Origin of the sequence: Sphingomonas sandaracina, from assembly GCF_036663695.1 — a bacterium.
GTDB lineage: Bacteria > Pseudomonadota > Alphaproteobacteria > Sphingomonadales > Sphingomonadaceae > Sphingomonas.
The window spans coordinates 168739-397159 of the sequence record NZ_JAXOJK010000002.1 but is presented as its reverse complement, the minus strand read 5'-3'; the positions used below and the strand labels follow the sequence as shown (position 1 = coordinate 397159).

Here is a 228421-nt window from a genome sequence, read left to right as displayed (position 1 = left end):
CAAGCTGTGGGAGAAGGTCGAGCGACTGCGCGAACTGCCCGACCTCGTCCTGTCGGATTTCGGCACCCGGCGGCGGCACGGTTTCCTGTGGCAGCGCTGGTGCGTCGAGGCGCTGAAGGAGGGGCTCGGCGACCGGTTCATCGGCACCTCGAACGTGCTGCTGGCGATGGACGCCGACCTGGAGGCGATCGGCACCAACGCGCACGAACTGCCGATGGTGACCGCCGCGCTGGCCGACAGCGATGCCGAACTGGCCGACGCGCCCTACCGCGTGCTCGAGCATTGGCGGCAACATTACAACGGCAACCTCCTGATCGCGCTGCCCGACGCATTCGGGACGACCGCGTTCCTGCGCAACGCGCCGCACTGGCTGTCCGAATGGACCGGCTTCCGTCCCGACAGCGCGCCGCCGATCGCAGGCGGCGAGCAGATCATCCGCTGGTGGGAGGAACAGGGCGTCGATCCGAAGACCAAGCTGCTGATCTTCTCCGACGGGATGGATATCGACACGATCGAGCAGGTGTATGGCCATTTCCACGGGCGCGTGCGGATGAGCTTCGGCTGGGGGACCAACCTGACCAACGATTTCCGCGGCTGCGATCCGGACGGCGCGACGGCGCTGGAGCCGATCTCGCTGGTCTGCAAGGTGATCGCGGCGAACGGTCGGCCAGCGGTAAAGCTGTCGGATAATCCGGCCAAGGCGACCGGCGAACCGGCAGAGATCGCGCGGTACCTCCGGGTGTTCGGCGAAGCGGATCGCGCGAGCGCGCCGGTGCTGGTGTAACCGCCTGTTAGACTCCCCTCCCTGGAAGGGAGGGGTCGGGGACGGGTCGGTTTCCGTATCGGGCTACGTGGCAACACAAGCTGGCCTACCCACCCCCAGCCCCTCCCTTCCAGGGAGGGGGGCAATGTGAGGCTTAGTTCTCGACGAGCTTCATCAAACGACGTTCCACCGGGGCGAGCACCGGGCCGAGTTCGTGCCCACGCTTCACCACGGCGCCGCCCTCGCCGATCAGCGCCCACATGCCCTGCTTGTTGCGCAACGCGGGGCGCTTCTCGATCCGGAACTCCGGGCGTTCGGCCGCACGGCGGAAGGCGGCGAACACCGCGGCGTCCTTGCCGAGATCGATCGCATAGTCGCGCCAATGACCCGCCGCGACCATCCGGCCATACAGGTCGAGGATCCGATTGAGTTCGAGACGCTCGAAGCCGATCTGGGTCGCTTTGGAGGGGGTCGGGAACGGAGTGACGATACCCATCAGGCGCGCTTCGTCATCATGCGCGGTCGCGGCGGTCCTCTAGGCGATCCGCGTCCTGGCCGTCGGCCAGCAACGCGTCGAGCCGCTTGCGCATCGTCTCGAGTTCGCAGCGCATCATTTCCATTTTCTGCGTCGCGGGATCGAACATTTCGCTGCACGGCGTGCCGTAGGGGACGAAGCGTGGCACCTCCGGCGCGTTGCCGCCTTCGATTGTGGTCGCCCGCGCGGGAATGCCGACGACGGTCGTTCCCGCCGGGACGTCACGCGTGACCACCGCATTGGCACCGACGCGCGAGCGCTTGCCGAGCATGATCGGCCCCAGCACCTGCGCGCCCGAACCGATGATCGCGCCGTCGGAGATGGTAGGATGCCGCTTGCCCTGCACGCCGTTGTCGGGGCTGGTGCCGCCCAACGTGACGCACTGGTAGATGGTCACGTCGTCACCGATGTGCGCGGTCTCGCCGATCACGACGAAACCGTGGTCGATGAAGAAATTGCGGCCGATCGTCGCACCCGGATGGATGTCGATCGCGGTCGTGAAGCGCGACCAATGATTGACGCACCGCGCAAGGAAAAACAGTTTCGCCTTATACAGCCGGTGCGCGATGCGGTGATAGCCGAGCGCCCATACGCCGGGATACAGCATGATTTCGGCGCGCGAATGCGGGGCGGGATCGCGGGCGCGGATCGAATCCAGATAGGCCAGTAATCCGCTCGACATCCGCAGTCCCCTTCGCGATTTCCGTATCTAGGGTATCGAACGACCGATTTCCAGAACCGCGCCGACACTGGTCCGTGAGTCCCGCAATCGGGGGTAAAGCCTATCTTTGTTGTGGGATAAGTCGCCGCGTTGCAGTCTGGGCCGATATTGAGGGGATGCCGATGTTCGACCTGACGACCTTGAGCTTCGAAACACTGCTGCCCTTCATACTCGTCGGGTTCGCGGCGCAGATGGTCGATGGCGCACTCGGGATGGCATTCGGCGTGATCTCGAACACGTTGCTGCTGTGGGTCGGCGTGCCGCCGGCCGCGGCGTCGGCGGGCGTACATACCGTCGAGACCTTCACCACCGCCGTGTCGGGGATCAGCCATGTGCTGCACAAGAACGTCAACTGGACGCTGTTCCTGCGGCTGATGATCCCGGGCGTGATCGGCGGCGTGCTGGGCGCGTATGTGCTGTCGAACATCGATGCGAGCACGGCGAAACCGTTCATCCTCGCGTATCTGACGTCGATCGGCGTGTATCTGCTGTACCGCGGTCTTCGCTATCCGCCGACGCAGAAGGAGCCGAAGATCGTCGAGCCGCTTGGGCTGGTCGGCGGGTTCCTCGATGCGGCGGGCGGTGGCGGCTGGGGGCCGGTAGTGACGTCGAACCTGCTGGTACAGGGCGCGACACCGCGCACCACGATCGGCACGGTCAATACCGCCGAATTTTTCCTGACCGCGACGATCTCGGCGACGTTCATCACGCAGCTCGGCTGGGCGGCGTTTACGCAGGCGACGGTAGGGTTGCTGATCGGCGGCGTGCTGGCCGCACCGTTCGGGGCGATGCTGGCGAAGCGCGTGCCGGCGAAGACGTTGATGGTGCTGGTAGGCGTGATCCTGACGATCACGAGTTTGTTCGGGCTGTACCGCGCGATCTGGCACTGATTACTTCTTGCCCCTCCCTGGAAGGGAGGGGTCGGGGGTGGGTCGGCGTCCGTATCAGGTGACGTTCGCGACATAAGCGGGCCTACCCACCCCCAGCCCCTCCCTTCCAGGGAGGGGAGCTTTCCAGCTTCAGGTCACAGCGTCGCGTGGACCGTCGCGACCGCCGCCATCACCGCGCCGATCCGCACCGACGTCTGGATCGCTTCCGCGGTAACACCCGCCTTCTTCAGGATCTGCTCGTGGCTGTCGATGCACATGCCGCAGCCGTTCATCGCCGAGACGGCAAGGCTGAACAGCTCGAAATCGACCTTGTCGATGCCGGGCTGGCCGATCACGTTCATGCGCAGCTTGGCCGGCATGTTGCGATATTCCTGGTTCCCGGCGAGATGCGTGAAGCGGTAATAGACGTTGTTCATCGCCATCACGGCAGCGGCGGCGCGTGCAGCGGTAGCGGCTTCGGGCGAGAGCTTGGGCGCGCATTCAGCCTCGGCGGCGTCAACCAAAGGCTTGTAGCCCGAGCCGTGCGCGCAGGTGAGCAACAGGCCGTATTTGCGCTGGTCGGTCAGATGCGTCTCGTTCAGCAGCGAGCCGACGTTGAGGCGGATGTCCTTGGCGTAATCGGGCAGCGTGCCCGCAAATTCCTTGAGTGACATATTTTCTATTTCTTCCTCCCCTCCCGCTGGCGGGAGGGGACCGAGGGGTGGGCCCGCGCTCACCATGAACGAATGCGTCCGGGGAGCGCGCGGGCCCACCCCCTGCCCCCTCCCGCGAGCGGGAAGGGGAAAGAAGAGTTTTACTTACGCAGCCAGCTGGAGGACGTCGTCGCCCTTGTTCCAGTTGCACGGGCACAGCTCGTCGGTCTGCAGCGCGTCGAGGACGCGGAGCGTCTCGGCGGGGTTGCGGCCGACGTTCAGGCCGTTGACCTGGACCGCCTGGATGACGTTGTCCGGATCGATGATGAACGTCGCGCGGAACGCGACATGCTCGTTCTTGTCGACGATGCCGAGCGCGTCGGCGAGCTTCGCGCCGTTATCCGCCAGCCACGGGAAGTCGGCGGCGGCAAGATCCGCGTCCGACTTGCGCCAGGCGAGATGGACGTGCGCGGTGTCGGTCGACGCGCCGATCAGGACGGCGTCGCGATCTTCGAAATCGCTGCGGATGTCGCTGTAGCCGACGATCTCGGTCGGGCAGACGAAGGTGAAATCCTTCGGCCAGTAAAACAGCACCTTCCACTTGCCGGGATACGCCGTCGTCAAATCGAGCGTCTCGCCGGCTGGCAGCGCGGCAACGCCCTGCTGGACGGGAATGGTCATCGATGGGAACTGATCGCCGATGGTCAACATGGTGGAAGCCTCCTGAAAAAATCTTCCTCCAGGCATCCTCATTCGCGACGGTTGAGCCGTTCGTTCGTTGTGCAGCGCAGTATAAAGGGGGCTGGTGTAATCGATCCAACGCTCTATTTATCAACTGATGATCGATAGAGGCGATTAATGGCTGCGACCTACCTACCCACATTGAAACAGCTGCAGTATTTGGTTGCGCTGAAGGACCACGGCCATTTCGGACGTGCCGCGGAAGCGTGTTTCGTGACCCAGTCTACCCTGTCGGCAGGCCTGCGCGAGCTCGAAACGTTGATCGGCGTGGTGCTGGTCGAGCGTACGCGGCGCGTCGTGCGGTTCACGCCGCTGGGCGATTCGATCGCCGACAAGGCCCGCCGCGTGTTGCGCGAGGCGGAGGAACTGGGCGACATGGCGCGTGCCGCCGGCCAACCGCTGTCGGGCGATATGCGGATGAGCGTCATCCCGACGATCGCGCCATTCATGCTGCCGAGGATCCTGCCACGGTTGCGCAAGGATTATCCCGACCTGAAACTCTTCCTGCGCGAGGAGCCGAGCGGGCCGGCCTGCGAGGGGTTGCACAATGGCCGGACCGACTGCGTGCTGCTGGCCCTCCCCTATGCGTGCGGAGAGGTGACGTCGGAGACGCTGTTCGAGGATCGGCTGTTCGTCGCGTATCCCTCGGGCGAGCAACCGACCGCGCTGCCCGCGATCCCCGCGTCGGCGATCGACGAAACCCGGCTGTTGCTGCTGGAAGACGGGCATTGCCTGAAGGATCATGCGCTCGGCGCATGCAACCGGCGCGAGCTGCGCGCGGAAGCGACGATGCTGGGGACGTCGCTGCATACCATCGTGCAGATGGTCGACAACGGGCTTGGCATCACCATGCTCCCTGAGATGGCGATCAAGGCGGGTATCCTCGACAACACCAATATCACGGCACGGCCGCTCGACGAGATCAATGCGGTGCGGCGGATCGCACTGGTATGGCGGCGCGCCAGCCCGCGCGAGAAGGACTTCCGACTGATGGCGAAGGCATTGGCGGACGTGCAGTAGGGCGCAAGTCGTAGCCCGCCCTTACTTCTGCCCCCGTCCCTGAAAGGAAGGGGTTGGGGGCCTGCCCCGCTATGGGCCATCGAACCGTGTCCCCACATCACCCGAGCGCGAGATTGGCACGGATGCGCAACCAACTCGGCGTTCGATCGTATGATTCTCACTTTCCGCTGGAGATAGAACGATGTCGAAGACGCTTCCGTTGCTGCTGATGACGAGTGCGCTCGCGCTGGCCGCGTGCAGTGGCAAATCGAAGGACGATGTCGCCAGTCCGTCCACCACGCCGGTCAATCCCGCGCTCTCGGTGCCCAACGGCCCCCCCGCAGTCGCCAATCCGACCGTGGGCGGCGTGCCGATGATGGCGACGCAGACGATCGTCGACAACGCCTCGGCCGCACCGAACCTGTCGACGCTGGTCGCCGCCGTGAAGGCCGCAGGGCTCGTGCCGACCTTGTCGGGGCCTGGGCCGTTCACCGTGTTCGCGCCCACCAACGATGCCTTCGGGCGGCTCGCCCCCGGCATGGTGGACACGTTGCTGAAGCCCGAAAACAAGGCTTCGCTCACCAAGGTGCTGACCTATCACGTCGTGCCGGGCGTCGTGACTGCCGACGACTTGCGGCGACGCATCGCGGCGGGTGGCGGTACGGCGACGCTGACGACGGTCGAGGGTGATCCGATCACGGCGACGCTGGTCGGCGCCGTCGTTACGCTGACCGACGTCAATGGGAACAAGAGCTATGTCGAGACCGCCGACGTGCGGCAATCGAACGGCATCGTTCATGTCGTAAACGGGGTGATCGTACCGAAATTGAGCTGACCCACGTCGGAATCTGCTCGTTTCATCGCGCCGACGGGACGACTTGTCGGCAAAATGATTGAGTCCGACGACCGTACAGCCCACGTTTTCCGTTCGAGTTTCACACACCCATCCATGACTTCGGGAGTTGCAAATGACTGTTAAGACGAACCTTATGATCGCAGCCGCATCGAGCCTGCTTCTCGCCGCCGGGGCAACCGCGCAGACGACTGCTCCGGCTGCCCCTGCTGCTCCGCAGACCACGGCGCCGACGACGGCGGCACCGACGACGGCTGCTCCAGCCTCGACCGCCGCTGCCACCACGACGATCGCCGCAGCCCTGCCGACGCTGCCGAACCGTACGACTCTCGCCAAACTGGTGACCGCTGCGAAGCTGCAGACGACGCTGGCCGGCCCTGGCCCGTACACGCTGTTCGCGCCGAGCGACGAGGCGTTCACGCGTCTGCCGGCGGGTGCCCTGGATACGCTGCTGAAGCCCGAATCGGCGCCGACGCTCGCGACGATCCTGAAATATCACGTCGTCGCCGGAGCGCTGACAGCGGATCAACTCAAGGCACAGATCACTGCAGGCGGCGGCAAGGCAACGCTGACCACGCTGGCGGGCCAGCCGCTGATCGCGTCGCTCGAAACCAACGGTAACATCGCCCTCACCGATACCGCCGGGATCAAGTCGTTCGTCGATACGGCGGACATCAAGGAGACGAACGGCATCGTTCATCTCACCAACGGCATGAGCGTTCCGAAGCTCGGGTAATGGAAATGCGGGCCGCGACCTCGCCGTGAGGTCGCGGCCCGCTTAATGTTTCCCCGCGCTGGCGGGGATCCAGACCGGCTCCGCTTTCGCCGGAGAACACGCCTCGAGTCAGCGGCTCGGCTGATCCCATTGCGCAGCCGCGGTTTGATCGTGATCGCGCGCCTCGACCCAATTAGCTTCGACCCCACGCGTTTCACGCTTCCAGAACGGCGCGTCGGTCTTAAGCCGGTCGATCAAATACGCACAGGCTTCCAATGCCGCGCCGCGATGTGCCGCAGTTGCCGCAACGAAGACGATCCGCTCCGCCGGATGCATCGGTCCGACCCTATGGACGATGATCGCGGCATGCAGCGACCAGCGGGCAATCGCGCCCTCGGCAACCTTCAGCAAAGCCGCTTCGGTAGCGCCCGGATAGTGCTCGAGTTCGAGCGTACCGACACCGTCGTCGGCTCGGACGAGGCCGGTGAAGGTGGCGACAGCGCCTGCCCCGGCTGCTTCCGCGCGCGTCATCTCAGCCGCGATATCGATCGGCGATTGCTGGACCGAGATGTGAATCATCCGCCGGTCACCGGGGGAAAGATCGCGATTTCCTGCGCGCGACCGATCGGCGTATCGAGCGGCACGAAATCCTGGTCGATCGCCGCGCGCAACCGCGACCGGTTCTCGAACGCGCCCGCATGCGCGGCACTCGTATCGGCGAGCCAGTCGACGAGATCGGCGACCGTCACCACCTCGGCCGGCGGCTCGACCGATTCCTCGCCGGTGCCGATGCGCTCGCGCACCCAGGCAAAATACACCATCCGTATCGCCATAGTCAGTCCATGTGCTTCAGGCCGACGCGCAGATAGTCCCATCCGGTCATCAGCGTCAGGACGGCGGCACCCCACAGGGCGACGATGCCGACGGTATGGACCCAGACCATGTCGGGTACCGCGCCGCCAAGGATGATGCCGCCGAGCGACACCAGCTGCAGCGTCGTCTTCCACTTGGCGAGTTGCGATACCGGTACGGACACCTGCACCTGCGCCAGGAACTCGCGCAGCCCCGACACCGCGATCTCGCGCAGCAGGATCACCAGCGCGGCGATGACGTGGATGCCCGGAATATCGCGCGTGCCGACCAGGATCAGGATCACGGCCGCAACCATGATCTTGTCCGCGATCGGATCGAGGAAAATGCCCAACCGCGACACCGCACCGCTCGACCGCGCGAGATAGCCGTCGAAATAGTCCGTGATGCCCATCAGGCAATACAGCACGAAGGCGATGCCGTAGCCCGCCTCCCAGTCGGGCCACCACAGGAACCAGACCAGCAGGGGCACCGCGACGATCCGCGACAATGTCAGGAGGTTAGGCAAGCTTAGCACCAGCCACCTCTATACCGGTCGGTCGCGAGGCGAAACCGGTTTAAGCGTTGGCGCGCGGATGACGCTGGGCTAAGGGTTTATCGTATTTTCGCAACGATCAGGGCTATTTCCCGTCATGCTCAATGCCCTTGGGTTGCTGAAGCAACGTCGCTTCCTCCCCCTGTTCACCACCCAGTTTCTCGGCGCCTTCAACGACAATCTGTTCAAGACCTCGATGGTCCTGTTCGCCACCTATGCGGTCTTCAACGATCCCAAGATGGAGGCGAACTTCAACGCGCTGGCGACGGGACTCGGCATCCTGCCGTTCTTCCTGCTGTCAGCGCTTGCCGGGCAATTGGCCGACAGCCACGACAAGGCGCGGATCATCCGGATCGTGAAAACGGTCGAGATCGGCATCATGATCCTGGGCGCGACCGGACTGATGGTCGCGCGCGCCGGACATCCGTCGCTGGGGATCGGCCTGATGCTCGGCGCGGTCCTGTGCCTCGGCGTGCATTCGACGTTCTTCGGCCCGATCAAATACGCGATTCTTCCGCAGCATCTGAAGCCCTGCGACGTGCTCGGCGGCACCGGGCTTGTCGAGGCGGGGACATATCTGGCAATCCTGCTGGGCACCGTGACGGCGGGCTGGATCCCGATCGAGGGCGCCGCCGCGAGCGTATTGATCGTCGCAGTGATCGGGTGGTTTGCCGGACGACAAGTGCCGCCCGCGCCGCGCGAAGGCCCCCCGCTGAAGCTCGACTACAATCCGTTCACCGCGTCCTGGCGATTGATCAGCGCGACACTTCACATCCCGCGTCTGTTTCTCGCGATCGTCGCGATCAGCTTTTTCTGGACGATCGGCGCGGTGCTGATCATCGTCTTTCCGCCACTCGTGAAGAACGTGCTGACCGCCGACGAACGCGTCGCGAGCTTCGTGATCGCAGTGTTTTCGGTCGGTGTCGCGATCGGTTCCGTGGTGATCAACACAATGCTGCGTGGGCGCATCTCGGCGAAGTTCTCGCCTGCGTCGGTGATCGCGATGGGCGGCTTCGTCGTGCTGTTCTCGTTCCTCGCGCGGACCTGGACGCCTGCGCCGGCCGGGCAGTTTTACGACTGGGCCGGGTTCATTCACCAGCCTGGCGCGATCCCCGTGCTGGCGACGCTGCTGGCGATCGCAATCACCGGCGGGATGTTCGTCGTGCCGCTCTACGCGTTCCTGACGACGACCGTGGAGAAGGACCAGACCGCACGCACGGTGGCGGCGAACAACGTCGTCAATTCGGGCGCGATGACGATCGGGTCCATCCTCGTCATCGGCATCACGGCGATGGGCGTGACCCCGCAGGACATGCTGTTTCTGGTCGCGGCGATGTGCCTCGTGTCGGCTTGGCTAGCGCAAAGACTGCATCGTGCCTGCGACGACGACGCGATCGGGTGTTTGCCGACGCTGAGGCAGTAAGCGCGCGCTTCATTCCGTTCGCCCGGAGCGAAGTCGAAGCGTGAGTACCGAACCCAGGTGCTTCGACTTCGCTCAGCACGAACGGAGAAATAGGCCGGACAGACTCAGAAAATGAAGCTGTAGAAACAGGTGAAGAATGCCGCGAAGCTGAGCAGGAACAGCTTCACGTCCTGATCGTCGTTCTTGGCGCTCGCGACTACCGGCGGCGGCAGCGAACGGCGTAGCGGGTGCCGGGCGGCTTCATTCGTAAGGACTAGGCGTCTGGTCATGATGGAAGCGTTAACGCGGCGTTTACCAGTTCGACCAGTGGCAAAAGTGGTTAAGCTGGCGGCGTCCGGCAATGGGACAGAAACAGGCCGTCGGTAATGGCCCTCAAAGCCTCCGCCGCACCGCTATCCTTGCGTAAATACGCAGTATAAGCTCCCGACTTTCCCCGCGATTCTGCGGGTGCGAGGACCCGGACCATCGAACAGATCGGCGCGCTTCCCTACGTGATCGACGAAGCAGGCCATGCGCGCGTGATGCTGATCACGTCGCGCGATACCGGCCGCTGGGTGATCCCCAAGGGCAATCCGATCGTCGGGCTCGCCAGCCACGAGGCGGCGGCACAGGAGGCGTATGAGGAAGCCGGCATCCGCGGCATCCCCTGCCCCTCCCCGGTTGGGCAATTCGCCTACCGCAAACGCCGCCGCACCGGGCGCTACCGCAACATGGTGGTGACCGTGTTCCCGCTCGCGTTCGTCGAGCAGGTCGAGGACTGGCCCGAACGTCACCAACGCGAAACGCGCTGGTTTACGCTTGATCGTGCGGCGGAGGCTGTCAATGAGCCCGGCCTGAAGGCGCTGATCACCGCTTTCCGTGAGCCGCCGATCCCGGCGTCGCTGGCGCAACGTATCTTACCCGTCGTGCGCACGAGCGCGAAAAGGAGAATTCCGATGCTGGGCTGGTTCCAGTCGCTGATGCCGAAGCAGGGACGGTTCTTCGAACTGTTCGACGCGCATGCCGCGACCCTAGTCGCCGGCGCCGATGCGCTCGCACGGCTGCTCCACGGCGAAGGCTCGATCGAGGGCCAGATCGCCGAGATCGTCAAGCGCGAGCACGAGGCCGACGATATCACGCGCGAGGTGTTGCAGGACGTCCGCCGCGTGTTCGTCACGCCGTTCGACCGCAGCGCGATCACCGACCTGATCGGCGTGATGGACGACGCGATCGACCAGATGAACGGCACCGCCAACGCGATCGCGCTGTACGAGGTGACCGAGTTCTCGGCCGAGATGCGCGACATGGCCGGCATCATCGTCGAGGCCGCACGGATTACCGCCGAGGCGATCCCGCTCCTCCGTTCGCTCGGCACCAACGCGGGCCGGCTGCATGACCTGACTGCCCGGCTGATCCAGATCGAGGGCCATGCCGACGACATCCACGACACCGGCCTGCGCGCGCTGTTCCAGGCGTCGAAGATCAGCGCGGACCCGATGACCTTCATCGTCAACCGTGAGATCTACAGCAGCTTGGAGAAGATCGTCGACCGCTTCGAGGACGTCGCGAACGAGATCCAGGGGCTGGTCATCGACCATGCTTGAGGTGTCGCGTAAGTCTCGATGCTCCAACAAGGCGCCACCCCGGCGAAGGCCGGGGCCCAGTTGGGGGACGGCAATGACGAAGGACCGCGCCCCGTTACTGCGACCTCTCCACTTGGACCCCGGCCTTCGCCGGGGGAGTGCCTGTGGCCGAGCAACGACGATCGGAGCAACCGCGTCCGGAGTGGCGGCATGATCCTCTCGCTCCCGCTCCTCATCGGCCTTATCGGCATCGCACTGCTGTTCGACTTCCTGAACGGGCTGCACGACGCGGCCAATTCGATCGCCACGGTCGTCTCGACACGCGTGCTGAAACCCCAATACGCCGTGCTCTGGGCGGCGTTCTTCAACTTCATCGCGTTCGCCGTCTTCGGCCTTCACGTCGCGCAGACCGTCGGCACCGGCATCGTCCAGGCGCACGTCATCGACGCGCAGGTGATCTTCGCCGCGCTGATGGGGGCGATCGCGTGGAACGTCATCACCTGGGTGCTCGGCATCCCGTCGAGCAGCAGCCACGCGCTGATCGGCGGGCTCCTGGGTGCCGGCATCGCCAAGGTCGGCTTCGGCGCGATCGTCTGGAGCGGCGTGATCAAGACCGTCGTCGCGATCTTCGCCTCGCCCGCGATCGGCCTGATGCTAGCCCTCGTGCTGGTACTGACGGTTGCCTGGACCAGCCTGAAGCTCACTCCACTCGGCGTCGACAAGCGGTTCCGGAAACTCCAGCTGATCTCGGCCGCGCTCTACTCGCTCGGCCACGGCGGCAACGACGCGCAGAAGACGATGGGGATCATCGCCGTGCTGCTCTATTCGCAAGGCCTACTCGGCGGCGAATTCCATGTGCCGCTCTGGGTCGTCCTCTCCTGCCAGGCGGCGATGGCGCTCGGCACGCTGTCGGGCGGCTGGCGGATCGTCCACACGATGGGCTCGAAGATCACGCGGCTCACACCGGCGCAAGGGTTCTGCGCGGAGACCGGCGGCGCGATCACGTTGTTCGCGGCGACCTTCTGGGGCATCCCGGTTTCGTCGACCCACACCATCACTGGCTCGATCGTCGGTGTCGGCGCAGCGCGGCGCTTGTCCGCGGTGCGCTGGAACGTCGCCAGCAATATCGTCGTGGCATGGACCCTGACACTCCCTGCTGCGGGGCTGATCGGTGCGGGCACGTACATGCTGGTTGGGCTGTTCGTCTGAAGGATATCCGGCAGACCCTATGCGCCAGTATATTGACGCAGACGTAAACCACGCCGACACTCCCAATAGAGCGAAGGACCATGAGCCTTTGCCGCGAGGGAGAGGGTATCATGAAGACGACCTATGCGACGGCGTTGCTGATCGGGACGGCACTGGCCACCGCCGGTACCGGGCAGGCGCAAACCACCGGTACGCCGACTAACGCGAGCACCGTCTCGACCAGCGAAACCTATAACCGCATGGTCGTGTTCGGCGACAGTCTCGCCGATGGTGGCTATTACCTGGCGCTCGACCCCCGGCTGCCGCGCGACGCGGGCAGTTTCACGACCAACCCGGATCCGGTCGCACCCGAAGTCCTCGCTGCGCGGCTCGGGCTCGCATTGGATCCGGTCTATGGCAAGGGCGGCACCAACTATGCGGTCGGTGGCGCGCGGGTGACCGCCGCGAATGCGCTGTCGATCCCGGTCGCGACCCAGATCAGCAATTTCCTGGCCGCCGGTGGCACCTTCGGCCCGCGCGACCTCGTCTATATCCAGGGGGGCGGAAACGACTATTTCGCGTTCCAGGCGGCCGGCAGCACGAACACCGCAATCCTGACCACCGCGGCGACCGAACTCGCCACGCAGGTCGGCCGCCTCCAGACCGCTGGCGCAACGCGGATCGTCACGCTCGCCGTCCAGACCGGCGGCGCGGCCGGGCTCCAGTTGTTCAACCGAACCTATGCCGCGGCGCTGTCGGCAGCGAACGTCAACGCGCTGTATTTCGATACCGACCGGCTGTTCGGCGAACTCGTCGCCAGCCCCGCGACCTATGGCTACACCAACATCACCGGCGTGGCGTGTACCGTGCCTTCGTCACTCGCCTGCACGCGCGAGACGCTGGTGTCGCCGAACGCCAACGAGACGTATATCCTCGCCGACAGCGTCCATCCCGCCGGCATCACCCAGCGTATTCAGGGGCAGGCGCTGGCCAGTCTTGTCCAGGCGCCCGACCAGATTGCCGGGCTCGGCTATGCGGCGCAGGCGATGTTCCGCGGACAACGCGATCTTATCGAGGCAGCGGAGCGTGGCGGCGCGCAGCGCACCGGACGGGCGCTGTCGGTATTCGGCAGCGCGGGCTATCATTATTACGCGAGCGGCACTTCCGCCCAGCGCGTGGGAATCACCGAGCGCGGGTTCGCCGGCACTGCGGGCGCAGACCTTGCCATCGGCGATGCCTCGGGGGTCGGCGTCGCGGGTGGCTATTCGGACGGCACCGGCGACTTCAAGACCGGAGTCGGCAGCTACAAGCCACGCGCCTGGTCGGTCAGCGGCTACGCGCGCGGCGAGCTCGGCCCAGTGCGGCTGCTCGCCGACGGAACCTATGGCGAGATCGATTATCGCCGCATCCGTCGCGCCGTCCAGCTCGGGCCCGCGATCCGTTCGCACGAGGGCGAAACCGACGGCAATTACGTCGCGGGGCGCGTCACCGCCGCGTTCGATCTCGTCACGTTCGGCGGGATCGCATTCGGCCCCGACCTTTCAGCGCAGTACGATCGTGTCCGCATCGCCGGCTATGCGGAGACCGGCGGACTTTCGACGGCCGCGACGTTCGGCAAACAGGAGATCAAGAGCCTCACCGGCCGGTTCGGCGCAGTGGTCCGAACGGTCCCGGGCGAGCCGGTGCGTTTCTTCGCGCGGGCCGGCTACGAACGCGAATTCGACGACGATCCCCGCACGCTGACGATGACGCCGACGGGTGCCCCGATCAGCTTCACGAGCACGGTGGAGCGCGCCGACCGCAACTACATGAGCTATGCGATGGGCGTGGACAGCAACGTTGCGGGGCAGTTGTCGCTCCGCGCCGGCGTGGCGGGCTACGCATTGCGCGACGATCGCGACAGCGTGACCGCGTTTGCGGGACTGTCCGCAGCGTTCTGATTGTGGGGACCCAGGATGTAGCGATCTGCATCCCGGACCGCGCTACCGATCGAATAAAATCATAAAGATTGGTCGGCAGCCGGCAGACCGGTCATCAACGGAAATGGTGGAGCCGAGGGGGATCGAACCCCTGACCTTTCGCATGCCATGCGAACGCTCTCCCAGCTGAGCTACGGCCCCATTCCCGTTGGGAGGCGGGTCACTAACCGGACCCGCCCGGGTTGGCAAGCGGCGTCAATGCCGCCTGCCAAATTTATTCCGATTAACGCTCGTGCTCGTCCTGCGGCGTCTCGACGCCGAGGTCGTCGTCGCCGCCGAGATCGACTTCGTCGTCGGCCGATGGCTCTTCGTCCTCGCCGGTGATCGAGGCGATGTCCTCTTCCTCGTCACCCTCGAGATCCGCGTCGGGCTTCTTGGTGTCGGGCTTGGCGACCTCGAACGGCAGCGGCTGCTTCGACTTCAGGATGGGCTCGGGCTCCCACGCATACCCGCACTCGATGCAGGTCACGGGGTCGGCTTTTTCGAGGTCGTAGAAACGCGTCGCGCATTTCGGGCACGAACGCTTCGTGCCCCATTCCGGCTTGATCATGCCGATAGAACCTTTCGGATGAATGGATTGCGGGGGGATACCCTCGCAAAGTGGGCGCGCCTTGCCATAGCGCAAGGCCACTGTCAAAAGCCCGGCCCCATGGCACACCCCCTCCCCACTTCGATGGACGTCGTCGCGCGCGGTCCTTTGACCGGTTCGATCGCGGTCCCCGGCGACAAGTCGATCAGCCACCGCGCGCTGATGTTCGCGAGCCTCGCGGTCGGCACCAGCCGGATCGAGGGTCTGCTCGAGGGCGAGGACGTGCTCGCCACCGCCGCCGCAATGCGCGCGATGGGCGCAACGATCGAGCGTCAGGACGACGGTATCTGGGTGGTGGACGGCGTCGGGGTCGGTGGATTGCTCCAGCCCGACACCGCGCTGGAGATGGGCAATTCGGGAACGTCGACGCGGCTGCTGATGGGGCTGGTGTCGAGCCACCCGATCACCTGCACCTTCACCGGCGACGCGTCGCTGTCGGGGCGACCGATGGGGCGCGTGATCGAGCCGCTGTCGCAGATGGGGGCGGACATCACGTCTTCACCGGGCGGGCGGTTGCCGTTGATGGTGCGCGGGATGTGCCCGGCGGTGCCGATCGAATATACGCTGCCGGTCGCGTCGGCGCAGGTGAAGTCGGCGATTTTGCTGGCGGGGCTCAACACGCCGGGGATCACGCGCGTGATCGAGCCGGTCGCGACGCGCGATCATAGCGAGCGGATGCTGACCGGGTTCGGCGCGAAGCTGACCGTCGAGGAGACGAACCAGGGCCGCATCATCTCCATTACCGGCGAGGCGGACCTGAGCCCCCAAGATATCGTCGTGCCGGGCGATCCGTCTTCGTCGGCGTTCTGGCTGGTCGCGGCGTCGATCGTGCCGGGGTCGGATATCGTGGTGCGCAACGTCGGGCTGAACCCGACGCGGATCGGGATCATCACGGCGTTGCGGATGATGGGCGCAAATATTACCGAGCTCGACCCGCGCACTGTCGGTGGCGAGCCGGTTGCGGACCTGCGCGTTCGCCACGCGCCGCTGACTGCGATCGAGGTGCCGGCCGATCTCTCGCCGAGCATGATCGACGAATATCCGGTGCTGTTCGTGGCAGCGGCCTTCGCGACAGGCACGACCGTAGCGCGCGGCGCACACGAGTTGCGCGTCAAGGAATCGGACCGGATCACGACGATGCGGATCGCGCTCGAAGCCTGCGGGGTGCATTGCGAAGAGTATGAGGACGGCATGGCGATCACCGGCTCTGGCGGCGCGGCGATTCGTGGCGGCGCTCGGGTGGCCTCGAAACTCGACCACCGCATCGCAATGAGCATGGTGGTGGCTGGACTTGGCGCCGTTCAGCCCATCACGATCGATGATGTATCGCCGGTGGCGACGAGCTATCCCGTGTTCTTCCGGTCGCTCGATGCGCTGACCGGACGGGGGGAATAAGAATGATCATCGCAGTCGACGGTCCGGCAGCATCGGGCAAGGGTACGATCGCGCGCGCCTTGGCCAAGCATTACACGCTTCCGTATCTCGATACCGGGCTGCTGTACCGTGCGGTCGCGTTGAGCGTGGCGCGGATGGGGCTCGATCCGGAGACGGAGGCCGACGCGGTCGCGGCGTGCGACTTCAGCGATGCGCTGTTGAGCGATCCGGCGTTGCGTGATGACGATATCGGCGCGCTGGCGTCGATTGTGTCGGCGCATCCGCTGGTGCGGGCGGCGTTGCTGCACCGGCAGAAGCGGTTTGCGGCGCAGGAGGGTGGCGCGATTTTGGACGGGCGCGACATCGGTACGGTGATCGCTCCGGATGCGGATGCGAAGCTGTTCGTGAAGGCTACGCCGAATATTCGGGCGCAGCGGCGGCATGCCGAGTTGCAGGCTCGAGGGGGGACTGCGAGCAAGGATCGGGTGCTGGCGGATATCCGCGCGCGGGATGCCCGGGATAGCGGGCGGTCGACCGCGCCGCTGGTGATGGCGGCGGATGCTGCTTTGCTGGATACTAGTTTTCTGTCGATCGAGGCTTCGGTGCAGCGGGCGGTGGCGTTGGTGGAGGCACAGCGGGTGAAGAAGGCGGCTTCGGTTTAAGCCCTCCGTCCATTCCTGTTGGCCCCACCCCGGCGAAGGCCGGGGCCCAATTGGAACGTCCGCAGTAACGAAGCGCGGCCCTCCCTCAGCAACGTCCCCCAATTGGGCCCCGGCCTCCGCCGGGGTGGTTGCTCTGTGGGAGTGAGCTACCGCACCTAAAATTGTTTCCCCGCGAAGGCGGGGACCCAGACTGGGCTCCCGCCTTCGCGGGAGAACATGGAAGCGGGGGGCGAACGCACCTTTCTTCTCGCTCCCCTCCCTGGAAGGGAGGGGTTGGGGGTGGGTCGGCCAGCTTGTGCCACCCCCGATCGTTTATGCGGAAGCCGACCCACCCCCTGCCCCTCCCTTCCAGGGAGGGGGGATCAGTGGACCTAAAGCGCAGTAACCAGCGCCACCGCCCCAAACACCACCCCCGGAAAATTCGCCACGACGATCGGCCAGTCCCGCTTGTCCTTCAGAAACCCATACCCCACCCACAGCGCGCAATTCACCATCGTCGCGAACGGCTGGACCACCGATCCCTTCTGCCCTGAAAGGTTCAGCATGATCTGGTCGATGTACGACAGGTACATCACGATCGCCGTCACGGTGGCGACCCAGCCCAGCACGAGAATGCCGCGTTCGTTCAAATCTTCGCTCCTGTGGTGAAGCGGCCCTAACGCACTCCCGGCGAACTTGCTCCGAGACCCGGTTTCGTCTATACGGAACCGTCCGGCGAGCGATGCTCGTGGAGGAAGGCGCGGAGACCCACGAGTCTCACGCGCCGTTTTCGCATTCAGCGTCTACGTCCTCCGCAAGCTTCGTGCCGTCCGGATGCTGCGCCGGCGTTCGGTCGTCGCGGCAACGAAGGCCAAGACCAGCGGACCCAACCGCTTGGCCGGAAACAGACTAGGATTACTGAATTCTATGGCAACCCAGGTAATGCCGACCCGCGACGATTTCGCGGCGATGCTGAACGAAACGCTCGGCGACGCCGACAGCTTCGAGGGCCGCGTGGTGCATGGCACCGTGACCGGCATCGAGAACGACATGGCCGTCATCGACGTCGGTCTGAAGTCGGAAGGCCGCGTGCCGCTTCGCGAATTCGCAGCGCCGGGCCAGAAGGCTGACCTCAAGGTCGGCGACGAAGTCGAAGTCTATGTCGACCGCGTCGAGAACGTCCACGGCGAAGCGATGCTCAGCCGCGATCGCGCCCGTCGCGAAGCCGCATGGGACAAGCTGGAAACCGAATTCTCCAAGACGACCCGCGTCGAAGGCGTGATCTTCGGCCGCGTGAAGGGTGGCTTCACCGTCGACCTGAACGGCGCCGTCGCGTTCCTGCCCGGTTCGCAGGTCGATATCCGCCCCGTGCGCGATGTCACCCCGCTGATGGATATCCCCCAGCCGTTCCAGATCCTGAAGATGGACCGCAAGCGCGGCAACATCGTCGTGTCGCGTCGCGCCGTTCTCGAAGAGACGCGCGCAGAGCAGCGTTCGGGCCTGATCCTCAGCCTGGCCGAGGGCCAGATCATCGACGGCGTCGTCAAGAACATCACCGATTACGGTGCGTTCGTTGATCTCGGCGGCATCGATGGCCTGCTGCACGTCACCGATCTCAGCTACAAGCGCGTCGGTCACCCGAGCGAAGTCCTGAACATCGGCGACACCGTCAAGGTGCAGATCATCCGCATCAACAAGGATACCCAGCGCATCAGCCTCGGCATGAAGCAGCTGGAGAGCGATCCCTGGGATGGCGCGATGGTCAAGTACCCGGTCGGCGCGAAGCTCACCGGCCGCGTCACGAACATCACCGAATATGGTGCGTTCGTCGAGCTGGAAGCGGGCATCGAAGGCCTCGTCCACGTGTCGGAAATGTCCTGGACCAAGAAGAACGTCCATCCGGGCAAGATCGTGTCGACCTCGCAGGAAGTCGACGTCATGGTCCTCGAAGTCGACTCCGAGAAGCGTCGCATCTCGCTCGGCCTCAAGCAGGCTCAGGCCAATCCTTGGGAGGCATTCGCTGCCGCTCATCCGATCGGTTCGACCGTCGAAGGCGAAGTCAAGAACGCGACCGAGTTCGGTCTGTTCATCGGCCTCGACAACGACGTCGACGGCATGGTCCACATGTCCGACATCGCATGGGGTGTTTCGGGCGAGGACGCGCTCAACCTGCATCGCAAGGGTGAGACCGTCGAGGCCGTCGTGCTCGACATCGACGCCGAGAAGGAGCGCATCTCGCTCGGCATGAAGCAGCTCGAGCGCGGCGGGCCTTCGGCCGGCGGCATCGCAGCAGCAGGCGACAAGCTGAACAAGAACGCGATCGTCACCGTGACCGTTCTCGAAGTCCGCGATGCGGGCCTCGAAGTGCAGCAGGGCGACGATGGCGCGACCGGCTTCATCAAGCGCACGGATCTGGGTCGCGATCGCGACGAGCAGCGTCCGGAGCGTTTCCAGGTCGGCCAGAAGTTCGACGCGATGGTCACCGGCTTCGATCGTTCGAAGAAGCCGACCTTCTCGATCAAGGCTATGCAGATCTCCGAGGAGAAGCAGGCTGTTGCGCAGTATGGTTCGTCCGACTCGGGCGCGACCCTCGGCAACATCCTGGGCGAGGCTCTCAAGGCCCGCACGGAAGCCGAGAAGAAGTAAGCTCAACGGCTTAACGAAGATTTGGCCCGGCATGTCGCGACATGCCGGGCTTTTTCTTGTCCAAGTCATTTTGGTTTTTGACTGAGCCCGGATTAGTGCTAACGCTTCGCAAGTTGATTTGTATCAACAAGCAGAACTGCCATATGAGCGGAAAATCGAAATGATCCGATCCGAACTGGTCTCGAAGATCGCCGAGGCGCATCCGGACCTACAACCGAACGAAGTCGAACTGATCGTCAGCACGTTCTTCGACGAAATCTCGAAGCGGCTCGCCAACGACGGTCGCGTCGAACTGCGCGGGTTCGGTGCATTCTCGACGCGGGCCCGCGATGCCCGTACCGGGCGCAATCCGCGCACCGGCGAAGTGGTGGCCGTCGACGCCAAACGCGTGCCGTATTTCAAGCCCGGCAAGGAAATGCGCGCCCGCCTCAACGTGTGAGGTCTTGGCGGCGGCACCGAAGCCGCATAAAGACCGGCTCGGATGCGGGCGTGGCGGAATGGTAGACGCACCGGACTTAGACATGCTTGAGTGCCCGCGGGGAAACCCACGGCGTAGAACTGCTCAAATTCGGGGAAGCCTGTGAAATGGGAATCCCGAGCCAAGCCCGAAAGCGATTTCGGGAAGGTGTAGAGACTAGACGGGCAGCACCTGTATCCCGGCCCGGCCGGGACATGGTGAAGGGATAGTCCAGACCACAAACGCCCGGTCGGGCGGCGGTGAAAACCGTAGCTGGTATGAAAATCCGTTGGGCCTTGGCCCGTGGGGGTTCGAGTCCCCCCGCCCGCACCATCCCCCATACGACCGCTGGCCATGAGCGATGGGCCCAGGAGGGATCGGCCCATGAGGCATCGGCGATGCGTCTACAGGTTGCGCCAACCTAGCGTCGGATGAACCGGTCTCGCTTCCGCCCTGCCCTCACAACCTCCAGCGAAACCGTATCTCCGCTGCCGTCGCACCTGCTACCGGAATAGACAGGCGCTCACTCCGGCGCAGACGCCCCCTTGGCGGCGTGGATCAGGTCGACAAGCTGCCGATTGATCGATGCGCCGTGAAGGTGCAGGTGCACCGCGTCGTACCCTTCGCGCCGTAGCCGCTGGCGAAGATCGTTTACCGACGCACATGCCCCGGATTTTGCCAGTTCGAATGCGCGTTCAACCGTGGTGATCTGTCCCGTCATAGGTCCGGCGTAGGCGCTAAGCTTGCGGCTCGCGAGAGGTTTCTCGTAGCCGGGACAGTCGCATCGATATTGGATCCATATCGCCGACGTTAACCGAACGACTAACGATTGCACGCCATAGCCGATGTCGATGGTCCGCCAGAGGGGACGGATCGATTGGGGTCGATATGATGCGCAAGTTTTTCCTGCTTACCGTGGTGGCACTGTTGCCTGCGACGCCGGCATTGGCACAATCCGCGTACGAGGGTGGCGATACCTATGACACGACCGAAACGGTCAGCGGTTTTCGGATCGAACCACGGATTGGCTATGACCGCGTCATCACCGAACTGAACGTCGAGACGGCCACGGACTCGGCCAGCGTGCGCGCGGGCAAGAGCGGTGTCACCTATGGCGGTGAAGTCGGCTACGATATGGTCGTCAACGGCGGCACCGTGCTCGGCGTGTATGGCGGCATCGACGGATCGAGCGCCGAGCAATGCTTCGCCGACGGCGAAGGCGGCGATACCTGCCTGAAGCCCGGCCGCAACCTGACCGCGGGCGTACGCGGCGGGTTCCTGATCAATCCGACGACATTGCTGTATATAAAGGGCGGCTATTCGAACGGCCAGATCCGTTTGGGCTATTCCGACCCGAGCTTCCCCCAGGACGATTTTCGTGTCTCGGACAACCTTGGCGGCTTCCATGCCGGTGCAGGCGTACAGGCGGGGTTTGGCCGGAATTTCTACGGCAAGCTGGAATATGTCTACACGGACTATAACGGCTATGAGGTCGTCGACGGCAGCGACAAGGCCAGCCTCGATTTCAGCCGTCACCAGGTCGTCGCCGGGATCGGTGTCCGCTTCTAAGATCGTTCTTGCTATGTTCCGTGGCGGTGCCTAGTTTCAGCCAATGAAACAGGCCCGTCCGGTTCGCGGTGCAACGCGCAACGACGAAAGTCGAAGGTTCAACCTGCCACAGACCGAGGCGGACGGCGATTGGCTCGACATGCGCGAGGGTATCGACGGGATCGCGCCGAAGCTTCGCACGACGGTGACCGTCGAGACACCGCGGACCATCATCAGCCGCAACGCGTCGCCCGACGTGCCGTTCGATCGCTCGATCAATCCCTATCGAGGCTGCGAGCATGGCTGCATCTATTGCTTCGCGCGGCCGAGCCACGCGTTTCACGACCTGTCGCCGGGGCTTGATTTCGAGAGCAAGTTGTTTGCCAAGCCGTCCGCCGCGGCGCTGTTGCGGGTCGAGCTTGGCAAGCCAGGCTATGCGGTGGCGCCGATGGCGCTGGGGACGAACACCGATCCGTACCAGCCGATCGAAAGCGACTGGCGGATCACGCGCGGCATCATCGAAGTGCTTAGCGAGACCGATCACCCGCTGACGATCACGACCAAGTCCGACCGGGTGGTACGCGATATCGACCTGCTGGCGCCGATGGCGGCGAAGGGTCTGGCGGCGGTGGCGATGTCGATCACCTCGCTCGATCCCAAGGTGGCGTCGACCGTCGAGCCGCGGGCGCCGCATCCGGAGCGGCGACTGGCGGCGGTACGCAAGCTCGCGGACGCAGGCGTGCCGGTCTACGTATCGATCGCACCGGTCATTCCGGCGATAACGGATCACGAGATCGAGCATCTGATCGCGCGCGCGGCCGAGGCCGGGGCGACCCGCGCGTTCTTCATCCCGGTACGGTTGCCGCACGAGGTGGCACCGCTGTTTCGCGCGTGGCTGGACGAGCATTTTCCCGATCGCGCGGGCAAAGTCATGGCAACGATCGCATCGCTGCGTGGCGGCAAGGATAACGACGCGAATTTCTTCACGCGAATGCAGGGACAAGGCCCTTGGGCGGAGTTGCTCAGGACTCGGTTTCGTATCGCGTGCGCGAAACACGGGCTAAACCAGCAGCGGGTTGCCCTGCGGAGCGACCTGTTCCGCGCGCCGCGGGGGCCTCAGGGGGAGTTGTTCTGAGGCAGTAGGCACTGGCCGCCTACGCGTCGTCAGGTCCAAGCGGCGCCCCAACTCGCCGTCCGTCATCCTGACGAAAGTCAGGATCCAGAGCCACGAACGATACGACCGTAGCTCTGGGTCCTGGGTCAAGTCCGGGATCACGAAGGGACGTCAGTAAGCCCGCCCGATCAGAACCCGCTCCACCGCCGGTTCCCCGGTGAATACGCAGGGACCATCGTCACACCCGGTCTGCCCCATCGGCGCGTTGCGGATGGTGAGCTTCAACGCCTTCAACCGCTCCACCACCTTATCGAGTGCGGGCCCGGTCGGCTTCGACCAGCGGACGTCTACCCAGCCGGGGTTCTTCACCCCGTCCGCGAAGTGCGCCTCGACTGCGGCGAAGTCGTTGGCGGGGACGATATTGCCCTTCACGCGGTTCATCGATTCGACGTGGAGCGTCGCCTGCACGTCATGCAGCATGCCCGAGACCTCGCCGACGAACGCGTCGCGCGGCGTGGCGACGCTGTCGAGCTTGCCGTCCTCGCGGTAGAGGCGGTCGCGACGGATCACCGTGACGTTGCCGCCGGCCATGTCGCGCCCGCCGACCTCGATCACGATCGGCGCGCCCTTCTTGACCCAGCCCCAGCGCTTGGTCGCGGCCTTGGCGGGTTTCAGGTCGAGCAGCGCACGCACCGGTTCGCCGAGCGCGGACTGCTTCGCCAATTCCGCCTGGAGCGACTTGCAATAGTCGACGATCGCCGCGTCCTCGGGCACATCGCGCAGCATCGGCACGATCACCACCTGCCACGGCGCGATCATCGGCGGCACGCGCAGCCCGTCGTCGTCGCCGTGGACCATGATGACCGCGCCGATCATCCGCGTAGACACGCCCCAGCTTGTCGTGTTGCACAGCTCGAACTCGCCGCCGGCATTCTGGAAGCGGATGTTCTGCGCCGACGCGAAATTGGTGCCGAGGAAGTGCGAGGTGCCCGCCTGGAGCGCCTTGCCGTCCTGCATCATCGCCTCGATCGAATAGGTCGCGACGGCGCCGGGGAAGCGCTCGTTCTCGGGCTTCTCGCCGGCGATGACGTGGACGCCAAGGCATTCCTCCGCGAAATCGCGATAGACTTCGAGCATCTTGAGCGTCTCGTCGCGCGCCTCTTGCGCGGTGGCGTGCGCGGTGTGGCCTTCCTGCCAGAGGAACTCGCTCGTGCGCAGGAACATGCGGGTGCGCATTTCCCAGCGGACGACGTTGGCCCATTGATTGATGAGCACGGGCAGATCGCGCCACGACTGGACCCAGCGCGCGAACGCCGCACCGATGACCATCTCGGACGTGGGGCGCACGACCAAAGGTTCCTCCAGCTTCGCGTCGGGATCGGGCACGAGCCGGCCATAGCCGTCGGCCTTCAGCCGGTGGTGCGTGACGACCGCCATTTCCTTGGCGAACCCGTCGACGTGCTCGGCCTCTTTCTCAAAGTACGAGAGCGGGATGAAGAGCGGGAAATAGCAATTCTCGTGCCCAGTCGCCTTGATCCGGTCGTCGAGCAAGCGCTGGATCCGCTCCCAGATGCCATAGCCCCAAGGCCGAATGACCATGCAGCCGCGGACGCCGGATTCCTCGGCGAGGTCCGCCTCGGAGATGACGGCCTGGTACCAGGCGGAGAAATCCGCCTCGCGGGTGACGGGGAGTGCGCGCTTTATCATGCGGTGCGGATAGCGGGTGTGGGTGGGTTCGTCACGTCTGAGTTGCGGCGCACATCCCACCGCCACGCGTCATCCTGACGAAAGTTAGGACCCAAAGCCAAAAGCGGTGTGGGCGGTATCCCGGGTCCTGACTTTCGTCAGGATGACGGAGGTTCAGTGGAGGTTTGGGGTGGGATGCGCGCCCTGCTGCCAGTAGGAGCCACGCATGCCCACCGACCGCATCCTCCCCGCCATCGGCATGCGGTTGCTGTCGGTCGTGATCTTCGCGCTGATGAACAGCGCGATCAAGCTTGCCGAGCGACACGGCGCGAGCGTGTCGGAGATCCTGTTCTTTCGACAGTTCGGCGCGTGCCTGCTGGTGTCGGCCGTGATCGCCGCAGGCCCCGGACTGCCGTCGATCGCCACCAAACGACTGCCCGCACATATCATCCGCGCGATCGTCGGGCTGTCGGCGATGGCGTTCACGTTCAACGGGATCGTCGCACTCCCGCTGGCAGAGGCGACGACGATCGGGTTCACCGTGCCGATCTTCGCGACCATCCTCGGAGCGCTGGTCCTGCGCGAGCCGACCGGGTGGCACCGCTGGGGCGCCGTCGCGGCGGGATTCGCGGGCGTGCTGATCGTGGCGCAGCCGGGCAGCAGCGATCATTTCCCCTTATGGGGCGCCGGCTGTGCGCTGGCAGGTGCGTTCGGAACCGCAAGCGTGTCGATTTTGCTGCGGCAGATCGGCAAGACCGAAAGCGCTTTGACGACGGTCTTCTGGTTCTCCGCGCTGTCCATGATCCCGTTGTCGGTGGTCTACGCGCGGGCGGTACAACCGCATGATGCTGTAACCTGGGCTTGCCTCGCCAGCGTCGGGATCTTCGGTGGCCTTGCACAGATCGCGATGACGACATCGTTACGCCTCGGCCCGGTGTCGGTCGTGGTGCCGATGGATTATTCGAGCCTGTTATGGGCGACGTTGCTCGGCTGGCTGGTGTTCGACACGCTGCCGGCGGAGGCGACGTGGTTCGGCGCACCGGTCATCGTCGCCAGCGGGCTGTATATCGTCTGGCGCGAACATGTTCGGCGGCAGGACGAAACCGACCGGGCGATCGCCTGACGGTCTTGCGCGAAGTGCCCCTTCCCCGTCATCCTGACGAAAGTCAGGATCCAGAGTAATCGGGCGTTGTGGTTCTTGGCTCCGGGTCCTGACGTTCGTCAGGATGACGGAGCGCGTGGGACGCGCTCCGTATCCGATCTATTCCGTTCGGACCGACCCTCCTTGGACGGGACCGTTACTCCGCAGCCTGTGCGAGCGGCGCGGGATCCTTCCACACCAGCACGGGCTTGCGTGCCGCAAGCGTCTCGTCGAGGCGCGCACGGGGTGCGAAATGCGGGGCGGTCTTGAGGCTGGGGTCGCCGGCTTTCGCGCGTTCGGCGACTGAGCGGAGCGCGGCGATGAACTGGTCTAGCGCCGCCTTCGATTCGGTCTCGGTCGGTTCGACCAGCATCGCGCCGTGGACGACGAGCGGGAAATACATCGTCATCGGGTGGAAGCCTTCGTCGATCAGGCCCTTTGCGATGTCGATCGTCGAGAAGCCGGCGGCGAGGCCGGAATCCGAGAACAGCGCCTCGTGCATGCAAGGACCCGACGGGCCGAACGGTGCGTCGAGCGTGTCGTCGAGGCTGCGCAGGATGTAGTTCGCGTTGAGTACCGCGTCCTCGGAGACCTGGCGCAGGCCGTCCGCGCCGTGGCTGAGGATGTAGGTCAGTGCGCGCGTGAACATGCCCATCTGGCCGTGGAACGCGACCATGCGGCCGAAGCTGCCGGCATGATGCTCGTCGGCATTCTCTTCCTCGATCAGGACGAACGTGTCGCCCTGCTTCTCGACGAACGGGAGTGGTGCGTAGGGAGTCAAAGCCTCCGAGAACACCACCGGGCCCGAGCCCGGACCACCGCCGCCGTGCGGGGTCGAGAAGGTCTTGTGCAGGTTGATGTGCATCGCGTCGATGCCGAGATCGCCCGGCCGCACGCGACCGACGATCGCGTTGAAGTTCGCGCCGTCGCAATAGACGAAGCCGCCCGCCGCATGCACCGCGTCGGAGATCTCGCGCATGTCGCGCTCGAACAAGCCGCAGGTGTTGGGGTTGGTGATCATCACGCCGGCGACGTCGGGACCGAGCCGGGCCTTCAGCGCGGCGGTGTCGACGCGGCCTTCGGCGGTGGCGGGGATATCCTCGACGCTATAGCCCGCGAAGGCGGCGGTGGCGGGGTTGGTGCCGTGTGCGCTTTCCGGAACGAGAATGATCTTCCGCGCGCCTTCGCCCTTGGCTTCGAGGGCGGCGCGGATCGCGAGGATGCCGCAGAGCTCGCCGTGCGCGCCCGCCTTGGGGCTCATCGCGACCGAGGTCATGCCGGTGAGCGTGACGAGCCAGTGCGCGAGCTGGTGGATGACTTCCAATGCACCCTGGACCGTGTCGACGGGCTGGAGCGGGTGGACGTCGGAGAAGCCGGGGAGCCGCGCCATCTTCTCGTTGAGGCGCGGGTTGTGCTTCATCGTGCAACTGCCGAGCGGGAAGAAGCCGAGGTCGATGCCGTAGTTCTGGCGTGACAGTCGGGTGTAGTGGCGGACGGTTTCTGGTTCGGAGAGACCTGGGAGGCCGATGGGTGCGGTTCGGAGCAACCCGCCCAGCTTGTTTTCCTGCGCACGCAGGAATCCAGGGTTACGAGCGGCGTCCTTGGAACCCTGGGCTCCTGCGTTCGCAGGAGAACCGAAGGTGTCGAAATCGACGCCTGTCGTCTCGCCGTCGCCGATCTCGAAGATCAGCGCTTCTTCGAGCATCAGGGCTTTGTTGCCGGTTACCGATGCTGGAACGTTACCCGTGTTCGCCTCGGGCGAGGTCGGACGCCAGCCGCTCTGGTTGATGCTCATGCCAGTATCTCCTGGAGTGCGGTGGCAAGCGTTTCGACGTCCTCCGCGGTGGTCGTTTCCGTCACCGCGACGACGAGGCCGTTCGCAAGGGCGTCCTGCCCGGGGTACAGACGCCCGAGCGACACGCCCGCGAGGATGCCGCGATCGGCGAGCGTGCGGACGACGGGGCGGGCTTCGACGGGCAACTTCAGCGTGAACTCGTTGAAGAAGCTCTCGTTGACGAGTTCCACGCCGGGGATCTGCGAGAGGCGCTCGGCGGCGGACACCGCGCCTGCGTGGTTCACCTCGGCCAACTGGCGCAGGCCGGCTTCACCGAGCAGTGTCATGTGGATCGAGAAGGCCAGCGCGCAGAGGCCCGAGTTGGTGCAGATGTTCGACGTCGCCTTCTCGCGGCGGATGTGCTGCTCGCGGGTCGACAGCGTGAGGACGAAACCGCGGCGGCCGTCGGCGTCGACGGTCTCGCCGCAGAGCCGGCCGGGCATCTGGCGGACATATTTGTCCTTGCAGCCGAACAGGCCGACGTAAGGCCCGCCGAACTGGAGGCCGACGCCGAGCGACTGGCCTTCGCCGACGACGATGTCCGCGTCCATCTCGCCGGGCGAGGTGATCGCGCCGAGCGCGACAGGCTCGGTCACGACGGCGATCAGCAGCGCCTTCTTCGCATGGCATGCATCCGCGAGCGGGCGCAGGTCGGCGATGCGGCCGAGGATGTCGGGGTACTGGACGACGACGCACGACGTATCGTCGTCGATCTTCGCGATCAGCTGGTCGAGGTCCATGTCGGCGACCAGTTCGGGCGCGGTCGTGTCGAGCACGTCGCCGGTGAACTTGGCCATCGTGTTCGCGACCGAGACGTAATGCGGATGGAGGCCCGACGAGAGGATCGCCCTGCCCCGCTTGGTGATGCGACGCGCCATCACGATCGCTTCCCAGCACGCGGTCGAGCCGTCGTACATCGAGGCGTTGGCGACGTCGGTGCCGAGCAGCCGCGCGACCTGTGTCTGGAACTCGAACAGCATCTGCAGCGTGCCCTGCGCGATTTCGGGCTGGTACGGCGTGTAGGCGGTGAGGAACTCGCCGCGCTGGATCAGGTGATCGACCGAGGCGGGAACGTGATGCTTGTACGCGCCGCAGCCGAGGAAGAACGGCGCTTCGCCGGCGGTGAGGTTCTTCTTGGCGAGCGCCGACATGTGGCGTTCAACCGCCATTTCGGAGGCGTGCATCGGCAGGTCGCGGACCGGGCCGTCGAGGCGCGCGGCTTCGGGCACGTCGACGAACAGGTCGTCGATGGTCGAGGCGCCGATGACGGCGAGCATTTCCGCACGGTCGGGCTGGGTCAGGGGAAGGTAGCGCATTTTCGGCACTCCCCCCTCCCTGGAAGGGAGGGGTTGGGGGTGGGTAGGCTGCTTGGGATCCGTGCCGTCAGCCAATCGGCCGACCCACCCCCGGCCCCTCCCTTCCAGGGAGGGGTGCAGTGAAGTTACAGCCCTTCGACGAAGGCGGCGTAGGCGGCTTCGTCCATCAGGCTGTCGAGTTCGCTCGGGTCGCTGAGGGTCAGCTTGAAGAACCAGCCCGCCGCTTCGGCATCTGAGTTCACCAGGCTGGAATCGTCGGTGAGCGCTGCGTTGCCCTCGGTGACGGTGCCCGAGACCGGCGAATACACGTCGGACGCGGCCTTGACCGACTCGACGACCGCGGCTTCGTCGCCCTTCGACAAGGTCTTGCCCGCTTCGGGGACGTCGACGAACACGACGTCGCCGAGCTGGCTCTGCGCGTATTCGGAAATACCGACGGTGCCGACCCAATTGCCAGCGGGGCCATCGACATCGACCCATTCGTGATCCTGCGTGAAGTAACGGCTCATATCACTTGGCTCCTGCGCGGACGTAGCGGTGGGGAATGAAGGGCATCGCGGTGACGGTGGCGGTGTGGACCTTGCCGCGTTGCGCGATTTCGATGCGGGTGCCGGGGGCGGCGAGCGCGAGCGGCACATAGGCCATCGCGATCGGCTTCCCGAGCGTGGGTGCGAAACCACCGCTGGTAAGACGGCCGATCGTGGCGCCGGTGTCGTCGATCACCTCGGCGCCTTCGCGGGCGGGCTGGCGGCCCTCGACGATCAGGCCGACGCGCTTGGTGGCGGGGCCGTGCTCGCGCTCGGTGAGGATACGCTCGGCACCGGGAAAATCGGCGGCTTCGCGGCGACGCTTCGACAGCGCGAAACCGAGGTCGGCCATGACCGGCGTGATCTCCGGATCGAGGTCGTGACCGTAGAGCGGCAGGCCGGCTTCCAGACGCAGCGAGTCGCGCGCGCCGAGGCCGATCGGCTTGATCTCGGTGAGCGCGAGCAGCGCGTCGGCGAACGCGACGGCGTGCTCGGCGGGAAGCGAAATCTCGACGCCGTCCTCGCCGGTGTAACCCGAGCGGCTGATCCACAACGGCACGTCGTTCCAGTGGAACGCGCCGGCGGTCATGAACACGAGACCGTCGACACCGGGGACGATCCGCGCGACCGCCTCGACAGCCTTGGGACCCTGCACCGCGAGCAACGCCTGGTCTTCGAGGATGTTGATCGTGACGTCGTCGGGCAGATGCTCGATCAGATAGCTGATGTCGTCATACTTGGTCGCGCCGTTGACGACGACGTAGAAACTACCGCTCGCGGTCGGCGAAGGGTGGAGCGGGTCATACGCCTCGGGCTCGACATCGGCCGCAGAGAAGGGCGACGGCTGGTCGTCGGGGAGACGCGTGGCCATCAGGTCGTCGAGGATGCCGCCGTCCTGCGCGAGCAGCAGCGAGTAGCGCATCTTGCCTTCGCCGAGCCCGGCGATGTCGCCCGGCAGGACGGTTTCGAGCGCGTGCGCGACGCCTTCGCCGGAGAAGACGAGCTGGCCCATGTGGCTGACGTCGAACAGCCCCGCCGAGTCGCGCGTCCAGGCGTGTTCGGCCATGATGCCTTCATACTGGATCGGCATTTCGTAGCCGGCGAACGCGACCATCCGCGCGCCGTGCGCCCGGTGCCATGCGTCGAGCGGCAACGGCAGGATCTCTGGCTCAACGTAATCGTCGGCCTGGTCGATGATGCTGGCAAAATCGCGCTGTTCTGGGTCGCTCATGTATGGTCTCCGTCGAAGGGGCGCGCGGCACCAGACGGTGCAGCGATCCAAACCCCCTCTGTCACGGGACCTGAGAGCTTTCGCGCCGGACTTGTCCAGCGCTTACCCCTTCGGTGGCCCTCGGCGCGAACGCCAGGACGCTTTCCAGAGTGTCGATCAGCCTCGCGCGGTCTCTGGTGCCTGAGAGATTCCGGGGTGGTTGCTCCTTCGGCGGTTCCATCAGCCCTGAAAGGACCGGAAACGCTCTCCCGCGCGGTGCCATGCCGGTTGCCCGACATCGACGCGCCAAGTTGTGGCGCGGCGCACAATCTTAGTCAATCGAGGGTTTGAGGGCGCGGGAAGAAATCCGTGGATACCCCGCCCTTAGCACCACCCCGGCGAAGGCCGGGGCCCAATTGGAAAGGTCGCTGTAACGTAGGAGCGCGCCTCAGTTACCTCCGTCCCCCAATTGGGCCCCGGCCTTCGCCGGGGTGGTATATCGGTGTTGGGTTTGCTCTTCGAATGCGAAGCCGATTACTCGACCGTCACCGACTTCGCGAGATTCCGCGGCTGGTCGACGTCCGTGCCCTTCAGCACCGCGACATGATACGCGAGCAACTGCACCGGTACCGCATAGACCAAAGGCGCGATCAGTGGGTGGACCTTGGGCATGGTGATCGTCGCCATGCAGCCTTCGCCGGCCGCCTGAATGCCGTCGTAATCCGAGATCAGCACGACCTTGCCGCCGCGCGCCATGACTTCCTGCATGTTGCTGACGGTCTTGTCGAACAGCGGGCCCGACGGCGCGATGACGATGACGGGCACATGCTCGTCGATCAGCGCGATCGGGCCGTGCTTCATCTCGCCGGCGGCATAGCCCTCGGCGTGGATGTAGCTGATTTCCTTCAACTTCAGTGCACCCTCGAGCGCCAGCGGGTAATCCGTCCCGCGGCCTAAATAGAGCACGTCGCGCGCGCCCGCGATGTTGTGCGCCATCGCCTCGATCGCCTCGTCATAGGCGAGCGCGCCGTTCAGCGCGGCAGGTGCCTCCGACAGATGCCGGACGATCTCGCGCTCCTGATCCCGCGTCAGCAAGCCCTTCGCGCGCGCCAGATTGGCGGCAAGTGCGGCCAGCACCGCGAGCTGACACGTGAACGCCTTGGTCGAGGCCACGCCGATCTCCGGCCCGGCATGCGTAGGCAGCAACAAATCCGCCTCACGCGCCATCGAGCTGGTCGGCACGTTGACGACGACCGCGATCTTCTGCCCCTCGGCCTTCGCATGGCGCAATGCTGCCAGCGTGTCCGCGGTCTCGCCCGACTGCGAGATGAAGAGGGCGAGGCCGCCGTCTTCCATCACCGGCGCGCGGTAACGGAACTCGGAGGCGACATCGAGGTCGACGGGCACGCGCGCGAATTGCTCAAACCAGTATTTGGCGACCATCCCGGCGTAGAAGCTCGTCCCGCACGCGACGATCGTCACGCGCTTGATCGTGGACAAATCGAACTCGGGGATCGGCAGCGAAACCTCCCCCTCCATCCGCTTCAGGTACGAGCGGAGCGTCTGCGCGACGACGATCGGCTGCTCGTAGATCTCCTTCAGCATGTAATGCTTGTGGTTGCCCTTCGAGATCAGGTCGCCGGTCACGCCCGAGATCGTGATCGCACGCTCGACCGGCGCGTTGTCGCGGTCGTAGACCTGTGCGCCGTCGCGGGTCAGCACGACCCAGTCGCCCTCGTCGAGATAGGCGATCCGCTGCGTCAACGGCGCAAGCGCGAGCGCGTCGGAGCCGAGATACATCTCGCCCTCCCCGTGCCCGACGACCAAAGGCGAGCCCAGCCGCGCGCCGATCAGCAAATCGGGATGCTGGCGGAACAGGATCGCCAGCGCGAACGCGCCGTGCAGGCGCGGCAGCACGTCGCGGACGGCCGAGACCGGGTCCATACCCGCCTCGACCTTCTCGCTGATCAGGTGCGCGACGACCTCGGTGTCGGTCTCGCTGGTGAACACCCGGCCGCGGGCGATCAGTTCCTCGCGCAGCGGCTTGAAGTTCTCGATGATCCCGTTGTGGACCACCGCGACTTCGCCGGTGGCGTGCGGATGCGCGTTGTTGGTGGTCGGCCCGCCATGCGTCGCCCAGCGCGTATGCGCGATCCCGGTCTTGCCGGGCAGCGGATGCGCGGCGAGTTCGTTGGCAAGGTTGACGAGCTTGCCCGACGCCCGACGCCGCTCGATCGCGCCATCGTGATCGGTGGCGATGCCGGCCGAATCATAGCCGCGATATTCGAGCCGCTTCAGCCCATCGAGCAACCGGCCCGCCACGTCTTCGCCGCTCAGAATTCCAACAATGCCACACATTAGCTGCTGTCCGTTCGTTCAGTCGACCGAGAGGAGCTGTTCGCCCCGCTCGATGACGACATGGGTCTGGTAGTAATATTTGCCGGTCGGACGGCCGTCGGTCGTGAAGTCGATCCGCACCCGACGCGCCTCGCCATCGACGCGGATCGTCCGCCCCTGCAACGCCGTCTCGGCCGGCGCGCCGAGCCGACTTTCGAGTTCAGCCTGCGCAACCGGCCAAACTTCGACCGAAAGATTGCGCGGGTCTCGGTAGTCGGTTTCCGAGTTGAGATAGAGGCGCGCCCCCTGCCGGCCCGACGCGCGCACGGTCATCGCGAAAATGCCGGGATAGGCGCCGGGGGCGAGACCGGCGGCACGCTCGATCGCGACCATCGGCGCTACCGCATCGCGCGACACCTGCGACGTGGCGCATCCCGCAAGTGCCACGGCTCCGAGCACGATCAGCGATTTCATGACCGTTTCCTCGCCAGCATCCGTTCGCGGAAGCGCTTGGCCCAACCGGGCTTGGCGATCTGTGCCGGGCGGACCAGCGCAAGCGCATCGGCCTCGACGTCCTGCGTCACGACCGATCCTGCCGCGACGATCGCGCCGGCGCCGATGGTGACGGGCGCGACCAGCGCCGAGTTCGAACCGATGAACGCCCCCTCGCCTACGACCGTGCGATATTTGAGATAGCCGTCGTAATTGCAGGTGATCGTGCCGGCGCCGATGTTCGCGCCGGCGCCGATGTCTGCATCGCCGATATAGCTGAGATGGCTGACCTTCGCGCCCTCGCCGATGATCGCTTTCTTGATCTCGACGAAATTGCCGACCTTGGCGTCCGCCTGCAGCTCGGCGCCGGGGCGAAGGCGGGCGAACGGCCCAACGTTCGCGCCCTTGCCGACCGACGCGCCCTCGATATGGCTGAATGCGTGGATCGTCGCGCCGTCTTCGATGCGCGCGCCGGGGCCGAACACGACGTTCGGCTCGATAACGACGTCGCGGCCGAGTTGCGTATCGTGCGCGAACCAGACCGTGTCGGGCGCGATCAGCGTAACCCCGCCCGCCATCGCCTGGGCGCGGCGGCTGGCCTGCCAAGACGCCTCGACGCTCGCGAGTTCGCCACGGCTGTTGACGCCGGCCACCTCGTCGGCACCGGTCTCGATCACCGCCGACGCGCGGCCTGCCGCGCCCGCGAGCCCGACGATATCGGTGAGGTAATATTCGCCCGCCGCATTGTCGTTGCCGAGCCGGTCGAGCAGAGCGAACAGGTCGATCGCGCGCACCGCCATCAGCCCGGAATTGCACAGCGTTACCGCCCGTTCCGCGTCCGACGCGTCCTTAAACTCGACGATCCGGTCCATCCGACCCGCCGCGTCGGCGATGACGCGTCCATAGGCGCCCGGATCGGCAGGCCGAAAGCCGAGCACGACGACGGCAGGCGTATCGTCGCCGTGCAGCCGGTCGATCATCCGCTGCATCGTCGCGGCGGTGACCAGCGGCACGTCGCCGTAGAGGATCAGCACGTCGCCCTCGAACCCCGCCAGCGCCGCCCGCGCCTGCGAGACCGCATGGCCGGTGCCGAGTTGCTCGGCCTGAAGCGCAGTCGCGATCCCCATCGGCGCGACCGCCGCCTCGACCTGCTCGCGCCCTGCCCCCGTGACGACGACCGTCCTTGCCGGATGCAACGCGGCCGCACTCGCGATCAGGTGCAGCAGCATCGGCCGCCCGGCGATCGGGTGAAGCACCTTGTGCAGGTCCGATTTCATGCGCGTGCCCTTGCCCGCGGCAAGGATCACGACCGCGATCGGGCGTGCGATCGGGTGTGTGGGGGAAGGCGCCGGAAACGGTTGGTCGTTGGAATGCGTCGTCATGCAAGGATCGCTGCCACGAAAGCCTTGCCAATTCCATAGCGCCACTGGCAGGCGTACCCCACAATGACGCATTTTTATTTCGACATCGTCGGGTTCGACCTCGACGGAACGCTTCTCGATACCAGCGGCGATCTCGCCGCCGCGGTCAACCATGCGCTGGCTTCGGTCGGTCGCTCTCACCTGAGCGTCGCGGAGGTCAAGCCGATGATCGGCGGCGGCGCGCGGCATATGCTGAAGCAGGGTTTGACTGCGACCGGCGGTTATGACGAGGCGATGCTCGACACGCTGCACGCCACGCTGCTCGCCTATTACGAGGCGAACATCTGCGTGCTGACCGCGCCGTACCCCGGCGTCATCGACGCGCTCGACGCACTGGCGGCGCGCGGCGTGACGCTCGGCATCGTCACCAACAAGATCGAGCGGTTCGCACGGACGGTGCTCGACCGGCTCGACCTGACCGACCGGTTCGCCTGCATCCTCGGCGGCGATACGGTGGCGGAGGCCAAGCCGTCGCCGATGCCGATCCACGAGATGGTCAGGCTTTGTCAAGAAAGCGGGGGCGGTGGAGGACGCGCCGCGTTCGTCGGCGACTCGATCTTCGATATCCAGGCGGCGCAAGCGGCAGGACTGCCGACGATCGCGTGCAGCTTCGGCTTCCTGATGCAGCCGGTCGAGGAACTCGGCGCCGACGCGGTGATCGACGGCTATGGCGAACTGCTGCCGACGCTCGAAAGGCTCGGCGCATGAACCGCACGGGCTTTCTCCGCCTCACGCTCGTCGTCGCGGTGGTGTTCGCGGTGACGATGGCGCTGCTGCCAAAGCCACCGCACATGCCGATCGACCAGTTCGGCGACAAGTTCGAGCATATGCTGGCGTTCGCGACCATGGCGTTGCTGGCGGCACTGGCCTATCCGACCGCGCGGCTGTCCCGGATCGCCGAGCGTTTCTCGTTTCTCGGCGCGCTGATCGAGGTGTTGCAGTCGATCCCGTCGCTGCACCGCGATTGCGACATCCGCGACTGGATCGCCGACACGCTGGCGATCACGGTCGTGCTGCTGATCGTCTGGTCGGTGCGGCGCGGACGCGGTGCGCGACTGCCCTGAGTTTCCTAACCGTTGCGGAACTTGGTCCAGAGGTGACGCGCGAGCATCGCCGGGGGCATGCGGAGCCAGTGCGAACGGATGTAGAAGGCCAGGCGGGTGACCGGTCGGGTCGGCCTGCCCCAGCCTTCTCGGGCGGTCATCCGGCGAACGTAGAGGCGATCGACGCCGCGCGCCGGACTTTCACCAAACACCGTTAAGACAAGCCGCAGCGATCGCGCGACTTCGCGCTGCAACCCGTGCCGCTCAGCCTCCGCGTCCAGCCCATCGGTCCCGAACTCGTCGACGAGACAGCGGATATCCCACAGGTTGCGCAGGCCGCCGGCCAGATCGCCGTCCGCGAACAGATGCGCCGCGGCATGGACGATCATGCCGTTCGCCGACAGCGTGCGCAGTCCGTTTCCAAGCGCGACGCTTCCCTCGATCAGCGCCGCCGCATCGGGCGTGATCCGCGCCGTGAGCGGCAGGATCGTGTGGTGCACATCGATCATCCGGTCGCGGTCGCGGTGGATCAACGGCGGCAGTTCATGCATCCAGCGCCGGTAATAGACGTTGTCATACGGATCGGGCTTTACCCACTCCCAGCCGGCCGCAAGCAGTGCCGCCTCGACCGCATCGAGCGACGCACGCGGCACCAGAATGTCGAGATCGCCGATCGATCGCCCCTGCCCTGCCGACAACCCCGCCGCGACGAACGCGGTGCCCTTCAACAGCACGATCGGACAGTCGATCCTGGCGAGCGCCCGTCGCGCCATCTCCGCCTCCCACAACGCCGCGCGGCGACCATGCGCAGCGCCGGCGCGGGCATCGGCGAGGATTGCCTTGACCGCGTCCGGCATGGGCAACCCGTCGACACGGCTCGCCAGCGTCCCGATCAACTGCTCTGCGCGTGCGATCGCCAGCACCGCGGTCCACGCATCGGCATCGAACCCGACGACGGTGGCCGGATCGGCGAGTGCACGCGCAAGGACGCGGGCATCGGTCACAGATCGGCCCATAGCGCGTCGACTTGGGCGATCGCGCTTTCCCCATCCGGATAGTCGACCGCCACCGACGGTACGTCCGCGATCAGCCCGGCAAGCGCACGAAACCCGGCTTCACCGAGCGCCACGTAATTAGTCGAGGCCTGCGTCATCCGGACGAACGCCTCGCCGGGCTGGACGATGCGGACCTCGGGCGCAAAGCCATAACGCGGGAACAGCAGCAACGCCGGTCGCGCGGGGACGTCCATCGCCCCAATCGCGCGCGCATCGGGTACCATGTGCCGAATGTCGCCCTTAGGTGTCGCCGGCATCAACGGCCCCATACGGGCATTGGGCCATGCCGCCTCGGCCGCGGCGATGGCTTCGTTCTTCAGGCTGATCAGCCGCGGAAACGCATGAACCATGCCCGTCGCGGGATCGAGCAGCGCGAACTCGTCGCCCATGAACCGCCAGCCCCTCGCAGCCAGCAGCGTCGCCAGCGTCGACTTTCCCGCCCCCGAGATGCCCGTCATCAACAGCGCGCGACCGTCGCGTTCGACGGCGGACGCGTGGAGCAACAGGTACCGCCGCGCGCCGAGCGCCATCTGCAGGTTCATCGCCATCTCCGCCGCGAGCAGCCCCTGCCGCAACGGCAACGGCGCCGCCTCGGGCAGCATGTAATCGCCACCGATCTCGACCGAGGGGCGAATGAGCCGGCGCCAGGGTCGGCGCGCGAAAAGGCGTACGGTGAAGTCCGGGACGCCGTCGTTCGGCTTGGGATAATCGCGGTACAGGCTCTCCAACTGCGCGATCGGCGACCGCCAGTCGGAGCCGATGCGAAAGCCGATCGGGCCGATGCGCACCGCAAACGCATGCCTCATGTCGTTTCGATCAGTCCGGCCTCGACCAGTTCGTCGAGCCGGGCCGCCAACGCGTCGTGGCTGCCGTCGGTGAGATCGTAATCCTGCCCCAGCCGGTCGAGCAACGCTTGCAGCGTCGATCCAGCCTCGCCCAATACCGCGAGGATCTGGGGAGCGGGTTCGGTCAGCAGGTGCGTGATGCCCGACGCACGATGATAGACCGCGGTGAATTCGTCGAGCGGCGCGATCAGCAGGCCGTCCGCCGACGGCGCTCGATAGATCGCGTCGTCGACGGCGTCAGGGTGCACGGCGTCAGGCGCGCGGCATCTGCAACGATGCGAAGCAGGTGAAGCCGCCCTGGCCGCGCTGCAACCGGCGGATATAGTTCACATAGGCGCGACTGCGCTCGGAATCGGTACCGGGCAGGCTGCTGCCGGTCGCCATCGATCGCTTGACCGCTTCGCCCTTGAACGGCCGCGACGCCGGCGGAAAGGCACCCCTGGTGCGTGCCGGAACGACCCGGCCATTGGCATCGATATAGCTGCCCGCGCGACCCGGATCGGGCACCGGAATCTCGCAATTGAGCACCGAACCCGCCGTCTGAGCAAGCGCCGGCCGGATCGAAACCACCGCTGTCGCCGCCACCGCACCCAACGCCAGCACACGCCGACGCGTCGGCACGCCGTCCTCGCGGTCTTCCGGGATCATGGCTGAATCCTGCTCTGGTCGCGTATCGTCGCTCATGATGCCCCTGTTATACGCCAAGCCCTTTCACAATCCTGAAGCGCTGACAATATAGCCGCACCGATCGTACCGAACTAGGACGGAGGCGCGCCATGTCCACGCGCCTTGGAGATCACCATGCTTTCCGGATTTGGCCTGCGTACCTTCTGGGCGATCGTCGTCGTCGTCATGGCCTCGGTCGCGGTGTTTGTGATCACCCGCGATATCCAGGGCGCGATCGTCGCCGTGGTCGGCGGCGTCGCCGCGGCGCTGGTTGCCGCCGGAACCGGCGACGAGGCGCTTGCCCCGGACGATACGATGTCCGCCCCGCCGTCGGTTCTGGACGAAGTGCTCGATGCGATCGTCGCGCCGGTGATGCTGGTGGAGGACGGACGTGTCACCCTGGCCAATCAGGCGGCGCGGACGTTGCTCGGCGCGCATATCCTCGGCGAGGACGCGCGCGTCGCGATCCGCCATCCCGCCGCCGCCGAACGCCTGGGTACGCCGGGACCGATCGACGGGGAGCGGCCGATCGAACTGGTCGGGCTAGGCACCCGCGACCAGCGCTGGGAAATGCTGCTGAGCGAGACGTCGGAGGGGCAGCGCATCGTCCACCTCGTCGATCAGACCGGCAACTACGCCGCCGAGCGGATGCGGATCGATTTCGTCGCCAATGCGAGCCACGAACTGCGCACGCCGCTCGCCTCGATCCTCGGATTCATCGAGACGCTGCGCGAAGAGGCGGGCGAGGATGCCGAGGTGCGCGCGCGCTTTCTCAAGGTCATGGACGACGAGGCGCGGCGGATGCAGCGGCTGGTCGAGGATCTGATCTCGTTGTCGCGCATCGAGGCGGAGAAATTCCGCCTGCCCGATCAGGCGGTCGACTTCGCGCGGCTCGTCGACGATGTGCGCGCGGAACTTGCCGATGCCGCGGGCGATCGCGGCCGCGATCTGGTCGCGACGATCGCGCGGGACATCGCAGCGGTATCGGGCGACCGCGTCCAGCTGTCGCAGATGCTCCACAACCTCATCGGCAACGCGATGAAATACGGGCGGGCCGGTACGCCGGTCACGATCGATCTGCGACGCGACGACGCGGGCATGATCCGGCTGTCGATCCGCGACGAGGGCGACGGGATCGCAGCCGTCCATATCCCCCGACTGACCGAGCGCTTCTATCGCGCCGATGCGGGGCGCAGCCGATCGCTCGGCGGCACCGGCCTGGGGCTCGCTATCGTCAAGCACATCGTCGAGCGGCACCGCGGGCGACTCGATATCGCTAGTCAGGTCGGCGTCGGCACCACCGTTTCGGTCATCCTGCCCCCGAGCGGCGTGACAACCAAAGGCGCTGTCATAAAAGGGTAACTCAACTGTCACACAGGATCGTCTTAAGTACCGCTAAGGCCGGTGCATGACGGGAATTCTGGTGCAGCGGTTTGTTCTTCTAGGCGTGTTGGGCGCGCTCGCCGCGTGCGTCGATCAGGCGAACGGCGGCGGCGCTGGGTCGCGCGATCAGATCACCGCGGTCGGATCGTCGACGGTCTACCCGTTCACGACGATGATCGCCGAGCAGCTCGTCGCGAACGATCCCGATGCTAAGGCGCCGGTGATCGAATCGACCGGCACGGGTGCCGGCATGAAGCTGTTCTGCGCAGGCGTCGGTGCCGCGCATCCCGATATCGAGGATGCGTCGCGGCGGATGAAGGCGAGCGAATACGCGGCGTGCGCCAAGAACGGCGTGCGCGACGTGATGGAAATCCAGGTCGGCATCGACGGCATCGCCTTTGCCGAGGCGAAGAACGGCCCGAAGATGCAACTGACGCCGAGCGACCTCTACAAGGCACTCGCCGCCAATCCCGGCGGCAAGCCGAACACGGCACGGGTGTGGCGCGACGTGAACCCGGCGCTGCCTGGGGTGCCGATCCAGGTGTACGGCCCGCCCGCGACCAGCGGCACGCGCGATGCGCTGGCCGAGCTGATCCTGACCAAGGGTTGCGAGACGAGCGATCCAACCGCCAAGGCGCTCGCGAAGTCGGATCCCGAGGCGCACACGGCGCTCTGCACGCGAGTCCGGGAGGACGGCGTGTATGTCGATGCGGGCGAGAACGACAATCTGATCGTTCAGAAACTTCAGTCCAATCCCAATGCGATCGGCGTGTTCGGCTACAGCTATCTCGAAGAGAACAAGGACGACGTGAACGGCGTTTCGATCTCGGGCGTGGCGCCCACCTATGCGACGATCGCGGACAACCGCTATCCCGGATCCCGACCGCTCTATATCTATGTGAAGAAGGCGCATCTGACCGCGATCCCGGGGCTGCGGAACCTGTTGAAGCTGTACGCAGCGAACTGGGGTGTCGATGGCCCGCTGGTGAAGCGCGGCCTGATCGCGGCACCGGCGGAAGTCCAGGCGCGGTCGGCGGCGATCATCGCGAACGAGACGGTTCTCGAGCCGGCGAGTTTGTCGTGATGCGGTTTTCGTCCACTATGCCTGCCTTCTTCACGGTTCCATCGCGAAAGCGGGGATCCAGGAGCCAAGCTCGATATCGGAACTTAGCTGGGCCCCCGCCTCCGCGGGGGAACGGGCGCTTGGCGGCGACCACACTACACAACAGGGTCACCACCCCGGCGGAGGCCGGGGCCCAACTGGGCAACGTTCCGTTGGCTGATGCTGCGCGCGGTTACTTCAACCTTTCCAATTGGGCCCCGGCCTTCGCCGGGGTGGGGTATGCTTTAGGGATGCCGAGCGCGCATCGTCGAGCGGTATCAATGGTAGGGCACGCCTGATGTCCCCCATCGCGCTCCTCTTCCTCGTCCTGGGCCTCGGCCTCATCGGCTGGCTCACCGCGCGCGTCCGCGCCACGCGGTTCCGCGCGGGCAGCACGGTGCGGTTCAGTTCGCTCCCCTCGCACCACGGCTGGTTCGTCGCGCTGTGGACGGCCATTCCCCCGCTCGTTTTCCTCGTCGTCTGGTCGATGACCGCGCCGGCGCTCGTCACCGACGCCGTGCTCGCAACGCCGGCAGCGATCCAGCTTCCCCCGCCCGGCTTCGATCGCGCATCGATCCTGTCCGAAGCGCGCAGCCTTGCCGAAGGGCGCAGCTTCGGCGCGTTCCACGGGCTCGCGCGAACATTGGCGCCGTCCTACGCCGCCGCGCAATCCCGCTACGACTGGATCGCCACGGCGCTCGCACTGCTGCTCGCCTTCGCAGGCGGCGCGTTCGCCTTCACGCGCGTGAAGCCCGGGTTCGGCGCACGGACTCAGGTCGAGCGGGTCGTGATGCTGATGCTGCTCGGCGCGTCGCTGATCGCGATCCTGACCACGGTCGGCATCGTCGCCTCGCTGCTGTACGAATCCGCGCGGTTCTTCTCCGTCGTGCCGATCACCGACTTCCTGTTCGGCACGCACTGGAGCCCGCAAGTCATCGACGCACGCGATCCTGGCGCGTCGCTGGGCGCGGTGCCGCTGTTCTGGGGGACGTTCTTCATCGGCGCGGTGATCGCGATGATCGTCGCCATTCCGTTTGGTTTGATGAGCGCGATCTACCTCACGCAATATGCCGCGCCCAACACGCGCAAGTGGATGAAGCCGATCCTCGAGGTGCTCGCGGGCGTACCGACCGTCGTCTACGGCTATTTTGCCGCGCTGACCGTCGCGCCTGCGGTGCGTGACCTCGCGGTATCGGTCGGGATCAGCTGGGCGTCGTCGGAAAGCGCGCTCGCCGCCGGCCTCGTGATGGGCATCATGATCATCCCGTTCGTCTCGTCGATGGCGGATGACTCGATCGCCGCTGTTCCCTCGTCGATGCGCGACGGCAGCCTTGCAATGGGTGCGACCTCGTCCGAGACGATCCGCCGCGTGCTGCTGCCGGCCGCGCTGCCCGGCGTCGTCGGCGGTGTGCTGCTGGCTGTCAGCCGCGCGATCGGCGAGACGATGATCGTCGTGATGGCCGCCTCCGGTGTCGCCACGCTGACGCTCAACCCGTTCGCCAGCACGACGACCGTCACCAAGCAGATCGTCGACCTGCTGACAGGTGAGGCCGAGTTCGACAGCCCCAAGACGCTCGCCGCGTTCGCGCTCGGGCTGACGCTATTCGTGGTTACGCTCCTTCTCAACATCGTCGCGCTGCGCGTCGTCAAACGGTACCGCGAAGCCTATGAGTGACACGCTCGTGCCCCAACTGCCCGTGAGTGCTGCGGAACCGGTGCGCCGCGTGCCGACCGACTGGACGACGCAGGCCATGCAGTCGCGCATCCGCCGCCGCTATGCATCCGAGCGCCGCTTCCGCTTCGCCGGGCTCGCTGCGGTGTGGCTATCCGCCGCGTTCCTCGCCTATCTGCTGATCACGATGGTGGTGCAGGGTGCCAGCGGGTTCGTCGAAACGCGCGTATCCCTGCCGGTCGATCTCGCCGCCGCCAAGCTGCCGATCGAACCGGCCCGCCTGGTTGGACGCGGTGCCGATCTCGCGCTGGCGGGCGCCGGTCTCGAAGGCGCTGTCGATCTCGCTGCGACCAAGGCGTTCGGCAAGGATGGCACCGACCTGCTCTCCGACGGTGCCTGGGCGGTAGTCCGCGATGCGATCAAGGCCGACCCGTCGCTGCTCCAGCGTAAGTCGGTGTTCGAAGTCCCCGTCTCCAGCCCGATCGATGTCGCCGCCAAGGGCAACGGTACCATCGCCGCAGAAGCGATCGTCGCGCGGCTGAAGGCGAACGGCGCGCTCTCCCGCGGGTTCAACACCGGTTTCCTGACCTCCGCGGACTCGACCGATGCGACGGGGGTCGGCATCTGGGGTGCGTTCAAGGGATCGCTGCTGACGATGATCGTCACGCTGTTGCTGGCGTTCCCGATCGGCGTGCTGTCGGCGCTGTACCTTGAAGAATATGCGCCGAAGAACCGCTGGACCGACCTGATCGAGGTGTCGATCAACAACCTCGCGGCGGTCCCCTCGATCATTTTCGGTCTGCTCGGGCTCGCGGTATTCCTCGGCACGTTCGGGATGCCACGCTCGGCACCGATCGTCGGCGGCCTCACGCTCGCGCTGATGACGATGCCCGTCATCGTCATCGCCGGGCGCAACGCGATCAAGGCCGTGCCCCCCTCCATCCGCGACGCGGCACTGGGTATCGGCGCGTCGCCGGTGCAGGTCGTGTTCCACCACGTCCTGCCGCTCGCGCTGCCCGGCATCCTGACCGGCACGATCATCGGCATGGCGCGCGCGCTGGGCGAGACGGCGCCGCTGCTGATGATCGGCATGCGTGCGTTCATCGCCGCGCCGCCCTCCGGCCTCGCCGATCCCGCGACCGTGCTGCCCGTCCAGATCTTCCTCTGGTCCGATCAGGTCAGCCGCGGCTTCGTCGAGAAGACCTCCGCCGCGATCATCGTCCTGCTCGTGTTCCTGCTCGCGATGAACGGCGTCGCGATCTACCTCCGCAACCGATTCGAGACCCGCTGGTGATGCCAAACAAACTGAAGATCCCGTCGATCAAGATGTCGGCGCGCAACGTCTCCGTCTCGTACGGCAGCAAGCTGGCGATCGACAACGTCTCGATCGACGTCGACCAGGACGAGGTGGTCGCGTTCATCGGTCCGTCGGGCTGTGGCAAGTCGACCTTCCTGCGGACCTTGAACCGCATGAACGACACCGTCGCCAGCGCGCGCGTCACCGGCGAGATCAAGCTCGACGGCCAGGATATCTATTCGCCCGACATGGACGTGGTGCAGCTGCGCGCGCGCGTCGGCATGGTGTTCCAGAAGCCCAACCCGTTCCCGAAATCGATTTACGAGAACGTCGCCTACGGCCCGCGGATCCACGGGCTTGCCGGCGCGAAGGCGGACCTCGACCGGATCGTCGAGAAGTCGCTGCGCCGTGCTGGCCTGTGGGACGAGGTCAAGGATCGCCTTTCGGACAGCGGCACGGCGTTATCGGGCGGCCAGCAGCAGCGGCTCTGCATCGCCCGCGCGATCGCGGTCGATCCCGAGGTCATCCTGATGGACGAGCCGTGTTCGGCACTCGACCCGATCGCGACCGCGAAGATCGAGGAGCTGATCCACGAACTGCGCGGCCGCTATGCGATGGTGATCGTCACGCACAACATGCAGCAGGCCGCGCGCGTCAGCCAGAAGACGGCGTTCTTCCACCTCGGCACGCTGGTCGAATACGGCAATACCTCGGACATCTTCACCAATCCCCGCGAAGAGCGGACCAAGGATTACATCACCGGCCGTTACGGCTGAGTCGGGAAACGACCATGAACACGCATACGGTCAAGGCCTTCGACAACGACATCGGCGAGCTCCGCGGGTTGATCTCGCAGATGGGCGGGCTCGCCGAGGACGCGATCGACAAGGCGATGCAGGCGCTGCAACGCAACGACCTCGCGCTCGCGGAGCAGGTCCGCGTCGCCGACAAGCAGATCGACATGATCGAGGCGGAAGTCGAGCGGCTTGCCGTGCGGATCATCGCGCTGCGTGCGCCAATGGCGGTCGACCTGCGCGAGGTCGTCGCCGCGTTGAAGATCGCCGGTGTCGTCGAGCGGATCGGCGATTACGCCAAGAACATCGCCAAGCGCGTGCCGATGATCGAGAGCGAGCACCGGATCGAGCCGATCTCGATCCTGCCGGCGATGGGCCGGATGGCGAGCGAGATGGTCCACGACGTGCTCGACGCGTTCGCCGCGCGCGACCCCGAGGAAGCCGTCCGCGTGGTCGAATGCGACAACGCGCTCGACGATTTCTACGACAGCATCTTCCGTACGCTCGTCACCTACATGGTCGAGAACCCCAGGACGATCGGCCAGGTCGCGCATCTGCTGTTCGTCGCCAAGAACCTCGAGCGGATCGGCGATCACGCGACCAACGTCGCCGAGATGGTCTATTTCGCCGCTACCGGCACGCAGATGGTCGATCGCGAACGCGGTATAAAGAAGGAGCAGGCATAATGGCACGCGCGAAGATGCTGTTGGTCGAGGACGATGCCGCCCTCGCCGAATTGCTGGTCTGGCATTTCAAGCGCGAGGATTTCGAGATCGCGCACACCCCCGATGGCGAGGAAGCGCTGCTGCTCGCCAAGGAAAAGGTGCCCGACATCGTCCTGCTCGACTGGATGGTCGAGGGGCTTTCGGGGATTGAGGTGTGCCGTCGACTGCGTCGTGCGCCCGAGACTCAGAACGTGCCGATCATCATGCTCACCGCGCGTGGTGAGGAAGAGGATCGCGTGCGGGGGCTGGAGACCGGTGCCGACGATTATGTGACCAAGCCGTTCTCGCCGCGCGAACTGGTCGCCCGCGTCGGTGCGGTGTTGCGCCGGGTCCGCCCTGCCCTTGCCGGTGAAGCGCTCAGCTATGCCGACATCGAGATGGACACGGTCGGCCACAAGGTTCGCCGCTCAGGCGAGGTCGTGTCGCTCGGACCGACCGAGTTCCGCCTGTTGAAGCATTTCCTCGAACATCCGGGCTGGGTGTTCTCGCGCGAGCGGCTGCTCGATGCGGTGTGGGGCCATGACAGCGATATTGAGAGCCGTACGGTCGACGTGCACATCCGGCGGCTGCGCAAGGCGATCAACGTCGGCGAGCGTCCGGACATCATCCGCACCGTCCGTTCGGCGGGCTATTCGCTCGATACGGGCGGATGACGACTCCGTCCCAAGGTGGGGCGAATGGAATCGGTTGCGAAACGAAGGACCCAAGCAGGACTTAGTGCGTTCAGATGTCGCGCTACCAAAATGGTGCACCCATTTAGGAGATTCGTATGAAGTCCATTCTTCTCGCCGCCGCCGCTCTTCTCGCGACGCCAGTGATCGCTCAGACGACGCCGCCGGCAGATCCCGCAATGCAGACGGCACCGGCCGATCAGGCTGCGCCCGCCGATCCAGCAGCACCTGCTGCGCCGGCAGCACCTGCTGCACCAGCGGATCCAGCGGCAGCACCCGCTGCACCGATGGCCGGCGCGCCTATGGCAGCACCGGGCGCAGCCCGCGTGACGTTCGGCCAGCCGACCGTGACCCCGCCGACCCCGGCACCCGCCGAGTATCCGGTGTGCTCGAAGACGGTCAAGGACGGCTGCCGCAACCGCGGCGGCAAGTAAGCTGATATCTGACTGATACCGTGCAAGCGGCGGAGCGATCCGCCGCTTGCACGGCCAGCTTTACGTTCTAGGAAAGGCGCTCCAACTATAAGAGAGGGGCGCCTTTTCCATGTCTATCACCTTTGAGGGCCGGGTCGCGATCGTGACCGGCGCCGGCGGCGGCCTCGGTCGCGAATACGCGCTCGAACTGGCGCGCCGTGGCGCCAAAGTGGTCGTCAACGATCTCGGTGCCTCGCGCGACGGCACCGGCCATTCCGATGCCGCGCTGAAGGTCGTCGAAGAAATCGAGGCAGCCGGCGGCGAAGCGATATCGAACGGCGGCAGCGTGACCGATTACGACCAGATGGTCGAGATGGTCGCCAGGGCTTCCGAAAAATGGGGCGGCGTCCATGTCCTGATCAACAATGCTGGCGTGCTGCGCGACAAGAGCTTCGCCAAGATGGAGCCGGCCGACTTCAAGTTCGTCGTCGACGTCCATCTGAACGGCTCGGCCAACGCCACCAAGGCGGTCTGGGACCTGATGCGCAGCCAGAATTACGGACGCATCCTGATGACCGCGTCGTCGACCGGCCTTTACGGCAATTTCGGCCAGGCGAATTACGGTGCGGCAAAGCTGGGCCTCGCGGGCCTCACCAAGACGCTCGCGATCGAAGGCGCCAAGAACAACATCAAGGTCAACACGATCGCCCCCACCGCGGGCACACGGATGACACAGGACATCTTCCCCGAGGAAGCGTTCAAGGCCTTCTCTCCGGACAAAGTCGCTCCCGCCGCGGTGTTCCTGGTGTCCGAAGACGCGCCGACCAACATGATCGTCGGCGCCGGCGCGGGCGTATTCCAGGCAGCGTATGTCACGCTGACCCAGGGCAAGCTGCTGACCGGCGACGATCTGTCGGTCGAGGGCGTGGCGGCGAACTGGGAGGCAATCATCGACCGCGCCGGCGAGATCGTGCCGCAGTCGGGCTCCGAACAGTCGATGAGCATCCTGGCCAAACTACAGGGTCGCTGAGAACCGCTTTGTTCCCGGCACGTCGATGACCGCAATTGTTGCGGCTCGGCGTGCGTGGAGTTCGGCACTCCCGCGTCGCTCCGGATTAGCTTGCGTAGGGATCATTCAGGGCCGCCAGCCAGCCCGCCGACGGCGGGGCGATCACGTGGCCCGCCAGTCGCCGTGTTTTTGCCAGAGCGAGGTCCACGGGCTCGTGAAACCGCAAACCCGCCAAACCTGCCCGCACCCACACCACGTCGGCAATGACGTGCTCGATTCTGCCGACCGCGAGGACCACGACGCTACCCGGTGTAAGACCCGACGGCTGGACGATGCACATCCCCGTCTCCGATATGTTGGTCACGCGGTGGGCGGTGCTGCCCGAACGGCCGGCCTGGAAAACATCCGCGCTCAGCATCACGCTGGTTCGTGTCGCACGTCCAAGAATTGTCGAAGGTGGCATCGATCAGCTCTGCAAAACCCATGTAAGTTTGGTTTGAGGCCTTCCTACCGAATCTGAAGGCGGACGGATATGCCCTGCCGCGAATGCGTCCACGGCAGGGTTGTTGCGATCAGCTTTTGTCCGTGGTCCGCAACGGGGCAACAGCATCCTTGCCGAAACGCATGATCATTTCGCCGATTTCACGCGCCTGGGTCAGGCTGCGCTGGCTCTGCTCGCGAAGGTAATCGCCCTGGATCTTCATAACCTGCGCGATATCCTTTGCACTCGCCGCCTCGCGCATCGCGGTGAAGGCTTCGCGCGCGTTCTGCTCGGCCTGGTCGATCATCGTCTTGCCGATCGTCGCACCGCCTTCGGCGATCTTCTCGCCTGATTGCTTCATCGCTTCGCCGGCGCGCTTGGCAGGTTCGACGATTTTCTCGGAAAATCCGGCCCGTGCCGTGTCCGCACCGTCACGCATCCGGTCCGCCGTCGCTTTTGCATAATCAGCACCTTGATCGATCGCGCGCTTCACCTCGTCGGCCATGATCTCGTCCTTTCGTTTGCATCATCCTTCTCTCGTTCAACCTGCACATCCGGCAATGGTTGCACAACCGAAACACCGGTCGAGTATGACATTGCGGTTACTGGACCTTTTCACATCCCGAGCCTATATACCGACCGGTATGATAAACATGTGCACGCTCACCGCCCCCAAGGGCCGCCCCCGCGAGTTCGATCTCGACGTGGCGCTGGCGGGTGCGTTGCGCGTGTTCTGGCGCAACGGTTACGAAGGCGCGTCGATGGCCGAACTCACCGCGGAGATGGGGATAACCAAGCCCAGCCTGTATGCGGCGTTCGGCAACAAGGAGGCGCTGTTCCACAAGGCGCTCGACCTCTACGAGCGCGAGAAGCTGGCCTATATGACCTCCGCGCTCGATGCGCCGACCGCGCGCGCCGTAGCGGAAAACCTGCTCCGGGGTGCGCTCCAGATGCAGACTAGCACCTGCGATCCCAAGGGTTGCCTGAGCGTCATCAGCAGCGTCGCGTGTAGCGCCGAAGCCGAACCGATCAAGGCCGAGGTCGCCAAGCGCCGAGCCTCATCCGAAGCCGCGTTGATGAAACGGTTCGACGAAGCCAAGGCAGCGGGTGAGTTTCCCGACGGCCTCGAGTCGCATGCCTTGATGCGCTACCTCTTCGCGATCATGCAGGGGCTGTCTATCCAGGGCGGGTCCGGCGCGACCTGCACCGAACTGAAGCAGCTGGTCGAAACCAGCATGCTGATGTGGCCGACCAAGTAAGAGCGTCGTCCTTGCCGTGCGATGCGGGCAAGAAAGTCACAGATCGTTACGCAGTCGATAAAAAATACCGGCCGGTACAAAAGTCTGTTGACTAGATGAACGCCAGGTTTATATACCGACTGGTATCGAAGCTTCCTCCTACTTCGGATGGGGCAACCGGGGACACCAACCCATGACCACGGTTCAAACCTAACACCGGGGGGCTTCGGCCAACCGGACTTTCGAAAATTCAAGCGGGCAAGCGCGGCACGGGACTGTGCCGGCAACGACCGCGCACGCCCTGCGACCAGCTGACGTCGGTGGACCGTCCACCGACGAAGGCCAGCGCTTGCCCAAGATCAAAAGGGGGACAATCCCATGGCTTATCTCGACCTCGACAACATGTTCGCCTCGCCCGTCACCAGCCGCGCCCAGACGGTGGCCGCCCCCGCCCCGACCGGCTTTTCCGCGCTGGAATGGAGCGTCATCGCCCTTGCCAAGCGCGACACGTTGCGCAGCCTGTCCGGCCCGAGCCGCATGTCGCGCGCAATGGGCAGCCTGTTCGGCCTGAGCACCGCGTCGCGGCTCGCCGATCCCCGGCTGGAAGCACTGCGGCGGATGGCCGTTTACGCCTGGCGTCGCGGCTTCGCGCTGCCGATGGCCGAAATCCAGAACTTCCTCGCCGCCGGCTTTGCCGAGGCCCAGATCGAGACGCTCGTCGAGAGCGTCACTGGCATGCGCGTCGGCGCACAGCAGAAGCGGAGCATCGCAGCGTGAACCAAATGACCACGATCACGGCCGCGAACGACGCCAACATCGCCGCGTCGCCGCCCTCGGATCGTCATCGACGGCCGGCATGGCAGCGCGGCGCGATGGTGCTCGTGCCGATCGCGCTGCTCGGTGCGGTCGGCGTTAAGATGTTCGATCATCCCGACGCGGCGATGGCGGCGCCCCCGCCTGCGTCCGTCACGGTCGCGTCGCCGCTGGTGCGGCAGGTCAGCGAATGGGACGATTATGTCGGCCGTTTCGCACCGAGCCGGACGGTCGAAATCCGTCCACGCGTCGCCGGCGAAGTCACCGGCATCCATTTCCGCGACGGCGAGATCGTCAGCAAGGGCCAGTTGCTCTTCACGATCGATTCCCGCCCGTTCGCCGCAGCCTTGGCCGAGGCGCATGCCAATGTTGCCAGCGCCAAGAGTGCGCTGTCGCTGGCGCGTACGGACCTCGGTCGTGCTCAACGACTAGTTGCAGACGAGGCGGTCTCGGCTGGCGAAGTCGACGCCCTTCGCGGCAAGCTCGAAGCGGCACAGGCGTCACTCGCCGCAGCACAGGCACGCGAACGCGCCCGCGCTTTGGACGTCGGCTTCACCCAGGTTCGCGCCCCGATCGGCGGTCGGATTTCCGATCGCCGTGTCGATGCCGGCAACCAGGTCGCGGGCGGCGAAGGTACCGGCGGCACGGTGCTGACGACGATCAACGCGCTCGATCCGATCTACTTCACGTTCGACGGGTCCGAGGCGCTGTACCTCAAGACGCAGCGCGCGCGTCATCCCGGCGCGGCGCCGGCGGCGGTCGAGATTCAGTTACAGGACGAGACCGAGCACCGCTGGAAGGGGAAGCTCGACTTCACCGACAACGGGCTCGACCAGCGGTCGGGCACGATCCGCGGTCGTGCCGTCCTTGCCAACCCTGGGTATTTCCTGACGCCGGGGATGTTCGGCAACATGCGCCTCGCGAGTGCGGGGACGCGGCAGGCTCTGCTGGTGCCCGACGATGCGGTGCAGACCGATCAGGCGCGCAAGGTTTTGCTGACGATCGATGCGAAGAACGTCGTGAGCCAGAAGCCGGTCGAGCTTGGGCCGGTGGTCGATGGCCTGCGGATCGTGCGCTCGGGGATCGGGCCTAACGACCGGGTGATCATCCAGGGGACGCAGATGGCGATGCCGGGCGCCACGGTTGCGCCGAAGGTCGGGCGGATCGTGGTGGCGTCGGGTACGACGGCGCCGGCTTCGGTCCAGCCCATCTCGGGTGAGGCCACACTCGCGAAGTAAGCGCCCACCCCGGCGAAGGCCGGGGCCCAATTGGGATAGCATTTCGACTTAATCACTGCGGTTCGCCCAATTGGGCCCCGGCCTCCGCCGGGGTGGTGTTGGTGTGTGCCCGCGCCCCTCTACCGAGGAAATTCCCATGCGCTTCTCGCGCTTCTTCATCACCCGGCCGATCTTCGCGGGCGTGATCGCGGTGATCATCACGATCGTCGGTGCGATCGCCTACATGACGTTGCCGGTGTCGCAATATCCCGACATCGTCCCCCCCACCGTCACCGTCAGCGCGACCTATCCCGGCGCCTCCGCCGAGACGGTCGCCGAAACCGTCGCCGCGCCGATCGAGCAGGAGATCAACGGCGTCGACAACATGCTGTACCAGTCGTCGCAATCGACCGGCGACGGCAAGGTCACGATCACCGTTACCTTCAAGATCGGCACCAACCTCGACGCGGCGCAGGTGCTCGTCCAGAACCGCGTCGCCGTCGCCGTCCCGCGCCTGCCCGAGGACGTCCAGCGTCTCGGCGTGGTTACGCGGAAAACGTCGCCGGACTTTCTGATGGTGGTGAACCTCGTCTCGCCCGACAACTCGCTCGATCGCGGCTACATCTCCAACTACGCGCTGACGCAGGTCCGCGATCGCCTGAGCCGCATCGACGGCGTCGGCGACGTGCAACTGTTCGGTGCGCGCGATTATTCGATGCGTGTCTGGATCGATCCCGGCCGCGCCGCCGCGCTAGACCTCACCGCCGGCGAGATCGTCGCCGCGTTGCGCGCGCAGAACGTCCAGGTCGCTGCCGGCACGCTCGGCCAGCCGCCCTACGACAAGGGCAACAGCGCGTTCCAGCTCAACGTCGAGACGCAGGGCCGCCTGACCGATCCCAAGCAGTTCGCCGACGTCGTCATCCGCACCGACGCACAAGGCCGCCAGGTCCGCGTCTCGGACGTCGCGCGCGTCGAACTCGGCGCGCAGGATTACGGCGCTAATACGTATCTGAGTGGCAAGCCGACGGTTATTGCGGCGGTCTTCCAGCGCCCCGGCTCCAACGCACTCGGCGCGGCACAGGCCGTCACCGCCGAGATGGAAAGCATGTCGAAGCGCTTCCCCAAGGGCCTCGAATACAAGGTCATCTACAACCCGACCGAGTTCATCGCGCAGTCGATCGACGCGGTGAAGCACACGCTCTTCGAGGCGATGGTCCTCGTCGTGCTCGTCATCCTCGTCTTCCTGCAGAAGTGGCGCGCGGCGATCATCCCGATCGTAGCGATCCCGGTCTCGCTGATCGGTACCTTCGCAGTGCTCGCCGCCGCCGGGTACAGCCTCAACAACCTGTCGCTGTTCGGCCTCGTCCTTGCGATCGGCATCGTCGTCGATGATGCGATCGTCGTGGTCGAGAATGTCGAGCGCAACCTCGAACACGGACTCTCCCCGCTCGAGGCGGCGCGCACGTCGATGGACGAAGTCTCGGGTGCGCTCGTCGCGATCGTGCTCGTGCTGTGCGCTGTGTTCATCCCGACCGTGTTCCTCACAGGGCTGTCGGGCGCGTTCTACCGCCAGTTCGCGGTGACGATCTCGACCGCGACGATCATCTCGCTGCTGATCTCGCTGACGCTGTCGCCGGCACTCGCCGCGATGCTGCTCAAGCCCACCGCACCTGCGGACTCCGGCAACCGCGTGACACGCACGCTGCGCCGTGGCGGCGACGCCTTCAACCGCGGGTTCGAGCGGATGGGCAATGCGTATGCCCGCCTGACGCAACGCCTCGTCACCGCACCGAAGCGGATGATGATCGCCTATGCCGCACTGATCGCGGTCACGGTCGGCGTGTTCACGATTACCCCGTCCGGCTTCGTCCCCGCGCAGGATCAGGGCTACTTCCTGACCGTCATCCAGCTTCCGCCCGGCTCCTCGGTCGAGCGCACCGATGCCGTCATGCAGAAGGTCGCCAAGCGCATCCTGCCGCTCGCGGGCGTCAAGGGCGCGGTCATGCTGGCGGGCTTCGACGGCCCGTCGCAGACGCTCGCCCCGAACTCGGCCGCCGCCTACATTCCGCTGAAGAGCTTCGAGGAGCGCAAGAAACTCGGCGTCACGCTCGCGAGCATCATGGCGGAATCGCAGAAGGTCACCGGCGACATCACCGAAGCGCGCCTGCTGATCGTCCCGCCACCGCTCATTCAGGGCATCGGCTCAGCCGGCGGCTATCGCCTGATGGTGCAGGACCAGGGCGGCCACGGCTATGCCGACCTCGGCAAAACGTCCTACGCACTGATCGGCCAAGCGAACCAGACCAAGGGTCTCGCCCAGGTCTACACCTTCTTCGACACCGCCACGCCGCGCATCTTCGCCGACGTCGACCGCGCCAAGGCCAACCTTCTCGGCGTCCCCGCCGAGCGCGTGTTCGAGGCGTTGCAGGTCTATCTCGGCTCTGCCTTCGTCAACGACTTCAACCTGCTCGGGCGCACCTTCCGCGTCACCGCACAGGCCGATGCACCGTTCCGCAACACCACCGCGGACATCGCCAACCTGAAGACGCGCTCCAATTCGGGCCAGATGGTCCCGGTCGGTTCGGTCTCGACGTTCAGGGACAAGACCGGCCCGTACCGCGTGGTCCGCTACAACCTGTTCCCCGCGGTCGAGGTCGATGGCGACACTGCCAAGGGCTATTCGTCGGGCCAGTCGCTGGTCGCGATGGAGAAGCTCGCCGATGCGTCGCTGCCCGCTGGCTACGCGCATGAATGGACCGGCATCGCCTACCAGCAGAAAGCCGCCGGCAGCACCGCCGCGCTCGTCTTCGGCATGGCGGTGGTGTTCGTCTTCCTCGTGCTCGCCGCGCAATATGAGAGCCTGACGTTGCCGCTCGCGATCATCCTGATCGTGCCGATGTGCCTACTCGCGGCGATGACCGGCGTGAACCTGCGAGGCATGGACAACAACGTCCTCACGCAGATCGGCCTGGTCGTGCTGATTGCCTTGGCCGCGAAGAACGCGATCCTCGTGGTCGAGTTCGCCAAGCAGGCCGAGGAACAGGACGGCCTCACTCCGGTCGAGGCCGCGGTGCGCGCGGCAAAGGACCGGTTGCGGCCGATCCTGATGACGAGCTTCGCGTTCATTCTCGGCGCAGTGCCGCTGGTGATCGCCGAGGGCGCGGGTGCGGAACTCCGCCAGGCGCTCGGCACCGCGGTGTTCTTCGGGATGATCGGGGTGACCGGGTTCGGGCTGCTGTTCACGCCCACCTTCTATGTCGTCGCACGGGCGCTGGCGCTGCGGTTCGAACGCCGCCGTCCAGCTGCACCCGCCACGACCCTTCAGCCAGCCGAATAGGACCAGCATCATGAAGTCCGCCCTCCTCGCGAGCCTCTCGGCACTGACGCTCGCCGCCTGCGCCGCCGGCCCCGACTATGTCGCACCGATCACCCCAACCAAGGCAGCGGCGTCGTTCGTCACCGCGAATGCTGCGACCGTTACGACGGCGCCGGACAACGACTGGTGGCGGATGTACCGCGACCCGGTCCTCGACGGCCTCGTCGCGGATGCATTGGCAGCGAACACCGACCTCCGCGTTGCCGTCGCCCGGCTCGACAGCGCCCGCGCATCGTTACGCGGCGCAAAGACCGATCGCGAACCGCAGGTGAACGCCGGCGCGAGCGGCAACTACGCACGCACCTCGCAACTCCAGAACCTGCCCGGCCTCGACCGCGAGCGCGCAACCTATGACGTCGGCTTAGACGTCAGCTACGAGGTCGATCTCGCCGGCAGAGTCCGCCGCAACGTCGAGGCCGCACGCGGCGACGTCGGCGCAGCACAGGCCGATGCGGACGCCGTCCGGGTCTCGATCGTCGCGGCAACAACCCGCGCGTATGTCGACGCAGCGTCGTCCGCCGAACGCCTCGCGGTGGCCCGGCGGATCGTCGACCTGCTCGACAAGTCGAACACGCTGACCGGCAAGCGCGTCGACGCCGGTCGCGCCGCCCGCCTTGACCAGGTCCGTATCGCAGCCTTGCGCGACCAGCGCGCAGCCAACATCCCGCAGATCGAAGCCGAACGTCAGGCGGCATTGTTCCGCCTCGCCACGCTTACCGGTCGCACGCCGCAGGACCTGCCAGCCACCGCCGGCGCGCGCACCACCACGCCGCGCCTCGACCAGCCGATCCCGATCGGCGACGGCGCCACTCTGCTCGCGCGCCGTCCGGACGTCCACGCCGCCGAACGCCGGCTTGCGGCGGCGACCGCACGGATCGGAGTGCAGACCTCGCAGCTCTATCCGCAGATCTCGCTCGGCGGATCGATCGGCTCGACCGCGCTCAGCGTCGGCGACATCTTCACCGGCGGTCCGATCCGCTGGCTGCTCGGCCCGCTGCTGAACTGGTCGCTCAACCAGTCCGCCGCCCGCGCGCGCATCGCCGGTGCCGAGGCGGACTCGCGCGGTGCACTCGCCAATTTCGACGGCAGCGTCCTCACCGCACTCGAGGAAACCGAGACCGCGCTGTCGAACTACGCCCGCGAACTCGATCGCCGCACGCAGCTACAGTCCGCACACGACAACGCCGCCACCGCCGCCCGCATCACCCGCGCCCGCCAGCGCGAAGGCCAGATCGACTTCCTCGACGTCCTCGACGCCGAGCGCACGGTGGCCGACACGGATACCGACCTCGCCGCTGCGGACGCGCGGATCGCCGGCGCGCAAGTCGATCTGTTCCGGGCGTTGGGGGGCGGCTGGCAGGTCAAGGCGCCGCGGCCCGTCTGACGCGTGTTGCATCGTGCCGCATTAACCCGGCGCGTTAACACTCTATAAACCGACCGTGAGCAAGGCCGCGGTCGAAGCGGAGGAATTATGACCGACGATCATGCAGCCGATAACACGGCGGCCAGCACGCAGGCATGGCAGGCTCAGGTAGCCTATCATCGCAACCGTGCCGAGCAGGAACAGCGGCTCGCCAGTCGGTCGCGTACGGATGCCGGACGTGCAGCCCACCTGTCGCTCAGCGAGCGTCATCTGCAACTGGCGGCGTCGGCGGAACTGGTGACGGACATGCCGGACGCCGAGCTGCCACGCAGTACCTCGCTGCACGACACGGGCCGGCTTATTCGTGAGAGTTATAGCGAAGCAGGTTGAGCGTCGCGCACCGACGTGCCGGTGGCGTTCAATCTACATCGACCTTGCCGAGGTTGATGCCGTCGTACAGCGCGAGCAGCGCGGTGACTTCCTCGACTACGGTTTCCTGTTCGGCCCGCCAGCGCGCGGTCGCATCGTTCTGCGGAACGCCGTCCATCCCGTCGTGCAACGTGAACCCCTGGTCGATCAGCCAAATCGCATCGGTCGCGCGCGATCGCTGCCGTCGCAGGTGATACACCCATTGCTCGATGATCCCCGAAGGGACCAGTCTGTCCAGATCGCCCATCATTTCGCGTTAGGACAACGCTATCGCCAATACCAGACTGCCACCGCGCGGAATATCGCAGATTTACGTGCATTAACCGTCTTGGGACATTGGCCGGAAACATCGCGGGTCCAGCAGAGCGGCAATGGATCTGCTCCCGCATCCCTTGATCATCGAACGCCGCATGGACGACCAATCGGTCCTCGCCCGCCGTGCACCGAACGGCCTGATCGCGCAGATGCACGACGAGCTTGCCAGTCTCTACCGCGAGCAGCTGATCGCGCTGCTCAAGGTCTGAATTTCGGTTAGCTACGATGCGGTGCGACCGCACGCCAAAATGGCGATAGACGCCGGTACATGACCTCAGCCGAAACCCGTCTCGATCCCTCGACCACCGCTGACTTACGGTCGGGGCAGTTGTGGATCGGAACCTATGCGGGCGGCGGCGGCGCGGGCCTCTATCCTCTTGCGATCGAGGCCAATCGCCTCGCTATCGGACCCGCCAGTGCCAAGGCGCGCAACGCGTCGTTCGGCGCGTACTCGTCGCGGTTCGATACCCATTATCTCGTCGACGAGAAGGATGACGGCGCGCTCGGCGTCTATCGCTGCGCCACCGACGAATGGACCATGCTGGCCTCGCACGGCAGCGGCGGCGCAGCACCGTGCCATGTCGCGCTCGACCGGACGCAATCCTGTATCGCCATCGCCAATTACGTCAGCGGCAGCACCGCGTTGTACCGCCTGGATTCAGCAGGGCTCCCAATCGTCCCGCCGGATGTCTACACGCACCGCGGACACGGCCCCGATCCCGAACGCCAGACATTGCCGCACGCACATTGGGTCGGCTTCGGCCTCGACAATCGGCTTTTGTACGTGACGGACCTGGGCGCGGATGTCGTGCTAGCGTTCGCCGTCGACATGGAGGCGCGAAAGCTGGGCACACCGCACATCGCCTTCGTCGCCCCTCCCGGATCGGGACCGCGGCACATGCTGTTCGGCGCCGCACATCCTCGATCGGCCTATCTCGCCTGCGAATTGTCGAGCACGCTGATAATACTCGATGTTGACGGTGACAAATTGCGCACCCGGACCGCGCTGTCGACGCTGCCCGCTGACTGGCAGGGGGCGAACATCCTCGCCCATGTCGTTGCCAACGCCGCGGGCGACCGGCTCTACGTATCCAATCGCGGCCATGATAGCATCGCCGTCTTCGCGCTCGATCCGAACGGCGACGCGACGCTTGTCCAGCATGTCGCGACCGGCGGCGCCTCGCCGCGGTTCTTCACGATGATCGAGGGCGGCCGACGGATGGTCGTCGCGCACGAACGCGATCACCGCGTCACGATCCTCGACGTGCGGCCGGACGGGACCCTCGCCCCGACCGACCTCGCCGTCACCGTTCCCGGCGCAGCGTTCGCGTTCGTCAGCTGACGCTGGCGATCAGCATCGTCAGTTCGTTGCGCACCGGATCGATCCCGACCGGCGGCACGGGCTTCGCGATCCGACGCTTGCTGGGATAGGATGCGCGCACCACGTCGCACAGGTCGCGGACCGAGACGCGGACACAGGCGCCCTCGTCACAGACCAGCCTCGGCTTGCTCGCGGTCGTCAGGCACGACACGCGCTCGCCAGCCCAGGCCGGCGCTGCACTGAACAGCAGGCACGCGACTGCGAGCCGCGAAGCGGATAATTTCATGGTCATTTGGTCTGGCCCCCCACAGGCGTTTCAGAAGTCGTGACTGACTTATAGAATACACTCGTTTCGATTGTGTTTCGATCATGCTTAATATTACCGGTCAGTCGGCCGCGATCGGTCCCTCCTGCGGAGTTGGACGGCGCGTGAACCAGACGATCGCGACCAGCGCCAGGCACAGCCATGCCGAGACGCGGAAGATGTCGGTCGACGCCAGCAGATACGCCTGCCCGACCATCTGCCGCGTGATCGCACCCGCTGCCTGGACGTCGTTCAGCCCCATGCGCGTCAACGCTCCCTTAGCCATCTGGTACGGGGATCCCGAACCGACCGCTTCGGACAGGCGCGTCTGGTGCAGCGTCTCGCGGCGATCCCACGCCGTCGTGATCAGCGAAGCCGCGAAGCTGCCCGCCGTGATCCGCGCAAAATTCGAGATGCCGGTCGCCGACGGCAGTCGCTCGGCCGGGATCCGGTCGAACGAGATCGTCAGCATCGCCAGGAAGAACGTGCTCATCGCGATCCCCTGCACCAGCATCGGCCACATCAGATCGTAGAAGCTCGCATAGGTCGTGTAGCCCGAGCGCAGATAATAGGAATAGCCGAACGCCGCGAACGCGACCGTCGCCAGGATCCGCGCATCGATCTTGCCGCTCAGCCGTGCGACGAACGGCGTCAGGATCACCGCGACCGCACCCGACGGCGCCGCGACCAGCCCCGCCCACGTCGCGGTGTAGCCCATCTGCGTCTGCAACCAGAGCGGCAGCAGCAGCGTGTTGGCGAAGAACACCGCATAGCCGAGACAGAAGGCGATGGTCCCGATCGCAAAATTGCGGCTCTTGAACAGCGTCAGGTTCACCGCCGGATTGGCGTCGGTCAGTTCCCAGATCAGCCAGAAGACGAACCCGACTGCGGCGACGACGGCCGCGATCACGATCCGGTCCGACGCGAACCAGTCGTCGTTCTTGCCGAGATCGAGCACGATCTGCAACGCGCCGACCCATATCACGAGCATGATCAGCCCGACCTGATCGATCGGCAGTTTCCGCGTCGGCGTATCGCGCTTGCCAAGCTTGTTCCAGCAAACGAACGCGCAGAACATCCCGAACGGCACGTTGATCAGGAAAATCCAGCTCCAGTGATAATTGTCCGAGATATAGCCGCCGAGGATCGGCCCCATGATCGGCGCGACCAGCGTCGTCATCGACCATATGCCCAGCGCAGTGGAGCGCTTGTGGGCGGGGAAAATCGCGATCAACAGCGCCTGGCTGCCGGGAATCATCGGCCCGGATACCGCGCCTTGCAGTACGCGAAAGCCGATCAGCGACGGCAGATCCCACGCGATTCCGCACAGGAACGACGCGATCGTGAACAGGAACACCGAAACGCAGAACGTCCGCACCACCCCGAACCGGCCCATCAGCCAGCCGGTCAGTGGAACCGCGACGCCGTTGGCGACCGCGAATGCCGTGACGACCCATGTCGAATTGTCGCTCGACACGCCGAGGTTCCCGGCGATCGTCGGTAGCGATACGTTGGCGATCGTCGTGTCGAGCACCTGCATGAACGTACCCAGCGCCAGCGCGAATGCGGTCAGCGCGAGCGAACCACCGACGAGCGGGGCGGGACCGGGTCCTGAGGGGGCCGCCATCAGGTGGCGCTCCGACGGGTCGAGTACCACTGACCCAGGCTACCACCCTGGCGAAGGCCGGGGCCCAGTTGGGGAACGTCGCTAATGAAAGACGGTACGCTGTTACGACCACCTCTCCAATTGGGCCCCGGCCTCCGCCGGGGTGGTGCCAGCGATAAAGGATACCATCCCCGGCTTGTTTCCCTACGAAGGCGGGGACCCAGACTGGGCTTCGGCCTTCGCGGGAGAACGACGAGGGAAGAACGCCACCCGATCATCAACGATTAGCCGCAATGATCTGGCCGATCTTAGCTTCCACCGCGGGGGCGCCTCGGCCGGTCGCCAGTCCCTTGTACGCGGCCGTCGCAGGCCGTCCGACCATCGTCCCGGACGTGTCCGCGGTGTCGACCGTCGCATTCACCGACAGCCCAACGCGCAAAGGATTACGTCGCAGTTCGCCCTTGTCGAGCGCGATGCGCACCGGCACCCGCTGGGTGATCTTGATCCAGTTGCCGCTGGCATTCTGCGGCGGCAACAGCGCGAACGCGTTGCCGCTGCCCGCGCCCAGACCGACGACATGCCCGTGATAGACGAGATCGTCGCCGTACATGTCCGCCGTGACGATCGCCGTCTGCCCGATCCGCAGATCACGCAGCTGCGTCTCACGGAAGTTCGCGTCCACCCAGACCCGGTCGAGCGGCACGACCGCCATTAACGGCATGCCCGCAGACACCTGCTGCCCGAGCTGGACGGTGCGCTGCGCGACGACGCCGTCGATCGGCGCGACCACATGCATATGGCTGCGGATGATCGCCGCACGCCGATACGCTGCGATCGCCGCCATCACCGCCGGGCTAGTCGAAACCGTCGTTCCCGCGACGCCGGTGCGCGATTGTACCTGCTGGCTGCGCGCGAGTTGCAAGGTGGCCTCGGCCACCTTCACCTGATCGACGGCGTGGCTCAGTTCCTCGCCCGAAATCGCACCCTCTGCGGCGGCACCGCGACGGCGCCGCAGGTCGTTGCGCGCGCGTGCCAGCTCGGCCTGCGCCTGCACCACCGCCGCGCCGGTCTCGTTCACCTTCGAGAAGTCCGACCGTGTCGATCGCACCGCGCGCGCGAGTTCCGCCTCGGCCGTGGCCAAGCCGACATCCGCGGTCGCGGCATCCAGATCGATCAGCGGCTGCCCCGCCTTCACCACCTGCGTGTTGTCGGCATGGATTGCGGTCACCTGCCCCGGATCGCGCGCGGTGATCGAGACGACGTCGCCTGCGACATACGCATCGTCGGTTTCCTGCTCGGGCGCGGCGAGCAGGAAGTGGAAAACGGCCCACACGATCGCGCCGATCACGACGATCACGCCAAGGATCGTCAGACCCCGCTTGCGCGCCTTCGGGTTGCCGGCGGGAGCCGCAGGCGCGGCTTGCGTTTCGGTATCGCTCATCGTGTCACATCCTGAAAATCGAACCCGCCGCCCAGCGCCAGCACCAGCTGCACGCGCTGTTGGGCAGCATCCGCGGCAAGGTTGGCATCGGCCTGTTCGGCGGCGAGCAACCGCACATCGTTGTCGACCAGATCGAGCCGGTTATCGAGGCCGCTGGAAACCCGAATGGCGTTCAGCCGTCCGGTTTCGGCGTAACCGCGCACCACATCGCGCTGTCGCGCCCGATCGGCATCGAGCGCACCGATCCGCGCCACGGCGTCGGCCGCTTCGCGCACCGCCGCGACCACGCGGTCGTTATAGTCCGCGGTCGCCAGATCGAGCGCCGCGGTGGCACCCGCCAACCCAGCCTTCAGCCGGCCATTGTCGAAGATCGGCAGATGGATCGCCGGGCCGACGCCCGCCGTCCCGGCGTCGAACGATACAAGATTGCCGAGCCCGACCGCCTGGAACCCCGCCATCGCGGCCAGGTTCACATTGGGATAGAAGGCGCGCCGTGCGACCTGACGCCCTGCGGCTGCCGCTTCGATCCGCGCCTGTGCCGCGGCGATGTCCGCGCGGCGTGCAAGCAGGTCCGCCGGCACTGACGTCGGTAACGGCAACACCGCATCGAGGTTCAACGCCGTCGCACCGATCGTCGAGGGATAATCGACGCCGCGCCCCGCGAGCGCCGCCAGCGCATTCCTGGCGAGCACCTGACTTGCCTGCGCCCGCAACAGCGCCTGCTGCGCCTGTGCCAGCAACGTCGTCGCCGCCTGCGCATCGAGCTTGCTGCCGAGCTGGTTGCGGATCCGCACGTTGACCAGCCGCAGCGTATTCTGCCGCGTGGCGATCGTCCGCCGGGCGATGGCCGTCTGTGCCTCGGCGCGTTCGAGGTCGATATAGGTCTGCACGACCGCACCCGACAGCGTTAGCCGTGCCGCCGCCACGTCGAGTGCCGCGGCGCGTACCGATGCGCGTGCGCCCGCGATCGCCGCCTTCTGACGACCGAACAGATCGAGGTTCCAGCTGAGGTTCGCCGCTGCCGTCCCGACGAACTGCGCCGTTCCGGCATAGGGCGGCGGTATGGTGTACCGTCCGCTCAGCCGTGCATATTGCTCCTGCGCGTCGAGCGTCACCTCGGGACCATTGTCCGCGCGGTTCGTCGCCAGCACCGCCTGGGCCCGCGTAACCCTCGCCAGCGCGGCGTCGAGCGTCGGATTGCCCGCCACCGCATCGCCGACCAGCCGATCGAGCTGCGGATCGCCGAACCCGCGCCACCAGTCCGCCGCGACGACCTGTCCGACGCCTGCCGTAGAGCCGGAGGAAAGCCCCAGCGCCGAGGGTGCCATCGGCGTCACGCTGGTCTGCGACGCCGGGATCGCACAGCCTGCAAGCGATCCCGCCAGCAATGCCGCCAGCAATGGCGTCGGGGAAACCGTGTAGCGCACAGTCATGGTTGACGGCCTTCCGTGAGAGCATCGTCCAACGTCGTGCGAAGCTTCTGCATGAGCCCTATCAATGTCTCGACCTCGTCTGCTGCCCAGCCATCGGAAAGGAGAGCGTTCCAATAGGCGACGATCCTGTCGCGACACCGGATCGCAACCGCCTCGCCTTCCGGCGACAGCTCCAGATTGAGCACGCGCCGATCGTCGCTCGCCCGCGATCGCGTAACCCATCCGCGCTGTTCCATCGTATCGACGAGCCGCGTGCTGGCGCCCTTGTCGTAGGACAGGTCGCGGGCAAGATCCGCGCACGTCGACGACCGTCCGGCGAGAAGCGACATGAGCGCGGACCATTGCGTCGACGAGACGCCCTCGTCGATGAAGATTGGTTCGATCAGGCTTTGCCCGATCTGGTGGACGCGCCGCGCCAGATAGCCGAGCGAACACTCAGGCCCGAACTCGGCAGGGGTGAAATACATCATATGGTTGCCTTGGCAACCATTGCCCAGGCAGTCAATTACGAAATGCGCTTGCCTGGGTCGCGCTGTCGTCGATAGGCGTAATCACCCCTCGAGCGTTGCGATCCGCTCCTCCGCACAGAGCAGGCAATCGTCCAACTTGGCCCCCAGCATGAACTCATGCTCCGCATCGGCGATATCGCGCGACTCGTTCAACAGGCGACAGATAACCGCCAAACGCTCGATGATGTGATCTGGGCTTTTCATCGGACTTCCCCAATTCGCTTCTCGATGTCCACGATACCGAACGGCACCCGGGACGCCTGACAATCGACCTGCCCCCGCGCAAGGTTTGCGCGTCCGTCGCCGTGCTAAGCAACGATATCGAACATAGTCGATCACGAGTATAGGACGCGAATGCAACACATACGCTCGCCGCGCCAGTTGTGGTTTATACTATGGTATCGGTCTCAAGAGGCAAGCGGGATTATCCACGATTCTTGACCGAGTTGAATCATCGCATCGAAGGGCATTTGATTACCGGCCAACCTTAACTGATCTTGTTTGGCTTTACAGCAACTAACAAATGTCAGGTTATCGGCATTGCGAGGTGCAAGCCAAGCGCGATGCCAATCATGACGCGCGCCGCCCATGATGCTCGACGTCGGGAGCGAGACGCCGATCGAGGCGGACAGGAAAAAGGCTACCCGTAACGATGGGTAGCCTTTTCTGCTGTGCCGCTGGGCACGGCCGGCGAAGTAACGTCAGAAGCGGATGCTGATCGACCCCTTGTAGGTCTGGTTCGACACGTCCTTGCGCTCGACATTGGTGTCGGCGCCGATCGAGACGTCGACGCGGTCGCCGACCAGCGTCAGTCCGGCGCTCACTTCGCCCCAGTTCTTGTCCTGGCCGGCGAGCGCGAACAGCGCGTTCGGGCCGATCCCGCCGACGAAGTTCGCGCCGAACACGCCCGGTGTCGAGTTGAAGTCGTGAACGTAATTGGCCGCGACATACGGCTTGAGCGAGGCGCCGCCACTGAGGAACAGCCCGGCACGCCCCTGAACGCTGTCGAAGCTGTCGCGGTCGACGTACAGTGCCGGACCGCTGCCGTCCTGGCCACCCGTCTCGATCGACTTGCCGAAGCCGATATGGCTGGCGCGGATCGACACGCGCGGACCGACCTTCAGCATCGACAGGTCGAACGCCTTGCCGAGACCGACCTCGCCGACCAGCGTCAGCGCGTTGTCGGTGCTGCGCAGGCGATAGCTGGTGCCGACGAAACCGACCGTCCGATCGGTCTTGGCGACGAACGCGCCCGCGCTGAACTGCGTGTCCAGGATGATGCCCGACGCACTCTCCAGCTTGCCGTACACCGTCCCCTGGTACAGCGCGCCCTTGGCTCGCTGCGGGATCCCGCCGGTGGTGCCGTCGGTGTCGGTGTACGAGACCGACAGGCCGATCACCGTGCCCTCGCCGGCCTGCTTCTCCAGACCGCCGGCGATGAAATAGCCGTCGAAATCGTCACGACCGCCGAACGGGATCGCGGTCGGCATCGAACGGCTGCGGCCGTCGATATAGCCGCCGGCAATGAAGCCGCTCATGTCGTCGGGGAGCTTACCCGACTGCATGACCGGACCGCCGGTATCGCTCATCATGTCCTGACCGCCCGGCAGGTCGCTCGCCATCAGCGACGCCACCTGGAACGGCTTGCCGATCAGCGCGAGCGTGCCACCCATCCCGTTACGCGTATCGATCTGCGCGATGCGATCACGGTAGAACCGCGACATCGTGTCGAGCGATGCCACGCCCAGGCTCGACTTCAGGGTTTCCGCGCGGGGGGCCAGCCCTTCGAGCGTCGAACGGATCGTCGCCGCGTTCTGCAGGTCGAGCGTACCATACACCCTGCTAAGCGCCGCGTAGTTCGACCGGTTCTGGTCGAGCAGGCCCGCATAGGCGGTCTGGATCGGCGTCGCGGCGACGACGTTGCTGTATTGCCCGGCGGCAATCCGCACCTGCACCGCATTGGCGCTGTAGACGTAGGTCGGCGTCAGGATCGCGCTGAGCGGAGTCGCCGCATTGAACGCGCCTGTTACCCCGCCCTGCCCGGTCACGATCGTATAGACATCGTTCGAACGGATCGTCTGTCCTGCGACGGGCGCGAAACCGACGCTGCCGCCGAGATTGACGATACCGTTGGTTGCCGCACCGCTCGCATTGAACGTCGTCGCTGCGAACGCGAGCCTGTCCGACGTGCCGTTGGCGCCGAGATCGACGAGCAGGTTGGTGCCCGACGCGAGAATGCCGTTACCGGCGATCGTCAGCGTTCCGATCGTCCCCATCGTGCCGGGCGCGATCATGCCCGAGACGCTGGTGAAGAACGGCGTATTGATCCGCCCCGATCCGGTCAGCAGGCCGGCGAGCATGAAATAATCGCCCGGCGTCGAGATCACGCCGTCGTTCTGCACGCTGCCGGTAACCTGGTTGATCGTCATCAGGCTGGTGAGCGACCCCGCCGACGTCACCGCCAGCTTGGCGGCACTGGCGGCGACGGTGAACTTGTCGACCGTCACCGTCGAGGCGAGCGTCGTAGTGCCGGCGGCCGCCAGCGTGACGTCGTAATAGCGTGCGCTACGCTGGATGCGGCGATCGGGATCGATGTTGTTCGGCACGAAGTCGGTCGCGCCGGGCAGTCCGTTGGCGAGCGTCGGCGACAGCACGGCGAGTGCCACCGCGTCCTTGCCCGCCTGCGCGATGTCGTCCACCCCCGCCAGCAACGACGCATCGGCCTTGCCACCCTGCGCCACGCTTTCGAGCATCATGCCTTCCGCGGCGACACCGCCCGTCGCGACCTTGGTCACGACCGCTGGCGCTGCTACCGTCGCCGTGACCGGGACGCCGTTGACCGTCTCGACGCCCGTCTTCACGTCGACGCAATTCGTCTGGAAACACACCTGCCCGAACTTGTTGCCGTCTCCCGCGATGCCGGCACCCGTGGTGGTCGGCACGCCGTTCACCAGCTTGCCGTCGACGATGATCTGATAGTTCGGATCGAGCGCGGTCACCCAGTGCGACGCGTCGGTCCACTGACCGTCGCCGGCCTTGGTCTGCGCATAGCGATACGGGTTGTTCGCCGTGATATAGTCAGAGAACAGGTAAAGCGGCTGGTAAAAGCTCGCCGTGCCGTAGGCGCCAAACGGCGTCGCGCCATAGAAGCGGTTGCCGCCCGACAATACGCCGATCACCACCTGCTTGGCGAAGGTGCGGTCGAGGATCAGCGGACCACCCGAATCGCCGCCCGCCGTGGTACCCTCGTTGGGCAGCGCGTCGTCCTTGAACAGGTTGAAGTCGTACGGGCTTGCCGCGGCGGTGCCACGGCGGGGATCGTCGAAGTCGAGCTGGTACAGGTTCTGCGGCCGGTCGCTCCCCGCTCCGAACAGGAATGCGTCGCGATCGTCGAACGACCCGAGGATACCGATCGTGTTCTCGGCGATCCGACGGCGGTAATCGATACCGTCGGTATCGCCGACCAGCGTCCCGCCCTGCCCGCTGCGGCCATAGCCGGTGATCGTCACGTGATAGCCCGTGCCGGTCGTGGGGTTGATCGCGGCGGGTGCCGGCAATGCCGACAGCAGCAGCGCCCAGGTCGGCACGTTGGCGGCCGGCGTATCGAGCGTCGCGATCGCCACGTCGCCTTGGATGAAGTTCTGCGCGAGGCCGAGCTTCAGCGAGTCGGCGTTATAGACGACCTGGTTGACGTTATAGAGGAAGTTGGCGGTGTTGGTCTTGTATTGCTGAGCGTTGACTGTCCCGGTCGCGGTCGTCGGCAGGAACCACTCGCGCACCGCCGGCAGGTTGTTCTGCGCAAAACCGAACGCGATCGGGATGCCGCCGTCCTTGGAACCATACTCCCAGGGGTTTTGCGCGCCGGTGCCGGCGGCATTCGTGTTCACGCAGTGCGCAGCGAAGATCACCGTGCGCGGATTGATCAACGAACCGGTACAGACTGAAAGGCCACCGCCGCCCGACGCAACGGTCATCTGGCCTACACCGTTGACGCTGCCGGCGGTGTCCTGCGCGGTGGTCGGCGTACCGGGCGCCGAGATGACGATGCTCGGCGCGTCGTCCAGTTCCGCCGGGTTCAGCGAGCTGCCATATCGGAAGGATTCCGCGTATGTCGGACGATCCTGTGCCAATGCCATGCCCGGAACCATGACGGATGCCATCAGCGCGGTGGACGCGAGCAAGTTCAGCCGCGAACGGCGCGAGGTAAGCGCCATGGCGCTCGGGCCAGCCGAAACGATCGTCATCGATATAATCCCCTGTTCGTGCCGCCCATGCCCGGAACGTGCACTATGGCGTGACGCTATTCAGACCGATTTCGGAACGCAATCGAGGATGTATCGACTTCTACGTCTTTGTAATAATTCGTAACAAACGCGTTAAATATGCCACAGCAGGGTCAAGGGTGTTGACGACTTGTCCGGGTCGATAAGGCGAGCCGCCGTCGGACGACACGCACCGCAACGCCGCGTCAAACTGATAGCGCTATCGCCGACTGCACCCCGATCGAATACCGTGCAGTGCGGCAACCCCACCCTTCCCCGATGCCCTCCCCCTTGCTAAGGCCCCATCGGTAACAGCATTTTTCGCTCGGTTCCCGACGCGCCCGCGTGGCCTATATGGCTGCTTTCCCCTCGGCGCCCGGCGGCCCGACGCCTACGGGAAGGACCCCTATGACTGCCATTGGCCAGGATACTCTCAAGACCCGCACCAGCCTGTCGACCGGCGGCAAGTCGTACGACTATTACAGCCTCGCCAAGGCGTCCGAACAGCTCGGCGACATCAGCCGGCTCCCGTTCTCGATGAAGGTCCTTCTCGAGAATTTGCTGCGCTTCGAGGACGGCGTGACCGTCACGCGCGACGACATCCAGGCGATCGTCGACTGGCAGAAGGAGCGTCGCAGCGACCGCGAGATCCAGTATCGCCCCGCGCGGGTGCTGATGCAGGATTTCACCGGCGTGCCTTGCGTGGTCGATCTCGCCGCGATGCGCGATGCGATGACCAAGCTCGGCGGCAACCCCGAGAAGATCAACCCGCAGGTCCCCGTCCACCTCGTCATCGATCACTCGGTGATGGTCGACGAGTTCGGCACCCCCCAGGCGTTCCACGACAATGTCGACCTCGAATATGAGCGCAACATCGAGCGCTACGAGTTTCTCAAATGGGGCAGCAAGGCGCTCGACAATTTCCAGGTCGTCCCCCCCGGCACCGGTATCTGCCACCAGGTGAACCTCGAATATATCGGTCAGGCTGTCTGGTCGTCGGCATCGTCGGGTGACCACGGCGACGGCACGATGATCGCATATCCGGACACGCTGGTCGGCACCGACAGCCACACGACGATGATCAACGGTCTCGGCGTGCTCGGCTGGGGCGTCGGCGGGATCGAGGCCGAGGCCGCGATGCTCGGCCAGCCGGTCTCGATGCTGATCCCCGAAGTCGTCGGCTTCAAGCTGACCGGCGCGCTGAACGAGGGCATCACCGCCACCGATCTCGTGCTGACCGTCACGCAGATGCTGCGCGCCAAGGGCGTGGTCGGCCGCTTCGTCGAGTTCTTCGGTCCAGGCCTGTCGTCGATGACGCTCGCCGACCGCGCGACGATCGCCAACATGGCGCCCGAATACGGCGCGACCTGCGGCTTCTTCCCGATCGACGACAAGACGCTCGATTACATGCGCCTCACCGCGCGTTCGGACGAGAACGTCGAGCTGGTCGAGGCCTATGCCAAAGCCAACGGCTTCTGGCGCGACGAGAACGCCGCAGACCCGATCTTCACCGACACGCTCGAACTGGACATGGGCACCGTCGTCGCATCGCTTGCAGGTCCGAAGCGCCCGCAGGACCGCGTCAGCCTCAACAAGGTCGACGAGGTGTTCAACAGCGACCTCCACAAGCTGTACCACAAGGAGCAGCCCGCGCGCGTCGCAGTCGAAGGTCGCGAGCATGACATCGGCGACGGCGACGTCGTGATCGCCGCGATCACCAGCTGCACCAACACGTCGAACCCCTCGGTGCTGGTCGCCGCAGGGCTCGTGGCCCGCAAGGCCAACGCGCTCGGCCTCAAGTCGAAGCCGTGGGTGAAGACCTCGCTCGCCCCCGGTTCGCAGGTTGTCACCGACTATCTGGACAAGGCTGGCCTCACCGCGGACCTGAACGCGCTCGGCTTCAACCTCGTCGGTTACGGCTGCACCACCTGCATCGGCAACTCGGGTCCGCTGGCTCCTGCGATTTCGGCTGCGATCAACGAGAACGACCTCGTCGCCGCGTCGGTGCTCTCAGGCAACCGCAACTTCGAAGGCCGCGTGTCGCCCGACGTGCGCGCCAACTTCCTCGCCTCGCCGCCGCTCGTGGTCGCCTATGCGATCAAGGGCACCGTCACGACCGACATGATCGAGACGCCGCTGGGCCAGGGTTCAGATGGCCAGGACGTGTATTTGCGCGACATCTGGCCAACCAACGAGGAAGTCCGCACGACGATGGACGCCAACATCGACGCCGGCATGTTCGGTGCGCGCTACGGCGACGTCTATGCGGGCGACGCCAAGTGGCGCGAGATCGACGTCACGGGTTCGGACACCTACGCATGGCGCGCAGGGTCGACCTATGTCGCCAACCCGCCGTACTTCGAGGGCCTCAGCATGACGCCGTCGCCGGTGCAGGACATCATCGACGCCAAGCCACTCGCGATCCTCGGCGATTCGATCACCACCGATCACATCTCGCCGGCAGGTTCGATCAAGGCCGACAGCCCCGCCGGCCGCTTCCTGCAGGAGCATCAGGTCAGCAAGGCGGACTTCAACAGCTATGGCGCGCGTCGCGGCAACCATGACGTGATGATGCGCGGCACCTTCGCCAACATCCGCATCAAGAACGAGATGGTCCCCGGCGTCGAGGGCGGCATGTCGAAATACGACGGCGAAGTCATGGCGATCTACGACGCCGCGATGCGCTTCAAGCAGGACGGCACCCCGCTGGTGATCGTCGCCGGCAAGGAATACGGCACCGGTTCGTCGCGCGACTGGGCGGCGAAGGGCACCAACCTGCTCGGCGTCCGCGCCGTGATCACCGAGAGCTTCGAGCGTATCCACCGCTCGAACCTGGTCGGCATGGGTGTGCTGCCGTTGCAGTTCGCCGAAGGCACCGATCGCAAGACGCTCGGCCTCGACGGTTCGGAGACGTTCACGATCCTCGACGTCGCGAGCATCCGCCCGCGTCAGGACGTTACCGTGAAGATGACCCGCGCCGACGGCACCAGCGAGACGTTCCAGACCAAGTGCCGGATCGATACCGTCAACGAGCTGGAATATTTCCTCAACGGCGGCATCCTCCACTACGTGCTGCGCAAGCTGGCCGCGTAAGACCTATCCCGTCATCCCGGAGCGATCCGGGATGCTGGATATCCAACTACCGTCATCCCAGCGAACGCCGGGATATCCCCGTGAGGCTCCCGTGGCCCACCACGAGGGATATCGCGCGTTCGCTGGGATGACGTGTATTGGCGGACGATGGAAAGGGGACATTTTCGCCCAGTGTCAGACGCCGCTCAGCGGTCAGCAGCGGGCACGCGCGTCGGCAAGGCGTTCTTGACCACGCTACGTCCCAAACACAAAAAGGCGGGGCGACCATGAAGGTCGCCCCGTAGTTCAGGGAGAGGACCGGGACAGGGGGGACCCGGTCGAAGTCGCCGTCCACAGGGGGAGAGGGAGCGGCGACGCCCTCCCTTTCGTCCCGATATGTTGCAGGAATATGTCGGCAACGTGCGCGAGTGAGATTTTTACAATTAAAGTGCGCTTAGGCATCATTATGGTACCGCCGCGTCGGTCTATGCGCGTTATCCGATCATCATCAGGCTGGCATTGCCTCCCGCTGCGGTCGTGTTGATCGAGGTCGACACTTCCTCCAGCAACCAGTCCGGCGTGTAGGCACATGGCCCCTCGCGCCTGGCCGCGTGGACGAGGACGATCGGCCCCGGCATCGCCGCAACCCGTTCGACCATCTCCGCCACCGCCGACGCGTCACCCTCGATCAGCACCGCGCCGAACACGGCATCGTCGTCTTCGAATACCGAGGCGACCGCCGCAGGAAGCCCAACAGGCAGCGTCATGCCTTCGATCTGCGCGCTGTTGCCCGTCGCGAGCACGACCGCCATCTGCTCCAGCAAGCCGTCCGACGTGGCAGGCTTCAACAGCACCCGGCCACGCGGATGCAGGGCATAGACATTACGCTCGCCGACCGGACCCGGCAGCAGCGTTTCGACCCCGAGCCGCGACTCGTCGCGGTAGCGACGCGCCGCAGTGGCGGTTGCCCGATGGCCACGCTGCCCTAGCCAAGCGATGAACGAGTCGAGCAGCGGCACCGCGCTACCGGACCCCGGTCGCGCATTCGCGGCCTCGGTCACGAGCCGCCCGAGATACAGTGGGCCGCCCGCCTTAGGACCGGTCCCGGACAGGCCGCGCCCGCCAAACGGCTGAACGCCCACGATCGCGCCGATGACGTTGCGATTGACGTAGATGTTACCCGCCTTCACCCGCGCCGTGATCTGCGCGACGGTCGCGTCGAGACGGGTGTGCAACCCGAAGGTCAGGCCGTACCCGGTCGCATTGATCGCATCGATCAGCGCATCGAGCTTATCCCGCCGAAACCGGAGGACGTGCAGCACGGGCCCGAACACCTCGCGTTCGACGTCGCCGATCTGATCGATCTCGATGATCGTCGGCGCGACGAACGTGCCGTGCGCGCACTCGGGCGGCAGGTCCTGCTGGTCGATACGATGCCCCGCCGCACGCATCCGGGCGATGTGCGCGTCGATGCCGGTCTTCGCCTCGGCGGTGATGACCGGACCGATATCGACCGCGAGCCGGTCGGTGCGGCCGATCCGCAATTCCTTCAGCGCGCCCTTCAACATCGCCAGCGTGCGATCCGCGACCTCGTCCTGAAGGCACAGGATGCGCAGCGCAGAGCACCGCTGTCCCGCACTATCGAACGCCGACGCGATCACGTCCGCCACGACCTGTTCCGCCAGCGCCGACGAATCGACGATCATCGCGTTCTGGCCACCGGTTTCGGCGATCAGCGGGATAGGCGCGCCGGTCGCGGACAGACGCGTCGCCAATTGTCGCTGGATCAGGCGCGCGACGTCGGTCGAACCCGTGAACATCACCGCCGCGGTCTGCTGCGCGCCGACCAGCGCCGCACCGATCGCGCCGTCACCCGTCACCAGCTGCAAGGCATCCGTCGGAATGCCGGCGTCGTGCAACAGTCGCACCGCTTCGGCTGCGATCAGCGGTGTTTCCTCGGCAGGCTTGGCGAGCACCGGATTGCCCGCGACCAGCGCCGCGGCCACCTGCCCCGCAAAGATCGCCAGCGGGAAGTTCCAGGGACTGATGCAGACGACCGGCCCCAGCGCGGTCTGGGCCGGGCCCATCGTCGTGCGTGCCTGCTGCGCGTAATAGCGCAGGAAATCGATCGCCTCACGGACCTCGCCGATCGCGTTCGCCGCCGACTTGCCCGCCTCGCGGATCACAAGACCGATCAGGATCGGCATCCGCACCTGCATCGCGTCGGCCGCACGGTCGAGCGCCGCGGCACGATCGGCCACCGGCGTTGCGGACCAATTGCTCGCGGCTGCCAGCGCCACGGCAGCACGCGCGTCCTCGACGGAGACTTCGGCTACGTTGCCGACGACATCGCAGTGGTCAGCCGGGTTGAGCACCGGACGCGTTTCGCCGGCCGCCTCGGAGCCGGCATGCCAAGCGATTGCCGCGCTTTCCCGCAAAGCGTCGCCCAACGCCGCCAACGCCGTCTCGTCGCTGAGATCGATGCCGTCCGAGTTGCGGCGGTCCGGGAACAGCCCGCCCGGCAGCGCGATCTCGTCGTGGCGCGCTCCCGGATTCGACATCGCCGACACGATATCGACGGGATCGGCAATCATGGCGTCGATCGAGATCGCTGGATCGGCGATCCGGTTGACGAACGACGAGTTCGCCCCGTTTTCGAGCAGCCGGCGGACGAGATACGCCAGCAACGTCTCATGCGTGCCGACCGGCGCGTAAATCCGGCACGGACGGTCAAGCTTATCGGCCTCCACCACCTGCTGATACAGCGGCTCGCCCATTCCGTGCAGGCACTGGAACTCGTATTTGCCGATCGCGAAATCGGGTCCGGCAAGCTGATAGATCGTCGCCAGCGTCTGCGCGTTGTGAGTTGCGAACTGCGGGAAGACGGCATCCGGCGCGGCGAGCAGTTTGCGCGCGCACGCGATGTACGCGATGTCGGTATGCAGCTTGCGCGTGTAGACCGGGAAGTCGGCGAGCCCGTCGACCTGCGCACGCTTGATCTCGGCATCCCAATAGGCGCCCTTGACCAGCCGGACCATGATCCGCCGCTCCGATCGCCGCGCGAGATCGACGATCCAGTCGATCACGAACGGGCACCGCTTGCCATAGCCCTGGACGACGAAGCCGAGCCCGTTCCAACCGGCCAGATCGGGATCGAGCGCCAGGCTTTCGAGCAAGTCGAGCGACAGTTCGAGACGGTCGGCCTCTTCCGCATCGATGTTGAAGCCGATGTCGTAGCGCTTCGACAGTGCGGCAAGACGCGCCACCATCGGCAGCAATTCGTCCATCACCCGCGCCGCCTGCCCGCGGGCATAGCGCGGGTGCAGCGCGGACAATTTGATCGAGATGCCCGGCCCCGCGTAGACACCGCGCCCTGCCGACGCCTTGCCGATCGCATGAATCGCGGCTTCGTAGTCTGCATAATAGCGCGCCGCATCGGCGGCCGTCGTCGCAGCCTCGCCGAGCATGTCGTAGCTGTAGCCGAAGCCCTTGGCCTCCAGGTCGCGCGCGCGCTTGAGCGCCTGCTTGATCGTCTCGCCGGTGACGAACTGCTCGCCCATCATTCGCATCGCCAGATCGACGCCGCGGCGGATGACCGGTTCGCCGACCCGCGCGACCAGCCGCGACAACGCTGCGCCGAGCCCGCGATCGTCGACGCTGCCGACCAGCTTGCCGGTCACCACCAGCCCCCAGGTCGCGGCATTGACGAACAGCGACTTGCCGCCGCCGAGATGCGCGTTCCAGTCGCCGCCGGCGATCTTGTCGCGGATCAGCGCGTCGCGCGTCGCGTCGTCGGGAATGCGGAGCAATGCCTCGGCGAGGCACATCAGCGCGACGCCCTCCTGGCTTGAGAGCGAATACTCCTGAACCAGCCCCTCGACGCCGGTTCCGCGGTGTTCGGCGCGCATCCGCGTCACCAGATCCCGCGCCGTTTCGCGCACTGCGGCATGCGTTTCCGGGTCCAGCGTCGCGGATGCGATCAGCGGGGCGAGCGCCTCAGCCTCGTCCAGCCGGTAGGCGGCGGTGATCGCCGCGCGCAGCGAAGACGGCTCCCGGATAGCGGGGGCGAAAACGGCGAAGGGCTGGCTGGTCATGCAACCGCCATAGATGCGTTGCGAAAGTCGATCCGACTTATGTATCAGCCCGCGGCGGGCTATATCGCTTTTATACAGGCCATCTTTGGCTCGATTGGAGAACTCTCGTGCCAACAACAGTCGAAATGGATGGCTTCGACCACAAGATCGTCGCTGCGTTGCTGGAGGACGGTCGGATGTCGGTCACAGACCTGGCGCAGGTCGTCGGGCTGTCGAAGACACCCTGTCAGGTTCGCCTGCGCAAGCTGATCACAAACGGCGTGATCCGCGGATTTTGCGCCATCGTCGATGCCGAGAAAATGGGGCTGGATCACGTCGCCTTCGCCGAGGTGAAGCTCGACGACACACGCGAACAGGCCTTGAAGGCGTTCAACGCCGCGGTCCGTCGCATCCCCGAAGTCGAGGAATGCCACATGATCGCGAGCAGCTTCGACTATCTGCTGAAGGTCCGCACCGCCGATATCCGCCGCTACCGCGCGGTGCTCGGCGAGAAGATCTCCAGCCTGCCGCATGTCGCGAGCACGTCGACCTTCGTGGCGATGGAAACCGTCAAGGACCGGACCCGCTGAGCGACGGGCCCGGGTCGTCCGCAGCTATTGCTTGATCGGCGCGAACGAGAACAGTCCGCTGCGATAGTTCATGACGACGTGCGTGGTCGTGATGCCGTCATGGACGGCAACGCTGGCCTGGTCAGCACGCGGCTTTGAGTGACCGAGTTTGGGGTTGCTCGCAAAGCCGATCCCGTCGTGAAGCAGGCTGAAACCATGTCCCCCGTCGCGCGCATGGACGACGCTGAGCGCATAGGTGCCCGGCGCGGGAACGCGGAGGCAGAGGGATACCGCACCCGTGGCAGGCACAGTGATCACCGCGCGCCGGAACGTCTTGCCCGCGCCGATCAGGACATTGTCGTCGGCCAGGAAGTCGCCGTCGCGCGCCGGGTACAGCTCGGCACGGAGCACGCCGACCCGGTCCTTCAGTCCGTCGACGTCCACGACCAGGGCGGGGCCGGTTTCATGCGGCCGACAGCGCGCCTCGACTGTCCCCAGCCTGGGCGTTGAGGGGATAGGAGTCGCGGCGAGGGCCAATACCGAAAATAGTATCACTTCGTGCGCTCCATGGTGGCGAGTTCGACCGCGGTCAGCGCCGCGCCGAGCAGCAGATGCGTGACCAGCCACAGGCCGGCGATCATCGTCAGCACCGCGGTCACTTCGGACGTCCGCCCGACCGTGAAGGCGACCAGCCCAGCGAACACGATGTCCTTGTTCGGCAGCAACGGCAGGCGCGACACGAGCATCCGCAACGTCGCCAGCGCAAGCCACCAGGCGAGCGGCGCGGCAGGCATGACCGCCGCCCACAGCAACGCGGCGAACAGCGTCGTCGCCACGATCCGCAGGAAATGGATTATTGCGATCCGGGTCAGTTCGGGGCGCGGCAGCGTCAGCAGCCGCTTGCGCAACACCAGCGTGACGAGCGACGGGATCGCCATGCTCGCGGCCGACACGATCATGACCTTCGCGCTGGTGCCGAGATGCAGGCCCTCCAGCGCGTGCCAGCTCGCAGCGGCCAGGGCGAGCGTGCAGATGTTTGCGACGACCGCGGACAGGATCGCGACGTCCTTGATCGCACCGAACGGCGTGCCGACCATCGTCGCGTGTTTCCGCGCCCAGCCGTAGAAATACAGTTCGCCGGAATAGCCGAGAATGATCTCGTTGCTGATCCGCTTGCGCAGCAACGCGAGGATGCCACCCGCGGGCAATTGCCACAGCCGCCGATAGATGACCCATTCGCTGAACGGCGTGACCAGATAGCCAAGCGCGAAGATCGCCCAGAACAGCGGCGACATCGGCACCATGCGCAGGATGCCCGGTACGTCCAGGCTGCGAAGCTGCCACAAGGCGGCGATCAGGATGGCGGCGGACAGCAAGGGTGCGAGCCATCGCCCGACGAACCCCTTGCGGACGACGGTTGGGGTCAAATCGGGAAAGACCTGCGCGCGTGTCAGCGTCAACGGCATCTCGGTCATGAGACAATGCTCCGGTAAGAACAGGATTCGGGCAGCGGCGAGCGTCGCAGGCCGGCGCGTGCCGTGCCGAGCGGCGCCGAGGCGAATGATCCGGATCGGGTCATGTCCACAGGACGCCGCGGGGCACGCCCAGCCGCAGCCACACCCGACCCGATGCTGAAATATTTTACCGCTACGCGTTGGTATGGACTGCGGAAGCGTGCACGCGGTGCCGTCCCGTCATCAGTGTGGGACGTATGAAGGCAGGACGATGGTGACATCCGAACATAGCGGGAGGCAGCACCCCCAAGCGCCCGACGTGAAGCGGCCGGTGGCGCGGGCGTCCTCGACACAACGACGCCTGATCGTATCGATCCATGACGTATCGCCCGCATTCGCCGCGCCGATCGACCTGCTTGCCGACCGGATCGAGACGATCCTCGGCGGCCCGAAGTTCGCGATGCTGGTCGTCCCCGATCATTGGGGCGCCGCACGGCTCGACCGGGCCCCGGCATTCGAGCGACGGCTGCGGCAATGGTCCGATGCCGGCGTCGAGATGTTCCTGCACGGCTGGTTCCACCGCGACGCCAGCGATCATCGCAGTGCGGCGACCGCGCTGAAGGCGCGCTACATGACGGCCGGCGAAGGCGAGTTTCTCGGGCTCGACGCGGTTGAAGCCGAATACCGGATGCGCGCCGGTCGCGACATGGTCGAGCAGGCGATCGGCCGACCGGTCGCGGGCTTCATCGCGCCCGCCTGGCTCTACGGTCCCGGCGCGCATGCCGCGTTGAAGGCCTGCGACTTCGCACTGGCCGAGGATCATTTCCGCGTCTGGCAGCCCGCCACCGGCGCGATCGTCGCGCGCGGCCCGGTCGTGACCTGGGCCAGCCGGACGCGCGCGCGCACCGCCAGTTCGCTCGCGGTCGCCGCCGCGGCGCGGGTCATGCCCGACTGGATGCCGACGATGCGCGTTGCGGTCCACCCCGGCGACGTGACCAAGGAATCGTTGCTGACCAGCATCGATCGCACGCTGCGCACGCTCGCGGCGCGACGCACGGTCTCGCGCTACGCCGATCTGGTCGCCGACCAGTCGTGCGCCATGCCGGTCCGGGAGATCGCGGCATGAAGATCGTCGATGTCTGCGCGTTCTACACGCCGACCGGTGGCGGCGTGCGGACCTATATCGATCGCAAGCTCGTCGCGCTCGCAGCACGCGGCCATGAGGTCGTGGTCATCGCCCCCGGCGAGGAGAATCGCGAAGAACAGCGCGGTCCGAACGCCCGTGTCCGCTGGCTAAAATCGCCGCGGTTCCCGCTCGACCGCTCCTATCGCTACTTCGCCGATCGCGGCGCGCTGCATGCGATGCTGGACGAGGAGGACGCCGACGTCGTCGAAGTCTCCTCTCCCTGGCGCAGCGCGTCGATGGTGGCGGACTGGCGGACGCAGTCGGGATCGCGCGCGCGGCTGTCGCTGATTGCGCATGCCGATCCGCTGTCCGCCTACGCCTATCGCTGGTTCGGCAACGTCGCCTCGACGCAGGCGATCGACCGCGCGTTCGAATGGTATTGGCGGCATCTGCGCCGGCTCGACGCGCGGTTCGACCATATCGTCAGCGCCAGCGACAGCCTGACGCAGAGACTGCGCGAAGGCGGCCTGAGCAAAGTCACGACTGACCCGATGGGCGTCGAACCGGGACAGTTTTCGCCCCGGCTGCGCGACGCCGACCTGCGGCGCGAGATGCTGGCGCTGTGCGGGTTGGGCGAGGACGCGCTGTTGCTGATCGGGGTCGGTCGCCATGCTCCCGAGAAGCGCTGGGACATGGTCGCGCAGGCCGCGACGGTCGCCGGGACGCATACGCCGGTCGGCATGTTGATCATCGGCGGCGGGTCGCGCCAGCGCCGCGTGATCGACGCGATCGGCGAGAACCCGCATGTCCGCCTGCTCGAACCGATCCGCGACCGGACCGCGCTCGCGCGGCTGATGGCGAGCGCCGATGCGCTGATCCACGGGTGCGAAGCGGAGACCTTCTGCTTCGTCGCGGCCGAGGCGATCGCTTCCGGGCTCACGCTCATCGCGCCCGACCGCGGCGGCGCGGCCGATCTCGCGCGGACCGGCGACGGCCTGCTCTACCGGTCCGGTGACACGCAAGCCGCCGCCGACGCGATTCTGGCCTTTGCGGAAACGCGACTGGCATCGGTGGCGAACCGCCGCGACCGCCCGGTGCGGACGATGGATGATCATTTCGACGCACTTCTTGCGCTGTACGGGGGCGATACGATGGCGAACGGCACACGCCGGCGGGGAGTTGCATGATGACCGCCGTCGCTCAAACCCTGATGCCGGAGCGCGCCGGGGACGCGCCGTCGACCGCGACGCTCACGCCGCGATCGTCGATTTGCGACGACGCGCCCGCCCCGTCACACTTCGCGCCGCCCGTCACGTCGCCCGTCCCAGAAACACCGTGGCGCGCGCCGATGTTCTATCTTGCCGCGATCGCCGGGGTCGTCCTGCTGATCGCAGTCGGCATCGTGCTGCTATGGCGTGTCGTCACCCGGTCCAGAAGCGTGTGACGGACGCGCCCGACCTTCGGTAGCGACATCTGACCTTCGGTAGCGACAGGCGCCGCCTTACGCGGTATCTGCGTCGGTTCCTGAAGTTCGGAGGATATCGTAGCCGACGCGGACAGCTTTCAGCCTGCCGGGCTATCGGCAGTGCTTGCGGCGCATCGCCAGCAGCTCGTTCGGTTCTTCACCGGGCGGACCGGGAGTGCTGCGGAAGCCGAAGACGTGGTGCAGGAGATCTGGTTGCGCACCGCGGAGGCGACGACGGGCCCCATCGCCAATCCGCTGGCCTATCTCCACCGCATCGGCATGAACATCGTGCTCGACCGGGTTCGCGCCAACGGCCGGCGGTCGCGCCGCGATACCGGCTATGCGGACAGCATGACGACGATCGTCGGTGACGAGGCCGTCGACGAAACGCCCTCCGCATTCGACGCGGTTTCCGGGCGTCAGCGGATCGCGCAGCTGGCTACCGCGCTCGCTGGCCCGCCCGAGGGGGCGATGCGGGTATTTCGCCGCCACAAGATCGATGGCCTCTCGCATGCCGAGGTCGCCGCCGAATTCGGCATCACGCGCAGCGCCGTCGAAAAGCATATCGCCGTTGCCCTCAAACACCTCAGAAAGGCGCTCGATGATCGAAACGACGATTGATCGTCACGCCCGACTGCGGTGCGCGATGCGCAGTGGCGTCTATGTCACGAGCGGGGGGCATCCGCTTGGAACGAGGGCGCCGTGATGGATGGGACGACGCAGGACCCGATCGACGCAGCGGCGGCCTGGCACGCACGGATCGATGCGCCCGACATGGATTGGGAGGGTTTCGGCGACTGGCTGGCGCACGATCCCCGGCACCGCGCCGCGTACGACTCGATCGCGCTGCTCGATGCCGAGATCGCCGAGGCCGCGCCTGCGATCGCCGCGCTGTCACCCGCAAACGACGACGCCGCGATCGACGGTGAACCGCTAGCCCTACCCCCTCGTGCCTCACGCTGGCGTTGGGCCGCGACCGGCACCGGCGGCGCGTTGGCGGCTGGACTGGCGCTGCTGTTCGTCGCCCCGCAGATCGGCGGCGACGACGCCAAAGTCTATGTGACCGATGCGGGCGATACGCGGGCTCTGACGCTGGCGGACGGTAGTGCGATGCGGATCGATCGCGGGTCCCGGCTGTCGGTCGCCGGCGGCACGACACCGCGGATCACGCTTGCCAGCGGCGCGGCGAGCTTCACCGTTCGTCACGACCCGGCGCGAACCCTCATCGTCCGCGCTGGCGATTACGACATCCGCGACGTCGGCACCCGCTTCTCGGTCGTCAACGCCGGTGGTCGGATTTCGGTCGCCGTAGCGCAGGGCGAAGTCAGCGTCGCGCCGCGCACCGCCGATGGATCGACGCCCGCCACGGTGACCGCGGGACAGCGGCTCGACATCGATACCGCGACCGGGGTGGCTGAGCGGCGCTCCGTCGCGCCCGGTTCGGTCGCCGACTGGACCGACGGCCGGTTGAACTATGACGGTGCGCCGTTACCGCTGGTTGTCGCCGACATATCGCGGTATGCGACCGCCCCGGTGGTGGTCGATCCGTCCGCCGCGGGGCTGCGTTTCTCCGGGGTTTTGACGATTGGCGATGGCTCGCGGCTCCTCGATCAGCTTCGCGCGGTTTTGCCGGTCCGGTTGCGTCGCGCTGGCGGCGTCGTTCATATCGAGCGTACCGGCGCACGCTGATCAGGCGCCCCCCCGCGGGATCAGTATCGCCCAGGGCTCGCTGCGAACGGCGCTCGACTCGCTCGCCCGACAGACTGGCATTTCCATCGGCATGGCCGGAACGCTGCCCGACGTGCAGGTCAAGCGCATCGGCCGCGTTTCGAGCATTGGCGAGGCATTGCGCAAGCTGCTCGATGGAACGCACCTGCGCGCCGTTCGCGTCGATGCGACCACTTGGCGGATCGAACCCGTGCCGCACCGTAACGCCGCCCGGAAAAGCCGAAGGATCGCGCCGCCGACCGACACCGGGGCCGACATCATCGTCACTGCCAGCAAGCGCGACGAACGCCTCTCCGACCTTCCCGCCTCGATCGGCATCCTGGCGGCGTCCGCGCTCGATCGTCTGGCCGGCCGACGCGGCCTGGTCGACCTCCTGGCGACCACGGATGGCGCGTTCTCGACCAATCTGGGACCGGGCCGCGACCGGGTGTTCCTTCGCGGCGTCGCCGACAGTGCGTTCAACGGCACCAGCCAGTCGCTCGTCAGCCTGTATCTCGACGATGCCCGGATCGGCTATTCCTCGCCCGATCCCGATCTCCGCATGGTCGATATCGACCGCGTCGAGATCCTGCGCGGTCCGCAAGGGACGTTGTACGGGACCGGCGCACTGGGCGGCGTCGTGCGGATCGTCACGACCCCGCCCGATCTCGACAGCGCGTCGGAAACGCTGTCGACCGAGGTCACCGGCATCAAGGACGGCGCGCTGGGCGGCGCACTCGATGCGACCGTCAACCTGCCGATCGTGACGGGCAGCGTCGCATTGCGGGCTTCGGCGTGGGCGGAAACGATGCCCGGCTGGATCGACGACAGCGAACGCCGCAAGCGCAACGTCAATCGCACCGTACGAACGGGCGGCCGTGCGGCGGTCCGGTGGGCGATCGGCGATGGCTGGACCGCGACCGCCAGCGGGGTCGGCCAGTGGATCGGGACCCGCGACAGCCAATATGCCACCCGCGGCCTGACGCGGGCGACCTCGATCGCGGAGCCGCAGGACAATGATTTCGTGTCGGGATCGCTCGACATACGGGGATCGATCGGGCGGCTGGGCGTGCAGTCGACCACTTCGGTCGTATCGCACGACTTCGCCAGCACCTACGACGCCAGCACGCGGGCAAGCGCACTCGGCACCGGTACGCCGCTGGCCTATGACGAGGATCGCGAGATCCGGCTGCTCACGCAGGAACTGCGGTTGAGCGACCCGTCCGCGCGCCATCCCTGGATCGTCGGCGTGTCGCTGCTGAAAGGAACCACCCGGCTGAAGGGGAGCTTCGTCGCGACCGGCGACACCATCGCGGTTCGCGACGACAAGGAGGCGGTCTTCGAAGGCGCGATATTCGCCGAGGGAACCCAGCGGCTTTCCCCCACGCTCGACTTCAAGCTTGGCCTGCGCGGGTTCATTACGACCAACGATATCGAACAGCAGGGCCCGCAGGAACAGAGCGCCACCAAACTCGGCGTGACTCCCAGCGCGACGCTCAGCTGGCACCGCGACGAGACCGGCCTGGTCTGGCTTCGCTATGCCAGCGCGATCCGGCCCGCCGCGGTGTCGCGCGATCTGCCCGGCACCGACCAACGGATTCCGGGCGACGAATTGCAAAGCCTGGAATTCGGCTGGCGCGTCCGCGCGCTCGACGATCGGCTCAGCCTGACCGGTGCGATCTTCGGTTCGGTCTGGGAGCATCTGCGCAGCGACGTGGTCGGTTCGGACGGACTGTTCGGCACGATCGATGTCGGCGACGCCACCAATTACGGCATCGAATTCGGGGTGCGCATGGACGCACGACCGCTGACGATCGATGCCGGGACCACCGTGCAGCGCGCGCGACTGACCTCGCCCACCGCCAGCCAGCGCGGCGACAACGACCGTCGCCTGCCGGTCGTCCCCGACTTTTCAACGCGTGCGGGCGTGACCCGAAAATTTTCGGTGATCGCCCGGCCCGCCAGCGCCTATCTGACCGCGCGGTACATCGGCCAGACGCGGCTGAGTTTCGATCCGGCACTGGATCGCCGGGCGGGGGATTACGCGACGCTCGGCGCCGGTGCTACGCTCGATGACGGTCCACGGCATTGGTCGGTTGCCGTCGACAATCTCCTGAACGGACGCGGCAACAGTTTCGGCTTCGGCAATCCGTTCACGCTGGCGACGACCCGGCAGACGGTGCCGATCCGACCGCGATCGATTACCCTGCGACTGTCCATCGGACTCTGATCGAAACCGCTTGGCAACGTTCACGCGATATGGTCCGCCGAAAGACCAAATTGTTTGCGTAATCTGTCACGGAACCGGTATCACGCCGGCATAAGGTACCGATACCAAATCGCGTGCCGTCTGGGGGGATTATGATGCCGGCAGGGTTTTCCACGTTCACGATCGCGCTTCTGCTGCAATCGGCGGCGACCGTCACAGTCCCCCCTGCGCAAACTGCCGTAGCCAAACCGCAAGCGCCGCTCTCCGCCTTCGCGCATCCCGATATCTGGCCGACCGCGAACGCACGGCCTTTGCGCGATCCAAAGGTCGAGGCGCGGATCGATGCGATCATGAAACGCATGTCGGTCGCCGACAAGATCGGCCAGTTGATCCAGGTCGACATCGCCAGCATCGATCCGGCGGACCTGCGCACCTACAAGCTCGGCTCGATCCTCAACGGCGGCAATGCTGGCCCCGGCGGCAACGACCTCGCGCCGCCGGTCGAATGGCTGAAGCTTGCCGACGCCTTCTACGACGCGTCGATGGCGCGCACCGATGGCCGGCCTGCGATCCCGGTGATCTGGGGCACCGACGCGGTGCACGGCAACAACAACATTCCCGGCGCGACGCTCTTCCCGCATAACATCGGCCTTGGCGCGGCGCGCGACCGCAACCTGATGCGTGAGATCGGCCACGTCACCGCGATCGAGACCGCGGCCGCCGGTATCGACTGGACCTTCGCCCCCACTCTCGCTGTCGTCCGCGACGATCGCTGGGGCCGCACCTACGAAAGCTATTCCGAAGAACCGCAGGTCCAGGCGGACTATGCCGGCGCGGTCATCGAAGGCGTTCAGGGCAAGGTCGGCACCAAGGAGTTCCTCGCCCCCGACCACGTCATCGCGACGACCAAGCATTTCCTCGGCGACGGCGGCACTGGCGGGCGTGACCAGGGCGATGCGCTGATCCCCGAAACCGTGCTGCGCGACGTGCATCTCGGCGGCTATCCGGCAGCTATCGAAGCCGGCACGCAGTCCGTGATGGCCAGCTTCTCGAGTTGGAACGGCGCCAAGATGCACGGCAACAAGAGCCTGCTGACCGGCGTGCTCAAGGATCGGCTCCACTTCGACGGCTTCGTGGTCGGCGACTGGAACGGCCACGGCCAGGTCGAAGGCTGCTCGAACGAGAGTTGCGCGGCAGCGATCAACGCCGGGCTCGACATGTTCATGTATTCGGGCAGCGGCTGGAAGACGCTCTATGACAATACGCTGAAACAGGCGCAGTCGGGCGAAATCCCGGCCGCGCGCCTCGACGACGCGGTCCGCCGCATCCTGCGCGTAAAGATTCGCGCCGGCACGTTCGACCGCGGCCGCCCGTCGTCGCGCGCGCTCGCCGGCAAGATGACCCTCATCGGTGCCGCCGACCACCGCGCCATCGCGCGTCAGGCCGTGCGTGAATCGCTGGTGCTGCTCAAGAACGACGGCGGTCTGCTGCCGCTCAAGCCATCCGCCAACATCCTCGTCGCAGGCGGCGGGGCGGACAACATTCCGCAACAGGCCGGCGGATGGTCGCTGACATGGCAGGGCGGCGGCACCACCAATGCGAACTTCCCGAACGCCGAGACGATCTGGTCAGGCATCGACGCCGCGGTCAAGGGCGCAGGCGGCACCGCGACGTTGTCGGCGGACGGCAGCTTTGCCAAGAAGCCCGACGCGGCGATCGTCGTATTCGGCGAACAGCCCTATGCCGAGTTCAAGGGCGACCGCCCGAACCTCGAATACAGCCCCGAGGACAAATCCGACCTCGAACTGCTGCGCAAGCTGAAGACGGCAGGCGTGCCGGTCATCGCGGTGTTCCTGTCGGGCCGCCCGCTCTGGGTGAATGCCGAACTCAACGCGTCGGATGCTTTCGTCGCGGCGTTCCTGCCGGGCAGCGAAGGCGGGGGTGTCGCCGACGTGCTGTTCCGCAAGAAGGACGGCAGCGTCGCCAACGACTTCCGCGGCAAGCTTAGTTTCTCCTGGCCCAAGCGTCCCGACCAGTATGTCCTCAACCGCTCCGACCCCGGCTACGATCCGTTGTTCGCGTTCGGCTACGGGCTTAGCTATGCCAAGCCGGGCAGCGTACCGAAGCTCGACGAGACCCGCCCCGCCGGCATGGCCGCATCGTCGAACGGCACGATCTTCGGCAAGGGCCGCGTACCCGAAGGATGGTCGCTGACCCTGGTCGAGCAGGACCAGTCCAAGGTCCGCCTGCTCGGCGTTAACGCGACGACCGCGACCAAGCGTCTTACCGCATCGGCGGTCGACCGCCGCCGTCAGGAGGACGCACGCGCATTCGTATGGACGGGTGGCCCCGCCGACGCTCGCGTCGAGGCGTCCGGCCCGCTCGACCTGACTCGCGAGAGCAATGGCGAGTTGAGCTTGGTCGTCGACGTCCGCGTCGATCGCGCTGGCAGCGCACCCGTGAACCTCGGCATGGTCAGCAACGACGGCAAGGCCGTGACGGTGCCGATCACCAGGACACTCGCGGCCGGCAAGCCTGGCGACTGGCAGCAGGTGATCGTCCCGCTGCAATGCTTTGCCAAGCGCGGCATCGACATGGCGCATGTCACCGCACCGTTCGTGATCGCCACCGACGGCAAGCTCGGCCTCTCGATCTCCGACGTGAAGATCGACTCCGCGCCCGTCCCGATGACGAAGTGCGGCGACTAAGCCGCCGGCGCGGGCACGCTCGGGCCAGCGTGCGTGGCAGTATCAGTTCTACTATAGCGGGGCGGCGTCTGGGGGCCTGCGCGCCGCGCCCTGACGATGTCGTACGTCAGACGGGCCAGAGCCGGGCTGCCCCACGCACGCCGCTGCTGTCGCCCCATACCGCCTGGACGATCTTGGCGTCCCAGCCATCAGAGAACGTATGGCTGCGCACCACGGCGGGAAGGCGATCGTAGATTTCCGTGACGTTCGACATGCCGCCACCCATCACGAAGCAATCCGGGTCGACCAGGTTCGCGATCAAGGCAAGCGCCCGGCCCAATCGGTCGACATAGCGGTCGAGGGTCGCGCTCGCGTCCTCGTCGCCGGCTCGGGCCGCTGCGATGATCGCCGCGCCGTCGAGCGTCTGACCGGTGACGCTTTGATGGTCGCGGCGGAAGCCCGTGCCCGACACCCAGCTTTCCAGGCACCCGTGCTGGCCGCACCAGCATGCCGGGCCGGGCACCTCGACACCCGTCGGCCACGGCAACGGGACATGACCCCATTCGCCGGCAATCCCGTTCGCGCCATCGACGATCCGACCGTCGATCACGAGCCCGCCGCCGCATCCGGTCCCGACGATGATCGCAAACGCCGACCGGGCGCCGGCCGCGGCGCCGTCGACCGCTTCGGACAGCGCGAGGCAGTTGGCGTCGTTCGCCATCCGCACGGGCCGCCCCATCGCGGTTTCCAGATCCTCGCGAAACGTACGGCCGTTGAGGTAAAGCGAATTGGCGTTACGCATCAGACCGGTACGCGGAGAAATCGATCCCGGCGTGCCGATCCCGACGGTTCCCTGCCCGCCGGCTTCCGCCTCGACCGCCAGGACCAGATCGCGGACGTCCCGTATTGCGCGATCGTAGTCGCCCGGGTTCGGAACACGCAGACGGCTGAGGAACTGACCGCGATCGTCGAGCGCTGCGGCCTCGATCTTCGTGCCGCCGAAATCGATACCAATCTGAACCATGAACCGCGTCTCCCTTCGCATGCCGTCCGCGACGGGAGACCGGGGGAATCGCGCTACGTCTCCTTTCCGAGACATGCGGTTTGCATCGATACGATCAAACCCGCCGACGCCGATCGCTCCCACCGTCGCCCGGCTGCCGCGGAATGTGTGCGACCAATCTAGCCACGCGTCCAAGAATAACAAAGGTAAATTGCTTTAATCCTGTCGGCCCGAGCGTCCGACCTGCATCAAAATCGCGTCGGACGGCAGGATATGGTGGAGGAACGGCAGGATCGCGGCGCCGATCGCGGGTGCATCGTCGGACATGGCCGCGCGCATGACCCGCGCCGCCGACGGTAGGGCGCAGTCCGCCAACATCGCATCGAGCCGATCGACGAGTGCGTCGACCAGCGATCCAGGCAGCCGTCCGCCGATCAGAACCGCACCGGGATCGACCAGACAGCTAACCGCGATCAGCGGCGCGATCAGCGATTGTGCGGCATCCTCGACCCATTGGTCGACGATCTTCAGGACCGCCGGATCGTCGCCGGTCAGCGCGCCGACCCCGGAGACGTCGCAGCCGCTCGCGTCGAGCCTGTCGTAGAGTGCGGAGAGCGACACGGTTTCCTGCACCGTCCGGCCCTGAGCACGCTTGGTCATGTCGGGCATGAAACCGATCTCGCCACTGCGCGCGCCGGCACCTCGGAAATAGTTTCCATCGATCACCAGTCCCCCGCCCAGGCCTGCGCTGACCAGGACGTAGAAGAAGCTCGGCAGGACCATCCCCGATCCGAACTGCGCCTCGCCGATCGCCGCCGCTGCGGCATCGTTGTCGACATAGACGGGCCACGGAACGATCGCCCCGACGAGCGCCGCCACGTCGACGTCGTTCCAGCTCTCGTACGACGCGGGGCGATGCGGAAACGTGACCCGGCCGAGGTCGTCGGGCATCGCCACACCGACGCCCAGCAGACGCCGCTCGTCGATCAGTTCGGACGATCGGATGGCGGCGATTTCCGTGCGCAACCATGCGGAAACCTCGTCCGGCATCGCGAACGCAACTTCGCGCGTCGCGCGGGTCAGCACGGTGCCGGCCAAGTCGAGCGACACGATCGTGATATGGTCGCGATCGATATTGATCCCGACCGAAAAGCCACCTGAGGGATTGATCACCAGTTGCGCGGCCGGCTGACCGCGCGCACCCTGCCGACGCCCCGCTTCGCTGATCAGCCCCGCGTCGAGCAGGCGCCGCGTGATGTTGGCGATCGTCGGTGCGGTGAGTCCGGTAATCGCGGCGAGATCGGTACGGCTCGCCTCGCCACTGACGCGGATCGCCTGCAGCACGGTCCGCTGATTGTAATCGCCGGCGCGTTCCAGATTGGTCCCGGACAAGCTGATGCCGAGCCGCGCGCCGCGATCGATCGCCGCTGACTTTCCTGGTGCAATCGATCCCGCTTCACTGTTCTTCGTCACATGCTTCGCCCGTTCCCGCCGGTTCGGCGAACACCGCTCCCCGGAGTGTACCGATCGCAGACCGTTACTGACGCCCAAATGCTACCGGGTCAAAGCGGTACTCTGATCCATTATGCCGTCTATCGGGGCTGACGATTGCCCCGATCGTTTCAATCGGCTGATGCCCCACAGTTTTATCGCGCTGCTGATGCTATGCGCTGTCCTGTACCCGGTGTTTTGTGCCACATCGGCCAGATGCCCGATCGTCCCTCCGCGCCGTGCCGCTTCGTACGCCTGATTCACGCAGCATTATCCGAGGCTCCCTCCGTATGAATAGCGACGTCCTGATCGTCGGCTCGGGTGCTGCCGGGCTTACCGCAGCACTCAACCTGGCGCAGCGCTTCACCGTAACGGTTCTGGCCAAAGGCGCGTTGAACGAGGGGTCGACCGCCTGGGCGCAGGGTGGGATCGCCGCCGTTCTCGAGCCCGGCGACACGTTCGAGAATCATGTCGAGGACACCATGGTTGCTGGCGCCGGGCTCAACGACCGCGCGATCGTCGAGATGGTGGTCGAGGGCGCCCCCGCCGCGATCGAACGGCTCACGCGGCTCGGTGTGCCGTTCGAGACCGAGGGCAATGCGCTGCATCTGACGCGCGAAGGCGGCCACAGCCATCGCCGCATCGTCCATGTCGCCGACGCGACCGGTTGGGCGGTGCAGGTGGCATTGCAGACCGCCGCCGAGGCGCACCCGAACATCACGCTCGTCCCCGACCAGATCGCCATCGACCTCGCCACATCGCGGCATGAAGAACGCTACTCCGGCGCCGGCAACGTCTGGGGCGTCTATGCCGTCGACCGCAAGACCGAACGTGTCGCGCTCTACACGGCGCGTGCGACGATCCTCGCGACCGGCGGCGCGGGGCGCACCTATCTGTTCTCGACGGCACCACGCGGCGCGACCGGCGACGGCATCGCGATGGCGTGGCGGGCAGGCGCGCGGGTCTCCAATATGGAGATGATGCAGTTCCACCCGACCTGCCTCTACAATCTCGAGGTCAAGAACTTCCTGATCACCGAGGCCGTGCGCGGCGAAGGCGGGCGGCTGATCAACCCGTCGACCGGCAAGCGCTTCATGACCTATTACGACCCGGCCCGGATGGAGCTTGCCCCGCGCGATATCGTCGCGCGCGCGATCGATGCCGAGATCAAGCGGTACGGCCTCGACTACGTCCATCTCGACATCAGCCACATGCCGGCCGAGTTCATCCGGCATCACTTCCCGAACATCCACGAGAAGCTGCTGACGGTCGGCATCGACATGACGACGCAGCCGATCCCGGTCGTGCCAGCGCAACACTATACCTGCGGCGGTATCGTCGTCGACGAACACGGCAAGACGGATCTCCCCGGCCTGTATGCAGCAGGCGAATGCACCGAATCGGGCCTCCACGGCGCCAACCGGCTCGCGTCCAATTCGCTGCTCGAATGCTTCGTGTTCGGCGAGGCGGCGGCGGACACCATCGCCGCGAACTGGGACACGCTCCCCCCGCCTCCACCGATCCGCCCCTGGGACGAAAGCCGCGTCACGGATTCCGACGAAGAGGTCGTGATCAAGCAGACCTGGACCGAAATCCGGCGGTTCATGTGGAATTACGTCGGCATCGTCCGCACCACCAAACGGCTTGAGCGCGCGCAGCACCGGATCGAACTGCTGAACGACGAGGTCGCCGAATACTACCAGCATTTCCGGGTCACGCCCGACCTGATCGAACTGCGCAACCTGCTCCAGACCGCCGATCTGATCGTCCGGTCGGCATTGCACCGCCATGAAAGCCGCGGCCTGCATTTCACGCTCGATTATCCGGAAACGTCGCCGGACGCGGTCGATACGGTTCTCGTTCCCTGACCACAACGCGGCTCGGCGTGGCGCCGGTGCGCTTCGTCGCAGCCGTGCGATACCGTGGTTTCGTGGCGCAAATCTGCGGATAAGGATCGGTGCTTCAGTGCAGGGCGTTCAAAGCATCATGACATCGGCGAGTGCGTTCAATCGTCTTGTGGCAACCGCGCTGTTCGGGGTCGCGTTGGCGGGGTGCGGTTCGGCATCGCGCCCCGGCGCCAGTGCGATCGCCGCGACGCATCCGGCGCAGGATATCGTCTCCGTTCCGGTCCCGCCGCCGCTGCCCCGCGCGCTTCGCCCCGCACCGGCCAGCCTCGTCAACGCGATCTCGGAATTGCACAGCGGTTTCCAGGGCAGAGCCGGCATCGCGGTGCGCGCGGTCGACGACGGCTGGACGGTCGAGGCCGGTGGACGCCAGTTGCTGCCGCAGCAGTCCGTCAGCAAGTTGTGGGTCGCGATGACCGTGATGGACCTGCGCGATCGGGGCCGCATCCGCCTCGACGAGCCGATCGTCGTCCGGCCGCAGGACCTGACGCTGTTCCATCAACCGATCGCGATGCTGGTCAAGGGCGATGGCTATCGCACCACTGTCGGCGAGTTGCTGACCCGCGCGCTGACCCATAGCGACAATACGGCGAACGACCGGCTGCTCACCCGGGTCGGCGGCCCGTCCGCGGTGCGATCGATGATCGAGCGCAAGCAGTTGGGCGCGATCCGGTTCGGGCCGGGCGAGCGGCTGTTGCAGAGCGGTACGGCGGGGCTGGTCTGGCAGCCCGCCTATGCCGTCAACGGCGGTTTCATGACGGCGCGCAATCGACTGTCGCCGGCTGTGCGCGAGGCGGCCCTCAACGCCTATGTCCGCAATCCACCCGACGGCGCAGCGCCGATCGCGATCGCCGACGCCATCGCGCGGCTCGCAAAGGGCGATCTCCTGTCGGAAACGTCGACGAAAATCCTGCTCGACACGATGGGGCGCTCGGTGACGGGCCGCGCCCGGCTTCGCGCCGCGCTGCCCGGTGGTTGGGAGATCGCGCACAAGACCGGCACGGGGCAGGATTTTGGCCGGCGGAATGCCGGGTTCAACGACGTCGGCCTGCTGACCGCACCGGATGGCCGTCGCTATGCGATCGCCGTGATGATCGGGGATACCGTTCGGCCGATGCCCGAACGCCAGCGACTGATCCAGGCGGCAGCCGCGGCAGTGGCGAATTACGCGGAGACTACGCGGCGGTTGAATTGAACTTGGCCCGGCCTCTCTCTGCTCCCCTCCCTGAAAGGGAGGGGTTGGGGGTGGGTCGGCTAGTTTGATCCATTAAAAGTCTAAAATCCGCGGAAACCGAGCCAACTCCTGCCCCTACCTTCCAGGGAGGGGTAAGAAGACCGCCCTCAGTCGAACCCGTTCGCCAGGAACCGCTCGGCCACGGCGCAGTGCATCGCGATACCGTGCGCCATAACGCGTTCGTCGATCGTCATCTTGGTGTTGTGGAGCGGCGGGTTCGTGCGGGGATCGCTGCCTTCGGGCGCCGCGCCGATGAAGGCCATCGCGCCCGGCAGCTTCTGGAGGACGTACGAAAAGTCCTCAGCGCCCATCATCGGCGGCATAACCTGATACGCGCCTTCGCCACCGATCGCGGTCGCGCACGCCTTCATCAGGGCGGTGGCGCGCTCGTCGTTGACGGTAACCGGATAGCCTTCCTCGATCGTCGGCGTGGCGACTGCACCGTGTGCGACAGCGATGCCCTCGACCATGCGGATGAACGCTGCGCGGACCTGTTCGCGGGTGCGCTCGGAGAGAGTGCGCATCGTGCCGAGCATCTCGACGGTCGACGGGATGACGTTATGCGCGGAGCCCGCGTTCAGCTTGGTGATCGACAGCACCGCGGGGTCGGTGACCGCGACTTGGCGCGCGACATAGGTCTGCAGCGCCGTAACGATCTCGCAGGCGATCGGGAGCGGATCGAGGCAGTCGTGTGGCATCGCGGCATGGCCGCCGCGACCGGTGATCGTTGCGCGCAGCGTATCGGTCGAGGCCATCAGCGTTCCCGCGCGGCTGACGACATGGCCCATCGGCATGTTGGGCGAGATGTGCAGCGCGAAGCCAGCCTCTGGCAGCGGCGAGTCAAGCAGGCCATCGGCGATCATGTGGCGGGCGCCGTGATGCCCCTCCTCGCCGGGCTGGAACATGAAGACCACCGTGCCGGGGAGTTCGTCACGCCGCGCGCATAGCGCCTTGGCCGCCCCGACCAGCATCGCGGTATGCGAATCGTGGCCACAGGCGTGCATCGCACCGTCGATCTTGGAAGCGAACGACAGGCCGGTTTCCTCCTGCATCGGCAGCGCGTCCATGTCGCCGCGAAGGAGAACGGTGCGGCCGTTGCCGCCGGCATTGCCTGCGCGGCCGCCGCGCAGGATGGCGACGAAGCCGGTGGTGGAGGTGCCTTCGCGGATTTCGAGCGGGAGGCCGGCGAGTGCTGCCTTCACCTTGTCCGAGGTGCGGGGGCAGTGGAGGCCGACTTCGGGATCGGCGTGAATCGCACGACGGAGTGTGATCGCGTCGTCGAGGCTGTCCTGACCGACGGCGGTCCAGTCGGTCGGGGATTCGAAATCGAGGGACATTGTCTAGCTCCTTGAATGGCTTGACCACCACCCCGGCGAGGGCTGGGGCCCAATTGGAAAGGTCAATGTAACGAAGCGCCGTCCGACGTTACCTCCGTTCCCCAATTGGGCCCCGGCCTCCGCCGGGGTGGTGTTTGGTTGGGGGCGGTCGGACCCCGATCATGCCAGCAGTCTACCCCCGGAACAGGCCGCCTAAAACCCCGCGCAGGACTGTGCCGACGAGGCCGCCGCTCGACGAGGATCGGCGCGACTTTGTGCCGAACACCTGCTTGCCGATTTCGTTGGCGACCTGGCGGCCGATCGACGAGCTCGCGGCACGGGTCGCGGACGAGGCCATCTTGGTCCAGGGCGAGTTTGCTGCCTCGCGGTCGGCTTCACGTTGCTGGCGATCTGCCTCGCGCTGGTCAGCAATGCGCGCGCGCTCGGCCTCTTTCGCCGCCTTGGCATCGACCTTCGCCTGCGCCGCCGCAGCCTTCTCCGCCTCGGTCGTCGCCTTGGCCTCGGCCGCCGCAGCGCTCGCTTCCTGGGTCTTCGCCGCGAGCAGCTCCTCCGCCGATTCGCGATCGACCAGCGTGTCGTATTTTTCGCCGACCGCGTCGGTCTCGATCATGACCATGCGCTCAGCCGGGGTGATCGGGCCGACACGCGAGGCAGGCGGCTTGATCAGCGTACGCTCGACCGGGGTCGGCGCGCCGTCGGGCTGGAGCAGCGACACCAGCGCTTCGCCGACTTTCAGCTCGGTGATGATCGTCGCGACATCGACGCCGGGGTTTGCCCGGAACGTCTCCGCCGCCGCGCGCACCGCCGCCTGGTCGCGCGGCGTGAAGGCGCGCAGGGCGTGCTGCACGCGATTGCCGAGTTGCCCTGCCACGGTGTCAGGAATGTTGATCGGGTTCTGCGTGATGAAATAGACGCCGACGCCCTTTGACCGGATCAGCCGGACGACCTGTTCGATCTTCTCCAGCAGCGCCTTCGGGGCCTCGTCGAACAGCAGATGCGCCTCGTCGAAGAAGAAGCACAGCACCGGTTTGTCGGCGTCGCCGATCTCGGGAAGATGCTCGAACAGTTCGCTCATCAGCCACAGCAGGAAGGTCGAATAGAGCTTGGGCGAGGCCATCAGCTTGTCGGCCGTGAGGATGTTGACGATGCCCCGGCCCCGGTCATCGACGCCGATAAAGTCGTTCATCTCGAGCGCGGGCTCGCCGAAGAAATTCTTCGCACCTTGGGTGCGCAACTGAAGCAACGACCGCTGGATCGCGCCGATCGATTGCCTCGAGACGTTGCCGTACGTCACCGTCAGTTCGTCCGCGCGGCCGGCGCAGTCGGTCAGCATCGCCTGGAGATCGTCGAGGTCGATCAGCAGCAACTCCTCCTTGTCGGCGACGTGGAAGGCAATCGTGAGAACCCCCTCCTGCACCTCGTTCAGGTCCATCAGCCGCGACAGCAGCAGCGGGCCCATCTCGCTGATCGTGGTACGGATCGGATGGCCCTGTTCGCCGAACAGGTCCCAGAACTGTACGGGATTGTCCGCATAGGCCCAGCCGTCGTCGCCGATCGCCTTGGCGCGCTCGGCGAAGCTCGCGTGCGTTTTCGCGGTCGGCGATCCGGCCATGGCGAGGCCGGACAGGTCGCCCTTCACGTCGGCGACGAAGCACGGCACGCCGTTCGCGGAGAAGCCCTCGATGATGCCCTGCAACGTGACCGTCTTGCCGGTGCCGGTCGCGCCCGCGATCAGACCGTGGCGGTTGGCGCGCTTCAATTCCAGCGTCTGCGGCTTGCCGTCCACGCTGGCGCCGATGAAGATGCCGTCGCTCATGGTTATCGTCCTCTTTGTCTCGCGCAGACCCTAACCCCGCGCGTCGCAAAGAAAAAGGACCGCCACTCGGGTGAGTGACGGTCCTTCGATCGATCGTGTCGGTCGTGGATTACTTGATCTTGACCGGCAGGAACTGCGCCGGCGCGCGTCCACGCTTGACCTGCAACAGGACCTGCGGGCGCCCCGCCGCCTTGGCGACATTGACGGCGTTCTGGACGTCGGCCGCGGCGCGCACAGGCGTGCCGTTGACCGAAATGACGACGTCGCCCCGCTTGAGTTTGCCGTACGCATCACTTGTCGGCGCGACCACGGCGATGACCACGCCCTGCGTGTTCGCCTCGACGCCGACGGCCTGTGCGATCGCCGGGGTCAGCGGCTGCACACCGATACCGAGCGCCGCACCTGCCACCGGTGCCGCGGGAGTAGCGGAATCGTCGCCGTCATCACCGTCGTCGCCACCAAAGCCTTGCGCGTCGCCGCCAATGGTTGCCGCCAGCTTGTCCGCGCTCGGGCGCGGCACGACGACCACGTTTGCGGTAGTCGGCTTGCCGTTGCGCAGGATGTCGAGGCGCGCGGTCTGGCCGGGCTTCACGTTCGAGACGAGATAGGACAGCGACTGGTCGACCGTCACCGGCTGGCCGTTCACCTTGGTGACGACATCGCCCGCACGCACGCCAGCCTTTGCCGCCGGGCCACCAGCAGTCACGTCGTTGATCAGCTCGCCCTGGTTCTTGGGAATGCCGAGTGCTGCGGCGGTATCTTCGTTGATCGTGCCGCCGGGCTGCAGCTGCACGCCGATATAGCCGCGCTCGATCGTGCCGCCCTTCATGAAGGTAGCGATGATCGGCTTGGCGACGGCCGCGGGGATCGCGAAGCCGATGCCGATATTGCCGCCCGACTGGCTGAAGATCTGCGAGTTCACGCCGATCACGTTGCCGTTCAGATCGAACATCGGGCCACCGGAGTTGCCCTGGTTGATCGACGCGTCGGTCTGGATGAAGCGATCATATGCGCCACCCTGACCAGTGACGCGGTTGATCGCCGAGACGATGCCCGCGGTCACGGTGCCGCCCAGACCGAACGGCTCGCCGATCGCGACCACCCAGTCGCCGACGCGCGCGCCGTTCGAATCGCCGAACTTCACGAACGGCAGGCTCTTCGCGTCGATCTTGAGCAGGGCGAGGTCGGATTCCTGATCCTTGCCGATGACCCTGGCGACGTATTCCTTCTTATCGCTCAGCGTCACGGTGATCGAGTCCACCGTCGCCCCCTGAGCGCCCGGCGAGATCACGTGGTTGTTCGTGACGACATAGCCGTCGGGAGAGATGAGGAAGCCCGAACCGAGCGAGGCGCCTTCGCGCTTCACTGGGGGAGCGCCCGGAGCGCCGCCGCCGCCCATGCCGCCGAACAGGTCGCCGAACGGCGTGCCTGCGAACGGATTGGCCTGCTGCTTCTGGACGATCGTTTGCTTGGTCGAGATGTTGACGACCGCAGGCTGGAGCCGCGCGACCATATCGGCGAAGCTCATCGGTGCGCCGGGCTTCGGCGAAACCGCCTGGATCGCACCGGGTTCGTTCTGCGCGACCTGCGCGCCGCTTGGCTGGAGCGCGAGCGTTGCGGTCGCGCCGCCGAGGAGAAGAGCACTGGTAATGGCGTAGGCGTAACGCACTAGATGTTGTCCTCTCGTTTCATCAATCGAAACAGGTATCCCATAGGAATGCCGTTCTGAACGATGCTTGAATATGAACGGATGCCGAAAGGTTCCATGGGCTTAACGCCCGCGACCCTCGAACTCCCGCAGATAACTGTTGTTCGGCGACAGGATGATCGAGGTCGATCCTTCCGGTGCCGCCCCACCGTCGGCGCCAAACGTGTGGCGATACGACTGCATCGCGCGGTAGAAGTCGTAAAAATCGGCGTCCTTGCCGAAGCTCTCGGCATAGATCTTCGCCGAATCCGCATCGGCCTGTGCGCGGACGATCTGCGCCTGCTTCTGACCTTCGGCGCGGATCGTGATCGCCTCCTGCTGGCGCGCGCTCGACATGCGCTTCAACGCGCTTTCGAGCGGCAGGCCGACGGGCAGGTTCGCCTGTTTGATACGGACGTCGACGATCTCGACGCCGTACTGGCTGGCGACCCGCTGAAGCCCCTTCTGGATGTTGTCCATCAGTTCGGAGCGCTCGGGGCTTAGCAGTTCGACGAACCGTCGCTTGCCGAGTTCGTTGCGCAATGCCGAACCAAGGATCGGGCGGAGCTGATCGGGGATCCGGTCCTCACTGCCAACCGCGTTACGCATCTTCCGCGGATCGACGATCCGGTAGCGCGCATACGCGTCGACCTCCAGCCGCAGCTGATCGGTCGACAGCACCAGCGTGTTGTCGAGTTCGAGATCCTGCACGCGCTTGTCGATCCAGACGATCCGGTCGATGAACGGCACGCGTGCAATAAGCCCCGCGCCTGTCTGGCCGAACAAGGTATTGGGCTGCCACGCGTTGACCGTGCGGATCGGCTGGCCGAAGCGCAGGATCACCGCCTGCTTGGTCTCGGGAACGATCGCAAAGGTCGATGCGGCGAGGATCACCAGCAGCAGGGCAATGATCCCGGCGACGATCGGGTTGCGGATGCTCACGGCGTTCACTGGGCAGCTCCAGGCTGAGCTTGGGGTGCCGCGGCGGCAGCGGCGGGTGCTGGCGTGACGGCCTCGGGGTTCGGCAGGCGCTTGGCGTTCGACAGCGGCAGGTACGGCACTACTCCGCCCGGCGTCTCGACGATCGTCTTGTCGCTCTTGGCGAGCACCGCCTCCATCGTCTCGTAATACATACGACGGCGCGTCACTTCGGGCGCGAGCTTGTACTGCTCGTAGACCTTGTCGAACGACGCGGCCTCGCCCTGCGCGCGCGCCACGACCTGCTGCGCATAGGAGCGCGACTGGTTGAGGTTGGCGATCGCCTCCTGCTGCGCAGCGGTGACGGCGTTGAAGTCCTCGACGATCCGTGCGGGCGCAGCGGCCTGCTTGATCGCGACGCCCTGGATGCGAACACCCGATTTATAGTCGTTGAGGATCTGCTGAGTCAGGTCAGCGACGCGCTGCTCGATCACGGTACGGCCGGTGCCGATCGCCTGATCGAGTGTAGTAGTCGCCACGACCGCGCGCATTGCGCTCTCGGCGGCGGCGCGGACGGTCTCGTTCGGCTCGGCGAGCTGGAAAACATAGTCGCGCGGATCGGCGATATCCCAGCGTACCGAATAGGCCAGGTCGATGATGTTCTGATCGCCTGTCAGCGTTAGATTCTCGCCATCGCCGACGGGAAAATTGTCGGTGCGGATCTTCTGAACGTCGACCACCATTACGTCGGCGATCGGAGCAGGCATCGTCAGGCGAAGGCCCGGATCGAGCGTACCGGCGTATTTGCCGAAATAGGTGACCACGCCGCGCTGCTGCGGCCCGATCTGATGGATCGAGGTGAACAGGATCCAGACTAATGCGATGACGGCGACACCGATGGCCCAGAGCGCACGGGCGTTGGCCCCCGACGGCAGACCGCCGAAGCCGCCATTGCCGCCACCGCCGCCGCCCGACCCGCGGGCCTTGCGCAGGAATTCGTCGAGCGCGGTCGGCTTCGCCGCAGGCTTGCGACCGCCGGGCGGCAAGGCCCAGGGATTGCGCGGGCCAGGATTACCATCGTCGCCCGAACCGCCCCAAGGGCCTTTCGGTGTTTCGGTGGCGAGGATATCGGGGCGCCGGAACCAGCGCGAGAAGATCGTCATACCAACCTTTATAGGTGTGCGGCGGCGGAAAAACAGTGCCAAGCGGCCTTCGCGGCCCTATCTGGCGCGGATGATCGACATCGAAGCGGTAAAGGCGGCGGTTGCTGCAGTAGCGGGCAAGCGGGCAACCGTCCGGCTCGAGGGCACGCGCGCAGGCATCATCATCGATGCGACCGGGCTCGACCCGCAGGCGCGCGATGCGTTGGAGGCGACCGTACGGATGGCGGCGACGCAGCCCGGCGTCTCTGAAGTACGGATCGCGGTGACGGCTGAACGCTCGACCCGCCGGCTGATCGCGGTCGCCAGCGGCAAGGGCGGCGTCGGCAAATCGACGCTCGCCGCCAACCTCGCCATTGCGATGTCGCGTGCCGGTCGCCGCGTCGGGCTGGTCGATGCCGATATCTATGGCCCGTCGCAGCCGCGCCTGATGAACGTCGAGGGCACACGCCCGACAGCCAAGGACAAGGTGCTCGATCCGGTCCCTACCCCGTACGGCGTACCATTGCTGTCGATGGGGCAGCTCGTCGAACCGGGCAAAGCGATCGCGTGGCGCGGGCCGATGGCGGCGGGTGCGCTCGGCCAGCTGGTCGAGGCGGACTGGGGCGTCACCGATACGCTCGTTCTCGACCTGCCGCCCGGGACCGGCGACGTGCAGCTGACGATGGTCCAGAAATACCGGCCGGCGGGCGCGGTGATCGTCTCCACGCCGCAGGATCTGGCGCTGATCGACGCCCGCCGGGCGATCGACCTGTTCGAAAAGGCCGGCATCCCGATCATCGGCCTGGTCGAGAACATGGCCGGGTATATCTGTCCGCATTGCGGCGAGGCATCGGACCCGTTCGGCAATGGCGGCGCGGAAGCGGCGGCACGCGAACTCGGCATCCCGTTCCTCGGTCGCGTACCGCTGACGATCTCGATCCGCACGGCCTCGGATGCGGGCACGCCGCCCGCGGCCGACCCCGGCGATACGGTGTTCATGCCGATTGCAACTCAGGTCGTCGCATGGCTGGGAACGCTGTGAAACTCGCGCGTGGGGTCGGCGTTGTCTGATTACCGGTCGTACCCGACGCGTAGAGTTGCGGTACGAGCGGCCCAGGTTTCCCCCGACTGTTCCGTTTTTTGCCGCGTTCTTGGAGAGCATCGATGCCGTTGACCGCCGATGCCGATATCAAGACCCTGCTCGAAAATGCCCGTACCATCGCGATGATCGGCGCCTCCGACCGGCCCGACCGCCCCTCTTACGGCGTGATGGCCAAGCTCCAGGCGCACGGTTACCGCGTAATTCCGGTCAACCCGCAGATTACCGGAGAGCATATCCACGGCGAGTTCGTCTTTCGCGACTTGTCGCAGCTCGGCGACCCGATCGACATCGTCGACATCTTCCGCAATTCGGCAGCCGCCGGCGAGGCGGTCGATCAGGCGATCGCGGTGGGTGCGAAGGCGGTGTGGATGCAACTCGGCGTGGTCAACCAGGAGGCCGCGGCACGTGCCGAGGCCGCCGGGCTGCAAGTCGTGATGGACCGCTGTCCGGCGATCGACATCCCGCGGCTCGGCGTTGCCGCGATTCAGCAATGACGCTTGCTCTTACCGGCGATCGCGGCCAGTCTGCGGTCTTGTCCGGGAGACTCCCATGCTCTCGATGCTGCTGTCGACCCTGATCGAAGACCCGTTGATGGCGACCGCAAAGGCGCGGATGGCCGCCGAGCAGCCCTGTATCCAGAGCGCCGACGAAACCGATATCACGGTGTGCGGCATGCGGACCGCGGACCGGTATCGGGTACCGTTCGTCACGCACGATGCCGGCGATCCCAAGCATGAGTCCGTCCACAACGAACGCACGCGCCTGCTCCACCGGACCTCGCCGCTCGCCGATCTCGGCCCGTTCCAGGTCGGTGGCGGCATGGCAGGCGTCAGCATGACGGTCGGCGGCGAAGGCGGCACGTCGTTCCGCAAGCCCGCTCCGTAAGGCGGGGGATCGTGATCGCGACAGTCCTGTCCGTACTGCTTCAGGTGGCCGCCGCTGCCCCGGTTGCTCCGCCGGTGCCGGAGCGCTTCTCGATCCTCGTCGATCCGTGTGCCACGCAGACGCAGGACGGCAACGAGATCGTCGTCTGCGGCAAGCCCGCGACGACCAATCCGCGGCTGCCGATGCGCGACGATCGCGGCCCACCCGATCACGCGGTCGCCTCGAACCCCGAACTCAGCGCCGCCCGTGCGCTCCAACTTGAGGGGACGCCGTGCGCCGCAAGCCAGTGGGGCTGCCAAGTCGGCTTCGGCCCGCCGATCGCCCCGATCGCCAAGGCCGCGGTCGGGCTGATTAAAAGCGCGCTTGCGAAAAAGCCGGACAAGCGAGGCCGTGTCCCGATCGACCTCGACGGGCCGACCGGCACCGTCGAATAGGGGGCGAAAGTAGCGGTAATGAGCGCAACGTCATTCCAGTTAGCCGGTCATCCTGACGAGAGTCGGCCCCAGGGCTACGCATGCCGCCCCGCCTGGCTCTGGATCCTGACTTTCGTCAGGATGACGGGCTTGTTCGGTTTCGTCCGGGATGGCGGGCCTAGCAGCATCGACTGTCGCCGGTAGACCGCATCGTCGCCAGGCATTCCAGAAGGAACCGGTACGCCATGATCCTGATCCTGCCGCTCCTCCTGCAAGTCGCGATCCCCGCCGCCACGCCGGTCGTTGCGCCGCCGCCGCCGCGCTGGTCGATCCTGAACCCGCCGGCCTGTCCCGGCTCAAGCGCGACCGAGATTATCGTCTGTGGTGGCAAGGGCACCGCCGAGCAGCGCCTGCCGCTGCCCGGCGAACGCCTGCCGCAGGATCGCCCGCGCCAACCGACCGGCGATCCGCGGGCTGCGCTCGACAATGCCGGTCGGTACTGCCCGCCGGGTGGATGTACCGGGGTGGACCTGCTGACGGTCCCGGTCGTGCTGATCCGCGGCGTCGGCGCGCTGATCGATCCGCACAGCTGTTGCGAGAATGGCGAGGGGAAGGATCCGATGGCGCTGATGCGCGACATAGCGCGGAAGTTTCGCAAGAAGCCGGATACGTCGAACCGCGTGCCTATCGTGCTGGACGAGCCGGTTAGGTAAAACTGACGACGCCTGCAATCGACCGACGCAGTGTGTTTCCCCGCGAAGGCGGGGACCCAGTCTGGGATCCCGCCTTCGCGGGAGAACAAGGGGGAGTGGCCGAGAGGCGAGCGTGCTAGTGCCGTTAGCTTCCAAACAATCCACCACCCCGGCGAAGGCCGGGGCCCAATTGGAGCGGACGCAGTAACTAAGGGTCGTCCGTCGTCATCGGCGTCCCCCAATTGGGCCCCGGCCTTCGCCGGGGTGGTTTCCCTTTTCGAAACGCGACCGCGCCCGCCTCAATCCAGGATGTGCATCCACATGGGTTGCCCCACGAGGCTCTGCGACCCACGCAATTTCTCCAGCGCCTGCGCGATCGAGCGCTCCGGGCTTTCGTGCGTGACGATCGCCACCAGCACGCTCCCGTCCGCGATCGCGCCGCGCTGGATCAGGCTTTCGATCGAGACGCCTGCGTCGCGCATTGCCGCTGCGATCTCGGCCAGCACGCCGACCCTGTCCGCCACGGTGAACCGCAGATACGCACGCCCACGCCGCTCGCCGCTGTCCGCCCTCGGCGCCGCGGTGAGCGACGTGACCGGCATTGCGAAGGGGGGCCCGAATTCGCCACGCGCGATGTCGATCAGGTCGGCCACCACCGCACTCGCCGTCGGACCGTCGCCTGCGCCGGCGCCCTGGAACAGCAACCGCCCGACGAAATTCCCCTCCGCGACGACGGCATTGAGGGAGCCCGTGACGTGCGCCAGCGGATGATCGATCGGCACGAGGTGCGGATGCACGCGCTGGAACAGGCCATCCGCGCCCGCTTCGGCCAGGCCGAGCAGTCGGACGCGATAGCCGAGCGCGGCCGCCTCGGCGATGTCCGCGCCCAGCAGATGCCGGATGCCGTCGATCGCGACGTCGTCGAATGCCGGCTGCGTCCCGAACGCCACCGCCGCCAGGATCGACAGCTTGTGTGCGGCGTCCACGCCGTCGATGTCGAAGCTCGGATCGGATTCGGCAAATCCCAGCGCCTGCGCTTCGGCCAGCACTTCGGCAAAGTCGCGGCCTTCCGATTCCATCTTCGACAGGATGAAATTGCAGGTGCCATTGAGGATCCCGTAAACGCGGGCGATCTCGTTCGCCGCGGCGCCCTCTCGCAACCCCTTGATGACCGGGATGCCGCCCGCGACCGCCGCCTCGAACTTGAGCGCAACGCCGGCTGTCTCCGCCGCCTGCGCCAGTTCGAGCCCGTGATGCGCGATCATCGCCTTGTTCGCGGTGACGAAGTTGCGCCCCGCCGCCAGCGTACTGCGGGCGAGCGTCAGCGCCGGGCCATCGGAACCACCGATCAGTTCGACGACGACGTCCGCCCCCGGCTGCTTCGCCAAGGCGGTCGTATCGTCGACCCACGCAAACCGCGACAGATCGACGCCGCGATCCTTAGCGCGGTCGCGCGCGGACACCGCGACGATCTCGATCTCACGCCCGGCACGCCGCGCGATCAACTCGCGATTGGCATCCAGCAGCCGGATCACGCCGCCGCCGACGGTTCCAAGACCTGCAAGGGCAACACGTAACGGGTCAGCGCGCAATGGTTCGCTCATTTTCGTCCTCCACTCGGGCGTCCGGTTACGTTTCGGCGGGCATTTGCGCAATCCTGATGACGCATCCGGCTTGCGCCCCTATCTGAGGGGCATGTCCGGCCGCTTCGATACCCTCCCCAACCGTCGCACGATCATCGATCGCCGCGCGGTCGCCGAAACCATCGCTGCGCTGGAAGGCGTCGACCCGACCGCACTGCGGCGCGACGCGACCGTGCTGCTAAAGGCCGCGCTGGAGAAAGGGCGGATCGAGGTCGAACGCCGCCTCGTCGAACATCCGTCACGCGGGCTGGAGGCATCCGGTGCGCAAGCCTATCTGATCGACGCGCTGCTCCGGATCCTGTTCGATTTCACGACGCAGCGGCTGTACCCGTTGCCCAACCCGACGATCGGCGAACGCCTGACGCTGATCGCGGTCGGCGGCTATGGCCGCGCGGAAATGGCGCCGCATTCGGACGTCGACATCGGCTTCCTCACCCCCGGCAAGCAGACCCCCTGGGCCGAGCGCGTGATCGAATCGATGCTGTACGCCTTGTGGGATCTGGGGCTGAAGCTCGGCCAGTCCAGCCGCTCGCTCGACGAGATGGTTCGCCAAGCCAAGGCGGACGTCACGGTCCGCACTGCACTGCTCGAGGCGCGCTATGTCTGCGGCGACACCGAGCTGTACGAACAGGCGTCGCACCGTTTCAAGACCGAGGTTCAGGCCGACACCGCGCGCACCTTCATCGCCGACAAGCTCGCCGAACGCGACGCACGCCACCGCAAGATGGGTGACACCCGCTACGTCGTCGAGCCCAATGTGAAGGAGGGCAAGGGCGGACTGCGCGATCTCCACGCGTTGTTCTGGATCGGCAAATACATCTACGACGTGCAGCGCGCCGCCGAACTGGTCGAGGTCGGGCTGTTCACCAAGGCCGAATACCGCCTGTTCCACCGCGCCGACAATTTCTTCCAGGCGGTGCGTTGCCACCTGCACAGCGTCACCGGCCGCGCCGAGGATCGCCTGACGTTCGACCTGCAACGCGAGATCGCCGATCGGATGCGATTCTCAGATCGGCCGGGAAAGTCGAAGGTCGAACGGTTCATGCAGTTCTACTTCCTGCAGGCGAAGACGGTCGGCACGCTCAGCGGCGTGTTCCTGGCGCATCTCGATGAAAAATTCGCGGCGCGGGGGCGGCGTTTCGGGTTGCCGACGATCCGCCGCTCGCCGCGCAAGCTCAACGGCTTCGTGCTCGATCGCGGTCGTCTGGCGCTGCCGAGCGACGATTTCTTCCAGGCCGATCCCGGCCGCCTGATCGAGATCTTCCAGCTTGCCGACAAGCACGGCGTCGAAATCCATCCGCTGGCGATGCGTGCCGCCGCGCGCGATGCCAAACTGGTCGACGATGTCCGCACCAGCCCGTCGGCCAACGCGTTGTTCCTCGATGTGCTGACCTCCCCGCGCGATCCGGAGCTGGTGTTGCGCTGGATGAACGAGGCCGGCGTGTTCGGCCGGTTCGTGCCCGACTTCGCGCGCGTCGTCGCGCAGATGCAGTTCGACATGTACCATCACTATACGGTCGACGAGCACACCATCCGCGCGATCGGCCTGCTCGCGCGGATCGAGAGTGGCGCGTTGAAGGAGGATCATCCGCTCGCCAGCGCGATCTTCGAGCAGATCGTGTCGCGCCGCGCGCTGTACGTCGCGGTGCTCCTCCACGATATCGCGAAGGGGCGCGGCGGCGACCATTCGATACTCGGCGCGGAGGTGGCACGGCGGCTCTGCCCGCGTTTCGGACTGACCCCTGCCGAGACCGAAACCGTCGCGTGGCTGGTCCGCTGGCATCTGCTGATGTCGGCGACCGCGTTCAAGCGCGATCTGAGCGACTTCAAGACGATCCTCGATTTCTGCGACGTGGTGCAGAGCCCGGAGCGCCTCCGCCTGCTGCTGACCCTGACGATCGTCGACATTCGCGCGGTCGGCCCTGGCGTGTGGAACGGCTGGAAACGCCAGTTGCTCGGCGACCTGTACGAAGCGGCCGAGGAGGTCCTGCGGCTTGGTCACAAGCAGAAGGGCCGTGCCGAGCGGATCGCCGCCAAGCAGGAGCATCTGCGCGACGCGCTCGGTTGGGACGAGGAGACGTTTGCGACGCTCGTCCACCGGCTACCCGAGGCCTATTGGATCGCCGAGCCCGAGGACGTGCTGGCCCACAATGCGCGCTTCCTCGCGAACACCGGCGATGCGCGGCTCGCGATCGATGCGCACGTCTATCCGGGGCGCGGGGCGACGCTGGTGACGATCTACGCCGCCGATCATCCCGGGCTGTTCTACCGCATCGCCGGTGCGATCCACGTCGCCGGCGGCAACATCATCGACGCGCGCATCCACACCACGCGCGACGGGATGGCGATCGACAATTTCCTCGTCCAGGATCCGTTCGGCCGGCCGTTCGACGAGACCGGCCAACTCTCCCGCCTCAAGACCGCGATCGAGGACGCGCTGGCCAACCGTGGCAAGCTCGCCGACCGACTGGTGGCGAAGCCCCTGCCCCGGACGCGGGCGGAAGCGTTCGACATCGTGCCGAACGCGCTGGTCGACAACAAGGCGTCGAACCGCTTCACGGTGGTCGAGGTCAACGCGCGCGATCGCCCGGCACTGCTGAACCAGCTCGCCAACGCGCTGTTCCAGTCGAAGGTAACGATCCACTCCGCACATGTCGCGACATACGGCGAGCGCGCGGTGGATACGTTCTACATCACCGACCTGACGGGCGACCGGATCACCGCGCCGGCGCGATTGCGGACGCTGGAGCGCAGGTTGCTCGCGGCGGCAGCGGGCGAAGAGATCGACCTGGCGGCTTAGGCCTCAGGCCTTCGGTTCTTCCCTGCGAGAAGAGCATAGACGGGGGACACGAAAAAGCCGGCCCGCAGCGAACTGCAGGCCGGCTTTTACCGACTCATCCGATCAAAAGCGCGAGCGGAGCGTCAGGCCGTAGGTGCGTGGCTCGGCGAGGAATGCCGAGTAGAGCGCGTTGCCGGTGCCACCGTAAGCTGCGACGTTTGCCGAAGATCCCGCACCCTGGAACGGCGTGTTGAACGCCACCTGGATGTAGTTCTTGTTGAACACGTTCTGCGCCCAGAACTCGAGCGCCCAAGCCTGGTCCTTGCCGCGCAGACCGACACGCGCGTTGACCACCGCAAAGCCGTCCTGCTTCTTCTCGGGCGCCAGGTCGGAGCCGGTGTTGTAGTCGGACGACAGGCGGCTATCGACATAGATCAGACCCGACATGCCGTTCGCGCCGATATCCGGCGTCCACGCGAACGACGTAGTCACGACGTTCTTGGGGGCGTTCGACAGCTGCTTGCCCGGCAGGAGGAAGAGCGCGCGGTCGAGCGCCTCGCCCGTCGTCGAGCTGCCGATCAGGTTCTTGCGGAAGAACGTGTCGGCATAGGTGTAGCCGGCAGTGAACGTGACCTGCTTGATCGGCGACATCGTCGCCTCCAGCTCGACGCCCTGCGAGATCACGCCCGGCTTGTCCGAGCGGTTCGTCGGGCACGTCCCGGTCTGTGCGCCGGTGACCGGATTGAAGCCGTTGTCGCTGTCGAGGCCGTTCAGACTATCCTTACAGGCTTCGACGTTCTGGACGACGAAGATGGAGCCGTTGAAGGTGTTGAGCTGGAAGTCGCTGAACTCCTGGCGGAACGCGGCAACGTTGAGCGTGAAGCCGCGCGTGTTGAATTTCGCACCAAGCTCGTAATTGTTCACCTTCTCGGCGTTGAAGCGCAATCCTGCTGCATCGGCGTTGCTGCGCGGCGACAGCACCCCGTTTACGCCGCCGAGATCCGATCGATCGAGATTGTAGCCGCCCGCCTTGTAGCCCTTCGCGAAGGACGCGTAGGTCAGCAACTTGGTGAACGGCTTCCACGACAGGACTGCCGTGCCGGTGAATTCGCCGTCGCCGAAGCTGTCGTTGAGGTCGAGCGCATTCAGCGCGGTGCTGGAGTTACCCGTGCAGGTCAACGTGACGATGCCCTGCGCAAACGACGTGGCGGCGCTCTGCGTCAGCGTCAGCGGCGCAAGTGCCGCCTGCTGGATCGGGCAGACCGTGTTGTTGTTGTTGAACTTGGCGTTGAACGTCTTTTTCTCGTGCGTGTAGCGAAGACCACCGGTCAGCGACAACGTATCGGTCAGATGCAGGATGTTGTGCGTGAAGAACGCGTAATTCTCGCTCTTCTGGCGGTAGATGGAGCCGGAGTCGCCGACGTTGTTCACGCCGCCGCCAAGGCCGGGACCGCCGGTCAGACGATCGAGTGCGGACGTGATCAGGCCACCTGCGGGACCAAAGGCGCCGCCGATAGTTGCGCGTCCAGCGGCGCTCATGCAGCCCGGATTGTTCTGGTTCTGGAGCGCGGCAACCGGACTGACCGTCGCGACGAGGCGGCAGGCCGCGAATTGGCCGTATTGCGCGCCGAAGACGACGTTATCGACGAGCTTCAGCTTCTCGTTCGAATAGAAGCCGCCGATCAGCCAGTCGAGCTTGTCGTTGAACAGCGAACCCTGAAGGCGGGCTTCCTGCGTGAAGGTCTTGAACTGGCGGTAGGCGTTGCCGTCCGCCGAGCGGCGCGTAAGATCGATGTTGGTATAATCGACGTCGCCCGCATTGCCGGACTTATACTGACGATACGAGGTGATCGACGTCAACGTGGCACCACCGAGATCCCAGTCGGCTTGCAGCGAGCCACCGTAATCCTTGGTCGTGTTCCGGAAGGTCTGACCCGGCGTGATCGCGACTTCGCGGCTGAACGGGTTGGGCGTGTTTCCAGCCTGCGGGAACACGGCGCCCTGACGGCGCAAAATGTCGACGATGCGGTTGGTCGGGTTGTTTACGACCGCGCCATCGGCGTTGACCGTCCCGAAGAACGGCGCAACGCCGGCCGCGTTCGGCGTCGGGTCGGTGGTCTCGACTTGGTTGTAATAGACCGCGCCGCAGCAGCTTTCCTTGCGGTGCGAATAGTCGCCGATCAGGCGAAAGCTCAGGCTTTCCGTAGGGTTGAACAGCAACTGGCCACGGACGAAATAGCGATCGCGGTCGTTGACGCGGCTTTCGCTGCCGTTGGCCGCGGTGACGTTCTTGTAGAAACCGTCGCGCTTCACGAAGACGCCATCGACGCGGAAGGCTAGCTTGTCGGCGATCAGCGGTCCGGTGATGCCGGCTGCGACCCGCTTCTGGTCGTAATTGCCGTAGGTCGCCTCGGCGTTGCCGTGCCAGTCGAACTCGGGCGAGCGCGTGATGATGTTGATGAGACCTGCCGACGCATTACGCCCGAACAGGGTACCCTGCGGCCCGCGCAGCACTTCGACGCGGTCGATTTCACCCAACTCGTTGAGGCCGACTCCGGTGCGGCTGCGATACACGCCGTCGATGAAGACCGCGACCGAGCTTTCGAGACCCGGATTGTCGCCGACCGTACCGATGCCGCGAATACGCGCCGAAGCGTTCGATTCGTTGCCCGTCGACGAGATCAGCAGCGACGGGGCAAGCTGGTTGAGCGAGCGGATGTCGCTGCCGCCGGAGTTCTGCAGCGCTTCCTGACCGACCGCCGAGACCGCGATCGGTACGTTCGACAGACGCTCGGAACGGCGGGTTGCGGTGATGACGATGTCGCTGGCGTTGCCGCCGGTGTCGGCTGCTGCGCTGGCGGCGCGCGTCGTATCGGCATCGGTCGCGGCGCTGGTCTGTCCGTCGACCGATGCGTTCGCCGTACCCTGCGACGGCGTCGCCTGCGCCTCGACGGTGGAGGTCGCCTGCTGCGCGAGTGCCGGTGTTACAATGGCCGCGGTGGCGGCTGCGGACAACAGATATGCGATCATACGCATCGGCACTCTCTCCTGATGTGTTCGAATATTTTCGAACTTATGGTTTGGAGCATTGGTAGAGATATTCCGCCCTGCACGTCTAGTAATTTCCGCATACGGAAACAGATTTTTGAAGATCGTGTCTCCAAACCGCCACAGAGCGGCAGCGGCCAAACCCTAGTTTCAAATTGCAACTATTCGTCAGGCTTCGTCATGTGCCGTGACCAAGATAGAGTCGCGAATGCCGCTCGCGCTCTTCGGACGAGACTTACCGCATACAACGCGGTCGGAGTGTCACGGGAGAACAAGCGCATGCGCGCCTTGTCGATGCTTTGGAATCGGTGGATCGCGGCGAGCCCAGACGCCCTGTGCCGACCCGCCGATGCGCAGCCCGCAGCGATCGCAGACAAGAAAAAGGCCGGCCGGCCCCAAGGGACCGACCAGCCTCAAACGTCATGTCATCACGGCAAAGCCGCTGGACGGATTACTTGGGCGCGAGCACCATCAGCATCTGGCGACCTTCCATGCGCGGATACGCCTCAATCTTGGCGATCTCCGCGACGTCGTCCTGGACGCGCTTCAACAGGTTCATGCCGAGCTGGCCGTGGCTAAGCTCACGACCGCGGAAACGCAGCGTGATCTTGACCTTGTCGCCCTCGCCGATGAAGTCGTTCACCTTCTTCATCTTAGTGTCGTAGTCATGGTCGTCGATGTTCGGACGCATCTTGATCTCCTTGATCTCCTGCGTCTTCTGGGACTTGCGTGCGAGGTTCGCCTTCTTCTGCGCCTCGTACTTGAACTTGCCGACATCGAGGAACTTGGCGACGGGCGGATCGGCGTTAGGCGACACTTCGACCAGGTCGAGGCCATGCTCGGCTGCCTGCTCGATCGCTTCGCGTGTGTACATCACGCCCAGATTCTCGCCCTCGTGATCAATCACGCGGACCTTCTGGCTCTGGATGAATTCGTTGAATCGCGGGCCGTTCATTGCGGGCGTCTGCATCGGCCGGCGGATCGTGGGAGGACGTATGGGGGTTGCTCCTGAAGTTTCTGACAGAGTATTTGGGCCGGCGTATAGCGCAGAAACGTCTGCGCGAAAAGCCGGCCCCGTTGGATCACATATCGGGTGCGCGTGCTTCAATCGCAACCCGTGCGGTCGCATCGGCGAGCGCCATCATCTCCTGGCCCTGGCTGCCGAGACGCCGGATCGCGACGGTGCCTTCGTCCGCCTCGCGCTTGCCGACCACGAACAGCAGCGGCACCTTGGCCAGCGAATGCTCGCGCACCTTGTAATTGATCTTCTCGTTGCGAAGGTCGGTCTCGACGCGAAGGCCCGCCTTGCGCAAGGTCGCGGCAACCTCATGCGCATAGTCGTCGGCGTCCGACACGATCGTCGCGACCACCACCTGCACCGGTGCCAGCCACAGCGGGAAGCGGCCGGCGTGATGCTCGATCAGGATGCCGATGAACCGCTCGAACGTGCCGAGGATCGCGCGGTGGAGCATGACCGGGCGATGCCGCTCACCGTCCGCACCGACATAGGACGCGTCGAGTCGGTCGGGTAGCACGCGGTCAGACTGGATCGTGCCGACCTGCCACGTCCGGCCGATCGCGTCGGTCAGGTGGAATTCGAGCTTGGGCGCGTAGAACGCCCCCTCGCCCGGCAATTCCTCGAAATTCGCCTTGATCGTGTCGCTCAGCGTCGATTGCATCACGGCTTCGCGCAGCTCCGCTTCGGCCTTGTCCCACATCGCGTCTTCGCCAAACCGCTTCTCGGGGCGCAGCGCGAGCTTCACCGCGTAATCCTCGAAGCCGAGGTCCTTGTAGACGCTGTCGAGCAGCTCACAGAACTTGCGCACTTCCTCGACCAGCTGGTCCTCGCGGACGAAGATATGCGCGTCATCCTGCGTGAACTGGCGAACGCGCATGATGCCGTGCAGCGCGCCGTGCGGCTCGTTGCGGTGGCAGCAGCCGAACTCGGCCATCCGGATCGGCAGGTCGCGGTACGACTTGATCCCCTGCTTGAAGATCAGGACGTGCGCCGGGCAGTTCATCGGCTTGAGCGCCATCAGGTCGCCTTCGCCCGACAGCACAGCGCCCCCATTCTCGTCATCGTCCTCGACGTTCGGGATCTCGTCCGGCACGACGAACATGTTCTCGCGGTACTTGCCCCAGTGGCCCGACTGCTCCCACTGCTTGGCGTCCATCAGCTGCGGGGTCTTGACCTCGGCATAGTCGGCCGCGTCGAGACGGCGGCGCATATACGCCTCCATCTGGCGCCAGAGCACGAAGCCCTTGGGATGCCAGAACACCGACCCTTGCGCCTCGGACTGGAGGTGGAACAGGTCCATCTCTGCGCCGATCTTGCGGTGATCGCGCTTGGCGGCTTCCTCAAGGCGGAAGAGATGCTGGTCGAGCTGCTTCTTGTTGAGCCAGCCGGTGCCGTAGATGCGTGACAGCATCGCGTTCTTCTGGTCGCCGCGCCAATAGGCACCGCTCACGCGCGTCAGCTTGAAGGCGGCGGGATCGAGCTTGCCGGTCGAGGCCATGTGCGGGCCGCGGCACATGTCGAGCCACTCGCCCTGGCGGTAGATCGTCAGCTCCTCGCCGTCAGGCAGTTCGGCGGCCCATTCGGCCTTGAAGGTCTCGCCCTGCTGCGTCCAGCGGTCGATCAGCTGCTGGCGCGACCAGACCTCGCGCAGGAACGGCTCGTTGCGGGCGATGATCGCGCGCATCTCGGCTTCGATCACCGGCAGGTCCTCGTCGGTGAAGGGGCGGTCCTTCGGCGCGAAGTCGTAGTAGAAGCCGTCGTCGGTCGCGGGACCGAAGGTGATCTGCGTGCCGGGGAACAAATGCTGCACCGCCTCCGCCATGACGTGCGCGAGATCGTGGCGGACGAGTTCGAGTGCATCCGCCTCGTCGCGCGCGGTGACCAGCGCGAGCGCGGTATCGCCCTCGAACGGCCGGTTGAGATCACGCACCTGCCCGTCGATGCGCGCGGCGAGCGCGGCCTTGGCGAGGCCCGGCCCGATCGCGGCGGCGACATCCGCGGGGGTAGTCCCGGGCGCAACCTCGCGGACGGAACCGTCGGGCAGCGTGATTCGGAACATTGCGGACATGGGAGACTTTCTCTCGGGGTGACGCGCGCGGGTCGATCCGCGCACGGCGTGTATATAAGGTGATACGCGCACAGGGCTACTCCAGACGGACATGCGCCGAATCGGAGAGTGCCTGGGTGGTTTGGGAGAAGGTCATGCTGGGTCTGGTGCTGATGCTGTCCACCGCCACGGGTCCTGCTGCGGGCTGCACGCCCGCGAGGTTGTCGGCGTGCCGTGATACGAACCAGTTGGTCCAGGCGCCCGCGTTCAAGGCCGCAGTCCGGCGGTTCATCGGCAAGCGCAAAGCGGCGTATCTCTACAAGGACGGCGACGTCGCCGATCAGCAGATCGAGGTGCTGCACGGTCCGCCGGATGCGCCGACGCGGATCGGCGCGCTGTACCGCTTCACCGCGTGTCGCGCGCATAGCTGCCCGGAAAAGGGCGCAGCGGTACTCGATCCTGCGGGCAAGATCGTAGCGCTGGCGATCCTGTATTCGCCGTGCGCGACGGCAGATACGCGCGACTGCAACCGGCGTGACGATCTGGTCGTGTTCATGCGCGAGCGCGATCGGCTGCAACGCGTAGAGGTCGTGGCGAACTTGCGCGCATGGGCGGTGGAGCAGGTGGCGGGGAGCTACACCGTGCCGGGGCAGCCGAAGCTGCGCTTTGGTGGCATGCAGGTGATCGATCCGGCTGCTCGGTAGTAGATCGCGATTGCACCAAGATACCACCCCGGCGGAGGCCGGGGTCCAATTGGGGAACGTCGCTAACGGAGGATTGCACTCCGTTACTTCCGCCTTTCCAATTGGGCCCCGGCCTTCGCCGGGGTGGATTTGGCATTAGATACTACCTGACATCTCCTCGCTCAAACCACGCCGAACGGCACCACCCGGTTCGCCTGCGTGTGCCCGATCTCCGCCCGACCCAGATACGGCACCCCCATGTCGCGCGACCAGCGGATCATCATGTAGTCGAGAGTCTCGCCCCAGGGCGGATCGTTCTCGTGCACCGCGGTCACCGCGCCCAGCCTTAGCCCTGCAATGCCCTTCAACTGCGTGGCATTGGCGACCTTGAACAGCATCCGATCGATCGCGTACATCGGCTCCGACACCTCCTCGACGATCAGCACATGGTCGGTAAGGTCGGGTAGCCACGGCGTGCCGATCAGCGAGGTCAGGATGCTGAGGTTGAACGCCGCCGACGGACGCCCGTCGAGCCCCGGCTCCAGCCCCGCGCGATCGCCGCGCACCATCCAGCCGAGCGAGCGCGCCACCGTCGCTTCGCCGTCATGACGGTTGACGTCGCTGACCATCGGCCCGTGCACCGGCCGGCCGATCCGTCGCGCATACAGCGCACCGAGCAGGAAGCCGACGTCGGAATAGCCGAGATACGTCTTGTGCCGCGCTGCCCGACCGAGCTCGGGCATGACCATCGCGAGAATCCGGTTCGAACCATAGCCACCGCGCAGGAACCAGATCGCATCGAACGCCGGATCGTTGGCATATTCGAGAAACGCCGCCGCCCGTCGGAAATCGGAGCCGGCGAAATGACCGTCGGTTTCCAGGCATTGCGGATGGAAGACCAGTTCGACCTCGGGGAACGCGGTGGCCGCATAGGCCGTGATCCTGGGAATGGCCGCGGCGTTGGCCCGGCTCGATGCGGCTAGGACACCGATGCGCATTGTTCGTCTCACCTTGCCCCGTTACCAAACCGCCCATATCGCGGCGCCATGGATATCGCCAAACCCTCTTTCGACCGCCCCTGTTTCTTCGTCGGCATCGGCGGCAGCGGTATGATGCCGCTCGCGATGATCCTCGCGGGGCGCGGCGCGACCGTCGCCGGCTCGGACCGTAATCTCGACCAGGGCCGCGTCCCCGCCAAGTTCGACGACCTCGCCGCCAAGGGCGTCGCGCTGTTCCCGCAGGATGGCAGCGGCATCGTCTCGGCCGATCAGCTCGTCATCGCCTCCGCCGCGATCGAGGCGACCGTGCCCGACATGGTCGCGGCCGAGGCGCTAGGCTGCGCGCGCGCGACGCGGGCGGAAGTGCTGGCGTCGCTGTTCAACGACAGCCGGTTGCCGATCGGGATCGCCGGCACCAGCGGCAAGTCGACCGTGACCGGCATGATCGGCTGGATTCTCCACGCGGTCGGGCGTGATCCGACGGTGATGAACGGCGCGGTGATGAAGAACTTCGCCACGCCGGACGCGCCGTTCGCGAGCGCGCTGGTCGGCGCGAACGATCGCGAGGGGGACGAGGCGTTCGTCAGCGAAGTAGACGAGAGCGACGGATCGATCGCACACTACGCGCCGAAGATCGCGGTGCTCAACAATGTCAGCCTCGATCACAAGTCGCTCGACGAACTGCGCGTGCTGTTCGGCGGCTTCATCGCGAAGGTCGAAACCGCCGTGATCAACGCCAACGATCCCGATGCGGCGGCGCTCGCCGCGCGCCTGCCGCGCGGTCGAGTAACGACGTTTGCGATCGATGCGTCGGCCGACCTGCGCGCCGAGAACCTGGAGCCCGCGCCGTTCGCTATCCGCTTCGACATCGTCTCGCGCGGGGTGCGGACGCCGGTGAAACTCGCCGTGCCTGGTCGGCACAACGTGTCGAACGCGCTGGCGGCGATCGGTGCGGCGATGGCGGCGGACGTGTCGCTCGCCGATGCGGTGAAGGCGATCGCGGGGTTCACCGGCCTGCGGCGACGTTTCGACCTGGTCGGAGAAGGTGGCGGCGTCGCGGTGATCGACGATTTCGGCCACAACCCTGACAAGATCGCCGCCACGCTCGATACGCTCCACGCCTTCCCCGGGCGCCTGCTGCTGCTGTTCCAACCGCACGGATACGGCCCATTGAAGGTGATGGGCCGCGAACTCGTCGCGACCTTCGTCGAGCGGATGGCCGAGGACGACGTGCTGATCCTCCCCGACCCGGCCTATTATGGCGGCACGGTCACGCGGGAGGTCACCAGCGCGGACATCGTCGCGCAGATCGTCGAAGGCGGTCGCGATGCGCGGCATATCGCCGACCGCTCAGAGGCCGCCGCCGTACTGGTCGCGCAGGCACGCCCCGGCGACCGGATCGTCGTGATGGGCGCGCGAGACGACACGCTGAGCGTGCTGGCGGCAGGAATGGTCGACGCGCTCGCCGCGCGCTGATACGAAGGGATCCAAGGAGACCCCCCATGTTCCGCCGCCTTTTCCTCGACCATCCCGAAACCGTCGGCGAGAGCTATGCCGAGCATTTCGGGGTCGCCGGGCGCTTCGGCATGACGATGATCAAGGGCGGCCTCGGCGCGCTGGTCCACGCCTTCGTCCCCGCGCTGTGCAAGACGCGGGGGAGCGAGACGGTCGCCGAACTGCACCGGCAGATGGTCGAGAAGCGCGGCGCGGTCGCGGCTGATCAGGCGCAGATGAAGACGGTCGAATTCATCATCTGACTAGTCCTGGCGAGCCCGCTGGCTTTCCAAAGGTTACGATAAGGTCACACCTGGAACGTGTTCGCAGCGGCGGCTGGTCTGCGTCCTCCCTCTCCGTCACCTTCGGTGCCACCTCCCTCTGGCGGGGGGAGGAAAGCAGCGTCGTGTAAAGCGTCATTGACTCGTTATCAGGTGAATGACAAGCTTCCTTTACTGATTCGAAAGGACGCTTGCCATGCTCATGAACCCTGCCATTCGACGGTATTATTACCGCGTCGTGCCGCTGACACTCATCTACGTGGTTCTGCTGGTGGCGGTGATTGCGCTGTTCATGCGCGGGACGCTGCACGGACCGATCGCGTATGGTGCGGCATTACTGCCCGCCATACCGTTGATCGGGACCTTCTTCGCCCTGGGCCGCTACATCGTCGAGGAAACCGACGAGTATCTGCGCATGCTGATGATCCGGCAGTCGCTGATCGCGACCGGCTTCATGCTGAGCGTGATGACCGCATGGGGGTTCGTCGAGGGCTTTGGACTCGTACCGCACATTGCCGCCTATTATGCAGCGGTACTCTGGTTTGCTGGGCTGTGGATCGGGTGGGCGTATAACATCTTCACGATGCGGCGCCCGGCGTGAAGAACCGCTTGAAGGTACTGCGCGCCGAGCGGGACTGGAGCCAAGGCGACTTGGCCGAACGGCTCGAAGTGTCGCGGCAGAGCGTCAATGCGATCGAGACGGGGCGCTACGATCCGTCGTTGCCGCTAGCGTTCAAGATCGCCGAGCTGTTCGAGCTGGCGATCGAAGACATCTTCACCAGCCCCTCTAAGACGGTCTAAAGCTGGCGGCATGACCGAGATTTCCCCACCGCCAGCGCCAACGCCTCCCCCAAAGGAGCGCCCTCGCCTCGCCTATCATCATAGCCCCGCGGCTCAGGGCGTTACTGGCCCCACGATCGTGTTCCTGTCGGGCTATGCGTCCGACATGACGGGCACCAAGGCCGTGACGCTGGAAGCCTGGGCGAAGTCCGAGGGGCGTGCCTTTCTGCGGTTCGACTATGGTGGGTGCGGGCAGAGCGAAGGCGCGTTCGAGGACCAGACCTTGGTCGACTGGCGCGACGACGCGCTGGCGATGATCGATGCGCTGGTCGGGGATGGGGTCGAGGACTCCGCGATCCTCGTCGGATCGTCGCTGGGCGGCTGGCTGATGCTGCTGGTGGCGAAGATGCGGCCCGATCTGGTCAAGGGGCTGGTCGGGATCGCGCCGGCGCCCGACTTCACCGACTGGGGCTTCACCACCGACGAGAAGATGGCGCTGCTGAGCAACGGGCGGATCGAGCGCCAGAACCCCTATGGCCCCGAGCCGACCGTCTACACCCGCGCGTTCTGGTCGTCGGGCGAGGCGAACCGGCTGATGTTCGGCGAGATCGCGTTCGACGGCCCGGTGCGCCTCGTCCAGGGTCAGCGCGATCCGGACGTGCCGTGGCACCGGACCGCACGGCTGGGCGAGCTGTTGCGTTCAGCCGATGTGCAGACATGGCTGGTCAAGGACGGCGACCACCGCCTGTCGCGCGATAGCGACATCGCACTCATCATCCGGGCGGTCGAGGATGTGATCGCCGCCTTATGATCCTTACGCTGCTTCTCGCCGCCGCCCCGATCCAGACCGCGCCCGTCAAGGCACCGCCTGCAACAACGAGCCGCGGCAAAGCGGGGCCGTCCGAGGCCGGTCCGGCGGACGTTCAGGAAGGTCGCTTCCGCCGTTGCGTTGCGCTCGCCGCGACCGAGCCGGCCGCGGCGCGCGCGGACGCCGGGCGCTGGCGGATCGCCGGCGGGCGCTATTTCGCGCGCCAGTGCGCCGGCATCGCGTTTGCCGCGGAGAAGAACTGGCCGTCGGCCGCGGGCGAGTTCGAGGCGGCGGCGCGCGAGGCGCAGACTGCCAAGGACGCGCGATCGGCCAATTACTGGGCGCAGGCGGGGAATGCCTGGCTTGCCGCCGCGCAGCCGGCCAAGGCGCGCACGGCGCTCGATTCGGCGCTGACGGCGGGGACGCTGACGGGGCTAGAACTGGGCGAGGCGCAACTCGACCATGCACGCGCGCTGGTGGCGACGGGCGACCTGGAGTCCGCGCGGACCGATATCGATCTGGCGTTGACCAATGCGGCGGACGATCCGCTCGCCTGGCTGTTGTCGGCGACGCTGGCGCGGCGCGAGGGGAACCCCGCGCGCGCGAAGAAGGATATCGGCGAGGCGTTGCGGCGCTCGGCGGACGATGCTTCGGTGCAGCTGGAGGCGGGGAATATCGCGGCCTTGGCGGGCGACGAGGATGGCGCGCGGGCGGCGTGGGGTCAGGCGGCGCGGTTGGCGCCTGATACGCCGGTGGGGCGGAGTGCGGTGACGGCGTTACGGCAGTTCGACGCGGCAGGCGATGCGCCTCGTGCGAGCGCTCCGCGTGCTGGTGCTCCGGTAGGACGCTAGCGCCGTCCTGCTCCCCTCCCTTCCAGGGAGGGGGTAAGAACTGAGGGGACGCCCTTTCGCGTCGCTGCCCCCGTCCCTATCTGCGGCTTCGAACAACGCTCGGAGCAAGCATGAAATATCTCCACACCATGATCCGCGTGACCGACCCGGCGAAGACTATCGCGTTCTTCGAAATGCTGGGCCTGAAGGAGGTCCGGCGGATGGAGAACGAGAAGGGTCGCTTCACGCTGATCTTCCTCTCGGTCCCCGGCGACGAGGGTGCCGAGGTCGAGCTGACGCACAATTGGGATCCGGAAGAATATGGCGAAGGCCGCAACTTCGGCCACCTCGCCTACCGCGTCGACAATATCTACGACACGTGCCAGCGGCTCCACGATGCCGGCGTGACGATCAACCGGCCGCCGCGTGACGGGCACATGGCGTTCGTGCGGACCCCCGACAACATCTCGATCGAACTGTTGCAGGCGGACGGTGCGCTCGCTCCTGCCGAGCCGTGGGCGTCGATGCCGAACACCGGCAAGTGGTAAGGCACCGCTGATGCTCGACATCGTCCGCGTTCCGGTGCTTTCCGACAATTACGCCTGGTTGATCCACGACACCGTCTCGGGCGAGACGGTGGTGGTCGATCCGGGCGAGGCGGGGCCGGTGATCGCCGCTGCCAAGATGCGCGACTGGCGGATCGACCGGGTGTGGACGACGCACTGGCATCCCGATCATACCGGCGGGAATGCCGAGATGAAGGCGTATGGCGCGACCGTCGTCGGCCCGGCGGCGGAGGCGGACAAGATCCCGACGCTCGACGAGCAGGTCGCCGAAGGTGATGTCGTGCGTCTCGGCGCACATGAGGCGACGGTGATGACGGTGCCGGGGCATACGCAGGGGCATATCGCGTTCCACTTCGCCGACGATGCGGCGATCTTCACCGGGGACACGCTGTTCGCGATGGGATGTGGGCGGCTGTTCGAGGGCACGCCGGCGGACATGTTCGCGAACATGCAGCGCTATGCGGTGTTGCCGGACGAGACCGAGGTGTTCTGCGGGCATGAATATACGCAGAGCAACGGGCGCTATGCGCTGGTCGCCGAGCCGGACAATGCGGCGATCGTCGCGCGGATGGTCGAGGTCGATGCGGCGCGTGCGAAGGGTGAGCCTACCGTGCCGACGACGATCGGCCGGGAGCGGGCGACCAATCCGTTCCTGCGGGCGACTTCGGTCGAGCAGTTGGCGGGCTATCGTGCGGCGAAGGATGCGTTTCGCGGATAATAGGCGCATGAGGGTGGCGGGAATTTGAGGAGCGTTGCGATGCGGATGCAGACCCTGCCACTCTTGATGCTGCCGGCCCTATTGCTGGGCGCGTGTACGCAGACCCAGGCGGAGGTCGAGCGGGCGCAGGTGCGCGAGGCGGGTGTGCAGGAGAAGCTGGCGAAGGAACTCGCCGGGCTCTTGCCGGGCAAGCCCGAGACCTGCATCAGCCAGTTCCCGCAGAAGCAGAGCTCGGGCTACGGCGCGACGATCCTGTACCGGGTGAATAACGGGCTGGTGTATCGGAGCGATACGGCCGGCGGATGCGAGGGGATCGCGCGCGGCGACATCCTCGTGACGCGGACGCCGAGCGGGCAGTTGTGCCGCGGCGATATCGCGCAGACGTTCGACCAGGCGTCGCGCTTTCCGACCGGGAGTTGCAGCTTCGGCGACTTCGTCCCGTATCGCAAGCCGTGATGCGTGTTCCGGTGATCGCAGCGGCGGCGCTTATGCTGGTGGCGGGGAAGTCGGACCCGTTGGCGGGGCGGATCGCGGGGGCGCCGGTGCGGTGCATCGATCTGCAGCAGCTTAACGGGCCGGAGATCGTCGATTCGCAGACGATCCTGTACCGGCAGTCGGGCAAGCGGGTCTGGAAGACCGGGCCGGTCGGAAAATGTCCCTCGCTGCGGCCGCTCGATACGTTGATCGTCGATGTTTATGGCGGACAATTGTGTCGGAACGATCGGTTCCGGACGGTGTCGGCAGGGATGTCGATACCGTCGGGGTATTGCCGGTTTCGGGATTTCACGCCGTATGACCGGGTGAAGTAGGGGACTTCACTCCCACCACGCCCTTGCCTCGCGTCGCTCCGTCATCCGTATCCCACCACCCCGGCGAAGGCCGGGGCCCAATTGAGGGACGGTGCTGACTGAAGACGGTGCTCCGTTACATCGACCTTGCCAATTGGGCTCCGGCCTTCGCCGGGGTGGTGGCGAGTGGGGTAGCGCCTTTGAATCATCCCCCTTCCCCGTCATCCTGACTTTCGTCAGGATGACGCGCGGGGAGGCTCAATCCTCGAACACCGCGGCCCGCTTTTCCATGTTGGCCCGCACCTGTTCGACCTGGTTCGGCGTGCGGATGACCTTTAACTGCTCTTCGGTTTCCGCGTGCAGCACCGCCACCGCGTCCTCATCCGCCGCGAGGTTGTAGAGGCGCTTCGAGCCCTGGATCGCGTGGGGGTTCCTCGCGGCGATCTCGCGGGCCAGCATCATCGCCTCGCCGAGCGGGTCTTCGGACAGCCGCGTGACGAAACCGTGGCGCAGCGCCTCGGTGCCGTCGAATTCGCGGGCGGTGTAGGTAAGTTCGCGGAGCACGTCGTCGCGGGCCAGCGTTCGCCACAGCGCGATGCCGGCCATGTCGGGGACCAGGCCCCAATAGCTTTCGCGGATCGCGAACCTTGCTTGCGGGTGCGCGATGCGGATGTCGGCGCCGGACATGATCTGGAAGCCGCCGCCGAACGCGACGCCGTGGACTGCTGCGATCACCGGCATCGGGAGCGTGCGCCAGCCCCACGCGACCTGCTGGACGAGGTTGGCGCCTTCCTCGGTCCGGTCGCCTAGCGCCAGCCCCGAGCCGCCGCTGGCCATCGAGGCCATGTCGAGCCCAGCGCAGAACGCCTTGCCCTCGCCCGACAAGACGACGCAGCGGACTTCGGTCATCCCCTTGAGCTGGTCGATCGCGGCGGTGATGCCGTCGAACATCGCCGGGTCGATCGCGTTCATTTTCTCCGCCCGCGCGAGGCGGACGTCGGCGATGCCCTCGGCGACGGTAATGGTAACCCGATCGTTCATTCTCGCGATCCTCTCGATCTTTGCGAGAACGCTAACCGGCCCCGCTCCCACCTGCAACGGCGCCCGCAATGTTGCGCGCGCTCACACGGCGTGTAGAGGCTCGCGCATGGCTGGTTTTGATCCACAATGGTTTGCGACGCGCGGGTTCGGCGGGCACGGCGCCGCGCTGGGGATGCGCTATCACGCGCATGGCGACGACTGGGCGGAGCTTGCGCTGCCCTATGACGAGCGGCTGATCGGCGATCCGACGAGCGGCGTGATCGCGTCGGGGCCGATCATCACGATGATGGACATGGCGACGAGTCTGGCGATCTGGATCAAGCGCAATGCGTTCGTGCCGCATGCGACGCTTGACCTGCGGATCGATTATCTGCGGCCGGCGACGCCGGGGAAGACGGTGATCGGGCGCGGCGAGTGCTACCGCATCACGCGCTCGATCGCGTTCGTGCGCGGGCAGGCGCATGACGGCGACCCGGCCGATCCGCTGGCGCATGTCGCGGGGACGTTCATGGTGGTGGGCGACGTGGCAGGCATGGGTCTCAATAGAAGGACCGAGGCATGACGATCGGGCTGCCGCCCTATGCGGAGATTCTTCGCGTGTCGGTCGAAGCCGAGGATGGCGCGCCGCCGGTGCTGCTGATGCCGTTTGCGGACGACGTCCTCGGGCGGCCGGGGTTCCTGCATGGCGGTGCGATCTCCGGGTTGCTGGAGATGGCGGCAATTGCGGCTTTGCAGCATGCGCTGGAGGCTGAGGGCGGCGGGCGGATCAAGCCGGTGAACGTCACGGTCGATTTCATGCGTGGTGGTCGGGACAAGCCGACGCGGGCGGCGGGCGTCGTGACTCGGTTGGGGACGCGGGTGGCCAATGTCGAGGCGACCGCGTGGCAGGATGAACGGGAGAAGCCGATTGCGACTGCGCGGATGAATTATCTGATTGTGCGGGACTGATCTTCCTCCCCTCCCGCAAGCGGGAGGGGACCGAGGGGTGGGCGCCCGGCTTCAGCATTTGCTGGCGGTGCGATAGTGGCGCGACATACTGCGACGTCAGCAATCGAGGACAACGCGTGCCCACCCCTAGCCCCTCCCGCTTGCGGGAGGGGGATGGCGTCGTGGCTTACTTCGCGGTCAGTTTAATCAGGCGGCCTTGGGACTCGCCGCCGTCTTCGAGGACCCAGATCGCGCCGTCGGGACCTTGTTCGACTTCGCGGATGCGGGCGCCCATGTCCCATTGGTCACCCTTCGCGGCGTTGGTGCCGTTCAGGTCTACGCGGACGAGGGACTTGGAGGACAGGCCGCCGATGAACGCGTCGCCGTTCCACTGCGGGAACATCGCGCCGGAATAGATCATCAGGCCGCCGGGGGAGATGACCGGGTTCCACGATACCTTGGGCGGCTCGTAGCCGTCGCCGGGCTTGTGATCGGGTATGTCGGTGCCGTCATAATTGCTGCCGTTCGAGGCGTTGGGCCAGCCATAGTTGAGGCCGGGCTTGATGAGGTTAACCTCGTCGCCGCCCTTCGGTCCCATCTCCTGCTCCCAGAGATTGCCCTGTGCATCGAACGCGATGCCGAGCAGGTTGCGGTGGCCGTAGCTCCAGATCTCGGGCGCGAAACCCTTGGCCACAAGCGGGTTGCCGGGGGCGGGCTTGCCGTCGAGCGTAAGGCGCAGCACCTTGCCCAGCGTCATCTTGGGGTCCTGCGCAGGGGTGAACTTCTGGCGCTCGCCGTTGGTGAAGAACAGATATTTGTCGTCAGGCGAGAAGGCGATGCGGCCGGAGTAGTGGCCGTTGCCCTCGACGAACGGGCGGGCGCTGAAGATCACCTCGATCTCACCGAGACGCTCGCCGCCGCCACCGTTCGCGCGCAGGCGACCGCGCGCGAGGACGACACCCTTGCCGCCCGCACCCGCAGTCGAATAGCTGAAATATACGCGCTGGCTGGTCGCGAAGTCTGGGGCGAGAACGACGTCCATCAGCCCGCCCTGCCCTGCCGAATCGACCGTAATCGTCGCGACGGTCTGGCGCTGCTTGCCGTCGGCGGAGACGAGCAACATCTGTCCCTTCTTCTCGGTCACCAGCATGCGCTTGTCGGGCAGGAACGTCATCGCCCAAGGCGAATCGAAGTCGGCGACCACCGTCTCCTTGAACGGCTTGCCCGCCGGTGCCGGTTGCGCGGAACAGGCGGTCGAGGCGAGCAGCGTGGCGGACAGCAGGCTGGTGGCGAACAGCGTCTTACAGATCATGATTCTCTCCCGGAAATCCCTGTGCCAACGCGGCGTCATCGACGAAGGTTGCTCCTTCGGTACGGGCGTCTTGCGGACCAGCGCCACCCCGCGTATAGAGGCACCACTTCTCTACATCGCCAGGTGAAGAGGCTGCGGGGTTTGCTCCGCGGCGGCAACCACCTGTGCCTTGGCTTGTGTTCTGGAATTCCGATGGCGAACATCGCCCTGTTGACCGACCTGATCGAACCCGAGGCCGCCGCGCTCGGCCTCAGCCTCGTGCGCGTGCGCATGCAGGGCGGCAAGTCCGATCCGACGTTGCAGGTGATGGCCGAGCGGCCCGACACCCGCCAGTTGCTGATCGACGATTGCGCCGAGCTGTCGCGCCGCATCTCGGACAAGTTCGATGCGCTCGAAGCCGAGGGCAAGGACCCGGTCGGCGAGGACGCGTACCGTCTCGAAGTGTCGAGCCCCGGTATCGATCGTCCGCTGACCCGGATCCAGGACTTCGCAGACTGGGAAGGCCAGGAGGCGCGTATCCGCCTCGTCGAGCCGTTCGAGGATCGTAAGCAGATCTCGGGCAACCTGATGGGCGTCGAGGGGACGAAGATCACCGTCGACGTCAACAAGCACAAGCTCATGACGATCGACTTCTCGCAGGTCGCCGACGCCAAGCTCGTCATGACCGACCGTCTCATCGCCGCGACCGCGCCGCTTTCGATCGAAGGCGCGGACGAGGTTTTCTATCAAGATACGCCCACCGATGAGCCCGATGCTCACGAGGCCGACACCGAAGAAGGACAGCATTGATGGCCACGGCAGTCACCGCAAACCGCGCGGAACTGATCGCGATCGCGAATTCGGTCGCGTCGGAGAAGATGATCGACAAGGCGATCGTGATCGAGGCGATGGAGGACGCGATCCAGCGCGCCGCCCGCTCGCGCTACGGCGCCGAGAACGATATCCGCGCGAAGCTCGATCCGAACACCGGCGATCTGCGCTTGTGGCGCGTCGTCGAAGTGGTCGAGGCGGTCGACGATTATTTCAAGCAGGTCGACGTCAAGGGCGCGCAGAAGCTCCAGAAGGACGCAGCGCTGGGCGACTTCATCGTCGATCCTTTGCCCCCGATCGAGTTCGGCCGTATCGCCGCACAGGCTGCCAAGCAGGTCATCTTCCAGAAGGTCCGCGACGCCGAGCGCGAGCGCCAGTTCGAAGAGTATAAGGACCGCGCGGGCGAGATCATCACCGGCGTCGTCAAGCGCGTCGAGTTCGGCCATGTCGTCGTCGACCTGGGCCGCGCCGAGGGCGTCATCCGTCGCGACGCGCAGATCCCGCGCGAAGTGGTGCGCGTCAACGACCGCATCCGCTCGCTGATCCTCAACGTCCGCCGCGAGAACCGTGGGCCGCAGATCTTCTTGTCCCGCGCGCATCCCGACTTCATGAAGAAGCTGTTCGCGCAGGAAGTGCCCGAGATCTACGACGGCATCATCGAGATCAAGGCCGCAGCCCGCGATCCGGGTTCGCGCGCGAAGATCGGCGTCATCTCGCATGATTCGAGCATCGATCCGGTCGGCGCGTGCGTCGGCATGAAGGGCTCACGAGTCCAGGCTGTCGTGCAGGAAATGCAGGGCGAGAAGATCGACATCATCCCCTGGTCGCCCGACATCGCGACCTTCGTCGTCAACGCGTTGCAGCCGGCGTCGGTCAGCCGCGTCGTGATCGACGAAGAGGAAGAGCGCATCGAGGTGGTCGTTCCCGACGATCAGCTGTCGCTGGCGATCGGCCGTCGTGGCCAGAACGTGCGGCTTGCATCGCAGCTGACCGGCAAGGCGATCGACATCCTCACCGAGGCGGATGCGTCGGAGAAGCGCCAGAAGGACTTCGTCGAGCGCTCGGCGATGTTCGAGAAGGAGCTCGACGTGGACGAGACGCTCGCGCAGCTGCTGGTTGCCGAAGGGTTCACGAACCTCGAAGAGGTCGCCTATGTCGAGGTCGAGGAGATCGCCGGCATCGAGGGCTTCGACGAGGACCTGGCGGGCGAGTTGCAGAACCGCGCGACCGAGGCGCTTGAGCGTCGCGACGCCGCCAGCCGCGAAGAGCGTACCGCGCTTGGCGTCGAGGATGCACTGGCCGGCATGCCGTATCTTAACGAGGCGATGCTGGTCACGCTCGGCAAGGCGGGCATCAAGACGCTCGACGACCTTGCCGATCTGGCGACCGACGAGTTGGTCGAGAAGAAGCGCGTCGAGCCACGTCGTCGCAACGAAGACGCGCCGAAGCGGCCCGAGCCCAAGGGCGGGATTCTCGCGGAATATGGCCTGAGCGACGAACAGGGCAACGAGATCATCATGGCCGCCCGCGCGCACTGGTTCGAGGACGAGGCTCCTGAGGCCGAGGCTGACGAAGTCGAGGCGGACGAGACTCCGGTGGAAGAGGCTTTGGCTGACGACGCTGTGGTCGAGGACGCTGCGGGTGAAGACACGACGGCCGACGAAGCCGTGACTGAGGACGCTTCGGCGGACGACGCTTCGGTCGAGAACGCTTCGGTTGAAGACGCGGCGGACAAGACCGACACGAAGAGCGAGGGCGACAAGGCCTGATGCCATTCGTCAGCATCCGCATCTCGGGGTCCGCCACCAAGGATCAGAAGTCCGGCATCGTCGCCGACGTCACCCAGTCGCTCGTGCAGCGGCTGGGAAAGAACCCGGCTGCGGTGCAGATCGTGATCGAAGAGGTCTCGACCGAAAATTACGGCGCGGGTGGTCAGTTGTTGGTCGACCGCGACGCTCCAAAACCTCCGGCGCAGGAGGACGCACATGCGGAACCCTCCCAATGAGGCGCTAGGGCGTACCACCTCTTCACCGTCACCCCGGACTTGTTCCGTGGTCCACCGGTCGGCATTCTCTACGGCGGGTCGGTTTGCGGAGACGTGGATGCCGGAACGAGCCCGGCATGACGTGGTGCTGTTTGGCGCGCGACCAGAGCCTCGGAACGGCGATGCGTATAGAACGCCAACCCGTCCCACCCCTCTTCCGTCACCCCGGACCTGTTCCGGGGTCCACCGGTCGGCATTCTCTACGGCCGGTCGGTTCGCGGCGCCGTGGATGCCGGAACGAGTCCGGCATGACGGGGTGTTGCTTGGTGAGCGACTACGGCCTCGGAGCAGTGGTGCGTATGGAACGCCAGTCCGTCCCACCCCTCTTCAGTCACCCCGGACCTGTTCCGGGGTCCACCGGTCGGCATTCTCTACGGCCGGTCGGTTCGCGGCGACGTGGATGCCGGAACGAGTCCGGCATGACGGGGTGTTGCTTGGTGAGCGACTACGGCCTCGGAGCAGTGGTGCGTATGGAACGCCAGTCCGTCCCACCCCTCTTCAGTCACCCCGGACCTGTTCCGGGGTCCACCGGTCGGCATTCTCTACGGCCGGTCGGTTCGCGGCGACGTGGATGCCGGAACGAGTCCGGCATGACGGGGGGTTAGGTGAGAGGTTCGAGGCCCAACGCTACGGCGAGATCGTCCCAGTGCGGGTTGTCGCGCTCGATCAGGTTCATTTTCCAGTCGCGGTGCCACTTCTTAATCCGCTTTTCCGAAGCGATCGCGGCTTCCATCGTGTCGGCCATTTCGTACCAGACCAGGCGGATGATGCCGTGGCGTTTGGTGAAGCCTTCGAAGGTGCCTTCGCGGTGCTGGAGGATCCGGCCGATCAGGTTGGACGTGACGCAGACGTACAGTGTCCCGTTGTAGGCGTTGGTGAGGATGTAGACGCAGGGTTGCCTGTTCCTCATGGCTTGGAGAGTGCGGCACCGTGGACCCCGGAACAAGTCCGGGGTGACGGATACTTTGGTCAAGGGATCGCCGCATGACCGACGAACCCATTCGCAAGTGCATCCTCTCGGGCGAGCGCGACGCGCGGCCGCATCTCGTGCGACTCGCATTGTCGCCCGACGGCCACATCCTGCCCGACGTGCGCGCCAAGGCTCCCGGCCGGGGCGCTTGGATCGGGGTGACTCGGGTCGAGCTCGAAGCCGCGATCAAGAAGGGCAAGCTCAAGGGCGCTCTCTCCCGCGCGTTCAAAACGGGCGAGTTCACCATCGATCCCGAACTCCCCGCCAAGATCGAAGCCGCGCTGGAGCGTAACGCGCTCGACCGGCTTGGGCTCGAATCGCGCTCGGGCACGGTGCTGATCGGCTCCGACCGGATCGAGCAGAACGCGCGTCAGGGCAAGCTGAAGGCGCTGTATCACGCCTCCGACGCGGCCGAGGATGGCAACCGCAAGCTCGATCAGGCGTGGCGCATCGGCAACGATGTCGAGGGCTCGGGCATGCGGGGGTTGGCACTTCCGGTGTCGCGCACCATATTGGCGTTGGCACTGGGGCGGGAAAATGTGGTACACATTGGCCTGACCGACCGCGCTGCAGCAAAGCGGGTGAGCGAAGCGCTCGACCGTTGGCTGCATTTTATCGGCCCCGAACCTTCTTCCGTGTCTTGCGAAACGGCCTCGCAGGGCGCATCGGCGTCACCACAAAATGGGGCGCCACCAATACAACAGGCGTCCGGATCGACCGGAACACGCCCGGCCGTGGACATGACTGAGGAATTTGAGTGAGCGACACGGACAACGAGAAGCCGAAACTTGGCATGCGCGCACCTTTGGGTGTGAAGCGCACGGTCGAGACCGGCCAGGTGAAGCAGAGCTTCAGCCACGGTCGATCGAATACGGTGATCGTGGAAACCAAGCGTGCGCGCGTCCTGCGCCGTCCGGGCGATCCCGACGGCCCGGTCGCCGACGCGCCGGTTGCCGCGCCCGCGCCGGCTGCACCCGCAGCACCGGCACCGCAGGCGCGCGCACCGCAGCCTGCCCCCGCCCCCGTGCGTCAGCAGCAGAGCAATCTGTCGCCGCAGGAGCGTCAGGCAAAGCTGCTCCGCGAGGCTGAAGAGCAGCGCATGAACACGCTGGAAGAAGGGCGTCGTCGCCAGGAAGCGGAGCGTACCAAGGCTGCCGAAGACGAGCGCAACCGCGTCGCGGATCGTGCACGTGCCGAGGCTGAAGCCAAGGCCGCGCCTGCGCCGAAGCCGGTCGAAGCGGCGCCTGCCCCTGCGCCCGCACCGGTCGTCGAGGCGGCTCCGGTCGCGGCACCGACGCCTGCACCCGCACCGGTCGAGGCTCCCGTTGCGGCGGCCCCTGCCCCCGCGCCAGCTCCAGTCGCGGCACCGGCTCCGGCTCCGGCGCCCGCACCGGTAGCAGCGGCTCCTGCACCGGCCCCCAAGCCAGCGCCGGCTCCTGTCGCACCTCCGGCACCAGCGCCGATCGTCGAACTGACCCGCGATCCGGCGTTCCCGGCCCCGCGCCGGTTCTCGCCGGTGGCGCGTCCCGAGCGGCCTCCGCCGCCGCCAAAGCCTGTCGCAGCACCCGCTGCAGCGGTGCCGACCACGGCTGGCAATGCCGGCACGACCGCAGCGCGTCCCGGCGCGACCGGCGTCAATGCTCCGGCTGGTGGCGTCCGTCGCGACGCGGTGCCTGCCCGTCCGCAGCAGCGTGACCGCAAGGGCGACGATCGTCGCACCTCGGGCAAGCTCACCGTCAACCGCGCGCTCGGCGATGGCGATGGTGCACGCGCTCGTTCGCTCGCTGCACTGAAGCGTGCGCGCGAGAAGGAGCGTCGTGGTACCGGTGGTCCGCGCGAGGCGCAGGCCAAGCAGATCCGCGACGTCGTCGTCCCCGAGGCGATCACGGTCCAGGAACTCGCCAATCGTATGGCCGAGAAGGGTGCCGACCTCGTCAAGGCGCTGTTCAAGATGGGCATGCCCGTCACGATGACGCAGACGATCGATCAGGATACCGCCGAGTTGCTCGTCACCGAGTTCGGCCACAACCTGACGCGCGTCAGCGATGTCGACCAGGATCTGGCCAACGACACGATCGACGATGCCGAGGAGAATCTGAAGCCCCGTGCTCCGGTGGTGACGATCATGGGTCACGTCGATCACGGCAAGACGTCGCTGCTCGATGCCCTGCGCGGGACCGACGTGGTGCGCGGCGAAGCGGGTGGCATCACCCAGCATATCGGCGCGTATCAGGTCACGCTGAAGGACAAGTCGAAGATCACTTTCCTCGACACGCCGGGCCATGAGGCGTTCACGCAGATGCGTGCGCGTGGCGCGGACGTCACCGACATCGTCATCCTGGTGGTGGCGGCGGACGATGGCCTGATGCCGCAGACGGTGGAGGCGATCGCCCACACCAAGGCGGCTGGCGTGCCGATGATCGTCGCGATCAACAAGATCGACAAGGAAGGCGCCAATGCCCAGAAGGTGCGCGAGCGCCTGCTGAGCGAGGAGATCGTGGTCGAGGACATGGGCGGCGACGTCCAGGACGTCGAAGTCTCCGCGACCAAGAAGATCGGTCTCGATGCGTTGATCGAGAAGATCCAGCTCCAGGCCGAACTGCTCGAACTGCGCGCCAATCCGGATCGCGCGGCCGAGGGTACGGTGATCGAAGCCAAGCTCGACAAGGGTCGCGGCCCCGTCGCGACGATCCTCGTCAACCGCGGTACGCTGCGGGTCGGCGATATCTTCGTGGTCGGTGGCGAGAGCGGCAAGGTCCGGGCGCTGGTCGACGACAAGGGCAAGCAGATCAAGGAAGCGGGTCCGGCGATGCCGGTCGAGGTCCTCGGTCTGTCCGGTGTCCCGTCGGCGGGCGATCCGTTCCAGGTGGTCGAGAACGAGGCACGCGCCCGCGAAGTCGCGGAATATCGTCGTAGCGTGAAGACCGACAAGCGGACCGCGTCGGTTCCTGCCAGCCTCGAGAGCATGTTCTCGGCGTTGAAGGAAAAACAGGCGATCGAATATCCGCTGGTCGTGAAGGCGGATACGCAAGGCACGGTCGAGGCGATCGTCGGGGCGATCAACAAGATCTCCACCGACCTGATCAAGGCGCGCGTGCTGAGCTCGGGCGTCGGCGGCATCACCGAGTCGGACGTCACGTTGGCGGCGGCATCGGGGGCACCGATCATCGGCTTCAACGTTCGTCCGAACGCCAAGGCGCGCGAGATCGCCGAGCGCCAGAAGGTCGCGTTCAAATATTACGACGTGATCTACGACCTGATCGACGAGATCCGGGCAGGGATGGCAGGCGAGCTTGGGCCGGAAGCGTTCGAGACGGTCGTCGGTCGTGCCGATATCCGCGAGGTCTTCTCGGCGGGCAAGCACGGCAAGGCAGCAGGTCTGCTCGTCACCGAGGGCAACATCCGCAAGGCGCTCAAGGCACGCATCACGCGCAACGACGTCATCATCTACCAGGGCGAAATCGCATCGCTGCGTCGCTTCAAGGATGATGTCGCCGAGGTCCGTGCGGGGCTGGAGTGCGGCGTGACGTTCACGTCGAACTTCGTCGACATCAAGGCCGGCGACGTCCTCGAGACGTTCGAAGTCGAGATGCGCGAACGTACTTTGTAACTTACTGCTCCCCCTCCCGCTCGCGGGAGGGGGCTGGGGGGTGGGCACCCGCCATCCACGGCACGATACGCTGAGGCCGGGTGCCCACCCCCGGCCCCTCCCGCAGGCGGGAGGGGAGAATTTATGAAGACCGATACCCCAGAAGCAAAAGCCGTCCGATCCTTGCGGGTCGGCGAACAGGCGCGTCACGCGCTGTCCGACATCCTCGCGCGCGGCGACGTCCACGATCCGGTGCTCGAAAAGCACCTCGTGACGATCACCGAAGTCCGCATGTCGCCGGATCTCCGCCACGCCACCGTCTTCGTGAAGCCGTTGCTCGGCAAGGACGAGGAGAAGGTGCTGAAGGCGCTGCGGACCAACACCGCTTATCTCCAGCGCGAAGTCGCGAACCGGGTACAGATGCGGTATGCGGCGAAACTGAAGTTTCTTGCGGACGAGAGCTTCGACGAAGGTACGCATATCGAGGCCTTGCTGCGTGATCCGCATATCGCGCGGGATCTGACCGAAGATTGACTTCGATCTCGGTAAGACACATCTTACCATGATGAACGCGCAGACGAAGATGTCGGAAAAAGGCCAGGTCGTCATCCCCAAGGATGTTCGCGAGTCACTCGGTTTGAACCCGGGCCAGCAGTTCGACGTCCTACAAGCTGGTGGTGACATCGTGTTGCGACCAACGGGTAGGACGACGGGAAAAAGCGTCGCCGAGGTGATGGCCGATCTGCGTGCGCGTGTGCGGTACGAGGGCCCAGCTATCCCCGTCGCGCAATTGAGTTGGTCGCCCGATTTCGACGAGGACGGCCGTTCCGCGTGAAGGCTGTCGATACCAATATTCTCGCGCGTTTCATTCTGGCAGACGACGAGCATCAGTCGGCAATGGCGTCTGAAATACTCGGCGCACCGGTCTGGGTGGGCCTGACCGTCTGGCTCGAACTCGGGTGGGTCCTGTCGAAGCGTGCCGCGCTTGGGCGTGCGATGGTAGCCGATGCGATGGAAACACTGTTGCAGTTGGGGACCATCCACACTGCTGATCGCGATGGCCTGTCCTGGGCGGTCGCGCGCTATCGCGGAGGGGCCGATTGGGCCGACATGATTCATCTCGTTGCAGCGCGGTCGGTCGCGGACGGCTTCGTGACATTCGATCGGGGGATCGCGACCTATGCGGCGCAATCGCCCGTACCTGTCGAGACGCTAGACTGATGGCCAAGCTGTATTTCTACTATGCGTCGATGAATGCGGGGAAGTCGACGAACCTGTTGCAGGCGGACTTCAATTACCGCGAGCGGGGGATGCGGACGATGCTGTTCACGGCGGCGATCGACGATCGGTTCGCAGCGGGGACGATCACGTCGCGGATCGGGCTGGAGGCGCCGGCGATCGCGTTCGATGCGGGGACGGATATCGGGGCTTGCGTGGTTCGGCAGCACGGCGAGGATGCGATTTCTTGCGTGCTGGTGGATGAGGCGCAGTTTCTGACGTCCGCGCAAGTGGATCAACTCGCGCATATCTGCGACGTGGTTGGGATACCGGTGCTGGCCTATGGGTTGCGGACCGATTTTCAGGGGGCCCTGTTTCTTGGGTCGGCGCGGTTGCTCGCGTTGGCGGATTCGTTGGTGGAGATCAAGTCGGTGTGTGGGTGTGGCCGCAAGGCTACGATGAACCTGCGGGTCGATGCGAGCGGGCGGGCGATTGCCGAGGGGCAGCAGACCGAGATCGGCGGGAATGATCGGTATGTCGCGCTGTGTCGGCGGCATTTTTGCGAGGCTTTGGGGTAACACCCCTTCCCCATCCCCGTCATCCTGACGAAAGTCAGGATCCAGGGTACCGGACACCGTCTTTCTTGGCTCTGGGTCCTGACTTTCGTCAGGATGACGAAGTGGGTGGGGCCGCCACCTCCCACCACGTTGAATTTAGGACTTACGCGCATGCATGGCTGGATCATTCTCGACAAGCCGCTGGGGCTGGGGTCGACGCAGGGCGTTTCGGCTGTGAAGCGTGCCTTGCGCAGCGGCGGGTATGGGAAGATCAAGGTGGGGCATGGGGGGACGCTCGATCCGCTCGCGACGGGCGTGCTGCCGATCGCCGTTGGGGAGGCGACCAAACTGGCCGGGCGGATGCTCGATAGCGACAAGATCTATGATTTTACCGTGATGTTCGGGGTTCAGACGGATACGCTGGATGCCGAGGGGGTGAGCATTGCGACGTCCGATGTGCGGCCTACTCTGGCGGCGGTGGAGGCGGTGCTCGCGCGGTTCACCGGGCCGATCTCGCAGGTCCCGCCTGCCTATTCCGCGCTGAAGGTGGATGGGGAGCGGGCTTATGATCTTGCTCGGGCCGGGCATGAGGTGGTGCTCGCGAGCCGGGATGTGACGATTTATTCGCTATCCTCCCCGGTACGGGGAGGGGGACCAGCGCAGCTGGTGGAGGGGGGCTTCCGCGGGCGTTCCGCTGGTGGCGAGCCCCCCTCCACCACCGTCCAAGCGGACGGCGGTCCCCCTCCCCGTGCCGGGGAGGATTTGCAGGAGGTCACCCTACCCCACTCGCCCCTCGATGAGGTCACCCTTACCGCGCATGTGTCGAAGGGCACCTACATCCGCTCCCTTGCGCGCGACATCGCCCTAGCCCTCGGAACCGTCGGCCATGTCACCATGCTGCGGCGTACCAAGGCCGGTCCGTTCGACCTCACGTCCGCGATATCGCTGGACAAACTGGAGGAACTCTCTAAGGCCTCCGCGCTTGAAGATGTACTTCTGCCCTTGAGGGTGGCGCTGGACGACATCCCGGCTCTCTCCCTCACCCCCGACCAGGCAGGGGCGCTCCGACAGGGGCGTATCTTGGCCGGGATCGCCGCAGACGATGGCCAATACTTCGCCGAACTGGACGCTGTCCCGGTCGCGCTGGTCGAGGTCGAGGACGGAGACGTCCGGGTCGTTCGCGGTTTCAATCTGTGATGTCGAGGACATGAATTCATGACGATTACCGCTGAACGCAAGACCGAGCTCGTCAAGGAGCATTCGCGCGCCGAGGGCGATACCGGTTCGCCGGAAGTCCAGGTCTCGATCCTGACCGAGCGCATCAAGAACCTGACCGAGCATTTCAAGGCCCATAAGAAGGACAACCACTCGCGTCGTGGCCTTCTCATGATGGTCAACAAGCGCCGGACGCTGCTGGATTATCTCCGTCACAAGGACGGCCAGCGCTATCTGGATCTGATCGCGAAGCTCGGTCTTCGCAAGTAACCGAAGGGGCGGCCGAAAGGTCGCCCCTTTTAGCATCCGGCAAAAAGATTTAACCTGGCGGCGCGCGCAATAAGCAGCGTACCCCAATTGGGCCCCGGCCTTCGCCGGGGAGGACTTTAGGGAAAGGCAATTCGGCCGATCCCTTTAGGAGCGACAACTCGCTCTACACCGCCGCGGGCCGGCTAAGCCCGCACATAGGCCCCGTTCGCATCTGGCGACCGGAGTGAAGGAAAAAGAATGTTCGATACCAAGACCGTAAGCGCCCAGTGGGGCGGCAAGACGCTGACGCTCGAGACCGGCCGCGTTGCGCGCCAGGCTAACGGCGCAGTCCTCGCCACCCTCGGCGAAACCGTCGTTCTGTGCGCCGTGACGGCTGCACGGACCGTCAAGGAAGGGCAGGATTTCTTCCCGCTCACCGTCCATTACCAGGAGAAGTTCTCCGCGAGCGGCCGCATTCCCGGCGGCTTCTTCAAGCGTGAGCGCGGCGCGACCGAAAAGGAGACGCTGACCAGCCGTCTCATCGATCGCCCGATCCGTCCCCTCTTCCCCGAGGGTTTCTACAACGAGATCAACGTGATCTGCCAGGTTCTGTCGTATGACGGCGAGAACGAGCCGGACATCCTCGCGATGGTCGCGGCATCGGCAGCGCTGACGATCTCGGGCGTGCCGTTCATGGGCCCGATCGGCGCAGCACGCGTCGGCTATGTCGATGGCGCCTACATCCTCAACCCGACGCTCGACGAAGCCAAGGCGGGTGATCTCGACCTCGTCGTCGCCGCCACCGGCCAGGCCGTGATGATGGTCGAGTCGGAAGCCAAGGAGCTTTCGGAAGAGATCATGCTCGGCGCGGTGCAGTTCGCGCACAAGGCCTGCCGCGAAGCCGCCAACCTGATCATCGATCTGGCCGAGCAGGCTGCCAAGGATCCGTGGGAAATGGCCGAGCAGGCCGACCTGTCGACCGCCAAGGACAAGCTGAAGAAGCTGATCGGCAAGGACATTGCGGCTGCCTACAAGGTGACCGACAAGTCGAAGCGTTCGGACCTGCTGAACGCCGCACGCGCCAAGGGCAAGACCGCCTTTGCCGATGCGACCCCGCAGGACCAGATGGCGGCCGGCAAGCTGATGAAGAAGCTGGAGGCGGAGATCGTCCGCGGCGCCATCCTCAAGGATGGCACCCGCATCGACGGCCGCACCACCACGCAGATCCGTCCGATCGAGGCGATGGTGCATTTCCTCCCGCGCACGCACGGCTCGGCCCTGTTCACGCGCGGCGAGACGCAGTCGATCTGCACCACCACGCTCGGCACGCGCGACGCAGAGCAGATGATCGACGGCCTGAACGGGCTTTCGTACGAAAACTTCATGCTGCACTACAACTTCCCGCCCTACTCGGTCGGTGAAGTCGGTCGCTTCGGTGCGCCGGGTCGTCGCGAAGTCGGCCACGGCAAGCTCGCCTGGCGCGCGCTGCACCCGGTGCTGCCGTCGAAGGAAGAGTTCCCGTACACGATCCGCGTATTGTCGGACATCACGGAGAGCAACGGCTCGTCGTCGATGGCGACGGTCTGCGGTGGTTCGCTGTCGATGATGGATGCCGGCGTTCCGCTCAAGCGTCCGGTCTCGGGCATCGCGATGGGCCTGATCCTCGAGGGCAAGAACTTCGCGGTTCTGTCGGACATCCTGGGCGACGAGGATCACCTCGGCGACATGGACTTCAAGGTGGCCGGCACGTCCGAGGGCATCACCACGATGCAGATGGACATCAAGATCGCCGGCATCACCGAAGAGATCATGGGCAAGGCGCTGGCACAGGCCAAGGAAGGCCGCGCGCACATCCTGGGCGAAATGGCCAAGGCGCTCGACCACACCCGTGAGGAGCTGTCGGCACACGCACCGCGGATCGAGACCTTCACGATCGAGAAGTCGAAGATCCGTGAAGTCATCGGCACCGGCGGCAAGGTGATCCGCGAGATCGTCGCGCAGACCGGCGCCAAGGTCGACATCGACGACGAGGGCGTGATCAAGGTGTCGTCGTCCGACCCCGCGCAGATCGAAGCTGCGATCAAGTGGATCAAGGGCCTCGTCGAGGAAGCCGAAGTCGGCAAGGTCTATGACGGCAAGGTCGTCAACCTGGTCGATTTCGGTGCGTTCGTGAACTTCATGGGTGGCAAGGACGGTCTCGTCCACGTGTCCGAAATCAAGAACGAGCGCGTCGAGAAGGTCTCGGACGCCCTGAGCGAAGGCCAGGAAGTCAAGGTCAAGGTCCTCGAGATCGACCCGCGCGGGAAAGTTCGCCTGTCGATGCGCGTCGTCGACCAGACGACCGGCGAAGAGCTGGAGGACACGCGTCCTGCTCGTGAGCCCCGTGAGGGTGGCGATCGTGGTCCGCGCGGTCCGCGTCGTGACGGCGATGGTGGCCGTGACGCCGGCGGCAACGGCGGCGGTCGTGGTCCGCGCGGCGAAGGCGGCGCCGGTCGTGATGGGGGTGACCGCGGTTCGCGTGGTCCACGTCGTGACGGCGACGGTGGCCGTGACGCAGGCGGCAACGGCGGTGGCCGTGGCCCGCGTCGTGATGGCGGTGGCAATGGGGGCGGCAACGGCGGCGGCGAGCGTGCTGCACGCACCGACGGCGACAAGGCTCCCGAGTTCGCGCCGGCGTTCCTGACGGGCGATCGCGACTAAGCCTTTGCCACGATACGGTAATTGACAGAGGGGCTCGGGAAACCGGGCCCCTTTCTCATGCCAGGCTCGTTTTGCCCCATTATGGTCGATAATATGATTAATATCGGAACGGAGCAGCATGCCGGAAGTTCGAACCGATATGAACGCTATGTCGAAGTCCGTAATCCTCGTCGTCGATGATGATGCCCTTGTCCGGGTCCATTCCAACCTCGCGCTGGAAGACGCCGGCTACGAAGTCCTTGAAGCGAGCAATGCGGAGGATGCGCTGATCAAGCTCAAGGAGCGGCCCGATATCGCCGCCTTGTTCACCGACGTGCGCATGCCCGGAGCTCTAAACGGCATCGACCTTGCGCACGTGGTCCACGCGGAACGTCCGGACATCGCGATCCTGATCACGTCGGGCTCCGACAACGATGCGTCGTCCGCCCTCCCCGCAGCCGCGCAGTTCCTGCAAAAGCCGTATACGAAGGCGCAACTCAGCAAGATGCTCCAGCGCTGACTCACAATGCGTGCGCAGGCCTTGCAGCGACGTCGCGATTGCAGGCCTCGACAAGCACCGCCGGCCATTGCCGACTGCGACAATTGAGATCACCGTCCGTCGCGTGAGCATCGACTCGTGGGGGCGGCATGATGGCGACGGTGAAAACTTCGGCGGGCACAGCTCGAAACGTTCTCGCAAGCGAGCGCCGCTTCTTCCTTGTCATGGCGATAGTGATCGCGGCGACGGTGATACTCGGCTTCACGGTGAACGCCGCGCGGATGCACTGGACGTTCTTTGCATTGCCTGCGCAAGTTCATCTGCACGCAGCCGTTTTTCTATCATGGATCATGCTTTACGTGGTCCAGAACTGGCTGATCGTGCGCGGTTCGATTAACCGCCATCGCCAAATGGGGGTGCTCGGCGCCTGTATCGGGGTTACGATGGTCGTCCTCGGTATCGTCACCACCGTCATGGCGATCGAGCAGCACCGCGTTCCGCCGTTTTTCCCACCGGGCATTTTCCTGGTGCTAGACGTGCTGGGAGTGATCGGGTTCGGCATCCTCACTGCTTGGGCGATCATCCTGCGCAAGCAGGCGGCGTGGCATAAGCGCCTGATGCTGTGCGGGACGATCCTGGTGATGTCGCCGGCACTCGGGCGGCTCCTGCCAATGCCGCAGCTGGGCAAGTTCGCGCCGCTTGCGGTGTTTGCGTCGATGGCGGTGTTCGTCATCGCAGGGATGATCTTCGACCTGCGCCTGCGCGGGAAGATCCATCCGGCCTATTATTGGGGTGGCGGCGTGCTGGTCCTGACCAACGGCCTGGTGGGTCCGCTGGGCTTCAGCCCGCCGGTATTGCGGCTGGTCGAACGCCTCGCCGCGTGATCCTGGTCGTTTGATCGCGGCCGAGCGATAGGGCTAGTGGGGAGCTTCTGTTGCTCGGTGCCCCCCGTACCGCCGGTTTCCACTTCTGTTGCCCGGTGTGGCCCGAACCGCGCTTTCGTCCGTATAACTTAGGTCGTTAGACCGTCAGTTATGCGGCAATTGCGAGTGCTTCGTTATCGTTGGCACTTGTGTATGGGCCGTTGCGGTGGTCCCATTCCGAGCGAAACATAGCGTCGTTGAACACACGTCGATCCTAGTTCGACCCCGTCATCGTCCCCCTCTTGCGAAGAGGGCGGTGGTGGAGTCGCCGGGTACTGCCCCCGGGTCCGCTGTGTCTATGACACGCCACGGTTTATCGCCATAGCCGCCAAGAGAAGATTCCCCCGACGGCTTGTCCGATATAGGGGGGCCGCATCGATCTGAAAAGCCCGGCCAAATGAAAAGACCGGCGCGGTGGCCGGGCGCCCGGCCACATCGCGGAAAATCATCGCATACAACGTGCCAAACCGCCTTCCGCTCGCCACAAACCGCGTGCATAGCAACCTGCATTATGTTGACGCAGCGCTCCCGCTACGCGCTCCGCGCGATGATATTCCTTGGCGGCGCCCCGGTCGGCAGCCCGCCCATCCCGATGACTCGCATTGCCGCCGAGGCGAACGTGCCGCGCAAGTTCCTCGAACTGATCCTTGCCGACCTGCGTGAGTCCGGTCTGCTGATCAGCCACCGCGGCAAGATGGGCGGGTATCGCCTGTCGCGGCCCAGCCACCTGATATCGCTTGGCGAAATCATCCGCATCATCGAGGGCCCGCTGGCGCTGGTACCGTGTGTCAGCCGCACCGCGTACCGGCCGTGCCTCGACTGCAAGAGCGAAGCCGACTGCGCGATCCGCTTTGCAATGATGCGCGTGCGGGACGAGACCGCGCGAATCCTGGATGGGACCAGCTTGGCGGATGCGAACGCCGAGGAACTGGTAGCGGCGTAACTCTATCCTTCTCCCCTCGGGGAGAAGGTGGCGCGGCAGCGTCGGATGAGGGGGAGTTGGGATATAAGTCCCGAGCCTCAAACCCCTCACCCTTCCGTCGCCCAAGGCTCCTCCCTCCCTCTCCCCACAGGGGAGAGGGACAAGCATGTCACCCCCGCGCCTTCAGCTCGTCGCGGATCTCGCGGAGCAGCGCGATCTCGACCGGCTCCGGCGCAGGTGCGACGGCCACCGCTTCTTCCTCGCGCTTCAACCTTGCAGTCTCGCGCTCGATCAGCGCTGCGGTCCGGTTCACCACGCGCAGGATCATGAAGATGATCCCCGCGACGATCACGAAATTGACCAGCTGCGTCGCGAACGCGCCATAGCCGAGCAGCGGCACGCCGGCCTTCTTGAGCGCCGCGTAATCGCTGAGCGAGCCCGCGTAGTTCGCCGGCACCGGCCCCATCCGCCAGAAATAGCTCGAGAAATCGAGCCCGCCGAAGATCTTGCCGATGACCGGCATCAGCACGTCGTCGGTCAGCGACGTGACGATCTTGCCGAACGCCGCACCGATGATCACCGCGATGGCGAGATCGAGCACGTTGCCGCGCATGATGAACGCCTTGAATTCCTTGAGCATGTCGCCCCCTTTGTTGCCGGGCAAAGCTAACCATCGATTTAGGTTTCGCCAACCCTCGCGACTGTCCTATGATGGTGACACAGGTATTCAGGAGAGCCCCGATGTCACGTGCCCCAATCGCCCGCGGTACCGCCGCGATCCTCCTCGCATCGGCGCTGGCCGGATGCGGGATCAACAGCATTCCGACCGCGGAAGAGACCGCGAAGGCGCGCTGGGCCGACGTCCAGAACAATTATCAACGCCGCGCGGACCTGATCCCCAACCTCGTCGCGACCGTGAAGGCGGCGGGCGCGCAGGAGAAGGACATCCTCGTCCAGGTGACGCAGGCGCGCTCCGCCGCGAACTCGGTGCAGGTATCGGCCGCCGATCTCTCCGATCCGGCGAAGATGGAGCAGTATCAGCGCGTCCAGGGTGCCGTCGGCGTGTCGCTCCAGCGCTTGCAGGAGGCGTATCCCGAGCTGAAAAGCCAGGGCAACTACACCACGCTGATGAGCCAGCTCGAGGGCACCGAGAACCGCATCACGATCGCGCGGCGCGACTATAACGGCGCGGTACAGGCGTATAACACCAAGATCCGCACCTTCCCCGACGCGGTCGGCGCGAAGATCTTCTATGGCGCCAAGCCGATGGTGCCGTTCGCGGCGACCACGCCGGGCGCGGAGACCGCACCGACGGTGAACTTCGGCAACGCGAGCTGATCGGGGCGCTATGCTCCGCCACCTCCTGACCCTGGCGTTCGCGGTTTTGCTCGGTAGCACCGCCGCGACCGCGCAGACGCTTCCCAAGTTCACCGGCTTCGTCGTCGATGCGGCCAACGTGATCCCGCCCGAGCAGGAGGCGGCGCTGACCGGGCGGCTCGACGACCTCCAGAAGTCGACCGGCAACCAGCTGGTCGTCGCGACCGTACCCGACCTCGAAGGCTATCCGATCGAGGATTACGGCAATCGGTTGCTGCGAAGCTGGGGCGTCGGGCTGAAGGATGCGAACAACGGCGCGATCCTGCTCGTCGCGCCGAACGACCGGAAGGTGCGGATCGAGGTCGGCTACGGGCTCGAGCCGGTGCTCACCGACGCGTTCTCCAGCGTGGTGATCAACCAGCAGATACTGCCCCGCTTCAAGGCGGGCGACATTCCCGGCGGCATCGTCGCGGGGACGAACGTGGTGGCGGATCAGCTCGCGCTGCCGGACGCAGAGGCGCGGGCTAAGGTTACGGCTGCGGCGGCCGAGTACGACAAGACGCACCGCCGGGCGAATTCGGGTGGCGGCGGCGTGCCGATCGGGCTGATCTTCTTCGGGATCGTGCTGGCGGCGATCGTCATTCCGATGATCTCGCGGCGTGCCGGGGGCAAGAACTATGTCGACGGTGGAAGTCGGGGCGGCGGCAGCGGTGCGTTGCCGATCGTGTTGTGGAGCATTGCCGACGCGATGACGCGTGGCGGTGGTGGCGGTGGCGGAAGCTGGGGCGGTGGCGGCGATAGCGGCGGCGGCGGCTGGGGCGGCGGTGGGTTCGGCGGCGGCGGCGGTGGATCCGGCGGCGGCGGCGGCGCATCGGGGGGATGGTAACATGCGATTGACCGATACCGACCACGACCGCGTCACCGCGGCGGTGACCCAGGCGGAGACCGCGACGACCGGCGAGATCGTCACGATCGTCGCGCGGCAATCCGATGCCTATCACGACGTATCGCTGCACTGGGCGGTGCTGGCGATGCTGCTGACGCTGGCGCTGCTCGCGTACCATCCGGTCGCAGCGGACCACATCTATGCGCTGGTCGATCCCTGGCAGGCGGCACCGCAGGGTGCGCTGTACGTGGTGGCGCTGGTGCTGGTGACTTTGGTGTTCCTGGCCGTGCGGCTGGTGCTGGCGTGGACGCCGGCGCGGCTTGCGCTAACGCCGGGCGCGACCAAGGCGCGGCGCGTGCGGCGGCGGGCTCTGCTCCTGTTCCGTGCGGGGGCCGAGAAGCGGACCAAGGGTTCGACCGGCGTGCTGTTGTACCTGTCGCTCGCGGAGCACCGCGCGGAGATCATTGCCGACGACGCGATCCACTCGCGCGTCCCCAACGAAACCTGGGGCGCGGCGATGGCGGCGGTGCTGGCCGGTGTGCGCGACGATCGTCCCGCCGACGGGATGGCAGATGCGGTCGCGCAGATCGGCGCAGTGCTGGCCGAGCATTTCCCGCGGACCGGTGCCCCGGTGAACGAACTTCCAGACAGGCTGATCGAGTTATGAGCAAGACCGTGTGGGCCGGGAAATTCCTGACCGTGCAGACCGAAGGCACGTGGGAATTCGCCGCGCGCCAGGGCGAGATCGCCGCGGCGGTGATCGTCGCGATCGACGACGGCGACGTGATCCTGGTCGAACAGTTCCGCGTGCCGCTTGGGCGGGCGTGTCTCGAGCTGCCGGCGGGGCTGGTCGGTGACGAGACCGCGGGCGAGAGCGTCGCGGTCGCCGCCGGGCGGGAGCTCGAGGAGGAGACCGGCTACCGAGCGGATGCGATCGAGGATCTCGGGGTGTTCTATTCCTCACCGGGAATGACGTCGGAATGCTTCACGCTGGTCCGCGCGACCGGGCTGACCAAGGTCGGCGACGGCGGCGGCGACAGCGACGAGAACATCACCGTGCACCGCGTGGCGCTGGCCGACGTGCCCGCGTTCGTGGCGGAGAAGCGCGCGGCGGGGGTGGCGATCGATACCAAGATGCTGCTGATCCTGGCGGGGTCGATTCTCTAAGGTCTGGTGGCGCGCCCGCCCCCTGCCCTCACCCTTCCCATGGCGAAGTCGCCGCGCGCCCCTTCCCTTTACCCGTTGGGAGAGGGAGAGGGAGAGGCGGCAGAGGCGGGTGAAGATGTTTTTTGCTTGGGACGATCTGTCCCAATCCATTCCGTCACCCCGGACTTGTTCCGGGGTCCACGGTGCCGCGTGATCTACGGTCGGCGAGCATGCGGAACCGTGGATGCCGGAACGAGTCCGGCATGACGGGGTGGTCGGGAGGCGGTCAGCTAAAGGAAAGCGGGGTCATTCCCGCGCCCCGCCCCGCCTACTTGAAATTATCCGCGTAGCTCTGGAGCTTCAGCGTCTTCTGCGGCGCCGGGACGACCGTGTAGCCGACCCCCTCGCGCTCGCAGTGCGCGACCGCGGCTTCGGCCGTGGGGAACAGCAATCGCACCTGGTCGCGCGTGTCGCCGCTGCCGGCCCAGCCGGTCAGCGGGTCGGGCCGCTTGGGCTCCGACGGTTCGAATTCGAGCTGCCAGGCATCGGTCCGGTGCTTGCCGGACTGCATGGCGTTCTTGGGGCGCTGGAAGATACGGGCGGTTGGCATAGATGCCCCCTTATCGCGAACCGGCGGTCCTTGCATCCGCCTTTTTCGTGCGCAGCGTGGCGGACGCCGCGGCGGGATCGTCGGGCCAGGGATGCTTGGGGTAGCGTCCACGCATTTCCTTGGCGACCGCGGTCCAGCTGCCGGCCCAGAAACCGGGCAGATCGCGGGTCGTCTGAATCGGGCGGCCGGCCGGCGATGTAAGGCTCAGCACCAATGGCACGCGGGCCTCGCCGATCACCGGGTGCACGCCCAGACCGAACAGGGCTTGCACGCGGAGTTCGACGCGAGGACCGCCTTCTGCGGCGTAGTCGATCGCGTGCGTGCTGCCGGCGGGGCTGGTGAAATCAGGCGGCGCGAGGCGGTTGATCGTCTGCATCGCGTCCCAGCCGAGCAGGTTGCGGAGCGCTTCGGCTAGCGCCCCGGGGGCGATCACGTCGAGTCGGCGCTTGCCGGTCAGAAGCGGTGCGAGCCATTCTTCGGCGCGGTCCAGCAGCGTCGCTTCGTCGAGCGGCACGCCGGCATAAGCGGCACGGTCGCGCAATGCCTGCGCGCCGTCGCTCCACGGCAACAGCGCGAGGCCGTGCTCGCGGACGCCATCGATGAGCGCGGCGAGGATCGCGTCGGGGTCGGCGCCGCTGTCCGGTCCGCTCGACAGCCGAATCGCACCGAGGCGGCGTTCGCGGAGCGCCTGGGTCCCGCCGGTCGTGGCATCGAACGTCACGGTGCGGCGGGATTCGAGGCGCTCGGCGAAGAGCGTTTCGACGGTGGCCTGGTCGATCGCCACAGCCGAGAGAATGCGCGCGCCGGCCGCCGAGCCTTGCGTATCGGCGACGGCGAGCCATTCCGAGCGGGCCAGCGGCGCTGTCGGGTCGAGCTTGAACCCACGCCCGCCGACCGACGCCCAGGTCTCGCCGGACGCATCGCGGCGACGTGCGACGCGGTCGGGAAAGCCAAGTGCAACGCAGACGTCTGCTCCCCCGCCCGCTTGCGGGAGGGGGTTGGGGGGTGGGCGCCCGGCTTCGGCGTCGCGCGACGAGGATGGCGCGAGCCCACCCCCCAGCCCCCTCCCGCTTGCGGGAGGGGGGGCAAGTTTCGCCCACCTATCCGCCATCGCTCTTGCCGCCTGCGCCTTTGGGCCGCGTTCGGTTTTCCAGCGGCGGAGGCGGGTTTCCAAGTCGACATCCTGCCCGCCGATCCCGCGTTCGCCTAACAGGACCGCGATCTGCGCAGCGACCGGCGCTAACCCCCGCTCCCCTGCCCTGAGCAACATGTGCGCCAATCGTGGCGGCATCGGCAATTTTGCGATGGAGCGACCATGCAACGTCGGGCGACCGTCCTCGATCGCCTCTAAGGTCGTCAGCCGAGCCATCGCCTCGTCGATCGCGGCGGCAGGCGGCGGATCTATCCAGCGCAGGTCGCGGGGATCGCCGACGCCCCACAGCGCGCAGGCGAGGACCAGCGCCGACAAGTCCGCTTCGAGGATCTCGGGCGGATCGTAGCGTGGCAGGCCGGCGGTCGCCGCCTCTTCCCACAGGCGATACGCGACGCCAGGCCCCAGGCGTGCGGCACGCCCGGCGCGCTGCGTCACCGCCGCCTGGCTGGCGCGTTCGGTCACCAATCGCGTCATGCCGGCAGCGCGGTCGTAGCGGGGGCGCCTGGCCAGCCCCGAATCGACGACGATCCGGATGCCGTCGAGCGTCAGGCTGGTCTCGGCGATGCTGGTCGCGAGCACGACCTTGCGCCGCCCGTTGGGTTCGGGGAGGATCGCGGCACGTTGCGCGGCCGGATCAAGGCTGCCGTGGAGTTCGTGCAGGACGATGTCGTCGGGGAGGTTGGCGAGGCGGTCGGCGGTCCGTTCGATCTCCGCGACGCCGGGGAGAAAGGCGAGCACCCCCCCCTCGGCTTCGGTCAGCGCGCGACGGACGGCCGCCGCGACCGAATCCTCGATCCGCAACTCCGCCTGCCGGCCGATATGCCGCAGCGTCAGCGGATAGCTGCGGCCTTCGCTTTCGATGACGGGGGCGTCGTCCATGAGGGCTGCGAACCGTGCGCCGTCGAGCGTTGCGGACATCGCGACGATGCGGAGATCAGGGCGGAAGCCGGCTTGCACGTCGAGCGCCAGCGCAAGTCCGAAATCGCCGTCGAGGCTGCGTTCGTGGACTTCGTCGAACAGGACTGCGGAGATGCCGGCGAGTTCGGGGTCGGCCTGGATGCGGGCGACGAAGATACCTTCCGTGATGACCGTGACGCGGGTGGCGGCGGAGCGCTTGCTGTCCATCCGGGTGGCGTAGCCGAAGGTGCCGCCTACCGGTTCGGCCGCGGTCGAGGCCATGCGTTCGGCGGCGGCGCGGGCGGCCAGGCGGCGGGGGGAGAGGAGGAGGATTTCACCGGTGCACCAAGGTTCGGCGAGGAGCGCGGGGGCGACCGCGGTGGTCTTGCCGGCGCCGGGGGGGGCGACCAGGACCGCCGAAGTGCGTTCGCGCAGGGTCGCGAGGAGGTCGGGTAATACGGCTAGGATCGGGAGCGGCGGCGGGGTCATGCTGGCCTGCTGCCACAAGGATGGTTCGGGTGACAGGTTTTGTGGATACGCATGCGTGTCGTTCCGGAGTCGATGAGGACCAGAAGCGAGGGCAGGGCCTTTGCTACCCTCGCCCACCAGGGGGAGATCGTCAGGCCTAGCGGAGGTCGACAGTTTCGCTGCCATTGCCCCCCCGGCGAAGGCCGGGGTCCAATTGGAAAACGCCTCTGACGGCGGTCGCCCTCCGTTACTGCGACCTTTCCAATTGGGCCCCGGCCTTCGCCGGGGGGGGTATTTCGTTCGAACGGGGTAAGCGTCGAACAAATCCAGGATGACGCATCGCTGGCGAAGGCTTCAAGCACACCCACCCCGCCCCCAATCTACCGAAGGCTGGCAAGCGCTCGCGAACCTGCTAGACGCTCCGGCAGTAATCATGGCGTCCGATCCCTCCCCCAACCCGACGACGGCGACAGGCCGCACCTCCGACCGGCTACGCGGCGCTCTCGCGCGTGTCCGGGCGAGTCGCTGGACCAAGGCAGCGCTGGCGCTCGCGGTGGTCGGTGCCATCGCGATCTTCGCGTTCTGGTTCGCGGTCATGCGCGACCTGCCCTCGGTCGATACGCTGCGCACCTACGAGCCGCCGCTGCCGACCAACGTCCGTGGGATCGATGGCGCGCCGATCCACAGCTACGCGCGCGAACGCCGCGTCGAGCTCAGCTATGCCGAATATCCGCCGCTGCTGGTGAAGGCCTTCCTCGCTGCCGAGGACAAGTCGTTCTTCGAACATCACGGCGTCGATTTTCCCGGCCTCGCCGGCGCGGTGTTCGACTATGCGACCAAGATCGGCAGCGGCAAGCGCGCCAAGGGCGGCTCGACGATCACGCAGCAGGTCGCCAAGAACCTTTTGATCGGCAACGCCTATTCGCCGTCGCGCAAGCTGCGCGAGGCGGTGTTGGCCTACAAGATCGAGGATACGCTGACCAAGGAGCAGATTCTCGAACTGTACCTCAACCAGATCGCGCTCGGGCGTAACGCGTTCGGCGTCGAGGCGGCGAGCCACGCCTATTTCGACAAGGAGCTCGACCAGCTCGATCTCGCGCAGATGGCGTATCTCGCGATCCTGCCCAAGGGTCCGTCGAACTACGATCCGGTCCGCAACACCGAACGTGCGATGATCCGGCGCAATTACGTGCTGAACCGGATGCTCGACAACGGCTTCATCACCCGCGCGCAGCACGACCAGGCGAATGCCGAGCCACTGGGCGCAGTGATGCGCAGGACACCGAAGTTCGAAAGCGTCGGTGGCTATTTCGTCGAGGAAGTCCGGCGTCAGCTGATGGCGAAGTTCGGCGAGAACGCGAAGGATGGTCCGTACAGCGTTTATTCGGGTGGCCTTTGGGTGCGGACCTCGTTCGACAACCGGTTGCAAGACCTGGCGCAGAAGGCGTTGCGCGACGGCCTGGTCCGGTTCGATCGCGGGCGCGGCTGGAATGGGCCCATTCGCCATGTCGAGATCGAGGACGACAACTGGCTGCAGCCGCTGCTCAACAGCAATATCGCGCTCGATTACGAAAACTGGGTCGCGGCGATCGTGACGGGCAAGGACGGCAATGCCTGGAGCCTCGGCTTCCGCACCGGCAAGACCGGCACGCTGCCGCGCTATGCGGCGCAGATGCCGGTGCGCGGCAAGGGCGGCAACGCGTTCGGCGCGATCGAGGTCGGCGACATCATCGCGGTGGCGCCGGAAGGGGGCGAGTTCGCGCTAAGGGCAGTCCCCAAGGTTTCAGGCGCGTTCGTCGTCGAGGAGCCGGCATCGGGCCGCGTGCTGGCGATGCAGGGCGGCTTCGACGATCGGTTGCAGGCCTTCAATCGTGCCACTCAGGCGATGCGCCAGCCGGGCTCGACCATCAAGCCGATCGTCTATTCCGCCGCGCTCGACAACGGCATGACGCCCGCCTCGATCATCGTCGACGGCCCGTTCTGCGTCTATCAGGGCGCACGGCTGGGGCAGAAATGCTTTCGCAACTTCGGCAATTCGCGCGGCGCCGGGCCGCACACGATGCGCTGGGGCATCGAGCAGTCGCGCAACCTGATGACCGTGCGGACCGCTGCGCAAACGGGCATGCCGAAGGTCGTCGCGACCATCAAGAAGATGGGCGTCGGCGACTATTCACCGTATCTCTCGTTCGCGCTCGGGGCCGGCGAGACGACCGTCGGGCGGATGGTCAACGCGTATTCGATCCTCGCCAACAACGGCAAGGGTGGCCCGCCGTCGCTGATCGACTTCGTCCAGGACCGCCACGGCAAGGTGATCTGGCCCGAGAACTGGCGCCCCTGCGATCGCTGCAACGCGCCCGACTGGGATGGCAAGCCGATGCCCCGCCCGATCACGCGCCAGCGCCAAGTGCTGAACGCGATGACGGCGTACCAGATGGTCCATATCACCGAAGGCGTCGTCCAGCGCGGCACCGCGGTGACGCTCCGCGATCTCGACCGGCCGATGTTCGGCAAGACCGGTACCAACAACGGCCCGACCGACGTGTGGTTTATCGGGGGGACGCCGCAGTTCGTCGGTGGCCTGTATATCGGCTTCGATACGCCGCGGAATTTGGGCGGTGCCGCGCAGGGCGGCACGCTCGCCGCGCCGATCTTCAAGCAGTTTGCGGTGAAGGCGTACGAAGGCCTGCCCAAGCTGCCGTTCCGCGCGCCGGCGGGGATCCGCATGGTGCGGATCGATCGTGCGAGCGGGCGCCCGGTCTATGGCACCTGGCCGAACACCGACGATCCCAAGCCCGCGGTGATCTGGGAAGCGTTCAAGCCCGAAAGCGAACCGCGCCGTGCCGCGCGCCGCTCCGGCCCTGCCCCGGTTGCCGTTACGACCACCACCGCCGCGAAGAAGGCCGAAGCACCGCGCGACAGCGATTTCTTGCAAAGACAAGGCGGAATCTACTAGCGCAGGTATATAGAGACGTCATCCCGGCGCCCGCCGGAGACCCGACCCGTTCGATCGGGACGGCGATCCCGGCCTCCGCCGGGCTGACGGAATTTTCCCCGGCTTCCGCCGGGGCGGCGGAATTTTTGGAGAATACCCATGCGCGCCGAAGCGCAGGCTCACGTAGACACCATCAACGACGCGCTGGCACTGCTGCGCCGCTTCCTCGACTGGGACCGCGCGCTGCGTCGTCTCGACGAGCTGAACGCGCGCGTCGAGGATCAGGCGCTCTGGTCCGATCCAAAGGCCGCGCAGGAGGTGATGCGCGAGCGTCGTCGTCTCGACGAGGCGATCAGCGCGACGCGTGCGATCCAGAGCGAATTGTCGGACACCGCCGAGCTGATCGAGATGGCCGAGGCCGAGGGCGATACCGAGATGGAGGCGGACGGCGTTGCGTCGCTCGCCGAACTCGCCGCGCGCGCCGACAAGGACAAGATCAAGGCGCTGCTCGCGGGCGAAGCCGACGGCAACGACACTTATATCGAGGTCAACGCCGGCGCCGGCGGGACCGAGAGCCAGGACTGGGCAGGCATGCTCAGCCGGATGTATTCGCGCTGGGGCGAGCGCCACGGGCTGAAGGTCGAGCTGGTCGACCAGCATTCGGGCGAGCAGGCCGGGATCAAGTCCGCGACGCTGCTGCTGAAGGGCGAGAATGCCTATGGCTATGCCAAGACCGAGAGCGGTGTTCACCGGCTCGTCCGCATCAGCCCCTACGACTCGGCGGCGCGGCGCCACACGTCGTTCGCGAGCGTCTGGGTCTATCCGGTCGTCGACGACAATATCGAGGTCGAATATAACGAGAGCGACCTGCGCATCGACACCTACCGCGCGTCAGGCGCCGGCGGTCAGCACATCAACACGACCGATTCGGCAGTGCGCATCACGCACATCCCGACCGGTATCGTCGTGCAGTGCCAGAACCAGCGCTCGCAGCACAAGAACAAGGCCGAGGCGTACAACCAGCTTCGCGCGCGCCTGTACGAGCGCGAACTGGCGATCCGCGAGACTGCGGCGAACGCGGAGAATGCCGGCAAGACCGACATCGGCTGGGGTCACCAGATCCGCAGCTACGTGCTCCAGCCGTACCAGATGGTGAAGGACCTCCGCACCGGTGTGGTGTCGACCAGCCCGTCCGACGTGCTCGACGGCGATCTCGAGATGTTCATGGCGGCGGCGCTGTCGCAGCGCGTGACCGGCGAGGCCGTCGAGGTGGAGGACGTCGATTGAAGCTCAAGGGTGCCTTTGCCCTGATGCTGTCGCCGGTGTTCCTGCTGGCCGCGTGCGACGGCAGCAAGCCGCTGATCAAGCGCGAGGCCAAGGAGCCGGTGTTCCCCGCCGCCGACCGTCCGGTCGCGTCGATAGTCTCGATGCGCTGGTCGAACGAAGAAGCGCGCGATCGGCTCAACGAAGCCGGCGAGGTCATGAACAAGGGCGGTATCCGCAAGGGCATGACGGTCGCGGACATCGGCGCGGGCGAAGGCTATTACACGATCCGTCTCGCGGCGCGCGTCGGCAAGGACGGACGCGTGCTCGCGGAGGACATCATCCCGGCAGTGCGCGACCAGCTCGCGGAACGTGTCGCGCGCGAGGACCTGGCGAACGTCAGCGTGAAGCTCGGCGAGGCGAACGATCCGAAGCTGCCCGAGGCGAGCTTCGACCGGGTGCTGATGGTGCACATGTATCACGAGATCGAACAGCCCTACGAGTTTCTGTGGCGGTTGCGGCCGTCGCTGAAGCCCGACGGACTGGTCGTGGTGGTCGACGCGAACCGCCCAACGCAGAACCACGGCACGCCGCCGGCATTGCTCAAGTGCGAGTTCGCGGCGGTGGGCTATACGCAGGTGGATACCGACGACATGCCCTCGGCCGGCGGCTACATCGCGACGTTCCGAGCGACTGGGCCGCGACCGGCTCCGGAGGCGATCCGCGGGTGCCGGCTGAAGTAAGGCGGTCGCCGCCCGCCTGAGCCGCCCGTTATCCCACCTCTTCCCGTCATCCTGACGAAAGTCAGGAACCAGGGCCAAAACCCGCAACGCCCGTTACTCTGGATCCTGACTTTCGTCAGGATGACGGATAACGTTTACACCACGCCCATCGCGCGCAGGCTCGTCACCTGGTCGCCCGCCACGACCAGATGGTCCAGCAGCGCCACGTCCAACGTCCGCAACCCTGCCGCAAGCGCCCGCGTGAACGCCACGTCCCGCAAACTCGGCGTCGCATCCCCGCTCGGATGGTTGTGCGCCATCACCACACCGACCGCGCCGAACGCCAGCGCATCCACCGCGACCGTGCGTATCGAGAGCACCACGTGATCCCGCCCGCCAACGACCTGCCGCATCCCGAGAAGCCTCCGATTCGGATCAAGATACGCCACCGCCACCGTCTCGAAGGCCGCCTCGCGCAAACCCGCGAACAGCGCACGCGCCGCGGTAAGGCCGGCGATACGAGGGGAAGGCACTGGCGACGGCGGCACATACCCGCCTGCCCCACAGCACCGGCGACCGCACGCGCAACTACATCCGCTTGAGCCGCCGCCCGCGCATCGCTACGCAAACCCGATGCGCCAATATCTAGACCTTATGGACCGCGTGCTCTCGACCGGCGTCGAGACGATGGACCGCACCGGCACCGGCACGCTCAGCGTGTTCGGCGCGCAGATGCGCTTCGATCTTGCGCAGGGCTTCCCCGTGCTCACCACCAAGAAGCTCCACCTCCGCTCGATCATCGTCGAGCTGTTGTGGTTCCTGCGCGGCGACACCAACGTCCGCTGGTTGCAGGAGCGCAAAGTCGCGATCTGGGACGAATGGGCGGACGAGGCGGGCGATCTCGGCCCGGTCTACGGCAAGCAATGGCGCGACTGGGTCGCCGCCGATGGCCGTCATATCGACCAGATCGTCGAGCTGATCGCACAGATCAGGACCAACCCCGCCTCGCGCCGCCAGATCGTCAGCGCGTGGAACCCGGGCGACCTGCACGCGATGGCGCTCGCCCCGTGCCACTGCCTGTTCCAGACGCACGTCGCGAACGGCAAGCTGTCGCTGCAGCTCTATCAGCGCTCCGGCGACATCTTCCTTGGCGTGCCGTTCAACATCGCCAGCTACGCGCTGCTGACGCACATCCTCGCGCAGCAATGCGGGCTGGAGGTCGGTGAGTTCATCTGGACCGGCGGCGATTGCCACCTCTATTCGAATCATCTGGAGCAGGTGCGACTGCAACTGACGCGCTCACCGGGCCCACTGCCGCGGCTCGAGATCGTACGCAAACCGGACTCGATCGACGCGTACGAATATGAGGATTTCGTCCTCCACGATTACGTCGCGCAGGCGCATATCAAGGCGCCCGTCGCGGTCTGACAGCGATCCAATCGCAATAGGAACCCGTCGAGGCGCCCGCGGTTGACCGTCCGAACATATTCGGAAGGCCATCATGGACATCACGCAGCTCATTCTCGACGAACACGCGCAGCAGCGCGCGCTGTTCGCGCAGATCGATTCGATCGACGCGGAGGACACCGAGGCGCTGTCGGCGCTGTGGACGCGCCTCAAGAACCTGCTCGACGCGCATGCCGAGGCCGAGGAGCGCTTCTTCTATCCGCGGCTGATGAAGATCGGCACTGGCGGCAACGATGCCGAATCGGCTGCCGAGGAGACCGAGGACGCGATCGAGGATCACAACGACATCCGCGATACGGGCGAAGCGGTCGACACGCACCCGGTCGGTTCGGATGCGTGGTTCGCAGCGGTCGGCGAATGCAACAAGGCGAACAGCGATCACCTCGCCGAGGAAGAACGCCAGGGCCTGACCGACTTCCGCAAGCATGCGACGCTGGAGGAGCGGCACGAACTGGGCGTACGGTTCGCGGCGTTCGAGGCGAACCACCTGAACGGGGTGAAGGTCGTTGACAAGGATCCCGAGGCGTATGTGAAGGAGCATGCGGCGGGGTGAGGCGGCGGCCTTAATTACCACCCCGGCGAAGGCCGGGGCCCAATTGGAAAGGTCGGCGTAACGGAGCGCAGCGCCCGTCAGCAACGTTTCCCAATTGGACCCCGGCCTTCGCCGGGGTGGTTCCTTCGGGAGGTAGCGTGCCCAACGTACAGCGAGGAGTAGCCCCCCGCCCCCCATTCCGGCATGACCGCCGCATGATCACCTTCTACCTCGCCCGCGCCACCAACGGCGTCATCGGCCGCGACGGCCAGCTCCCGTGGCGCATCCCCGCCGACCTCAAACGCTTCAAGGCGCTGACGATGGGCAAGCCGATGGTGATGGGCCGCAAGACCTTCGAGAGCTTCCCGAGCCCGCTGCCCGGTCGCCGTCACATCGTCCTCACCCGCGGCAACTGGACGGCGGACGGCGCGGAGGTCTCGCATTCCGTTGCGGGCGCGCTGGCGATGGCAGGCGACGACGTCGCGGTCATCGGCGGCGCGCAGATCTATGCGCAACTGCTCCCCCATGCGGATCGCATCGAACTGACCGAGGTCCATGCCGAGCCCGAAGGCGACGCGACCGTCCCCGCGTTCGACGGCTGGCAGGAGATCGCCCGCAAAGACCACCCGGCCGAAAACGGTCGCCCAGCCTATAGTTTCGTGACGCTAACCCGCCCCTGAAGACTGTTCTCCCGCGAAGGCGGGAGCCCAGACTGGACTCCCGCCTTCGCGGGAGAACAAGCTAAGGTAGAGGGCCATGAACATGGTCACGGCACGGAAGGACTATCGCCTTTTGCGGCGGCTGGTTACTGACCCGCGCATGCAACGGCTCGACGGTGGCGCTTCCATCCCTTCGTATCTGGCGAACGGGATCGTCGCGCTGGGGAATTTCGACGGATTTCACCTTGGCCACCAGGCGGTGGTCGCGCGCGCCATCGCTTGGGCGCGGGCCGAGGGCCGCCCCGCGCTGGTCGCGACGTTCGATCCGCATCCGGTGCGTCACTTCCGCCCCGACACCGCCCCCTTCCGCCTCACCACGCTTGACCAGCGGCAACAGCTGTTCAAGAACGCCGGTGCCGATGCGATGGTCGTGTTCAATTTCGACGGCGATCTCGCCGCGCTGACCGCCGAGCGCTTCATCACCGAGTGCCTGGAGCGCAACCTGCGTGTCGCGGGCGTGGTCACCGGCGAGGATTTCACCTTCGGCAAGGGCAAGGCGGGCACCGTCCGCACGCTCGCCACGCGTGGTGCGGTCCACGGTTTCCGTGCGGAGACGGTCGGCGCGATCGAGCTGGAGGGCGAGACCGTCTCGTCCACCCGCATCCGCGAAGCTCTCCGCGCCGGCGACATGGCCACCGCCACCCGCCTGCTGACGCGCCCGTTCGCGATCCAGGGCTTCGTCCAGCACGGCGACAAGGTCGGCCGCACGATCGGCTATCCGACCGCCAACGTCGACATGGGCAATTACCTGCGCCCCGCCTACGGGATCTACGCGGTGACCGGGCGGCTGGAGGACGGTCGCGTGCTCAAGGGCGCCGCGAACCTCGGCATCCGCCCGAGCTTCGATCCGCCCAAGGAACTGCTCGAGCCGCATTTCTTCGATTTCGGCGAAGACCTGTACGGCCAGCGGATCGAGGTTGCGCTGATCGAGTATCTCCGCCCCGAGGCGAAGTTCGCCAACCTCAATGCGCTGATCACCCAGATGGACGCCGACTGTCAGAGAGCGCGCGCGATCCTTGGCGCCTCCCCTCCCTGAAAGGGAGGGGGTGGGGGTGGGTCGGCCCGTTGGCTAGCGCTAGCTCCTGCCCCACGCCGACCCACCCCCGGCCCCTCCCTTCCAGGGAGGGGAGCAGGAAGGGGAAGTGTTTGTGTGTCCCCCGTCGCTCGGCTACAGCCCGGCCCACTTATGACCGATACTCCTGCGCCCGCCCGCGATTACCGCGACACCGTCTTCCTGCCGAAGACCGACTTCCCGATGAAGGCGGGCCTTGCCGCGAAGGAGCCGGCGATCTTGGAGCGCTGGGCCAAGCTCGGCATCTACGACCGGTTGCGCGAACAGCGGCTCGGGCGCGAGCGGTTCATCCTGCACGACGGCCCGCCGTATGCGAACGGCGACATCCACATGGGCCACGCGATGAACAAGGTCCTGAAGGACATCATCGTCCGCTCGCAGTCGCTGATGGGCAAGGACGCGCCGTACGTCCCCGGCTGGGACTGCCACGGCCTGCCGATCGAGTGGAAGGTCGAGGAAGCGTATCGCGCGAAGAAGCTCAACAAGGACGACGTGCCGGTCGACCAGTTCCGCGCCGAATGCCGCGCCTATGCCGAGAAATGGGTGGCCGTGCAGAAGGCCGAGTTCGAGCGGCTCGGCGTGATGGGCGACTGGGCCGATCCGTATCTGACGATGAAGTACGACGCCGAAGCCACCATCGTCGGCGAACTGCTGAAGTTCGCCGAGAGCGGCCAGCTGTACCGCGGCGCGAAGCCGGTGATGTGGTCGCCGGTCGAGAAGACCGCGCTCGCCGAGGCCGAGGTCGAGTATGAGGACATCGTCTCCACGCAGATCGACGTCGCGTTCGAGATCGACTCTGCGCCGAATGCGCCCGAACTGGTCGGCGCGCATGCGGTGATCTGGACGACGACGCCGTGGACGATCCCGGTGAACCAGGCGCTGAGCTATGGGCCTGAGATCCGATATGCCCTCTGCGAACTCTCTGATGGCACAAAAGCGGCATTGCTATCTGACGGACGACCTATGCCCGTTGTCGGACGGCCCGAACATGTCCGCGCCCGGAAGGTATTGATCGCAATATCCGAAATCGAATCCCTTCAGGGGCATTTGATCAGGAATTTTGAAGAGCGCTCTGGGCTTTCAGTGCTGTTCCACGACAAGACGCCCGTCTTCACGGGCAAGCAACTCGCCGACGCCACCGCGCGTCACCCGATGCACGCGCTCGGCGGGTTCTTCGCAAAGCCGCGCCCGTTCCTCCCCGGCGCGTTCGTCACGACCGACGCCGGCACCGGGCTCGTCCACATGGCGCCGGACCACGGCGAGGACGATTTCGAACTCTGCAAGCAATACGGCATCGACCCGGTCTTTGCGATCGACGGCGCCGGGATGTACCGTGCCGACTGGGCATGGCTCGGCGGCCAGGGCAGCGTCATCAACAAGAAGTTCGTGAGCGCCGACGGCCCGATCTGCACCGACCTGCGCGAGGCCGGCGCGTTGCTGGCCGCGAGCGACGACTTCAAGCACAGCTACCCGCATTCGTGGCGCTCGAAGGCCAAGGTGATCTTCCGCGCGACCCCGCAATGGTTCATCCCGATGGACTCTTCGTCTGCTCCCTCTCCCCTCCGGGGAGAGGGTCGGGGTGAGGGGCAGCCCAGCAATGCTGCGCCCGGAACAACCCCTCACCCCAGCCCTCTCCCCGACGGGGAGAGGGAGCCCGGCAACGGCGCCACCCTCCGCGAAATCGCGCTCGACGCGATCGCCGCCACCACCTGGATCCCCGCGCGCTCCGAAAACCGGATCACGTCGATGGTGCAGGGCCGCCCCGACTGGGTCATCTCGCGCCAGCGTGCCTGGGGCGTGCCGATCGCGCTGTTCGTCGACCGCGCCACCGGCCAGTACCTCAACGACCCCGCCGTGAACGCCCGCATCGTCGAAGCCTTCCGCGAGAACGGCGCGGACGCATGGTACGCCGACGGCCACCAGGCGCTGCTAGGCCCCGACTACGTCCTCGCCGACTATGAGGTCGTGAAGGACATCCTCGACGTCTGGTTCGATTCCGGCTGCACGCACGTCTTCACCGTCGAAGCACGCTACGGCGAAGGCAGCCGCGCAAACCTGTATCTCGAAGGTTCGGACCAGCATCGCGGCTGGTTCCAGTCGTCGCTGCTCGAAAGCTGCGGCACGCGCGGTCGCGCACCGTATGACGCGGTCCTCACGCACGGCTTCGCGCTCGACGGCCAGGGCCGGAAGATGTCGAAGTCGCTCGGCAACGTCGTCGATCCGCTCAAGATCATCGGCGAGTCCGGCGCTGACATCCTGCGCATGTGGGTCGCCTCGACCGACTATTTCGACGACGTGAAGATCGGCAAGGAAGTGCTCGCCACCGCCTCCGACGCGTATCGGAAGCTGCGCAACACGTTCCGCTACATGCTCGGCGCGCTCGAAGGCTTCGACGACTCGGAGCGCGTCGCGGTGTCCGACATGCCCGAGCTGGAACGCTACGTGCTCCACCGCCTCGGCATGATCGACACCGAACTGCGCCAAGCGGCCGAAGCCTACGAGTTCAACCGCTACACGCGCCTGCTGACCGACTTCGCGAACGAGGACCTGTCGGCGTTCTTTTTCGATATCCGCAAGGACTCGCTCTATTGCGATGCGCCGAGCGACATCAAGCGCCGGTCGTACCGTACCGTCCTCGACGTGCTGTTCCACGCGCTGGTCCGCTATGCCGCACCGGTGCTGTGCTTCACCGCAGAGGAAGTGTGGCAGTCGCGCTTCCCGAGTGCGGACAGCTCGGTGCATTACCTCGAATGGCCCTCGCTGCCTTCGCTCGACGTCAACGACGTGGTCGGCAGCAAGTGGCATGAGATCCGCCAGTTGCGCGTCGCCGTCACCGAGGCGATCGAACCGCTCCGCCGCGAGAAGACGGTGCGCTCCAGCCTCGAGGCCGAGATCACCGTCCCCGCAATGCTGCTCGATGCCGACGCGCTGGCGGAAGCGTTCATCGTCGCGAAGGTCACGTCGGGCGACGCGGTCACCGTGACCCGCACCGACTTCCACAAATGCGGCCGCTGCTGGCGTCACCTCCCCGAGGTGACGGTCGATGGCGAGCTCTGCAACCGTTGCGACGAGGTGGTGGCGCATGCGTAACCTGCCAAAAGCCGGGTTCGGCGCGGCGATCGCCCTCTTCCTCGCCGACCAGCTCAGCAAATGGGCGGTGACCAAGCCGCTCGGGATCGACTCGCTCGGCGACTCGCAGACGATCACGTCGTTCTTCGACCTGCGCTTCGTGCCGAACATCGGCATCTCGCTCGGGCTGCTCCCCGCCGATGGGCACCTGACCCGCTGGGCGCTGGTGCTGCTGACCGGCACGATCGCGATCGGCGTCGCGGTGTGGATGACGCGCGAGAAGAACCCTGCCGATCAGGTCGCGCTCGGCTTCGTGCTCGGCGGTGCGATCGGCAATATCCTCGACCGGATCCGGCTCGGCTACGTCGTCGATTTCGCCGACCTGCATATCGGCGCGTGGCGTCCGTTTTTGGTCTTCAATGTCGCCGATGCAGCGATTACTGTCGGCGTGCTCGTCCTGCTTGTTCGGGCGCTACTCGTGCGCGAGAAGCCCCCTGTGGAGAATTCCCATGCGTAAGTTTGTGCCCCTGGCTGCCGGTATGGCGAGCGTCGTCGTCCTCCTGTCCGGCTGTGCGACGAACAAGAGCCTCGATCGCGCGCGTCCCGACGAGTTCGCCGTCGCGCGCCAGGCGCCGCTGGTGATCCCGCCCGACTTCGCGCTGGTCCCGCCACAGCCGGGCGCCGCCCGCCCGCAGGATACCGCGGCCAACGCGCAGACGCTCGACGCGCTGTTCGGCGGCGCCGCGGCCCGCAGCCCTGCCGAAACCGGCGTGCTGAACGATGCCGGCGCGGACTCGGACGATCCCGGCATCCGCTCGAGCGCGGGCGATCCGGACACCACGGTCGTCGACAAGGGCTCCACGACACGCGACATCGTCGCCGCCCCCGAGGGCGACGGCCAGGACGCACGCGCCAAGGCGAACTGATCCGTCTTTGACCGAAGTACGAAAAAGGGCGGCTCCTCGCGGGGCCGCCCTTTTTCGTATTATCGGGCCTCGTCCCACCGCCCCCACCCCGTCATCCTGACGAAAGTCAGGATCCAGAGCCATTAGCGCGACGCCTGCGGCTCTGGATCCTGGGTCAAGCCCAGGATGACGGGGTGGATGTTGCGGTATCTCCTGCCTCTTGTTCTCCCGCGAAGGGTTCCCTTCGAAGTACTACTTTGAAGGGGCCCTGAAGGCGGGAGCCCAGTCTGGGTCCCCGCCTTCGCGGGGAAACAAGGCTTTGGTGTGCAAGCCGACACGTTCCACACCCCGTCCGGAACGTGTCGCTCTTAAAGTCTCAGAACGCCGCGGTCAGCGACACCAGCACCTTGCCGTTAGCGATGGAACCGGTCCCGTCCTGCCCACGGCTGAAGCTCGGCTGGAGATAGGCCGATTCGCGCTTCGAGATGTCGGTGTCGACATAGGCGACACCCAGCGTCAGCGGCGTCGTCGGGATCACGTAATCCGCGCCGAGCAGCCAGTCCCAATATTCGCCGGTCGGCGACACGCTGGTCGCGAAGGGGCCGAGGCCCTTGTTGCCGTTCGAATGGCCGACATGCGCCTTCACGGTCAGCCCGGTGTTGGGAATGCCGCTGCTCACATCGCCCCACAGGTACAGATTGTCGTCCTTGGCGTTGACGCGGTCGTACACCCCGTTCGCGGCCGACGTACCGTTGGTGTACCAGGGTCCGAGCGCCTGCTGCTTGGGCGCATAGGCGACCCCTGCCAGCAGCGCGACCGGGCCGGCCGTGCCCGACAGCTTGGCATAGGGTTCGATGAAGTCGGTGTTATCGAAGCCGCCCGGATACATGTACCACGTCGCACCGACGTCCAGCGCGCCGCCGCCGACCGGCACTTTGTAGCCTGCGACCAGGTCGAGCTCCATGTTGGCGCCGCCGAACGTGCCCCAGCCGGACAGGTTCGACGCCCAGGTGCCGATATACACGCCGCTCTTGTGCGCGACCGTGATGCCGCCCTGCACGGCGAGGTTCTCGTCCGACTGTGACACGCCGCGGAAGCGATAGTCGCTGACGAGGCCGACCGACCCCGTGACCGTAACCTCCTTGGGAGGCGCGGTATCCTGCGCGAACGCGGGCGTAGCGGCGGCCAATGCGATGCCGCCGAGAAGAAGTGTGGTGAAGCGCATCGTTTCCCTTTCGATACTGGAAGTCGATGTCCGCCCTGCATCCGCCGACGCCGCATCTATCGAGGCAGGGCCTCCGAGTGCGGTCTTTCGTACGGTGAAGAATGTGTGACAGCGCATGGTGCGCCGCACAAGCGAATCTTGCGTGATCTCAGGGTTTGACACGACTCATGTTGCGCGAGGGCCACACCGAAGTCGCCTAGATGCAACGAACTTCGCTCCGTTCCCCTCGCCAGGGAAGCATGACGCCAACCGGGCTATGTCGCGATGACGATGGCAACGCCCGTAATCGACAGAACGATGCTCAGGACGACGACCCAGCGGACGTCCGGCGTGTCCTCCAACGAACTGGCCCGATGTACCGCGAAGAGCATCACCGCCGTACTCACCAGAACGATGGCGCTGCCCAACAGATCGCCCTGTGTCTCGGTCATCACTCGCCCCGTCGCTACGCCGAGGACTAGGGTAGCGGCGCGATCCTATCGTCGTGATGACGCGGCGGTGAAACCTCGGCCGCGGATCGACGGCCGCGGCAGATCTTCAGCCGCGCAGCGCTCGAAACGCTGCCAACCCCGCCTCCAAGTCCGCGATCAGGTCCGCGGGGTCTTCGAGACCGATCTGGAGGCGGACCATCGGCCCCGCCGCCTCACGCTTCGTCACGGTGCGGTGGCGCTGCGGGTCGGCGGGGATGGCGAGGCTTTCGAAACCACCCCAGCTATAGCCGATGCCGAACAGCTGGAGGGTGTCGATCAGCGCCGCGCGGGAGGCTTCGTCTCCCCCGTTGAGAACGAACGAGAACAAGCCGCTGGAGCCCTTGAAGTCGCGGACGAACAGGTCGTGGCCGGGGCAGTCGGGGAGTGCGGGGTGGAGGACCTGTGCGACCTCGGGGCGGCCATTGAGCCACTTGGCGATCGTCAGCGCGCTCGACTGGTGTTGCGCCAGCCTAACAGCCATCGTGCGCAGGCCGCGGCTGCCGAGCCAGCAATCGTCGGGGCTGGCGACTTGGCCGAGCTGGAAACTCGTCTCGCGCAGTTTCTTGAAGTGGCCGGGGGCTGCGGTGACCGAGCCGAGCATGACGTCCGAATGGCCGACGACGTACTTGGTGCCGGCGAGGATCGTCAGGTCCACGCCGCGCTCGATCGCGGGGAAGAACAGCGGGGTGGCCCAGGTGTTGTCGAGCAATGTCGTCACGCCACGCGCCTTGGCGGCGGCGACGATCGCGGGGACGTCCTGCACCTCGAAGCTCAGCGAACCGGGGCTTTCCATGAAGATCGCCCGCGTGTTCTCGCCGATCAGGTCGGCGATGCCGGCGCCGACCATAGGGTCGTAGTAGCGCGTGGTGATGCCGAACCGCTTGAGCAGCCCGCCGGCCATGCCCCGCGTCGGATCATAGGCGCTATCGACCAGCAGCAGTTCGTCGCCCGGAGACAGTACCGACAGCAGCGCCGCAGCGATAGCCGCGACGCCGGAGCAATAGAGGAACGTGCCCTCCGCGCCGGGCTCGAGCGAGGTCAGAGCATCGGCGAGGCTCCACTGCGTCGGCGTACCCTTGCGGCCGTAGAACAGCCGGTGATGCGTATCGCGGGTCGCGCTCTCGCGGAGATGACCGACCGAATCGTAGAGGATAGTCGAGGCGCGCCAGACCGGCGGGCTGACGATCCCTTGAGTCCACTCCGGGCGACGACCGGCGAGGACGACTTTGGTCGCATCGCCGACGGGCTTGTCGATATTGCTCATGCCGTTCCCGTCGCCTTTGGTGTCTCGGGATCGCCGCCCCATTCGGACCAGCTGCCGTCGTACAGCGCCGCGTCGTTACCGAGCAGATGGGCGCCGAATGCGAGCACCGAGGCAGTGATGCCCGAGCCGCAGGTCATCACAATCGGCTTCGACAGGTCGACGCCAGCCTTGTCGAACTCGGCTTTCAGAGCGTCACCGGTCTTCCACGTACCGTCCGCGTTGAACACAGCGCCCTGCGGCAGGTTCTTCGAGCCCGGAATATGCCCCGGCGCGGTGCCCGGCCGCGGGTCTTCCTCCGCGCCGGTGAAGCGCGTCGCGGACCGCGCGTCGAGCACCTGCTCCGCGCCGCTTGCGACGTTCGCCTTCATCCGGTCGAGATCGCGCACGCCCTTAAGGTCCGCCCAGGTCGTGAAGTGCCGATGCCGCGGCGTCTCTTTCCCCGTCGCGATCTCACGCCCCTCGGCCTGCCACTTGGCAAACCCGCCATCGAGGATCGCCACGTTGTGCGCGCCGAACAGCCGCAGCATCCACCACGCGCGCGCCGCCGTGTGCCAGGGCGAACTGTCGTACAGAACGATGCGGATGCCATCGCCCAGGCCCAGCGTCTGCATCCGGCTCGCGAACTTCTCCGCCGAGGGCAGCGTGTTGGGCAGGTCGCTGTCGGTATCGCGCAGTTCGGCAAGGTTCATGAACACCGCACCGGGAATGTGCGCCGCCTCATACTCCGCCGCCGCATCGCGCCCCTCGGCGTAGGTCGCGTCGACGATCCGAAGATCACTCGCGCCCAGTTCGTTCGCCAGCCATTCGGTGCTTACCAACGCGTCCATATGCGGCTCCTTCTGCTCGATCGGTCAGTAGCCAGCGGGGCCGCTCGCGTCGAGGGAGGCGAGGAACCCGGCCGCCTGCGCACGCGTCGCCTCGCGGTCCGCGTCGGACTGTTTCGCCCAGTTGCGATACGGCATCGCCAGCCGGTTGTTGCGCCCCAGCTTGTCCTCGTGCCGCGCGAGGAAATCCCAGTACAGCGCGTTGAACGGGCACGCATCCGGCCCGATCCGCTGCTTCACGTTATAGCGGCAGTGTCCGCAATAATCGGACATCCGGTCGATATACGCCCCCGACGAGATATAGGGTTTCGACCCGAGCAGCCCGCCATCCCCGAACTGGCTCATCCCCAGCGTATTGGGCAACTCGACCCATTCATAAGCGTCGACATAGACCTCCAGATACCAGAGGTGCACCTTGGCCGGGTCCGCGCCGATCAGCAGCGCGAAATTGCCCGTCACCATCAGCCGCTGGATGTGATGCGCGTGTGCGGTCTCCAGCGTCTGGCCGATCGCCTGCGCCAAGCAGTGCATGTCGGTCTCGCCGGTCCAGTACCAGCCGGGCAGCTCGCGGTGATGGTCGAGGAAGTTGCGCTCGACGTAATCCGGTCCCTCGCGCCAGTAGATCCCGCGCATATATTCGCGCCAGCCGATGATCTGGCGGATATAGCCCTCGACCGCGTTGAGCGGCGCACGACCGGCGCGATATTCCGCCTCCGCGCGACGGCAAAGATCGAGCGGATCGAGCAGCCCCGAATTGATGTAGGGCGACAGGATCGAGTGCCACAGATGCCGCTCGCCGGTGAGCATCGCGTCCTCGTAATCGCCGAACTGCGGGAGCGCGTGGCGGAAGAAATTCGCCGCCTGCCGCTCCGCATCCTTCGCGGTCACAGCATAGTCGAACCCATCCAGGCTCCCCGGATGATCCGCGAACCGCTCGGCCACCAGCGCCAGCACGTCCTGCGTGATCGCATCCGGCGCGAACACCAGCGGCCGCGGCATCAGCAGGTCGTTCTTGGCGGGCTTGCGGTTCTCCTTGTCGAAGTTCCAGCGGTCGCCCTCGGGCTTGCCGGCGGTCATCAACAGCCCGGTCCGGGTCCGCATCTGCCGATAGAACCACTCCATCGTCAGCGTTTTCCGCTCCGCCGCCCAGGTCTCGAAATCGGCATGGCTGGCTAGGAAGCGATCGTCGCTGCGGATCTCGACGGGGATGCCGAACAGCGTCTCCCAGCTTTCAAGCATCGCCATCACGCGCCACTCGCCGCCCTCCGTGACGACGATCCGTTCGGGATCATGCCGCTCGACCCCGCGCGCGATCTCACCGGTGAAGCTGCCCGCATTGTCGGGGTCGTCGAGCCTTGTGTATTCGACCGTCCACCCGGCCTCGCGCAGTGCCTCGACGTGATGCCGCATCGCCGACAGGATATAGGCGATCTTGCGCTTGTGGTGTCGGACATAGGTCGTCTCCTCGGCGACCTCCATCATCAGCACGATCGTGGTCGCGGGATCGCAATCCCGCAACGAAGCGAGGCCGATCGTGAGCTGGTCGCCGAGGATCGGTACGAGTCTCGTCTTCGTCATATCAGCGCCCACTCCGTCACCCCGGACCCGTTCCGGGGTCCACCGTTCCGCGCGCTCGCCGCCCGTGGAGTCCGCCGACGGGTGGATGCCGGAACGAGGCTCTCCTGAGCGCAGCCGAAGGGCCCGGCATGACAGAGGAAAACTTCACCCACTTTGCGGCATTCGAATCGCATCCTACATGGCGGCACATGACCGCTCCCCAGAACCCATTGCATCTCGGCCAGAACAGCGCCCTCCCCGCCTCTCCAGAAGAGGCCGTGCTCGATTATGTTCCGAACCCGCGGCCCGGTCGGACGTATCTCGTACGGTTCGCGGCGCCCGAGTTCACGTCGCTGTGCCCGGTCACCGGCCAGCCCGACTTCGCGCACCTCGTCATCGACTATGTCCCGGGCGACACGATCGTCGAATCCAAGTCGCTCAAACTGTTCCTGAGCAGCTTTCGCAACCATGCCGGGTTCCACGAGGATTGCACCGTCGGCATCGGCGAGCGCCTGTTCGACGAGATGGAGCCGGTGTGGCTGCGGATCGGCGGATACTGGTATCCGCGCGGCGGCATCCCGATCGACGTGTTCTGGCAATCGAGTGCACCGCCGCAGGACCTGTGGCTGCCCGATCAGGGGATCGCGCCCTATCGCGGTCGCGGCTGAGGGACGCAAAACATCGGTTTGATTTAGATTGCTATTATTCCCGTGCTGCACTGCAGTATGCCATGAAACTTTATGCTACCTGAACCGTTTAAATTGCTGCGCGACCCGGCTCTGCCTGAGGCTCGCGCTCAAACAAGGGATTGGGTATGGTGAAACCGGCGGACGGTGGGAATATCGCGCGACTGGCGCTGATCGGTAATTTCCTGCCGAGGCAGTGCGGCATCGCCACCTTCACGACCGACGTTTTCACGGCCATGCGCGCACGCTTCCCCGAGATCGCCGTCGACGTCTATGCGATGGACGATCATCCCGGCAAATACGACTATCCGACCGAAGTGACGGGTACGATCCCCGAGCCCGATCTTTCGGCGTATATCGAAACCGCCCGCGCGATCGAGAGCAGCGGCGCGCAGGCCATCTGGCTCCAGCACGAATACGGCATCTTCGGCGGCCCCGCCGGCGAGCACATCCTTGCGCTGCTCGATCGCACCACGCTGCCGGTCATCGTCACGCTCCACACGATCCTCGAGAAGCCCAATGCCGACGAGCGTCGCGTGCTAGAAGGGTTGTTGCGTCGCGCCGCCCGGGTAATCGTGATGGCCGAACGTGGCCGCGACATCCTGCAGCGCGTCTATGGCGCCAACGCCCGCCAGATCGTCATGATCCCGCACGGCGTGCCCGATCGCGATCTGCTCGATCCCGCCACGCTGAAGGACAAGTTCGGCTGGGAAGGCCGCAAGGTCATGCTGACGTTCGGCCTGCTCGCCCCCAACAAGGGGATCGAGACGGTCATCAACGCGCTCCCCACGGTCATCGCGAAACATCCCGACCTGCTGTACGTCGTGCTCGGTGCCTCGCACCCGAACCTCGTCGCCTATGAAGGCGAGAAATACCGCGACAAGCTGAAGGCCCTGGCGGTCGAGAACGGCGTCGCGGACAACGTCTCGTTCGTTGATGCGTTTCTCGAACATGGCGAACTGCTCGACTATCTTCAGGCAGCCGACGTGTATGTCACGCCCTACACCAATCCTGCGCAGATCACGTCGGGCACGCTCAGCTACGCGATCGGCGTCGGCAAGCCCGTCATCTCGACGCCCTATGTGCACGCGACCGAGATTCTTGCGGACGGCCACGGCGTGCTCGTGCCGTTCGGCGACGTCGACGCCTTCGCACGCGAGATCGACGCGCTGATGTCGAACGACCGCGATCGCAACCGTCTTGCCGAACGCGCCTATGCGCGCGGCCGCACGATGATCTGGCCGAAGCTGGCCGAGGCGATGATGACGGAGATCCGTGCGATCGTGGCGGCGCGCCCTTTTCGCCTGTTGAAAGTGCCGGCGCCCCTGAAACAGCTGAAGCCTGATTTCGCGGCGGTCGAGCGCATGAGCGATTCGACCGGGATGCTCCAGCATTCGATCTATTCGGTTCCCGATCGTCGTCACGGCTACTGCATCGATGACAATTGTCGTGCGCTGATGCTGATGAGCGCGATCCCCGACATCGACGAGGTTCAGCGCGACAAGTGGATGACGATCTATGCGTCGTTCGTGCAGTACGCGTGGAACCCGGACACGCGTCGTTTCCGCAACTTCATGAACTATGATCGCACGTGGTGCGAGGATGCGGGGTCGGAGGATTCGAACGGCCGCACGCTCTGGTCGCTCGGCGTCACCGCGCGCGATGCGCAGGCGGCGAAGCATCGCGACTGGGCGACCGCCATGTTCGATTCCACTGCGTCGATGGCGCTGGAACTTGGCTCGTTGCGCGCGCAGGCCTTCGCGATGCTCGGTGCGGCGGCGATGCTGGAGGCCAAGCCCGGCCATCAGCTGTCGCTCTCGATCCTCGAAGCCTTCCCGAAGGTCCATCTCGACCTGCTCGCCAAGGCACGTCGTCCGGAATGGCAGTGGTTCGAGATCGTTCTCGCCTACGACAATACGCGCCTCCCGCAGGCGCTGATCCGCGCTGGCCAGGCGCTCGGGCGTCAGGATCTGATCGACTGCGGCCTCGCCACGCTCGACTGGATCGTCGCCAAGCAGACGTCGCCGGAGGGTCGTTTCCGCGCAGTGGGTTCGGAGAGCTTCAACCGGCCCTATGCCGAGCCGTTGCAGTTCGACCAGCAACCGCTGGAGGCGCAGGCGACCGTCGACGCGTGCGCCGCGGCGTATGACGCGACCGGAGACGTGCGCTGGCGTGACGAGGCGTTGCGCGCATACGGCTGGTTCCTCGGCGTCAACGACCTCGACCTGCCGCTGGCCAGCGTCGCTGACGGCGGCTGCTACGATGGTTTGATGCCTAACGGGCTCAACCGAAACCAGGGCGCCGAGTCGATTTTGGCGCTCCAACTCGCAAGTTGTGCCATTTCAGGGGTATCAAAGGCAGCGCAAAGCGTGGCAGGAGCCACCCGCGTCGTCGCCTAGCCTGACCGGAGCAGGTCTCGCTAAGGGCGGCGCGCTGAGTGGAACGACGCGGGGCACTGCTACGATGGATCTGTTCAACCACCAGCTGCGGCTGCACGCGGACCCTTCGCGTGTCGTCGTGCGACCGTTCCATATCGCCTGGGGCGGTCATGGCGGCGCACCGAGCCGCACCGAGCGGCTCGTCGGCGAAGTGCTGGAAATGTCGCCCGCACAGGCGCGTGCGCAGCTCGAGGTCGTGCTGAAGGATTTCGAAGCACGCCACTGGCAGACGCGGCGCGTGTTCATGACGCGCTACGACCAGATCGAGGATATGCTCGGGCTGAACGGCGCGGAGATCGGCGACGAGAAGCGCCAGCTGATCGGCGCGTATTTCTGCCACGAATACAGCTATGCCGCGGCCGCGCTGATGAACCCGAGCGCGGTGCCGCATTTCGACCAGTCGGGCATGCCGCCTGGGTCGATGCGGATCCTGATGAGCTTGCGCGCGGTCGGCGAAGGTCACATCTCGTCGGTCGCGTTTCGCGAGGGCATCATCACCTGCGAAAACCAGATGAAGCTCGCGCCCGAGCCCCCGTTTGCGACCGCGACCGACGCGGTCGGCAGCGGCGAGGACGAGATGCCGATCGGCCCCGTCACCGTATATCGCCACCGCGACAGCACGCTGAGCGGCACGGTTATCTTCCCGATCACGCAGGCGCAGTCGAAGGGGCTCGAGGATCTGCGCATCGTCCGGTTCCAGCACGAGGACGGCGACTATGAGTGGATCGGCACCTACACCGCGTATAACGGCTCGGTGATCCAGTCCGAGCTGATGCGCACCCGCGATTTCCGCGCGTTCGACCTCGTGCCGATGACTGGCCCCGCCGCGCGCAACAAGGGCATGGCGTTGTTCCCGCGCAAGGTGAACGGCCAGTACATGATGATCGGCCGGCAGGACGGCGAGAACCTGTTCCTGCTCAAGTCCGACACGCTGACCGACTGGGACGACGGCGAAAAGATCCTGACGCCGGAATATCCGTGGGAGCTGGTCCAGATCGGCAATTGCGGCCCGCCGATCGAGCTCGACGAGGGCTGGCTGCTGCTGACGCACGGCGTCGGTGCGATGCGCAAATATTCGATCGGCGCGGTGCTGCTCGACAAGGACGATCCGTCGAAGGTCATCGGCCGGACGAAGCAGCCGATCCTGGCGGCGAAGGATCAGGACCGCGAGGGCTATGTGCCCAACGTCGTCTATAGCTGCGGGGCGCTGAAGCATGGCGATACGATCTTCATGCCGTACGGGATCGCGGACAGTTCGGTCGGGTTCGCATTCGTGCCGATCAAGGACATGCTTGCCGCGATGAAGTGAAGGGGGGATAGGCGCACCCCGACCTAGTAGACAACCACCCCGGCGAAGGCCGTGGCCCAATCGGGGAACGCTGCTAACAACGGGCAGCGTTCCGTTATTCCCACCTTTCCAATTGGGCCCCGGCCTCCGCCGGGGTGGTGGAATGGGCGAAGGTCCCAACCCAATCTCGTTCTCCCGAAGGCGGGAGCCCAGTCTGGATCCCCGCCTTCGCGGGGCGACAAACATCCTTCTCCGTCACCCCGGGCTTGTTCCGGGGTCCACCCGTCCCGGTACTCGATAGCTTGAGAGAATGCGGCACGGTGGATGCCGGAACAAGTCCGGCATGACGATTGCAATTACTGGGAAGCCGACATCGTCCGCCGGTACATCACCCACGTCAGCACCGCAAACAGCAGCGTCCCGCCAACCAGCGCAAAACTCGCGAACCCATCGCCGACCAGCGCCAGCGGCGTCTCCTTGTTGGTCAAATACACGATCCCCGCAAACCCAACGCCCCAAAGCGACTCCCCGACGATCATCCCGGTTGCGGTCAGCACACCCATCCGCTTGGCCAGTTCAGGATCGCGAGCCCGGTCCGCCCAACGATCATACGCAAACCCCACGACCGCCCCGATCGTCACCGGCAACGTCACCGACATCGGCAGATACACACCAAGCCCGACGCCCAGTGGCGGCAACCGCAGCTTCCCCGCCTTGCCGAGCAGCTCGTCGACCGCGATCACAACCACGCCGGTCAGCGCGCCATAGCCAATCATCGCCCAGTTGAGATTGCCCCCGAGAACGCCCTTCGCCAGTGCCGAGATCAACGCCGCCTGGGGCGCCGCCAGCGCGTTCGGCCCTGCCCCCGGCGCACCGGCAAACCCAAGCGTACTCCCTAGCAAGTTCAACACCGGCGGCACCACGATCGACCCGAACACCACGCCGATCAGCAACGCGACCTGCTGTTTCCACGGCGTCGCACCGACCAGCTGCCCGGTCTTCAGATCCTGCAGATTGTCGTTCGAGATCGTCGCGATCCCGAACACGATGCCCGTCACGATCAGCCCGTAGGCGACCAAGGCCTGCGTCGTCCCCGGCTCGACCGCCCGGCCGAACCACGACACCAGCAGGATCGATGCTGCCAGGATGGCGAGGATGCCGATCCCCGACACCGGCGAGTTCGACGCGCCGATCAGCCCGGCCATGTACCCGCACACCGCTGCGATCACGAGGCCGATGACCAGGATGAACACCAGGCTGCCCGCGATCAGCCCGATCGCCGACGCCTCCAGCGGCCCGCCCTGCAAGACGGTCCAGAGCAGGATGCCGATCGGCACCAGCATCGCCAGCGAGGCGATGCCGACGATCCCGATCGGAATGTCGCGCTCCTCCAGCGCCAGCACTTCGCCGCCGCGCTTGGCCGCCGATGCCGCCAGCGCCGAACGCACACCGCCAACGACGGGACCGGCGATCTTAAGCAACGTCCAGATCGCCGCCACCCCGATCACGCCCGCGCCGAAAAACCGAACGTCCGAGCGGAATACCGTTGTAGCGATGACCTCAGCGGTCCCGGTGACGCTCCCGCCAGAGGTGAGAATCGGCAGCAGGATCCACCAGCCGATCACCACGCCCGCAAACATCGCCATGCCGACCGAGATGCCGACCAGATGCCCCGCGCCGAGCAACGCGAACGACAGCCCGCCCGAGATCCCGGTCGCGCCCGCACCGACGCGAAACCACGTCGCAGCCTCGGCAGCGACCAGCTTGGTCTGCGTCAGGATCGCGAACCCGGCCGAGACGACCGCGTTGGCGACGATGATGCCGAGCCCGCGCGCGCTCTCCTCACCGCCTTCGCGACTCCCCGCGCCGACCTTCAGCACCTCCGCGGCCGCGCGGCCTTCCGGATACGGCAGCACGGTGTCGACGACGAGCGCACGGCGCAGCGGTACCGAGAACAGCACGCCGAGCACGCCGCCGAACATCGTGATCGCTGCGGTGGTGAAGAACGGAAAGCCCTGCCACCAGCCGATCATCACGAGGCCCGGCAACACGAAGATGATCGCCGCCAGCGTCCCCGCGGCGGACGCGATCGTCTGGACGATGTTGTTCTCGAGGATCGTCGAATCCTTGAACAGCCGCAGCACCGCCATCGAGATCACCGCGGCCGGGATCGAGGTCGCGAACGTCAGCCCGATCTTGAGCCCGAGATAGACGTTCGCCGCGGTGAACAGCAGCGTGATGATCCCGCCGAGCACGATCCCGCGGAACGTCAGTTCTCGCATGCTGGTTTCGGGGCCGGTGTCGGATACGCCCCGCGTCGTGTCGGCCATCTGGTGTGTCCTGAAAATTCAGGCTTCCGAATGCCGGGTAAGCTCTTGGAGCGCAACTACCGCCCCCCTCCGTCATACCGGGCTTGTTCCGGCATCCACCGTGCCGCATGATCGAGAGACGCGAGTTTGCGGAACCGTGGACCCCGGAACAGGTCCGGGGTGACGGAGGGCTGAGGAAGCGCATAGTGCACCAGAAGCATGTTGTTCCCGCGAAGGGCAGGTTGCTCTCTCCTGAACTCTACCGCGTCGCCATCCGCCGCGCGAAATGCACCTCGACCGCCCGCGTCACGCTCTCCGCGATCCGGTGCCGCCCCTCGCTGCTATCCAAAAACGCCGCGTCCTGCGGGTTCGAGATATACCCCGTCTCGAACAGGATCGACGGCATGTCCGGCGCCTTCAAGACCATCAGCGACGCCATCCGGTGGAAGTTCGCCTTGAGCGGCATCAACGGCCGCGCCTCGCGCCCGAGCAACCGCGCGAACGTCGCCGACGAATTCATCGTCTCGCGCTGCGTCAGGTCGATCAGGATCGACGACACGTCCGCGGGCGCCTCGCCGAGATTCACGCCCGAGATCACGTCTGCCTTGTTCTCGCGCGCGGCCAGCCGCGCAGCCTCCTTGTCGGACGCCACCTCGGACAGCGTGTAGGCGGTCGCCCCGGTCGCATCCTCCGACCCCGTGCTGTCGCAGTGGATCGAGATGAACAGGTCGCCCTTCAACCGCCGCGCCACGCCGTACCGCTCGCGCAGGACGAGATAGCGGTCGTCCTCGCGGGTCAGCGCCACGCGCACCCGGCCGGAGGCGAGCAACTCGTCGCGGATCGCCTTTGCCACCTTCAGCGTCACGTCCTTCTCGCGCAGCCCGTTTGGCCCGATCGCGCCCGGATCGACGCCGCCATGCCCCGCATCGATCACCACCAGCGGCCGCGTGTCGTCGCCCTGCACGCGCGGCAGCCGCATCCCCCGGGCCTTGGGCGGCACCGCGACCGACACCTTGTATTTGGGCCGCGAGGCCGCGCCGAAATTGAACGGAAAGAAGTTGAGCGGCCCGGCGATCCCGGCCTGCGCGAACTGGTCGTCGTCGACCTTGCGCAGCGCCAGCGTCAACTCGCGCCCGTCGGGGTCGAACCCGCCGTCGGTGACGATCGCCGGCTCGGCCAGGTCGAACACGATCCGCATCCCCGACCGGCCGCTGCGCATCTGCGCGACGCCGGTAACCAGCCCGCGCCCGGCGACCTCCCGCCCCGGAGTAGCACCCGACACGTCGACCGCGATCTGATGCTGTCCGGTCAGGATCCGGCTGGCCGCGTTCCCGACCGCCTCGTCAAAGCGGATGACGATCCGCCCGTCCCTGACCGCGACGCTCTGCACGGTCGCCGCCCAGGCGGGGACGCTCGACAGCCAGCCGGCCATGAGGGCGAGTATGGTGAACACCCCGCGCCCTTGCCGTGCGGACCTGCCGCCGGTCCAGAGAAAACCCATGCTACACCCCATTTGATCGATACATCCGATCACTGTGAGCGAGCGATACGACTGCGCATCACAAGACGCGGTTGCGCAGTGCGGTTAATTCGCCGTTTGCCACGTATGGGCCGGCAAGGCTCTGCCGCTCCGGCAAGTCTGCGCCTTCCCGCCCCGATTTCGCGCCGAAATGCGCTGGAAAGCGGCCGATGTCGGCCTAGTTGCGAGATCGGGTATGCAGTGCTAGTCCTGTCGTACAGCCGTGTGTCGCCTAGTTTTATACCAGCGACGCGCCGGTCTCGACGCCCGCCTGCGGATCCTCGCCGGCGCGGCAATTCAGGTTGACGCTCGAATGACGCATTCCCCCCGCCCCGCTCTCCGACCGGCCTTCGCCGACGGGATCGCGGTCGTGCGGGCGCCGCAGGGAGAGTTCCCGCGGCATGCGCGCCGAGCAGAGGCAGTTTCGCATACCTTCCGCGAGTCAGGACGTCCGTGTCCGACCGCCCCACCATCTTGCGCGCGACGGCTGCCGACAGGCCCGGCGCGCGCGCGGAGAATCTATAATGACAACGCGCATGCTGATCGACGCACGCCACCGGGAAGAAACCCGGATCGCAGTCGTCAAGGGTAACCGGATCGAGGAATTCGATTTCGAGAGTGCCGAACGCAAGCAGCTCAAGGGCAATATCTACCTCGCCAAGGTCACGCGGGTCGAGCCGTCGCTCCAGGCGGCGTTTATCGATTACGGCGGCAATCGCCACGGCTTCCTCGCGTTCAGCGAGATCCACCCCGATTACTACCAGATTCCCAAGGAAGATCGCGACGCGCTACTTCGCGAAGAAGCCGAGCACGCCGCCGAGGAAGCCGCGCTGCGTGCCGACTACGACTCGGACGACGAAGAGGGTGACGACGAGGACGACATCGAGCGCTTCGAGGACGATGGCGGGGTAGATCCCGACGTCGCCGACGAGCTTGAAGGCGGCCCAGACTCGGGTGAGGCCCCGCGACGGAAACGCAAGTCGAACGGCGACGATGCAGCCGTGGAAGACCTGCGCGAGCGTCGCATGAACCTACGCCGCCGCTACAAGATCCAGGACGTGATCCATCGCCGCCAGGTGCTGCTCGTCCAGGTCGTCAAGGAGGAGCGCGGCAACAAGGGCGCCGCGCTGACCACATACCTGTCGCTCGCCGGCCGCTACTGCGTGCTGATGCCGAACACGAGCCACGGCGGCGGCATTTCGCGCAAGATCAGCAACGCGGGCGATCGCAAGCGTCTCAAGACGATCATGGCCGACATGCAGTTGCCGCCATCGATGGGCTGCATCGTCCGCACCGCGGGCCTCCAGCGCTCGAAGGTCGAGATCAAGCGCGACTTCGATTACCTCGCACGTCTCTGGGACGGCATCCGCGAGGCCACGCTGAATGCGTCGGCCCCCGCGCTAGTCTACGGCGACAGCGACCTGATCAAGCGGGCGATCCGCGACATCTACAACAAGGAAATCGAAGAGGTCATCGTCGAGGGCGAGGACGGCTATCGCCAGGCGCGCGAGTTCATGCGCCTGCTGATGCCGACGCACGCCCGTCGCATCAAGCATTACGCCGATCCGGTTCCCCTGTTCCAGCGCGCCGGCGTCGAGGATCAGCTTGCCGCGATGTACCACCCCGTCGTCCAGCTGAAGTCGGGTGGCTACCTCGTCATCAACCCGACCGAGGCGCTCGTCTCGATCGACATCAACTCGGGTCGTTCGACGCGCGAGCATTCGATCGAGCAGACCGCGACCGCGACAAACCTCGAGGCCGCCCAGGAAATCGGCCGCCAGCTCCGCCTGCGCGACATGGCCGGGCTCGTCGTCATCGACTTCATCGACATGGATAACAATTCCAACGTCCGTAAGGTCGAAAAGGCGATGAAGGAGGCGCTCAAGAACGATCGCGCGCGCATCCAGATCGGCCGCATCTCGTCGTTCGGCCTCATGGAAATGAGCCGCCAGCGTCTGCGCACCGGCGTGCTCGAAGCGTCCACGCGCCCCTGCCCGCATTGCGAAGGCACCGGCCTGGTCCGTACCGCGTCCTCGTCGGGCATCTCAGCGCTTCGCCTTATCGAGGACGAGGCCGCCCGCGGTCGCGGGTCGCTGCTCACCCTGCGCGCCAGCCAGGAAGCCGCGGTCTACATCCTTAACCGCAAGCGCGCCGACATCTCGGAGATCGAGGATCGCTACGGCGTGATCGTCGAGATCATCCCCGGCCAGGACGAGGAAGGCGCGCACATGACGGTCGAGGCCAGTGGCCCACCGCCCGCGCACGCGCCGAAGTTCGTCCAGATTATCGAGGAAGACGAGGACGACCTCCCCGAGGAGATCGAGGACGAGATCGAGGAGGACGAGGTCGAAGAGGCCGAAGCCGAGCAGCCGCGCCGTCGTGAGGGGGGGCGTGAGCCCCGCGAGGGCAACGGCGAGCAGCGTGCGCCCCGCGAGGGTCGAGATGCCGATGGCGAGGGCGGCAAGAAGCGCCGTCGTCGCCGCGGCCGTCGCGGTCGCGCGCGTCCGGGTGAGGAAGGTGCCGCAGAGGGCGTCAACGAGGATGGTACTTTCGAGGACGCCGACACCAACGTCGAGGAAATCGACGAGGTCGAGGGCGACATCGTCGAAGTCGGCGGTGGCGAAGCGGTCGAGGACGGCGCTTCTGCCGATCAGGCGAACGGCGTCGAGGGCGAAGGCCGTCGTCGTCGCGGCCGTCGCGGTCGTCGTGGCGGTCGTCGCAACGAACAGGGTAATGGGCAGGGCAACGGGCAGAACGGCCAGTCGATCGCCGTCAGCAGCATCGACGATGCCCAGCTGATCGCCGAGGCACCTGAGCCCGAGCCGTATGAGCCGGTCGAGTCGACCTATGCCGAGCCGCCTTACGAGCCGGTGCAAGAGCCGGCCGTCGAGGAAGCCCCGGTCGCGGAAGCGGTCGAGAGTCCGAAGATGCGTCGTCGTCCTCGGGCGCGGGCGGCAGCCGCGGCGGCGAACATCGCCGAAGCGGTCGCTGAGGCAGCCCCGAAGGCACGCCGCAGTCGCAAGCCCCGCGCGGTCGAGGCGGAAGCCGAGACGGTCACGCCGGAGCCGGTGGTTCCCGAGCCGGTCGTTCCCGAGCCCATCGCTCCGGAACTGGTCGTTCCGGAGCCCGTCGCGGCCGAGCCGGTTGCACCGAAGGCAGGCCGTCGTCGTCGCGCCGCGGTCGCCGACGCCACGATGGACGAGGTGAGCGCAACGCCTGCCGAGACCATCGAAGCCTCGGCCCCCAAGCCGAAGCGTGCGCGTCGCAAGGCGTCGGACGCCGCGGTGGAAACGCCGGTCGTCGAGGAAGCGCCTGCCAAGGCTGCCAAGCCGCGCGGTCGTCCCCGCAAGGCCGCCATCGTCGACGCCGGCGACGTCGCCCCGAGCAGCGAGCCGCTCGCCACGCCGATCGAGACCGTCCCGCCCAAGGCTGAAGTCCAGCCACAGGACGTCGCGACGCCCCGTAGCGACGGGGACAGCAACGAGGGCACCAATGACGACCCCGACGGCGCCCCCCGCCGCGGCTGGTGGCAGCGCACCTTCGGCTAACGCCGGACGCTGAACCAGAGAACGGGCGCGACCGAAAGGCCGCGCCCGTTTTCGTTTGTGGAGGGGGCGATCGTCCGGCCGCATGGTGGCCGTGAACGTCCAACGCCCCCATGGCGACGAAAAAAGCTTGTTTCCCCGCGAAGGCGGGGACCCAGACTGGGCACCCGCCTTCGCGGGTGAACAAGACACGAGGGCGATGCGAAGTTTGGGTCCGCTAGTGAGGGGGCCCCTCCCACCACCCGACACCACCCGACACCACCCGACACCACCCCGGCGAAGGCCGGGGCCCAGTTGGAAAGGTGGCAATAACGAAGCGCCACCCCCAGTTAGCAACGCTCCTCAACTGGACCCCGGCCTCCGCCGGGGAGGTGATCGGTGCGGGCGTGACACCTAACGTGCGACGCCGCGCGTCTAGGATCGAACCAGCGCAACGCCTCCTAGAAGCCCCCTCCTAACCCCTGTCCTACACCATCAAACCCTGCTCCCCTCCCCAATGCCAACCGCACTCCCCCAACCCGCAGAAACGCTCCCAGCGTCTGCACTTTGTGAACTTCACTCCACCGCACCCCTTACCGCACGACCATTGCCCCCCCGCCCCCAATCGACGATAACCCGCAAAATGAAGCGCCTAGTAGCCGCCGCAGCCACCGCCCTCCTTCTATGGACGCAGCCTCTCCAGGCCCAGTCGATCCTCCGCGACGCCGAGACCGAAACCATGTTCGCGGAGATGGCGAACCCGCTCGTCAAGGCGGCCGGCCTGTCGACGCGCGACGTGAAGGTCGTCCTGATCAACGACGAGTCGATCAACGCGTTCGTCGCCGGCGGCCAGACCGTCTATGTCCATTCAGGACTGCTCCAGGCCGCCGACAACGCCAACGAAGTCCAGGGCGTGATCGCGCACGAGCTCGGCCACATCGCCGACGGCCATGTCGTCCTCGCCGACCGCGGCACCAAGCCGGCAATGGGCATGTACCTGCTCTCGATGGTCCTCGGCCTCGCCGCGATGGCGGCCGGCAGCGGAGAGGCAGGCGCCGGTATCATGGCGGCGGGCCAACAGGCTGCGATGGGCAGCTACCTGTCGTTCAGCCGCGTCCAGGAATCGACCGCGGACGCGACCGGCGCGAAATTCCTCCGCGAGGCCAACATCACGGGCCGCGGCATGCTCAGCTTCTTCAAGAAATTGCAGCAGCAGGAGTATCGCTTCGGCACCGCCAACATCGATCCGTTCATGCAGTCGCATCCCCTTTCGGGCGAACGCGTCGCAACGCTCACCGCCGACCTGCAAGCCTCCCCCGCCTGGGCCAACAAGCCCGACGCGGCCCTCGAAGAACGCTTCCGCCGCGTGAAAGCCAAGCTCGCCGGCTACGTCATGCCCGCCGACCAGACGCTCCAAGCCTACCCGCCCAGCAACCAGTCGATCTACGCGCACTACGCCCGCGCCTACGCGTATCACAAAGCCGGCTACCCCGACAAAGCCGATGCCGAGGCCAACGCGCTGGTGAAGGCCGAGCCCACCGACCCGTATTTCCTCGAAATCAAGGGGCAGATCCTGCTCGAGGCCGGCAAGCCGACCGAATCGCTGGTCCCCTTGCGCGAAGCCACGGAGGGTTCGCGCAACAACCCGCTGATCGCCACCACCTTTGGCCACGCGCTGATCGCGACCGAGAACAAAGCGAACTACCCCGAGGCCACTAGGGTCCTGCGCACCGCGGTCGGCCGCGACGACCAGAACCCGTTCGCCTGGATGCAACTCGGCACGGTCTACGAGCTGACCGGCGACACCGCGCGCGCGGCGCTCGCCACCGCCGAGCGTGCCAGCATGGGCGGCGACATGCGGACCGCGTCGGCGAGCGCGCAATATGCGCTGGCGAACATCCCCGCGAACACGACCGACTGGATCCGCGCACAGGATATCGCGATGGCCGCGCAGAACGAGATGGACGACAATCCCAAGCAGTATAAGCGCCGCAAATGAGCAAATTCACATTCCCGGCCATCGCAGCCGCGAGCGCCGTCATCGGAGGCCTTGCGGTCTGGGGCTATGACCGCCACGGCGGCGGCGTCGAGCGCGCGCAGGTCGAAGCGATCGTCCACGACTATGTCCTGGCGCACCCCGAGATCCTCCCCGAAGCGATGGACAAGCTGCGCGACCGCGAGTCCGGCAAGACCGTCACCGCCAACCGCGACGCGATTGTCACGCCGTTCGGCAGCGCGTGGGCCGGCAACCCCAAGGGCGACGTCACGCTGGTCGAGTATTTCGACTATAATTGCGGATACTGTCGCGCGAGCCTGCCGATGATCGCCAAGCTCATCGCCGCCGACCCGCAGGTCCGCGTGGTCTTCCGCGAACTCCCGATCCTCAGCGCAGAAAGCCGCATCGCTGCGCGCGCCAGCCTGGCCGCCGCACAACAGGGCAAGTTCGCTACCTTCCACGACGCGCTCTACGCCGCCGGCCCGGTCAGCGACGCCTCGATCGCCGCGGCAGCGAGCAAGGCGGGCGTCGACACGACACAGGCGAGCTTCACCAAGACCGCCGACGCGGAAATCGCCAAGAACATGGAAACCGCTGCCAAGCTCGGCATGACCGGCACCCCGAGCTGGGTGGTTGGCGACCGAGTGTTGTCGGGCGCGCTCCCGCTGGAGGACCTCCAAAAGGCGGTAGCCGCAGCTCGCGTAAGCTAACCCCACCCACTCCGTCACCCCGGACTGGTTCCGGGGTCCACCGTTCCGCAAACTCTCAGGCAGCTGATACGCGGAAGGGTGGATGCCGGAACAAGCCCGGCATGACGGGGTGGCTGACGGGAATGGGATGGCCGCCCCTATCATTCTCACCCCCCACACCCCATCTGACACCCACGAAAAAGGGGTGCCTATGACCGAACCGATCCTGTCCGTCGCGGGCGTCACCAAGACCTACAAGAGCGGCACCACTGCCCTCCACCCGGTCGACCTCGACATCCAAAAAGGCGAGATCTTCGCCCTCCTCGGCCCCAACGGCGCCGGCAAGACGACCCTCATCAGCATCATCTGCGGCATCGTCACGCCGTCGGCCGGCACCATCAAGGTCGCGGGCTACGACGCGATCCGCGACTATAAGCAGGCGCGCAGCCGCATCGGCCTGGTCCCGCAGGAACTCAACGTCGACATGTTCGAGACGGTGCTCGCCACCGTCACCTTCAGCCGCCGCCTGTTCGGCCGGTCAGGGCATAGCGACTATATCGAACAGGTGCTCCGCGACCTCTCGCTCTGGGACAAGCGCGACGCGAAGATCCGCGAACTGTCGGGCGGCATGAAACGCCGCGTGCTGATCGCAAAGGCGCTCGCGCACGAACCCGAAATCCTGTTCCTCGACGAACCCACCGCCGGCGTCGATGTCGCCCTGCGTCGTGACATGTGGAAGCTGGTCCACCGCCTGCGCGAAGGCGGCACGACGATCATCCTGACGACGCACTATATTGAGGAGGCCGAGGAAATGGCCGACCGCGTCGGCGTGATCGACAAGGGCAAGCTGCTGCTCGTCGACGACAAGGCGTCGCTGATGAAGAAGCTCGGCAAGCGCGAACTCGACATCGCGCTGCAGGATTCGATGACGACGATCCCGCCGGAACTGGCGGAGTGGGACCTGTCGTTGGAGGACGACGGCAAGCGCCTGCGCTACGTGTTCGACGCGCAGGCCGACCACACCGGTATCCCGTCGTTGCTGCGCAAACTCAGCGAACTCAGCATCGGCTTCAAGGACCTCGAAACCAGCAAGTCGAGTCTCGAAGACATCTTCGTCGATCTCGTCGGAGACCGCGCATGAACGCCCCCTTCCTCAACTGGCATGGCATCTGGGCGATCTATCGCTTCGAAATGGCGCGGGGGCTTCGCACGCTGTGGCAGAGCCTCGTCACCCCCGTGCTCACGACATCGCTGTATTTCATCGTCTTCGGCGGTGCGATCGGCAGCCGGATGCAAACCGTCGGCGGCGTCGATTACGGTAGCTTCATCGTTCCCGGGCTGATCATGCTGTCGTTGCTGACGCAGAGCATCGCGAACGCGTCGATCGGCATTTACTTCCCCAAATTCACCGGCACGATCTACGAACTGCTCTCCGCGCCCGTCTCGGCGATGGAGATGGTGATCGGCTATGTCGGCGCGGCGACCACCAAGTCGGTGATCATCGGCCTGATCATTCTGGCGACCGCGGCGTTCTTCGTACCGCTAAGGATCGAGCATCCGCTCGCAATGATCGCCTTCCTGATCCTGACCGCGGTGGCGTTCAGCCTGTTCGGGTTTATCATCGGCGTGTGGGCCAACGGCTTCGAGCAGCTGAACTTCGTGCCCGCGCTGCTGATCACGCCGCTGACCTTCCTCGGCGGCGCCTTCTACTCGATCGACATGTTGCCGCAGCCGTGGCGCACGGTCAGCCTGTTCAACCCGGTCGTGTATCTGGTGAGCGGTTTCCGCTGGAGCTTCTTCGGGCAAGGCGACGTCGCGGTGGGCGTCAGCCTCGCGGTGACGGCGGGCTTCCTGGCGGCGTGCCTGATCGCGATCGCCTGGATCTTCAAGACCGGCTGGCGGATGAAGAACTGACGCTGCGGAAGTCTTTGTGAAGCGTTGAGCGGTGGTACGAAGATCGTAACCCGCCACGTCCTTGTTCTCCCGCGAAGGCGGGAGCCCAGTCTGGATCCCCGCCTTCGCGGGGAAACATGGTGTTTGGTTCACCACCCTAGCCCAGCACTCCACCCCGGCGAAGGCCGGGGCCCAATTGGAACGTCCGCAGTAAAGATTCGCATCGCTTCTTTAGCGACGTTCCCCAATTGGACCCCGGCCTTCGCCGGGGCGGTACTGTTGGTTCAATCGGTGCGATGTTCGCCCTTGACCCAGCGGACTGTGCCCGACGAGGCGCGCATCACGACGCTCTCCGTGGTCATCTTGCCCTTCTTCCGCTTCACGCCGGCCAGCAGCGAGCCATCGGTAACCCCGGTCGCGGCGAAGATGCAGTCGCCCTTGGCCATCTCGGACAGGTCGTACTGCTTGTCGAGGTCGGTGATCCCCCACTTTGCCGCACGGCCGCGCTCGTCGTCGTTGCGGAACAGCAGGCGGCCCTTGAACTGGCCACCGACGCAGCGCAGCGCCGCGCATGCCAGCACGCCTTCGGGAGCACCGCCCGAACCCATATACACGTCGACCGTGGTCTCGGGATCCGACGTCGCGATCACGCCCGCGACGTCGCCGTCACCTATCAGCATGATGCCGCAGCCGACCTGACGCAGTTCGGCGATCATCGCCTCGTGACGCGGCCGGTCGAGCACGCACACGATCAGATCGCGCGCCGGCACGCCCTTTGCGGCCGCAACCGCCATGATGTTCTGGGTCGGAGTCTTGTCGAGGTCGATGATACCCTCGGGATAGCCCGGCCCGACCGCGATCTTGTCCATGTAGACGTCGGGTGCGTTGAGCAGCCCGCCCTCTTCGGCGATCGCCAGCACGGCGAGGCTGTTCGGCCCCGCGGTCGCGCAGATCGTCGTGCCTTCCAGCGGATCGAGCGCGATGTCGATCTTCGGGCCCGTGCCGATCGCGGAACCGACCTTCTCGCCGATGAACAGCATCGGCGCCTCGTCGCGCTCGCCCTCGCCGATCACGACGGTGCCGTCCATGTACAGCGAATTGAGCGCCTCGCGCATCGCCTCGACGGCGGCGGCATCGGCGGCCTTTTCGTCGCCACGACCGACGAGCGTGGAGGCGGCGATCGCAGCGGCCTCGGTCACGCGGACCATTTCAAGGACGAGGACGCGGTCGAGTACCTGGCTGGCGGCAGCGGTCAAAATAGTTCTCCTCGGAATGTTTAACACCGGATAGGCAGCGCCCGCCGCGTTGTCGAGACGACACCGGGGTCGTCGGGACGAGACGTGGGCATCGAGCCGTCAGTCCCGCAACAGGTCGTTGATGCTGGTCTTGGAGCGCGTCTGTGCGTCGACGCGCTTGACGATCACGGCGCAATACAGCGCCGGGTTGCCGTCTCCGCCGCCGATCGAACCCGGCACGACCACGGCATAGGGTGGCACTTCGCCCTTGAACACTTCGCCGGTCGCGCGGTCGATGATCTTGGTCGATGCGCCCAGATACACGCCCATCGACAGCACCGCGCCCTCGCCGACGCGGACGCCCTCGGCCACTTCGGCACGCGCGCCGATGAACGCGCCGTCGCCGATGATGACCGGGTCCGCCTGCAACGGCTCGAGTACGCCGCCGATGCCGGCACCGCCCGACAGATGGACGTTCTTGCCGATCTGCGCGCACGACCCGACCGTCGCCCAGGCGTCGACCATCGTGCCCTCGCCGACATGGGCGCCGATGTTGACGAAGCTCGGCATCAGGATCGCACCCTTGGCGATGAAGCTCCCGCGCCGCGCGACCGCACCGGGCACGACGCGGATACCCGCCGCGCGGAACTCGGGCTCGCCCCAGCCGGCGAACTTCGACGGCACCTTGTCGAACGCCGGGGCGCCGGCCGAACCGCCATCGATCACGACATTGTCGTTGAGCCGAAACGACAGCAGCACGGCCTTTTTGAGCCACTGGTTGACCTGCCAGCCGCCATCCACGGGCTCAGCGACACGCGCGGTGCCGGCGTCCAGCATCGCCAGCGCGCTGTCGACCGCGTCGCGTACCTCGCCCTTCGTGTCAAAACCCAGGTTCGCGCGGTCGTCCCAGGCGGCGTCGATGATGGTCTGCAAGGTCATGATGTCTCCAGGATGGTTTCGAGCCACGGCGCAAGCACGGGCACGGTAAAATCGATGTGATCGCGCGCAACATCCGGCGACTGCTCGGAGCCGTTGTCGATCCAGACCGTGGTCATCCCGATCGCCTTGGCGGGCGTCAGGTTGCGCGCCATGTCGTCGGCGAACAGCGATTCCGTCGGGTCTATGTCGAACGCCGCGCAGAACCCGGCATAGGCGGACGCATGCGGCTTCGGCATCAGGTTCATCGCGTGGATATCGTGGATCGCCTCGAAGCTTTCGCTCAGGCCCAGCCGGTCGAGGATGCGCGTCGCGTAAGGTGTATCGCCGTTGGTGAAGACGAGCTTGCGCCCGGGCAGCTTGGCGATCGCCGCGACCAGCGGCGCGTCATGCTCGATCACGTCCATCTCGATATCGTGGACGTGCGCCAGGAACGCATGCGGATCGACATGATGCTCGGTCATCAGCCCTGACAGCGTCGTGCCGTGGTTGTGGAAATACCCCTTCTGCACGCGCCGCGCCTCGTCATGCTCGAGCCCGAGCAGATCCTGGATGAACCCGGTCATCCGCGCGTCGACCTGCGCGAACAGGTCAGCGCTCGCCGGGTACAGCGTATTGTCGAGATCGAAGATCCAGTTGCGGACATGGTCGAGGCGGGCAAGCATGGCGCGAACCTCTAGGCACCCCGACCCGAGCGGGCAAGCCGGCTCCGGCTGCACCACCGTCGAACGTCCGGTCGTTTACCGTCGCGTAACGCTTTGTATTTTATTACGTTATCAGGGCAACAGGGGTGGGATTCATGCGACGCTTAGAGTCTGGTCTGTTGCAGTCGGCGACATTTGGTACCGCGTTCCTGCTCGCGGCATGCGGCGGGGGCGGCACTGGCGGCATCGGCACCACGCCGGCTCCACCCTCGGCCCCGACTCCCACGCCGACGCCAACACCCGCGCCGACCCCAACCCCCACTCCGACACCGACGCCGGCCCCTACGCCTGCGCCAACCCCCACGCCGTCCGGCAACGACACCACAGAGTACCGCGCGACCGTCGGCGCCGTCTCGATGAACGCGCTCGCCGCGTATAATGTCGGCGCGACCGGCAGGGGCATCGGCGTCGGCGTGATCGACAGCGGCATAGACCTGCAAAGCCAGGAGTTCGGCACCCGCATCTCGTCCGGATCGCAGGATGTCGCGGGCAACGCCTCGGTCGACGACGAAAGCGGCCACGGCACGGCCGTCGCGTTCGCGCTCGCCGGCAGGCGGAACGGTGCCGGATCGCAGGGCGTGGCGTTCGACGCGACGTTGATCGTTTTGCGCGCCGACCGTCCCGGCACCTGCGCGACCGAAAGCAAGGACGATGACGAATCGGGCTGCAAATTCCCGACCGACGCGATCACCCGCGGGCTCGACGCGGCCCGCACCGCAGGCGCCAAGGTCGTCAACATCTCGCTCGGCGGATCGGAGATGCCGCAAAGCCTGAAGGACGCGGTCGGCCGCGCCACGGCCGCCGGCCTCGTCGTCGTGATCGCGGCCGGCAATGACGGCTCGATCAACCCCGACCCCTTCACCAACGTCGCGGGCGAAGCGCAAGGCCGCAATCAGGTCATCATCGCCGGCTCCGTCGGGGCCAGCGACGGGATCTCGACGTTCAGCGACCGCGCCGGCACCGGGGCAGCTCATTTCCTCACCGCAGTCGGCGAAAGCGTCCGCGCACCCGACGCGACCGACACAGCCTATCTCTGGTCCGGCACCTCGTTCGCCGCACCGCAGATCTCCGGGGCGGTCGCGTTGCTCGCTCAGGCCTTCCCCAACCTCACCGGTGCGCAGATCGTCGACATCCTGTTCAGGAGCGCCCGCGATGCCGGCGCGCCGGGCGTGGACTCGGTTTACGGCAATGGCGTGCTCGACCTCACGCGCGCCTTCCAGCCACTCGGCGCGACCACGGTGGCGGGCTCGAAGGCCATCGTCTCGATCAGCGGCAACGCGACGCTGTCCGCCCCGATGGGCGATGCCGCCCAAGGCGAACTCGGCGCGGTGATTCTCGACGGCTATAGCCGCGCCTTCGCGATCGACCTCGCCAAGACGATCGCCCGCCGCAGCCCGGACCGCTCGCTCGGTGGCGCGCTGCAGTCGCGGTTCCGCACCGTAGCACTGGCCCAGGGCGGCATGACCGTATCGATGACGCTCGCGCCGCGCGCCAACGGCGACGTCGCGCTCGACCGCACGTCGCTGTCGAGCGCCGATGCGGCCAGCGCGCGCGCGATCGCCGGGATGGTGACGCAGAAGCTCGGCAGCACGCTGTCGTTCGGGTTCGGCTTCGCGCAAGGCTCGGGCGCGCTGAGCGCCCAGCTTTCCGGCCAGTCCGAACCCGCCTTCCTGATCGCCAACACCGGCGGCCTGGGCTTCGACAGCACCACGCGTGCGTCCAGCGCGATGCGGCAGAGTGTCGGCGGGTTCGGCTTCACCGCCGGAATCGAGAATGGCGACGTCCTGACGCAGCGTGACGGCGACCTCCGCCTGCGCGACCGCTGGCAACGCTCGGGCTACAACCGCGCCTCGCTGACCGTCGACCGCCGCTTCGGTGCGCTATCGGCGATGGTTGCCGCCACCCGCATGGACGAGCGCGACACCGTCCTCGGCGCGCGCTTCGACGCCGCGCTCGGCGCGACGCGGGCAGCGACATGGTTCGTCGACGCAAAGGCGCGCTTCGATGCCGGCGCCGGCTGGAGCATCGGCGGGTCGATGCGCCAGGGCTGGACCCGCGCCGCCGTCCGCGGCAGTCTCAGCGGCGACGGTCTCGTCCGCACCAACGCCTTTGCGGCGGACGTCGGCAAGGACGGCGTATTCGGCCACGACACGATCGGCCTGCGCATCGCGCAGCCCTTGCGCGTGGCCCGCGGCGGTATCGATCTCGGCCTCCCTACCTATTTCGATTACGCCAGCAACACGGTGACCGACTGGACCACGCAACGCCTCAACCTCGCGCCGCAGGGCCGCGAACTCGACGTGGAACTCCGCTACGGCCTCCCCGCGTTCGGCGGCGGCCTCGACACCAACCTGTTCTGGCGCCGCGACCCCGGCAATTTCGCCGCCCTGCCCAACTATTACGGCATGGCGATGCGCTACAGCCTGGGCTTCTGACGCCCACGTCCCCCAATCCGTCATCCTGACGAAAGTCAGGATGACGGACGTGACAGACGGGCGGCACTGGATAAGCTACCGCTCGGTACCTATCTCTGACGCATGACACGTTATTCCCTGCTCGATCTGGTCCCCGTCATCGAAGGCGGCACCGTCTCCCAATCGCTCGCCAACGCGGCCGATCTCGCGCGCCATGCCGAGAGCGTCGGGTTCCAGCGCTACTGGGTCGCCGAACATCACGGCATGACCGGCATCGCCTCGGCCGCCACCGCGGTCGTCATCGCGCACGTTGCGGCTGCGACGTCCACCATCCGAGTCGGCTCGGGTGGCATCATGCTCCCCAACCACGCGCCGCTGACGATCGCCGAGCAGTTCGGCACGCTCGACGCGCTGTTCCCCGGCCGCATCGACCTGGGTCTCGGCCGCGCGCCCGGCTCCGACCAGCGCGTCGCCCGCGCGATGCGCCGCACGCTGGAGACGGACGCCAACGCCTTCCCGCAGGACGTGATGGAGCTGCAGAGCTATTTCGCCAACGACGGCCAGACCGGCATCGTCGCGACGCCCGGTGCCGGCGCGGACGTCGACATGTGGATCCTCGGCTCCAGCACGTTCGGCGCGCAACTCGCCGCCGCGCTCGGCCTGCCCTACGCCTTCGCCTCGCATTTCGCACCCGATGCGCTCGACGCGGCACTTGCGATCTACCGTCGCGATTTCCGCCCGTCGGCGCGCCTCGCCAAGCCGCATGCTATGGCTGGTTTCAACGTATTCGCCGCCGAGACCGATGCCGAAGCCGAGCTGCTGGCCAGCTCGCAGCAACAGTCGTTCGTGGCGCTGCGCACCGGCAACCCCGGCCGAATGAAGCCGCCCCTCGCCGGCTACCGCGAATCGCTCGGCGCGCAGGGCAACCAGATCCTCGACCACGTGCTGCAATGCTCCGCGGTCGGCAGCCCGGCCAAGGTCGCGCGCGGGATCGCCGCGTTCGTCGAACGGACCGGCGTCGACGAAGTGATGGTGACGAGCGCGATCTACGATCACGACGCGCGCAAGCGGAGCCTGTCGATCACCGCCGACGTCATGCAGGAACTAAAGATCGCCGCGTAAGGCGCCTTCTTCCCCCCTCCCTGAAAGGGAGGGGACGGGGGTGGGTCGGCTTCCGCATATCCAGGCGGTTGCGGCTAAAACCGACCTACCCACCCCCAACCCCTCCCTTCCAGGGAGGGGAGTGTGCGTTATTCTCTGGGCGCCCTATTCCCCCGCCCATTCCTTCAACAAAGTATACGCAATCGCATAGGGCGGCGGCGGCAGGAACGGGCCCTCCTCCCCGCGCAGCACCGCGCGTACCATCTCGCGCGGCACCCACATCGCATCCTCAAGCTCGTTCACGTCGAGCGTGATCGCGTCGTCCTCCGCCTCCGCCACGCACGCGACCATCAGCGAAGACGGAAACGGCCAAGGCTGGCTAGCGATATAGCGCACCTTGCCGACGCGAACCCCCGACTCCTCGACGATCTCGCGCGCCACCGCTTCCTCGATCGACTCTGCTGGCTCCACGAAACCGGCCAGCGCGGAATACCGCCCCGCCGGCCACCCCTTGCCACGCCCCAGCAGCGCACGGCCGTCATGCTCGGCGATCATGATCACCACCGGGTCGACCCGCGGGAAATGCTCGGCCCCGCAGTTGGGACACTTCCGCGCCCAGCCAGCCCGAAAAACCTCGGTCGGCGACCCACACTTCGCGCAGAAGCCATGCCGTACATGCCAGTCGATGACGCTCCGTGCGCCAGCATAGGTGGCCGCCTCACCGGGCGCGAGCGCGGCCAGTACCGCCATCAGCGCAGGCGATCGCATCGCCGGCGCAGTATCGACCCGCATCCCGGCCAGCAGCGCCGCGAAATGCGGCCGCCCGCTCTCGTCGAGCCCGAGCAGGATCGGTGCGGCGTCCTCTGGCATGTCCACCATCGACGTCCAGGCGAGGTGCCCGTCGTCGGTCACCCCCGGCAACAACCCGTCGAGGACCAGCAACCGCGCCCGCCAATCACGCTGCGCCGCCGCCAGCCCCTCCGCATCGTGCCGCAACGCATCGGACCGGTCGAGCGTCCCGCCCGTAAAGCCAGGCGCCTCCATCCCGCTCATCGACGCATCCTCGCCGCATCCTGCATCAGCGCGGCAACCACCTGCTCACGCAGCGGGATCCGGTCCGCCGGAAAGTAATTGACCATCACGTTGCCGCGCGAATGCTTCAGCGGATCGACCCAGGCGATCGTCCCCGCCGCGCCGCCCCAGGCATAGGTACCCTTGCCCGGCCCGTTCGGCGTCGTCGACAAAACCACCGAACCGCCTGCGCCAAAGCCCATGTTGTTGCCCTTGGTACCCCCGGTACCGCCGCCGACCCCGCCGAACACGACGCCCGCCGGCAACAGGTTCGACGTCGCCAGCGCGATCGTCTCGGGTTTCATTACCCGCACGCCGTCGAGCGTGCCGCCGTCCTGGATCATGTGCAGGAACCGATCGTAATCGCGGGCCGACATCACTAGCCCCGCGCCGCCATACGGGAAGCTCGGTTTCTGTGCGAATACCGAGTTCGTCGCCGGATCGAGCGGCGTCCGCGTGTCGCCGACGAACGCGTAGTTGGTCGCGAGCCGCCCGACCTCGCCCTGCGGCACCTCCCAGAAGCTCGACCGCATCTTCAGCGGATCGAACAGCCGCGTCTGCACGAACCGTTCGAAGCTCATGCCGCTCGCCACCTCGATCACGCGGCCCATCACGTCGAGCCCGATCGAATAGCTCCACTTCGTGCCCGGATCGGCGATCAGCGGCAGCGTCGCGACGCGGTTGGCGAACTCCTCGAGGGACTTCGGCCGAACGGGCCGCATCTTCTCTTCCATCGCCGCGCTGACCGACAGCGGCAGGATCCCGAGCCGCTCATATTCCTTCAGCAGCGGCCCCTTCGTGACGATCGTGTAGCCGAGCCCCGCGGTATGCGTCAGCAGGTTGCGGATCGTGATTGGCCGGGTCGCCGGCCGCGTGGCGAGCGACGTGTCGGGGCTGGTCGCCACCTTCATGTCCTTGAAGGCCGGGATATATTTGCTGACCGGATCGTCGAGGTTCAGCTTGCCGTCCTCGATCAGCATCATCGCCGACATGCCGGTGATCGGCTTCGTCATGGAATACACGCGCCAGAGCGAATCAGGGCCGGCTACGGGTGCGTTCGGCTCGTCGCTGATCTTGCCCGCCGAGGGGAACAGGGTCGGACCGTCGCCGACGCCGAACGCACCGACGATCCCCGGCATCTTGTCCTGCGCGACGTAATTGTCGAACAGCGCGGTGGTCGCAGGCAGCAGCGCCTTGACCGGGATAGTCATACGCGGCGTCGGTCGAGCCTGTGGCGAAGGCTGCGGCCGAGGCTGAGCCTGCTGGGCATAGGCCGTAGCAGCGGCCAGCGCGGCAAGACCGCCCGTCGAAATCCAGTGCACCAGTTTCATGCAGATCTCCGTATGGATCAGTTCCGTATGGCCCAGTTCCGAATGGTTTTACCGGCCTTGGCGAAAACGGTCGGCAGCCCGGCGGTATCCAGGTCGTCGATCGGCCACCATTCGCTTGCCGTTGGAACGCGCGGTTGATGCGCCTCGACCGTCGCCACCGCAAGCGTCAGTTGCAGATCGAAATGCGTGAATCCGTGCGCGACGGTCTCGTCCAGCATCCGCCAATCCGCCTGCGCCGGCGCGTCCTCGAAACCGGGGGCAGCCTCGCCCCAAGACCCGGTCGGGAACGCCCGCATCCCGCCCAGCAAACCGGTGTCCGGCCGCCGCACCAGCAACACCTGCCCATCGCGTTCTAGCCAGAAGATCGTCCCGTACCGCTGAGGCTTCGCCGCCTTCTTCGCCTTCACCGGCAACCGCGCGGGCGCGCCCTGCTTGAAGCCTTCGCAAAACTCACGGATCGGACACAGCAAACACTTCGGCGCACGCGTCGTGCATATCCCCGAGCCAAGATCCATCATCGCCTGCGCGAAATCGCCAGCGCGCGCGTCCGGCGTGATCGAATCTGCAGCGACCCGAATCGCAGGCCGGGCAGCCGGCAAAGGCGTCTCGATCGCGAACACCCGCGCAACCACCCGCTCGACGTTCGCATCAACCACCACCGTGCGCTCCCCGAACGCGATCGCCGCCACCGCCGCTGCGGTATAAGCGCCCAGCCCCGGCAGTGCGCGCAACTCGGCCTCGGTCCGCGGAAACACGCCGCCATGCTCGGCCACCACGGCCTTCGCCGCCTTCACCAGATTGCGCGCCCGCGCATAATATCCCAGCCCCGCCCACGCGGCCATCACATCGGCATCGTCCGCCGCCGCCAGACTCGCGAAATCCGGCCACCGCGCCGTCCACGCCAGGAACCGCGGCGTCACCGCGGCCACCGTCGTCTGCTGCAACATCACCTCGGACAGCCACACCCGGTACGGATCGACCGCCTCGCCCGGCTTCGCCCGCCACGGCAGGTCACGGCGATGCGCGTCATACCATCCGAGCAGGGCCGCAGAGACCGAAGAGCGCTTGGCGTTCACGCGTCGCCTATGGCATGGGTTACGCGATGAGCAAGCCGCCGAGTTCCCTGCCGAAACCGCCCGCGACACCCAAGGCGACGAAGCGCGTGAAAGGCAGGACCGATCCCGACGCCCCGCGTGAGAACCGCTCGCGCGCGGTGTCCGAACTGTTGCCCGCGATCGGCGGCGCGGCGTTCCGTCGATTCGGCTTCGTCCAGTCGTCGATCGTCAGCCGCTGGCCCGAGATCGTCGGTGCGAAACTGGCCGGCGCCAGCATCCCCGAATCGATCCGCTTCCCGGTCGGCAAGAAGCAGGACGGCGTCCTCACGCTCACCGTCCGCGGCGCCCACGCGCCGATGATGCAGCATATCGCGCCCGAGATCATCGAGCGCGTGAACCGCTTCTTCGGCTATGCAGCCATCGTGAAGGTCGCGATCCGCCAAGGCGAGGTCGCCGCCCCCGTGCCGCGCAAGGCGCCCCCGTCATTGCGCCCAGTCCCCGTTGATCTCGGTGCCAGCCTAAAGGGCATCGCCGATCCGGAACTGCGCGCCGTCCTCGAATCCCTCGCCGCCGGCGTCGCCTCGACGCACGGCCTTCCCAGGATCACCTGATGCGCGTCCTCCTTGCCGTTTTCGCCCTCTTCCTGCTGACCGGCGCCGCACCCAAGCGCGACTGGTCGCAGACCGCGCGCATCCTCCCCTCGGGCGCCTACCTGATCGGCAACCCCGCCGCCCGCGTGAAGCTGGTCGAGTATGCCAGCTACACCTGCTCGCACTGTGCCGATTTCTCGGTGAAGTCCGAACCCGTGCTGAAGCGGCAGATGATCGCATCGGGCTCGACCAGCCTCGAGTTCCGCCACTTCATCCGCGACCGCCTCGATCTCTCGGCCGCGATCCTCGCGCGCTGTGCCGGCCCAAAAGGTTTTTCCGCCACCTCGTCGGCGATCTTCGCCGCACAGCCGCAATGGCTGGAGCGTGGGATCGAGTACCAACAGGGCAACGCCGCCCGGCTCGCCATGTACCCGACCGCCGCGCAGGTCCGTGCGAACGCAGACGGCTCCGGCCTGACCGCGCTGGCCAAGGCGCGCGGGGTATCGGACGCGGCGATCAATGCCTGCTTCGCCAACCAGCCCGAGATCGACCGCATCGTCAAACTGACCGCCGACGCGCCCAAGGAAATCGATTCGACGCCGACCTTCTACTTGAACGGCAAGATCGTGCCCCACGCTGGCTGGGAACAGCTCGAACCCGCGCTCCGCAAGGCCGGCGCTCGCTAATCTACGTGATCCACTGGAGTAACAGCATGAAGTTCCTGACCACGCTCGCCGTCCTGCCGCTCGCGCTCGCCGCCTGCTCGAAGAACGATTCGACCGGCAACGTCGACGCGCCTGCCGCCGCCCCGGTAGCCGCCGCCGCAGCCCCCGCCGGCCAGAACTGGACCGAGACGGTCGTGAAGACTCCCGAGGGCTATCTGATGGGCAACCCGAACGCGCCGATCAAGCTCGTCGAATACGGCGCGCGCTCATGCCCGACCTGCGGCGCGTTCGCCCGCGAGGCGTACAAGCCGCTGACCGAAAAGTACGTCGCGACCGGGAAAGTGAGCTTCGAATTCCGCGACTTCCTCGTCCACGGCGCGCCCGACGTCGCGCTGACGTTGCTCGGCCAGTGCGGCGGCGTCGCGCCGTTCTTCCCGATCCTCGAGCAGATGTACGGCAACCAGGTCGCGTTCCTCGACAAGCTTCAGGCGATGACGCCCGCGCAGCAGCAGGCACTCGCCAACCAGCCGCCGACGGTCGTCGCGACCAAGCTCGCCGAACAGATGGGCGCGATCGATTTCGTCAAGCAGCGCGGTATCCCCGAAGCCAAGGCGCGCGCGTGCCTTGCGGATCAGAAGCAGCTCGAAGTGATGGCCAAGCCGACCGAGAACGCGATGCAGGCCGGGACGGTTACAGGCACGCCGACGTTCCTGATCAACGACAAGAAGCTCGATCAGGTCGTGACCTGGGACCAGATGGAAAAGGCGCTGAAGGCGGCGGGGGCGTAAGCTAACCGCTCCACAAGTAACTACCACCCCGGCGAAGGCCGGGGCCCAATTGGGGGACGTTGCTAACAGAGATCAGCGCTTCGTTACTGCGACCTCTCCAATTGGGCCCCGGCCTTCGCCGGGGTGGAGGCAAGGGCGGTAAGCGTGCCCAGGGGCCGCCCGCCCCCTTGTTCTCCCGCGAAGGCGGGAGCCCAGTCTAGGTCCCGCCTTCGCAGGGACACAAGCTTTACGGTTCGGCATAAAATCACAACCGTCGGGGGGCGCAAGAATGCAGATCAAGCGCCTCCGCATCACTGGCTTCAAGAGCTTCGTCGACCCCGCCGATCTCCGCATCGACCCCGGCCTCACCGGCGTCGTCGGCCCGAACGGCTGCGGCAAGTCCAACCTCCTCGAAGCGCTTCGCTGGACGATGGGCGAGGCCAGCGCGAAATCGCTGCGTGGCGCCGGCATGGAAGACGTCATCTTCGCCGGCACCGCCACCCGCCCGCCGCGCGACTTCGCCGAAGTCTCGATCCTCGCGGAAATAGCCGGCGACGAACGCGAGATCGTCCGCCGGATCGAACGCGGCGCCGGCTCCGCCTACCGGATCGACGGCCGCGACGTCCGCGCTAAGGACGTCGGCCTCCTCTTCGCCGACGCCGCGACCGGCGCGCACTCCCCCGCGCTCGTCAGCCAGGGCAAGATCGGCGCGGTCATCGCCGCCAAACCCGCCGACCGCCGCGCGATGCTCGAGGAAGCCGCCGGGATCGCCGGTCTCCACGTCCGGCGGAAAGACGCCGAGGGGAAACTCCGCGCCACCGAAGCCAATCTCGCCAAGCTCGACGAGATCATCTCCGACCAGGACGCGCGCGCCGCCACGCTGAAACGCCAGGCCCGCGCCGCCGAACGCTACCGCCTCATCTCCGCGCAGATCCGCGTCGCCGAAGCGCGCACGCTCTTCGCCCGCTGGCGCGAAGCCGCCACCGCAACCGATGCCGCCAAAGCCGAAGCCACCGCCGCCGAAACCCGCGTCCGCGCGACCACCGAAGCCGAACGCGGAGCCGCCGCAAACCAGCACCGGGCAGTCGAAGCCGTCTCGACCGCACGCGCCGCAGCTCTCGCCGCCCGCGACCACGTCGGCGACCTCGCCCACCGCCTTGCCGCGCTGAAAAGCGAGAAAACCAGCGTCGAGCGCAGGATCGCCGACCTCACCGACGCCCGCGCCCGGATCGCCGACGACCGCGCGCGCGAAGGATCGCTCGCCAGCGACGCCGCCGCCGCGCTCGCCCGCCTCGCCGACGAAGCGAAGACGCTCGACACCGCGATCGCCGACGCCACCGCCGCGATCCCCGACCTCGACGCAGCACTCGCCGACACCGAACGCAAAGCCCGAGACGCCGAAGTCTCCCTCGCCCAGGCGCTCGCCACGCAAGCCCGCGACGCCGCCGAAGTCCGCGTCGCCAGCGCAGCCCTCGCTGCCGCCCGCACCCGCGCCGATCGCGCCGATCGCGACGCCACGCAGATCGCCGCCGCCCTCCGCGCCCTCGGCGACCCCGCCCCGCTAACCGCAGAGCGCGAGACCGCCGCCGAAGCCCGACGCGACGCGACCGCCGCCGCAGAGTCCGCTCGCCAGGCCATCACTCAAGCAGACACCGACGAAGCCACCGCGACCAGCGCGCGAGACGCCGCCGAAACCACCCGTGCCAGCGCCCGCGCAGACCTCGCCGCGATCGACAGCGAAGTAACGGCGCTCACCAAGGCAACACAGCGCAGCGGCCGCGACCAATTGCTCGACCATGTCGCAGCCAGCACCGGCTACGAACGCGCACTCGCCGCAGCACTCGGCGACGATCTCGACACCAACCGAGACGCATGGGCAGGCGCCGAACCCCAAGACGAAGACCCCGCCCCGCCCGCCGACGCCGAACCGCTGGCAAAGCATGTCGACGCGCCCCCCGCCCTCGCCCGCCGGCTCGCGCAGGTCTTCGTCGTCGGCACCGATGGCCAGCAACACCTCGCCGTCGGCCAGCGCATCGTCACCCGAGATGGCCGACTCCGCCGCTGGGACGGCTTCACCGCAACCGGCACCGGCGCGGCCGCCGCCGAACGCCTCGTCCGCCGCAACCGCCTCGCCGCGCTCCAGGCCGCACGCCCCGCCGCAGCCGCCGCGCTGGACGAGGCCGAACAAACCCGCGCCGCGATCGACGCGCGGATCGCCGAGGCCCGGCACCAGTCGCAAACCGCCCGCGCCGCCCTGCAACGCGCCGAAACCGCCGCGCGCGACGCCACCCGCCAGGAAGACCGCGCCGCCGCCGCTCTCGAACGCCTCGCCACTCAGCGCACCGATCTCGACGTCCGCGCGCACCGGATCGCCCACGATGTCGCCGACGCGCACGCCGACCGCACCCGCGCCGAAGCCGCGATGGCCGCCGTCCCCGACGGCACCGCCAACGCGCGCCAGGTCGCCGCGCTCCAATACGACGCCGAACGCAGCCGCGCCGCCGTTGCGCAGGCTCGCGCCGATCGCACCACGCTCGACCGCGGCATCGCCACCCACCGCGAACGCCTAGCCGCAGCGCACGCCGACACCCGAAGCTGGCGCGCCCGCGCCGGCGAAGCCGCCAAGCGCATCGCCGCCATGGACGCCCGCGAGACGACCCTCGGCGTCGATCTCGCCGCCATCGCCGATCGCCCCGCCGCGCTCGACGCAGAAATCGCTGCGCTGGACGCCGAACACGACGAAGCCCGCACCGCAGCCGACGCGCTCATCGCAGCAGAACGCGCTGCGGAAGCCGCTGCCCGCACCGCCGACGACGCCCACCGCGCCGCCACCGAAGCGCTCGCCGTCGCCCGCGAAGCCCGCGCCGGCGCGATCGCCCGCGTCGAAAGCCACGAAGCGCGTCGCCTCGATCTCGGCCGCCTCTCAGGCGAACGCTTCCAATGCCCCGCCCCCGTCCTGCCCGAACGCCTCGGCTTCGCGGTCGCCGACGTCCGCGCGCCAGCCGAGGAATCCGCCACCCACGACCGCCTCACCACCGACCGCGAACGCATCGGCCCGGTCAACCTCGTCGCCGAAACCGAACTCGCCGCACTCGAAGACGCCGCGTGCGGCAACGCAGTCGAACGCGACGAACTCGGCCAGGCGGTGAATCGCCTCCGCGGCTCGATCGGCACGCTCAACCGCGAAGGCCGCCAACGCCTGCTCGCCGCATTCGAGGCGGTGAACGGTCACTTCCAACGCCTCTTCACCACCCTCTTCGACGGCGGCGCTGCGCATCTCGAACTAGTGGACTCCGACGATCCGCTCGAAGCCGGACTCGAGATCATGGCGCAACCACCCGGCAAACGCCTCCAGTCGCTCACATTATTATCGGGCGGCGAACAGGCCCTGACCGCCGTCGCGCTGATCTTCGGCCTATTCCTCACCAATCCCGCGCCGATCTGCGTCCTCGACGAGGTCGACGCGCCGCTCGACGACGCCAATATCGAGCGCTTCTGCGACCTGCTCGACCGCATGTCGCGCGACACCGACACCCGCTACCTCGTCGTCACGCACAACGCCGTCACCATGAGCCGCATGCACCGCCTGTTCGGGGTAACGATGATCGAACGCGGCGTCAGCCGCCTGGTCTCCGTCGACCTGCAAGCCGCGACGGGCCTCATTGCCGTCGAATAGCGGGAGACAATTCGCGTTGACGACGTTGTCCCAGCATGTTCTTCGATGAATCCAGCATCTGGCCGCGCAAGGAGGATCTTCCGCCGCGCAAGCCCGTGTTTCAGCACGAAAAGGCCCTGAGCCGGATTATCTTCGTCTATCTCTTCCTGCTTCTTCTCCTGCCCGTCAGCCTCGGCGGCATGGTCGACCTCATCCGCTACGTTTTCGACTGAACGATCGCTGTCCTACGCGACGCGATCCTGACAGGGTTTCTACCCTTCACCCGTGGAAAATCGATGCGCGGGACTAGGCCGCCGAGCCGCTTCCAGCGTCTGCACTTTGTGAACTTCACTTTTCCGCCAAGCCCAACAACCCAGCATCTTCAGCCACCTACGTTCAAGTTGATCCTCATCACTCGACACCTCCTCCCCTGGAACGTAAGACGAACGAATGGCTCAACTCGACACCCGTGAAAAGCTCGAGATTCTCGCCGATGCGGCCAAGTACGATGCGTCCTGCGCCTCGTCGGGCACGACCAAGCGCAATTCGAAGGACGGCAAGGGGCTTGGCTCGACCGAAGGCATGGGGATCTGCCACGCCTACGCGCCCGACGGCCGCTGCATCTCGCTGCTGAAGATCCTACTCACCAACAGTTGCATCTTCGACTGCCATTACTGCATCAACCGCAAAAGCTCGAACGTCCGTCGCGCGCGGTTTACGGCGAAGGAAGTCGTCGACCTCACCATCGCCTTCTACAAACGCAATTATATCGAGGGCCTATTCCTCTCGTCCGGCATCATCGCCTCGTCGAACTACACGATGGAACAGATGGTCGAGGTCGCGCGGTCATTGCGCGAGGATCATCATTTCCGGGGATATATCCACCTCAAGACGATCCCCGATGCCGATCCGGAGCTAGTCCATCAGGCCGGGCTCTATGCTGACCGCGTGTCGATCAACGTCGAACTGCCCACCGCGAACGGCCTGAAGCGACTCGCTCCTGAAAAGGACGGCGTTCGGATCGAAACGGCGATGGCGGAGGTGAAGGCCTCGATCATCGATGGCAGGGATGCCAAGGCCAAGTACAAGTCCGCGCCCAAATTCGCGCCTGCGGGACAGTCGACGCAGATGATCGTCGGCGCGGATGCGGCGACCGACGGCGACATCGTACGCAAGGCGTCGACCTTGTACGACCGGTTCGGGTTGCGGCGCGTATATTATTCGGCGTTTAGCCCGATCCCGGATGCCAGCGCGGTGCTGCCGCTCCAACGCCCGCCGTTGATGCGCGAGCATAGGCTGTACCAGTCGGACTGGCTGATGCGGTTCTACGAATTCCAGCCGCACGAGGTGGTGGCCGCCGCCGACGATGCGACGGGCATGCTGCCACTCGATATCGATCCGAAGCTTGCTTGGGCCCTGAAGTTTCGCGGGTCGTTTCCGGTAGACGTCAACCGCGCGCCGCGCGAAATGCTGTTGCGGGTACCCGGGCTCGGCGTAAAAGCGGTCAACGGTATCCTCACCAGCCGACGTTGGCGTCGTTTGCATCTGGCCGACATCGCCCGGCTGACCGTATCGGTCGCTAAGCTCCGCCCTTTCATCATCGCCGAGGACTGGCGCCCGGTCGTGCTGGCGGACAAAGCCGAACTCCGGCCCATCGTGGCGCCGAAACCCAAACAAATGGAAATGTTCGCGTGACGCCAACGCATTCCTCCCCGGCACGGGGAGGGGGACCGCGACGCGTAGCGGCGGGGTGGAGGGGGCTCACCACCACCGATACGCTTGTGGAAGCCCCCCTCCACCAGCTTCGCTGGTCCCCCTCCCCGTGCCGGGGAGGATTATGCGCGTCGTAACCCTAACCGAACCCGACGATTTCGACGGCTGGCGTGATGCCGCCCGCGGTTTGATCGGCGAAGACGTCCCGCCCGACGACGTGGTGTGGCAAGTCGGCGACGAACCCGTCGACCTATTCGCGACCGTCGCCGATCCCGCGCCAGCCCCTGCCCCCGGTGCGTTCTCCGTTCCCCGCGCGTTCCTCGACCTGGCCCGAAGCGCCATCCTTGGCAGCGACCCCGAACGGTTCGCCCTGCTCTACACGCTGCTTTTCCGCCTCTGCCGCGAACAAAAACTGATCGAGGACCGCGCCGACCCGCTCGTCCGCCGGCTCGATAGGATCGCTAAGGACGTCCGCCGCGACATCCACAAGATGCGCGCGTTCCTCCGCTTCCGCGAGGTCGAGGAAGACGGCGGCACGCGCTTCGTCGCGTGGTTCGAGCCCGACCACCACATCGTCCGCGCCAACGCAGCCTTCTTCGTCAACCGCTTCGCCAGCATGCGCTGGTCGATCCTGACGCCCGAAGTCTCGATCCACTGGGACGGCAAGGCGCTCAGCGAAGGCCCCGGCGCGAGCAAGGCCGACGCCCCCGACGGCGACCCGACCGAGGAAGTCTGGAAGACCTATTACGCGAGCATCTTCAACCCGGCGCGCGTCAAGATCGGCGCGATGCTGAAGGAGATGCCAAAGAAATACTGGAAGAACATGCCCGAAACCGCGCTGGTGCCGGGCCTGCTGGCGGCGGCGCAGGCAAGGGAGAGCGGCATGATCCAGAAGGCACGCGACACGATCGGCGGCAACAGCTTGATCGCGTGGGAGGCCCTGCGCGACGAAGCCGCTGGCTGCACGCGCTGTCCGCTTTACAAGCCGGCGACGCAGACCGTGTTCGGCGAAGGGCCGGTCGATGCGCCGCTCATGTTCGTCGGCGAGCAACCGGGCGACCAGGAGGATATCGCCGGACGGCCGTTCGTCGGCCCCGCAGGCCAGATGTTCGACAAGGCGATGGCGGAGGCAGGCGTCGACCGGTCGCGGGCCTATGTCACCAACGCGGTAAAGCACTTCAAGTTCGAACAGCGCGGTAAGCGACGCATCCACGCGAAGCCCGGCGCGGGCGAAATCGACGCGTGTCGCTGGTGGATCGAGCAGGAACAGATGCTGATTAAGCCGAAGGTGACGGTGGCGCTGGGGGCCACCGCAGCACGGTCATTGTTCGGCAAGGTCATGACGATTGGTCGCGAGCGCGGGCGGGCGTTACAATTGCCTGATGGCGGGGAGGCCTGGATCACGGTACATCCGAGCTATCTGCTGCGGTTGCCCGATCCAGCGCAGGCGGCGGAAGAATATGCGCGGTTCGTCGAGGATCTGCGAGTGGTAGGCGGCCGGATTGCTTGATCACCGAAGGACCAAACTGCACGCTCCTTCTTCTGTGATCCTGACGAAAGTCAGAATCCAGAGCCACACTTCGCAACGCCCGTCACCCTGATCCTGACTTTCATCAGGATGACGAGCTCCTCCTTCGCGTCGCCTTCTCGCCCCGATTACATGCTGTTCGGTTCAGGCCCTAGCCGCCCAGCCGCATCGTCCAGCGCTTCGATCGCAGCCACGTCCTTGTCGTCCAGCGTCAAATCAAGCGCCGCGAAATTGTCCGCGAGATGCGCAGCGTCCGACGCTTTCGGGATCACGGAAAAGCCGTTCGCCAGATGCCACGCCAGGATCACCTGCGCCGCACTCCGCCCATGCTTGTCCGCGATCCGAACGATCACCTCGTCCTGCAGCAAAGTCTTACCCTGCCCCAGCGGACTCCAGCTCTGCGTCACGATGCCGTGCGCCTCGTGATACGTCCGCTGCTCGCGCTGCTGAAAGTTCGGGTGCAGCTCGATCTGGTTGACCGCCGGCATCACGCCCGTCGCGGCGACGATCGCATCGATATGCTCGGGCAAGAAGTTCGAGACGCCAATCGACTTGGCCTTCCCAGCGTCACGCAGGGCGATCATCACCTTCCACGCGTCGACGAACTTGTCCTCGCTCGGCACCGGCCAGTGCATCAAGTAGAGATCGACCGAGTCGACGCCCAACATGGCAAGGCTTTCATCCATCGCTGCTTCGGCATCGCCCTGCCGGTCGTTCCACAGCTTGGTCGTCAGGAACGCGTCCGACCCCTTATAGCCGTCGCCGACACCGCGTTCGTTTTCGTAAATCGCCGCGGTATCGACCAGTCGAAAGCCGATATCGAGGCCTGAGCGGACGATCGCTGCAGCCTGGCTGTCGGGGATCTGCCACGTGCCCATGCCGAGCTGGGGCATGGTGCGGCCGTCGTTGAGAGTGATATCTGTCATGCCGCACCAGCGAACAACTCCCGCGCCGGTTCCGATACGCCAGTTCCGAATTAGGGCTTCCCTTCGGCGCCCGGTTCGCGCAATCGACCGACCCATGTTCGAAAAGATTCTGGCCGTGCTGGCCACCTTCACGATCGGCGTCATCTCGTCCGGTGGCTATGTCGGCATTGCCCTGCTCATGGCGATCGAAAGCGCGTGCATCCCGCTGCCGTCCGAAATCATCATGCCGTTCGCCGGCTATCTCGTCTCGACGGGGCGGTTCGACCTGTACCTTGCCGCCACCGCAGGCGCGATCGGGTGCAACCTCGGCTCGATCGTCGCATACGAGATCGGCAAGCGCGGCGGGCGCCCCATGGCCGAACGCTGGGGCCGCTACTTGCTGATCGGCCCCGGTGAGCTCGACGCGGCCGACCGGTTCTTTGCCCGCTGGGGCTCGATGGCGGTCCTCATCGGACGCCTGCTCCCCGTCATCCGCTCGTTCATAGCCTTCCCCGCCGGCGTTGCGCGGATGAAGCTGGTGCCGTTCCACCTCTACACGTTCATCGGATCGTGGCCGTGGTGCTTCGGGCTTGCCTGGGTCGGCATGAAGCTCGGCGACAAGTGGGACAGCGATCCGCGCGTCAAGGCCGCGTTCCACAGCGCCGACCTCCTGATCGGCGTCGTCCTGATCGCACTCGTCGGCTTCTACATCTGGCACCGGGTCCGCGGGCTTAAGCGTCACCCGTAACCGGAGCGCTTGGCCTTCAAACCTAAAGCTTTAGACCGGGCATTCCCCAGCAAGTACTCGAACCGGCGATTCGACCGATTACGGAAGAACCGGGACTTCCGCTGCTCGTGTCTTGTTCTCCAGCCGGGATTCGCGAACGCGCTGGCCAAAGCAACCGGTTGCACCGCCGGCGCCCACCGCGGAGCAGCTGCCGATCGTATTGACGCCCGACCCCGCGTCCATCGTCCCCTGAGCCTTCGTCGCCCAGCTGGCATTTTCCGGTGTGACGACGAACTCACGGAGTTCCTTGGGAACGCGATATTGTTCCTGTGCGCTGCGGCGAACGCAGACGACAATCTCTTCGCCATTCTGGTTGGTCGGGCAGCGTTCGTTGCCGAACAGCGTCAAGACACCGTTGACGGGCGCACTGCGCGACACCTCACCAGGAACCGAGATCGTCTTGGGCTTGCCCGTAGCACCGGGCAAAGCGGGCGCGAGCGTCGGGGCCTTGGCGGGCAACTGCGCCAGCGTCGGCGGCGCGCGCCGTGCGGGCTGAGCCGTTTGCGCCGCCGCGGGTCCCGCGACGAGCAACGCCGCCGTCAAAAGCATTTTCATACGCATCACTCCCACAATCCGTATTCTCATTATATCGGCCGTATCTCAGATCCGCTTGGCGGTAGAGATTGCAACCTTGCAGCCCAGACGGATCAGGGCGCTCAACACTGGATAACCCGGTGTTTCCTCGGCTCCTGCGGCGATCGCCGTATTCTTGTGCTCGAGCTCCTCCGCCTGGAAATCGAGTATGGCCGCCGATAGCTCGGGATCGCTGGCGCCAAGCTGAACGAGCTGTTCCTCATAATGCTTGTCGATCTCTGTCTCGACCGCCGCCGTACACGCCATCGCCGCGCGAGGACTGATCGCCGCGGTCACCGCGCCGAGTGCGAAGCCGGCGACCTTCCAGATCGGCTGCAGCACCGTAGGCCGCACGCGACGCTCGACAATCATCCGGTCGAAGAACGCGCGATGGCGCTCCTCCTGCTGTGCCATGTGATGGATCGAGCGCGACGCGGGATGGCGGTCGCCGAGTACGGCAAGCTGCCCCGCATAGATGCGGATCGCGCCGTATTCACCCGCCTGGTCGACCCGGATCATCGAGTCCGTCGCGCGCTTGGCATCCCCTGGCTTCCAGCCGCTCATCTCGTCTTCCTCATGAGAGAGAATATGGTGATCGCACCGGCCAGGGAAAAGATGGCGTTGAAGCCGGCGAGCGAAATGCCAAGCAGTTTCCACTGTGGCGAATCGCAGCGCACCATCGGCGCGTTCATGATCGCGGCGAGGCGTTCGGCGGCGGTGGTGCCAGCCATCGAGACGGTCGTCGTGCAGGCGGTGAAACCGTTCCACCAATGATATTCGACGCCGGCATGCGCGACTCCGATCAAGCCGCTGAGCCCGATCAACAGCCCTGCGATAATGACGAGCGAGGCGCGCAACGAACGTCCGGGTACGAAGAACGCCGCTCCGGCGATCAGCACCGCCGAATAATGCGGCCAGCGCTGCCAATGGCACATCTCACACGGATACAATCCGCCGAGGTACTGCGAGCCGAGCGCGCCGAGCAGCAGAAATGCCGGCAGCAGAAGCGCAATGGCGCGCGCGATCTCTTCGTTCTTGGTCATGCCAAGGCCGCGACGCACGCTCACTTGGTGGCTGCCTTAATTGCGTCGGCATCAGGCTTGATCGGTCGCGGCTTGGTCGCGGCGGCAACCTGGGTCGGGCCGCCGAGCCGCGCGACGGTCTTCAACGCGTAATAGAGCTGGAAGTCGTCGATACCCTGCTTCTTCAGCTGGTCGGGCGTCTGCGAAAAGCGCGGGTCGGTCTTGGTATCCTCCTCCAGCACCGCATTGTCGGCCTTCACCTCGTTGATCAGGTGCTTGCGCAGGTCCGCCTCGCGGAACACCGGGCGCGACTTGTAGTCGGGATCGGTGAGCTGCGGCACCTTGATATCGGGCTCGATCCCGCCCTCTTGTACCGAGCGGCCGGACGGCGTGAAGTAACGCGCGGTGGTCAGGCGGAGCGCGGTCTCGGGACCGAGCTGCAACACCGTCTGGACCGAGCCCTTGCCGAAGCTGCGCTCGCCCATGATCAGCGCGCGGTGATGATCCTGTAGCGCGCCCGCGACGATCTCGGACGCGGACGCGGTGCCGGGATCGGTGAGCACGACGACGGGCAGGCCGTGCGCGTCGTCGCCGGGCTTCGCGTAATAGCGCTCGATATCGGTCTTCTCGCGGCCGCGCTGCGAGACGATCTCGCCGTGGTCGAGGAACGTGTCGCTGACCTCGATCGCCTGGGTCAGGAGGCCGCCACCATTCTCACGAAGGTCGACGACATAGCCGAGCGGACGATGACCGAGCGACTTGTCGATTGCCATGATCGCCGCGCGGGTATCGGCGCCGGTGTTTTCGCTGAAGGTATTGATGTTGATATAGCCGACGTCGCCGCGGACTTCCCATTTTACCGGCTTCTGGACGATGATCTCGCGCATCATCGTCACGTCGAGCGGCTTGTCGCGGCCCGGGCGGACCAGGCCGAGCGTGATCTTGCTGCCCGGCTTGCCGCGCATCTTGCCGACAGCCTCGTCGAGCGAATCGCCGTAGATCAGCTTGCCGTCGATATGCGTGATGTAGTCGCCGGATTTCACGCCCGCGCGCGCTGCGGGAGAATCCTCCTGCGGGGAGACGACCTTGATCGCCCCGTCCTCCATCTGCACGGTAAGCCCGAGGCCGCCATAATTGCCCTCGGTCATGATCCGCAGATTCTCGTAGTCGAGCGCGTCGACATACGAACTGTGTGGATCGAGGCTGGCCAGCATACCCTGGATCGCGCCCTTGATCAGCGTCTTGTCATCGACCTTGTCGACATACTCCGCCTTCACGCGGTTGAACACCTCGAGAAACTGATCGAACTCGCGGTACGTATCGGTGTCGACCGCCGCCATCGCCGAGGTGGCAAGCGGGACCAGCGTCAGCGCGCCGACGATGGCGGTGGCAGTGAGGATCGGGGTACGCAGTATAGGACGAGGCATCGATGGTCCTGCAACCTGAGAAATGACGGTATCTTAGGGTCGTAAACGGTAAATCGTAACCACCCACCGTAGCGACAACGCGCGCGCGGAGCAAAGCCCGGTCAGGTTGAACCGCGTCTCACTAGCCGATCGCTGCGACGCCATCAACGAGACCCTATCAACGCGGCGGCATCGACCGGACGGCCATGGCGTCGGAGCTCGACGGTGATGCGCGGGTCTTCGACAGGGGCGATACCAACCGGTGCGCCCATCGCGATGCGGTCGCCGGATTTGACGGATGTCGCGGCGAGACCTGTGACAAGACTAGTCCAGCCATCGGCGTGGTCGATGATGACGATCATGCCATAGTCGCGGAAACGACGCGCGTAGCGGACCGTTCCGGCTGCGGGTGCGACGACGCGCGCACGGAGCGCGGTGGCGAAGGTGAGGCCCCGCGATCGGACGCCGGACTCGGAGACTTCGTCGAAGCCGGTGACGAGCCTGCCCGCTACGGGTGCGCGGTACACGCCACGCGGTGGTGCCAGGGGCGTTGTGCCGGGCGCGATTGGGCGCGGGGGGGGGCCGGGAAGCGCAATCAGACTGCCTGCGGTCGCCTTGGCATCTGTCGTCGCCGCCATGCCATCGACGAGATCGCGCGCGCGCTCGCCCAAAGCCAAGGCGCGATCGGACTCGCTCAGCGAACCACGACCGAGTGCCTGGCTGCGTTGGCGATGACGCGCTTCGAGGTTGGCCAGCGCGATGCGCTCGTTCTCAAGTCGCGCACGGCCGTCCGCCAACGCCTTGGCGGCGAGCGTGGCGCTGGCTTGCAGGCGATGCGTCTCGGCAAGTTCTATGCGTACCGCCTCTGTGCGCCGGCGGACGACGGGAAGCGCGCTGCCGAGGACTGCCCGGACGTGAACGAGGTCATCGACCGATCCGGGTTGTGCGACCGCAGCGATCGTCGGCCGGCGGGCGAGCGATTCGAGTGCGGCGAGCAGTCGAGCGACCGGGGCCTGCGCGCGTCCGAGCCGGGCGCGCTGATCGCGCAGCAGGCGTTGGACAAGTGTCACACGCGCGCTTGCCGTCGCGAGGTTCGCCTCCGCCGCGGTGACACGCGCGGCGAGCGCCTGTTCTTCACGACGCGCCTTGTCGGCAGCGTTGCGTTCCCAGGCGGCGGCGGCGGCGAGCCTCGCCGATCGTCGCGCGGCGATCGCCGCATCGCGCTTCGCGGCGATCAGACGCTGCTGCTCGTCCGCCACTTCGATCGTGTCGTTGGTCTGCGCAGTAACGCCGCCCGCCACGGCAAGCAGCGCCGCGACGGCCAAGCCCCTCCCCATCCTCATGTATCACCCTTCGCGGTGATAGGGGTGGTTGGCAAGGATGCTGGTCGCGCGGAACAGTTGTTCTGCCAGCATCGCGCGCGCCAGCAGATGCGGCCACGTCGCGCGGCCGAACGAGAACAGCAGGTCGGCCTCGTCACGCGCCGCGTCGTCGAAGCCATCCGCGGCGCCGATCATGAACCGCGCCTCGCGCACGCCATCTTCGCGCCACCGTTCGAGCCTGTGCGCGAATTGCGTCGAGGATAGAGTCTCGCCCTTCTCGTCGAGCAGGATGCGCTTGGTCTGCTCACCGACCAGCGGGGTCTTGCCGCCGGTGTCGGGGAGCTCGCTGACCTTGGTCGGCCAGACGATCCGCTTCAGATAGCGGTCGACCAGGTCGGCCTCGGGCGAGCGCCCGATCCGACCGCGGGCGACGATGTGGAGCAGCATCGCCGCCTCGAAGTGGGTTTAGTCTTCGTCGGTATAGGTCGGCACGGGTGGCGGCGTCGGTGCGTCGCCGAACGCCCACATCCGCTCCAGATTGTAGAAGCTGCGGACTTCGGGGCGGAAGAGGTGGACGATGACGTCGGTCGCATCGATCAGCACCCAGTCGGCGGTCGGCAGGCCTTCGATCTTCACCGGGCGCTTGAACTCGGCCTTGATTCGCTCGGCCAGCTTCTGCGCCATCGAGGCGACCTGGCGGGTCGAACGACCGCTGGCGATCACCATATAGTCGGCGATGCTGGTCTTGCCCGCAAGCGGGATCGAGATGGTCTCGACCGCCTGGTCGTCGTCGAGCGACGCGAGGATCAGGCGATGCAGCGCCTCAACCTCTTCGGGGTCGGTCGCGCGAGGGGCAGTAGGGGAAGTGGCCAAGTCAGCTCCTGAGTAAAACTACCGGGCCAGCAACGTGCTGGAACCAGTCGGGATTTTTGGCACGCAGGCCGGTTGCGGAGGTCGGGTCGGGTCGGAAGCGCAACAGCACGAGGGCCGGCAATCTCCAAGTCGTCCAGCTCTTCGCATGGTCTGTGCGCCGTTGGAAGCGCCGCAGCCAACCCATCGCGGGGGCCGCGAGGGCGCGCCCGTCATATCCCGGACGCGCGATTACCGCAATCGGAACCTCGCGGGCGATCTGCCGCCAGTTTTTCCAGCGATGGAAGTCGGCGAGATTGTCCGCGCCCATCAACCAGATGAACCGGATTTTCGGATAGCGACGCTTGAGTTTGCGGATTGTGTCGAGCGTATAGCGGGTGTGCAATCGCGTCTCGAGATCGGTTGCGCGGATCGGCGCGCGGCGGGCCATGTTTCGCGCGGAGGCGAACCTGGCGGAGAGAGGTGCCATGTCGGCGGCGGCATCCTTAAGTGGATTTCCTGGGGACACCAGCCACCACGCCTCATCGAGTGCCAACGAGTCGATCGCCGCAAGTGTGATCGCACGGTGCCCGCGGTGCGCCGGATTGAACGACCCGCCGAGAATGCCTACCCGGCTCACCGAGTTCGATCCGCGCAACCGACACTGCCGAAGCGGGACGCAATATGCCCCGCGTTACGCACTGCGTGACGTTGCAGGCACTACCCTCGCCAGCACCTCGTTAGGGCGGACACGACTATGGGAAAGACCGAGGGAACACGACACCTGTCGACGTTATGACCGGATACTCCGGTTATCAACACGACAACGCTGGCGACCGTTCACCGACAGGGAAAACGTTTGGCTAGGACACGCGCGTAGCCGTCCTTGAGCGGACGCTTCTGATCGGCGGCGGGAAGTTGCGACAGGCCGTCCAGCATGTCCATGATGCCAACCGTTTCACCCTCGGGCACGCAGGCGATCGGCGGTTTGCCCGCTGCGGCGCGCGCGGCGCGTTCCGCCTTCAACTGCGTGGTGGCGCTCTTGGCCTCCGCCTTCAATACGGGCAGATCGGGCGACATCAGCGCCATGGGACCCTGATCTCGCAATGCATTGGCGCGTGCGAGAAAGGTCTGGACGGTCATCGCGGCATTCGCAGGTACCGAAGCGCCAATGATCGTCGCGGCTACGACCAAAGATACAGAGAATGATTTCGGCAGATACGACATGGGCAGCCTTTCCGGGAAAAGACTGCCCTAGACATCAATGGCTTACGTCAAGATGAACCGTTTAAGCCCCGAGTGGCGAGGGCGTACCGAAAGGACCGTTCGGACGGCGCGTCTTCGGGATCGACGTTCCTGCACGTGGGACATTCGACGCCTTCGCCCCTGGCTCGGGACGATCGAGATCCTCACCTGCTATCAGCTGCTTGATCTCATCACCGGTCAGCGTCTCGAACTCGAGCAGCGCACCAGCCACGGTGTGGAGCTGATCGACGTGATCGCTCAGCACCTGCTTGGCACGGTCGAGACCACCCTCGACGATACGCTTGATCTCGTCGTCGATCAGTTGCGCGGTCTGATTAGACATGCGCGACGGTCGACTGGATGAGTAACCGAGGAACGACTCGCCCTCGGGTTCGCCATATTCGAGCGGGCCGACCTTGTCCGACATGCCCCAGCGCGTGACCATGTCGCGCGCCAGACCCGTGGCGTATTGAATATCCCCCGACGCACCCGACGAGACCTTGTCGTAGCCGAAGATGACTTCCTCGGCGACACGTCCACCCATCGACACCGCGAGGTTCGCGTACATCTTGTCGCGGTGATAGCTGTACGAATCGCGCTCGGGCAGACGCATGACCATGCCCAGCGCACGACCGCGCGGTATGATCGTCGCCTTGTGGATCGGATCCGACGCAGCCTCGTGCATCGCGACGACGGCATGGCCGGCCTCGTGATACGCGGTCATCCGCTTCTCGTCGTCGGTCATGACCATGCTACGACGCTCCGCGCCCATCATGACCTTGTCCTTGGCCTCCTCGAACTCGGCCATCGCCACCAGACGCTTGCCCTTGCGCGCCGCGTGCAGTGCCGCCTCGTTGACGAGGTTGGCGAGATCGGCACCCGAGAACCCGGGCGTACCGCGCGCAATGACGCGGGCGTCGACGTCGGGCGCAAGCGGCACTTTCTTCATGTGGACTTCGAGGATCTTTATGCGACCCTCGATATCCGGACGCGGTACCGTGACCTGGCGATCAAAGCGGCCCGGACGCAGCAGCGCAGGATCAAGCACGTCGGGACGGTTGGTCGCAGCGATGATGATGATGCCTTCGTTCGCCTCGAAGCCGTCCATCTCGACCAGCAGCTGGTTCAGCGTCTGCTCGCGCTCGTCATTACCGTTGCCAAGGCCAGCACCGCGATGACGACCGACCGCATCGATCTCGTCTATGAACACGATGCACGGCGCAGACTTCTTTGCCTGCTCGAACATGTCGCGGACACGACTAGCGCCGACGCCGACGAACATCTCGACGAAATCGGAGCCCGAGATGGTGAAGAACGGTACGCCGGCCTCACCCGCGATCGCGCGCGCGAGCAGAGTCTTGCCGGTACCGGGCGAACCAACGAGCAACGCGCCCTTCGGGATCTTGCCGCCGAGACGCGCGAACTTGGTCGGGTCCTTCAGGAACTCGACGATCTCCTCAAGCTCTTCACGCGCTTCATCGATGCCGGCGACGTCCTGGAAGGTGACCTTGCCCTCCTTCTGCGTCAGCATCTTCGCCCGCGACTTACCGAAGCCCATCGCGCCGGAACCCGAGTTCTTCTGCATCTGCTTGAGCACGAAGAACGCAATGCCAAGGAACAGCAGGAACGGCAGCGACTGATACAGCAGCAGTGCCAGCATCGAAGGGCCCTCTTCGGGCTTCGCGCTGATAGACACGCCCTTTTCGCGCAGTTTAGGCACGAGCGTGGAATCGGGGATCGGATAGGATTTGAACTTCTCACCCGACGACAACGTCCCGGAGATCATGTCACGCGAGATGTTGACGTCCTTGACCGTTCCCTCGTCGATCTTGTCGAGGAACGCCGAATACGCGATCGTGTTACCACCCGACGCGGCCGTACGGCCGTCGAACATGGTCACGAACAGCGCCAGCGCGAGAAGGATGCCGACCCAGATCAGCAGGCTCTTCATCCAAGGATTGCCGCCGCCGTTTTCAGGGCCGCCGGGGCCCTGTGGCTTCGGACCGCGGTTCTCGTTGTCGTTCATGGGTACCGGATACCTTTCATCGCACAAGATAAGCGCGCGCAGGTTAATGGCAATGGAACAACGCGTCAGTTGCGTTGATCAGTGTGAACGGACGGGCGCGTTACGCGGGCCCTATGCGGCGACCCGACGCGGCGGAGCCTCGCGGAAACGCCAGACGTCGCCGCGGACGCTGGCGATAATGCCGGCCTGGGTAGTGCGCTTGCCGGTCATCAGCGAGTCGAGCAGGCTTTCGATGTTGGCAGCGTCGGTCCATTCGGGCGCCACAATGCTGGCCTCGCTACGGACCGTGCCGATCGCGCGGCGGGCAAGACGGCGAAGGATCTCGCGAGGCAGGTTGTCGACCGCGATCTTCACCTCGCCACCGCCGACCTTGGCACGTTCGGTCCAGATCCAGTCGACCATGGCACGCACGTCGGTATCGGTTTCCGCCAGTGCAGCCGCCGCGCGGGCAAGATTGGGCGTGCCCAGCCATTCGTTTTCGCCGAGCAACCGGCGAAAACGCGTACGGTCGTAGCGGTCGTCATGGTTCGAGGAGTCGTCGAAGAACGGCACTTCGGCACGGCGGACGATCGCGCGAAGTTCGGCGCGGCGCCAATCGAGCAATGGGCGAACGACGATGACACCGTTGACTTCGGTACGCGCGCGAACGCCGGCGAGGCCGGCCAGACCGGAGCCGCGCGCGGCGCGCATGAGGAAGGTCTCGGCCTGATCATCGGCGTGATGGCCGGTGACCAGCCCCCCTGCCCCGATATCGCGCGCATGATCGGTGAGCAGCCCGTACCGCGCGATCCGTGCCTGCGCCTGGATACTGGCGCCAGCGATCGGTTCGCTCGGGACCAGCGTAGCGTGAGAGATGCCAAGGGTTGCGCAGTGCGAACCGACCATCGCGGATTCCTCGACCGCCTCGGGGCGAAGTCGGTGGTCGATGCTGGCGACCGTGAAGCCGGGGGGAAGTGCCTCGTGCGCGAGCGCAAGCATCGCCATGCTGTCGGGGCCGCCAGAGACGGCGAACACCGGATTTTCAATGTCGCTGGCGAGCCGCGCGAAGTCGGCAGCAAAGCGGCGCCCTTCTTCGGTCACGCGAGGTAAGCCTTATGGGAAACGTCTTCCGCCCCCTGAAACGGAAGAACATCGACGTGCTCGGTCGGCATCGAGGCGTTCGCGCTTACTTGCACTTCGCCGCTGAACGCCCGGCGGCAACCTGCCCCTTCATCGCCGTCGCCATCTTCGCGCCGTACACGTCGTTCAGCTCGTCATATACCTTGCAGGCATCGGCAGGCTTGTTGAGCTTGGTCAGCGCCTGGCCAAGATACAACAGGCTGTCGGGCGCGCGCTCGCCATCGGGCATCTTCTTGTAATTGTCGTAGAACGCCATCGACGCGAGGCTCGGCTTGCCCTCGTCGAGATACGCCCGACCTAGCAGATTCTGCGCGTAGCTCGCACGCTTGCTCTTTGGGTAGTCCGCAACGACCTTCTTCAGCTGCGCCTCGGCCTGCGGATACTGCTTGGCCGCCCACAACCGATAGCCATACATATATTCGTCCTCCGCCGGGTCGCCGGTCGATGGCTTCTCGACGGACACCTTCGCTGGTGTCGCCGCGCCGGGCTTGGTGGCCGCCTCGGGCTGCGTGGTCGGACGCGAAGGCCCGCCCGGCTGCTCGTCGGACTCCACCGGGCCTCCCGTCGCGATCGGCGCGGGGCCGGTTTCGAGGGTCTTGATCCGCGCGTCGTTCGAACGGCGATAATTGTCGAACGCATCCTGCAACTGGCGCGTGCGGTTCTGGTTCTGCTCGATCTGCTCGGTGAGCGAGGTCATCTGCTGCTCCAGCGACGTCACGCGCTGGTTCACGTCGGCGAGTGCGCTAGTCGCGGGGGAACCCGGCCCCGGTCCCTGTTCGCCCTGCGACGCACGGACCTCGGGCTGCAACATCTGGCCGGCACCGCCGGGGAACACCTTGCGCTGCACCGCGCGCATCTCGCTTTCGAGCTTGCCGACACGGCCTTCGACGTTTTGCGCCTGCACAGGAGCGGCCGCAACGACCGCCAAGGCACTGACGCCGATCAGAATGGATTTACGCATTGGGTTCACCCCCCGGTGAAGTGGTTAATCGGGCAGGTATACCTGTATCATCGATCCTGTCGCCAGCCTTAAGGCCTTTGAACCCCGGCCTGCGGATTGGCGGCGGCGCCCGGGTTGGCGCCTTGCGCCTCGGTCGAGGGACGACCTGCCGCCCGCGCCGCGATCGCCGCGGCACCGATATGGACGTCCTTGACCGCGCGCTCGCCAGTACCCAGCGGCGGCACAGCGGCGCCATTCAGCGTCACCGCGAGCTTGTCGGCACGCCCGATGTTGATCATCGGATCCTTCGCGTCGCGCGGCACGTCGAACTTCTCGCCCGGCTTCATCGTCCCGAGATAGAGGGTCTTGTTGTCGGCATCGTAGACCCGCATCCATACGTCGTCCGATGCGGTCAACGTCACCTGGCCATTGGCCGGTGTCGGCGCCGCCGGCACGGACTGCGCGGTCTTGACGGCCGGAACAACCGGCGCTTGCACGACGGGCGCATCCGTCGCCGCCGTCCGCGACCCACGGAACATGTCGGTGCCGTACCAGAGGCCAACGAGCACCAAAACCGCAATCGCGATCCCCAGCGCGACGATAACGATACCGCGCGACGGGACGCGCGACGGATCGGTCATCTCATAGGGCGCGTATTCGGGGGTCCGGCGTCCGAGTTTCGCGACGTCCTCGCGCACCTTCTGCGCGATCGGCACCTCCTCGACGCCGACCGCCCGCGCATAAGCCCGGGCGAAACCGACCGCGTAAGTCGATGACGGCAATACACTATAATCCGAACCCTCGATCGCTTCCAGATGGCGGAGCGGCACGCGGGTCCGCGCCGCGATATCGGCAACGCTCAAACCCTGCGCCTCGCGCGCGGTACGAAGAATGTCGCCAGCACGCTCGGTCGGAGCGGGCACAGCGTTCTGGCCGGTTTCGACCTCGTCCATTCTTATCTCCGAAGCCGGGCTCTCGAAGCGTCGCCCGCTATGGTTTCCGTTTCTACGACGGTCCGGGTCCTGTCAACGCGCAGCCGTCAGGCAAACGTGGATCAAGCTAGTTCGACGCCGTTTTCCACCGCCCAAGCGGTCAACGCGGCGCGCATGTCGCGCGGCGGGTTTGCGAGCAGCCTTGTCATGACCGGCGCCAGCGCCGACCGATCGAGCGAACGGGTCATCGCCTTGATCGGACCGACTGCGGCGGGCGTGATCGACAGCCGCTCGATCCCCAGACCGATCAGCGCCATCGCCTCCAGCGGCAGCCCGCCCATCTCGCCGCAGACCGCCAGATCGACGCCTGCCGCACGGACCGGCGCGACCAACCGGGCGATAAAGCGCAGGATCGATGGGCTGAGCCAGTCGTAACGCTCGGCGAGTTTGGGATTGGCGCGATCCGCCGCGAACAGGAACTGCGTCAGATCGTTGGTACCGATCGACAGGAAATCGATGTTTGGCAGAAGGACGTCGAGCATTTCGGCGAGCGCGGGCACCTCAAGCATCGCGCCGTAGCGGATCGCGAGCGGCAGTTTGCGGCCCCTGCCCTCAAGCCAATGACGCTGCGCCTCGAACAGTGCGCGCGCTTCGTCGAACTCCCACGGCTCGCTGACCATCGGGAACATCACGTTGAGCGTGCGCCCCGCGGCGGCCTCAAGCAGCGCCCGTGCCTGCACCTTCATCAACCCGTCGCGTTCGAGACCGAGGCGCAAAGCACGCCAGCCCATCGCCGGGTTCTCTTCGTCCGCATCTTCCTTGTTCAGATACGGAAGCGCCTTGTCGCCGCCGATATCGACGGTGCGGAAGATTACCGGTCGATCGCCGGCCGCTTCGAGCACTTCGCGGTAGAGCCGCTGCTGGCGCTCGCGCTGCGGCAGCGTGGCAGACACCAGGAACTGAAATTCGGTGCGAAACAGGCCGATCCCGTCGGCGCCGGTAATGTCGAGCGCTGCCACGTCGTCGCGCAGGCCCGCATTGACCATCAACGTCAGGCGGTGCCCGTCCTTCGTCACCGGCGGCACGTCACGCAACGCCGCAAACGCCGCCTTGCGCTTCTGCCGCATCGCCAGTCGCGTCTCGAACGCCTCCTCCATCACGGCGGACGGCCGCGCGAAGACGTTGCTCTCGGCGCTGTCAAGCAACAGCATGTCGCCTTCCGCTACCAGCCGGCGGATGTCGCGGACACGACCGAGCACCGGCACGCCCATCGCCCGCGCGACGATCGTGACGTGCGCGGTCAGCGACCCTTCCTCGAGGATCACCCCTTTCAGCCGGCGCTTGTCGTATTCGAGCAGTTCGGCAGGGCCAAGGTTGCGTGCGATCAGAATCGTGTCCTGGCGCAGGCCGAGTTGCGCGGCGGTGCCCATCTGACCCGAGACGATACGGAGGAGCCGGTTCGACAGGTCCTCGAGATCGTGCATCCTGTCGGCGAGCAACGGATCGTCGATCTGCCGCATCCGTTGGCGCGTGCGCTGCTGAACACGCTCGATCGCCGCCTCGGCGGTCAGGCCGGAGTCGATCGCTTCATTGATGCGCCGCGCCCAGCCCTCGTCATAGGCGAACATCTTGTAGGTCTGGAGCACTTCGACATGCTCGCCGCCGATGCCGAATTCGGCTTCGCGAGTCATCCGGTCGATGCCTTCGCGCATCTTGTCGAACGCCGCGTAGACACGGTGCCGCTCGGCGTCGGTGTCCTCGGCGACGGTATGCTCTATTGTGATGCGCGGCTGGTGATAGACGGCGAACCCGGCGCCCATGCCGTCGACCAGCTTCTGGCCCGGTATCCGCATCGCCGCGGTCGACTGCGGCCGATCCGCGCCGCCGCCGGTGGTATCGATCAGCCCGGCATTGGCGATCAGCTCGGACAGCACCATCGCGACCGTCTGCAGCGCCTCGATCTCGACGTCGGCATATTTGCGACGGTCGGTATGCTGGACGGCCAGCACCCCCACCGATCGCTCTCGGCGAATGATCGGCACGCCGGCGAAACTGTGGAAACGGTCCTCGCCGGTCTCGGGTTTGTACGCGAAATCGGGATGGCTGGCGGCCTCGTCGAGGTTGAGCACCTCGACGTCTTCGGCGATCGTCCCGACCAGACCTTCGCCCATCGCCAATTTGGTGACGTGGACGGCGGCCTGGTCGAGGCCACGCGTCGCGAACAGTTCGAGGACGCCCTCGCGCAGCAGGTAGATCGAGCAGACCTCGCTGTCGATCGCGGTGGCGATGATGCCGACGACCGCATTGAGCTTGGTTTGCGCGGTCGTACGGGCTGCCATCACGTCGTGAAGGCTGGTGAGAATTTCACGGGCGGAGGCGGCGGCCGAAAGGGGCATATATGCTGGCTAACAGATCGCTCGCCTGGGTGCCACGCAACAAAAACAGTGTCTCGGCCAAGTTCGATCGATCTGTGGGTGTGGTTTCTTACAATGGAAGGTCGGGAGAGCAGAACGAACCGATATCGTGAACCGCACCTTCCCGACGTAAGCCGGGGAGGTGGACTAGGGAGTATCCGATCACGGGCCCTTGACGCGCTACGCGTCGAACAGGCTGTCCTGGCTGCCCGCGGGCGGGTTGAGGCCGAGATGTTTCCAGCCTCCCGCATTCAGGCATCGTCCCCGCGCAGTTCGCGCGACGAGGCCCAACTGGATCAGATATGGCTCGATCACTTCCTCGATCGTATCGCGTGGCTCGCTCAGGCCCGCTGCCAGGGTTTCGACGCCGACTGGACCGCCGCGATAGATATCGGCAATCATCATCAGATACCGTCGGTCCATCGCATCGAGCCCGAGCGAATCGACTTCCAACCGAGTCAGTGCAGCATCCGCTGCCTTGGCATCCACCGTCAGCGCCCCGGCGACGTTGGCGAAATCACGCACGCGACGCAGCAGGCGACCGGCAATCCGCGGCGTGCCCCGCGCACGCCGGGCGATCTCGACCGCGCCGTCGGCCGCGATCCCCAGATCGAGCAGCCCGGCCGCGCGCGTGACGACCCGCGTCAGTTCGTCGACCGAATAGAATTGCAGCCGCACGGGAATCCCAAACCGATCGCGCAGCGGCGTCGTCAACAGTCCCTGCCGCGTGGTTGCGCCGATCAGCGTGAACCGCGGCAGATCGATTCGGACCGACCGCGCCGACGGACCCTCGCCGATCATCAGGTCGAGCGCACGGTCCTCCATCGCGGGATACAGGACTTCCTCGACCGCGGGTTGCAACCGGTGGATTTCGTCGATGAACAGCACGTCGCCGTCTTCGAGATTGGTCAGCAATGCGGCGAGATCGCCCGACTTCGCGATCACCGGCCCCGACGTGGCGCGGAACCCGACCCCCATCTCACGCGCGACGATCTGCGCGAGCGTCGTCTTGCCAAGCCCCGGCGGCCCGAAGAACAACACGTGATCGAGCGCGTCGCCCCGCGACTTCGCCGCCTGGATGAATACGCGCAAATTCTCGCGCGCGGCCTTCTGCCCGACGAAATCGTCCAGGCTCTTAGGGCGCAGTGCGGCGTCGACGTCTTCAGGACGCTTGGCGGCGTTCAGGATGCGGTCGTCGGTCAACGCGTCAGTCCCTCACATCGCATCGCGCCGCCCAATGGTGCGCCCCAATCTAGACCGATGTCGATGATAGTATGATCCCAGTATAAGCGGATAATGTCGATAAAGGCTCGATAACCGAACCGACTGTGATGTGACGCGCTACGGTCACCCTGCCGCCTCATTGAGCCCGTCGCGGCCAGGTGTAGCTGTCGAAAATGCCGGCCATCGTGCCCCTGCTGCGCGGATCGTCGATGGGTATGCCCGGTCGACCGCGCCGCGACGGTACGAACGACAGTGACCTGGATGGCACATTCCTTGTCGACGATCCGGCCCTACCGCGACGCCTTGCGCAGCGCCAGTCGAACCAGCGCGTCCAGTGTAGCGTCCGCCCCCAGTTCTTCTTCCGCAGCGGCGACGGCGCTGGCGGCTTCGGCGGGGCGGAAACCCAGGTTGAGCAGCGCAGATACCGCATCCGCGCCCGCGCCGACCACCGGCACCGCCGTGGTGCCGCCCGGTCCGAGCACGATGCCGCCGGTCTTGTCCTTCAATTCCATGACGATGCGCTGCGCGAGTTTGGGCCCGACGCCGTTCGCGCGCGCGACCATCGCCTTGTCGCCGCTGGCGATCGCCCGCGACAGATCATTGGGTTCCAGCGCCGACAGGATCGCTAGCGCGACGCGTGCGCCGACGCCCTGCACCCCCGTCAGCAGCCGGAACCAGTCGCGTTCGGAGCCGCTCGAAAACCCAACGAGGCGGATCGAATCCTCCGACACCAACATCTCGGTAAATACGGTCGCCGCCTCGCCGATCGGGCCCAGCGTCGACAGCGTCCGCGCCGAAGCGCCGACCAGATAGCCGACACCGCCGACATCGATCACCGCATGATCGATACCGGTAGAGTCCAGACGTCCTTTGAGATGCGCGATCATGGTCGATGGCGGTAGAACAAAGCGGCGGGCGCGTCATCCTGGCAAAACGGGCCCGGCAAAATGGGCCCGGCAGAACGGACGCGTCGCGACCGGCTCCGATCTGCTTATCCTGGCAGTTGGCTTGGCAGGGCGCCGCCCGCCTGCGGGCGCGATGCCCCGGACGGCGCGGGTTTCTGGACACCGTGAAGCGCCTGGGTGGGCGCGCCGATGACGGCGGCGCGGGCGCGCAAACTCGCCTTCAGGAACACCGTGTCCGACGCCACGAACCGGCGCGGCGTCGTGCCGAGAAAAGTGCCCGCGTCGCGCAAAAAGTGCGAGGCATCGAAATAGCTGCTGTCGATCTTCGAATAATCGTTCAACCCCGCGTCGGTGATCAGGCGGATGAACGACCGCAAGAACCGCGCCCTGCGCAACAACAGCTTTGGCGGCATGCCGAAATAGCGGGTCGCCATGCGCCTGAGCTCGTGGGTCGGAATATCGAGCCGGTCGGCGACATCCTTCATCTCGATCACGCCGTCGGTCACGGTCAGCGCACCGAACGCGCGGATCAGGTCTTCGCGCGGGTGGGGCCGGCGGAACAGCGACGGAAGGATGGAGTCGAGCAGAGGCTTGATCTTCGCGTCGTCGTCCAACAGGTCCAGACCCTCGGTAAGTCGGGTCGATATGGCGGGTCCGGCGACGCCAGCGAGCGGCACGACGCGGTTGTGGAAGTCGCCCGCCGAGCGCGCGGTCATGCGCGCCCATCCAAGCGCGCTCAGCCCGATGCCGACGGCGATGCCGCCATGCGTTTCGGTGCGGAACGCGCGACTGGTCGGACCGTACAAGCTGGCCCGGTCTAGCGGCCCGAACCGGTGGTTACCGATCGATACGTCGAGCGGCCCGGCATCGACGAGCACGGATATCATCGCCGGCGCGGGAAGATACCAGTTGAGCATCGGAGCAGGGTCGGCGCTGGTATAGATCGCATAGCCGGTCACGAAGTCGGACAAGCTCGGATCGGGGAGGTCGTAGCGCATCCGCATGCCCGGCGGCATTGCGAAGGCCTGAATAGGCACGGCCGGGCAATTGGTGCCCCCGCGCACGTGATCTACGAGCATCATACCCCCCGGTCGACGTAACAAGGCTTCACTAAGGCGCCGCGTGACACAGCAATCCACGTGCTGCGACCGAAACCATCACACCCCCTAGCGCATCGTTGCACGCCAGTGCGAGCTTTATTCAAGTTAAGTCGTGCACGGAACGATCGCGGCGAACGATCCCAAGCGCGCAGTACAGCGACACCGCGGTAGATTCGGCCATCGTGGACGAGGCTATCAGCGGAGTCACTACGCCATGCGGACCCGTTCAAGCACCGATGCCGCTCCGGCGTGACAGCGCGGCCGCGCTCGCGACGTGATGCGCATGAGTTATCGCCACCGCAAGCGCGTCGGCAGCGTCGGGGCCGGCAAGTTTCGCGCCGGGCAGCAGCACCGCCATCATCGCCTGGATCTGCTTCTTGTCCGCGCCACCGGTGCCGACGACGCCTTTCTTGACGGTCGATGGATGGTATTCGCCGATATGCAACCCCGCCCCCGCCGCCGCGAGCAGGATGACGCCGCGCGCCTGCCCGAGCTTGAGCGTCGATTGCGCGTTGGAGTTGCCGAGCACCTCCTCGACCGCCGCGCCGTCGGGGCGTTCGGTGCGGATAACGTCGATCAGCGCGTTATACAGCGCAGTGAGACGGCGGGGGAGCGCCATCGACGGATCGGTCTTGATCTGGCCGTTGGCGATATGGCTCAAGCGGTTGCCATCCGCACGGATGACGCCCCAGCCTGTGGTGCCGAGGCCCGGGTCTAGTCCCAGGATGATCACGAGAATGAAGAAGATTGGTTCGCGCGGAGGCACGGAGGCGCGGAGGGGGTGCGCTTTCGGGAATCGTCTCGCGTCAGCGGGACTTTCACACCGCTAGGCTGACCTCCCGATATGAGGCCGCGGGCGCGGAGGACGTAGCCACGAGGCACAACTCTCCGCGTCTCCGCGTCTCCGCGTGAACTAACCTTCTTCATCTCAGCCGAGCGACTCCATGATCTCGTCGGAGATTTCGTAATTGCCCCACACCGTCTGCACGTCGTCATCCTCGTCGAGCGCATCGATCAGCTTGAACAGCGTCGCCGCATCGTCCGCCTCGACCGCGACCATCACCTGCGGACGCCAAGCGAGCTTTGCACCTTCGGCCTCGCCGAGTTTTGCCTCAAGCGCCTTGGCCACCTCGTGCAGGTCGCCCTGCGCGGTCCAGACCTCATGGCCGTCCTCGCTCGACGTGACGTCCTCGGCGCCAGCCTCGAGCGCCGCTTCGAACACCGTGTCGGCATCGCCCGCACTCGCCGGATACGAGATCAGTCCGACCCGGTCGAACGCGTGGCTGACAGAACCGCCCGCACCGAGGTTGCCGCCGTTCTTGCCGACCGCGACGCGCACGTTGGTCGCGGTGCGGTTGCGGTTGTCGGTCAGCGCCTCGATGATCAGCGAGACGCCGCCGGGGCCGAAGCCCTCGTAGCGGATTTCCTCGTAATTCTCGGCATCGCCGCGGCTCGCCTTGTCGATCGAGCGCTGGATGTTCTCCTTGGGCAGCGACGCCGCCTTGGCCGCGTTCACCGCCGCGCGCAGGCGCGGGTTCATGTCGACGTCGGGCAGGCCCATCTTGGCCGCGACCGTAATCTCCCGGCTGAGCTTGCTGAACGCCGACGAGCGCTTCTTGTCCTGCGCGCCCTTGCGGTACATGATATTCTTGTATTTGGAATGGCCTGCCATCTGTGCCTCTAATAGCCTGATGCGGTGGCTTTAGGACGATGGGGGCGTTTTCGCCAGAGCGTCGATCTTCTGTTCGATCGCGTCGAGCCGGGCAAGCACCAGGTGATCGATCTTGTGATGGACGCGCAGGATGTCGAGTTCGGCGCGCAGGTTGGTCTCGTAGTCGAGGCTGGCGGCAAGGCGATCCTTCGCCGATTGCCGGTTCTGGCTCATCATGATCACCGGCGCCTGGATCGCGGCCACGGTCGACAGCAGCAGGTTGAGGAAGATGTAGGGATACGGATCGAACGCACGTCCGAAATGCGCCAGGATATCCGAATTCAACAGCATCCAGCCGATCAGCACCGCGGTGAACGCGATGATGAACCCCCATGACCCACCGATCGCCGCCACCCGGTCCGACAGCCGCTCGCCGAAGGTCGCCCGCTCGTCCGACACGTCGGCCGCATCGCGGCTGACGGTGGTCCCCGCCTCGATCCCCGCAAGGACGCGGCGCTCCTCGTCGTCGAGCTCGCCCGGCGCCTTGCCGAGAAGCCGTTGCGAGAGATCGTCGAGCGGGGAATTTGTGGCCATGTCAGGAGGCCTAGCCGGGATTACGGATTATTCCAGCAGCATCCGTCATCCTGGGCTCGACCCAGGATCCAGAGCCAAGAACGGCATCCTCAATAACCCTAATTCCTGGGTCGAGCCCAGGATGACGGAAGGGGGTGTTGCGACCGAACCCGCAAAGACTCCTTGCCCCCATGCGCCCGCACCTGCCAAACGCGCGGCATGACGGTTAGCGTGAATATGGGCACCGACGGCAATGGTACTGCCGTCGGCGTCGACCTGGAGGAACTACTCGCCACCCGCCTGTTGGTGCAGGGCAATTCGGGATCGGGAAAATCGCATCTGCTGCGCCGCCTGCTGGAGCGATCGGCGGGCCATGTCCAGCAGATCGTGATCGATCCGGAGGGCGATTTCGTGACGCTCGCCGGGCCGCATGGCCACGTCGTGATCGAAGCGGGAGACTATAGCGAACGCGAGATCGCGCGGATCGCCACGCGGCTGCGCGAACACCGCACGTCGGCGGTACTGAGCTTGGAAGGGCTGGAGGTCGAAGGCCAGATGCGCTGTGCCGCGTCCTTCCTGTCCGCCCTGTTCGATGCACCGCGCGAGCATTGGTATCCGGTGCTGGTTGTGGTCGACGAAGCGCAGATGTTCGCGCCCGTCACCGGCGGCGAAGTATCGGAAGAAGTACGCCGAGCCTCGCTCGCCGCGATGACCAACCTGATGTGCCGCGGCCGTAAGCGCGGCCTGGCCGGCGTGATCGCGACGCAGCGTCTGGCGAAGCTGGCGAAGAACGTCGCGGCGGAGGCGTCGAACTTCCTGATGGGCCGCACCTTCCTCGACATCGACATGGCGCGCGCGGCCGATCTGCTCGGCATGGAGCGACGCCAGGCCGAAGCAATTCGCGATCTGCAGCGCGGCACGTTCATGGCCCTTGGGCCGGCGGTGTCGCGCCGACCGATCACAGTGAAGATCGGCGATGTCGAAACATCTGCGCGCAGCGGCAGCCCGAAGCTCACCCCCCTTCCCAGCGCCGCGCCGATGGATCTGCAGGACCTGTTGTCCGAACCGGTGGTCGACGCGCCCGAACTCGGCCTGATGTTCAATTCGCGCCCACGCCGCGTGCCGGCGGAGGAACTGCTCGACGGCATCGCCCGCCCGCCAGAGCCGCGCACCGCCGCGCCGCCACCGCCTGAAAAGACCGACGACGAGGTCGAGGCGGTCTATGCCGACGTCTTCCGCGCGATCGTCGAAGATCCCGAATCGACGTTGCGCCCGCCCTCAGTGCTGTTCCAGGATTTTCAGGTGCGCTGCCGGATGGGTGGTCTCGCCAAACCGCCGCTCGATTTGCCCGGTTTCGTGCGACGCCTCAGTTGCGCCCGTGCCGGCATCTTCGACATGACGGACGAGGCATGGACCGCCGCGCTCGACGTTGCCAGCGGCCTGCCCGACGACATGTTGGGTGCGTTCCTGCTGGTCGCCCGCGCTGCCCGCGAAGGCGAACCCTGCCCGTCTGACGCGCGAATCGCCGCCACGTACGGCACGAGTTCGCTCGGCCGTGTGAAACGCCTGATCGGCTATATCGAGAGCCGCGAACTGATCGTGTGCCGTACCGATCTCGCCGGCAAACGATCGATCACGATCCCCGGCCTCGGATGGACAACGTTGCCAGCCGAAGCAGCCTAGCGGATCGGCGTGAACTGCGCCGATACGAAGCGCCAGTCCCTGCCGATCCGCCGCGCAACGAACCCGGCACGCAACGCCCGCGACTGTACCTGCCCGTCCTTGCCGGGCACCGCATAGGCGATCCGCATCGTCACCACGCCTAGCGCCCCCGCCGGTCTTGCGATGGTCTCGGTGATCGTCATCGGCGGCGCAGGCATCTTCTTGTCGGGCGCGTAAAACCCAATCACGCGCTCACGGGAATCGACTTCACCGACCGGCGATACTTCCTGATATTCAGGGGCCATCATCGCGATCATCGCCGCCTGATCGAACTGGTTGCGGACCTGAACGAACGCCTCCGCACGCCGACCGAGTTTCTGCGCGTCGGTCTCGACCGACTGCGCGGCGGCGGACGCACTGATGACCAGTGCCGCAGCCCCAACAAATACCCGCACGCCCGTCTCCCCGATGTGATGCTTTATAACAGCAATACACCTGCTTCCTGTCGGCATCAATCGGCGCAGCCGTTGCCTAAGATCAGAACGCGAAAGCGATCGCGAGGCCCGCGACCAGGCCGACCTGAACCATCGCAATAAGCTGGAGCCGTCCGACGAACGGCTGCTTGCGGGTCTTGTGGCGAAAGCGGTTGCGCGCCCAGAACGCGCCGGGGCTACCGCCGATCGCCGCATACCATAGCAGGCGGGACTCCGGGATACGCCACGCCCCGGTCGACGATCGCCGCTTGTCGGTCGCGAACGCGGCAACGGTAATCAGGTTGATGATCATAAACAGGGCAAGCGCCACGACGATCGGGAGAAGCATTCTCTACCGGTACGTCGAGAAGATTAACGCGGCGCCTCTGCCCGCCGCCCGGTGAACCGAGCGAGAGGCACCGCGAGGGATCAAACGATCCTCAGATCATCCCCAGCGCCTGGAGATATACTTCGAGGATCGCCTCCTCCTCCTGATACTCTTCCTTCTTCTTCTTGCGAATCGACAGGATCTTGCGGATCGCCTTGGGGTCGTATCCACGCCCCTTGGCCTCGGCCATCACGTCCTTGATGTCGTCCGAAATACCCTTTTTCTCTTCTTCGAGACGCTCGGCGCGCTCGATCAGCAGGCGCAGTTCGTCCGCTGCGACCGCGCCGCCGCCCATGCCGTGTTGCCGTTCGTCAGACATCGAAAATTCCCCACTCGCCGACGCTCGGCGCCGGCCCAAAGCCAATCTAGATACCCCGCGCCGATGATCGCCGTCAGATGACCCCTTGAATCAGAGGGGGTGAATCAGGCCGCTGCGGGTGCGGGGCCGCGTCTAGGCGTTTACCGTGTTCCGCTCAAGCGACCCCGCAGCGGATCGTCGCGAATCAGACGCCGCCGTTCCGAGACCCCATATTCTCAGGCCACCGCGCGCTCAAATCGCCGCGTTCTTAGCGACGCTCGCCTTCATCCGTTCGAGCTGCTCGGGCGTAGCGTCGCCCTGATGGTGCGCCTTCCATTCGAAATACGGCATCCCGTACACCGTCTCGCGCGCGGCATCCTTGCTCATGCCGCCTGCGTCCTCGACCCAGTCGGACAGGCAGTTGCGACAAAAACCGGCGAGCCCCATCAGGTCGACGTTCTGCGCATCTTCGCGGTGACGGAGATGGCGGATCAGTCGGCGAAAGGCCTGCGCCGCTACGGCATCGTCGAGCGTATCGAGCGCATCGGTTTCGGGATTCATTACTATGCTCCGTGGTTGATCCCTTGCAGATAGGGTTTAAGGCCCGTCGCGGCAAAGACCTCACCCGGGAAACGCCCTAGGAAACGCACGCATGACCATGGCCATCGCACCCCGTTTACGCAAAGTCCGCATCCTCGCGACGCTTGGCCCTGCAAGCAGCACGCCCGAAATGATTGCGACGCTGTTCCGCACCGGTGCGGACGCGTTCCGCATCAACATGAGCCACGGCGACCAGCAGTCGAAGATCGCCGTGATCCACGCGATTCGCGCGCTCGAAAAGGAATTCGGTCGTCCGTCGACCATCCTCGCCGATCTTCAGGGTCCGAAACTACGCGTCGGCAAGTTCGAGGGCGGGCGCACCGTGCTGACGACCGGTTCGACTTTCGTGCTCGATCGCGACACGACGCCGGGCGACGCGACCCGCGTCGAACTGCCGCATGACGAGATCTTCGTCGGCATAGAGCTGGGCGCGCGCCTGCTGCTCGACGATGGCAAGCTTGTGCTGCGGGTCGTGTCGCATAGGCCGCGCGAGATCACGACCCGGGTCGAGGTCGGCGGCGCACTGTCGAACAACAAGGGGCTGAACGTTCCCGACGTCGTACTGCCGATGGCGGCGCTGACCGACAAGGATCGCAGCGACCTGGATTTCGCGGTCGATCAGGGTGTCGACTGGATCGCGTTGTCGTTCGTCCAGCGCCCCGAGGATCTGTGGGAAGCGCGCAAGCTCATCGGTGGCAAGGCGGCGTTGCTGGCCAAGATCGAAAAGCCGGCGGCGATCGAGCGGCTTGAGGAGATCGTGGAGGCCTGTGACGGTGTGATGGTCGCGCGCGGCGATCTCGGCGTCGAACTGCCGCCGCAGCAGGTGCCGCCGCTGCAGAAGCGCATCGTCGAGGTTTCGCGCCGGATGGGTCGCCCGGTGGTGGTCGCGACGCAGATGCTCGAATCGATGATCACATCGCCCTCGCCGACCCGCGCCGAAGTGTCCGACGTCGCGACCGCGGTGTATGACGGGGCGGACGCGATCATGCTGTCGGCGGAAAGCGCGGCGGGCGCATGGCCGGTCGAATCGGTCGCGATGATGGACGCCATCGGCGTGTCGGTAGAGGCCGATCCCGAGCATGGCGACCGCATGCACTTCACCGTGATGAAGCCAGATCCGACGACCGCGGATGCGTTGGCCGAGGCCGCGAAGAACATCGCCACGACCGTGTCGGCGGTGGCGATCATCTGCTTCACGACCTCGGGCTCGACCGCACGACGGATCGCGCGCGAGCGGCCTTCGGTACCACTGCTGGTATTGACGCCGAGCCAGGAGACGGCGCGGCGTCTCGGTCTGCTGTGGGGAACGCATGCGGTGCATACGCGCGACGTCGAGTCGTTCGAGGACATGGTGGCGAAGTCGAAGCGGATGGCGTTGCGGCATGGCATCGCCAAGGCTGGCGATCGGGTGATCGTGCTGGCCGGCGTGCCGTTCCGGACGCCTGGGTCGACGAACGTGCTGCATGTCGTTCGAATCGTCGGGGACGAGCTCAAGGGGCATCATTCGCAGGTTTGAGCAAGCGGGCGCGCTTCAGGGAGGGATCTGCGCCGGTCGCATACCTAATCTAGGCTAGCGCTCCGCACCCGAATACGCGATGTCGCCCGATAGGACCGCACGGGAGGGCGCACACATGACGTTACGCGAAAAGATCGGTTGGGGCGCACTGGCTCTACTCGGAGCCTGCGCGCTGGCGGTCGTTGCCTTCGAGCGCGGTGAGCATGTCAACGCGCTCTGGATCGTCACTGCGGCCGTCTCGGTCCAGCTGATCGCGTACCGCTTCTACGCACGATATATCGCGCGGCACGTCATGCAGCTCGACCCGTCGCGGCAAACCCCGGCGCTCCGTCGCGCCGACGGCCTCGATTACGTTGCGACCGACCGCAACGTCCTGTTTGGCCACCATTTCGCCGCCATCGCTGGTGCCGGCCCACTCGTCGGTCCCGTGCTCGCCGCGCAGATGGGCTATCTCCCCGGCACGCTCTGGATTCTCGCTGGCGTGGTGCTGGCGGGTGCGGTGCAGGATTTCATGATCCTGTTCATCTCGATGCGGCGCGACGGGCGGTCGCTAGGTGAGCTGATCCGCATGGAGATGGGCGCGATCCCCGGCGTGATCGCGCTGATCGGCGCGTTCGCGATCATGGTCATCATCCTCGCCGTTCTCGCGCTGATCGTGGTGCGCGCGCTCGCGGGGAGCCCGTGGGGGTTGTTCACCGTCGCCGCGACGATCCCGCTCGCCTTCCTGATGGGCATCTACACGCGCTGGATCCGCCCCGGAAAGGTCGGCGAAGTCTCCGTTCTCGGCGTCATCGGGTTGCTGGCGGCGATCGTCTATGGCGGCACCGTCGCCGCCTCGCCGACGCTCGCGCCGCTTTTCACGCTGACCCCGGTGCAGCTCTGCGTGCTGATGGTCGGCTATGGCGCGGTCGCCTCGGTGCTGCCGGTATGGCTGCTACTGGCGCCCCGCGATTACCTCTCGACCTTCCTCAAGATCGGCGCGATCGTCGCACTGGCGATCGGCATCGCCGTCGTCGCCCCACCGCTGCGGATGCCAGCCCTAACCCCCTTCATCGACGGAACCGGCCCGGTCTGGTCGGGTGGGCTCTTCCCGTTCCTGTTCATCACGATCGCCTGCGGCGCGGTGTCGGGCTTCCACGCGCTGATCGCCAGCGGCACCACGCCGAAACTGATCGCCAGCGAAGGCGACGCGCAATTCATCGGCTACGGCGCGATGCTGATGGAGAGCTTCGTCGCGATCATGGCGTTGGTCGGTGCGTCGATCCTGGATCCCGGCGTCTATTTCGCGATGAACAGCCCGGCGGCCGTGGTCGGCACCGACTTCGCTTCCGCGGCGACCGCTGTCACCGCGATGGGCTTCCCGATCACGCCGGAGCTGCTCGCGCAGACCGCGAAGGACGTTGGGGAGGCCACGATCGTCAGCCGCACGGGCGGCGCGCCGACGCTGGCGGTGGCGATGGCGGAGATCTTCAGCAACCTGATCGGCGGACAGGCGATGAAGGCGTTCTGGTATCATTTCGCGATTTTGTTCGAAGCGCTGTTCATTCTCACCGCGGTCGATGCGGGGACGCGTGCCGGGCGGTTCATGTTGCAGGATTTGATCGGGCTCGCGGTGCCGTCGTTCCGCAATGCGTCGGCGATCGTGCCAGGACTGATCGCGACCGCGCTGTGCGTGACCGCCTGGGGCTTCTTCCTGTATCAAGGCGTGACCGATCCGCTTGGCGGAGTGAACACGCTGTGGCCGCTGTTCGGTATCTCGAACCAGATGCTGGCGGCGGTCGCGCTGGTGCTGGCGACGGTCGTGCTGTTCCGGATGAAACGCCATCGCTATGCATGGGTGACGATCCTGCCCGCCGCGTGGCTGTGCCTGTGCACGATCACCGCCGGGCTGATGAAGCTGTTCGCGAGCGATCCGAAGGTCGGCTTCCTCGCGCATGCGTCGAAGTTTGCAGAGGCAGCGGCGCGCGGTGAACTGCTCGCGCCCGCCAAGACGATGGCGGAGATGCAGCGGATCGTGCTCAACGACTGGATCGATGCCGGGCTGTGCGCGCTATTCCTTGCTGTGGTGCTGTCGATCGTGTTCTTCGGCATCCGCACCTGCCTCGCGGCGCTCAAGATCGATCGGCCGACGGTGACCGAAGTCCCACCGCAACTGGTGGCCGCAGAATGATCCGCGCGCTGTATGCGAAGGCGCGCGAGACGGCGCTGCTGATGGTCGGCGTGCCGTCCTACGCCGCCTACTGCCAGCACATGGCCGAGCGGCATCCAGACCATGCGCCGATGGACGAACGTACATTCTTCCGCGATCGTCAGGAGGCGCGGTACGGCAGCAAGGGCGGGGGACGCTGTTGTTGACCGATGCCGTTTCCACCGTCGCGCAATTGCGGAGCGCGACGGCGAGCGACCACGACGCAGTCGATGCCGGGTTCGGGCGCTACGACCTTGCCGATGCGGACGATTACCGCGCGTTCCTGATCGCGCACGCCAAGGCTCTGCCCGCTGTTGAGGCGTGGCTGGACGCTATCCCCGGCCTTGCTACGGTCCGGTCGCGCGGCGCGGCGCTTGCCGCCGATCTCGCCACTTTGGGCGAAGAAATGCCCGTGCCAATGACCTTCGCGCTGGCGCCTAGCGCGGCGGCAGGCTGGGGCGCGATGTACGTGGTCGAGGGGTCGCGGCTTGGCGGCATCATGCTGTCGCGATCGGTGCCGGAGGGCATGCCTGCGGCCTATCTCGGCGCAAAGCATCTTTCGGGCGAATGGCGCGCGTTGCTGGCGGCGATCGACGAACAGCCTGCCGACGAAGCCTGGGTCGCGGATGCAGTCGCCGGCGCGAAGGCTGCGTTCGCGCTGTATCGGCAAGCGCCGGGGGCCTGATCCGGCCCCCGACGCTTAGCGCAGGAGCTTCGGCGCTTCCCTGCGGATCATGTCCTGAATCTTGCTCGCGAACAGCCCGAGGATGCCGGGGAGGTCGACGACCGCATGGACGTTGGTCTCGAACACCGTGACAGCGCTGGCGATCGTCTGCCCCATCGCCTGGATGGTGAAGTGCAGCGTGTCGCCGTCCCAGCGGTGATCGGTCACCGAGCCGCCGGGGATGCTGGCGCTGATCTTGTCGATCCCGCCGTCGAGCCGCGCGCGGACCGCCGCCTTGCCGAGCTTATGGGGAACGTCGACGGTAATGGGGTTGGCCATGTGCGATCCTTGAATTGAGTATTGGCCTTACGTGGCGAAAATCATGTCGTCGTTGGCGAACGCCTTGAACTCGAGTGCGTTGCCACTGGGATCTAGAAAGAACATCGTCGCCTGCTCGCCGGGCTCGCCCTTGAAGCGGATGTACGGCGCGATGCCGAATGTTACGCCCGCCGCGGTGACGCGTTCGGATAGCGAGATCCAGTCGTCCATCGTCAGGACGACGCCGAAATGCGGGACTGGGACGGCGTGACCGTCGACCGCATTCTCGACCGCGACGGGCTTGGCCGAGGGGTCGAGGTGCGCGACGATCTGATGCCCGAACAGGTCGAAATCGATCCAATCGTCGCTGGAGCGGCCTTCGCGACAACCGAGCGTGGCGCCGTAGAAGGCGCGTGCTGCGGTAAGGTCGTGGACCGGGAAGGCGAGGTGGAAGGGGCGCAAGGTCATGGGGGCGAAGATAGGTTGGGCGATCCGGTTCGTCACCCTTCAGTTTTTTGGACGCTTTCCCTTTGATGTGTGGAATCGGTACGTGGGACAGCCCTTCCTTGTTCTCCCGCGAAGGCGGGAGCCAAGTCTGGGTCCCCGCCTTCGCGAGAGAACAGGGTTTGGTGCGGGTGCCCTTCCCCGCAACCCACTCCACCCCGGCGAAGGCCGGGGCCCAATTGGCGGACGTTGCCAACGACGAGTAGTGCTTGGTTACCGCTGCCTTGCCAATTGGGCCCCGGCCTTCGCCGGGGTGGTGCAAGATGGG

At 66.0% G+C, this 228421-nt stretch carries 212 protein-coding genes, 1 tRNA gene, 1 other RNA gene and 2 riboswitches (1 of these 216 cut by a window edge); of the genes, 116 read left to right on the top strand and 98 right to left on the bottom strand.

All coding sequences use genetic code 11. The annotated features are described in order from the left end of the window. Positions 1-784, top strand: the 3' portion of a protein-coding gene (gene pncB, locus U1707_RS07180; RefSeq protein WP_332799399.1) for a nicotinate phosphoribosyltransferase. 521 nt of this gene lie to the left of the window's left edge; 784 of the gene's 1305 nt are visible here — the last part of the coding sequence; the start codon falls outside the window, past its left edge; its stop codon occupies positions 782-784. Between the two features lie 133 nt (positions 785-917). Here pncB and U1707_RS07175 read toward each other — a convergent pair whose 3' ends face one another. Together U1707_RS07175 and epsC are read right to left on the bottom strand one after the other, a co-directional pair. After that, positions 918-1259 (bottom strand): DUF2794 domain-containing protein, encoded by a 342-nt coding sequence (locus U1707_RS07175; RefSeq protein ID WP_332799398.1) that lies wholly within the window; start codon positions 1257-1259, stop codon positions 918-920. 16 nt (positions 1260-1275) lie between these two features. Further along, positions 1276-1980, bottom strand: a complete 705-nt coding sequence (gene epsC / locus U1707_RS07170; protein WP_332799397.1) for a serine O-acetyltransferase EpsC — start codon at positions 1978-1980, stop codon at positions 1276-1278. 161 nt (positions 1981-2141) lie between these two features. Here epsC and U1707_RS07165 point away from each other — a divergent pair, with 161 nt between their 5' ends. Then, a complete protein-coding gene (locus U1707_RS07165) occupies positions 2142-2909 on the top strand; it encodes a sulfite exporter TauE/SafE family protein (protein ID WP_443025664.1) in 768 nt (255 codons plus the stop codon). Between the two features lie 134 nt (positions 2910-3043). Here the strand turns inward: U1707_RS07165 and ahpD are convergent, their stop codons facing one another. Together ahpD and U1707_RS07155 are read right to left on the bottom strand one after the other, a co-directional pair. After that, a complete protein-coding gene (gene ahpD, locus U1707_RS07160) occupies positions 3044-3562 on the bottom strand; it encodes an alkylhydroperoxidase, AhpD family (RefSeq protein WP_332799395.1) in 519 nt (172 codons plus the stop codon). Positions 3563-3706: 144 nt separating this feature from the next. Then, positions 3707-4252, bottom strand: a complete 546-nt coding sequence (locus U1707_RS07155; protein WP_128454213.1) for a peroxiredoxin — start codon at positions 4250-4252, stop codon at positions 3707-3709. 147 nt (positions 4253-4399) lie between these two features. On the opposite strand from U1707_RS07155, the gene U1707_RS07150 reads away from it, so the two are divergent. From U1707_RS07150 to U1707_RS07140, 3 genes are all read left to right on the top strand, one after another. After that, a complete protein-coding gene (locus tag U1707_RS07150; RefSeq protein WP_332799394.1) occupies positions 4400-5302 on the top strand; it encodes a hydrogen peroxide-inducible genes activator in 903 nt (300 codons plus the stop codon). A 181-nt stretch (positions 5303-5483) separates the two neighbouring features. Next, entirely contained in the window at positions 5484-6116 is a 633-nt protein-coding gene (locus U1707_RS07145; protein ID WP_332799393.1) for a fasciclin domain-containing protein, read from the top strand. A gap of 133 nt (positions 6117-6249) precedes the next feature. Continuing rightward, a complete protein-coding gene (locus U1707_RS07140; RefSeq protein WP_332799392.1) occupies positions 6250-6870 on the top strand; it encodes a fasciclin domain-containing protein in 621 nt (206 codons plus the stop codon). Between the two features lie 108 nt (positions 6871-6978). On the opposite strand, the gene U1707_RS07135 is transcribed toward U1707_RS07140, so the two are convergent. The 3 genes from U1707_RS07135 to pgsA are packed head-to-tail and all read right to left on the bottom strand — an operon-like array spanning position 6979 to position 8236. Further along, positions 6979-7428, bottom strand: coding sequence for a molybdenum cofactor biosynthesis protein MoaE (locus tag U1707_RS07135; protein ID WP_332799391.1), 450 nt, complete (start codon positions 7426-7428; stop codon positions 6979-6981). Continuing rightward, the gene (moaD, locus tag U1707_RS07130) at positions 7425-7682 is read right to left on the bottom strand and encodes a molybdopterin converting factor subunit 1 (protein WP_332799390.1); all 258 of its coding nucleotides are present in this window, start codon (positions 7680-7682) and stop codon (positions 7425-7427) included. Before moaD ends, U1707_RS07135 begins: the two co-directional genes overlap by 4 nt. Before the next feature lie 2 nt (positions 7683-7684). Beyond that, positions 7685-8236 carry a CDP-diacylglycerol--glycerol-3-phosphate 3-phosphatidyltransferase gene (gene pgsA / locus U1707_RS07125; protein ID WP_332799389.1) on the bottom strand — a complete coding sequence of 184 codons (552 nt, stop codon included), beginning with the start codon at positions 8234-8236 and terminating at the stop codon, positions 7685-7687. 115 nt (positions 8237-8351) lie between these two features. Here pgsA and U1707_RS07120 point away from each other — a divergent pair, with 115 nt between their 5' ends. Then, on the top strand, positions 8352-9677 hold the full coding sequence (locus U1707_RS07120) for an MFS transporter (RefSeq protein WP_332799388.1): 1326 nt from the start codon (positions 8352-8354) through the stop codon (positions 9675-9677). Positions 9678-9781: 104 nt separating this feature from the next. Here U1707_RS07120 and U1707_RS07115 read toward each other — a convergent pair whose 3' ends face one another. Next, on the bottom strand, positions 9782-9946 hold the full coding sequence (locus tag U1707_RS07115) for a hypothetical protein (protein ID WP_332799387.1): 165 nt from the start codon (positions 9944-9946) through the stop codon (positions 9782-9784). 195 nt (positions 9947-10141) lie between these two features. Between U1707_RS07115 and U1707_RS07110 the strand changes: the two genes are divergently transcribed. From U1707_RS07110 to U1707_RS07100, 3 genes are all read left to right on the top strand, one after another. Beyond that, complete coding sequence (locus U1707_RS07110) at positions 10142-11260, top strand: DUF47 family protein (protein ID WP_332799788.1); 1119 nt, start codon at positions 10142-10144, stop codon at positions 11258-11260. A 189-nt stretch (positions 11261-11449) separates the two neighbouring features. Further along, complete coding sequence (locus U1707_RS07105; protein WP_332799386.1) at positions 11450-12448, top strand: inorganic phosphate transporter; 999 nt, start codon at positions 11450-11452, stop codon at positions 12446-12448. Between the two features lie 110 nt (positions 12449-12558). Then, positions 12559-14367 carry an autotransporter domain-containing protein gene (locus tag U1707_RS07100; protein WP_332799385.1) on the top strand — a complete coding sequence of 603 codons (1809 nt, stop codon included), beginning with the start codon at positions 12559-12561 and terminating at the stop codon, positions 14365-14367. Between the two features lie 104 nt (positions 14368-14471). Here U1707_RS07100 and U1707_RS07095 read toward each other — a convergent pair. After that, a tRNA-Ala gene (locus U1707_RS07095) sits at positions 14472-14547 on the bottom strand. An 82-nt stretch (positions 14548-14629) separates the two neighbouring features. Beyond that, positions 14630-14956 carry a TIGR02300 family protein gene (locus U1707_RS07090; protein ID WP_031395784.1) on the bottom strand — a complete coding sequence of 109 codons (327 nt, stop codon included), beginning with the start codon at positions 14954-14956 and terminating at the stop codon, positions 14630-14632. Positions 14957-15055: 99 nt separating this feature from the next. On the opposite strand from U1707_RS07090, the gene aroA reads away from it, so the two are divergent. Together aroA and cmk are read left to right on the top strand one after the other, a co-directional pair. After that, complete coding sequence (aroA, locus tag U1707_RS07085; protein WP_332799384.1) at positions 15056-16390, top strand: 3-phosphoshikimate 1-carboxyvinyltransferase; 1335 nt, start codon at positions 15056-15058, stop codon at positions 16388-16390. Positions 16391-16392: 2 nt separating this feature from the next. Further along, entirely contained in the window at positions 16393-17031 is a 639-nt protein-coding gene (gene cmk, locus U1707_RS07080) for a (d)CMP kinase (RefSeq protein ID WP_332799383.1), read from the top strand. A gap of 371 nt (positions 17032-17402) precedes the next feature. On the opposite strand, the gene U1707_RS07075 is transcribed toward cmk, so the two are convergent. Continuing rightward, complete coding sequence (locus U1707_RS07075; protein ID WP_133018745.1) at positions 17403-17660, bottom strand: SemiSWEET family transporter; 258 nt, start codon at positions 17658-17660, stop codon at positions 17403-17405. 277 nt (positions 17661-17937) lie between these two features. Between U1707_RS07075 and rpsA the strand changes: the two genes are divergently transcribed. After that, complete coding sequence (gene rpsA / locus U1707_RS07070) at positions 17938-19656, top strand: 30S ribosomal protein S1 (protein ID WP_055879635.1); 1719 nt, start codon at positions 17938-17940, stop codon at positions 19654-19656. 160 nt (positions 19657-19816) lie between these two features. Next, the gene (gene ihfB, locus U1707_RS07065) at positions 19817-20095 is read left to right on the top strand and encodes an integration host factor subunit beta (protein ID WP_131583316.1); all 279 of its coding nucleotides are present in this window, start codon (positions 19817-19819) and stop codon (positions 20093-20095) included. Positions 20096-20636: 541 nt separating this feature from the next. On the opposite strand, the gene U1707_RS07060 is transcribed toward ihfB, so the two are convergent. Beyond that, positions 20637-20834: a hypothetical protein gene (locus U1707_RS07060; protein ID WP_332799382.1), complete on the bottom strand. Its 198-nt coding sequence runs from the start codon at positions 20832-20834 to the stop codon at positions 20637-20639. A gap of 170 nt (positions 20835-21004) precedes the next feature. On the opposite strand from U1707_RS07060, the gene U1707_RS07055 reads away from it, so the two are divergent. Then, on the top strand, positions 21005-21682 hold the full coding sequence (locus U1707_RS07055) for an outer membrane protein (protein ID WP_332799381.1): 678 nt from the start codon (positions 21005-21007) through the stop codon (positions 21680-21682). 43 nt (positions 21683-21725) lie between these two features. Then, positions 21726-22796, top strand: coding sequence for a PA0069 family radical SAM protein (locus U1707_RS07050; protein WP_332799380.1), 1071 nt, complete (start codon positions 21726-21728; stop codon positions 22794-22796). A gap of 150 nt (positions 22797-22946) precedes the next feature. Here the strand turns inward: U1707_RS07050 and U1707_RS07045 are convergent, their stop codons facing one another. Then, positions 22947-24482, bottom strand: a complete 1536-nt coding sequence (locus U1707_RS07045; RefSeq protein ID WP_332799787.1) for an aminoacyl--tRNA ligase-related protein — start codon at positions 24480-24482, stop codon at positions 22947-22949. Between the two features lie 205 nt (positions 24483-24687). Between U1707_RS07045 and U1707_RS07040 the strand changes: the two genes are divergently transcribed. Then, the gene (locus U1707_RS07040) at positions 24688-25584 is read left to right on the top strand and encodes a DMT family transporter (RefSeq protein ID WP_332799379.1); all 897 of its coding nucleotides are present in this window, start codon (positions 24688-24690) and stop codon (positions 25582-25584) included. A 175-nt stretch (positions 25585-25759) separates the two neighbouring features. Here U1707_RS07040 and gcvPB read toward each other — a convergent pair whose 3' ends face one another. The 7 genes from gcvPB to glmU all read right to left on the bottom strand — a co-directional run bounded on the left by gcvPB (position 25760) and on the right by glmU (position 34700). Beyond that, positions 25760-27397 (bottom strand): aminomethyl-transferring glycine dehydrogenase subunit GcvPB, encoded by a 1638-nt coding sequence (gene gcvPB / locus U1707_RS07035; RefSeq protein ID WP_332799378.1) that lies wholly within the window; start codon positions 27395-27397, stop codon positions 25760-25762. Next, a complete protein-coding gene (gene gcvPA, locus U1707_RS07030) occupies positions 27394-28752 on the bottom strand; it encodes an aminomethyl-transferring glycine dehydrogenase subunit GcvPA (protein ID WP_332799377.1) in 1359 nt (452 codons plus the stop codon). Before gcvPA ends, gcvPB begins: the two co-directional genes overlap by 4 nt. Before the next feature lie 125 nt (positions 28753-28877). After that, the gene (gene gcvH / locus U1707_RS07025; RefSeq protein WP_332799376.1) at positions 28878-29261 is read right to left on the bottom strand and encodes a glycine cleavage system protein GcvH; all 384 of its coding nucleotides are present in this window, start codon (positions 29259-29261) and stop codon (positions 28878-28880) included. 1 nt (position 29262) lies between these two features. After that, positions 29263-30510: a glycine cleavage system aminomethyltransferase GcvT gene (gcvT, locus tag U1707_RS07020; RefSeq protein WP_332799375.1), complete on the bottom strand. Its 1248-nt coding sequence runs from the start codon at positions 30508-30510 to the stop codon at positions 29263-29265. Between the two features lie 48 nt (positions 30511-30558). Next, a riboswitch (glycine riboswitch) is annotated at positions 30559-30667 on the bottom strand. After that, positions 30668-30771, bottom strand: a riboswitch (glycine riboswitch). It lies immediately after the preceding riboswitch. Positions 30772-31023: 252 nt separating this feature from the next. Next, positions 31024-32847, bottom strand: a complete 1824-nt coding sequence (gene glmS, locus U1707_RS07015) for a glutamine--fructose-6-phosphate transaminase (isomerizing) (protein WP_332799374.1) — start codon at positions 32845-32847, stop codon at positions 31024-31026. Positions 32848-32865: 18 nt separating this feature from the next. Continuing rightward, positions 32866-33300, bottom strand: coding sequence for a hypothetical protein (locus tag U1707_RS07010; protein WP_332799373.1), 435 nt, complete (start codon positions 33298-33300; stop codon positions 32866-32868). Beyond that, positions 33297-34700, bottom strand: a complete 1404-nt coding sequence (glmU, locus tag U1707_RS07005) for a bifunctional UDP-N-acetylglucosamine diphosphorylase/glucosamine-1-phosphate N-acetyltransferase GlmU (RefSeq protein WP_332799372.1) — start codon at positions 34698-34700, stop codon at positions 33297-33299. The genes U1707_RS07010 and glmU overlap by 4 nt, the downstream gene beginning before the upstream one ends. Positions 34701-34763: 63 nt before the next feature. On the opposite strand from glmU, the gene U1707_RS07000 reads away from it, so the two are divergent. Next, positions 34764-35447 carry an HAD-IA family hydrolase gene (locus U1707_RS07000; RefSeq protein ID WP_332799371.1) on the top strand — a complete coding sequence of 228 codons (684 nt, stop codon included), beginning with the start codon at positions 34764-34766 and terminating at the stop codon, positions 35445-35447. Further along, complete coding sequence (locus U1707_RS06995; protein WP_332799370.1) at positions 35444-35803, top strand: VanZ family protein; 360 nt, start codon at positions 35444-35446, stop codon at positions 35801-35803. The genes U1707_RS07000 and U1707_RS06995 overlap by 4 nt, the downstream gene beginning before the upstream one ends. Positions 35804-35808: 5 nt before the next feature. On the opposite strand, the gene U1707_RS06990 is transcribed toward U1707_RS06995, so the two are convergent. The 4 genes from U1707_RS06990 to U1707_RS06975 are packed head-to-tail and all read right to left on the bottom strand — an operon-like array spanning position 35809 to position 38330. Further along, positions 35809-36798 carry a nucleotidyltransferase domain-containing protein gene (locus tag U1707_RS06990; RefSeq protein WP_332799369.1) on the bottom strand — a complete coding sequence of 330 codons (990 nt, stop codon included), beginning with the start codon at positions 36796-36798 and terminating at the stop codon, positions 35809-35811. Then, on the bottom strand, positions 36783-37643 hold the full coding sequence (locus U1707_RS06985) for an HprK-related kinase A (protein WP_332799368.1): 861 nt from the start codon (positions 37641-37643) through the stop codon (positions 36783-36785). Before U1707_RS06985 ends, U1707_RS06990 begins: the two co-directional genes overlap by 16 nt. Then, on the bottom strand, positions 37640-37930 hold the full coding sequence (locus tag U1707_RS06980) for an HPr-rel-A system PqqD family peptide chaperone (protein ID WP_332799367.1): 291 nt from the start codon (positions 37928-37930) through the stop codon (positions 37640-37642). Before U1707_RS06980 ends, U1707_RS06985 begins: the two co-directional genes overlap by 4 nt. A gap of 4 nt (positions 37931-37934) precedes the next feature. Then, a complete protein-coding gene (locus U1707_RS06975; protein ID WP_332799366.1) occupies positions 37935-38330 on the bottom strand; it encodes a hypothetical protein in 396 nt (131 codons plus the stop codon). A gap of 153 nt (positions 38331-38483) precedes the next feature. On the opposite strand from U1707_RS06975, the gene U1707_RS06970 reads away from it, so the two are divergent. The 9 genes from U1707_RS06970 to U1707_RS06930 all read left to right on the top strand — a co-directional run bounded on the left by U1707_RS06970 (position 38484) and on the right by U1707_RS06930 (position 47435). Then, complete coding sequence (locus U1707_RS06970; protein WP_332799365.1) at positions 38484-39710, top strand: ATP-binding protein; 1227 nt, start codon at positions 38484-38486, stop codon at positions 39708-39710. A 46-nt stretch (positions 39711-39756) separates the two neighbouring features. Next, positions 39757-40815 (top strand): substrate-binding domain-containing protein, encoded by a 1059-nt coding sequence (locus tag U1707_RS06965; protein WP_332799364.1) that lies wholly within the window; start codon positions 39757-39759, stop codon positions 40813-40815. 316 nt (positions 40816-41131) lie between these two features. Further along, positions 41132-42508, top strand: a complete 1377-nt coding sequence (gene pstC, locus U1707_RS06960) for a phosphate ABC transporter permease subunit PstC (protein WP_332799363.1) — start codon at positions 41132-41134, stop codon at positions 42506-42508. Further along, the gene (pstA, locus tag U1707_RS06955; protein WP_332799362.1) at positions 42501-43799 is read left to right on the top strand and encodes a phosphate ABC transporter permease PstA; all 1299 of its coding nucleotides are present in this window, start codon (positions 42501-42503) and stop codon (positions 43797-43799) included. The genes pstC and pstA overlap by 8 nt, the downstream gene beginning before the upstream one ends. After that, entirely contained in the window at positions 43799-44578 is a 780-nt protein-coding gene (gene pstB / locus U1707_RS06950) for a phosphate ABC transporter ATP-binding protein PstB (protein ID WP_332799361.1), read from the top strand. The genes pstA and pstB overlap by 1 nt, the downstream gene beginning before the upstream one ends. 14 nt (positions 44579-44592) lie before the next feature. After that, entirely contained in the window at positions 44593-45282 is a 690-nt protein-coding gene (gene phoU / locus U1707_RS06945) for a phosphate signaling complex protein PhoU (RefSeq protein WP_332799360.1), read from the top strand. Further along, positions 45282-45974, top strand: a complete 693-nt coding sequence (phoB, locus tag U1707_RS06940) for a phosphate regulon transcriptional regulator PhoB (RefSeq protein WP_055873047.1) — start codon at positions 45282-45284, stop codon at positions 45972-45974. Before phoU ends, phoB begins: the two co-directional genes overlap by 1 nt. Positions 45975-46090: 116 nt before the next feature. Further along, a complete protein-coding gene (locus tag U1707_RS06935; RefSeq protein WP_332799359.1) occupies positions 46091-46426 on the top strand; it encodes a hypothetical protein in 336 nt (111 codons plus the stop codon). 109 nt (positions 46427-46535) lie between these two features. Then, a complete protein-coding gene (locus tag U1707_RS06930; protein WP_332799358.1) occupies positions 46536-47435 on the top strand; it encodes an SDR family NAD(P)-dependent oxidoreductase in 900 nt (299 codons plus the stop codon). Between the two features lie 85 nt (positions 47436-47520). Here the strand turns inward: U1707_RS06930 and U1707_RS06925 are convergent, their stop codons facing one another. Beyond that, the gene (locus U1707_RS06925; RefSeq protein WP_332799357.1) at positions 47521-47877 is read right to left on the bottom strand and encodes a PilZ domain-containing protein; all 357 of its coding nucleotides are present in this window, start codon (positions 47875-47877) and stop codon (positions 47521-47523) included. A 109-nt stretch (positions 47878-47986) separates the two neighbouring features. Next, positions 47987-48400: a phasin family protein gene (locus U1707_RS06920; protein WP_332799356.1), complete on the bottom strand. Its 414-nt coding sequence runs from the start codon at positions 48398-48400 to the stop codon at positions 47987-47989. A gap of 139 nt (positions 48401-48539) precedes the next feature. Here U1707_RS06920 and U1707_RS06915 point away from each other — a divergent pair, with 139 nt between their 5' ends. The 6 genes from U1707_RS06915 (at position 48540) to U1707_RS06890 (ending at position 56292) form a co-directional block, all read left to right on the top strand. Beyond that, a complete protein-coding gene (locus tag U1707_RS06915; RefSeq protein ID WP_332799355.1) occupies positions 48540-49154 on the top strand; it encodes a TetR/AcrR family transcriptional regulator in 615 nt (204 codons plus the stop codon). A 357-nt stretch (positions 49155-49511) separates the two neighbouring features. Further along, positions 49512-49910 (top strand): hypothetical protein, encoded by a 399-nt coding sequence (locus U1707_RS06910; RefSeq protein ID WP_332799354.1) that lies wholly within the window; start codon positions 49512-49514, stop codon positions 49908-49910. Then, positions 49907-51184, top strand: a complete 1278-nt coding sequence (locus U1707_RS06905; protein ID WP_443025661.1) for an efflux RND transporter periplasmic adaptor subunit — start codon at positions 49907-49909, stop codon at positions 51182-51184. Before U1707_RS06910 ends, U1707_RS06905 begins: the two co-directional genes overlap by 4 nt. Before the next feature lie 136 nt (positions 51185-51320). Further along, positions 51321-54500, top strand: a complete 3180-nt coding sequence (locus U1707_RS06900; protein WP_332799353.1) for an efflux RND transporter permease subunit — start codon at positions 51321-51323, stop codon at positions 54498-54500. Positions 54501-54510: 10 nt separating this feature from the next. Next, positions 54511-55923, top strand: coding sequence for an efflux transporter outer membrane subunit (locus U1707_RS06895; RefSeq protein ID WP_332799352.1), 1413 nt, complete (start codon positions 54511-54513; stop codon positions 55921-55923). Between the two features lie 87 nt (positions 55924-56010). Next, on the top strand, positions 56011-56292 hold the full coding sequence (locus U1707_RS06890) for a hypothetical protein (protein WP_332799351.1): 282 nt from the start codon (positions 56011-56013) through the stop codon (positions 56290-56292). A 28-nt stretch (positions 56293-56320) separates the two neighbouring features. On the opposite strand, the gene U1707_RS06885 is transcribed toward U1707_RS06890, so the two are convergent. Continuing rightward, positions 56321-56578 carry a hypothetical protein gene (locus tag U1707_RS06885; protein WP_332799350.1) on the bottom strand — a complete coding sequence of 86 codons (258 nt, stop codon included), beginning with the start codon at positions 56576-56578 and terminating at the stop codon, positions 56321-56323. A gap of 336 nt (positions 56579-56914) precedes the next feature. Between U1707_RS06885 and U1707_RS06880 the strand changes: the two genes are divergently transcribed. Further along, positions 56915-57988: a lactonase family protein gene (locus tag U1707_RS06880; protein ID WP_332799349.1), complete on the top strand. Its 1074-nt coding sequence runs from the start codon at positions 56915-56917 to the stop codon at positions 57986-57988. Here the strand turns inward: U1707_RS06880 and U1707_RS06875 are convergent. The 7 genes from U1707_RS06875 to U1707_RS06845 form a co-directional block, all read right to left on the bottom strand. Continuing rightward, entirely contained in the window at positions 57981-58259 is a 279-nt protein-coding gene (locus tag U1707_RS06875; protein WP_332799348.1) for a hypothetical protein, read from the bottom strand. The two genes, U1707_RS06880 and U1707_RS06875, sit on opposite strands and share 8 nt — an antisense overlap. Before the next feature lie 94 nt (positions 58260-58353). Then, positions 58354-59898: a DHA2 family efflux MFS transporter permease subunit gene (locus tag U1707_RS06870; RefSeq protein WP_332799347.1), complete on the bottom strand. Its 1545-nt coding sequence runs from the start codon at positions 59896-59898 to the stop codon at positions 58354-58356. 256 nt (positions 59899-60154) lie between these two features. Further along, positions 60155-61318 carry an HlyD family secretion protein gene (locus U1707_RS06865; protein ID WP_332799346.1) on the bottom strand — a complete coding sequence of 388 codons (1164 nt, stop codon included), beginning with the start codon at positions 61316-61318 and terminating at the stop codon, positions 60155-60157. After that, positions 61315-62751 carry an efflux transporter outer membrane subunit gene (locus tag U1707_RS06860; RefSeq protein ID WP_332799345.1) on the bottom strand — a complete coding sequence of 479 codons (1437 nt, stop codon included), beginning with the start codon at positions 62749-62751 and terminating at the stop codon, positions 61315-61317. Before U1707_RS06860 ends, U1707_RS06865 begins: the two co-directional genes overlap by 4 nt. Continuing rightward, positions 62748-63221, bottom strand: coding sequence for a MarR family winged helix-turn-helix transcriptional regulator (locus U1707_RS06855; protein ID WP_332799344.1), 474 nt, complete (start codon positions 63219-63221; stop codon positions 62748-62750). The genes U1707_RS06860 and U1707_RS06855 overlap by 4 nt, the downstream gene beginning before the upstream one ends. An 81-nt stretch (positions 63222-63302) precedes the next feature. Continuing rightward, entirely contained in the window at positions 63303-63464 is a 162-nt protein-coding gene (locus tag U1707_RS06850) for a hypothetical protein (RefSeq protein ID WP_332799343.1), read from the bottom strand. Positions 63465-63961: 497 nt separating this feature from the next. After that, the gene (locus U1707_RS06845; RefSeq protein ID WP_332799342.1) at positions 63962-67504 is read right to left on the bottom strand and encodes an autotransporter domain-containing protein; all 3543 of its coding nucleotides are present in this window, start codon (positions 67502-67504) and stop codon (positions 63962-63964) included. Between the two features lie 426 nt (positions 67505-67930). Between U1707_RS06845 and acnA the strand changes: the two genes are divergently transcribed. Next, positions 67931-70615 carry an aconitate hydratase AcnA gene (gene acnA, locus U1707_RS06840; protein ID WP_332799341.1) on the top strand — a complete coding sequence of 895 codons (2685 nt, stop codon included), beginning with the start codon at positions 67931-67933 and terminating at the stop codon, positions 70613-70615. Positions 70616-71088: 473 nt separating this feature from the next. Here acnA and putA read toward each other — a convergent pair whose 3' ends face one another. Then, positions 71089-74688, bottom strand: a complete 3600-nt coding sequence (putA, locus tag U1707_RS06835) for a trifunctional transcriptional regulator/proline dehydrogenase/L-glutamate gamma-semialdehyde dehydrogenase (RefSeq protein ID WP_332799340.1) — start codon at positions 74686-74688, stop codon at positions 71089-71091. Positions 74689-74813: 125 nt separating this feature from the next. Here putA and U1707_RS06830 point away from each other — a divergent pair, with 125 nt between their 5' ends. Then, a complete protein-coding gene (locus tag U1707_RS06830; protein WP_332799785.1) occupies positions 74814-75257 on the top strand; it encodes an Lrp/AsnC family transcriptional regulator in 444 nt (147 codons plus the stop codon). Between the two features lie 24 nt (positions 75258-75281). Here the strand turns inward: U1707_RS06830 and U1707_RS06825 are convergent, their stop codons facing one another. After that, positions 75282-75791 carry a DUF2141 domain-containing protein gene (locus U1707_RS06825; protein ID WP_443025660.1) on the bottom strand — a complete coding sequence of 170 codons (510 nt, stop codon included), beginning with the start codon at positions 75789-75791 and terminating at the stop codon, positions 75282-75284. Beyond that, a complete protein-coding gene (locus tag U1707_RS06820; RefSeq protein WP_332799339.1) occupies positions 75788-76711 on the bottom strand; it encodes a hypothetical protein in 924 nt (307 codons plus the stop codon). The genes U1707_RS06825 and U1707_RS06820 overlap by 4 nt, the downstream gene beginning before the upstream one ends. A 250-nt stretch (positions 76712-76961) precedes the next feature. Between U1707_RS06820 and U1707_RS06815 the strand changes: the two genes are divergently transcribed. The 7 genes from U1707_RS06815 to U1707_RS06785 all read left to right on the top strand — a co-directional run bounded on the left by U1707_RS06815 (position 76962) and on the right by U1707_RS06785 (position 85905). Then, positions 76962-77816 (top strand): DUF2334 domain-containing protein, encoded by an 855-nt coding sequence (locus tag U1707_RS06815; protein ID WP_332799338.1) that lies wholly within the window; start codon positions 76962-76964, stop codon positions 77814-77816. Then, positions 77813-79003, top strand: a complete 1191-nt coding sequence (locus tag U1707_RS06810) for a glycosyltransferase (RefSeq protein ID WP_332799337.1) — start codon at positions 77813-77815, stop codon at positions 79001-79003. Before U1707_RS06815 ends, U1707_RS06810 begins: the two co-directional genes overlap by 4 nt. Then, entirely contained in the window at positions 79003-79260 is a 258-nt protein-coding gene (locus U1707_RS06805) for a hypothetical protein (RefSeq protein WP_332799336.1), read from the top strand. The genes U1707_RS06810 and U1707_RS06805 overlap by 1 nt, the downstream gene beginning before the upstream one ends. 141 nt (positions 79261-79401) lie before the next feature. After that, positions 79402-79902, top strand: a complete 501-nt coding sequence (locus U1707_RS06800) for an RNA polymerase sigma factor (RefSeq protein WP_332799335.1) — start codon at positions 79402-79404, stop codon at positions 79900-79902. An 84-nt stretch (positions 79903-79986) separates the two neighbouring features. Further along, positions 79987-80970, top strand: coding sequence for a FecR family protein (locus U1707_RS06795; RefSeq protein ID WP_332799783.1), 984 nt, complete (start codon positions 79987-79989; stop codon positions 80968-80970). After that, complete coding sequence (locus tag U1707_RS06790; protein WP_332799334.1) at positions 80873-83218, top strand: TonB-dependent receptor; 2346 nt, start codon at positions 80873-80875, stop codon at positions 83216-83218. The genes U1707_RS06795 and U1707_RS06790 overlap by 98 nt, the downstream gene beginning before the upstream one ends. A gap of 134 nt (positions 83219-83352) precedes the next feature. After that, positions 83353-85905, top strand: coding sequence for a glycoside hydrolase family 3 protein (locus U1707_RS06785; RefSeq protein WP_332799333.1), 2553 nt, complete (start codon positions 83353-83355; stop codon positions 85903-85905). A gap of 106 nt (positions 85906-86011) precedes the next feature. Here U1707_RS06785 and U1707_RS06780 read toward each other — a convergent pair whose 3' ends face one another. Next, entirely contained in the window at positions 86012-86908 is an 897-nt protein-coding gene (locus U1707_RS06780; RefSeq protein ID WP_332799332.1) for an ROK family protein, read from the bottom strand. A gap of 195 nt (positions 86909-87103) precedes the next feature. Further along, positions 87104-88360 carry an ROK family transcriptional regulator gene (locus U1707_RS06775; protein WP_332799331.1) on the bottom strand — a complete coding sequence of 419 codons (1257 nt, stop codon included), beginning with the start codon at positions 88358-88360 and terminating at the stop codon, positions 87104-87106. Between the two features lie 308 nt (positions 88361-88668). Between U1707_RS06775 and nadB the strand changes: the two genes are divergently transcribed. Both nadB and U1707_RS06765 read left to right on the top strand, forming a co-directional pair. After that, positions 88669-90246, top strand: coding sequence for an L-aspartate oxidase (gene nadB / locus U1707_RS06770; protein ID WP_332799330.1), 1578 nt, complete (start codon positions 88669-88671; stop codon positions 90244-90246). A gap of 118 nt (positions 90247-90364) precedes the next feature. Then, positions 90365-91477, top strand: coding sequence for a serine hydrolase (locus U1707_RS06765; RefSeq protein WP_332799329.1), 1113 nt, complete (start codon positions 90365-90367; stop codon positions 91475-91477). A gap of 146 nt (positions 91478-91623) precedes the next feature. Here the strand turns inward: U1707_RS06765 and U1707_RS06760 are convergent, their stop codons facing one another. The 5 genes from U1707_RS06760 to hflK form a co-directional block, all read right to left on the bottom strand. Next, entirely contained in the window at positions 91624-92853 is a 1230-nt protein-coding gene (locus tag U1707_RS06760) for a M20 metallopeptidase family protein (RefSeq protein WP_332799328.1), read from the bottom strand. Positions 92854-93025: 172 nt separating this feature from the next. Continuing rightward, entirely contained in the window at positions 93026-94669 is a 1644-nt protein-coding gene (locus U1707_RS06755; protein ID WP_332799327.1) for a helicase HerA-like domain-containing protein, read from the bottom strand. 109 nt (positions 94670-94778) lie between these two features. Continuing rightward, complete coding sequence (locus U1707_RS06750; RefSeq protein ID WP_332799326.1) at positions 94779-96338, bottom strand: Do family serine endopeptidase; 1560 nt, start codon at positions 96336-96338, stop codon at positions 94779-94781. Between the two features lie 102 nt (positions 96339-96440). Further along, positions 96441-97307: a protease modulator HflC gene (hflC, locus tag U1707_RS06745; protein WP_332799325.1), complete on the bottom strand. Its 867-nt coding sequence runs from the start codon at positions 97305-97307 to the stop codon at positions 96441-96443. Beyond that, a complete protein-coding gene (gene hflK, locus U1707_RS06740) occupies positions 97304-98437 on the bottom strand; it encodes a protease modulator HflK (RefSeq protein ID WP_332799324.1) in 1134 nt (377 codons plus the stop codon). Before hflK ends, hflC begins: the two co-directional genes overlap by 4 nt. Before the next feature lie 70 nt (positions 98438-98507). On the opposite strand from hflK, the gene U1707_RS06735 reads away from it, so the two are divergent. From U1707_RS06735 to U1707_RS06715, 5 genes are all read left to right on the top strand, one after another. Then, on the top strand, positions 98508-99458 hold the full coding sequence (locus U1707_RS06735; protein ID WP_332799323.1) for an Mrp/NBP35 family ATP-binding protein: 951 nt from the start codon (positions 98508-98510) through the stop codon (positions 99456-99458). 122 nt (positions 99459-99580) lie between these two features. After that, positions 99581-100012: a CoA-binding protein gene (locus tag U1707_RS06730; protein ID WP_332799322.1), complete on the top strand. Its 432-nt coding sequence runs from the start codon at positions 99581-99583 to the stop codon at positions 100010-100012. 55 nt (positions 100013-100067) lie between these two features. Beyond that, positions 100068-100403, top strand: coding sequence for a hypothetical protein (locus tag U1707_RS06725; RefSeq protein WP_332799321.1), 336 nt, complete (start codon positions 100068-100070; stop codon positions 100401-100403). Positions 100404-100414: 11 nt separating this feature from the next. After that, positions 100415-100837, top strand: coding sequence for a hypothetical protein (locus U1707_RS06720; protein WP_332799320.1), 423 nt, complete (start codon positions 100415-100417; stop codon positions 100835-100837). A 224-nt stretch (positions 100838-101061) separates the two neighbouring features. Beyond that, entirely contained in the window at positions 101062-101529 is a 468-nt protein-coding gene (locus tag U1707_RS06715) for a hypothetical protein (protein WP_332799319.1), read from the top strand. A 278-nt stretch (positions 101530-101807) separates the two neighbouring features. Here the strand turns inward: U1707_RS06715 and U1707_RS06710 are convergent, their stop codons facing one another. Then, positions 101808-103112, bottom strand: a complete 1305-nt coding sequence (locus U1707_RS06710) for a homoserine dehydrogenase (protein WP_332799318.1) — start codon at positions 103110-103112, stop codon at positions 101808-101810. Between the two features lie 91 nt (positions 103113-103203). On the opposite strand from U1707_RS06710, the gene U1707_RS06705 reads away from it, so the two are divergent. After that, positions 103204-105951: a [protein-PII] uridylyltransferase gene (locus U1707_RS06705; protein ID WP_332799317.1), complete on the top strand. Its 2748-nt coding sequence runs from the start codon at positions 103204-103206 to the stop codon at positions 105949-105951. 102 nt (positions 105952-106053) lie between these two features. On the opposite strand, the gene U1707_RS06700 is transcribed toward U1707_RS06705, so the two are convergent. From U1707_RS06700 to thrS, 3 genes are all read right to left on the bottom strand, one after another. Then, the gene (locus U1707_RS06700; protein WP_332799316.1) at positions 106054-108966 is read right to left on the bottom strand and encodes a TonB-dependent receptor; all 2913 of its coding nucleotides are present in this window, start codon (positions 108964-108966) and stop codon (positions 106054-106056) included. A 463-nt stretch (positions 108967-109429) separates the two neighbouring features. Continuing rightward, a complete protein-coding gene (gene infC / locus U1707_RS06695) occupies positions 109430-109948 on the bottom strand; it encodes a translation initiation factor IF-3 (protein WP_056051537.1) in 519 nt (172 codons plus the stop codon). A 112-nt stretch (positions 109949-110060) separates the two neighbouring features. Further along, complete coding sequence (gene thrS / locus U1707_RS06690; protein ID WP_332799315.1) at positions 110061-112064, bottom strand: threonine--tRNA ligase; 2004 nt, start codon at positions 112062-112064, stop codon at positions 110061-110063. Between the two features lie 134 nt (positions 112065-112198). On the opposite strand from thrS, the gene U1707_RS06685 reads away from it, so the two are divergent. Then, positions 112199-112747: a hypothetical protein gene (locus U1707_RS06685; protein ID WP_332799314.1), complete on the top strand. Its 549-nt coding sequence runs from the start codon at positions 112199-112201 to the stop codon at positions 112745-112747. Positions 112748-112908: 161 nt separating this feature from the next. Here the strand turns inward: U1707_RS06685 and U1707_RS06680 are convergent, their stop codons facing one another. Beyond that, a complete protein-coding gene (locus U1707_RS06680) occupies positions 112909-113724 on the bottom strand; it encodes an LD-carboxypeptidase (RefSeq protein WP_332799313.1) in 816 nt (271 codons plus the stop codon). Between the two features lie 48 nt (positions 113725-113772). Here U1707_RS06680 and U1707_RS06675 point away from each other — a divergent pair, with 48 nt between their 5' ends. From U1707_RS06675 to U1707_RS06630, 10 genes are all read left to right on the top strand, one after another. Next, positions 113773-115200, top strand: a complete 1428-nt coding sequence (locus tag U1707_RS06675) for a Mur ligase family protein (protein ID WP_332799312.1) — start codon at positions 113773-113775, stop codon at positions 115198-115200. A gap of 26 nt (positions 115201-115226) precedes the next feature. Next, on the top strand, positions 115227-115481 hold the full coding sequence (locus tag U1707_RS06670) for a DUF6356 family protein (RefSeq protein WP_332799311.1): 255 nt from the start codon (positions 115227-115229) through the stop codon (positions 115479-115481). Between the two features lie 214 nt (positions 115482-115695). Beyond that, the gene (locus U1707_RS06665) at positions 115696-116100 is read left to right on the top strand and encodes a hypothetical protein (RefSeq protein ID WP_332799310.1); all 405 of its coding nucleotides are present in this window, start codon (positions 115696-115698) and stop codon (positions 116098-116100) included. Then, positions 116097-116300 (top strand): helix-turn-helix transcriptional regulator, encoded by a 204-nt coding sequence (locus U1707_RS06660; protein ID WP_187504005.1) that lies wholly within the window; start codon positions 116097-116099, stop codon positions 116298-116300. Before U1707_RS06665 ends, U1707_RS06660 begins: the two co-directional genes overlap by 4 nt. Before the next feature lie 10 nt (positions 116301-116310). Further along, complete coding sequence (locus tag U1707_RS06655; RefSeq protein WP_332799309.1) at positions 116311-117090, top strand: alpha/beta hydrolase family protein; 780 nt, start codon at positions 116311-116313, stop codon at positions 117088-117090. Further along, positions 117087-117938 (top strand): tetratricopeptide repeat protein, encoded by an 852-nt coding sequence (locus U1707_RS06650; RefSeq protein ID WP_332799308.1) that lies wholly within the window; start codon positions 117087-117089, stop codon positions 117936-117938. The genes U1707_RS06655 and U1707_RS06650 overlap by 4 nt, the downstream gene beginning before the upstream one ends. 110 nt (positions 117939-118048) lie before the next feature. Then, positions 118049-118465: a VOC family protein gene (locus U1707_RS06645; protein ID WP_332799307.1), complete on the top strand. Its 417-nt coding sequence runs from the start codon at positions 118049-118051 to the stop codon at positions 118463-118465. Between the two features lie 10 nt (positions 118466-118475). Then, positions 118476-119201, top strand: a complete 726-nt coding sequence (gene gloB / locus U1707_RS06640; RefSeq protein ID WP_332799306.1) for a hydroxyacylglutathione hydrolase — start codon at positions 118476-118478, stop codon at positions 119199-119201. Between the two features lie 39 nt (positions 119202-119240). Continuing rightward, positions 119241-119657, top strand: coding sequence for a hypothetical protein (locus U1707_RS06635; RefSeq protein ID WP_332799305.1), 417 nt, complete (start codon positions 119241-119243; stop codon positions 119655-119657). Beyond that, the gene (locus U1707_RS06630) at positions 119657-120010 is read left to right on the top strand and encodes a hypothetical protein (RefSeq protein WP_332799304.1); all 354 of its coding nucleotides are present in this window, start codon (positions 119657-119659) and stop codon (positions 120008-120010) included. Before U1707_RS06635 ends, U1707_RS06630 begins: the two co-directional genes overlap by 1 nt. A 237-nt stretch (positions 120011-120247) precedes the next feature. On the opposite strand, the gene U1707_RS06625 is transcribed toward U1707_RS06630, so the two are convergent. Continuing rightward, the gene (locus U1707_RS06625; protein WP_332799303.1) at positions 120248-121030 is read right to left on the bottom strand and encodes a crotonase/enoyl-CoA hydratase family protein; all 783 of its coding nucleotides are present in this window, start codon (positions 121028-121030) and stop codon (positions 120248-120250) included. Positions 121031-121136: 106 nt separating this feature from the next. Between U1707_RS06625 and U1707_RS06620 the strand changes: the two genes are divergently transcribed. Together U1707_RS06620 and U1707_RS06615 are read left to right on the top strand one after the other, a co-directional pair. Further along, positions 121137-121592 (top strand): PaaI family thioesterase, encoded by a 456-nt coding sequence (locus U1707_RS06620; RefSeq protein WP_332799302.1) that lies wholly within the window; start codon positions 121137-121139, stop codon positions 121590-121592. After that, the gene (locus U1707_RS06615; protein ID WP_332799301.1) at positions 121589-121978 is read left to right on the top strand and encodes a PaaI family thioesterase; all 390 of its coding nucleotides are present in this window, start codon (positions 121589-121591) and stop codon (positions 121976-121978) included. The genes U1707_RS06620 and U1707_RS06615 overlap by 4 nt, the downstream gene beginning before the upstream one ends. 166 nt (positions 121979-122144) lie before the next feature. Here the strand turns inward: U1707_RS06615 and U1707_RS06610 are convergent, their stop codons facing one another. Then, positions 122145-123269: a PQQ-dependent sugar dehydrogenase gene (locus U1707_RS06610; protein ID WP_332799300.1), complete on the bottom strand. Its 1125-nt coding sequence runs from the start codon at positions 123267-123269 to the stop codon at positions 122145-122147. 192 nt (positions 123270-123461) lie between these two features. Here U1707_RS06610 and rimP point away from each other — a divergent pair, with 192 nt between their 5' ends. From rimP to U1707_RS06595, 3 genes are read left to right on the top strand one after another with little or no spacing between them, the layout of a single operon-like run. Next, positions 123462-124058 (top strand): ribosome maturation protein RimP, encoded by a 597-nt coding sequence (rimP, locus tag U1707_RS06605; protein ID WP_332799299.1) that lies wholly within the window; start codon positions 123462-123464, stop codon positions 124056-124058. Then, positions 124058-125848 carry a transcription termination factor NusA gene (gene nusA / locus U1707_RS06600; RefSeq protein ID WP_332799298.1) on the top strand — a complete coding sequence of 597 codons (1791 nt, stop codon included), beginning with the start codon at positions 124058-124060 and terminating at the stop codon, positions 125846-125848. The genes rimP and nusA overlap by 1 nt, the downstream gene beginning before the upstream one ends. Continuing rightward, complete coding sequence (locus U1707_RS06595) at positions 125848-126084, top strand: tautomerase family protein (protein WP_332799297.1); 237 nt, start codon at positions 125848-125850, stop codon at positions 126082-126084. Before nusA ends, U1707_RS06595 begins: the two co-directional genes overlap by 1 nt. 640 nt (positions 126085-126724) lie before the next feature. Here the strand turns inward: U1707_RS06595 and U1707_RS06590 are convergent. Next, positions 126725-127033 (bottom strand): GIY-YIG nuclease family protein, encoded by a 309-nt coding sequence (locus U1707_RS06590; protein ID WP_332799296.1) that lies wholly within the window; start codon positions 127031-127033, stop codon positions 126725-126727. A gap of 74 nt (positions 127034-127107) precedes the next feature. Here U1707_RS06590 and U1707_RS06585 point away from each other — a divergent pair, with 74 nt between their 5' ends. The 11 genes from U1707_RS06585 to U1707_RS06535 all read left to right on the top strand — a co-directional run bounded on the left by U1707_RS06585 (position 127108) and on the right by U1707_RS06535 (position 137983). Next, positions 127108-127854, top strand: coding sequence for a DUF448 domain-containing protein (locus tag U1707_RS06585; protein WP_332799295.1), 747 nt, complete (start codon positions 127108-127110; stop codon positions 127852-127854). Continuing rightward, positions 127851-130703 carry a translation initiation factor IF-2 gene (gene infB, locus U1707_RS06580; protein ID WP_332799294.1) on the top strand — a complete coding sequence of 951 codons (2853 nt, stop codon included), beginning with the start codon at positions 127851-127853 and terminating at the stop codon, positions 130701-130703. The genes U1707_RS06585 and infB overlap by 4 nt, the downstream gene beginning before the upstream one ends. A gap of 123 nt (positions 130704-130826) precedes the next feature. Continuing rightward, positions 130827-131216: a 30S ribosome-binding factor RbfA gene (rbfA, locus tag U1707_RS06575; RefSeq protein ID WP_332799293.1), complete on the top strand. Its 390-nt coding sequence runs from the start codon at positions 130827-130829 to the stop codon at positions 131214-131216. Between the two features lie 31 nt (positions 131217-131247). Beyond that, a complete protein-coding gene (locus tag U1707_RS06570; RefSeq protein ID WP_332799292.1) occupies positions 131248-131517 on the top strand; it encodes an AbrB/MazE/SpoVT family DNA-binding domain-containing protein in 270 nt (89 codons plus the stop codon). Beyond that, entirely contained in the window at positions 131514-131903 is a 390-nt protein-coding gene (locus U1707_RS06565; RefSeq protein ID WP_332799291.1) for a type II toxin-antitoxin system VapC family toxin, read from the top strand. The genes U1707_RS06570 and U1707_RS06565 overlap by 4 nt, the downstream gene beginning before the upstream one ends. After that, positions 131903-132478, top strand: a complete 576-nt coding sequence (locus U1707_RS06560; protein ID WP_332799290.1) for a thymidine kinase — start codon at positions 131903-131905, stop codon at positions 132476-132478. The genes U1707_RS06565 and U1707_RS06560 overlap by 1 nt, the downstream gene beginning before the upstream one ends. 150 nt (positions 132479-132628) lie before the next feature. Continuing rightward, the gene (gene truB / locus U1707_RS06555) at positions 132629-133654 is read left to right on the top strand and encodes a tRNA pseudouridine(55) synthase TruB (RefSeq protein ID WP_332799289.1); all 1026 of its coding nucleotides are present in this window, start codon (positions 132629-132631) and stop codon (positions 133652-133654) included. Between the two features lie 18 nt (positions 133655-133672). Next, positions 133673-133942 (top strand): 30S ribosomal protein S15, encoded by a 270-nt coding sequence (gene rpsO, locus U1707_RS06550; protein WP_307089093.1) that lies wholly within the window; start codon positions 133673-133675, stop codon positions 133940-133942. A gap of 237 nt (positions 133943-134179) precedes the next feature. After that, positions 134180-136621, top strand: coding sequence for a polyribonucleotide nucleotidyltransferase (gene pnp, locus U1707_RS06545; protein WP_332799288.1), 2442 nt, complete (start codon positions 134180-134182; stop codon positions 136619-136621). A 148-nt stretch (positions 136622-136769) separates the two neighbouring features. Beyond that, entirely contained in the window at positions 136770-137120 is a 351-nt protein-coding gene (locus U1707_RS06540) for a response regulator (RefSeq protein WP_332799287.1), read from the top strand. A gap of 203 nt (positions 137121-137323) precedes the next feature. Then, positions 137324-137983, top strand: a complete 660-nt coding sequence (locus tag U1707_RS06535) for a hypothetical protein (RefSeq protein WP_332799286.1) — start codon at positions 137324-137326, stop codon at positions 137981-137983. Positions 137984-138057: 74 nt separating this feature from the next. Here U1707_RS06535 and ssrA read toward each other — a convergent pair. Next, positions 138058-138413: a transfer-messenger RNA gene (ssrA, locus tag U1707_RS06530) on the bottom strand. Between the two features lie 120 nt (positions 138414-138533). On the opposite strand from ssrA, the gene U1707_RS06525 reads away from it, so the two are divergent. Next, on the top strand, positions 138534-138965 hold the full coding sequence (locus tag U1707_RS06525) for an RrF2 family transcriptional regulator (RefSeq protein ID WP_332799285.1): 432 nt from the start codon (positions 138534-138536) through the stop codon (positions 138963-138965). 148 nt (positions 138966-139113) lie between these two features. On the opposite strand, the gene mscL is transcribed toward U1707_RS06525, so the two are convergent. Further along, positions 139114-139584, bottom strand: a complete 471-nt coding sequence (gene mscL / locus U1707_RS06520) for a large conductance mechanosensitive channel protein MscL (RefSeq protein WP_093398784.1) — start codon at positions 139582-139584, stop codon at positions 139114-139116. Between the two features lie 101 nt (positions 139585-139685). Here mscL and U1707_RS06515 point away from each other — a divergent pair, with 101 nt between their 5' ends. The 4 genes from U1707_RS06515 to U1707_RS06500 are packed head-to-tail and all read left to right on the top strand — an operon-like array spanning position 139686 to position 142314. Next, on the top strand, positions 139686-140282 hold the full coding sequence (locus tag U1707_RS06515) for a LemA family protein (RefSeq protein ID WP_056065884.1): 597 nt from the start codon (positions 139686-139688) through the stop codon (positions 140280-140282). 10 nt (positions 140283-140292) lie between these two features. Next, the gene (locus tag U1707_RS06510) at positions 140293-141147 is read left to right on the top strand and encodes a TPM domain-containing protein (protein ID WP_332799284.1); all 855 of its coding nucleotides are present in this window, start codon (positions 140293-140295) and stop codon (positions 141145-141147) included. A gap of 1 nt (position 141148) precedes the next feature. Next, positions 141149-141814, top strand: a complete 666-nt coding sequence (locus tag U1707_RS06505; RefSeq protein ID WP_332799283.1) for a TPM domain-containing protein — start codon at positions 141149-141151, stop codon at positions 141812-141814. Further along, the gene (locus tag U1707_RS06500) at positions 141811-142314 is read left to right on the top strand and encodes an NUDIX hydrolase (RefSeq protein WP_332799282.1); all 504 of its coding nucleotides are present in this window, start codon (positions 141811-141813) and stop codon (positions 142312-142314) included. Before U1707_RS06505 ends, U1707_RS06500 begins: the two co-directional genes overlap by 4 nt. A 307-nt stretch (positions 142315-142621) precedes the next feature. On the opposite strand, the gene U1707_RS06495 is transcribed toward U1707_RS06500, so the two are convergent. Both U1707_RS06495 and hrpB read right to left on the bottom strand, forming a co-directional pair. Then, positions 142622-142903, bottom strand: coding sequence for an ETC complex I subunit (locus U1707_RS06495; protein ID WP_332799281.1), 282 nt, complete (start codon positions 142901-142903; stop codon positions 142622-142624). A 10-nt stretch (positions 142904-142913) separates the two neighbouring features. Beyond that, the gene (gene hrpB / locus U1707_RS06490) at positions 142914-145442 is read right to left on the bottom strand and encodes an ATP-dependent helicase HrpB (protein ID WP_332799280.1); all 2529 of its coding nucleotides are present in this window, start codon (positions 145440-145442) and stop codon (positions 142914-142916) included. A gap of 412 nt (positions 145443-145854) precedes the next feature. On the opposite strand from hrpB, the gene U1707_RS06485 reads away from it, so the two are divergent. The 3 genes from U1707_RS06485 (at position 145855) to U1707_RS06475 (ending at position 150359) form a co-directional block, all read left to right on the top strand. Continuing rightward, positions 145855-148374 (top strand): penicillin-binding protein 1A, encoded by a 2520-nt coding sequence (locus tag U1707_RS06485; protein WP_332799279.1) that lies wholly within the window; start codon positions 145855-145857, stop codon positions 148372-148374. 138 nt (positions 148375-148512) lie between these two features. Further along, the gene (gene prfB, locus U1707_RS06480) at positions 148513-149640 is read left to right on the top strand and encodes a peptide chain release factor 2 (RefSeq protein WP_332799278.1); all 1128 of its coding nucleotides are present in this window, start codon (positions 148513-148515) and stop codon (positions 149638-149640) included. Between the two features lie 23 nt (positions 149641-149663). After that, a complete protein-coding gene (locus U1707_RS06475) occupies positions 149664-150359 on the top strand; it encodes a class I SAM-dependent methyltransferase (protein ID WP_332799782.1) in 696 nt (231 codons plus the stop codon). Positions 150360-150493: 134 nt separating this feature from the next. Here U1707_RS06475 and U1707_RS06470 read toward each other — a convergent pair whose 3' ends face one another. Beyond that, the gene (locus tag U1707_RS06470) at positions 150494-150886 is read right to left on the bottom strand and encodes a JAB domain-containing protein (protein ID WP_332799277.1); all 393 of its coding nucleotides are present in this window, start codon (positions 150884-150886) and stop codon (positions 150494-150496) included. A gap of 85 nt (positions 150887-150971) precedes the next feature. Here U1707_RS06470 and U1707_RS06465 point away from each other — a divergent pair, with 85 nt between their 5' ends. The 7 genes from U1707_RS06465 (at position 150972) to U1707_RS06435 (ending at position 158123) form a co-directional block, all read left to right on the top strand. Next, complete coding sequence (locus U1707_RS06465) at positions 150972-151766, top strand: thymidylate synthase (protein WP_332799276.1); 795 nt, start codon at positions 150972-150974, stop codon at positions 151764-151766. Between the two features lie 73 nt (positions 151767-151839). Beyond that, positions 151840-152358 (top strand): hemerythrin domain-containing protein, encoded by a 519-nt coding sequence (locus tag U1707_RS06460; RefSeq protein WP_332799275.1) that lies wholly within the window; start codon positions 151840-151842, stop codon positions 152356-152358. A 194-nt stretch (positions 152359-152552) separates the two neighbouring features. Further along, positions 152553-153017: a dihydrofolate reductase gene (locus tag U1707_RS06455; RefSeq protein ID WP_332799274.1), complete on the top strand. Its 465-nt coding sequence runs from the start codon at positions 152553-152555 to the stop codon at positions 153015-153017. A 139-nt stretch (positions 153018-153156) separates the two neighbouring features. Beyond that, the gene (locus U1707_RS06450) at positions 153157-154092 is read left to right on the top strand and encodes a bifunctional riboflavin kinase/FAD synthetase (protein ID WP_332799781.1); all 936 of its coding nucleotides are present in this window, start codon (positions 153157-153159) and stop codon (positions 154090-154092) included. 150 nt (positions 154093-154242) lie between these two features. Next, positions 154243-157218 (top strand): isoleucine--tRNA ligase, encoded by a 2976-nt coding sequence (gene ileS, locus U1707_RS06445; RefSeq protein WP_332799273.1) that lies wholly within the window; start codon positions 154243-154245, stop codon positions 157216-157218. Further along, positions 157211-157714, top strand: coding sequence for a signal peptidase II (gene lspA, locus U1707_RS06440; RefSeq protein ID WP_332799272.1), 504 nt, complete (start codon positions 157211-157213; stop codon positions 157712-157714). Before ileS ends, lspA begins: the two co-directional genes overlap by 8 nt. After that, positions 157707-158123, top strand: a complete 417-nt coding sequence (locus U1707_RS06435; protein WP_332799271.1) for a DUF3035 domain-containing protein — start codon at positions 157707-157709, stop codon at positions 158121-158123. The genes lspA and U1707_RS06435 overlap by 8 nt, the downstream gene beginning before the upstream one ends. Before the next feature lie 355 nt (positions 158124-158478). Here the strand turns inward: U1707_RS06435 and U1707_RS06430 are convergent, their stop codons facing one another. The 5 genes from U1707_RS06430 to U1707_RS06410 all read right to left on the bottom strand — a co-directional run bounded on the left by U1707_RS06430 (position 158479) and on the right by U1707_RS06410 (position 163463). Next, positions 158479-159327 carry a TorF family putative porin gene (locus tag U1707_RS06430; protein WP_332799270.1) on the bottom strand — a complete coding sequence of 283 codons (849 nt, stop codon included), beginning with the start codon at positions 159325-159327 and terminating at the stop codon, positions 158479-158481. A 254-nt stretch (positions 159328-159581) separates the two neighbouring features. Then, positions 159582-159758 (bottom strand): hypothetical protein, encoded by a 177-nt coding sequence (locus U1707_RS06425; RefSeq protein WP_332799269.1) that lies wholly within the window; start codon positions 159756-159758, stop codon positions 159582-159584. A 106-nt stretch (positions 159759-159864) separates the two neighbouring features. Continuing rightward, positions 159865-161061 carry a cystathionine beta-lyase gene (metC, locus tag U1707_RS06420; RefSeq protein ID WP_332799268.1) on the bottom strand — a complete coding sequence of 399 codons (1197 nt, stop codon included), beginning with the start codon at positions 161059-161061 and terminating at the stop codon, positions 159865-159867. Next, positions 161058-161888 carry a sulfurtransferase gene (locus U1707_RS06415; protein WP_332799267.1) on the bottom strand — a complete coding sequence of 277 codons (831 nt, stop codon included), beginning with the start codon at positions 161886-161888 and terminating at the stop codon, positions 161058-161060. The genes metC and U1707_RS06415 overlap by 4 nt, the downstream gene beginning before the upstream one ends. Before the next feature lie 24 nt (positions 161889-161912). Next, positions 161913-163463 (bottom strand): cryptochrome/photolyase family protein, encoded by a 1551-nt coding sequence (locus U1707_RS06410; protein WP_332799266.1) that lies wholly within the window; start codon positions 163461-163463, stop codon positions 161913-161915. Between the two features lie 188 nt (positions 163464-163651). Here U1707_RS06410 and queF point away from each other — a divergent pair, with 188 nt between their 5' ends. From queF to U1707_RS06395, 3 genes are all read left to right on the top strand, one after another. After that, positions 163652-164110, top strand: coding sequence for a preQ(1) synthase (queF, locus tag U1707_RS06405; protein WP_332799265.1), 459 nt, complete (start codon positions 163652-163654; stop codon positions 164108-164110). Positions 164111-164256: 146 nt separating this feature from the next. Further along, the gene (locus U1707_RS06400) at positions 164257-166527 is read left to right on the top strand and encodes a glycosyltransferase family 4 protein (protein ID WP_332799264.1); all 2271 of its coding nucleotides are present in this window, start codon (positions 164257-164259) and stop codon (positions 166525-166527) included. A 64-nt stretch (positions 166528-166591) separates the two neighbouring features. Continuing rightward, a complete protein-coding gene (locus tag U1707_RS06395; protein WP_060526546.1) occupies positions 166592-167875 on the top strand; it encodes a glycoside hydrolase family 130 protein in 1284 nt (427 codons plus the stop codon). 335 nt (positions 167876-168210) lie between these two features. On the opposite strand, the gene U1707_RS06390 is transcribed toward U1707_RS06395, so the two are convergent. The 3 genes from U1707_RS06390 to U1707_RS06380 form a co-directional block, all read right to left on the bottom strand. Beyond that, the gene (locus U1707_RS06390; protein ID WP_332799263.1) at positions 168211-170184 is read right to left on the bottom strand and encodes an OPT family oligopeptide transporter; all 1974 of its coding nucleotides are present in this window, start codon (positions 170182-170184) and stop codon (positions 168211-168213) included. Between the two features lie 238 nt (positions 170185-170422). Beyond that, on the bottom strand, positions 170423-171664 hold the full coding sequence (locus tag U1707_RS06385; RefSeq protein WP_332799262.1) for an N-acetylmuramoyl-L-alanine amidase family protein: 1242 nt from the start codon (positions 171662-171664) through the stop codon (positions 170423-170425). A 256-nt stretch (positions 171665-171920) separates the two neighbouring features. After that, positions 171921-172085 (bottom strand): hypothetical protein, encoded by a 165-nt coding sequence (locus U1707_RS06380; RefSeq protein ID WP_332799261.1) that lies wholly within the window; start codon positions 172083-172085, stop codon positions 171921-171923. Positions 172086-172206: 121 nt separating this feature from the next. Between U1707_RS06380 and U1707_RS06375 the strand changes: the two genes are divergently transcribed. The 5 genes from U1707_RS06375 to U1707_RS06355 all read left to right on the top strand — a co-directional run bounded on the left by U1707_RS06375 (position 172207) and on the right by U1707_RS06355 (position 179805). Continuing rightward, entirely contained in the window at positions 172207-175230 is a 3024-nt protein-coding gene (locus tag U1707_RS06375) for an Rne/Rng family ribonuclease (RefSeq protein ID WP_332799260.1), read from the top strand. A 619-nt stretch (positions 175231-175849) separates the two neighbouring features. Then, positions 175850-177205 carry a M48 family metalloprotease gene (locus U1707_RS06370; RefSeq protein ID WP_332799259.1) on the top strand — a complete coding sequence of 452 codons (1356 nt, stop codon included), beginning with the start codon at positions 175850-175852 and terminating at the stop codon, positions 177203-177205. After that, on the top strand, positions 177202-177912 hold the full coding sequence (locus U1707_RS06365) for a DsbA family protein (protein WP_332799258.1): 711 nt from the start codon (positions 177202-177204) through the stop codon (positions 177910-177912). Before U1707_RS06370 ends, U1707_RS06365 begins: the two co-directional genes overlap by 4 nt. A gap of 190 nt (positions 177913-178102) precedes the next feature. After that, positions 178103-179032 carry an ABC transporter ATP-binding protein gene (locus U1707_RS06360; RefSeq protein WP_332799257.1) on the top strand — a complete coding sequence of 310 codons (930 nt, stop codon included), beginning with the start codon at positions 178103-178105 and terminating at the stop codon, positions 179030-179032. Next, on the top strand, positions 179029-179805 hold the full coding sequence (locus U1707_RS06355; RefSeq protein WP_332799256.1) for an ABC transporter permease: 777 nt from the start codon (positions 179029-179031) through the stop codon (positions 179803-179805). The genes U1707_RS06360 and U1707_RS06355 overlap by 4 nt, the downstream gene beginning before the upstream one ends. A 263-nt stretch (positions 179806-180068) precedes the next feature. Here the strand turns inward: U1707_RS06355 and glpX are convergent, their stop codons facing one another. From glpX to U1707_RS06340, 3 genes are all read right to left on the bottom strand, one after another. Continuing rightward, a complete protein-coding gene (glpX, locus tag U1707_RS06350; RefSeq protein WP_332799255.1) occupies positions 180069-181040 on the bottom strand; it encodes a class II fructose-bisphosphatase in 972 nt (323 codons plus the stop codon). 99 nt (positions 181041-181139) lie between these two features. Continuing rightward, entirely contained in the window at positions 181140-181958 is an 819-nt protein-coding gene (gene dapD, locus U1707_RS06345; RefSeq protein WP_332799254.1) for a 2,3,4,5-tetrahydropyridine-2,6-dicarboxylate N-succinyltransferase, read from the bottom strand. Continuing rightward, on the bottom strand, positions 181955-182620 hold the full coding sequence (locus tag U1707_RS06340) for a pyrimidine 5'-nucleotidase (RefSeq protein WP_332799253.1): 666 nt from the start codon (positions 182618-182620) through the stop codon (positions 181955-181957). Before U1707_RS06340 ends, dapD begins: the two co-directional genes overlap by 4 nt. Before the next feature lie 134 nt (positions 182621-182754). Between U1707_RS06340 and U1707_RS06335 the strand changes: the two genes are divergently transcribed. Both U1707_RS06335 and U1707_RS06330 read left to right on the top strand, forming a co-directional pair. After that, positions 182755-185094, top strand: a complete 2340-nt coding sequence (locus U1707_RS06335) for a S8 family peptidase (protein ID WP_332799252.1) — start codon at positions 182755-182757, stop codon at positions 185092-185094. Positions 185095-185196: 102 nt separating this feature from the next. Further along, positions 185197-186195, top strand: a complete 999-nt coding sequence (locus tag U1707_RS06330) for an LLM class flavin-dependent oxidoreductase (RefSeq protein ID WP_332799251.1) — start codon at positions 185197-185199, stop codon at positions 186193-186195. A gap of 144 nt (positions 186196-186339) precedes the next feature. Here the strand turns inward: U1707_RS06330 and nudC are convergent, their stop codons facing one another. From nudC to mutY, 3 genes are read right to left on the bottom strand one after another with little or no spacing between them, the layout of a single operon-like run. Beyond that, positions 186340-187218 (bottom strand): NAD(+) diphosphatase, encoded by an 879-nt coding sequence (nudC, locus tag U1707_RS06325; RefSeq protein WP_332799780.1) that lies wholly within the window; start codon positions 187216-187218, stop codon positions 186340-186342. 5 nt (positions 187219-187223) lie between these two features. Next, positions 187224-188576 (bottom strand): serine hydrolase domain-containing protein, encoded by a 1353-nt coding sequence (locus U1707_RS06320; protein WP_332799250.1) that lies wholly within the window; start codon positions 188574-188576, stop codon positions 187224-187226. A 17-nt stretch (positions 188577-188593) separates the two neighbouring features. Next, a complete protein-coding gene (gene mutY / locus U1707_RS06315; protein WP_332799249.1) occupies positions 188594-189652 on the bottom strand; it encodes an A/G-specific adenine glycosylase in 1059 nt (352 codons plus the stop codon). A 26-nt stretch (positions 189653-189678) separates the two neighbouring features. Here mutY and U1707_RS06310 point away from each other — a divergent pair, with 26 nt between their 5' ends. The 7 genes from U1707_RS06310 to U1707_RS06280 all read left to right on the top strand — a co-directional run bounded on the left by U1707_RS06310 (position 189679) and on the right by U1707_RS06280 (position 198531). Further along, on the top strand, positions 189679-190242 hold the full coding sequence (locus U1707_RS06310) for a DUF721 domain-containing protein (RefSeq protein WP_332799248.1): 564 nt from the start codon (positions 189679-189681) through the stop codon (positions 190240-190242). Beyond that, entirely contained in the window at positions 190242-190907 is a 666-nt protein-coding gene (locus U1707_RS06305; RefSeq protein ID WP_332799247.1) for a thioredoxin domain-containing protein, read from the top strand. The genes U1707_RS06310 and U1707_RS06305 overlap by 1 nt, the downstream gene beginning before the upstream one ends. Before the next feature lie 26 nt (positions 190908-190933). Next, positions 190934-191674: a thioredoxin domain-containing protein gene (locus tag U1707_RS06300; RefSeq protein WP_332799246.1), complete on the top strand. Its 741-nt coding sequence runs from the start codon at positions 190934-190936 to the stop codon at positions 191672-191674. Positions 191675-191942: 268 nt separating this feature from the next. Then, positions 191943-195329: a chromosome segregation SMC family protein gene (locus U1707_RS06295; protein ID WP_332799245.1), complete on the top strand. Its 3387-nt coding sequence runs from the start codon at positions 191943-191945 to the stop codon at positions 195327-195329. A gap of 35 nt (positions 195330-195364) precedes the next feature. Then, positions 195365-195541: a hypothetical protein gene (locus U1707_RS06290; RefSeq protein ID WP_332799244.1), complete on the top strand. Its 177-nt coding sequence runs from the start codon at positions 195365-195367 to the stop codon at positions 195539-195541. 217 nt (positions 195542-195758) lie between these two features. Beyond that, a complete protein-coding gene (locus U1707_RS06285) occupies positions 195759-197003 on the top strand; it encodes a putative DNA modification/repair radical SAM protein (RefSeq protein ID WP_332799243.1) in 1245 nt (414 codons plus the stop codon). Positions 197004-197145: 142 nt separating this feature from the next. Next, complete coding sequence (locus U1707_RS06280) at positions 197146-198531, top strand: UdgX family uracil-DNA binding protein (RefSeq protein WP_332799242.1); 1386 nt, start codon at positions 197146-197148, stop codon at positions 198529-198531. 146 nt (positions 198532-198677) lie between these two features. On the opposite strand, the gene U1707_RS06275 is transcribed toward U1707_RS06280, so the two are convergent. Further along, positions 198678-199475, bottom strand: a complete 798-nt coding sequence (locus tag U1707_RS06275) for an aldo/keto reductase (RefSeq protein WP_332799241.1) — start codon at positions 199473-199475, stop codon at positions 198678-198680. Between the two features lie 94 nt (positions 199476-199569). On the opposite strand from U1707_RS06275, the gene U1707_RS06270 reads away from it, so the two are divergent. Next, on the top strand, positions 199570-200202 hold the full coding sequence (locus tag U1707_RS06270; protein WP_332799240.1) for a DedA family protein: 633 nt from the start codon (positions 199570-199572) through the stop codon (positions 200200-200202). A 78-nt stretch (positions 200203-200280) separates the two neighbouring features. Here U1707_RS06270 and U1707_RS06265 read toward each other — a convergent pair whose 3' ends face one another. From U1707_RS06265 to U1707_RS06170, 20 genes are all read right to left on the bottom strand, one after another. Beyond that, a complete protein-coding gene (locus U1707_RS06265) occupies positions 200281-200796 on the bottom strand; it encodes a hypothetical protein (protein ID WP_332799239.1) in 516 nt (171 codons plus the stop codon). Between the two features lie 45 nt (positions 200797-200841). Further along, positions 200842-201378, bottom strand: a complete 537-nt coding sequence (locus tag U1707_RS06260) for a demethoxyubiquinone hydroxylase family protein (RefSeq protein ID WP_332799238.1) — start codon at positions 201376-201378, stop codon at positions 200842-200844. After that, positions 201375-201857 (bottom strand): disulfide bond formation protein B, encoded by a 483-nt coding sequence (locus U1707_RS06255; RefSeq protein ID WP_332799237.1) that lies wholly within the window; start codon positions 201855-201857, stop codon positions 201375-201377. The genes U1707_RS06260 and U1707_RS06255 overlap by 4 nt, the downstream gene beginning before the upstream one ends. A 20-nt stretch (positions 201858-201877) precedes the next feature. Next, positions 201878-203263, bottom strand: a complete 1386-nt coding sequence (locus tag U1707_RS06250) for a S41 family peptidase (protein ID WP_332799236.1) — start codon at positions 203261-203263, stop codon at positions 201878-201880. Between the two features lie 143 nt (positions 203264-203406). Continuing rightward, positions 203407-204585, bottom strand: a complete 1179-nt coding sequence (locus tag U1707_RS06245; protein ID WP_332799235.1) for a murein hydrolase activator EnvC family protein — start codon at positions 204583-204585, stop codon at positions 203407-203409. Between the two features lie 3 nt (positions 204586-204588). Further along, on the bottom strand, positions 204589-205011 hold the full coding sequence (locus U1707_RS06240; protein WP_332799234.1) for a 23S rRNA (pseudouridine(1915)-N(3))-methyltransferase RlmH: 423 nt from the start codon (positions 205009-205011) through the stop codon (positions 204589-204591). A gap of 18 nt (positions 205012-205029) precedes the next feature. Next, positions 205030-205437 (bottom strand): ribosome silencing factor, encoded by a 408-nt coding sequence (gene rsfS / locus U1707_RS06235; protein ID WP_332799233.1) that lies wholly within the window; start codon positions 205435-205437, stop codon positions 205030-205032. 1 nt (position 205438) lies between these two features. Then, entirely contained in the window at positions 205439-206053 is a 615-nt protein-coding gene (locus U1707_RS06230; protein WP_332799232.1) for a nicotinate-nucleotide adenylyltransferase, read from the bottom strand. A 200-nt stretch (positions 206054-206253) separates the two neighbouring features. Continuing rightward, entirely contained in the window at positions 206254-206556 is a 303-nt protein-coding gene (locus tag U1707_RS06225; protein ID WP_332799231.1) for a hypothetical protein, read from the bottom strand. 145 nt (positions 206557-206701) lie between these two features. Beyond that, positions 206702-208684 (bottom strand): ATP-dependent zinc metalloprotease FtsH, encoded by a 1983-nt coding sequence (gene ftsH, locus U1707_RS06220; RefSeq protein WP_332799230.1) that lies wholly within the window; start codon positions 208682-208684, stop codon positions 206702-206704. Positions 208685-208795: 111 nt separating this feature from the next. Beyond that, the gene (gene tilS / locus U1707_RS06215; RefSeq protein WP_332799229.1) at positions 208796-209764 is read right to left on the bottom strand and encodes a tRNA lysidine(34) synthetase TilS; all 969 of its coding nucleotides are present in this window, start codon (positions 209762-209764) and stop codon (positions 208796-208798) included. Between the two features lie 85 nt (positions 209765-209849). Continuing rightward, positions 209850-210764, bottom strand: a complete 915-nt coding sequence (locus tag U1707_RS06210; protein ID WP_332799228.1) for a tetratricopeptide repeat protein — start codon at positions 210762-210764, stop codon at positions 209850-209852. Between the two features lie 68 nt (positions 210765-210832). Next, on the bottom strand, positions 210833-211696 hold the full coding sequence (locus U1707_RS06205; protein ID WP_332799227.1) for a helix-turn-helix domain-containing protein: 864 nt from the start codon (positions 211694-211696) through the stop codon (positions 210833-210835). Positions 211697-211797: 101 nt separating this feature from the next. Then, positions 211798-214071 (bottom strand): phosphoenolpyruvate--protein phosphotransferase, encoded by a 2274-nt coding sequence (ptsP, locus tag U1707_RS06200; RefSeq protein ID WP_332799226.1) that lies wholly within the window; start codon positions 214069-214071, stop codon positions 211798-211800. A gap of 198 nt (positions 214072-214269) precedes the next feature. Further along, a complete protein-coding gene (gene ruvB / locus U1707_RS06195) occupies positions 214270-215292 on the bottom strand; it encodes a Holliday junction branch migration DNA helicase RuvB (protein ID WP_332799225.1) in 1023 nt (340 codons plus the stop codon). 311 nt (positions 215293-215603) lie between these two features. Then, positions 215604-216200 (bottom strand): Holliday junction branch migration protein RuvA, encoded by a 597-nt coding sequence (gene ruvA / locus U1707_RS06190; RefSeq protein ID WP_332799224.1) that lies wholly within the window; start codon positions 216198-216200, stop codon positions 215604-215606. A 104-nt stretch (positions 216201-216304) separates the two neighbouring features. After that, on the bottom strand, positions 216305-217234 hold the full coding sequence (locus U1707_RS06185) for a hypothetical protein (RefSeq protein ID WP_332799223.1): 930 nt from the start codon (positions 217232-217234) through the stop codon (positions 216305-216307). 310 nt (positions 217235-217544) lie between these two features. Next, positions 217545-218051: a crossover junction endodeoxyribonuclease RuvC gene (ruvC, locus tag U1707_RS06180; RefSeq protein WP_332799779.1), complete on the bottom strand. Its 507-nt coding sequence runs from the start codon at positions 218049-218051 to the stop codon at positions 217545-217547. 195 nt (positions 218052-218246) lie between these two features. Beyond that, positions 218247-218990, bottom strand: a complete 744-nt coding sequence (locus U1707_RS06175; RefSeq protein WP_107951882.1) for a YebC/PmpR family DNA-binding transcriptional regulator — start codon at positions 218988-218990, stop codon at positions 218247-218249. Positions 218991-219020: 30 nt separating this feature from the next. After that, a complete protein-coding gene (locus U1707_RS06170; RefSeq protein ID WP_332799222.1) occupies positions 219021-219563 on the bottom strand; it encodes a DUF1003 domain-containing protein in 543 nt (180 codons plus the stop codon). A 198-nt stretch (positions 219564-219761) separates the two neighbouring features. Here U1707_RS06170 and U1707_RS06165 point away from each other — a divergent pair, with 198 nt between their 5' ends. Further along, positions 219762-221225 (top strand): helicase HerA domain-containing protein, encoded by a 1464-nt coding sequence (locus U1707_RS06165; protein WP_332799221.1) that lies wholly within the window; start codon positions 219762-219764, stop codon positions 221223-221225. Here U1707_RS06165 and U1707_RS06160 read toward each other — a convergent pair. The 4 genes from U1707_RS06160 to U1707_RS06145 form a co-directional block, all read right to left on the bottom strand. Next, the gene (locus U1707_RS06160; RefSeq protein ID WP_332799220.1) at positions 221222-221659 is read right to left on the bottom strand and encodes a DUF4440 domain-containing protein; all 438 of its coding nucleotides are present in this window, start codon (positions 221657-221659) and stop codon (positions 221222-221224) included. The two genes, U1707_RS06165 and U1707_RS06160, sit on opposite strands and share 4 nt — an antisense overlap. A gap of 82 nt (positions 221660-221741) precedes the next feature. Next, the gene (locus U1707_RS06155) at positions 221742-222026 is read right to left on the bottom strand and encodes a DUF1294 domain-containing protein (RefSeq protein WP_332799219.1); all 285 of its coding nucleotides are present in this window, start codon (positions 222024-222026) and stop codon (positions 221742-221744) included. Positions 222027-222117: 91 nt separating this feature from the next. Then, complete coding sequence (locus U1707_RS06150) at positions 222118-222360, bottom strand: DUF2312 domain-containing protein (protein WP_197942503.1); 243 nt, start codon at positions 222358-222360, stop codon at positions 222118-222120. A 255-nt stretch (positions 222361-222615) separates the two neighbouring features. After that, complete coding sequence (locus U1707_RS06145) at positions 222616-222924, bottom strand: DUF1244 domain-containing protein (RefSeq protein WP_332799218.1); 309 nt, start codon at positions 222922-222924, stop codon at positions 222616-222618. Between the two features lie 91 nt (positions 222925-223015). Between U1707_RS06145 and pyk the strand changes: the two genes are divergently transcribed. From pyk to U1707_RS06125, 4 genes are all read left to right on the top strand, one after another. Beyond that, the gene (gene pyk / locus U1707_RS06140; protein ID WP_332799217.1) at positions 223016-224479 is read left to right on the top strand and encodes a pyruvate kinase; all 1464 of its coding nucleotides are present in this window, start codon (positions 223016-223018) and stop codon (positions 224477-224479) included. 115 nt (positions 224480-224594) lie between these two features. Continuing rightward, positions 224595-226649: a carbon starvation CstA family protein gene (locus tag U1707_RS06135; protein WP_332799216.1), complete on the top strand. Its 2055-nt coding sequence runs from the start codon at positions 224595-224597 to the stop codon at positions 226647-226649. Then, positions 226646-226834, top strand: a complete 189-nt coding sequence (locus U1707_RS06130; RefSeq protein WP_056051727.1) for a YbdD/YjiX family protein — start codon at positions 226646-226648, stop codon at positions 226832-226834. The genes U1707_RS06135 and U1707_RS06130 overlap by 4 nt, the downstream gene beginning before the upstream one ends. Further along, positions 226831-227352 (top strand): biliverdin-producing heme oxygenase, encoded by a 522-nt coding sequence (locus tag U1707_RS06125; RefSeq protein ID WP_332799215.1) that lies wholly within the window; start codon positions 226831-226833, stop codon positions 227350-227352. Before U1707_RS06130 ends, U1707_RS06125 begins: the two co-directional genes overlap by 4 nt. 15 nt (positions 227353-227367) lie before the next feature. Here the strand turns inward: U1707_RS06125 and U1707_RS06120 are convergent, their stop codons facing one another. Then, entirely contained in the window at positions 227368-227670 is a 303-nt protein-coding gene (locus tag U1707_RS06120) for a polyhydroxyalkanoic acid system family protein (protein ID WP_332799214.1), read from the bottom strand. 27 nt (positions 227671-227697) lie between these two features. Further along, the gene (locus tag U1707_RS06115) at positions 227698-228117 is read right to left on the bottom strand and encodes a VOC family protein (RefSeq protein WP_332799213.1); all 420 of its coding nucleotides are present in this window, start codon (positions 228115-228117) and stop codon (positions 227698-227700) included. Positions 228118-228421 lie beyond the last annotated feature (304 nt).

Excerpts from the sequence above, each read along its gene's own strand:
- U1707_RS07175 (WP_332799398.1), bottom strand. The coding sequence starts at position 1,259 with ATGGGTATCGTCACTCCGTTCCCGACCCCCTCCAAAGCGACCCAGATC.
- epsC (WP_332799397.1), bottom strand. The coding sequence starts at position 1,980 with ATGTCGAGCGGATTACTGGCCTATCTGGATTCGATCCGCGCCCGCGAT.
- U1707_RS07165 (WP_443025664.1), top strand. The coding sequence starts at position 2,142 with ATGTTCGACCTGACGACCTTGAGCTTCGAAACACTGCTGCCCTTCATA.
- ahpD (WP_332799395.1), bottom strand. The coding sequence starts at position 3,562 with ATGTCACTCAAGGAATTTGCGGGCACGCTGCCCGATTACGCCAAGGAC.
- U1707_RS07155 (WP_128454213.1), bottom strand. The coding sequence starts at position 4,252 with ATGTTGACCATCGGCGATCAGTTCCCATCGATGACCATTCCCGTCCAG.
- U1707_RS07150 (WP_332799394.1), top strand. The coding sequence starts at position 4,400 with ATGGCTGCGACCTACCTACCCACATTGAAACAGCTGCAGTATTTGGTT.
- U1707_RS07145 (WP_332799393.1), top strand. The coding sequence starts at position 5,484 with ATGTCGAAGACGCTTCCGTTGCTGCTGATGACGAGTGCGCTCGCGCTG.
- U1707_RS07140 (WP_332799392.1), top strand. The coding sequence starts at position 6,250 with ATGACTGTTAAGACGAACCTTATGATCGCAGCCGCATCGAGCCTGCTT.
- U1707_RS07135 (WP_332799391.1), bottom strand. The coding sequence starts at position 7,428 with ATGATTCACATCTCGGTCCAGCAATCGCCGATCGATATCGCGGCTGAG.
- moaD (WP_332799390.1), bottom strand. The coding sequence starts at position 7,682 with ATGGCGATACGGATGGTGTATTTTGCCTGGGTGCGCGAGCGCATCGGC.
- U1707_RS07120 (WP_332799388.1), top strand. The coding sequence starts at position 8,352 with ATGCTCAATGCCCTTGGGTTGCTGAAGCAACGTCGCTTCCTCCCCCTG.
- U1707_RS07115 (WP_332799387.1), bottom strand. The coding sequence starts at position 9,946 with ATGACCAGACGCCTAGTCCTTACGAATGAAGCCGCCCGGCACCCGCTA.
- U1707_RS07105 (WP_332799386.1), top strand. The coding sequence starts at position 11,450 with ATGATCCTCTCGCTCCCGCTCCTCATCGGCCTTATCGGCATCGCACTG.
- U1707_RS07100 (WP_332799385.1), top strand. The coding sequence starts at position 12,559 with ATGAAGACGACCTATGCGACGGCGTTGCTGATCGGGACGGCACTGGCC.
- U1707_RS07090 (WP_031395784.1), bottom strand. The coding sequence starts at position 14,956 with ATGATCAAGCCGGAATGGGGCACGAAGCGTTCGTGCCCGAAATGCGCG.
- aroA (WP_332799384.1), top strand. The coding sequence starts at position 15,056 with ATGGCACACCCCCTCCCCACTTCGATGGACGTCGTCGCGCGCGGTCCT.
- cmk (WP_332799383.1), top strand. The coding sequence starts at position 16,393 with ATGATCATCGCAGTCGACGGTCCGGCAGCATCGGGCAAGGGTACGATC.
- rpsA (WP_055879635.1), top strand. The coding sequence starts at position 17,938 with ATGGCAACCCAGGTAATGCCGACCCGCGACGATTTCGCGGCGATGCTG.
- ihfB (WP_131583316.1), top strand. The coding sequence starts at position 19,817 with ATGATCCGATCCGAACTGGTCTCGAAGATCGCCGAGGCGCATCCGGAC.
- U1707_RS07060 (WP_332799382.1), bottom strand. The coding sequence starts at position 20,834 with ATGACGGGACAGATCACCACGGTTGAACGCGCATTCGAACTGGCAAAA.
- U1707_RS07055 (WP_332799381.1), top strand. The coding sequence starts at position 21,005 with ATGCGCAAGTTTTTCCTGCTTACCGTGGTGGCACTGTTGCCTGCGACG.
- U1707_RS07050 (WP_332799380.1), top strand. The coding sequence starts at position 21,726 with ATGAAACAGGCCCGTCCGGTTCGCGGTGCAACGCGCAACGACGAAAGT.
- U1707_RS07045 (WP_332799787.1), bottom strand. The coding sequence starts at position 24,482 with ATGATAAAGCGCGCACTCCCCGTCACCCGCGAGGCGGATTTCTCCGCC.
- U1707_RS07040 (WP_332799379.1), top strand. The coding sequence starts at position 24,688 with ATGCCCACCGACCGCATCCTCCCCGCCATCGGCATGCGGTTGCTGTCG.
- gcvPB (WP_332799378.1), bottom strand. The coding sequence starts at position 27,397 with ATGAGCATCAACCAGAGCGGCTGGCGTCCGACCTCGCCCGAGGCGAAC.
- gcvPA (WP_332799377.1), bottom strand. The coding sequence starts at position 28,752 with ATGCGCTACCTTCCCCTGACCCAGCCCGACCGTGCGGAAATGCTCGCC.
- gcvH (WP_332799376.1), bottom strand. The coding sequence starts at position 29,261 with ATGAGCCGTTACTTCACGCAGGATCACGAATGGGTCGATGTCGATGGC.
- gcvT (WP_332799375.1), bottom strand. The coding sequence starts at position 30,510 with ATGAGCGACCCAGAACAGCGCGATTTTGCCAGCATCATCGACCAGGCC.
- glmS (WP_332799374.1), bottom strand. The coding sequence starts at position 32,847 with ATGTGTGGCATTGTTGGAATTCTGAGCGGCGAAGACGTGGCGGGCCGG.
- U1707_RS07010 (WP_332799373.1), bottom strand. The coding sequence starts at position 33,300 with ATGAAATCGCTGATCGTGCTCGGAGCCGTGGCACTTGCGGGATGCGCC.
- glmU (WP_332799372.1), bottom strand. The coding sequence starts at position 34,700 with ATGACGACGCATTCCAACGACCAACCGTTTCCGGCGCCTTCCCCCACA.
- U1707_RS07000 (WP_332799371.1), top strand. The coding sequence starts at position 34,764 with ATGACGCATTTTTATTTCGACATCGTCGGGTTCGACCTCGACGGAACG.
- U1707_RS06995 (WP_332799370.1), top strand. The coding sequence starts at position 35,444 with ATGAACCGCACGGGCTTTCTCCGCCTCACGCTCGTCGTCGCGGTGGTG.
- U1707_RS06990 (WP_332799369.1), bottom strand. The coding sequence starts at position 36,798 with ATGGGCCGATCTGTGACCGATGCCCGCGTCCTTGCGCGTGCACTCGCC.
- U1707_RS06985 (WP_332799368.1), bottom strand. The coding sequence starts at position 37,643 with ATGAGGCATGCGTTTGCGGTGCGCATCGGCCCGATCGGCTTTCGCATC.
- U1707_RS06975 (WP_332799366.1), bottom strand. The coding sequence starts at position 38,330 with ATGATCCCGGAAGACCGCGAGGACGGCGTGCCGACGCGTCGGCGTGTG.
- U1707_RS06970 (WP_332799365.1), top strand. The coding sequence starts at position 38,484 with ATGCTTTCCGGATTTGGCCTGCGTACCTTCTGGGCGATCGTCGTCGTC.
- U1707_RS06965 (WP_332799364.1), top strand. The coding sequence starts at position 39,757 with ATGACGGGAATTCTGGTGCAGCGGTTTGTTCTTCTAGGCGTGTTGGGC.
- pstC (WP_332799363.1), top strand. The coding sequence starts at position 41,132 with ATGTCCCCCATCGCGCTCCTCTTCCTCGTCCTGGGCCTCGGCCTCATC.
- pstA (WP_332799362.1), top strand. The coding sequence starts at position 42,501 with ATGAGTGACACGCTCGTGCCCCAACTGCCCGTGAGTGCTGCGGAACCG.
- pstB (WP_332799361.1), top strand. The coding sequence starts at position 43,799 with ATGCCAAACAAACTGAAGATCCCGTCGATCAAGATGTCGGCGCGCAAC.
- phoU (WP_332799360.1), top strand. The coding sequence starts at position 44,593 with ATGAACACGCATACGGTCAAGGCCTTCGACAACGACATCGGCGAGCTC.
- phoB (WP_055873047.1), top strand. The coding sequence starts at position 45,282 with ATGGCACGCGCGAAGATGCTGTTGGTCGAGGACGATGCCGCCCTCGCC.
- U1707_RS06935 (WP_332799359.1), top strand. The coding sequence starts at position 46,091 with ATGAAGTCCATTCTTCTCGCCGCCGCCGCTCTTCTCGCGACGCCAGTG.
- U1707_RS06930 (WP_332799358.1), top strand. The coding sequence starts at position 46,536 with ATGTCTATCACCTTTGAGGGCCGGGTCGCGATCGTGACCGGCGCCGGC.
- U1707_RS06925 (WP_332799357.1), bottom strand. The coding sequence starts at position 47,877 with ATGCCACCTTCGACAATTCTTGGACGTGCGACACGAACCAGCGTGATG.
- U1707_RS06920 (WP_332799356.1), bottom strand. The coding sequence starts at position 48,400 with ATGGCCGACGAGGTGAAGCGCGCGATCGATCAAGGTGCTGATTATGCA.
- U1707_RS06915 (WP_332799355.1), top strand. The coding sequence starts at position 48,540 with ATGATAAACATGTGCACGCTCACCGCCCCCAAGGGCCGCCCCCGCGAG.
- U1707_RS06910 (WP_332799354.1), top strand. The coding sequence starts at position 49,512 with ATGGCTTATCTCGACCTCGACAACATGTTCGCCTCGCCCGTCACCAGC.
- U1707_RS06900 (WP_332799353.1), top strand. The coding sequence starts at position 51,321 with ATGCGCTTCTCGCGCTTCTTCATCACCCGGCCGATCTTCGCGGGCGTG.
- U1707_RS06895 (WP_332799352.1), top strand. The coding sequence starts at position 54,511 with ATGAAGTCCGCCCTCCTCGCGAGCCTCTCGGCACTGACGCTCGCCGCC.
- U1707_RS06890 (WP_332799351.1), top strand. The coding sequence starts at position 56,011 with ATGACCGACGATCATGCAGCCGATAACACGGCGGCCAGCACGCAGGCA.
- U1707_RS06885 (WP_332799350.1), bottom strand. The coding sequence starts at position 56,578 with ATGGGCGATCTGGACAGACTGGTCCCTTCGGGGATCATCGAGCAATGG.
- U1707_RS06880 (WP_332799349.1), top strand. The coding sequence starts at position 56,915 with ATGACCTCAGCCGAAACCCGTCTCGATCCCTCGACCACCGCTGACTTA.
- U1707_RS06875 (WP_332799348.1), bottom strand. The coding sequence starts at position 58,259 with ATGACCATGAAATTATCCGCTTCGCGGCTCGCAGTCGCGTGCCTGCTG.
- U1707_RS06870 (WP_332799347.1), bottom strand. The coding sequence starts at position 59,898 with ATGGCGGCCCCCTCAGGACCCGGTCCCGCCCCGCTCGTCGGTGGTTCG.
- U1707_RS06865 (WP_332799346.1), bottom strand. The coding sequence starts at position 61,318 with ATGAGCGATACCGAAACGCAAGCCGCGCCTGCGGCTCCCGCCGGCAAC.
- U1707_RS06860 (WP_332799345.1), bottom strand. The coding sequence starts at position 62,751 with ATGACTGTGCGCTACACGGTTTCCCCGACGCCATTGCTGGCGGCATTG.
- U1707_RS06855 (WP_332799344.1), bottom strand. The coding sequence starts at position 63,221 with ATGATGTATTTCACCCCTGCCGAGTTCGGGCCTGAGTGTTCGCTCGGC.
- U1707_RS06850 (WP_332799343.1), bottom strand. The coding sequence starts at position 63,464 with ATGAAAAGCCCAGATCACATCATCGAGCGTTTGGCGGTTATCTGTCGC.
- U1707_RS06845 (WP_332799342.1), bottom strand. The coding sequence starts at position 67,504 with ATGACGATCGTTTCGGCTGGCCCGAGCGCCATGGCGCTTACCTCGCGC.
- acnA (WP_332799341.1), top strand. The coding sequence starts at position 67,931 with ATGACTGCCATTGGCCAGGATACTCTCAAGACCCGCACCAGCCTGTCG.
- putA (WP_332799340.1), bottom strand. The coding sequence starts at position 74,688 with ATGACCAGCCAGCCCTTCGCCGTTTTCGCCCCCGCTATCCGGGAGCCG.
- U1707_RS06830 (WP_332799785.1), top strand. The coding sequence starts at position 74,814 with ATGGATGGCTTCGACCACAAGATCGTCGCTGCGTTGCTGGAGGACGGT.
- U1707_RS06820 (WP_332799339.1), bottom strand. The coding sequence starts at position 76,711 with ATGACCGAGATGCCGTTGACGCTGACACGCGCGCAGGTCTTTCCCGAT.
- U1707_RS06815 (WP_332799338.1), top strand. The coding sequence starts at position 76,962 with ATGGTGACATCCGAACATAGCGGGAGGCAGCACCCCCAAGCGCCCGAC.
- U1707_RS06810 (WP_332799337.1), top strand. The coding sequence starts at position 77,813 with ATGAAGATCGTCGATGTCTGCGCGTTCTACACGCCGACCGGTGGCGGC.
- U1707_RS06805 (WP_332799336.1), top strand. The coding sequence starts at position 79,003 with ATGACCGCCGTCGCTCAAACCCTGATGCCGGAGCGCGCCGGGGACGCG.
- U1707_RS06795 (WP_332799783.1), top strand. The coding sequence starts at position 79,987 with ATGGATGGGACGACGCAGGACCCGATCGACGCAGCGGCGGCCTGGCAC.
- U1707_RS06790 (WP_332799334.1), top strand. The coding sequence starts at position 80,873 with ATGGCTCGCGGCTCCTCGATCAGCTTCGCGCGGTTTTGCCGGTCCGGT.
- U1707_RS06785 (WP_332799333.1), top strand. The coding sequence starts at position 83,353 with ATGCCGGCAGGGTTTTCCACGTTCACGATCGCGCTTCTGCTGCAATCG.
- U1707_RS06780 (WP_332799332.1), bottom strand. The coding sequence starts at position 86,908 with ATGGTTCAGATTGGTATCGATTTCGGCGGCACGAAGATCGAGGCCGCA.
- nadB (WP_332799330.1), top strand. The coding sequence starts at position 88,669 with ATGAATAGCGACGTCCTGATCGTCGGCTCGGGTGCTGCCGGGCTTACC.
- U1707_RS06765 (WP_332799329.1), top strand. The coding sequence starts at position 90,365 with ATGACATCGGCGAGTGCGTTCAATCGTCTTGTGGCAACCGCGCTGTTC.
- U1707_RS06760 (WP_332799328.1), bottom strand. The coding sequence starts at position 92,853 with ATGTCCCTCGATTTCGAATCCCCGACCGACTGGACCGCCGTCGGTCAG.
- U1707_RS06755 (WP_332799327.1), bottom strand. The coding sequence starts at position 94,669 with ATGAGCGACGGCATCTTCATCGGCGCCAGCGTGGACGGCAAGCCGCAG.
- hflK (WP_332799324.1), bottom strand. The coding sequence starts at position 98,437 with ATGACGATCTTCTCGCGCTGGTTCCGGCGCCCCGATATCCTCGCCACC.
- U1707_RS06735 (WP_332799323.1), top strand. The coding sequence starts at position 98,508 with ATGATCGACATCGAAGCGGTAAAGGCGGCGGTTGCTGCAGTAGCGGGC.
- U1707_RS06730 (WP_332799322.1), top strand. The coding sequence starts at position 99,581 with ATGCCGTTGACCGCCGATGCCGATATCAAGACCCTGCTCGAAAATGCC.
- U1707_RS06725 (WP_332799321.1), top strand. The coding sequence starts at position 100,068 with ATGCTCTCGATGCTGCTGTCGACCCTGATCGAAGACCCGTTGATGGCG.
- U1707_RS06715 (WP_332799319.1), top strand. The coding sequence starts at position 101,062 with ATGATCCTGATCCTGCCGCTCCTCCTGCAAGTCGCGATCCCCGCCGCC.
- U1707_RS06710 (WP_332799318.1), bottom strand. The coding sequence starts at position 103,112 with ATGAGCGAACCATTGCGCGCTGACCCGTTACGTGTTGCCCTTGCAGGT.
- U1707_RS06705 (WP_332799317.1), top strand. The coding sequence starts at position 103,204 with ATGTCCGGCCGCTTCGATACCCTCCCCAACCGTCGCACGATCATCGAT.
- U1707_RS06700 (WP_332799316.1), bottom strand. The coding sequence starts at position 108,966 with ATGCGTATGATCGCATATCTGTTGTCCGCAGCCGCCACCGCGGCCATT.
- infC (WP_056051537.1), bottom strand. The coding sequence starts at position 109,948 with ATGCAGACGCCCGCAATGAACGGCCCGCGATTCAACGAATTCATCCAG.
- thrS (WP_332799315.1), bottom strand. The coding sequence starts at position 112,064 with ATGTCCGCAATGTTCCGAATCACGCTGCCCGACGGTTCCGTCCGCGAG.
- U1707_RS06685 (WP_332799314.1), top strand. The coding sequence starts at position 112,199 with ATGCTGGGTCTGGTGCTGATGCTGTCCACCGCCACGGGTCCTGCTGCG.
- U1707_RS06680 (WP_332799313.1), bottom strand. The coding sequence starts at position 113,724 with ATGCGCATCGGTGTCCTAGCCGCATCGAGCCGGGCCAACGCCGCGGCC.
- U1707_RS06675 (WP_332799312.1), top strand. The coding sequence starts at position 113,773 with ATGGATATCGCCAAACCCTCTTTCGACCGCCCCTGTTTCTTCGTCGGC.
- U1707_RS06670 (WP_332799311.1), top strand. The coding sequence starts at position 115,227 with ATGTTCCGCCGCCTTTTCCTCGACCATCCCGAAACCGTCGGCGAGAGC.
- U1707_RS06665 (WP_332799310.1), top strand. The coding sequence starts at position 115,696 with ATGCTCATGAACCCTGCCATTCGACGGTATTATTACCGCGTCGTGCCG.
- U1707_RS06655 (WP_332799309.1), top strand. The coding sequence starts at position 116,311 with ATGACCGAGATTTCCCCACCGCCAGCGCCAACGCCTCCCCCAAAGGAG.
- U1707_RS06650 (WP_332799308.1), top strand. The coding sequence starts at position 117,087 with ATGATCCTTACGCTGCTTCTCGCCGCCGCCCCGATCCAGACCGCGCCC.
- U1707_RS06645 (WP_332799307.1), top strand. The coding sequence starts at position 118,049 with ATGAAATATCTCCACACCATGATCCGCGTGACCGACCCGGCGAAGACT.
- gloB (WP_332799306.1), top strand. The coding sequence starts at position 118,476 with ATGCTCGACATCGTCCGCGTTCCGGTGCTTTCCGACAATTACGCCTGG.
- U1707_RS06635 (WP_332799305.1), top strand. The coding sequence starts at position 119,241 with ATGCGGATGCAGACCCTGCCACTCTTGATGCTGCCGGCCCTATTGCTG.
- U1707_RS06630 (WP_332799304.1), top strand. The coding sequence starts at position 119,657 with ATGCGTGTTCCGGTGATCGCAGCGGCGGCGCTTATGCTGGTGGCGGGG.
- U1707_RS06625 (WP_332799303.1), bottom strand. The coding sequence starts at position 121,030 with ATGAACGATCGGGTTACCATTACCGTCGCCGAGGGCATCGCCGACGTC.
- U1707_RS06620 (WP_332799302.1), top strand. The coding sequence starts at position 121,137 with ATGGCTGGTTTTGATCCACAATGGTTTGCGACGCGCGGGTTCGGCGGG.
- U1707_RS06615 (WP_332799301.1), top strand. The coding sequence starts at position 121,589 with ATGACGATCGGGCTGCCGCCCTATGCGGAGATTCTTCGCGTGTCGGTC.
- U1707_RS06610 (WP_332799300.1), bottom strand. The coding sequence starts at position 123,269 with ATGATCTGTAAGACGCTGTTCGCCACCAGCCTGCTGTCCGCCACGCTG.
- rimP (WP_332799299.1), top strand. The coding sequence starts at position 123,462 with ATGGCGAACATCGCCCTGTTGACCGACCTGATCGAACCCGAGGCCGCC.
- nusA (WP_332799298.1), top strand. The coding sequence starts at position 124,058 with ATGGCCACGGCAGTCACCGCAAACCGCGCGGAACTGATCGCGATCGCG.
- U1707_RS06595 (WP_332799297.1), top strand. The coding sequence starts at position 125,848 with ATGCCATTCGTCAGCATCCGCATCTCGGGGTCCGCCACCAAGGATCAG.
- U1707_RS06590 (WP_332799296.1), bottom strand. The coding sequence starts at position 127,033 with ATGAGGAACAGGCAACCCTGCGTCTACATCCTCACCAACGCCTACAAC.
- U1707_RS06585 (WP_332799295.1), top strand. The coding sequence starts at position 127,108 with ATGACCGACGAACCCATTCGCAAGTGCATCCTCTCGGGCGAGCGCGAC.
- rbfA (WP_332799293.1), top strand. The coding sequence starts at position 130,827 with ATGAAGACCGATACCCCAGAAGCAAAAGCCGTCCGATCCTTGCGGGTC.
- U1707_RS06570 (WP_332799292.1), top strand. The coding sequence starts at position 131,248 with ATGAACGCGCAGACGAAGATGTCGGAAAAAGGCCAGGTCGTCATCCCC.
- U1707_RS06560 (WP_332799290.1), top strand. The coding sequence starts at position 131,903 with ATGGCCAAGCTGTATTTCTACTATGCGTCGATGAATGCGGGGAAGTCG.
- truB (WP_332799289.1), top strand. The coding sequence starts at position 132,629 with ATGCATGGCTGGATCATTCTCGACAAGCCGCTGGGGCTGGGGTCGACG.
- rpsO (WP_307089093.1), top strand. The coding sequence starts at position 133,673 with ATGACGATTACCGCTGAACGCAAGACCGAGCTCGTCAAGGAGCATTCG.
- pnp (WP_332799288.1), top strand. The coding sequence starts at position 134,180 with ATGTTCGATACCAAGACCGTAAGCGCCCAGTGGGGCGGCAAGACGCTG.
- U1707_RS06540 (WP_332799287.1), top strand. The coding sequence starts at position 136,770 with ATGTCGAAGTCCGTAATCCTCGTCGTCGATGATGATGCCCTTGTCCGG.
- U1707_RS06535 (WP_332799286.1), top strand. The coding sequence starts at position 137,324 with ATGGCGATAGTGATCGCGGCGACGGTGATACTCGGCTTCACGGTGAAC.
- U1707_RS06525 (WP_332799285.1), top strand. The coding sequence starts at position 138,534 with ATGTTGACGCAGCGCTCCCGCTACGCGCTCCGCGCGATGATATTCCTT.
- mscL (WP_093398784.1), bottom strand. The coding sequence starts at position 139,584 with ATGCTCAAGGAATTCAAGGCGTTCATCATGCGCGGCAACGTGCTCGAT.
- U1707_RS06515 (WP_056065884.1), top strand. The coding sequence starts at position 139,686 with ATGTCACGTGCCCCAATCGCCCGCGGTACCGCCGCGATCCTCCTCGCA.
- U1707_RS06510 (WP_332799284.1), top strand. The coding sequence starts at position 140,293 with ATGCTCCGCCACCTCCTGACCCTGGCGTTCGCGGTTTTGCTCGGTAGC.
- U1707_RS06505 (WP_332799283.1), top strand. The coding sequence starts at position 141,149 with ATGCGATTGACCGATACCGACCACGACCGCGTCACCGCGGCGGTGACC.
- U1707_RS06500 (WP_332799282.1), top strand. The coding sequence starts at position 141,811 with ATGAGCAAGACCGTGTGGGCCGGGAAATTCCTGACCGTGCAGACCGAA.
- U1707_RS06495 (WP_332799281.1), bottom strand. The coding sequence starts at position 142,903 with ATGCCAACCGCCCGTATCTTCCAGCGCCCCAAGAACGCCATGCAGTCC.
- hrpB (WP_332799280.1), bottom strand. The coding sequence starts at position 145,442 with ATGACCCCGCCGCCGCTCCCGATCCTAGCCGTATTACCCGACCTCCTC.
- U1707_RS06485 (WP_332799279.1), top strand. The coding sequence starts at position 145,855 with ATGGCGTCCGATCCCTCCCCCAACCCGACGACGGCGACAGGCCGCACC.
- prfB (WP_332799278.1), top strand. The coding sequence starts at position 148,513 with ATGCGCGCCGAAGCGCAGGCTCACGTAGACACCATCAACGACGCGCTG.
- U1707_RS06475 (WP_332799782.1), top strand. The coding sequence starts at position 149,664 with ATGCTGTCGCCGGTGTTCCTGCTGGCCGCGTGCGACGGCAGCAAGCCG.
- U1707_RS06465 (WP_332799276.1), top strand. The coding sequence starts at position 150,972 with ATGCGCCAATATCTAGACCTTATGGACCGCGTGCTCTCGACCGGCGTC.
- U1707_RS06460 (WP_332799275.1), top strand. The coding sequence starts at position 151,840 with ATGGACATCACGCAGCTCATTCTCGACGAACACGCGCAGCAGCGCGCG.
- U1707_RS06455 (WP_332799274.1), top strand. The coding sequence starts at position 152,553 with ATGATCACCTTCTACCTCGCCCGCGCCACCAACGGCGTCATCGGCCGC.
- U1707_RS06450 (WP_332799781.1), top strand. The coding sequence starts at position 153,157 with ATGCAACGGCTCGACGGTGGCGCTTCCATCCCTTCGTATCTGGCGAAC.
- ileS (WP_332799273.1), top strand. The coding sequence starts at position 154,243 with ATGACCGATACTCCTGCGCCCGCCCGCGATTACCGCGACACCGTCTTC.
- lspA (WP_332799272.1), top strand. The coding sequence starts at position 157,211 with ATGCGTAACCTGCCAAAAGCCGGGTTCGGCGCGGCGATCGCCCTCTTC.
- U1707_RS06435 (WP_332799271.1), top strand. The coding sequence starts at position 157,707 with ATGCGTAAGTTTGTGCCCCTGGCTGCCGGTATGGCGAGCGTCGTCGTC.
- U1707_RS06430 (WP_332799270.1), bottom strand. The coding sequence starts at position 159,327 with ATGCGCTTCACCACACTTCTTCTCGGCGGCATCGCATTGGCCGCCGCT.
- U1707_RS06425 (WP_332799269.1), bottom strand. The coding sequence starts at position 159,758 with ATGACCGAGACACAGGGCGATCTGTTGGGCAGCGCCATCGTTCTGGTG.
- metC (WP_332799268.1), bottom strand. The coding sequence starts at position 161,061 with ATGAGCAATATCGACAAGCCCGTCGGCGATGCGACCAAAGTCGTCCTC.
- U1707_RS06415 (WP_332799267.1), bottom strand. The coding sequence starts at position 161,888 with ATGGACGCGTTGGTAAGCACCGAATGGCTGGCGAACGAACTGGGCGCG.
- U1707_RS06410 (WP_332799266.1), bottom strand. The coding sequence starts at position 163,463 with ATGACGAAGACGAGACTCGTACCGATCCTCGGCGACCAGCTCACGATC.
- queF (WP_332799265.1), top strand. The coding sequence starts at position 163,652 with ATGACCGCTCCCCAGAACCCATTGCATCTCGGCCAGAACAGCGCCCTC.
- U1707_RS06400 (WP_332799264.1), top strand. The coding sequence starts at position 164,257 with ATGGTGAAACCGGCGGACGGTGGGAATATCGCGCGACTGGCGCTGATC.
- U1707_RS06395 (WP_060526546.1), top strand. The coding sequence starts at position 166,592 with ATGGATCTGTTCAACCACCAGCTGCGGCTGCACGCGGACCCTTCGCGT.
- U1707_RS06390 (WP_332799263.1), bottom strand. The coding sequence starts at position 170,184 with ATGGCCGACACGACGCGGGGCGTATCCGACACCGGCCCCGAAACCAGC.
- U1707_RS06385 (WP_332799262.1), bottom strand. The coding sequence starts at position 171,664 with ATGGGTTTTCTCTGGACCGGCGGCAGGTCCGCACGGCAAGGGCGCGGG.
- U1707_RS06380 (WP_332799261.1), bottom strand. The coding sequence starts at position 172,085 with ATGCCGCGGGAACTCTCCCTGCGGCGCCCGCACGACCGCGATCCCGTC.
- U1707_RS06375 (WP_332799260.1), top strand. The coding sequence starts at position 172,207 with ATGACAACGCGCATGCTGATCGACGCACGCCACCGGGAAGAAACCCGG.
- U1707_RS06370 (WP_332799259.1), top strand. The coding sequence starts at position 175,850 with ATGAAGCGCCTAGTAGCCGCCGCAGCCACCGCCCTCCTTCTATGGACG.
- U1707_RS06365 (WP_332799258.1), top strand. The coding sequence starts at position 177,202 with ATGAGCAAATTCACATTCCCGGCCATCGCAGCCGCGAGCGCCGTCATC.
- U1707_RS06360 (WP_332799257.1), top strand. The coding sequence starts at position 178,103 with ATGACCGAACCGATCCTGTCCGTCGCGGGCGTCACCAAGACCTACAAG.
- U1707_RS06355 (WP_332799256.1), top strand. The coding sequence starts at position 179,029 with ATGAACGCCCCCTTCCTCAACTGGCATGGCATCTGGGCGATCTATCGC.
- dapD (WP_332799254.1), bottom strand. The coding sequence starts at position 181,958 with ATGACCTTGCAGACCATCATCGACGCCGCCTGGGACGACCGCGCGAAC.
- U1707_RS06340 (WP_332799253.1), bottom strand. The coding sequence starts at position 182,620 with ATGCTTGCCCGCCTCGACCATGTCCGCAACTGGATCTTCGATCTCGAC.
- U1707_RS06335 (WP_332799252.1), top strand. The coding sequence starts at position 182,755 with ATGCGACGCTTAGAGTCTGGTCTGTTGCAGTCGGCGACATTTGGTACC.
- U1707_RS06330 (WP_332799251.1), top strand. The coding sequence starts at position 185,197 with ATGACACGTTATTCCCTGCTCGATCTGGTCCCCGTCATCGAAGGCGGC.
- nudC (WP_332799780.1), bottom strand. The coding sequence starts at position 187,218 with ATGGAGGCGCCTGGCTTTACGGGCGGGACGCTCGACCGGTCCGATGCG.
- U1707_RS06320 (WP_332799250.1), bottom strand. The coding sequence starts at position 188,576 with ATGAAACTGGTGCACTGGATTTCGACGGGCGGTCTTGCCGCGCTGGCC.
- U1707_RS06310 (WP_332799248.1), top strand. The coding sequence starts at position 189,679 with ATGAGCAAGCCGCCGAGTTCCCTGCCGAAACCGCCCGCGACACCCAAG.
- U1707_RS06305 (WP_332799247.1), top strand. The coding sequence starts at position 190,242 with ATGCGCGTCCTCCTTGCCGTTTTCGCCCTCTTCCTGCTGACCGGCGCC.
- U1707_RS06300 (WP_332799246.1), top strand. The coding sequence starts at position 190,934 with ATGAAGTTCCTGACCACGCTCGCCGTCCTGCCGCTCGCGCTCGCCGCC.
- U1707_RS06295 (WP_332799245.1), top strand. The coding sequence starts at position 191,943 with ATGCAGATCAAGCGCCTCCGCATCACTGGCTTCAAGAGCTTCGTCGAC.
- U1707_RS06290 (WP_332799244.1), top strand. The coding sequence starts at position 195,365 with ATGTTCTTCGATGAATCCAGCATCTGGCCGCGCAAGGAGGATCTTCCG.
- U1707_RS06285 (WP_332799243.1), top strand. The coding sequence starts at position 195,759 with ATGGCTCAACTCGACACCCGTGAAAAGCTCGAGATTCTCGCCGATGCG.
- U1707_RS06280 (WP_332799242.1), top strand. The coding sequence starts at position 197,146 with ATGCGCGTCGTAACCCTAACCGAACCCGACGATTTCGACGGCTGGCGT.
- U1707_RS06275 (WP_332799241.1), bottom strand. The coding sequence starts at position 199,475 with ATGACAGATATCACTCTCAACGACGGCCGCACCATGCCCCAGCTCGGC.
- U1707_RS06270 (WP_332799240.1), top strand. The coding sequence starts at position 199,570 with ATGTTCGAAAAGATTCTGGCCGTGCTGGCCACCTTCACGATCGGCGTC.
- U1707_RS06265 (WP_332799239.1), bottom strand. The coding sequence starts at position 200,796 with ATGAAAATGCTTTTGACGGCGGCGTTGCTCGTCGCGGGACCCGCGGCG.
- U1707_RS06260 (WP_332799238.1), bottom strand. The coding sequence starts at position 201,378 with ATGAGCGGCTGGAAGCCAGGGGATGCCAAGCGCGCGACGGACTCGATG.
- U1707_RS06255 (WP_332799237.1), bottom strand. The coding sequence starts at position 201,857 with ATGACCAAGAACGAAGAGATCGCGCGCGCCATTGCGCTTCTGCTGCCG.
- U1707_RS06250 (WP_332799236.1), bottom strand. The coding sequence starts at position 203,263 with ATGCCTCGTCCTATACTGCGTACCCCGATCCTCACTGCCACCGCCATC.
- U1707_RS06245 (WP_332799235.1), bottom strand. The coding sequence starts at position 204,585 with ATGAGGATGGGGAGGGGCTTGGCCGTCGCGGCGCTGCTTGCCGTGGCG.
- U1707_RS06240 (WP_332799234.1), bottom strand. The coding sequence starts at position 205,011 with ATGCTGCTCCACATCGTCGCCCGCGGTCGGATCGGGCGCTCGCCCGAG.
- U1707_RS06225 (WP_332799231.1), bottom strand. The coding sequence starts at position 206,556 with ATGACCGTCCAGACCTTTCTCGCACGCGCCAATGCATTGCGAGATCAG.
- ftsH (WP_332799230.1), bottom strand. The coding sequence starts at position 208,684 with ATGAACGACAACGAGAACCGCGGTCCGAAGCCACAGGGCCCCGGCGGC.
- U1707_RS06210 (WP_332799228.1), bottom strand. The coding sequence starts at position 210,764 with ATGCGTAAATCCATTCTGATCGGCGTCAGTGCCTTGGCGGTCGTTGCG.
- U1707_RS06205 (WP_332799227.1), bottom strand. The coding sequence starts at position 211,696 with ATGGACGAGGTCGAAACCGGCCAGAACGCTGTGCCCGCTCCGACCGAG.
- ptsP (WP_332799226.1), bottom strand. The coding sequence starts at position 214,071 with ATGCCCCTTTCGGCCGCCGCCTCCGCCCGTGAAATTCTCACCAGCCTT.
- ruvA (WP_332799224.1), bottom strand. The coding sequence starts at position 216,200 with ATGATCGCGCATCTCAAAGGACGTCTGGACTCTACCGGTATCGATCAT.
- U1707_RS06185 (WP_332799223.1), bottom strand. The coding sequence starts at position 217,234 with ATGCCGCCGGGCATGCGGATGCGCTACGACCTCCCCGATCCGAGCTTG.
- U1707_RS06175 (WP_107951882.1), bottom strand. The coding sequence starts at position 218,990 with ATGGCAGGCCATTCCAAATACAAGAATATCATGTACCGCAAGGGCGCG.
- U1707_RS06170 (WP_332799222.1), bottom strand. The coding sequence starts at position 219,563 with ATGGCCACAAATTCCCCGCTCGACGATCTCTCGCAACGGCTTCTCGGC.
- U1707_RS06165 (WP_332799221.1), top strand. The coding sequence starts at position 219,762 with ATGACGGTTAGCGTGAATATGGGCACCGACGGCAATGGTACTGCCGTC.
- U1707_RS06155 (WP_332799219.1), bottom strand. The coding sequence starts at position 222,026 with ATGCTTCTCCCGATCGTCGTGGCGCTTGCCCTGTTTATGATCATCAAC.
- U1707_RS06150 (WP_197942503.1), bottom strand. The coding sequence starts at position 222,360 with ATGGGCGGCGGCGCGGTCGCAGCGGACGAACTGCGCCTGCTGATCGAG.
- U1707_RS06145 (WP_332799218.1), bottom strand. The coding sequence starts at position 222,924 with ATGAATCCCGAAACCGATGCGCTCGATACGCTCGACGATGCCGTAGCG.
- pyk (WP_332799217.1), top strand. The coding sequence starts at position 223,016 with ATGACCATGGCCATCGCACCCCGTTTACGCAAAGTCCGCATCCTCGCG.
- U1707_RS06135 (WP_332799216.1), top strand. The coding sequence starts at position 224,595 with ATGACGTTACGCGAAAAGATCGGTTGGGGCGCACTGGCTCTACTCGGA.
- U1707_RS06130 (WP_056051727.1), top strand. The coding sequence starts at position 226,646 with ATGATCCGCGCGCTGTATGCGAAGGCGCGCGAGACGGCGCTGCTGATG.
- U1707_RS06120 (WP_332799214.1), bottom strand. The coding sequence starts at position 227,670 with ATGGCCAACCCCATTACCGTCGACGTTCCCCATAAGCTCGGCAAGGCG.
- U1707_RS06115 (WP_332799213.1), bottom strand. The coding sequence starts at position 228,117 with ATGACCTTGCGCCCCTTCCACCTCGCCTTCCCGGTCCACGACCTTACC.